This window comes from Halorubrum trapanicum (assembly GCF_002355655.1).
GTDB lineage: Archaea > Halobacteriota > Halobacteria > Halobacteriales > Haloferacaceae > Halorubrum > Halorubrum trapanicum_A.
In genome coordinates this window covers 2,555,783-2,776,558 of the sequence record NZ_AP017569.1, presented here as the reverse complement: position 1 = coordinate 2,776,558, position 220,776 = coordinate 2,555,783, and the positions used below count along the sequence as shown (strand labels likewise).

General features: G+C 69.5%; 221 protein-coding genes, 9 tRNA genes and 1 pseudogene (1 of these 231 running past the window's edge). 119 read left to right on the top strand and 112 right to left on the bottom strand.

What is annotated here, in order from left to right; translation table 11 throughout:
- Positions 1-4 precede the first annotated feature (4 nt).
- The 4 genes from CPZ01_RS15120 to CPZ01_RS13540 form a co-directional block, all read right to left on the bottom strand.
- On the bottom strand, positions 5-196 hold the full coding sequence (locus CPZ01_RS15120) for a hypothetical protein (RefSeq protein ID WP_157745999.1): 192 nt from the start codon (positions 194-196) through the stop codon (positions 5-7).
- A complete protein-coding gene (locus tag CPZ01_RS15115; protein ID WP_157745997.1) occupies positions 193-708 on the bottom strand; it encodes a hypothetical protein in 516 nt (171 codons plus the stop codon). Before CPZ01_RS15115 ends, CPZ01_RS15120 begins: the two co-directional genes overlap by 4 nt.
- A 126-nt stretch (positions 709-834) precedes the next feature.
- Positions 835-1,125: a hypothetical protein gene (locus tag CPZ01_RS13545; RefSeq protein ID WP_172863975.1), complete on the bottom strand. Its 291-nt coding sequence runs from the start codon at positions 1,123-1,125 to the stop codon at positions 835-837.
- A gap of 173 nt (positions 1,126-1,298) precedes the next feature.
- Positions 1,299-1,372 (bottom strand) — tRNA-Tyr (locus CPZ01_RS13540).
- 161 nt (positions 1,373-1,533) lie between these two features.
- On the opposite strand from CPZ01_RS13540, the gene CPZ01_RS13535 reads away from it, so the two are divergent.
- Positions 1,534-2,400 carry a hypothetical protein gene (locus tag CPZ01_RS13535; RefSeq protein ID WP_096395943.1) on the top strand — a complete coding sequence of 289 codons (867 nt, stop codon included), beginning with the start codon at positions 1,534-1,536 and terminating at the stop codon, positions 2,398-2,400.
- 114 nt (positions 2,401-2,514) lie between these two features.
- On the top strand, positions 2,515-3,102 hold the full coding sequence (locus CPZ01_RS13530) for an NAD(P)/FAD-dependent oxidoreductase (RefSeq protein ID WP_096395941.1): 588 nt from the start codon (positions 2,515-2,517) through the stop codon (positions 3,100-3,102).
- A gap of 44 nt (positions 3,103-3,146) precedes the next feature.
- On the opposite strand, the gene CPZ01_RS13525 is transcribed toward CPZ01_RS13530, so the two are convergent.
- The gene (locus CPZ01_RS13525; RefSeq protein ID WP_096395939.1) at positions 3,147-4,802 is read right to left on the bottom strand and encodes a succinic semialdehyde dehydrogenase; all 1,656 of its coding nucleotides are present in this window, start codon (positions 4,800-4,802) and stop codon (positions 3,147-3,149) included.
- 76 nt (positions 4,803-4,878) lie between these two features.
- Positions 4,879-5,919 carry an AI-2E family transporter gene (locus tag CPZ01_RS13520; RefSeq protein WP_096395936.1) on the bottom strand — a complete coding sequence of 347 codons (1,041 nt, stop codon included), beginning with the start codon at positions 5,917-5,919 and terminating at the stop codon, positions 4,879-4,881.
- Between the two features lie 577 nt (positions 5,920-6,496).
- Between CPZ01_RS13520 and CPZ01_RS13515 the strand changes: the two genes are divergently transcribed.
- From CPZ01_RS13515 to CPZ01_RS13500, 4 genes are all read left to right on the top strand, one after another.
- The gene (locus tag CPZ01_RS13515) at positions 6,497-7,666 is read left to right on the top strand and encodes an aminotransferase class I/II-fold pyridoxal phosphate-dependent enzyme (protein WP_096395934.1); all 1,170 of its coding nucleotides are present in this window, start codon (positions 6,497-6,499) and stop codon (positions 7,664-7,666) included.
- Positions 7,666-7,953, top strand: coding sequence for a hypothetical protein (locus CPZ01_RS13510; protein WP_096395932.1), 288 nt, complete (start codon positions 7,666-7,668; stop codon positions 7,951-7,953). The genes CPZ01_RS13515 and CPZ01_RS13510 overlap by 1 nt, the downstream gene beginning before the upstream one ends.
- 111 nt (positions 7,954-8,064) lie before the next feature.
- On the top strand, positions 8,065-8,442 hold the full coding sequence (locus CPZ01_RS13505) for a translation initiation factor IF-5A (RefSeq protein ID WP_096395930.1): 378 nt from the start codon (positions 8,065-8,067) through the stop codon (positions 8,440-8,442).
- A 5-nt stretch (positions 8,443-8,447) separates the two neighbouring features.
- Positions 8,448-9,314 carry an agmatinase family protein gene (locus CPZ01_RS13500; RefSeq protein WP_096395928.1) on the top strand — a complete coding sequence of 289 codons (867 nt, stop codon included), beginning with the start codon at positions 8,448-8,450 and terminating at the stop codon, positions 9,312-9,314.
- A gap of 26 nt (positions 9,315-9,340) precedes the next feature.
- Here the strand turns inward: CPZ01_RS13500 and CPZ01_RS13495 are convergent, their stop codons facing one another.
- A complete protein-coding gene (locus CPZ01_RS13495; RefSeq protein ID WP_017344604.1) occupies positions 9,341-9,592 on the bottom strand; it encodes a SelT/SelW/SelH family protein in 252 nt (83 codons plus the stop codon).
- Positions 9,593-9,688: 96 nt separating this feature from the next.
- On the bottom strand, positions 9,689-11,299 hold the full coding sequence (locus tag CPZ01_RS13490) for an amidohydrolase (RefSeq protein WP_096395926.1): 1,611 nt from the start codon (positions 11,297-11,299) through the stop codon (positions 9,689-9,691).
- 107 nt (positions 11,300-11,406) lie between these two features.
- Here CPZ01_RS13490 and CPZ01_RS13485 point away from each other — a divergent pair, with 107 nt between their 5' ends.
- The gene (locus CPZ01_RS13485) at positions 11,407-11,856 is read left to right on the top strand and encodes a universal stress protein (protein WP_096395923.1); all 450 of its coding nucleotides are present in this window, start codon (positions 11,407-11,409) and stop codon (positions 11,854-11,856) included.
- 13 nt (positions 11,857-11,869) lie between these two features.
- Here CPZ01_RS13485 and CPZ01_RS13480 read toward each other — a convergent pair whose 3' ends face one another.
- Positions 11,870-12,817, bottom strand: a complete 948-nt coding sequence (locus tag CPZ01_RS13480) for an alpha/beta hydrolase (RefSeq protein ID WP_096395921.1) — start codon at positions 12,815-12,817, stop codon at positions 11,870-11,872.
- A gap of 49 nt (positions 12,818-12,866) precedes the next feature.
- Between CPZ01_RS13480 and CPZ01_RS13475 the strand changes: the two genes are divergently transcribed.
- Both CPZ01_RS13475 and CPZ01_RS13470 read left to right on the top strand, forming a co-directional pair.
- Entirely contained in the window at positions 12,867-14,249 is a 1,383-nt protein-coding gene (locus CPZ01_RS13475) for a DEAD/DEAH box helicase family protein (protein ID WP_096395919.1), read from the top strand.
- A gap of 611 nt (positions 14,250-14,860) precedes the next feature.
- Entirely contained in the window at positions 14,861-15,130 is a 270-nt protein-coding gene (locus CPZ01_RS13470; RefSeq protein WP_231899179.1) for a hypothetical protein, read from the top strand.
- A 108-nt stretch (positions 15,131-15,238) separates the two neighbouring features.
- Here the strand turns inward: CPZ01_RS13470 and udk are convergent, their stop codons facing one another.
- Entirely contained in the window at positions 15,239-15,937 is a 699-nt protein-coding gene (gene udk, locus CPZ01_RS13465; protein WP_096395915.1) for a uridine kinase, read from the bottom strand.
- A gap of 177 nt (positions 15,938-16,114) precedes the next feature.
- On the opposite strand from udk, the gene CPZ01_RS13460 reads away from it, so the two are divergent.
- The 4 genes from CPZ01_RS13460 to CPZ01_RS13445 all read left to right on the top strand — a co-directional run bounded on the left by CPZ01_RS13460 (position 16,115) and on the right by CPZ01_RS13445 (position 18,553).
- The gene (locus CPZ01_RS13460) at positions 16,115-16,846 is read left to right on the top strand and encodes a CBS domain-containing protein (RefSeq protein WP_096395913.1); all 732 of its coding nucleotides are present in this window, start codon (positions 16,115-16,117) and stop codon (positions 16,844-16,846) included.
- A 66-nt stretch (positions 16,847-16,912) separates the two neighbouring features.
- Complete coding sequence (locus tag CPZ01_RS13455) at positions 16,913-17,500, top strand: GNAT family N-acetyltransferase (RefSeq protein ID WP_096395911.1); 588 nt, start codon at positions 16,913-16,915, stop codon at positions 17,498-17,500.
- 61 nt (positions 17,501-17,561) lie between these two features.
- Positions 17,562-17,635: transfer RNA gene (locus CPZ01_RS13450), tRNA-Thr, on the top strand.
- A gap of 714 nt (positions 17,636-18,349) precedes the next feature.
- Positions 18,350-18,553 carry a hypothetical protein gene (locus CPZ01_RS13445; protein ID WP_096395909.1) on the top strand — a complete coding sequence of 68 codons (204 nt, stop codon included), beginning with the start codon at positions 18,350-18,352 and terminating at the stop codon, positions 18,551-18,553.
- 37 nt (positions 18,554-18,590) lie between these two features.
- On the opposite strand, the gene CPZ01_RS13440 is transcribed toward CPZ01_RS13445, so the two are convergent.
- Complete coding sequence (locus CPZ01_RS13440; protein WP_096395907.1) at positions 18,591-19,010, bottom strand: universal stress protein; 420 nt, start codon at positions 19,008-19,010, stop codon at positions 18,591-18,593.
- 72 nt (positions 19,011-19,082) lie between these two features.
- A complete protein-coding gene (locus CPZ01_RS13435; protein ID WP_096395905.1) occupies positions 19,083-19,619 on the bottom strand; it encodes a CinA family protein in 537 nt (178 codons plus the stop codon).
- A 59-nt stretch (positions 19,620-19,678) separates the two neighbouring features.
- Between CPZ01_RS13435 and CPZ01_RS13430 the strand changes: the two genes are divergently transcribed.
- From CPZ01_RS13430 to CPZ01_RS13415, 4 genes are all read left to right on the top strand, one after another.
- Positions 19,679-20,350, top strand: coding sequence for a class I SAM-dependent methyltransferase (locus tag CPZ01_RS13430; RefSeq protein WP_096395903.1), 672 nt, complete (start codon positions 19,679-19,681; stop codon positions 20,348-20,350).
- Positions 20,347-20,988, top strand: a complete 642-nt coding sequence (locus tag CPZ01_RS13425; RefSeq protein WP_096395901.1) for a transcriptional regulator FilR1 domain-containing protein — start codon at positions 20,347-20,349, stop codon at positions 20,986-20,988. The genes CPZ01_RS13430 and CPZ01_RS13425 overlap by 4 nt, the downstream gene beginning before the upstream one ends.
- A gap of 68 nt (positions 20,989-21,056) precedes the next feature.
- Entirely contained in the window at positions 21,057-21,344 is a 288-nt protein-coding gene (locus CPZ01_RS13420; RefSeq protein WP_096395899.1) for a hypothetical protein, read from the top strand.
- Positions 21,345-21,445: 101 nt separating this feature from the next.
- Positions 21,446-22,636, top strand: a complete 1,191-nt coding sequence (locus CPZ01_RS13415; protein ID WP_096395897.1) for a PAS domain-containing response regulator — start codon at positions 21,446-21,448, stop codon at positions 22,634-22,636.
- Between the two features lies 1 nt (position 22,637).
- Here the strand turns inward: CPZ01_RS13415 and CPZ01_RS13410 are convergent, their stop codons facing one another.
- From CPZ01_RS13410 to CPZ01_RS13400, 3 genes are all read right to left on the bottom strand, one after another.
- Positions 22,638-23,279, bottom strand: a complete 642-nt coding sequence (locus CPZ01_RS13410) for a thymidine kinase (RefSeq protein ID WP_096395895.1) — start codon at positions 23,277-23,279, stop codon at positions 22,638-22,640.
- A 108-nt stretch (positions 23,280-23,387) separates the two neighbouring features.
- On the bottom strand, positions 23,388-24,452 hold the full coding sequence (locus CPZ01_RS13405) for an amidohydrolase family protein (RefSeq protein ID WP_096395893.1): 1,065 nt from the start codon (positions 24,450-24,452) through the stop codon (positions 23,388-23,390).
- Between the two features lie 66 nt (positions 24,453-24,518).
- Positions 24,519-25,799, bottom strand: a complete 1,281-nt coding sequence (locus tag CPZ01_RS13400) for an HD domain-containing protein (protein WP_096395891.1) — start codon at positions 25,797-25,799, stop codon at positions 24,519-24,521.
- A 132-nt stretch (positions 25,800-25,931) separates the two neighbouring features.
- Here CPZ01_RS13400 and CPZ01_RS13395 point away from each other — a divergent pair, with 132 nt between their 5' ends.
- A complete protein-coding gene (locus CPZ01_RS13395) occupies positions 25,932-26,336 on the top strand; it encodes a universal stress protein (protein WP_092924009.1) in 405 nt (134 codons plus the stop codon).
- A gap of 73 nt (positions 26,337-26,409) precedes the next feature.
- On the opposite strand, the gene CPZ01_RS13390 is transcribed toward CPZ01_RS13395, so the two are convergent.
- From CPZ01_RS13390 to CPZ01_RS13355, 8 genes are all read right to left on the bottom strand, one after another.
- Positions 26,410-27,612, bottom strand: a complete 1,203-nt coding sequence (locus CPZ01_RS13390) for an HD domain-containing protein (RefSeq protein ID WP_096395889.1) — start codon at positions 27,610-27,612, stop codon at positions 26,410-26,412.
- Positions 27,613-27,682: 70 nt separating this feature from the next.
- Positions 27,683-28,237, bottom strand: coding sequence for a helix-turn-helix domain-containing protein (locus tag CPZ01_RS13385; RefSeq protein WP_096395887.1), 555 nt, complete (start codon positions 28,235-28,237; stop codon positions 27,683-27,685).
- A gap of 100 nt (positions 28,238-28,337) precedes the next feature.
- On the bottom strand, positions 28,338-29,708 hold the full coding sequence (locus CPZ01_RS13380) for a phosphoribosylamine--glycine ligase (RefSeq protein WP_096395885.1): 1,371 nt from the start codon (positions 29,706-29,708) through the stop codon (positions 28,338-28,340).
- 78 nt (positions 29,709-29,786) lie between these two features.
- Complete coding sequence (locus CPZ01_RS13375) at positions 29,787-31,019, bottom strand: FAD-dependent oxidoreductase (protein WP_096395883.1); 1,233 nt, start codon at positions 31,017-31,019, stop codon at positions 29,787-29,789.
- A gap of 177 nt (positions 31,020-31,196) precedes the next feature.
- Positions 31,197-31,430 (bottom strand): YgaP family membrane protein, encoded by a 234-nt coding sequence (locus CPZ01_RS13370; protein ID WP_096395881.1) that lies wholly within the window; start codon positions 31,428-31,430, stop codon positions 31,197-31,199.
- A gap of 82 nt (positions 31,431-31,512) precedes the next feature.
- Entirely contained in the window at positions 31,513-33,135 is a 1,623-nt protein-coding gene (locus CPZ01_RS13365) for an FAD-binding domain-containing protein (protein WP_096395879.1), read from the bottom strand.
- Between the two features lie 51 nt (positions 33,136-33,186).
- Positions 33,187-34,677, bottom strand: a complete 1,491-nt coding sequence (locus tag CPZ01_RS13360) for a carotenoid oxygenase family protein (protein ID WP_096395877.1) — start codon at positions 34,675-34,677, stop codon at positions 33,187-33,189.
- Between the two features lie 262 nt (positions 34,678-34,939).
- Positions 34,940-35,014: transfer RNA gene (locus CPZ01_RS13355), tRNA-Val, on the bottom strand.
- Positions 35,015-35,097: 83 nt separating this feature from the next.
- On the opposite strand from CPZ01_RS13355, the gene CPZ01_RS13350 reads away from it, so the two are divergent.
- Positions 35,098-35,625 carry a hypothetical protein gene (locus tag CPZ01_RS13350; RefSeq protein WP_096395875.1) on the top strand — a complete coding sequence of 176 codons (528 nt, stop codon included), beginning with the start codon at positions 35,098-35,100 and terminating at the stop codon, positions 35,623-35,625.
- 16 nt (positions 35,626-35,641) lie between these two features.
- Here CPZ01_RS13350 and CPZ01_RS13345 read toward each other — a convergent pair whose 3' ends face one another.
- Entirely contained in the window at positions 35,642-35,914 is a 273-nt protein-coding gene (locus tag CPZ01_RS13345; protein ID WP_096395873.1) for a DUF7553 family protein, read from the bottom strand.
- Positions 35,915-35,986: 72 nt separating this feature from the next.
- Entirely contained in the window at positions 35,987-36,943 is a 957-nt protein-coding gene (locus tag CPZ01_RS13340) for an alpha/beta fold hydrolase (RefSeq protein ID WP_096395871.1), read from the bottom strand.
- A 156-nt stretch (positions 36,944-37,099) separates the two neighbouring features.
- Between CPZ01_RS13340 and CPZ01_RS13335 the strand changes: the two genes are divergently transcribed.
- Complete coding sequence (locus tag CPZ01_RS13335; protein ID WP_096395869.1) at positions 37,100-38,668, top strand: sulfatase-like hydrolase/transferase; 1,569 nt, start codon at positions 37,100-37,102, stop codon at positions 38,666-38,668.
- Positions 38,668-39,090, top strand: a complete 423-nt coding sequence (locus CPZ01_RS13330; RefSeq protein WP_096395867.1) for a GtrA family protein — start codon at positions 38,668-38,670, stop codon at positions 39,088-39,090. Before CPZ01_RS13335 ends, CPZ01_RS13330 begins: the two co-directional genes overlap by 1 nt.
- 24 nt (positions 39,091-39,114) lie before the next feature.
- Here CPZ01_RS13330 and CPZ01_RS13325 read toward each other — a convergent pair whose 3' ends face one another.
- Complete coding sequence (locus tag CPZ01_RS13325) at positions 39,115-39,816, bottom strand: TVP38/TMEM64 family protein (protein WP_096395865.1); 702 nt, start codon at positions 39,814-39,816, stop codon at positions 39,115-39,117.
- 105 nt (positions 39,817-39,921) lie between these two features.
- Positions 39,922-40,689, bottom strand: coding sequence for a DUF429 domain-containing protein (locus CPZ01_RS13320; protein ID WP_096395863.1), 768 nt, complete (start codon positions 40,687-40,689; stop codon positions 39,922-39,924).
- A gap of 218 nt (positions 40,690-40,907) precedes the next feature.
- Here CPZ01_RS13320 and CPZ01_RS13315 point away from each other — a divergent pair, with 218 nt between their 5' ends.
- Positions 40,908-44,984, top strand: coding sequence for a pentapeptide repeat-containing protein (locus CPZ01_RS13315; protein WP_096395861.1), 4,077 nt, complete (start codon positions 40,908-40,910; stop codon positions 44,982-44,984).
- Between the two features lie 68 nt (positions 44,985-45,052).
- On the opposite strand, the gene CPZ01_RS13310 is transcribed toward CPZ01_RS13315, so the two are convergent.
- From CPZ01_RS13310 to trmY, 3 genes are all read right to left on the bottom strand, one after another.
- Positions 45,053-45,125, bottom strand: a tRNA-Pro gene (locus CPZ01_RS13310).
- 385 nt (positions 45,126-45,510) lie between these two features.
- Positions 45,511-45,924, bottom strand: coding sequence for a CHY zinc finger protein (locus CPZ01_RS13305; RefSeq protein WP_172863974.1), 414 nt, complete (start codon positions 45,922-45,924; stop codon positions 45,511-45,513).
- Between the two features lie 10 nt (positions 45,925-45,934).
- Positions 45,935-46,549 (bottom strand): tRNA (pseudouridine(54)-N(1))-methyltransferase TrmY, encoded by a 615-nt coding sequence (gene trmY, locus CPZ01_RS13300; RefSeq protein WP_096395859.1) that lies wholly within the window; start codon positions 46,547-46,549, stop codon positions 45,935-45,937.
- A 50-nt stretch (positions 46,550-46,599) separates the two neighbouring features.
- Here trmY and CPZ01_RS15505 point away from each other — a divergent pair, with 50 nt between their 5' ends.
- Positions 46,600-46,740 carry a hypothetical protein gene (locus CPZ01_RS15505; protein ID WP_172863973.1) on the top strand — a complete coding sequence of 47 codons (141 nt, stop codon included), beginning with the start codon at positions 46,600-46,602 and terminating at the stop codon, positions 46,738-46,740.
- Positions 46,741-46,766: 26 nt separating this feature from the next.
- On the opposite strand, the gene pyrF is transcribed toward CPZ01_RS15505, so the two are convergent.
- Positions 46,767-47,597 carry an orotidine-5'-phosphate decarboxylase gene (pyrF, locus tag CPZ01_RS13295; RefSeq protein WP_096395857.1) on the bottom strand — a complete coding sequence of 277 codons (831 nt, stop codon included), beginning with the start codon at positions 47,595-47,597 and terminating at the stop codon, positions 46,767-46,769.
- Between the two features lie 183 nt (positions 47,598-47,780).
- On the opposite strand from pyrF, the gene CPZ01_RS13290 reads away from it, so the two are divergent.
- Positions 47,781-49,037, top strand: coding sequence for an MFS transporter (locus CPZ01_RS13290; protein ID WP_096395855.1), 1,257 nt, complete (start codon positions 47,781-47,783; stop codon positions 49,035-49,037).
- 29 nt (positions 49,038-49,066) lie between these two features.
- On the opposite strand, the gene CPZ01_RS13285 is transcribed toward CPZ01_RS13290, so the two are convergent.
- On the bottom strand, positions 49,067-50,371 hold the full coding sequence (locus tag CPZ01_RS13285) for a carboxylate--amine ligase (RefSeq protein WP_096395853.1): 1,305 nt from the start codon (positions 50,369-50,371) through the stop codon (positions 49,067-49,069).
- 154 nt (positions 50,372-50,525) lie between these two features.
- On the opposite strand from CPZ01_RS13285, the gene CPZ01_RS13280 reads away from it, so the two are divergent.
- Both CPZ01_RS13280 and CPZ01_RS13275 read left to right on the top strand, forming a co-directional pair.
- A complete protein-coding gene (locus CPZ01_RS13280) occupies positions 50,526-51,101 on the top strand; it encodes a DUF5813 family protein (RefSeq protein ID WP_096395851.1) in 576 nt (191 codons plus the stop codon).
- A gap of 96 nt (positions 51,102-51,197) precedes the next feature.
- Positions 51,198-51,521, top strand: coding sequence for a hypothetical protein (locus CPZ01_RS13275; RefSeq protein WP_096395849.1), 324 nt, complete (start codon positions 51,198-51,200; stop codon positions 51,519-51,521).
- Positions 51,522-51,624: 103 nt separating this feature from the next.
- Here the strand turns inward: CPZ01_RS13275 and tmk are convergent, their stop codons facing one another.
- Complete coding sequence (tmk, locus tag CPZ01_RS13270; RefSeq protein WP_096395847.1) at positions 51,625-52,218, bottom strand: dTMP kinase; 594 nt, start codon at positions 52,216-52,218, stop codon at positions 51,625-51,627.
- Between the two features lie 166 nt (positions 52,219-52,384).
- Between tmk and CPZ01_RS13265 the strand changes: the two genes are divergently transcribed.
- From CPZ01_RS13265 to CPZ01_RS13235, 7 genes are all read left to right on the top strand, one after another.
- Entirely contained in the window at positions 52,385-53,764 is a 1,380-nt protein-coding gene (locus CPZ01_RS13265) for a hemolysin family protein (protein WP_096395845.1), read from the top strand.
- Positions 53,765-53,860: 96 nt separating this feature from the next.
- Complete coding sequence (locus CPZ01_RS13260; protein WP_096395843.1) at positions 53,861-54,724, top strand: universal stress protein; 864 nt, start codon at positions 53,861-53,863, stop codon at positions 54,722-54,724.
- A gap of 87 nt (positions 54,725-54,811) precedes the next feature.
- The gene (locus CPZ01_RS13255; RefSeq protein WP_096395841.1) at positions 54,812-55,708 is read left to right on the top strand and encodes a complex I NDUFA9 subunit family protein; all 897 of its coding nucleotides are present in this window, start codon (positions 54,812-54,814) and stop codon (positions 55,706-55,708) included.
- A 124-nt stretch (positions 55,709-55,832) separates the two neighbouring features.
- Positions 55,833-57,011, top strand: coding sequence for a tubulin/FtsZ family protein (locus tag CPZ01_RS13250; protein ID WP_172863972.1), 1,179 nt, complete (start codon positions 55,833-55,835; stop codon positions 57,009-57,011).
- Positions 57,012-57,030: 19 nt separating this feature from the next.
- Positions 57,031-57,678: a 2-phospho-L-lactate guanylyltransferase gene (cofC, locus tag CPZ01_RS13245; RefSeq protein WP_096395839.1), complete on the top strand. Its 648-nt coding sequence runs from the start codon at positions 57,031-57,033 to the stop codon at positions 57,676-57,678.
- Between the two features lie 112 nt (positions 57,679-57,790).
- Positions 57,791-58,954, top strand: coding sequence for a 7,8-didemethyl-8-hydroxy-5-deazariboflavin synthase subunit CofG (gene cofG, locus CPZ01_RS13240; RefSeq protein WP_096395837.1), 1,164 nt, complete (start codon positions 57,791-57,793; stop codon positions 58,952-58,954).
- 108 nt (positions 58,955-59,062) lie between these two features.
- On the top strand, positions 59,063-59,923 hold the full coding sequence (locus tag CPZ01_RS13235) for a mechanosensitive ion channel family protein (RefSeq protein ID WP_096395835.1): 861 nt from the start codon (positions 59,063-59,065) through the stop codon (positions 59,921-59,923).
- Between the two features lie 3 nt (positions 59,924-59,926).
- On the opposite strand, the gene CPZ01_RS13230 is transcribed toward CPZ01_RS13235, so the two are convergent.
- From CPZ01_RS13230 to CPZ01_RS13220, 3 genes are all read right to left on the bottom strand, one after another.
- A complete protein-coding gene (locus CPZ01_RS13230; RefSeq protein WP_096395833.1) occupies positions 59,927-61,378 on the bottom strand; it encodes an MATE family efflux transporter in 1,452 nt (483 codons plus the stop codon).
- Between the two features lie 74 nt (positions 61,379-61,452).
- The gene (locus CPZ01_RS13225) at positions 61,453-61,965 is read right to left on the bottom strand and encodes a hypothetical protein (protein ID WP_096395831.1); all 513 of its coding nucleotides are present in this window, start codon (positions 61,963-61,965) and stop codon (positions 61,453-61,455) included.
- Entirely contained in the window at positions 61,966-62,268 is a 303-nt protein-coding gene (locus CPZ01_RS13220; RefSeq protein ID WP_096395829.1) for a hypothetical protein, read from the bottom strand. It lies immediately after the preceding gene.
- A 153-nt stretch (positions 62,269-62,421) separates the two neighbouring features.
- Between CPZ01_RS13220 and thiE the strand changes: the two genes are divergently transcribed.
- Entirely contained in the window at positions 62,422-63,054 is a 633-nt protein-coding gene (thiE, locus tag CPZ01_RS13215; protein WP_096395827.1) for a thiamine phosphate synthase, read from the top strand.
- A gap of 34 nt (positions 63,055-63,088) precedes the next feature.
- Here the strand turns inward: thiE and CPZ01_RS13210 are convergent, their stop codons facing one another.
- Positions 63,089-63,940, bottom strand: coding sequence for an SDR family oxidoreductase (locus CPZ01_RS13210; protein WP_096395825.1), 852 nt, complete (start codon positions 63,938-63,940; stop codon positions 63,089-63,091).
- Positions 63,941-64,620: 680 nt separating this feature from the next.
- The gene (locus tag CPZ01_RS13205) at positions 64,621-65,379 is read right to left on the bottom strand and encodes an SDR family oxidoreductase (protein ID WP_096395823.1); all 759 of its coding nucleotides are present in this window, start codon (positions 65,377-65,379) and stop codon (positions 64,621-64,623) included.
- A gap of 192 nt (positions 65,380-65,571) precedes the next feature.
- Here CPZ01_RS13205 and CPZ01_RS13200 point away from each other — a divergent pair, with 192 nt between their 5' ends.
- The 7 genes from CPZ01_RS13200 to moaA all read left to right on the top strand — a co-directional run bounded on the left by CPZ01_RS13200 (position 65,572) and on the right by moaA (position 72,074).
- Positions 65,572-67,074 carry a phytoene desaturase family protein gene (locus CPZ01_RS13200; protein ID WP_096395821.1) on the top strand — a complete coding sequence of 501 codons (1,503 nt, stop codon included), beginning with the start codon at positions 65,572-65,574 and terminating at the stop codon, positions 67,072-67,074.
- Entirely contained in the window at positions 67,071-68,009 is a 939-nt protein-coding gene (locus CPZ01_RS13195; protein WP_096395819.1) for a prenyltransferase, read from the top strand. Before CPZ01_RS13200 ends, CPZ01_RS13195 begins: the two co-directional genes overlap by 4 nt.
- Positions 68,006-68,917: a bisanhydrobacterioruberin hydratase gene (gene cruF, locus CPZ01_RS13190; protein ID WP_096395817.1), complete on the top strand. Its 912-nt coding sequence runs from the start codon at positions 68,006-68,008 to the stop codon at positions 68,915-68,917. The genes CPZ01_RS13195 and cruF overlap by 4 nt, the downstream gene beginning before the upstream one ends.
- Positions 68,918-69,043: 126 nt before the next feature.
- Positions 69,044-69,601 (top strand): diadenylate cyclase, encoded by a 558-nt coding sequence (locus CPZ01_RS13185; RefSeq protein ID WP_096395815.1) that lies wholly within the window; start codon positions 69,044-69,046, stop codon positions 69,599-69,601.
- A gap of 102 nt (positions 69,602-69,703) precedes the next feature.
- The gene (locus CPZ01_RS13180; RefSeq protein ID WP_096395813.1) at positions 69,704-70,129 is read left to right on the top strand and encodes a universal stress protein; all 426 of its coding nucleotides are present in this window, start codon (positions 69,704-69,706) and stop codon (positions 70,127-70,129) included.
- A 57-nt stretch (positions 70,130-70,186) separates the two neighbouring features.
- Complete coding sequence (locus CPZ01_RS13175) at positions 70,187-70,954, top strand: MBL fold metallo-hydrolase (RefSeq protein ID WP_096395810.1); 768 nt, start codon at positions 70,187-70,189, stop codon at positions 70,952-70,954.
- Positions 70,955-71,069: 115 nt separating this feature from the next.
- Entirely contained in the window at positions 71,070-72,074 is a 1,005-nt protein-coding gene (moaA, locus tag CPZ01_RS13170) for a GTP 3',8-cyclase MoaA (RefSeq protein WP_096395808.1), read from the top strand.
- A gap of 54 nt (positions 72,075-72,128) precedes the next feature.
- Here moaA and CPZ01_RS15110 read toward each other — a convergent pair whose 3' ends face one another.
- Both CPZ01_RS15110 and CPZ01_RS13165 read right to left on the bottom strand, forming a co-directional pair.
- Complete coding sequence (locus CPZ01_RS15110) at positions 72,129-72,605, bottom strand: hypothetical protein (protein ID WP_157745995.1); 477 nt, start codon at positions 72,603-72,605, stop codon at positions 72,129-72,131.
- A gap of 65 nt (positions 72,606-72,670) precedes the next feature.
- Positions 72,671-72,745: transfer RNA gene (locus CPZ01_RS13165), tRNA-Arg, on the bottom strand.
- 100 nt (positions 72,746-72,845) lie between these two features.
- On the opposite strand from CPZ01_RS13165, the gene CPZ01_RS13160 reads away from it, so the two are divergent.
- Both CPZ01_RS13160 and CPZ01_RS13155 read left to right on the top strand, forming a co-directional pair.
- Positions 72,846-73,490, top strand: coding sequence for an AAA family ATPase (locus CPZ01_RS13160; RefSeq protein WP_096395806.1), 645 nt, complete (start codon positions 72,846-72,848; stop codon positions 73,488-73,490).
- Positions 73,487-73,939 carry an RNA-binding domain-containing protein gene (locus CPZ01_RS13155; protein ID WP_096395804.1) on the top strand — a complete coding sequence of 151 codons (453 nt, stop codon included), beginning with the start codon at positions 73,487-73,489 and terminating at the stop codon, positions 73,937-73,939. Before CPZ01_RS13160 ends, CPZ01_RS13155 begins: the two co-directional genes overlap by 4 nt.
- Positions 73,940-73,975: 36 nt before the next feature.
- Here the strand turns inward: CPZ01_RS13155 and CPZ01_RS13150 are convergent, their stop codons facing one another.
- The 4 genes from CPZ01_RS13150 to CPZ01_RS13135 all read right to left on the bottom strand — a co-directional run bounded on the left by CPZ01_RS13150 (position 73,976) and on the right by CPZ01_RS13135 (position 77,452).
- Positions 73,976-74,578 carry a transporter gene (locus CPZ01_RS13150; protein WP_096395802.1) on the bottom strand — a complete coding sequence of 201 codons (603 nt, stop codon included), beginning with the start codon at positions 74,576-74,578 and terminating at the stop codon, positions 73,976-73,978.
- Between the two features lie 197 nt (positions 74,579-74,775).
- Positions 74,776-75,708 carry an alpha/beta hydrolase gene (locus tag CPZ01_RS13145; RefSeq protein ID WP_096395800.1) on the bottom strand — a complete coding sequence of 311 codons (933 nt, stop codon included), beginning with the start codon at positions 75,706-75,708 and terminating at the stop codon, positions 74,776-74,778.
- An 85-nt stretch (positions 75,709-75,793) separates the two neighbouring features.
- Positions 75,794-76,714 carry a DMT family transporter gene (locus CPZ01_RS13140; RefSeq protein WP_096395798.1) on the bottom strand — a complete coding sequence of 307 codons (921 nt, stop codon included), beginning with the start codon at positions 76,712-76,714 and terminating at the stop codon, positions 75,794-75,796.
- A gap of 78 nt (positions 76,715-76,792) precedes the next feature.
- Positions 76,793-77,452 (bottom strand): ArsR/SmtB family transcription factor, encoded by a 660-nt coding sequence (locus CPZ01_RS13135; RefSeq protein ID WP_096395796.1) that lies wholly within the window; start codon positions 77,450-77,452, stop codon positions 76,793-76,795.
- Positions 77,453-77,547: 95 nt separating this feature from the next.
- On the opposite strand from CPZ01_RS13135, the gene CPZ01_RS13130 reads away from it, so the two are divergent.
- On the top strand, positions 77,548-78,078 hold the full coding sequence (locus CPZ01_RS13130) for an Lrp/AsnC family transcriptional regulator (RefSeq protein ID WP_096395793.1): 531 nt from the start codon (positions 77,548-77,550) through the stop codon (positions 78,076-78,078).
- 21 nt (positions 78,079-78,099) lie between these two features.
- On the opposite strand, the gene CPZ01_RS13125 is transcribed toward CPZ01_RS13130, so the two are convergent.
- On the bottom strand, positions 78,100-79,320 hold the full coding sequence (locus CPZ01_RS13125) for an acyl-CoA dehydrogenase family protein (RefSeq protein ID WP_096395791.1): 1,221 nt from the start codon (positions 79,318-79,320) through the stop codon (positions 78,100-78,102).
- Positions 79,321-79,519: 199 nt separating this feature from the next.
- On the opposite strand from CPZ01_RS13125, the gene CPZ01_RS13120 reads away from it, so the two are divergent.
- The gene (locus CPZ01_RS13120; protein WP_096395789.1) at positions 79,520-80,587 is read left to right on the top strand and encodes a phosphotransferase family protein; all 1,068 of its coding nucleotides are present in this window, start codon (positions 79,520-79,522) and stop codon (positions 80,585-80,587) included.
- Between the two features lie 42 nt (positions 80,588-80,629).
- On the opposite strand, the gene CPZ01_RS13115 is transcribed toward CPZ01_RS13120, so the two are convergent.
- Genes CPZ01_RS13115 through CPZ01_RS13085 form a run of 7 tightly spaced genes read right to left on the bottom strand, consistent with a single transcriptional unit; the run spans position 80,630 to position 87,934 of the window.
- Positions 80,630-81,397 carry an SDR family NAD(P)-dependent oxidoreductase gene (locus CPZ01_RS13115; RefSeq protein WP_096395787.1) on the bottom strand — a complete coding sequence of 256 codons (768 nt, stop codon included), beginning with the start codon at positions 81,395-81,397 and terminating at the stop codon, positions 80,630-80,632.
- Positions 81,394-83,043, bottom strand: coding sequence for a long-chain fatty acid--CoA ligase (locus tag CPZ01_RS13110; RefSeq protein ID WP_096395784.1), 1,650 nt, complete (start codon positions 83,041-83,043; stop codon positions 81,394-81,396). The genes CPZ01_RS13115 and CPZ01_RS13110 overlap by 4 nt, the downstream gene beginning before the upstream one ends.
- A complete protein-coding gene (locus tag CPZ01_RS13105; protein ID WP_096395781.1) occupies positions 83,036-83,749 on the bottom strand; it encodes an ABC transporter ATP-binding protein in 714 nt (237 codons plus the stop codon). Before CPZ01_RS13105 ends, CPZ01_RS13110 begins: the two co-directional genes overlap by 8 nt.
- On the bottom strand, positions 83,746-84,519 hold the full coding sequence (locus tag CPZ01_RS13100) for an ABC transporter ATP-binding protein (RefSeq protein ID WP_096395779.1): 774 nt from the start codon (positions 84,517-84,519) through the stop codon (positions 83,746-83,748). Before CPZ01_RS13100 ends, CPZ01_RS13105 begins: the two co-directional genes overlap by 4 nt.
- Positions 84,516-85,700 carry a branched-chain amino acid ABC transporter permease gene (locus tag CPZ01_RS13095; protein ID WP_096395777.1) on the bottom strand — a complete coding sequence of 395 codons (1,185 nt, stop codon included), beginning with the start codon at positions 85,698-85,700 and terminating at the stop codon, positions 84,516-84,518. The genes CPZ01_RS13100 and CPZ01_RS13095 overlap by 4 nt, the downstream gene beginning before the upstream one ends.
- On the bottom strand, positions 85,697-86,590 hold the full coding sequence (locus CPZ01_RS13090) for a branched-chain amino acid ABC transporter permease (RefSeq protein ID WP_096395775.1): 894 nt from the start codon (positions 86,588-86,590) through the stop codon (positions 85,697-85,699). The genes CPZ01_RS13095 and CPZ01_RS13090 overlap by 4 nt, the downstream gene beginning before the upstream one ends.
- 15 nt (positions 86,591-86,605) lie before the next feature.
- Positions 86,606-87,934 carry an ABC transporter substrate-binding protein gene (locus CPZ01_RS13085; protein WP_096395773.1) on the bottom strand — a complete coding sequence of 443 codons (1,329 nt, stop codon included), beginning with the start codon at positions 87,932-87,934 and terminating at the stop codon, positions 86,606-86,608.
- Between the two features lie 194 nt (positions 87,935-88,128).
- Here CPZ01_RS13085 and CPZ01_RS13080 point away from each other — a divergent pair, with 194 nt between their 5' ends.
- The 3 genes from CPZ01_RS13080 (at position 88,129) to CPZ01_RS13070 (ending at position 92,271) form a co-directional block, all read left to right on the top strand.
- On the top strand, positions 88,129-89,490 hold the full coding sequence (locus tag CPZ01_RS13080) for an NAD-dependent succinate-semialdehyde dehydrogenase (RefSeq protein WP_096395771.1): 1,362 nt from the start codon (positions 88,129-88,131) through the stop codon (positions 89,488-89,490).
- Between the two features lie 51 nt (positions 89,491-89,541).
- A complete protein-coding gene (gene gpmI / locus CPZ01_RS13075; RefSeq protein WP_096395769.1) occupies positions 89,542-91,065 on the top strand; it encodes a 2,3-bisphosphoglycerate-independent phosphoglycerate mutase in 1,524 nt (507 codons plus the stop codon).
- A gap of 63 nt (positions 91,066-91,128) precedes the next feature.
- Positions 91,129-92,271: a thiolase family protein gene (locus tag CPZ01_RS13070; protein WP_096395767.1), complete on the top strand. Its 1,143-nt coding sequence runs from the start codon at positions 91,129-91,131 to the stop codon at positions 92,269-92,271.
- Positions 92,272-92,670: 399 nt separating this feature from the next.
- On the opposite strand, the gene thiL is transcribed toward CPZ01_RS13070, so the two are convergent.
- Entirely contained in the window at positions 92,671-93,582 is a 912-nt protein-coding gene (gene thiL, locus CPZ01_RS13065; RefSeq protein WP_096395765.1) for a thiamine-phosphate kinase, read from the bottom strand.
- A 283-nt stretch (positions 93,583-93,865) separates the two neighbouring features.
- On the opposite strand from thiL, the gene CPZ01_RS13060 reads away from it, so the two are divergent.
- Genes CPZ01_RS13060 through CPZ01_RS13045 form a run of 4 tightly spaced genes read left to right on the top strand, consistent with a single transcriptional unit; the run spans position 93,866 to position 96,438 of the window.
- Positions 93,866-94,246, top strand: a complete 381-nt coding sequence (locus tag CPZ01_RS13060) for a hypothetical protein (protein WP_096395763.1) — start codon at positions 93,866-93,868, stop codon at positions 94,244-94,246.
- Positions 94,243-94,470: a hypothetical protein gene (locus tag CPZ01_RS13055; RefSeq protein WP_096395761.1), complete on the top strand. Its 228-nt coding sequence runs from the start codon at positions 94,243-94,245 to the stop codon at positions 94,468-94,470. The genes CPZ01_RS13060 and CPZ01_RS13055 overlap by 4 nt, the downstream gene beginning before the upstream one ends.
- 4 nt (positions 94,471-94,474) lie before the next feature.
- On the top strand, positions 94,475-95,518 hold the full coding sequence (gene aceA, locus CPZ01_RS13050; protein WP_096395759.1) for an isocitrate lyase: 1,044 nt from the start codon (positions 94,475-94,477) through the stop codon (positions 95,516-95,518).
- On the top strand, positions 95,518-96,438 hold the full coding sequence (locus tag CPZ01_RS13045) for an HpcH/HpaI aldolase/citrate lyase family protein (protein ID WP_096395757.1): 921 nt from the start codon (positions 95,518-95,520) through the stop codon (positions 96,436-96,438). The genes aceA and CPZ01_RS13045 overlap by 1 nt, the downstream gene beginning before the upstream one ends.
- A 64-nt stretch (positions 96,439-96,502) precedes the next feature.
- On the opposite strand, the gene CPZ01_RS13040 is transcribed toward CPZ01_RS13045, so the two are convergent.
- From CPZ01_RS13040 to CPZ01_RS13035, 3 genes are all read right to left on the bottom strand, one after another.
- On the bottom strand, positions 96,503-97,852 hold the full coding sequence (locus CPZ01_RS13040) for a CaiB/BaiF CoA transferase family protein (RefSeq protein ID WP_096395755.1): 1,350 nt from the start codon (positions 97,850-97,852) through the stop codon (positions 96,503-96,505).
- A 111-nt stretch (positions 97,853-97,963) separates the two neighbouring features.
- Entirely contained in the window at positions 97,964-98,128 is a 165-nt protein-coding gene (locus CPZ01_RS15500) for a DUF7838 family putative zinc beta-ribbon protein (RefSeq protein ID WP_172863971.1), read from the bottom strand.
- A 54-nt stretch (positions 98,129-98,182) separates the two neighbouring features.
- The gene (locus tag CPZ01_RS13035; RefSeq protein WP_096395753.1) at positions 98,183-99,166 is read right to left on the bottom strand and encodes a nucleoside recognition protein; all 984 of its coding nucleotides are present in this window, start codon (positions 99,164-99,166) and stop codon (positions 98,183-98,185) included.
- 171 nt (positions 99,167-99,337) lie between these two features.
- Here CPZ01_RS13035 and CPZ01_RS13030 point away from each other — a divergent pair, with 171 nt between their 5' ends.
- From CPZ01_RS13030 to CPZ01_RS13020, 3 genes are all read left to right on the top strand, one after another.
- Positions 99,338-100,237, top strand: coding sequence for an HVO_0234 family beta-propeller protein (locus tag CPZ01_RS13030; RefSeq protein WP_096395751.1), 900 nt, complete (start codon positions 99,338-99,340; stop codon positions 100,235-100,237).
- 134 nt (positions 100,238-100,371) lie between these two features.
- On the top strand, positions 100,372-101,073 hold the full coding sequence (locus CPZ01_RS15760) for an HU family DNA-binding protein (protein WP_096395749.1): 702 nt from the start codon (positions 100,372-100,374) through the stop codon (positions 101,071-101,073).
- A 210-nt stretch (positions 101,074-101,283) separates the two neighbouring features.
- Positions 101,284-103,785 (top strand): heavy metal translocating P-type ATPase, encoded by a 2,502-nt coding sequence (locus CPZ01_RS13020; protein ID WP_096395747.1) that lies wholly within the window; start codon positions 101,284-101,286, stop codon positions 103,783-103,785.
- A 72-nt stretch (positions 103,786-103,857) separates the two neighbouring features.
- Here the strand turns inward: CPZ01_RS13020 and CPZ01_RS13015 are convergent, their stop codons facing one another.
- A complete protein-coding gene (locus CPZ01_RS13015) occupies positions 103,858-104,808 on the bottom strand; it encodes an aminopeptidase (RefSeq protein WP_096395745.1) in 951 nt (316 codons plus the stop codon).
- A gap of 184 nt (positions 104,809-104,992) precedes the next feature.
- Between CPZ01_RS13015 and CPZ01_RS13010 the strand changes: the two genes are divergently transcribed.
- Complete coding sequence (locus CPZ01_RS13010; protein ID WP_096396287.1) at positions 104,993-106,060, top strand: type II glyceraldehyde-3-phosphate dehydrogenase; 1,068 nt, start codon at positions 104,993-104,995, stop codon at positions 106,058-106,060.
- Positions 106,061-106,130: 70 nt separating this feature from the next.
- On the opposite strand, the gene CPZ01_RS15495 is transcribed toward CPZ01_RS13010, so the two are convergent.
- The 3 genes from CPZ01_RS15495 to CPZ01_RS13000 all read right to left on the bottom strand — a co-directional run bounded on the left by CPZ01_RS15495 (position 106,131) and on the right by CPZ01_RS13000 (position 107,842).
- Positions 106,131-106,307, bottom strand: a complete 177-nt coding sequence (locus CPZ01_RS15495; protein ID WP_172863970.1) for a hypothetical protein — start codon at positions 106,305-106,307, stop codon at positions 106,131-106,133.
- Between the two features lie 128 nt (positions 106,308-106,435).
- Positions 106,436-106,735: a hypothetical protein gene (locus CPZ01_RS13005; protein ID WP_096395743.1), complete on the bottom strand. Its 300-nt coding sequence runs from the start codon at positions 106,733-106,735 to the stop codon at positions 106,436-106,438.
- A 114-nt stretch (positions 106,736-106,849) separates the two neighbouring features.
- Entirely contained in the window at positions 106,850-107,842 is a 993-nt protein-coding gene (locus CPZ01_RS13000) for a hypothetical protein (protein ID WP_096395741.1), read from the bottom strand.
- 156 nt (positions 107,843-107,998) lie between these two features.
- Here CPZ01_RS13000 and CPZ01_RS12995 point away from each other — a divergent pair, with 156 nt between their 5' ends.
- Positions 107,999-109,102: a TrmB family transcriptional regulator gene (locus tag CPZ01_RS12995; RefSeq protein WP_172863969.1), complete on the top strand. Its 1,104-nt coding sequence runs from the start codon at positions 107,999-108,001 to the stop codon at positions 109,100-109,102.
- A gap of 39 nt (positions 109,103-109,141) precedes the next feature.
- Here CPZ01_RS12995 and CPZ01_RS12990 read toward each other — a convergent pair whose 3' ends face one another.
- Positions 109,142-110,080, bottom strand: coding sequence for a carbohydrate kinase family protein (locus CPZ01_RS12990; protein ID WP_096395737.1), 939 nt, complete (start codon positions 110,078-110,080; stop codon positions 109,142-109,144).
- Positions 110,081-110,299: 219 nt separating this feature from the next.
- Here CPZ01_RS12990 and CPZ01_RS12985 point away from each other — a divergent pair, with 219 nt between their 5' ends.
- On the top strand, positions 110,300-112,012 hold the full coding sequence (locus CPZ01_RS12985) for a glycoside hydrolase family 13 protein (protein WP_096395735.1): 1,713 nt from the start codon (positions 110,300-110,302) through the stop codon (positions 112,010-112,012).
- 25 nt (positions 112,013-112,037) lie between these two features.
- On the opposite strand, the gene CPZ01_RS12980 is transcribed toward CPZ01_RS12985, so the two are convergent.
- From CPZ01_RS12980 to CPZ01_RS12965, 4 genes are all read right to left on the bottom strand, one after another.
- A complete protein-coding gene (locus CPZ01_RS12980) occupies positions 112,038-113,219 on the bottom strand; it encodes an ABC transporter ATP-binding protein (protein ID WP_096395733.1) in 1,182 nt (393 codons plus the stop codon).
- A 6-nt stretch (positions 113,220-113,225) separates the two neighbouring features.
- A complete protein-coding gene (locus CPZ01_RS12975) occupies positions 113,226-114,200 on the bottom strand; it encodes a carbohydrate ABC transporter permease (protein ID WP_096395731.1) in 975 nt (324 codons plus the stop codon).
- 1 nt (position 114,201) lies between these two features.
- Entirely contained in the window at positions 114,202-115,206 is a 1,005-nt protein-coding gene (locus CPZ01_RS12970) for a carbohydrate ABC transporter permease (RefSeq protein ID WP_096395729.1), read from the bottom strand.
- A gap of 148 nt (positions 115,207-115,354) precedes the next feature.
- Positions 115,355-116,785: an extracellular solute-binding protein gene (locus tag CPZ01_RS12965; protein ID WP_157745993.1), complete on the bottom strand. Its 1,431-nt coding sequence runs from the start codon at positions 116,783-116,785 to the stop codon at positions 115,355-115,357.
- A 316-nt stretch (positions 116,786-117,101) separates the two neighbouring features.
- On the opposite strand from CPZ01_RS12965, the gene CPZ01_RS12960 reads away from it, so the two are divergent.
- Positions 117,102-117,929 carry a hypothetical protein gene (locus CPZ01_RS12960; RefSeq protein ID WP_096395725.1) on the top strand — a complete coding sequence of 276 codons (828 nt, stop codon included), beginning with the start codon at positions 117,102-117,104 and terminating at the stop codon, positions 117,927-117,929.
- A gap of 111 nt (positions 117,930-118,040) precedes the next feature.
- On the top strand, positions 118,041-119,411 hold the full coding sequence (locus CPZ01_RS12955; protein WP_096395723.1) for a glycoside hydrolase family 68 protein: 1,371 nt from the start codon (positions 118,041-118,043) through the stop codon (positions 119,409-119,411).
- On the opposite strand, the gene CPZ01_RS12950 is transcribed toward CPZ01_RS12955, so the two are convergent.
- Positions 119,405-121,558 carry a GH32 C-terminal domain-containing protein gene (locus tag CPZ01_RS12950; protein ID WP_096395721.1) on the bottom strand — a complete coding sequence of 718 codons (2,154 nt, stop codon included), beginning with the start codon at positions 121,556-121,558 and terminating at the stop codon, positions 119,405-119,407. The genes CPZ01_RS12955 and CPZ01_RS12950 overlap by 7 nt on opposite strands.
- Positions 121,559-121,658: 100 nt before the next feature.
- The gene (locus tag CPZ01_RS12945) at positions 121,659-124,196 is read right to left on the bottom strand and encodes a heavy metal translocating P-type ATPase (protein WP_096395719.1); all 2,538 of its coding nucleotides are present in this window, start codon (positions 124,194-124,196) and stop codon (positions 121,659-121,661) included.
- A 137-nt stretch (positions 124,197-124,333) separates the two neighbouring features.
- Between CPZ01_RS12945 and CPZ01_RS12940 the strand changes: the two genes are divergently transcribed.
- Complete coding sequence (locus tag CPZ01_RS12940) at positions 124,334-124,696, top strand: DUF5518 domain-containing protein (RefSeq protein ID WP_096395717.1); 363 nt, start codon at positions 124,334-124,336, stop codon at positions 124,694-124,696.
- Between the two features lie 420 nt (positions 124,697-125,116).
- On the opposite strand, the gene CPZ01_RS12935 is transcribed toward CPZ01_RS12940, so the two are convergent.
- Complete coding sequence (locus CPZ01_RS12935; RefSeq protein WP_096395715.1) at positions 125,117-125,590, bottom strand: redoxin domain-containing protein; 474 nt, start codon at positions 125,588-125,590, stop codon at positions 125,117-125,119.
- Between the two features lie 96 nt (positions 125,591-125,686).
- Positions 125,687-126,190 (bottom strand): DUF367 family protein, encoded by a 504-nt coding sequence (locus CPZ01_RS12930; RefSeq protein WP_096395713.1) that lies wholly within the window; start codon positions 126,188-126,190, stop codon positions 125,687-125,689.
- 662 nt (positions 126,191-126,852) lie between these two features.
- On the opposite strand from CPZ01_RS12930, the gene CPZ01_RS12925 reads away from it, so the two are divergent.
- The 3 genes from CPZ01_RS12925 (at position 126,853) to CPZ01_RS12915 (ending at position 130,511) form a co-directional block, all read left to right on the top strand.
- The gene (locus CPZ01_RS12925; protein ID WP_096395711.1) at positions 126,853-127,608 is read left to right on the top strand and encodes a coenzyme F420-0:L-glutamate ligase; all 756 of its coding nucleotides are present in this window, start codon (positions 126,853-126,855) and stop codon (positions 127,606-127,608) included.
- A 2-nt stretch (positions 127,609-127,610) separates the two neighbouring features.
- Positions 127,611-128,594, top strand: a complete 984-nt coding sequence (locus CPZ01_RS12920) for a 5,10-methylenetetrahydromethanopterin reductase (RefSeq protein ID WP_096396285.1) — start codon at positions 127,611-127,613, stop codon at positions 128,592-128,594.
- A 213-nt stretch (positions 128,595-128,807) separates the two neighbouring features.
- Complete coding sequence (locus CPZ01_RS12915; RefSeq protein WP_096396283.1) at positions 128,808-130,511, top strand: methyl-accepting chemotaxis protein; 1,704 nt, start codon at positions 128,808-128,810, stop codon at positions 130,509-130,511.
- Positions 130,512-130,546: 35 nt separating this feature from the next.
- Here CPZ01_RS12915 and CPZ01_RS12910 read toward each other — a convergent pair whose 3' ends face one another.
- Complete coding sequence (locus CPZ01_RS12910) at positions 130,547-130,786, bottom strand: hypothetical protein (protein WP_096395709.1); 240 nt, start codon at positions 130,784-130,786, stop codon at positions 130,547-130,549.
- 81 nt (positions 130,787-130,867) lie between these two features.
- Positions 130,868-131,320, bottom strand: a complete 453-nt coding sequence (locus CPZ01_RS12905; RefSeq protein ID WP_096395707.1) for a DoxX family protein — start codon at positions 131,318-131,320, stop codon at positions 130,868-130,870.
- 137 nt (positions 131,321-131,457) lie between these two features.
- Between CPZ01_RS12905 and CPZ01_RS12900 the strand changes: the two are divergent.
- The 6 genes and pseudogenes from CPZ01_RS12900 to CPZ01_RS12870 all read left to right on the top strand — a co-directional run bounded on the left by CPZ01_RS12900 (position 131,458) and on the right by CPZ01_RS12870 (position 138,329).
- Positions 131,458-133,358: pseudogene (locus CPZ01_RS12900) on the top strand (site-2 protease family protein).
- 634 nt (positions 133,359-133,992) lie between these two features.
- On the top strand, positions 133,993-135,240 hold the full coding sequence (locus CPZ01_RS12890; RefSeq protein ID WP_096395705.1) for an ornithine cyclodeaminase, nickel-pincer nucleotide-dependent: 1,248 nt from the start codon (positions 133,993-133,995) through the stop codon (positions 135,238-135,240).
- Positions 135,237-135,755: a GNAT family N-acetyltransferase gene (locus CPZ01_RS12885; protein ID WP_096395703.1), complete on the top strand. Its 519-nt coding sequence runs from the start codon at positions 135,237-135,239 to the stop codon at positions 135,753-135,755. The genes CPZ01_RS12890 and CPZ01_RS12885 overlap by 4 nt, the downstream gene beginning before the upstream one ends.
- A gap of 80 nt (positions 135,756-135,835) precedes the next feature.
- Complete coding sequence (locus tag CPZ01_RS12880; protein ID WP_096395701.1) at positions 135,836-136,822, top strand: Gfo/Idh/MocA family protein; 987 nt, start codon at positions 135,836-135,838, stop codon at positions 136,820-136,822.
- Between the two features lie 69 nt (positions 136,823-136,891).
- On the top strand, positions 136,892-137,317 hold the full coding sequence (locus CPZ01_RS12875; RefSeq protein WP_096395699.1) for a universal stress protein: 426 nt from the start codon (positions 136,892-136,894) through the stop codon (positions 137,315-137,317).
- Between the two features lie 139 nt (positions 137,318-137,456).
- Complete coding sequence (locus CPZ01_RS12870) at positions 137,457-138,329, top strand: sulfurtransferase (RefSeq protein WP_096395697.1); 873 nt, start codon at positions 137,457-137,459, stop codon at positions 138,327-138,329.
- A gap of 177 nt (positions 138,330-138,506) precedes the next feature.
- On the opposite strand, the gene CPZ01_RS12865 is transcribed toward CPZ01_RS12870, so the two are convergent.
- The 6 genes from CPZ01_RS12865 to CPZ01_RS12840 all read right to left on the bottom strand — a co-directional run bounded on the left by CPZ01_RS12865 (position 138,507) and on the right by CPZ01_RS12840 (position 143,616).
- Positions 138,507-138,938, bottom strand: a complete 432-nt coding sequence (locus tag CPZ01_RS12865) for a hypothetical protein (protein ID WP_096395695.1) — start codon at positions 138,936-138,938, stop codon at positions 138,507-138,509.
- 2 nt (positions 138,939-138,940) lie between these two features.
- Positions 138,941-139,459, bottom strand: a complete 519-nt coding sequence (locus tag CPZ01_RS12860) for a DUF7342 family protein (protein ID WP_096395693.1) — start codon at positions 139,457-139,459, stop codon at positions 138,941-138,943.
- A gap of 111 nt (positions 139,460-139,570) precedes the next feature.
- Positions 139,571-141,490, bottom strand: a complete 1,920-nt coding sequence (locus tag CPZ01_RS12855; protein ID WP_096395691.1) for a S9 family peptidase — start codon at positions 141,488-141,490, stop codon at positions 139,571-139,573.
- Between the two features lie 349 nt (positions 141,491-141,839).
- The gene (locus CPZ01_RS12850; RefSeq protein ID WP_096395689.1) at positions 141,840-142,268 is read right to left on the bottom strand and encodes a desampylase; all 429 of its coding nucleotides are present in this window, start codon (positions 142,266-142,268) and stop codon (positions 141,840-141,842) included.
- Positions 142,269-142,402: 134 nt separating this feature from the next.
- Complete coding sequence (locus CPZ01_RS12845; protein WP_096395687.1) at positions 142,403-142,759, bottom strand: DsrE family protein; 357 nt, start codon at positions 142,757-142,759, stop codon at positions 142,403-142,405.
- 116 nt (positions 142,760-142,875) lie between these two features.
- Complete coding sequence (locus CPZ01_RS12840; protein ID WP_096395685.1) at positions 142,876-143,616, bottom strand: competence/damage-inducible protein A; 741 nt, start codon at positions 143,614-143,616, stop codon at positions 142,876-142,878.
- Between the two features lie 88 nt (positions 143,617-143,704).
- Here CPZ01_RS12840 and CPZ01_RS12835 point away from each other — a divergent pair, with 88 nt between their 5' ends.
- Together CPZ01_RS12835 and CPZ01_RS12830 are read left to right on the top strand one after the other, a co-directional pair.
- Positions 143,705-146,137, top strand: coding sequence for a penicillin acylase family protein (locus CPZ01_RS12835; RefSeq protein WP_096396279.1), 2,433 nt, complete (start codon positions 143,705-143,707; stop codon positions 146,135-146,137).
- A complete protein-coding gene (locus CPZ01_RS12830; RefSeq protein ID WP_096395683.1) occupies positions 146,134-146,472 on the top strand; it encodes a hypothetical protein in 339 nt (112 codons plus the stop codon). The genes CPZ01_RS12835 and CPZ01_RS12830 overlap by 4 nt, the downstream gene beginning before the upstream one ends.
- A gap of 3 nt (positions 146,473-146,475) precedes the next feature.
- Here CPZ01_RS12830 and CPZ01_RS12825 read toward each other — a convergent pair whose 3' ends face one another.
- Positions 146,476-146,841 carry a cupin domain-containing protein gene (locus CPZ01_RS12825; RefSeq protein WP_096395681.1) on the bottom strand — a complete coding sequence of 122 codons (366 nt, stop codon included), beginning with the start codon at positions 146,839-146,841 and terminating at the stop codon, positions 146,476-146,478.
- 140 nt (positions 146,842-146,981) lie between these two features.
- On the opposite strand from CPZ01_RS12825, the gene CPZ01_RS12820 reads away from it, so the two are divergent.
- The 5 genes from CPZ01_RS12820 to CPZ01_RS12800 all read left to right on the top strand — a co-directional run bounded on the left by CPZ01_RS12820 (position 146,982) and on the right by CPZ01_RS12800 (position 151,755).
- Entirely contained in the window at positions 146,982-147,845 is an 864-nt protein-coding gene (locus CPZ01_RS12820; RefSeq protein WP_096395679.1) for a DUF7260 family protein, read from the top strand.
- A gap of 701 nt (positions 147,846-148,546) precedes the next feature.
- Complete coding sequence (locus tag CPZ01_RS12815) at positions 148,547-149,575, top strand: ring-cleaving dioxygenase (protein ID WP_096395677.1); 1,029 nt, start codon at positions 148,547-148,549, stop codon at positions 149,573-149,575.
- Between the two features lie 99 nt (positions 149,576-149,674).
- On the top strand, positions 149,675-150,532 hold the full coding sequence (locus CPZ01_RS12810; RefSeq protein ID WP_096395675.1) for a TatD family hydrolase: 858 nt from the start codon (positions 149,675-149,677) through the stop codon (positions 150,530-150,532).
- 84 nt (positions 150,533-150,616) lie between these two features.
- Positions 150,617-151,198, top strand: coding sequence for a DUF2150 family protein (locus tag CPZ01_RS12805; protein WP_096395673.1), 582 nt, complete (start codon positions 150,617-150,619; stop codon positions 151,196-151,198).
- Positions 151,199-151,272: 74 nt separating this feature from the next.
- Complete coding sequence (locus CPZ01_RS12800) at positions 151,273-151,755, top strand: DUF456 domain-containing protein (RefSeq protein WP_096395671.1); 483 nt, start codon at positions 151,273-151,275, stop codon at positions 151,753-151,755.
- Positions 151,756-151,787: 32 nt separating this feature from the next.
- Here the strand turns inward: CPZ01_RS12800 and CPZ01_RS12795 are convergent, their stop codons facing one another.
- The 4 genes from CPZ01_RS12795 to CPZ01_RS12780 form a co-directional block, all read right to left on the bottom strand.
- Positions 151,788-152,597 (bottom strand): DUF63 family protein, encoded by an 810-nt coding sequence (locus CPZ01_RS12795; protein WP_096395669.1) that lies wholly within the window; start codon positions 152,595-152,597, stop codon positions 151,788-151,790.
- Positions 152,597-153,046 carry a universal stress protein gene (locus CPZ01_RS12790; RefSeq protein WP_096395667.1) on the bottom strand — a complete coding sequence of 150 codons (450 nt, stop codon included), beginning with the start codon at positions 153,044-153,046 and terminating at the stop codon, positions 152,597-152,599. The genes CPZ01_RS12795 and CPZ01_RS12790 overlap by 1 nt, the downstream gene beginning before the upstream one ends.
- A gap of 763 nt (positions 153,047-153,809) precedes the next feature.
- A complete protein-coding gene (locus tag CPZ01_RS12785) occupies positions 153,810-154,730 on the bottom strand; it encodes a DNA adenine methylase (RefSeq protein WP_096395665.1) in 921 nt (306 codons plus the stop codon).
- A gap of 112 nt (positions 154,731-154,842) precedes the next feature.
- Entirely contained in the window at positions 154,843-155,142 is a 300-nt protein-coding gene (locus CPZ01_RS12780) for a DUF7344 domain-containing protein (RefSeq protein ID WP_096395662.1), read from the bottom strand.
- Between the two features lie 340 nt (positions 155,143-155,482).
- Here CPZ01_RS12780 and CPZ01_RS12775 point away from each other — a divergent pair, with 340 nt between their 5' ends.
- Positions 155,483-155,770: a hypothetical protein gene (locus tag CPZ01_RS12775; protein WP_096395660.1), complete on the top strand. Its 288-nt coding sequence runs from the start codon at positions 155,483-155,485 to the stop codon at positions 155,768-155,770.
- Between the two features lie 111 nt (positions 155,771-155,881).
- On the opposite strand, the gene CPZ01_RS12770 is transcribed toward CPZ01_RS12775, so the two are convergent.
- Together CPZ01_RS12770 and CPZ01_RS12765 are read right to left on the bottom strand one after the other, a co-directional pair.
- Entirely contained in the window at positions 155,882-156,943 is a 1,062-nt protein-coding gene (locus CPZ01_RS12770; protein WP_096395658.1) for an NAD(P)/FAD-dependent oxidoreductase, read from the bottom strand.
- Between the two features lie 79 nt (positions 156,944-157,022).
- The gene (locus CPZ01_RS12765) at positions 157,023-157,631 is read right to left on the bottom strand and encodes a universal stress protein (RefSeq protein WP_096395656.1); all 609 of its coding nucleotides are present in this window, start codon (positions 157,629-157,631) and stop codon (positions 157,023-157,025) included.
- Between the two features lie 479 nt (positions 157,632-158,110).
- Here CPZ01_RS12765 and CPZ01_RS12760 point away from each other — a divergent pair, with 479 nt between their 5' ends.
- The 4 genes from CPZ01_RS12760 to CPZ01_RS12745 all read left to right on the top strand — a co-directional run bounded on the left by CPZ01_RS12760 (position 158,111) and on the right by CPZ01_RS12745 (position 162,501).
- On the top strand, positions 158,111-159,850 hold the full coding sequence (locus CPZ01_RS12760; protein WP_197702921.1) for an L-lactate permease: 1,740 nt from the start codon (positions 158,111-158,113) through the stop codon (positions 159,848-159,850).
- Position 159,851: 1 nt separating this feature from the next.
- Positions 159,852-160,034 carry a hypothetical protein gene (locus CPZ01_RS12755; RefSeq protein ID WP_096395654.1) on the top strand — a complete coding sequence of 61 codons (183 nt, stop codon included), beginning with the start codon at positions 159,852-159,854 and terminating at the stop codon, positions 160,032-160,034.
- Between the two features lie 185 nt (positions 160,035-160,219).
- Positions 160,220-161,614: an OFA family MFS transporter gene (locus tag CPZ01_RS12750; protein WP_096395652.1), complete on the top strand. Its 1,395-nt coding sequence runs from the start codon at positions 160,220-160,222 to the stop codon at positions 161,612-161,614.
- Positions 161,615-161,733: 119 nt separating this feature from the next.
- Positions 161,734-162,501 (top strand): pirin family protein, encoded by a 768-nt coding sequence (locus CPZ01_RS12745; RefSeq protein WP_096395650.1) that lies wholly within the window; start codon positions 161,734-161,736, stop codon positions 162,499-162,501.
- A 500-nt stretch (positions 162,502-163,001) separates the two neighbouring features.
- Here the strand turns inward: CPZ01_RS12745 and CPZ01_RS15105 are convergent, their stop codons facing one another.
- Positions 163,002-163,175 carry a hypothetical protein gene (locus tag CPZ01_RS15105; RefSeq protein WP_157745990.1) on the bottom strand — a complete coding sequence of 58 codons (174 nt, stop codon included), beginning with the start codon at positions 163,173-163,175 and terminating at the stop codon, positions 163,002-163,004.
- Between the two features lie 168 nt (positions 163,176-163,343).
- Between CPZ01_RS15105 and CPZ01_RS12740 the strand changes: the two genes are divergently transcribed.
- Entirely contained in the window at positions 163,344-163,868 is a 525-nt protein-coding gene (locus tag CPZ01_RS12740) for a hypothetical protein (protein WP_096395648.1), read from the top strand.
- Between the two features lie 25 nt (positions 163,869-163,893).
- Here CPZ01_RS12740 and CPZ01_RS12735 read toward each other — a convergent pair whose 3' ends face one another.
- Together CPZ01_RS12735 and CPZ01_RS12730 are read right to left on the bottom strand one after the other, a co-directional pair.
- Complete coding sequence (locus CPZ01_RS12735; RefSeq protein ID WP_096395646.1) at positions 163,894-164,937, bottom strand: succinylglutamate desuccinylase/aspartoacylase family protein; 1,044 nt, start codon at positions 164,935-164,937, stop codon at positions 163,894-163,896.
- 64 nt (positions 164,938-165,001) lie between these two features.
- Positions 165,002-166,273, bottom strand: coding sequence for an eIF2B alpha/beta/delta subunit family protein (locus CPZ01_RS12730; RefSeq protein ID WP_096395644.1), 1,272 nt, complete (start codon positions 166,271-166,273; stop codon positions 165,002-165,004).
- A gap of 162 nt (positions 166,274-166,435) precedes the next feature.
- Between CPZ01_RS12730 and CPZ01_RS12725 the strand changes: the two genes are divergently transcribed.
- Positions 166,436-167,791 carry a putative ATP-dependent zinc protease gene (locus tag CPZ01_RS12725; RefSeq protein ID WP_172863968.1) on the top strand — a complete coding sequence of 452 codons (1,356 nt, stop codon included), beginning with the start codon at positions 166,436-166,438 and terminating at the stop codon, positions 167,789-167,791.
- A 396-nt stretch (positions 167,792-168,187) separates the two neighbouring features.
- On the opposite strand, the gene CPZ01_RS12720 is transcribed toward CPZ01_RS12725, so the two are convergent.
- The 4 genes from CPZ01_RS12720 to CPZ01_RS12705 all read right to left on the bottom strand — a co-directional run bounded on the left by CPZ01_RS12720 (position 168,188) and on the right by CPZ01_RS12705 (position 171,084).
- On the bottom strand, positions 168,188-169,444 hold the full coding sequence (locus tag CPZ01_RS12720) for an RNA-guided endonuclease InsQ/TnpB family protein (RefSeq protein ID WP_096395642.1): 1,257 nt from the start codon (positions 169,442-169,444) through the stop codon (positions 168,188-168,190).
- A 201-nt stretch (positions 169,445-169,645) separates the two neighbouring features.
- A complete protein-coding gene (locus CPZ01_RS12715) occupies positions 169,646-169,996 on the bottom strand; it encodes a type II toxin-antitoxin system PemK/MazF family toxin (protein WP_096395639.1) in 351 nt (116 codons plus the stop codon).
- A gap of 15 nt (positions 169,997-170,011) precedes the next feature.
- Entirely contained in the window at positions 170,012-170,281 is a 270-nt protein-coding gene (locus CPZ01_RS12710) for an AbrB/MazE/SpoVT family DNA-binding domain-containing protein (protein ID WP_096395637.1), read from the bottom strand.
- A gap of 206 nt (positions 170,282-170,487) precedes the next feature.
- Positions 170,488-171,084: a DNA-3-methyladenine glycosylase family protein gene (locus CPZ01_RS12705; protein ID WP_096395635.1), complete on the bottom strand. Its 597-nt coding sequence runs from the start codon at positions 171,082-171,084 to the stop codon at positions 170,488-170,490.
- Positions 171,085-171,234: 150 nt separating this feature from the next.
- Here CPZ01_RS12705 and CPZ01_RS12700 point away from each other — a divergent pair, with 150 nt between their 5' ends.
- Positions 171,235-173,229: a 3-hydroxyacyl-CoA dehydrogenase/enoyl-CoA hydratase family protein gene (locus CPZ01_RS12700; RefSeq protein ID WP_096395632.1), complete on the top strand. Its 1,995-nt coding sequence runs from the start codon at positions 171,235-171,237 to the stop codon at positions 173,227-173,229.
- Between the two features lie 582 nt (positions 173,230-173,811).
- On the opposite strand, the gene asd is transcribed toward CPZ01_RS12700, so the two are convergent.
- From asd to CPZ01_RS15100, 3 genes are all read right to left on the bottom strand, one after another.
- A complete protein-coding gene (gene asd / locus CPZ01_RS12695; RefSeq protein WP_096395630.1) occupies positions 173,812-174,858 on the bottom strand; it encodes an aspartate-semialdehyde dehydrogenase in 1,047 nt (348 codons plus the stop codon).
- Between the two features lie 369 nt (positions 174,859-175,227).
- Entirely contained in the window at positions 175,228-176,313 is a 1,086-nt protein-coding gene (locus tag CPZ01_RS12690) for a hypothetical protein (protein ID WP_096395628.1), read from the bottom strand.
- A complete protein-coding gene (locus tag CPZ01_RS15100) occupies positions 176,310-176,450 on the bottom strand; it encodes a hypothetical protein (protein WP_157745988.1) in 141 nt (46 codons plus the stop codon). Before CPZ01_RS15100 ends, CPZ01_RS12690 begins: the two co-directional genes overlap by 4 nt.
- 165 nt (positions 176,451-176,615) lie before the next feature.
- Here CPZ01_RS15100 and CPZ01_RS12685 point away from each other — a divergent pair, with 165 nt between their 5' ends.
- Positions 176,616-177,347 carry an MBL fold metallo-hydrolase gene (locus CPZ01_RS12685; protein ID WP_096395626.1) on the top strand — a complete coding sequence of 244 codons (732 nt, stop codon included), beginning with the start codon at positions 176,616-176,618 and terminating at the stop codon, positions 177,345-177,347.
- A gap of 49 nt (positions 177,348-177,396) precedes the next feature.
- A complete protein-coding gene (locus tag CPZ01_RS12680) occupies positions 177,397-177,957 on the top strand; it encodes a hypothetical protein (RefSeq protein WP_096395624.1) in 561 nt (186 codons plus the stop codon).
- 528 nt (positions 177,958-178,485) lie between these two features.
- On the opposite strand, the gene CPZ01_RS12675 is transcribed toward CPZ01_RS12680, so the two are convergent.
- The 3 genes from CPZ01_RS12675 to CPZ01_RS12665 all read right to left on the bottom strand — a co-directional run bounded on the left by CPZ01_RS12675 (position 178,486) and on the right by CPZ01_RS12665 (position 181,066).
- Positions 178,486-179,055, bottom strand: a complete 570-nt coding sequence (locus CPZ01_RS12675; RefSeq protein WP_096395622.1) for a DDE-type integrase/transposase/recombinase — start codon at positions 179,053-179,055, stop codon at positions 178,486-178,488.
- A 138-nt stretch (positions 179,056-179,193) separates the two neighbouring features.
- Positions 179,194-180,660, bottom strand: a complete 1,467-nt coding sequence (locus tag CPZ01_RS12670; protein ID WP_096395620.1) for an HPP family protein — start codon at positions 180,658-180,660, stop codon at positions 179,194-179,196.
- Positions 180,661-180,993: 333 nt separating this feature from the next.
- A tRNA-His gene (locus CPZ01_RS12665) sits at positions 180,994-181,066 on the bottom strand.
- Positions 181,067-181,226: 160 nt separating this feature from the next.
- On the opposite strand from CPZ01_RS12665, the gene CPZ01_RS12660 reads away from it, so the two are divergent.
- A complete protein-coding gene (locus tag CPZ01_RS12660; RefSeq protein WP_096395618.1) occupies positions 181,227-181,682 on the top strand; it encodes a DUF5814 domain-containing protein in 456 nt (151 codons plus the stop codon).
- A 60-nt stretch (positions 181,683-181,742) separates the two neighbouring features.
- On the opposite strand, the gene CPZ01_RS12655 is transcribed toward CPZ01_RS12660, so the two are convergent.
- Both CPZ01_RS12655 and CPZ01_RS15095 read right to left on the bottom strand, forming a co-directional pair.
- Complete coding sequence (locus tag CPZ01_RS12655; protein ID WP_096395616.1) at positions 181,743-183,245, bottom strand: MATE family efflux transporter; 1,503 nt, start codon at positions 183,243-183,245, stop codon at positions 181,743-181,745.
- Positions 183,245-183,394: a hypothetical protein gene (locus CPZ01_RS15095; protein WP_157745986.1), complete on the bottom strand. Its 150-nt coding sequence runs from the start codon at positions 183,392-183,394 to the stop codon at positions 183,245-183,247. The genes CPZ01_RS12655 and CPZ01_RS15095 overlap by 1 nt, the downstream gene beginning before the upstream one ends.
- 185 nt (positions 183,395-183,579) lie before the next feature.
- Between CPZ01_RS15095 and CPZ01_RS12650 the strand changes: the two genes are divergently transcribed.
- From CPZ01_RS12650 to CPZ01_RS12630, 5 genes are all read left to right on the top strand, one after another.
- Positions 183,580-184,419: a COX15/CtaA family protein gene (locus tag CPZ01_RS12650; protein WP_231899249.1), complete on the top strand. Its 840-nt coding sequence runs from the start codon at positions 183,580-183,582 to the stop codon at positions 184,417-184,419.
- Between the two features lie 122 nt (positions 184,420-184,541).
- Positions 184,542-185,345 carry a basic amino acid ABC transporter substrate-binding protein gene (locus CPZ01_RS12645; RefSeq protein ID WP_096395611.1) on the top strand — a complete coding sequence of 268 codons (804 nt, stop codon included), beginning with the start codon at positions 184,542-184,544 and terminating at the stop codon, positions 185,343-185,345.
- A gap of 1 nt (position 185,346) precedes the next feature.
- Positions 185,347-186,165 (top strand): amino acid ABC transporter permease, encoded by an 819-nt coding sequence (locus CPZ01_RS12640; RefSeq protein ID WP_096395609.1) that lies wholly within the window; start codon positions 185,347-185,349, stop codon positions 186,163-186,165.
- Complete coding sequence (locus CPZ01_RS12635; RefSeq protein ID WP_096395607.1) at positions 186,162-186,908, top strand: amino acid ABC transporter ATP-binding protein; 747 nt, start codon at positions 186,162-186,164, stop codon at positions 186,906-186,908. The genes CPZ01_RS12640 and CPZ01_RS12635 overlap by 4 nt, the downstream gene beginning before the upstream one ends.
- The gene (locus CPZ01_RS12630; protein ID WP_096395605.1) at positions 186,908-187,834 is read left to right on the top strand and encodes an ABC transporter permease subunit; all 927 of its coding nucleotides are present in this window, start codon (positions 186,908-186,910) and stop codon (positions 187,832-187,834) included. Before CPZ01_RS12635 ends, CPZ01_RS12630 begins: the two co-directional genes overlap by 1 nt.
- Positions 187,835-188,006: 172 nt before the next feature.
- On the opposite strand, the gene CPZ01_RS12625 is transcribed toward CPZ01_RS12630, so the two are convergent.
- Entirely contained in the window at positions 188,007-189,023 is a 1,017-nt protein-coding gene (locus CPZ01_RS12625; protein ID WP_096395603.1) for a hypothetical protein, read from the bottom strand.
- A gap of 213 nt (positions 189,024-189,236) precedes the next feature.
- On the opposite strand from CPZ01_RS12625, the gene CPZ01_RS15090 reads away from it, so the two are divergent.
- Positions 189,237-189,767 carry a hypothetical protein gene (locus CPZ01_RS15090; RefSeq protein WP_157745984.1) on the top strand — a complete coding sequence of 177 codons (531 nt, stop codon included), beginning with the start codon at positions 189,237-189,239 and terminating at the stop codon, positions 189,765-189,767.
- Between the two features lie 171 nt (positions 189,768-189,938).
- Here CPZ01_RS15090 and CPZ01_RS12620 read toward each other — a convergent pair whose 3' ends face one another.
- Positions 189,939-191,015 carry a zinc-dependent alcohol dehydrogenase family protein gene (locus CPZ01_RS12620; RefSeq protein WP_096395601.1) on the bottom strand — a complete coding sequence of 359 codons (1,077 nt, stop codon included), beginning with the start codon at positions 191,013-191,015 and terminating at the stop codon, positions 189,939-189,941.
- 158 nt (positions 191,016-191,173) lie between these two features.
- Between CPZ01_RS12620 and CPZ01_RS12615 the strand changes: the two genes are divergently transcribed.
- Entirely contained in the window at positions 191,174-192,319 is a 1,146-nt protein-coding gene (locus tag CPZ01_RS12615) for a sensor histidine kinase (RefSeq protein WP_231899175.1), read from the top strand.
- Positions 192,320-192,337: 18 nt separating this feature from the next.
- Here the strand turns inward: CPZ01_RS12615 and CPZ01_RS12610 are convergent, their stop codons facing one another.
- The gene (locus CPZ01_RS12610) at positions 192,338-193,861 is read right to left on the bottom strand and encodes a replication factor C large subunit (protein ID WP_096395597.1); all 1,524 of its coding nucleotides are present in this window, start codon (positions 193,859-193,861) and stop codon (positions 192,338-192,340) included.
- A 282-nt stretch (positions 193,862-194,143) separates the two neighbouring features.
- Between CPZ01_RS12610 and CPZ01_RS12605 the strand changes: the two genes are divergently transcribed.
- Positions 194,144-194,557 (top strand): type IV pilin domain-containing protein, encoded by a 414-nt coding sequence (locus CPZ01_RS12605; protein ID WP_096395595.1) that lies wholly within the window; start codon positions 194,144-194,146, stop codon positions 194,555-194,557.
- A 182-nt stretch (positions 194,558-194,739) separates the two neighbouring features.
- On the opposite strand, the gene CPZ01_RS12600 is transcribed toward CPZ01_RS12605, so the two are convergent.
- From CPZ01_RS12600 to CPZ01_RS12575, 6 genes are all read right to left on the bottom strand, one after another.
- Positions 194,740-194,810: transfer RNA gene (locus CPZ01_RS12600), tRNA-Pro, on the bottom strand.
- 46 nt (positions 194,811-194,856) lie between these two features.
- A complete protein-coding gene (locus CPZ01_RS12595; protein ID WP_096395593.1) occupies positions 194,857-196,092 on the bottom strand; it encodes a succinylglutamate desuccinylase/aspartoacylase family protein in 1,236 nt (411 codons plus the stop codon).
- Positions 196,093-196,114: 22 nt separating this feature from the next.
- Positions 196,115-197,095, bottom strand: coding sequence for an RNA-guided pseudouridylation complex pseudouridine synthase subunit Cbf5 (locus tag CPZ01_RS12590; protein ID WP_096395591.1), 981 nt, complete (start codon positions 197,093-197,095; stop codon positions 196,115-196,117).
- Positions 197,096-197,116: 21 nt separating this feature from the next.
- Complete coding sequence (cmk, locus tag CPZ01_RS12585; protein ID WP_096395589.1) at positions 197,117-197,695, bottom strand: (d)CMP kinase; 579 nt, start codon at positions 197,693-197,695, stop codon at positions 197,117-197,119.
- A 112-nt stretch (positions 197,696-197,807) separates the two neighbouring features.
- Entirely contained in the window at positions 197,808-198,224 is a 417-nt protein-coding gene (locus CPZ01_RS12580) for a hypothetical protein (protein WP_096395587.1), read from the bottom strand.
- Entirely contained in the window at positions 198,214-199,254 is a 1,041-nt protein-coding gene (locus CPZ01_RS12575) for a zinc-binding dehydrogenase (RefSeq protein ID WP_096395585.1), read from the bottom strand. Before CPZ01_RS12575 ends, CPZ01_RS12580 begins: the two co-directional genes overlap by 11 nt.
- Before the next feature lie 838 nt (positions 199,255-200,092).
- Between CPZ01_RS12575 and CPZ01_RS12570 the strand changes: the two genes are divergently transcribed.
- The 13 genes from CPZ01_RS12570 (at position 200,093) to rpsB (ending at position 206,300) form a co-directional block, all read left to right on the top strand.
- Positions 200,093-200,178, top strand: a tRNA-Ser gene (locus CPZ01_RS12570).
- Between the two features lie 56 nt (positions 200,179-200,234).
- On the top strand, positions 200,235-200,756 hold the full coding sequence (locus tag CPZ01_RS12565; RefSeq protein WP_096395583.1) for a 30S ribosomal protein S13: 522 nt from the start codon (positions 200,235-200,237) through the stop codon (positions 200,754-200,756).
- The gene (locus tag CPZ01_RS12560) at positions 200,753-201,280 is read left to right on the top strand and encodes a 30S ribosomal protein S4 (RefSeq protein ID WP_096395581.1); all 528 of its coding nucleotides are present in this window, start codon (positions 200,753-200,755) and stop codon (positions 201,278-201,280) included. Before CPZ01_RS12565 ends, CPZ01_RS12560 begins: the two co-directional genes overlap by 4 nt.
- Positions 201,281-201,286: 6 nt before the next feature.
- The gene (locus tag CPZ01_RS12555; protein ID WP_004595254.1) at positions 201,287-201,679 is read left to right on the top strand and encodes a 30S ribosomal protein S11; all 393 of its coding nucleotides are present in this window, start codon (positions 201,287-201,289) and stop codon (positions 201,677-201,679) included.
- Between the two features lies 1 nt (position 201,680).
- Positions 201,681-202,433: a DNA-directed RNA polymerase subunit D gene (locus CPZ01_RS12550; protein ID WP_096395579.1), complete on the top strand. Its 753-nt coding sequence runs from the start codon at positions 201,681-201,683 to the stop codon at positions 202,431-202,433.
- A gap of 149 nt (positions 202,434-202,582) precedes the next feature.
- A tRNA-Leu gene (locus CPZ01_RS12545) sits at positions 202,583-202,667 on the top strand.
- 39 nt (positions 202,668-202,706) lie between these two features.
- The gene (locus CPZ01_RS12540; RefSeq protein WP_004595256.1) at positions 202,707-203,060 is read left to right on the top strand and encodes a 50S ribosomal protein L18e; all 354 of its coding nucleotides are present in this window, start codon (positions 202,707-202,709) and stop codon (positions 203,058-203,060) included.
- Positions 203,057-203,506, top strand: coding sequence for a 50S ribosomal protein L13 (locus CPZ01_RS12535; RefSeq protein ID WP_017344393.1), 450 nt, complete (start codon positions 203,057-203,059; stop codon positions 203,504-203,506). Before CPZ01_RS12540 ends, CPZ01_RS12535 begins: the two co-directional genes overlap by 4 nt.
- Positions 203,500-203,898 (top strand): 30S ribosomal protein S9, encoded by a 399-nt coding sequence (locus CPZ01_RS12530; RefSeq protein WP_004595258.1) that lies wholly within the window; start codon positions 203,500-203,502, stop codon positions 203,896-203,898. The genes CPZ01_RS12535 and CPZ01_RS12530 overlap by 7 nt, the downstream gene beginning before the upstream one ends.
- 12 nt (positions 203,899-203,910) lie before the next feature.
- Positions 203,911-204,105, top strand: a complete 195-nt coding sequence (locus CPZ01_RS12525; RefSeq protein WP_006628058.1) for a DNA-directed RNA polymerase subunit N — start codon at positions 203,911-203,913, stop codon at positions 204,103-204,105.
- A 2-nt stretch (positions 204,106-204,107) separates the two neighbouring features.
- Positions 204,108-204,284, top strand: coding sequence for a DNA-directed RNA polymerase subunit K (locus tag CPZ01_RS12520; protein WP_004595260.1), 177 nt, complete (start codon positions 204,108-204,110; stop codon positions 204,282-204,284).
- A complete protein-coding gene (gene eno / locus CPZ01_RS12515) occupies positions 204,284-205,486 on the top strand; it encodes a phosphopyruvate hydratase (protein ID WP_096395577.1) in 1,203 nt (400 codons plus the stop codon). The genes CPZ01_RS12520 and eno overlap by 1 nt, the downstream gene beginning before the upstream one ends.
- 16 nt (positions 205,487-205,502) lie before the next feature.
- The gene (gene rpsB, locus CPZ01_RS12510) at positions 205,503-206,300 is read left to right on the top strand and encodes a 30S ribosomal protein S2 (protein ID WP_096395575.1); all 798 of its coding nucleotides are present in this window, start codon (positions 205,503-205,505) and stop codon (positions 206,298-206,300) included.
- 80 nt (positions 206,301-206,380) lie between these two features.
- Here the strand turns inward: rpsB and CPZ01_RS12505 are convergent, their stop codons facing one another.
- Positions 206,381-206,962 (bottom strand): mechanosensitive ion channel domain-containing protein, encoded by a 582-nt coding sequence (locus CPZ01_RS12505; RefSeq protein WP_096395573.1) that lies wholly within the window; start codon positions 206,960-206,962, stop codon positions 206,381-206,383.
- Between the two features lie 96 nt (positions 206,963-207,058).
- Positions 207,059-207,985: a halo transducer protein gene (locus CPZ01_RS12500; protein ID WP_096395571.1), complete on the bottom strand. Its 927-nt coding sequence runs from the start codon at positions 207,983-207,985 to the stop codon at positions 207,059-207,061.
- A gap of 208 nt (positions 207,986-208,193) precedes the next feature.
- Here CPZ01_RS12500 and CPZ01_RS12495 point away from each other — a divergent pair, with 208 nt between their 5' ends.
- The 8 genes from CPZ01_RS12495 to CPZ01_RS12460 all read left to right on the top strand — a co-directional run bounded on the left by CPZ01_RS12495 (position 208,194) and on the right by CPZ01_RS12460 (position 216,874).
- A complete protein-coding gene (locus tag CPZ01_RS12495; protein ID WP_096395569.1) occupies positions 208,194-209,435 on the top strand; it encodes a PstS family phosphate ABC transporter substrate-binding protein in 1,242 nt (413 codons plus the stop codon).
- 150 nt (positions 209,436-209,585) lie between these two features.
- Positions 209,586-210,719 (top strand): phosphate ABC transporter permease subunit PstC, encoded by a 1,134-nt coding sequence (gene pstC / locus CPZ01_RS12490; RefSeq protein ID WP_096395567.1) that lies wholly within the window; start codon positions 209,586-209,588, stop codon positions 210,717-210,719.
- A complete protein-coding gene (pstA, locus tag CPZ01_RS12485; protein ID WP_096395565.1) occupies positions 210,719-212,347 on the top strand; it encodes a phosphate ABC transporter permease PstA in 1,629 nt (542 codons plus the stop codon). The genes pstC and pstA overlap by 1 nt, the downstream gene beginning before the upstream one ends.
- 5 nt (positions 212,348-212,352) lie before the next feature.
- On the top strand, positions 212,353-213,288 hold the full coding sequence (gene pstB / locus CPZ01_RS12480; RefSeq protein ID WP_096395562.1) for a phosphate ABC transporter ATP-binding protein PstB: 936 nt from the start codon (positions 212,353-212,355) through the stop codon (positions 213,286-213,288).
- Positions 213,289-213,292: 4 nt separating this feature from the next.
- The gene (phoU, locus tag CPZ01_RS12475; RefSeq protein WP_096395560.1) at positions 213,293-213,964 is read left to right on the top strand and encodes a phosphate signaling complex protein PhoU; all 672 of its coding nucleotides are present in this window, start codon (positions 213,293-213,295) and stop codon (positions 213,962-213,964) included.
- Between the two features lies 1 nt (position 213,965).
- Positions 213,966-214,991: an AbrB/MazE/SpoVT family DNA-binding domain-containing protein gene (locus CPZ01_RS12470; RefSeq protein ID WP_096395558.1), complete on the top strand. Its 1,026-nt coding sequence runs from the start codon at positions 213,966-213,968 to the stop codon at positions 214,989-214,991.
- A 66-nt stretch (positions 214,992-215,057) separates the two neighbouring features.
- Positions 215,058-216,074, top strand: coding sequence for a mevalonate kinase (gene mvk / locus CPZ01_RS12465; RefSeq protein WP_096395557.1), 1,017 nt, complete (start codon positions 215,058-215,060; stop codon positions 216,072-216,074).
- Positions 216,071-216,874 (top strand): isopentenyl phosphate kinase, encoded by an 804-nt coding sequence (locus tag CPZ01_RS12460; RefSeq protein WP_096395556.1) that lies wholly within the window; start codon positions 216,071-216,073, stop codon positions 216,872-216,874. The genes mvk and CPZ01_RS12460 overlap by 4 nt, the downstream gene beginning before the upstream one ends.
- 14 nt (positions 216,875-216,888) lie before the next feature.
- On the opposite strand, the gene CPZ01_RS12455 is transcribed toward CPZ01_RS12460, so the two are convergent.
- Positions 216,889-217,698, bottom strand: coding sequence for a response regulator (locus tag CPZ01_RS12455; protein WP_096395554.1), 810 nt, complete (start codon positions 217,696-217,698; stop codon positions 216,889-216,891).
- A 119-nt stretch (positions 217,699-217,817) separates the two neighbouring features.
- Here CPZ01_RS12455 and CPZ01_RS12450 point away from each other — a divergent pair, with 119 nt between their 5' ends.
- The gene (locus CPZ01_RS12450) at positions 217,818-218,861 is read left to right on the top strand and encodes an Mrp/NBP35 family ATP-binding protein (RefSeq protein ID WP_096395552.1); all 1,044 of its coding nucleotides are present in this window, start codon (positions 217,818-217,820) and stop codon (positions 218,859-218,861) included.
- Positions 218,858-219,184, top strand: a complete 327-nt coding sequence (locus CPZ01_RS12445) for a hypothetical protein (RefSeq protein WP_096395550.1) — start codon at positions 218,858-218,860, stop codon at positions 219,182-219,184. The genes CPZ01_RS12450 and CPZ01_RS12445 overlap by 4 nt, the downstream gene beginning before the upstream one ends.
- A 34-nt stretch (positions 219,185-219,218) precedes the next feature.
- Here CPZ01_RS12445 and CPZ01_RS12440 read toward each other — a convergent pair whose 3' ends face one another.
- Positions 219,219-220,776, bottom strand: partial view of an aldehyde ferredoxin oxidoreductase family protein gene (locus tag CPZ01_RS12440; protein ID WP_096395548.1) — the 3' portion only. The gene runs 350 nt beyond the window's last position; the window shows 1,558 of its 1,908 coding nt (coding positions 351-1,908); its start codon lies off the right edge, out of view; its stop codon occupies positions 219,219-219,221.

Genomic DNA, 220,776 nt, shown 5'->3' with positions numbered 1-220,776 from the left:
ATTGTTAGTTATCGCTGTCTTTGGGCTCCTCGTCTTCGCCTTTGTCCTCGGCTTCGTCTTCTGAAGCCTTCCGAATGATTCTGGAAAGATCTGGTCCCTCGAATTCCATGTTGAATACCTCTTCTGTGTCTGCATCATCAAACGGATTCGCTGTGGTTTCAGGCTCCGAGTCGTCTGTTTCGTCGGATTCAGTCATATTATATATACTAGTATGAGTGTAGACAACATAAGTGTCACGCCAACAATACTAGTGTAGATGGCAGCATCCAAATAAGTAGCCATTCTTCCATTTCTCTGCTTGGCGGTTTTAATACTCTCAAGGTACATATCCAATGCCCTACTAAGATAATCGTGCTCATGATGAGAGCCTTCTGCTGCTATATTTAACATCTCAGATCCCACCCCTAATTCAGCAGACCGCCGTTTTTGCATCGCAAAACCCCAACCAGTAGATACAGAGAGAAAAAGTGTTGATAAAAAAAGGAGAGTCAAAGGTATAAGACGAATACTCACCAGTGCTCCACTAGTGGTTAATGCGGATAGTACGATTGTGGTGATGATCAAATTAATACGTACTACTCTCCACCCTTTCTGCTCAAGTATTGAAATCGACTGGTAAAGCTCTCCAAGTGTATCTCTGGCGTCTTCTAAGGCTCGACGGTATGTTCTTATCTCACTAGGTGTAGAAGGACCATCCTGCTCAGACATGTTTGGATAGCAATTGCTACGCGAATGTATTGTGAGTAACCATATAATAGTGAGTCAAAATTCAACAGAGCCGATTAGATTATGTACCAAGCAACCTTGTCATGATTTCAAAAACTTTGAATTACATCAGGGTCCAGCGTGATTTTCTAACTCTCTTATAATTGGGAACACGGCACGCTTCCACACCTGATCGAGCGGCGTCGAATACGGAGTCATGTGCTCGATCACGTCGTCGAGCGCGACCAGCAGACCGATGAACGCGAAGCCCGCACCCGTCGCCGGGTAGTACGGCCAGATCGACGCGAAACCGAACAGCGACAGCGCCACGCCGACGTAGAAGTGGTGCGGCGCCAGCGCGTCCCCGTCCGACTGCTCCTCGGGTACATCCTCCTCGTCACTGTTGCGACGGGAACTCATCTTCTACCCCCGTCCACTTCGAAATTCGCACGACGGCGTCGGGGAGCGTTACGAAGCTTGTTGAACTCCGATTTTTTCGGGCGTCTTCTGAAAACGCGGCCTAACGGCTCACGTCTTCTACGCTCGGAAATCGCCGGTTCCGGGTTCCACCCGGAATCGACGGAAATGTTAGATCCGCCCTCCCCGAATTGAACGGGGGACAAGTCGATCTACAGTCGACTGCTCTACCAAGCTGAGCTAAGGGCGGTTACCGAAACATAGCCGCTGGATTCGACTTAAGGGTTCCCTTTCAGAACCGGTGTGATCCGCTGTACCGCGCCCCCGATCGCCGGACTCGAACGCCGCTCGCGTCGCGACCGGACCGCCTCGCCGCGCGGCAGTTAAGTCGCTCGCGGCGGGAGCGGGGACATGGCCGACGGCGACGACAGACAGGCGACGTTCGGGTCGGACGGGAGCCTCGAAACCGAGACGACGCCGGACGCGACGGGCGAGAACGACTTCGGCGAGGAGAAGGCGGCCAACGAGACCGACGGCGGGTACAGCCGCTACGTCGTCTCCAGCCTCCTCCAGAAGGCGGTCCGGCGCTCCGACGAAGAGATCGCGGCGTGGGCGGCCTGGGAGCTGGCCCGCTCCGGGTACGCCTGGAACCTCTGGGACCGGCTGAACCTCTACGTCGTCGAGGACCTCCGCGCGGGCGACGAGATCGCGCTCCTGATCGAGCGCTACGAGGAGCTCGCCACCGAGCGCTGGGAGCCGGACGCGTGGAAGGGCCGCCTCTGTGCGGTCCACGCCGCGCTCGCGGCGGCCCGCGCCCGCTCGACCCGCGAGGCGTCGAACGCGGACGCGTACTTCTCCGCCGTCGCCGAGGTCCGGGCCGAGGCCCGCGAGCGCGGCGAGGAACCCGCCCACGACTTCCCGGTCGGGGACCTCGAACCGGAGGAGACGTTCGACGCCGTCTTCGACGGCCACACCGGGGAGGGGTCGAAGCGCGGGCGCGGCACCCGCTTCTTCAAGACCCACGGGGCGCGCGTCGGCCCGGAGGGCGAAGACGAGCGGAGCGCGCGCTGGCAGCGCCTCGCGATGATCCTCGACGAGGACGTCGAGTACGACGCCGCCGAACTCGACCGGGCCGTCGAGCCGGTCGACCCCGACGACCCGTGGGGGGAGGCGAACGGCCGCGAGGAAGGCGACGTCGACGGGGGCGGCGACAGCTCCGAAAGCGACGACGACTCCGGAGACGACGGTGCCGGTTCGCTCACCGACTTCACCGAGTGACCGCGCTCGGGCCCGCGCTCCGTGCCCTCCGTCGGCGGTGGCGGCCGCATCGGCCGGGTTCCGTCGATCCCCGCTTCCGCCAACCCTTATGAGCCGGGCCGCGTACACGCGGCTATGACAGACGTCGCAATCGTCGGCGGTGGACCCGCCGGACTGAGCGCGGGACTGTTCGCGAGCAAGAACGGCCTCGACACCGTCCTCTTCGACACGGACGGGACGTGGATGCACAAGGCGCACCTGTTCAACTACCTCGGCGTGGGCTCCGTCGGCGGCAGCGAGTTCCTGGCGACCGCGCGCCAGCAGGTCGACGACTTCGGCGTCGACCGCCACCAAGGCGAGGAGGTCACCGCCGTCGAAGAGGCCGGCGACGGCTTCGCCGTGACGACCGAGGAGGGCGAGTACGACGCCGACTACGTCGTCCTCGCGACGGGCGCGAACCGCGACCTCGCGGAGGAGCTGGGCTGCGAGTTCGACGACGACGACACCGTCAGCGTCGGCGTCTCGATGGAGACCAGCGTCGAGGGCGTCTACGCGACCGGCGCGATGGCCCGCGCCGAGGAGTGGCAGGCGGTCATCTCCGCGGGCGACGGCGCCGCCGCCGCGCTCAACATCCTCTCGAACGAGAAGGGCGAGCACTACCACGACTTCGACGTGCCCGACACCGCAGCCTCCGTGTTCGGCGACCTGATCGACGACGAGTAACTCCCCGTCCGTACTTCGATATTTTCCCCGACGACCCATCCCGATCAGCGGCGCGACAGGCGACGGCGGACCGCTCGGAGGCCGCGGCGCACCCGCCGCCCGACCCCCATCGCGGCGAACGCCCCGCCGACGAACCAGTCGGTCGGGATCCGGTCGGGGAAGGTCAGCGGGCCGACCCGCGAGACGCCGACCGTCCGCGACTCCGCGTACCGCTGAATCCCCTCCGGTCCGTGTCGGCGCCCGAGCCCGGAGTCGCCGAACCCGCCCATCGGCGCGTCGTTTGCGCCCCACGTCGCGAGGAACGCGTCGTTGACGTTCACCGTGCCGCAGTCGATCTCGCGGGCGAGCTCGGCGCCCCGCTCGCGGTCCGCGGTCCAGACGCTCGCGTTGAGGCCGTACGGAGAGTCGTTGGCCGCGTCGACCGCGGCCGCCGCGTCCGGGACCGGCGTCACCGCGGCGACGGGGCCGAACGTCTCCTCACAGGCGAGCGTCGCGTCCGGGTCGACGCCGGTCAAGATCGTCGGCTCGTAGCAGTACGGCGCGACGTCGGCCCGGGCGCGGCCGCCGATCTCGACGGTCGCGCCGCGCTCGCGGGCGTCGTCGACGTGCGACTCGACGCGCGCGAGCTGGTCGGCGTCGACGAGCGAGCCGAGGTCGGCGTCGTAGTCGTAGCCGACCCCGAGCGTCAGCGCCTCGGTCTCGCGGACGAACGCGTCAAGGAACGCGTCGTACGCGGACTCGACGACGTAGATCCGCTCGGCGGAGAGACAGAGCTGGCCGGTGTTCGAGAAGCAGGCCTGGACCGCGCCGCGGGCGACCTCGTCGACGTCGGCGTCCCCGCACACGACGAGCGGGTTGTTGCCGCCGAGCTCCAGCGAGCAGCCGATCAGGTTCCGGCCCGCGCGCTCCGCGATGCTCCGCCCGACCGCCGTGCTGCCGGTGAACGCGACGTAGTCGACCGCGTCGATCAGCGGCGGGCCGACGGTCGGTCCCTCGCCGGTGACGACCTGAAAGAGGCCGTCGGGGAGGCCGGCGAGCTCCAGCAGTTCGGAGAGTAGCAGGGCCCCGTACGGCGTCTTCTCGTCCGGCTTGAGGACGACCGCGTTGCCCGCGGCCAGCGCTGGGATCGCGTCGGCCATCGACAGGGTCAGCGGGTAGTTCCACGGCGAGATCACGCCGACGACGCCGACCGGCTCGTACGTGACCGTCGCGGCCGCGATCCCGGGTGCGACGCCGCGGCGGCGCTCCTCGGCGAGCGCGTCGGGCGCCTCGCCCGCGACGTACGCGCAGCCGCTCGGCACGTCGAACAGCTCCTCGACCGCGGTGCGGCGGGACTTCCCGGTCTCGACCTGGAGGACGTCGAGCAGCTCCTCCCGGCGGTCCGCGACGAGGTCGCCGAACCGCTCGACGATCCGCGCGCGCTCCGCCGCGGGCGTCTCGGCCCACGCCGCCTGTGCGTCCCGAGCGCGCTCGACCGCGGCCGCCACGTCGTCCGCGCCGCAGGCCGGCACGCTCCCGATCCGCTCGTCGGTCGCCGGGGCGAACACGTCGATCGCGTCGGGGTCGCCGCTCGGGCCGTCGCCGTCGTCGCCGTCGTCCGCTGGCCGCGCTCGCGCCGCGCGGTCGGCGAGGCCGTCGAGTCGTCGCGCCGCGAGCGTCGGCGCGTCGCCGACAGCGGTGGGGGGGTCCGTCGAGGACATCAGATACCGGAGGGACGGCCGGCGGAGGGAAAGCCGTACCGGCGGCGGAGAGTGAATTCAGGCGGTTAGTGGCCGGTCAGTCCGGCGAGTCATCGCTCCCGTCGACTGACTCGGCCGCCGCCGCGACGCCCCCCGACGCCGCGCCGCCTTCCGAGAGCATGTCGATGGCTTCGAGCAGCAGCGAGACGACGAGCGGGCCGACGATGACGCCGACGGCGCCGAGCGTGAGGATGCCGCCGACGAACCCGACGAAGTAGAGCCCGGGAGCGATCTTCCCGGTCCGACCGGCGAGACGGGTCCGGATCACCGCGTCGGGCACGAAGGCGACGACGACGAGCCCGATAGCCAGCACGGCGACCGCCCGCGCGGTCTCACCGACGAGAAAGTCGCCGACGCCGAGCGCGACGACGAGGACGCTCGGGCCGACGACGGGGACGAACTGGAGGACGCCCGCGATAACGGCCAACAGGACCGGCGAGCCGTACCCCAGCGCCCGGAACACCGCGAGCGCGAGGACGAACGTGCCCGCCGCGGTCGCGGCCTGAAGCACGTAGATCGAGTACAGCGTCTCCCGCGTCCGCCTGTGGAGTCGAGTCGGAATGTCGTGGTACTCGGCCGGGACGACGCCGAAGACGGCCGTTCCGACCGCGCCGGGGCGATAGAGGATACCGTACACGAGGAACGTGAACACGACGAGTTCCAAGACGAGCACCGGCGCCGCGCCCGCGACCGCGATCGCGACCCCGCGGATCCACGTCTCGGCTGCCGCGACGAACGGCGCGATCTCGACGACCGTCTCGAAGCCGCCGACGCTGATCGGGACCACGTCCGGGATCCCCTCGAGGATCGCGATCAGCTCCGAGCGGCGCCGGTACAGCGCGTACAGCAGCGGCGCCACGAGGAGCGTCGCGCCGACGAACGCCACCGCGGTGGCGGCGGCGCACGCGATCCGACGCGAGAGGCCGCGGCCGACGAGCCGCTGCCGGAGCGGGAACAGGACGTACGCGACGGTGACCGCGAACACGACCGTCCGCAGCACCTCCGCCAGCACGGCCGCCGCGAGCGTCGCCAGCGCGACGAGCAGCACCGCCAGCAGCCGTTGCCGGGTGAGAACCATGTGCTCGGGTCACAACCGGCGAGGAAAGTCGTTGCGGTGACCGCGGCGATCGCGAGCCGGTATATAAATGTCCGCGACCGGCGGCGACGATGGCTTATAAAGGACAATGCGGTCGGCGCGTGCCTCCGAGTGGCCGCCGGAGGCGGCCGCGAAGAGCACGCGCGAGGGAGCGGCGACCGGAGCGAAGCGGAGGGAGCCGCGAGGCTGGGGAGGTGTGAGGTGCGGTGCTGTGCGGTGCGGGGCGGGACTCAAAGGGGCAGCCGCGAGACCACAGTAGGCGACGTAAGCACCGCAGCGAGCGGAGTGAGCGAGGAGCGCAACGAGCGTACTGTGGTCTCGCGGCTGGGGCTTTGGAGGTGTTTGCCGCCGATCCGCCAGCAACTGCGTAGAACCGAGCGGCTGGGGCTTTGGAAGTGTTCACCGCCGATCCGCGATCAACCATTTATAAATGAGTGGCTGGGGCTTCGGGAGCGTTCCCCGTCGACTCGCCGGAACACCACCACGGAGCGCATCCGTCCGCCCCGCGATCGCCACCGGCAACCACAGCACCTAACCTCGCGCCGGCCCGACACCGAGTATGCGCATCGACCCGTTCGGCCTCGAACGCTGGTTCGCGGAGCACGAACACGAGGCCGACATCATGCTGGCCGAGAGCGGCATCCGGTCGCTCGATGCGAGTCGGTTCGACCTCGACCCAGGGAAGCTCGGCTACGTCATCCCGACGAACGGCGACCCCGAGTTCCGGGCGTCCGTCGGCGACCGCTACGACCGCTCCGCCGACGAGGTCCTCTTCACCTGCGGCACCCAAGAGGCGAACTTCCTGACGTTCCTCTCGCTTCTGGGCGACGAGGGCGCCGTCGACGGGGAGGGAGGCGGCTCGGACGGCGACGCGGCGGGCGTCGGCTCCGGCACCCACGCCGTCGTCGTCACCCCCACGTATCAGGCGCTCCACGCCGTCCCGGACGCGTTCGGCGACGTGACCCGCGTCGAGCTGGAGCCGCCGGAGTGGGAGCTGGACCCCGAGGCTATCGCCGACGCCGCCCGCGACGACACGGCCGTCATCGTCGTGAACAACCCGAACAACCCCACCGGGAAGTACCACGACGAGGCCGCGATGCGGGCCGTCTACGACGTCGCGGTCGAGCGCGACGCCTACCTGCTCTGCGACGAGGTGTACCGCCTCCTCGCCGAGGAGCCACAGCCCCCGGTCGCGAGCTACGGCGCGCACGGTATCTCCACCACCAGCCTCACGAAGGCGTACGGGCTCGCCGGCCTGCGATTCGGCTGGATCGCCGGGCCGGAACCGGTCGTCGAGCGCGCGTGGCAGTGGAAGGACTACACGACCATCTCGCCGAGCCTGTTCGGCCAGCACGTGGCGAAGCAGGCCTTAGGCCGGCGCGAGGACCGCATCCTCGCCGAGAACCGCGAGCTGGCGAGCGACCACCGCGAGACGGTCGCGGACTGGGTCGACGAGCACGACCTCGACTGGCTCGACCCCGTCGGCGTCAACGCGTTCGTCACTCTCCCCGAGGGCTTCGACGACGCGGAGGCGTTCTGCCGGACGGTCGTCGAGGAGGCGAGCGTCGTCCTCGCGCCCGGCAACCTGTTCGGCTTCCCGAACCGCTTCCGGATCGGGTTCGGCCTCCCGACCGAGGAGCTGGAAGACGGGCTCGACCGCGTGACCCGCGTGATCGAGGACCACGCGGCGGCGTCCGGCTCGGCCGCGGCGACCGGAGGTGACGCCTGATGGGCCTGTTCGGCGACCTCAAAGACGACGTGGTCGAGTTCGTCCGCGACCCGACCGACGAGCAGAAGATACTGGTGACGGCGGCGGTCGCCATCGCGATCGCTGACCGCTTTTTCTATATCGTCGTCGACTTCCCGTTCGTCGTGCGGACGACCGCCGCGGTCGGCGTCGGCTTCATCGTCATGTTCGTCGTCAGCTACCTGTACACGGGCCAGCTCGTCCCGCCGGACGGGAACGTCGGCGACGACGAGGAGCCGGAGGAGTACGTCGACGAACTCGACCCCTGACCGCCGCGGCCGAGTCCGGCGAACTCACCACGGGCGCGGTCGCCGACTCGACGAACGCCCGTCCGACGGCGTTCCAAACCGTTTATACACGCGCCGCGGGAATTGACGCTCATGCCGCGAGAGCAGAAGCAGGTTCGCGAACTCCAGGAGGGCAGCTACGTGATGATGGACGACGCGCCCTGTAAGATCAACCACTACAGCACCGCCAAACCCGGAAAACACGGCAGCGCGAAGGCCCGCGTCGAGGGGAAGGGCGTCTTCGACGACAAGAAGCGCTCGCTCTCGCAGCCGGTCGACGCGAAGGTGTGGGTCCCGATCATCGAGCGCAAGCAGGGACAGGTCGTCAACGTCAACGACGACGAGGTCCAGGTGATGGACTTAGACACCTACGACACGTTCACGATGCGCATCCCCGAGGGCGAGGACTTCACCTCGGACGACAACATCGAGTACCTCGACTACGAGGGCCAACGGAAGATCATCGGGTAGTCGGCATGTTTCCCGGGGCGACGACCGGCCGCGAAGCTGCTTCCTACGTGGTCGTCGGCGCTCCGCTCGACGCCACGACCACTTTTCAGCCGGGCACCCGGTTCGGACCGGACCGGGTCCGGCGATTCGCCGAGACGTACGACGACTACGACCGCCGCACCGACAGCCGATTCTCCGCGCTGGGCGTCCACGACGACGGCGACGTGCGCCCGTGGGACGACGTGCCGGCGTACCTCGACCACCTCGCCGCGGAGCTCCGGAGCGTCGTCTACGACGACGCCGTCCCCCTCCTCCTCGGCGGCGAACACACGGTCACGTACGCGGGCGTCGACGCCGTCGACCCCGACATCTTGGTCGTCGCCGACGCGCACCTCGACCTCCGCGAGGCGTACGACGGCAACCCGTGGAGCCACGCCTGCGTCACGCGCCGCTGCCTCGACGACCTCGGCGTCGACCGCGCCGTGATCGTCGGCGCCCGGACCGGGTCCGAGGCGGAGTGGAACCGCGCGGCCGACGCCGACGTGGAAATCGTCGCGCCCGAGGACGCCCGCGAGTGGCTCGACGCGCTCGATAGCGAGGACGCGTTCGGGGACGACTCCGTCTACTGTTCGATCGACATCGACGCCCTCGACCCCGCCTACGCCCCCGGGACGGGAACGATGGAGCCGTTCGGGCTGGAACCCCGAGGGGTCCGGGACCTCGTGCGCGCGGTGGCGCCCCGCGCCGACGGGTTCGATGTCGTCGAGGTGAACGACCGTGACGACGGGCAGGCGGCGGCGGTGGCGGGCAAGCTGCTACGGGAGTTCGCGCACTCGCACGCGGACGCGACCGCGACCGCGTCCGACGGCGACCGGCCCGACGGCTCGGAGTGAACGCCGACCGGCCGACGAACGGAGCGCTACGAGACCTCGGAGAGCCGCCGCCGCGCGGCGGTCACCGCCTCCATCGCGTCGATCCACTCGCGGGGGTCGGTACACCAGATTCGGTCTCCCTCGACGCTGACGCAGAACACCGACTCGCCGGAGGGCGACAGCGTGACGCGGTCGACGTCGGGGCGGTCGCCGAGGTACGCGTCGATGAGCCGTCGGGCGGTCTCAGCCTCCGAGCGGAGGCGGTTCCCCTCGGCGTACTCGATGGCTATCTCTGCCATGCCGTCGAATTGGAACTACACGATTAATAACTGCTGTTTTCTGGCAGCGATTGCGGATTCCCCGGTTCGACGGCCGCTGCGCTTCCTCGCCGCCGGCTACCGGCCGTCGAACACGACCGCGCCGTCGACGACCGTCAGCGCGACGTCGATCTCGTCGATCGCGTCGTCGCGCTCCCACGGCGAGGCGTCAAGCGCGACGAGGTCGGCGCGCTTCCCCGCCTCGATCGTGCCGAGCCGGTCCTCGTCGAAGCCGGCGTAGGCGGCGCCGCTCGTGTACGCGCGCAGCGCCTCGGTGACGGTGAGCCGCTGAGGGTCGGCTGGAGCGGTGACCGCCTGATGGACGCCGAACAGCGGGTCCATCGGCATCCCGTCGGAGCCGAACGCGAGTTCGACGCCCGCGTCGAGCATCTCGCGGTAGCGGTTCGTCTCGGCGGTGCGCGCTTCGCCCAGCCGTTCCTCGTAGAGGCCGTCCGAGCGCGCCCACTTCAGGAAGTTCGGCTGGACGCTCGCGACGGCGCCCGTCTCCGCGAGCCGCTCGATCGCCTCGTCGTCGGCCAGCTCGGCGTGTTCGATCCGGTGGCGAGCCTCGCCGGCGTCGGTCCGCGAGGCGTCCTCGTACGCGTCGAGCACGGCCGCGATCGCCTCGTCCCCGATGGCGTGGGCGGTGAACTGGAAGCCCGCCTCGGTCGCTTCCGCAACCGTCTCGTTCAGCTCGTCGGGGTCGACGACCCACTGACCGGTCTCGTCGGGGGCGTCCGCGTACGGTTCCGAGAGGCGCGCGGTCCGGCCGCCGAAGCTCCCGTCCGTGTACGACTTGATCGCGCCGGTCTCGACGAACTCGCTCCCGCCGTTCGTCGCGAGGCCGACCTCCCGCGCAGCGTCGAGGTGGTCGCTCCAGTAGTTGATCCGGACGCGGGCGGTGAGCTCCCCGGCCGCGTCGAGGGCGCGGTAGACCCGCGGCGCGTGCGAGTCCCGGACCATGTCGTGGAAGCCGGTGATCCCGCGGGCGGCGCAGTGGTCGAGCGCGGCCTCGACGACCGCACGCGTCTCCTCGCGGTCCGGCTCGACCGCCCGGTATATCGGGTCGATGGCGGCTTCGAGGAGGACGCCGGTCGGCTCGCCGTCGCCGCCGGTCGGGACGGTGTCGTCCGGGGCGGCCGCCAGGTCGTCGGCGAACCGGTCGAGCGCGACGCCGTTGACCGCCGCGACGTGCATGTCCTCGCGGAACGCCGCGACCGGGCGCTCGGTCGAGACGCGGTCGAGGTCCGCGCGGGTCAGGTAGCGCGACTCGTCCCACGTCGACTCGTCGTAGCCGTAGCCGAGCACCCAGTCCTCCGCCTCCCCGCCGCCGTCCGGTGCCCCGCCGCCGCTCGACTCGGATTCCACTTCCGCTGCGCGCTCCGAGAGCAGGTCGACGGCCTCGTCTAGGGAGGCCGCCGCCGAGAGGTCCGCGTGGACGAGGTAGCGCCCGACGGTGGTCAGGTGGGTGTGCGCGTCGACGAACCCCGGTAAGAGTACTCGCCCGTCGAGGTCGACCACGTCGGTGTCGACGCCCGCGAGCAGCTCCACGTCGTGGGTCCGCCCGGTCCGGACGATCTCGCCGTCCCGCACGGCGACGGCCTCGCGGACCGCGTCGCCGCCGTCGGCCGGGTGCGCGAGCGTGTGTACCTCCCCGTTCACGAAGATCCGGTCGGCGGCCTCTGTCATGGGAATCCGGGGGGCACACAGCGTGTTAACCGTTCGGGAAACGGTCACCTCGCCACCGGCCGAGAACCGGCGACCGATTTATTCGGTCGCCCGGCGAACCGCCGCACATGTACGACAACGTGCTCCTCCCGACCGACGGCAGCGTCGGCGTCGACCGCGCGATCGACCACGCGATCGACGCCGCCGACCGCTACGACGCGACGCTCCACGTCCTCTACGTCGTCGACAGCGACGTGGTGAACGCCTACTCCGGCGACGAGTTCGTCGACGGGGCCGAGGGCGCCGAGGAGACGCTCGAAGAGAGCGGCCGCGAGGCGCTCGACGCCGTCGCCGAGCGCGCCCGCGACGCGGGGGTGGAGACGGCGACCGCCCTTCGGTACGGCGTCCCCCACGAGGAGATCCTCCGCTACGCCGACGAGGAGGACGTCGACCTCACGGTGATGGGCTCGAAGACGCGCTCCGGCGACTACCGCCGGATGCTCGGCTCCGTCACCGAGCGCGTCTCCCGGCAGTCGCCCGCGCCGGTGAGTATCGTGAAGACGACCGTCGACGCCTGAGTCCCCGCGACAGTCACAGATAGCTCCGCGCGTCCCTCGCGACCGCCTCCAGCGCCGCCTCCGCGGCGTCCACCCGATCCGCGAGGCTACAGAACCCGTGCGCCATCGCCGGGTAGTGGCGGCCCTCGACCGAGGTCCCCTCCCGCTCGAACCGCTCCGCGAGCGCGACGCCGTCGTCGCGCAGGGGGTCGAACCCGGCGGTGACGACCGTCGCGGGCGGCAGGTCGCCGAGGTGGTCCGCCCGGAGCGGCACCGCGTAGGGGTTCGCGGCGTCGACCGGGCTCCGGAGGTACCGCTCGTAGAACCACTTCATGTCCTCGCGCGTCAGGAGCGGCCCGTCGGCGTTCTCGCGGTAGGAGTCCGTCTCGAAGTCGTAGCCGGCGATCGGATAGAGCAGGAACTGGCCGGCGGGAGTCGGGACATCGCCGAGATCCCGAGCCCGGAGCGACGCCGCGACCGCGAGCGCGCCGCCGGCGCTCGTCCCCGAGACGCCGACCCGGTCGGAGTCGACGCCGAGGGAGTCGGCCGTCTCCGCAACCCACGCGAGTGCGGCGGCCGCCTCGTCGACCGCGACGGGGAACGGGTGTTCCGGGGCGAGCCGGTAGTCGACGGAGACGACGACCGCGTCGGCGCGGACCGCGAGTTCGCGGCAGATCCCGTCGACGGAGTCCAGCGTGCCGAGCGTCCACCCGCCGCCGTGGAAGTGGACGAGTGCGCGGGATTCTGCCGAATCTTCAACGGCGCCTTCGGGCCGATACACCCGGACCGGCACCTCGCCGTGAGGCCCGTCGAACGCGAAATCGCGGGCGTCGCCCACGGGCGGCTCCGGCGGCCCGGAGAACAGCTCGTCCTCTAAGCGTCGGGCGGCGTCGGCGGAGAGGTCGCTCCACGCGGGCAGGCCCAGCGACTCGATCTCGGCGACCGCCGCCGCGAGGTCCGGGTCGAGTTCGTCCGCGCGCATACCGGGGCGAGGCGGTGGGCCTTTGTAAGTCGGTCGGCAACTCCGGGCGATGGACGTCCGGCTCACCTACGAGGACGGCACGATCCGCGTCGACGCCGACCCGGACCTCGGCCCGGACGCGCTGCCGCCGCTGCCGGGCGTCGAGACGGACCCCCGGACCGGGACCGGTCGCGCGCCGGCGCACCGCTACGCCGAACTGCGCCGGGCGCTCCGGGTGGCCGGCGTCTCGGTCGACGACCGGGTCCTCGACGCGAGCGACCGCGCCGCGAGCGAGGCGGGGCTGCCGGACGCGCTCGCCACCGACTACGACCTCCGCGAGTACCAGCGCGAGGCGCTCGACGCGTGGCGCGACGCCGGCGAGCGCGGGGTGATCGAGCTCCCGACCGGCGCCGGCAAGACCGTGATCGCGATCCGCGCGATGGTCGAGCTGGGCGTGCCGACGCTCGTCGTCGTCCCCACGGTGGACCTGCTCGACCAGTGGCAGCGCGAGTTGGAGCGCGAGTTCGACCTCCCGATCGGCCGGTTCGGCGGCGGCGAGCAGCGCCGCGAGGCGATCACGGTGTCGACGTACGACTCCGCGTACCTGAAGGCCGACGGCGTGGGCGACGCCTTCGAGTTCGTCGTCTTCGACGAGGTCCACCACCTCGGCGGCGAGGGGTACCGCGACGCCGCGCGCCTGCTCGCGGCGCCCGCGCGGCTCGGCCTCACCGCCACCTTCGAGCGCCCGGACGGCGCCCACAAGGCGGTCGCCGAGCTGGTGGGCGAGCGCGTCTACGCGCTCGACGTCGACGACCTCGCGGGCGACCACCTCGCGCCGTACGACATCCGGCGGATCGAGGTGGAGCTCACAGAGGAGGAGCGCGAGCGCTACGACGAGAAGCAGGGCACGTTCGTCGAGTACGTTCGCGACGCGGGGATCACGTTCTCCAGCGGGAGCGACTACCAGGAGCTCGTCAAGCGCTCCGGCAACGATCCCGCCGCCCGCGAGGCCCTCCTCGCGAAGCGGGACGCCCGCGAGATCATGATGAACGCCGACCGCAAGGTCGAGCGGCTCGGGGAGATCCTCGACCGTCACCGCGACGACCGCGTGATCGTGTTCACGGCCCACACCGACCTCGTCTACCGACTCTCCGAGCGCTTCCTCCTCCCCGCGATCACCGCGGAGACGGGCGCGAAGGAGCGCCGCGAAATCTTAGAACGCTTCCGCGACGGCACCTACGGGCGCGTCGTCGCCGCGAACGTCCTCGACGAGGGGGTCGACGTGCCCGACGCCAACGTCGCGGTCCTCCTCTCCGGGTCGGGCAGTGAGCGCGAGTTCACCCAGCGGCTCGGCCGCGTGCTCCGCCCGAAGGAGGACGGCGGTCGGGCGACCCTCTACGAGCTCGTCAGCGCCGAGACCGCCGAGGAGCGCGTGGCGAGCCGGCGGCGGTGAGCGCGATCTGTCGAGATGCGATATTTAAATACCCGTGAGCGGCTGCGACAGCTGCTTATAAATGATCAGCGGTGCGGCGGCGCGTGCCTCCGAGTGGCCGCCGGAGGCGGCCGCGAGGAGCACGCGCGAGGGACGCGGCGAGCGAGGGGGCGACTGAAGGGAGCCCCGAGCGAGGCGCGAGGCTGGGGAGGCGTGAGGTGCGGGGCTGTGCGGTGCGGGGTGGGACTCAAAGGGGCGGTCGCGAGGGCGGCGCAGGCGAAGTAAGGACCGCAAGGAGTGAGCGGAGCGAACGACTGAGGACCGCAGCGAGCGTGCGCCGCCCTCGCGACTGGGGCTTTGGCGGTGGTCGTCGTCGATCCACAGTCGGTTACTTATAAACGAGAGACGCTTCGATTCGATTCCGGTCAGTACAGAAGAAACACCACACACCTTACTTAGTACACTTCTCCGATTCTGTCACGGGATCAACCCCATACCTTTAAAAAACAAGTAGATATCGCAGTATGCGATTTTTCACCAGAACCGTCGTCGCGGGCGTACTCGTCGGCTCGGCAGTCGGTATCATCGCAGGGGTACTCATCGGCCCGGACGGGTGGGCGCTCGGGGGCGCGGTGGCGGGCGGAACCATTGGCGGGAGAAGCACCGATCTCGCGGGATCGGTGATCGAGAGCTCGAAGGCCGGCGTACTCGCTGCCGTCGTGTTCGCGACCGTTTTCGGATTCGGTAGCGGCGTCCGCGCCGCGATCGACGCCGGGAGTCCGGAGCTACTGGTACAGGGGTTGGGACCGTTCTTCTCGATCGCACTTATATACGGAGTCGGCTGCTTCATCGCCGCCGCCGTCACCGGCGCACTCGTTCACGTCGTCCAAAATTCGAGATAGCTGGTCAATTTCAGCAATGCCAGCTATTTATAAGCGAGCGGTCGGGACTTCGGAATCTCTCCTCGTCGATCTCACATCTGTTCCGCCGACCGCGACGGCTCACCGCGATTAATCGTCGCCGTCGACGTCGAGCGAGCGCTTCTCGCCGAGCTCCTGTTCGAGGCTGCCGCGCTCCCAGCTCCGGACTGCGTCCCCCTCGACCTCGGCGCGGAGCTTCTCCTCCAAGAGGTTCACCGCGACGCTGTTGGCGCCCTCCGGGATGATCACGTCGGCGTGCTTCTTCGACGGCTCGATGAACTGCTCGTGCATCGGCTTCACCGTCGAAAGGTACTGGTCGATGACGCCTTCGAGGTCGCGGCCGCGCTCGATCACGTCCCGCCGAATTCGCCGGAGAATACGCACGTCGGCGTCCGTCTCGACGAACAGCCGGAGGTCCATCATGGCGTTTATCTCCTCGTCGTACAGCGCGAGGATGCCCTCCAACACGATCACGTCGGTCGGCTCGACGGTGACGCGCTCGTCTTTCCGGTTGTGGATCTCGAAGTCGTACTGGGGCATCTCGACGGACTGCCCCTCCAAGAGGGCCTCCAGGTGCTCCCGGAGGAGTTCCCACTCGAACGCGGAGGGGTGGTCGTAGTTGACCTCCTGGCGCTCCTCGAAGTCGAGGTGCGAGAGGTCCTCGTAGTAGTTGTCCAGCGGGATCCGGGTGACGCTGTCGCCGAGATCGCGGGTGACGAGCCGGGAGACCGTCGTCTTCCCGGCGCCCGTCCCCCCCGCGATCCCGATCACGAACGAGGGAATGACCATATCGGCGTTCGAACGGCCGCGGGCTTGAACGCTCCCTTTCGTCGTCGCGGCCGATCCGCGCAAGCGTCGCGGGCGGCCCGCGTCACCGAGTGTGGTACCCGATCGCATGGCTACGGTCGGTGCCGATATAACGGTGTCGGGGGCACCTTTTAGCCGATCGGAGCAAATTCGGGAAGTATGCGAACAGACACCACGGTCCGCGACGTGATGCACCGCGAGTTCCTCGGCGTCAGCGAGTCGGACTCGCTCCCGGAAGCGGCCGCGCTGCTGGTCGACGAGGAGACGAACTGCCTGGTCGTCGTGCGCGGCGGCGAGCCGGTCGGACGGCTGGAGTCCCGCGACGCGCTCGACGCGCTGCTCTCCGCGACCGGCGTCGGCGACGAATCGAAGGCGGCGGCGTCCCCCGAAGACCGCACCGTCGGCGACGTGATGGGCCCGCCGCTGCCGGCGGTGTCGCCGGACGACTCGCTGGCGGCGGTCGAGGAGCGCCTCGTCGCGGAGGGGGCGGACCGCGTCGTCGCCGTCGACGACGGCGAGGCGGTCGGCGTGGTCACGGACGGCGACGCCCTCGCCGCGGGCGCGCCGCGGACGGGCGCCGGCGCCGAGGGGTTCGGCGACGAGAGCGCGGCCGCCGACCCCCGATCGGACGGGACGGTGTTGTCGACGGCGGCCGCCGCGGACTCCGACGCGGAGCGGGGCGCCGAGGCGACGATGGACCCGGAGGCGGCGGAGCGCACGGCGGCCGCGACGCGGGACGAGCCCGCCGGCACCGACGGCGGCGCCGACTCGCCCGCGGGCGCGCCGAGCGGCGCCTCGACGCAGGGCGTCTGCGAGAACTGCGGCGCGCTCGTGCCGGACCTCGTCACCGCCAACGGGCAGGCCGTCTGCCCGAATTGCCGAGAGATCTGAGTCGGCCTCGAAGCGAGCGATTCGCCGGCCGGCAGCCTCAACAGGCCCCGAGCCGAAGCCCTCCGCATGGGCGAGACGGACGCGCTGATCGAGCCGGCGACCGCCGACGACGTTGACGCCGTCATCGACATGTGGGTGGCGCTCGCGGCCGGTCAGCGCGAACACGGCGCCACGCTCCGCGCCGAGGCGAACCGCGCGACGGCCCGCGAGTGGGTCGCGCAGTCGGTCGTGACGGGCGAGCTGCTCGTCGCCCGCGAGCCGGAACCCGCATCGGAACCGGACCGGGATGGGGACCGCGACCCCCAGCCGGTCGGCTTCGTCGGCTTCTCGCTCGAACGCGGCGACTACGAGCGCGACGCCGCCCGCGGCACCGTCAGCAACCTGTTCGTGGCCCCGGAGTGGCGCGGGGAAGGGATCGGCGCGGCGCTGCTCGACGCGGCCGAGCGCGCGCTCGACGAGGCGGGCGCCGACCGCGTTGCGCTGGAGGCGCTCGCCGACAACGACCGCGCCCGAGAGTTTTACGCGGACCGCGGCTACGACCTCCACCGCGTCGAGCTGACGAAGTCGCTGAACGACGAGGACGACGCTGCGGCGGCCTCGAAGGACGAGGACGGGCGCGACGGGGGCACCGAATCCGCGGTCGAAAGCGACTGACGCCGGCCGGGTTCGCGGAAAGCGACACGCACACATAGGAGGACCGAGTACGGCCGCACGCGCCAGGGGAGCATGGGTGGTTCATGCACTCGACTTGTAATCGAGACTTCCGGGGTTCAAATCCCTGCCCTGGCTCTATCAAGTTTCTAAATGATCCCACAGCTGACCGGCACCCAGTGAGGTTATGTGCCCTGCCGATCGTTGGATAATTATCTAGAATCCGCGGTAGAGAGCCACAGATCGGGATCTCGGCGTGACACCTAATAGTAGTGGTAGTAGTAACTGTTTTGTATCATAGTACCTCTGGTGTCACACGCACCACGGGACGTGGCAGTAATGTGCCTATCCCCGATGACCATCAGAGCGACGGTGCCTCGCCGCTGTAACGGCGAGTAAGCCTGCTCCAATCAGGGAGCGAAATCCCATTCATATTATACCCTTTTGCGTGGTATTTCATCCACACAGACCGCCGCTCATCGGCGACTTGCGACCGCTTTGACACGACCGCTATCCCCGCTTGATTGTCATCACGTATGAACCTCGGTTCGGGGTGGGCGTAGGTCATCCCCGCTCCCACCAGTTGGCGCTCTCCGTGCTTCAATATCAACGCTCGCAGAGACACCACGTCTCCGTCTGGACGACAGGTAGTCTCCCTCACGCAGATCATCGACGAGTTCGCGAAGGTTGCCGTACACCTTCGCGCGTTCTCGTAGTCGACCTCCTGCCGTACCCTGCTTCTTCGGCTCCGAGTGATGTGATGGTACGACCGTCGCGAAGCGTTCCAAGTAGGTCTCGCTCCGCGACCGCCCGCCGGACATTTCTTAAGTAGCCCCGACGCCCACGTCGGGTATGGACGCGTCGGACCGCGCGCTGCTCGGCGTCGCCGGAATCGTCGGCGCGCTCGTGCTGGCGGTCGGGTTCGCCGGCGGCGCGCTCTTCGGCTTCGACGAATCGGTCGCGCGGCCGCTCCGGCTCCTCGCGGTCGAACCGCTCACGTGGATCGTGATCGCCGCGCTCGTCGTCGCCGTCGTCGGAAACGCCTACATCGAATAGCGACCGGAGCGGCCGCGCCCCCGCGGGGGAGCCCGACTCACCGCACGACCGTCACCGGCACCGGCGAGCGCTGGAACACCGTCTTGGCCACGTTGCCGACGAGGAGCCGGTCCGCGAGCGAGCCGCTGTGGGTGCCTAACACGACGACGTCGAACTCCTCGGCGTGGTCGATAATCTGGCGGGCGGGCTGCCCCGCCTCCACGATCGTCTCGATCGCCGCGTCGTGCTCGGCGGCGATCTCGCGGGCCCGCTCGAACACCGGCTCGGCGGCCTCGCGGATCCCGCCCTCCCCGTCGTCCGACAGGGCGATCCCCGCGGCCTGCCCCATCATCGGCGACGCGCCGCCGACGACGTTCAACACGGTGATCTCGGCGTCGGGGTGCCCGTCGAGCGCGTACCGGAGCGCGCGCTCGGAGAGGTCTGAGCCGTCCATCGCCACGAGTACGCGCTCGATCATACCGGCAGTACGCGCCGTCACCTGATAAACGCACGTGGTGGTGTGGGCCGGGCGCCTCGGCCGACCCCGCGTTCACCCGTCCGCGTCCTCGACGCTCTCACTGTCGACGTCCTCGATCGTCCGGACGAGCGCGTCGAGCGCGCGCTCGGCCGCGCCCCGCTTCACCGCGTCGCGGTCGCCGTCGAGGACGGCTCGCTCGGTCCTGACGAACGACTCCTCGGTGCCCCACGGCGCGGCGTGCGCGACGCCGAAGTACACCAGTCCGACCGGCTTCTCGTCGGTGCCGCCGGTCGGCCCCGCGATCCCGGTCGTCGCGACCGCCCAGTCCGCGTCCGCCCGGTCGCGGGCCCCCGCCGCCATCTCGCGGACGACGGGCCCGCTCACGGCGCCGTGGGCGTCGAGCGACTCGCGGGAGACGCCGAGCAGCTCCCGCTTGGCGGCGTACGTGTACGTCACGAACCCGCGGTCGAAGTAAGCGCTCGCGCCCGGCACGTCCGTCACCCGCGACCCGACGAGGCCGCCCGTGAGCGACTCCGCCGTCGCGAGCGTCTCGTCGCCGTCGCCGAGGAGCGCGTTCAGCCGCTCCGCCGGGTCCGTCGCGTCTTCCATACCCCCACTCCGAGCGGTTCGCCCCTGAGGTTTACGCCCCGGCGCGTCGAAGGGCGACCGTGACCGACACCGACTGGGACGAGCGGTTCGCGTCGGGCGAGTACCCGCGCGCGCCGGAGCCGTCCCCCGTGTTACGCGCCTACGAGCCGTCGCTGCCGGGCGGCCGCGCGCTCGACGTCGCGGCCGGCACCGGCCGCAACGCGGTCTTCCTCGCGGACCGCGACTACGACGTCGACGCGCTCGACGCGTCGGCGGAGGGGCTCCGGATCGTCCGCGAGCGCGCCGCGGAACGCGGGATCGGCGACCGGATCGAGACGATTCGGGGCGACGTCTCGACGTACGGGTTCCCGACCGAGACGTACGACCTCGTGGCGATGAGCTACTTCCACACCCTCGACCGGTTCGCGGACCTCGTCGAGTCGCTCAGGCCCGGCGGGTACCTCTTCGTGGAGGGCCATCTCCGGTCCGCGGAGCCGTCCCCGTCGGGGCCGAGCGACGACCGCTACCGGTTCGCGGCGAACGAGCTGCTCCGCGCCGGGCTCGGGCTGAGCGTGCGCTACTACGACGAGACGACGGCGGAGCGCCCCGGCGACCGGCGACGCGCCACCGCGCGGCTGCTCGCGCAGAAGTCGACCGGGGGCCGGCAGTCGTACCCGGAACGCCCGGAGGCACCGGACCGGTGGCCGGGGGACGAGGGCGACTCAAAAGCCGCGAACGAGCGAAACGCGTGAGCGACGACGACGCGTCGCCCGCGGCGGTCCTCCGGTCGCTCGTGGCGCGTGCGGTCGACGCGGACCCGGCGAGCCTCGACGGGCGGATCGAACGCATCGAGCGCGGAGACGAGTCGGATGCTGAAGACGCGGCCGGCACCGACGCCTTGACTCCCGCGGGACGGCTCGCGGAACTCGTCGGCGAGGCCGACAGCGTCGTCGCCGTCGTCCCGCGGTTCGACGCCGACCTCGCCGGGCGACTGAACGAGGCGCTGGCGGCCGCGGGGAGCGACGCTGCGGCCGGAGGCGACGCTGCGGCCGGAGACGACGAGGATGACGGGGAGAGCGACGCTGTATCCGGGTCGAACGCCCCGCGAGCGGTCCGCGTCGTGTTCACCGGGTCCGCGAGCGACCGCCTCGCCGGAGCGACGGGGGCGGTCGTCCGGCGCGCGCTCGCCGACCGCGGCGTCGACGCGTACCGCCACGGGGGCGCGTCGCCCGTCGCGGTGGCCCTCGCGGACGACCGCGCGGTCGTCGGGCGGATCGGCGGGGACGGGGTCGCCGCGCTGCTGTGGACGGACGATCCGGCGGTCCGCGAGTGGGCGGCCGCGACCTGTCGGCGCTACCTCGACGACGCCGAGCAAGTGACCGGCGGGTGAGCGGCCCGGCCCCCGGCCGTGGGGGCCCGCCCCGGTCCGCTTTTGAGGGTCGCCGTCGAAGGGGTCGTATGAAAGCGCTACTGCTGTTAGTGGCCGGAATCGGGGGACTGCTCGAAGCCGTCGCGCCGCGGCGCGCCGTCGCGCTCTGGACGCGCGCGCTCTACCGGAACGCCGGCGAGGCGGAGCCGCGCGAGTGGACGTACGCGGCCGCGAAGGCCGAGGGGGCGCTGGTCGCGGCCGCCGCGCTCGTGGGGCTGTTCCGCCTCGCGACCGCGGACGACGACGCCGCGGCGGGCGACGAGGCGACCGCCGACGGGCGCGACCGCGACGCGACGGCCGACGCAGACGGAGCGTGAGCCGACACCCCGGCGCAGACGCGGCGTGAGCCGATACCCTGCCCGCGGCGTCGACCCGACTCACCCGAACGTATATCCGACGGGTCCCGGTACGGATTGGCATGTCGGGCCCTCACGTGGACCCCGGGGCGACGGACGCGTCGACGGTTCGCGTCCTCCACGTCGACGACGACTCGGCCTACCTCGATCTGACCGCGACCTACCTCGAACGGATCGACGAGGCGTTTGAGGTCAGGTCCGAAACCGACGTCGACGACGCGATCGAGACGCTGGCCACGGCGCCGATCGACTGCGTCGTCTCCGACTACGACATGCCCGGGACGGACGGACTGACGCTCCTCCAGCGGGTCCGTGACAGGGGGATCGAGATTCCGTTCGTGCTGTTCACGGGGAAGGGGAGCGAGGAGATCGCGAGCGAGGCCATCTCGGCCGGCGCGACGGACTACATTCAGAAGCGCGGCGGCGACGACCAGTACGAGGTTTTGGCCAACCGGGTGCGAAACGCGGTCGACCAGCACCGGTCCCGGGTCGCGCTGGCCGAGAGCGAGGAGCGGCTCTCGCGGTTCATCGACCAGTCGCCGCTCGGGACGATCGAGTACGACGACGCGTTCCGCATCGTCCGAGTGAACCCCGCCGCGGAGGAGATCCTCGGCTACGACGAGTCGGAACTGCTCGGCGGGACGTGGGCCCCGTTCGTCCCCGAGTCGGAGCAGCGACACGTGGCGGCGCTCGAACGCGACCTGCTCTCCGATAAGGGCGGCTACCAGAGCGTCAACGAGAACGTCCGCAGCGACGGCGAGCGGATCCGCTGCGCGTGGCACAACCAGGTGGTGACCGACGCCGACGGGGCGGTGATCGGCGTGTTCTCGCAGTTCGAGGACGTCACCGAGGCGGAGGCGCGCAAACGCGAGATCGAACGGTCGAACGCCGTGCTGTCGACCGCGCTCGACGCGCTCCCGGTGGGAATGCTCGTCGAGGACGCCGACCGACGGGTGATCCGGGTGAACGAGTGGCTGTACGACCAGTTCGACGTGGACGGCGACCCGGAGACCGCCGCCGGCCGCGACTGCCGAGAACTCGCCGTCGAACTGAGCGAGAAGTTCGCCGACCCCGAGGCGTTCGTCGAGCGGATCGAGCGGATCGTCGAGAACCGGCGCCCGATCGACGGCGAGCGGCTCGCGCTCGCGGACGGGGACACGCTGATTTTGACCTATCGGCCGATCGACCTGCCCGACGGCGACGGCCACCTGTGGGCCTACCGGCGGGCGCGACCGTCCGAGCGAACCGACTGACTCAGTCGTTCGCGGAGTCGGCCTCGGCGCTCTCGAACGGTCGCTCCTCGTCGGGGCGGTCGCCGGTCAACAGGACGTGACAGTCGCGACACCGGGCCTCGTAGGACTCCTCGGCGCCGACGAGGATCGTCGGGTCGTCGGCGTGGGCGGGCTCGCCCTCGATGAGCCGCTGGTTCCGGGAGGCGGGCTCGCCGCAGACCGAGCAGATGGCCTGGAGCTTGTCGACGTACTCGGCCGTCGCCATGAGCTGCGGAAGCGGATCGAACGGTTCGCCGCGGAACGTCTGGTCCGTCCCCGAGACGATCACGCGGCTGCCGCGGTCCGCGAGGGCGTTACAGACCTCGATGAGCGCGTCCGAGAAGAAGTTCGCCTCGTCGAACGCGACGACCTCGGCCGGGTCGTCGTCGAGGACGTCGAGCGGGCCGTCGCCCTCGTTGTCGACGACGGTGGCCTCCCACTGGCGGCCCGTGTGGCTCCCGATCGTCGCCTCGCCGTAGCGGTCGTCGACCGCGGGCGTGTAGACGGCGACCGACTGCCCGGCGATCTCGGACCGCCGGAGCCGACGGAGCAGCTCCTCCGTCTTGCCCGAGAACATCGACCCGGAGATGACCTCGATCCACCCGGATCGAGTGATGGCGTGCATACCCGATCGGGCCGGAGCCAGCGACTAAACCGTTTCTCTCCGGGGCGGGGTCGTCGAAACGTCGGCGTCGACTGCGATCGGTCCGGTCGCGACCGCGACGGCGGCGGCTCAGTCGTCGCGCGGGACGACGGGGTCACCGCCGATCACGACGCGCGAGACGTCGGCGTGGCCGGCGCGCCTGACGACCGCGCGGACGAGGTCGCGCGCGCCGGCGAGGTTGTCGGAGTCGCCGTCGAGGACGAGCAGGTCCGCGTCCGCGCCGGGCTCGATCGCGCCGCGGTTCAGCCCGGCGATCTCGGCGCCGTTGACCGTCGCCATCCGAAGTATCTCCCGAGCGGGGAGATCGGAGAGCTTCGCCGCGAACTCCATCTCTCGGAACATCGACGGCGAATCGGTCATCACGTTGTCGGTGCCGAGCGCGACCGTCGTTCGTTCGGCCAGCTCGCGGATCGGCGGCACCCCGACGTTCGTCACGAGGTTCGAACGGGGGCAGACGACGACCGGCGTCTCCCGGTCGGCGAGCCGTTCGAGGTGGATCTCCTCGGCGTGGACCATGTGGACGAGGAAGTCGGGGTCCAAGTCCATCGCCGGGTTGATGTCGTCGGCGTCGCGCTCGCCCGCGTGGATCCCGAACAGCTTGCCGGCCTCGCGCGTCTCCGTCCTGACCGCGTCGAAATCGGCGTCGCGGGCGCCGGAGGCGCCGTACCCGTCCGCGACCGAGAGCACGTCGGGATCGTCGCGGCCGAAGACGACCGACTCGATCGCGCGCTCGCCGAACTCGACCCCCTCGCCCGCGAGCGCGTCGCGGAGCGCGGCGACGCCGTCGACGCCGCCCTCCCGGAACTCGAGGAACGTGCCCGTGCCGGTCGACTCCATGTACCGCAGGGTGCGCGCCATCGCGGCCACCTTCTCCTCGTGGTCCGCCGCCCGGAGGAGGCGGTGTTTCAGCCCGTCCGGCGGCGCGACGAGCTCGTCGAGCGAGAGCCCCTCGCCCGCCTCCTTGGCGATCGAGTCGCCGATGTGCGTGTGGGCGTTGACGAACGCCGGGAGGATCACGTCGTCGCTCTCGACGGATTCCCGCTCGATCCGGACGATCTCGCCGTCCGCGACGACGACCCGGCCCTCGACCGGATCGAAGTCGGGACCGACCAAGACGGTCCCCTCCAGATGCATACCGGAGGCTCGCCGGCCGAGCTTAAAACCTCACGGGAACGGCCCCGCCGGGCGCGGCGCCGCCGGCTACTCGAACTCGTCGAGCGTCGTCGGCATCGCCCCGCGCACCTCGGTCACGAGCCCGTCGGGGTCGAGGCCGAGCACGTCCGCGGCCGCGCGGCCGACGCGGTCGGTCGCCGGTTCGGGGGCGTACACGCCGAGGCGCCACTGGTTGCGCTGGGCCGTTCGGAGCGCGGAGACGAGCGGCGACTGGCGTTCGAGCCGCCGGATCTCGCCGTTGACGGTGACGCGCGCGGTCGACTCGCGCATCGTCGGCTCGGGCGGCACGTCGAGGATCACGTGGTCGCGGGCGACACCGGCCGCCGCGGCGATCTCGCGTTCGAGGGCGGTCTCGGCCGCGTGGTCCGCCTCGTGGACGCGGTCGGGGACGTCGTCGTACTCGGCCCACACCGCCAGCTTGTAGAGGTCGCGCTCGTCGTAGCGACGGGAGAGCTCGGCGGTCGCCCGGCAGTCGCGGATCGCGGCGAGGAAGTCGTGGTCGTCCATCCGGCGCAGCTCGGCCGCCGTCGTCGCGGTCGCGTCGAGGAGTTCGCTCGCGGCCCGGCGCAGCATCGCCTTCGAGATGCGCGCGACGTGGTGGGTGTACACGACGGGGTTCATCAGCGCGCGGGCGAGCAGGAGGCTCTCCGCGGTCTGGACGTTCCCCTCGTCCAAGACGAGCTCCGGACCGTCGCGATCGGGTCCGCTCCAGCCGTCCGGTCCGTCGGCGTCCGCGCCCGCACCGCGCTCGACGAACGTCAGCTCGCGGACGAACCGCTCGGTGTCGATGGTGCCGTACGGGACGCCGGTGTGGTAGGCGTCGCGCACGAGGTAGTCCATGCGGTCGACGTCGAGCTCGCCCGAGACGAGGCCGGCGTACGGGCCCTCGCCGGCGACGATCTCGGCGATCCGGTCCGGGTCGAGGTCGTGGTCGCGCAACACCTCGCCGACCGCGCCGGTCGCGAGCAGCTCGTCGACGTCGTCGTGGTACTTCCCTGTCCGGCGGTGTGTGAGCGACTCGAGGTTGTGGCTGAACGGGCCGTGGCCGACGTCGTGGAGCATCGCCGCGGCCTCGATGCGGTCGGCGCGTTTCCCCTCGATCCCGAGGTGGTCGAGCGCGCGGTTCGCGAGGTGGTAGACGCCGAGGCTGTGTTCGAACCGGGTGTGGTTCGCGGATGGGTAGACGAGCTGGACCGTGCCGAGCTGTTTGACGTGGCGCAGCCGCTGGAGGGCGGGCGTGTCGACGAGGTCCGCGGCGACACCGTCGATCTCGATGTGGTCGTGGACGGTGTCCTTGACCGTGAGCATGCGTCCGCCTTCGGCGGCACGGGATAAAAGGCTGGGAGTGTCGACCGCGGCGGGTCGACTCCGCCGCGACCCGGTTCCGCCGACCGCGAATTCGCGGGGTGATTTATGTTCCGGCTCGCCGAAGCGCCGGGTATGTACGACGTGTTACTCGGTATCGGGCTCGACGACGAGAAGCGGGCGGTCGCACAGGCCGAGGTCGTCGCCGACCTCCCGGACGCGCCGAACGAGGTGACGGCGCACCTCTGTCACGTCTTCCAGGACAATCCGGAGGGGGCGTCGGTCCACCAGCTCGGGACCGTCCGACGCGCCCGCGAGATTCTGGAGGAGGCCGGCGTGAACTGCGTTCACTACGAGGCCAGCGGCGATCCGGGCGAGGAGCTGATCGCGGCCGCGGACGAGGTCGACGCCGACCTCATCTGCGTCTCGGGTCGCAAGCGGAGCCCGGCGGGGAAGGCCGTCTTCGGCAGCACCACGCAGACGGTCGTGTTGAACGCGGACCGCCCGGTGTTGGCGGTTCCGGGGCCGGACGGAGAGTAAGGCGGCGACGCGCGACGGTCGGTGAAAAGCCGACCGCAACGTGCGACGGTTGGTGAAAAACCGACCGCGGCGCTCAGGCAGAGGGTCGCCCCGTCGCGCGCAGCCCCAAGACCTCCCGCGCGGCGGCCGCGACCTCCTCGACGCGTTCGGCGGGACAGTAGACGCCGAGCGTCCAGCGGCGGCGCTCCGCGGCCCGGAGCCCCGTCACGAGCTCCGAGGCGTCCTCCAGCCGCTGCGGGACGCCGTCGACCACGACGGCGGAGCCGGACTCCTTGAGCGCCGGACGCGAGGGGATGTCCACGAGGACCGCGTCGCGGTCGATCCCCACCGCGTCCGCGATCTCGCGTTCGGCGGCCCGCTCCTCCGGGCGTCCCGCGTCGACCGTCCCCGCGGGCACCTCGTCGATCCCGGCCCAGACGGCGCGCTTGTAGAGGTCCCGCCGCTCGATGCGCTCGCCGAGCGCCGGGACGCGCTCGCGGAGTTCGACGAGGAGGTCGTGGTCGGCCATCCGGCGGAACGCCTCGACGTCGGTCTCCGTGCGGTCGAGGTACCGCTCGCAGGCGCGCTCTAACATCGCGCCCGCGACGCGGGAGACGTGGTGTCGGTAGACGACGGCGTTCATCAGCGACCGCGCGACGAGCAGGCTCTCGGCGGTGGCGACGTTCCCCTCGTCTAAGGCGAGGTCGGCGGCGCTCCCCGTCTCGTCGCCGCCGATCAGCCGGAGTTCGGTGACGAGCCGGCCGGTGTCGACGGTGCCGTACGGAACGCCCGTGTGGTGGGCGTCGCGCACGAGGTAGTCCATGCGGTCGACGTCGAGCTCGCCCGAGACGAGCGGCCCCAAGGCCCCCTCGCCGTCGATCAGGGCGGCGACGCGCTCGGGGTCGAGCCCGTTGCGTTCGAGGGCCTGACAGACCTCCCGGTCCGCGTCGGTGAGCAGCCAGCGCACGTCGTCGTGGTCGCGCCCGGTCGCGCGCCGGATGATCCCCTCGGTCTGGTGGCCGTACGGGCCGTGGCCGACGTCGTGGAGCATCGCCGCGGCGCGGACGTGCGCCGCGGTGTCGGCGTCGACGCCGAGGCCCTCGACCGCGCGGCCGGCGAGGTGGTAGACGCCGAGGCTGTGTTCGAATCGGGTGTGGTTCGCGGAGGGGTAGACGAGCCGGACCGTGGACAGCTGTTTGATGTGTCGCAGCCGCTGGAACGCCGGCGTGTCGACCAGCTCGGCGGCGACGTCCCCGAGCCGGACGTGGCCGTGGACGCTGTCCTTGATCGCCTTCATTGGCGGACGGTCGCCGCGCGCCGGATTGGTCGTTTCGGCTCGGCGCGGGTCGCTTTCGGCTCGGCGCGGGTCACTCGTCGACGATACCGATCCCGAACCGCTCTTCGAGCGCACGCACGACGGACCCTCCCACGTTCGCGGTCGCGGCCCGCCCGTCCTCGACCGCGAGCAGATCGTCCTCGTCGACCTCAAGCTCGGCGGCGACCTCCTCGACGGTCAGCCCGGCGTCCTGCCGGGCCTCGGTGACGGCGTCGCCGTAGCCGGAGACGAGGTACGGGAGGCGGTCCGCCTCGTAGCTCGTCCCCTCCTCCTCCCAGCGCTTCGAGTCGCCGGTCGCGGAGTCGTACATCTTCGCCTGCTTCCGCGCGAGCTCCTTCTTCCGGCTCTCCGTCGCCTCCGAGCCGGATCCGGCGCCGCCGGAACTGCCGCCGGAACTGCCGCCGCGCGACCCGTCGCCGGCGCTCGGCGCGTTGCCGGCGTCGTCGTGGGGCCGGCAGTTCGAGCACACGAGCAGCTTCGCGCCGGCGACCGTCGCCTTCCGGAGGTCCGTGGTCTCGCGACCGCAGAGCTCGCACGCGTCGCCGTCGTCGCCGCCGCCGCCGCCGCCCGTCGAATACTTCGGCATACCCCGTGTAGTGGTCCGGACCGTTAAAAAGTCGTGGAGGGCGAGGTCCGGCGCCGCCGGGACGGGAACCGGTGTCGGCGAGGACGGCCCCGTTCGAGGCTCACGGGCCGAGGTACCCCCACGCCTGGAGGCGGTCGCCGTCGCCGTCGACCCAGCGCTCGCCGATGTCGTCGCGGTAGTACATGTTCGGCATCACCACGTCGTCGATGCGGCCGTACGCCTGCTCGCGCGCGGCACCCATCGTCTCCCCTTTTCCGGTGACGACGATGGGCATCCCGCTCTCGCCGGCGGCGCGCCACTGGCCGTCGACCTGTTTCGTGTCCTCCAGGTGGATCCCCGTTCGGTCCTCGGTCTCGAAGACGACCGCGGCGTTCCGCGAGTTCTCGTCGTACGTCTGCTCGTCGTCGAACGGGAACGGCGGCAGGACGACCCTGACGGCGATCTGGTAGCCGCCGTGGACCTCGGGCTCGGGCTTGTTCCCGTGCGCGAGGTCGTAGAAGAACTCGGCCGTCGACGACTCGATCGACTCCTCCTGAAGGGCGATGGTCGGGTAGCCGAACCGCGGCGTGAACTCCAGCGGGTAGATACCCGTCTCGTTGACGATACAGTTGATGTCGATGCTGCCGACGTACCCCTCGTCGGCGAGCCATCCCTCTATCTTGCCGAACGTCTCTTGGAACAGCCTGTTTTTCCCCGCCCAGAACATCGACGTCCCCATCTCGCCGGTCGACGGGCCGATGTTTCCCGGGAACAGCTTCTTGTGCTCGAAGTTGAAGTTCACCCGGTCGACGAACTCGTTCCCGTCGAAGAAGCCGCAGACCGCGACCTCGACGCCCTCGACCTTCCGCTGGAGCTGGAACCCCTTCATCCGGTGGCCCCACGCCTTCTCGTACGCCCGAAGCACGTCGACCACGTCGCTGCCGTCGTCCTCGTTGCCGACGTACAGCAGGCGCTTGACGTTTTGAACCTCCCCGAGCGGCTTGATCACGTACGGCGCGGGGTTCTCCTGAACGTGTTTGATGCCCGCGTCGAACTCGTGGAACACGTGGTGTTCGACCGTGTTGACGCCGTGGTCCTCTAAGACCTCCATCGCGTAGCCGCGGTCCTCTTCGAGCCGGTCGGTGTCGGGCGTCCCGCCGATGACGGCCTTCCCCCGCTCGCGGAGTTCCTGCGCGAGCGCGCCGGTCCCGACGTCGGAGCCGACTCGCGGGGTGTCACCCCGCTCGTTCGTTCCGGGACCCTCCCGCTGGTCGGGTCCCGAGACCCAGATGTCGTCGAAGATCACCACGTCGGCCCAGTCGACCTCGGCGCGCCAGTCGTCCGTCTTCGGCACGAACCCGTCGCCGATTTCTTGGTCGCTTTCGGCCTCGATGTAGTACTTCACGTCGTGGCCCTCGCGCCGGACCTGCCACGCCAGGTCCGTGATCAGCGCCGCGTCGGCGGAGACGAAGAGGAAGTTCGCGGTGTCCATACGACGCCGTCGCCCGGAAGGGACTTGAGTGTGCGTGCCGGCGCGGGCTCCCCGCCGCGGAGTCGCCGACCGGTCGGGTCAGTCGCCCGTTCGCGCGCCGACCACGTCGGCGTCCGTGGGGTTCGCCCCGCCGTACTCGACGACGAGTTCGTCCAGCCGATCGGGCTCGTCGGCGTGTGCGAGCGGTTCGGCCGCGGTCTCGCAGGCGGCGTCGACCCCCAGCCGGTCGCAGACGCGGTCGACGGTCGTCTCGGCCATCTGGCGGTAGGTAGTCAGCTTCCCGCCCACGACGCTGTAGAGGCCGGCGGCGCCGTCGCGCTCGTGGTCGAGCAGCGTGAACCCGCGGGAGATGCCCCGGCGGTCCTGCCCCGCCTCGTCGGGCTCGTAGAGGGGCCGGACGCCCCACCACGTCCGGACCGTCGGCGCGTCGGCGACCGCGGGGAGCATCGCGGCGCACTCCTCGACGGAGCGCTCGACCTCCCAGTCGGCCGTCTCGTAGTCGTCGGGGTCGGAGACCGGGACGCTCGTCGTCCCCAGCACGACCTCGCCGTCGTGGGGCACGACGATGTCGCCGTCGTCGGGGTCGCGGCACCGGTTCAGCGCCGGGCCGAGCCCGTCGTACTCGACGGACACCATCACGCCGCGGCTCGGCGCCATCCCGACTTCGACGCCCGCCATCTCCGCGATCGAGTCCGCCCACGCGCCGGTGGCGTTCACGACGACTTCGGGCGAGAGCGTCTCGTCGACGTCGCCGCCGACTCGGACCGACGCGACCTCGCCGTCGCGGACCGTCACGTCCTCCACGGGCGCGTGCGGGCGGACGGACGCGCCGTGACGCTCGGCGTCCGCGGCGTTGGCGGCGACCAGCCGCGACGGGTAGACGACGCCGTCCGGGACCCGGAACGCCTCCTCGACCTCGTCCGTGAGCCCCGGCGCGGCCTCGCGAGCTGCGTCGCCGTCGAGGCGCTCGGTCGGGATTCCGATGCCCTCGCAGGCCGCGAGCTTCTCCTCGAAGTAGTCGGGGTCGTCGCCGGCGAGCCGGACGAAGAGCCCCCCGGTCTCGCGGACGCAGCCCCCGGCGATCTCCCGGAGCGTCCGGTTCTCCTCGATACACTCGCGCGCACCCTCGGCGTCGGCCTCGGCGTATCGAGCGCCGCTGTGGAGGAGTCCGTGCGAGCGCCCGGAGGTTCCGCTCCCGAGCCCGCCGCGGTCGACCAGCGTCGCGTCGACCCCGCGGAGTGCGAGGTCCCGAGCGATCCCCGCCCCGGTCGCGCCGCCGCCGATCACGAGGGCGGTCGGGTCGTCGCTCACGCGACGCTCACCCCGGGCGAGCCGTCACCGCAGTCCGTTCTGATACCCCGTCGATCCGGGTCGCTGTCGAACATGCGATCGGTACGCACTCGGAGCACTTGAGGGCACGGTCGGAGCGAAGAGAAATAGACTTCTGACGCGTCTTATCCCGGCAATTCGCCGGTTGCGGAGAGCGGTTCAGCGCGGCCCGCCGGCGTCCGCGGGACAGGTGTCGACGCCGAGCAGGGCGTACAGGCCGCAGGTGCCGGTCGCGGCGGTCGCGAGCATGGCGATCGCGACGACGCCCAAGACCGGCGCCGCGAGGGCCGGGAGCGGCGCGGCGTTCGCGAGGGTCGCTATCGAGGCGAGGCCGGCGACGGCGCCGACCGCGGTCCTGACGCGCTTGTCCGTCGCACCGACGTTCTGGTTCATAACACACAATACGGCACACGAACGTATGAAGCTTTCCACGCGGAGGCGATGCCCCGACGCAGCGGGATCCGCGGCCGGCGAGTCACCCGAACTCGTCGAGGTCGGTTTGGGGCGACTCGTCGGCGTCGCTCGCGCTCGAACCCGGCGGTTCGCCGTGCTCGGCCGCGATCGACCGCGCGGCGCCGAGGCCGCCGGACAGCGACGCCCGCCGAGCGACCTCCTCGTCGCCGAGCTTGTCGGCCGCGGCGGGGGACGCCGCCCCGTAGCGCTCGCGGAACTCGCTCCGGGCCGCCTCGTAGTCGACGACGGGATACGGGTAGTCCGCACCGATCTCGACGCCTACCTCGCGCTGGACCGCGAGCGGCGCCTTCTCTGGGGCGTCGAGGTGCGCGGCGGGCAGCGGATCGAGTTCGGGGACCCACCGCGTAATGAACTCCCCGTCAGGGTCGTGGTCGCGTACCTGCTTGCGGGGATCGTACAATCGGAGTCCGGGGCGGCCGACCAGTCCGCACTGCGACTGCCACTGGGTGTAGTTGATCGCGGCGTCGCCGTCGATCAGGTGGTGGTAGAAGTGGTCGGCGCCGATCCGCCACGGCTGCTGGAGGACGTGGAAGTAGAGGCTCGCGCACAGCGCCCGCATCCGGAAGTTGAGCCACCCCGTTTCGCGCAGACAGCGCATGCTCGCGTCGACCATCGGGAACCCCGTCTCGCCGCGCTTCCACGCCGCGACGAGGTCCGGGTCGTGGCGGTCGCGGTTGAACCCCTCGTAGACGGGGTTGACGGCGCGGTCGAGCCACCTCGGCCAGTCGAGCAGCTTCTGCGCGTAGTGGCGGTTCCAGAACAGCCGGGAGACGAACATCGACTTCCCGCGGCCGTCCGGCGCGCGCTCGTCGGCGTGGCGGTGGACCTCGCGGACCGAGAGGCAGCCGAACCGCAGGTAGGGGGAAAGGCCGCTCGTCCCGTCGCGGGCGTCGACCGGCGAGGAGATCGACCCCGGGTAGTCGGCGATTCGCTCCGTGAACGCGCGGAGTTGCTCGCGGGCCGGGCCGCGTCCGCCCGTTGGCACGCGCGTCTTCGACGACTCGACTTCGTACGCGTCGGCGACCGTCTCGGGGTCGATTTCGGTCTCGACGCGCTCGACCGCGACCGATCGGGGGTCCCAGTCGAACGGGTCATCCGCGAGCCACGACTCGACGCGCTCGCTCCAGTTCTCGCGCGGGCGGTCCGCGTCGCGGACGAGTCCGTCGCCCGCGACGAACCGGACGCCGAGCCGCTCGTGGGCGCGCTCGTCCCGCCGCCGGCCGTACCGACCGGTCGGGGTCGCGGTCGCGACGACCTCCCAGCCGGCGTCGACGAACCGTCCCAGCACGTCGAGGGGGTCGCCGTGGGCGTACGTCAGCCCCGCGCCGTCGACATCGCGGTACTGGCGGTCGAGGTCGCGCAGGCAGTCGTGGAGGAACTCGATCCGCGCGTCGCAGGCCGCGCCGCGCTCGTCGTAGAAGCTCGGGTCGAAGACGAACAGCGGGAGGACTCGCTCGGACTCCGCCGCGGCCGCCGCGAGCGCCGGGTTGTCCGCGATCCGGAGGTCGTTCCGGTGCCAGACGACTGTTCCGGGCTCGTCGGGGCGACCGTCCGCCGCCGAGAGCGACCGGACCGCGTCGGCGTCGGGGGTCGACGGGAGCGCGTCGTCGTCGCCCGCGGTCATGTGAACCCGTGGTACGGCCCCGCGGCGCAAGGACCTGTCGGCCGTCGCGGGTTACTCCGCCGACGCCGCCCGGAGCTCCGGGAAGTACCGACCGTGGAAGTCGAAGGGGAGCGCGTGCGGCAGCGTCGCCCGCGCGCGCTCCCCGAGCGTCTCGCCGTCGAGGACGAGCAGCCGCGACCGGTCGGCGTCCACGTCGAGCGCGACGGTCACGACGACGCCGTCGTCCTCGGCCTCGCCGTCGGGAGCCGGGACGAACAGAGGCTCGCCGAAGTAGTCGCCGCCGTCGTCGAAGGTCCGGACCGCCTCCGTCTCGGCGTCGACCTTCACGACGCGTCGCGCCCACTCCGTGACCGGGGTGTCCATCCCCATCGCGTAGACGTAGCGATGAGGGTGACACCACCGTGCGGGCGACGCGGTCGGCAGCGCGCTGCCGCCGTCGAACAGGGATTCGCGGGCCACCGTCGCGTCGCCGCCGCCGTCTCTGTCCGCACCGGTCGCGGATCCGAGGTCGACGGTGAACCGCTCGATCCGACCCGCCATGGTGCCCATCTCGCCGGCGCGGACGTTCTCCAGGTACAGCGAGTCGATCGCGGTCGCGTCCGGGATCGTTTCGAGATCGAAGACCACCTCGGTCCCGCCGTCCCGCTCGAAGGCGTTGACGTGGTGAAACCCGAAGAACGGGTCGGTCGTCGGCTCGGCGACCACGTCGCCCGTCGTCCGGTCTAGCACGACGATCCGCGTGCCGCGATCGGGCTCCCACTCGAACTGTTCGATGAACGGGGGTTGCCGGCCCGGCTTCAGGAACCGACGCGGGTCGAGTCGGAGGGGGAACTCCGTTAGGACGACGTACCGGGGCGTGAGCGCGAAGCTGTGCATGTACGCCGGCTCGTCGGTGTCGACGCTGCCGACGTGGCGACGCTCCCCGTCTCGGGTCCACGCCGTAACGTGGTATCGGCTCGTCCGTCCGAACTCGGTGTCGACCGTGACGAGCGCGCCCGTCGCCGGGTCGCGCTTGAAGTGAGCGCAGGAGAGCTGGCCGCTCGGCGCGTCGCCTTCCCGGTCGACGTGGCCGACCGTCGCGAGCGTGTTCGGGTCGACCTCGACGCCCCGCGGCGACTCGGTCAGCGCCACGTACTCGTCGCCGATCCGCTCGGTGACGATGTTCGCGTTGTCGTACGGCTCCGCGAGGAACGTCGCCAGCCGCGAGCGCAGGGTCGTCTCGCCGGTAGCGAACCCGCCCTCGAACTCGCCGCTCGTCGCCGCGTCATACGCGTCGCTCCGGAGGAAGCGGTTGCGGTAGTGGACCGCGTCGCCGTCGCCACCCGAAACCGAGTCTGCGCGGTCCCCCGGATCGAAGGTGAAGCGGTACAGCATCGCCAGGCCGTCGAACCAGTGGTCCACGTCGCTTCCGTCCGGGAACGAGAACGCGCCGGGACCGTTCCGGATCAGACTGCCCCGGAGCCACGCGGGCAGATCGCCCCGGACCGGAATCGACGCGGTCGTCTCCTCGTGAAGCGAGTGGAACCCGGCGTGCGAGACCATGGCAGGCTACGGGGGCGCGGCGGGCTAAGGTCTGACGGCGATCGCTGCCTCTCCTACATCGCCGCTGCGTTCCGTCGAGAGGATCCAGATGAGAATCCCCGACCTCTCAGTAGCTCTTTCACGACCGCCAGGAAAGCGGATGGGTTGGGGCGGATTCGAACCGCGAGGACTTCGCTTCGCTCGTTCTCTGGGCCCGAATCCGCCTACCCACTTCGATTCCACGGACTCCTCGCTATCGCTCGTCGTTGCGAGGAATCAGAAGTGGGTTGGGGCGGATTCGAACCGCCGACCTGCTCCGTGTGAAGGAGCCGTCATAACCTGGCTAGACCACCAACCCGCTCGTGTCGAGGTATCCGACCTCCGGACTTAAGAGTTACCTTCCGACGAATAGTTCATGCCGCACCCGCCCGGATCGCCCCCGTGACCCACGAACTCCGCTTCCTCGAACGCCTCCGTCAGGAGGTCGCGAGCCTCCTCCACGCGCCGCTGTCGCTCGTCGGCCTCTACGCCGAGCGCGAGACGCCCCGCGAGCAGTACGCGTTCACGCTTCACGAACCGTACCCGATCGTCGAGGCGCAGCTCCACCGGCTCGGATTCGTCCGCAACCTCGTCTCCTCGCTCAAGTACCGCGACTACGAGACGCCGCCGGAGACGACCGTCGCGAGCTGGGTCCGGTACCCCGAGGGCGCGCTCGCGAGCGACTACCAGCTCCACCTCGCGCTGTACTCCGGAACGGACCGCTCGACGACCGACGTGTACGCGCACTGGGAGCCGTCGTGGATCCGCCACCCGATCCGGCACTACCGCGCGACCGACGTCGACGCGCAGAAGGGCATCGAACGGGCGCGGTCGCTGTTCGAGGAAGCCGGCATCGAGTACGCGGTACTCCCCGCCGAGAAGCGAATCGGCGGCGACGAAGCCGCCGCACCGGGACCGCCGGTCCGATAAGGCGTTCGCGGCGTGACTACTCCGCAGCGGTGTCCTTGCCGCGGTACTCGGCGACGCGCTCCCGGGCGGACGCGACCGCCTCGCGCGCCTCGCCCTCTGCGCGCTCCTCCAGTTCCTTCAGGTCAGCCTGGAGCCTGTCCAGCCGCGAGGGCTCGGGCTCCTCGTCTTCGCGCCCGACGAGCTCCTTCACGCGGGCCTCGACGGGTTCTAGCTCCTCTTTTACGCCCGCCTTGGCGTGTTCCGCCGCTCGACCGAGGTAGTACCGCGCGTCTTCGAAGTGTTTGCTCATATCTGTCCTTTGGACGAGGGCAGATATAATCTTTGTGGCGGCTCGTCGGGGACAGTATTCGACCCCCCGACCTCACTCCCGCGCGCCCGGCGGCAGCGGGTCGGCGTGGTCCGCGATCGCCTCGGCGACGCGGTGCGGGTGTTCGTGAACGACCCAGTGGGTCGCGTCGTCGATCGCGAGCAGCCGACCGTCGACGCAGCGGTCGACGCTCTCGTTGGCCAGCCGGCGCGCGAGGAACCGGTCTTTGCCGCCCCAGATCACGAGCGTCGGGACCGAGACCTCCGTCGTCGGCGGTTCGGGACGGTCGCGGACGATCGCGCGGTACCAGTTCACCATCGCCTCGAACGCGCCGTCGCGGTCCCACGCCCGGCGGTACCGTCGCAGGTCCTCGTCGGTGAAGGTTCCGGGCGCGCTCGTGTCCCGCAGCGCGTTCGTCGCGAGCCGCCAGTTCCCGGCGCTCGCGACCGCTTCGGGGAGCTTGGGAAGCTGGAACGCGAGCATGTACCAGCTCTTGAGCCGCTGGTCCCACGAGGTGCGCAGCGCGCGCTCGAAGACGGTCGGGTGCGGGACGTTGACCGCGACCAGTTCCGAGACGCGGTCCTCGTGGGCGAGCGCGAGCCACCACGCCACCGCGGCGCCCCAGTCGTGGCCGGCGACGGCGGCCGTTTCGCGGTCGTAGGCGTCGATCAGCCCGACCACGTCGAGCGCGAGCTCGTCGATCCGGTAGTCGCGCACCGCCGACGGCTTCGCGGAGAGATTGTAGCCCCGCTGGTCGGGGACGACGACGCGGTAGCCCGCGTTCGCGAGCGGCGCGATCGCCTCGTGCCAGCCGTACCAGAACTCCGGGAAGCCGTGGAGCAGGACCAGGAGCTTCCCGTCCTCGGGGCCGGCCTCGACGACGTGGAGCGGCACCCCGTTCGTCGCTATCACGCGGGACCGCCCCGGAACCGACTCCGGGATCTCGTCGTCGGGGACCGGCCCCGGCAGCGTCGCCTCGTCGACCTGCCGGCCGGTGGGTGCGTTCTCCATACGGATCCCGTGCGTCGGCACCGACAAATAGGTACTCGCCCGGGATGTGGGGGATCGAAATCCTCAAGCGGCTAGCACCCCCCGATTCTGGTATATCCGCGTATCCCGGCGTTCGCCCGCAGTGACCGCGTTCTCCGGGGGTTCGCACCGTACCCCATGACATCCGACTTGTCGACATCTTCAGCCGCGGACGCGGACGCGTCGAACGACGACGCGACCGTCTCGAACGTCGTTCTCGTCACGGTGGACTCGCTGCGCGCGGACGCCGTCTCCCCGTACGACGACGAGCGGCGCTCGCCCGTCATCGACGGCCTCGCCAACGGCGGGACCGTGTTCGACCGCGCGTTCGCGACGGGCAACTGGACGCCCTTTTCGTTCCCGTCGATCCTCGCGTCGGAGCCCGTGTTCGCTCGGTCGGGCGACATCGGCGTCGACGAGTCGGTGACGCTCGCGGAGGTGCTCTCCGACGCCGGGATCGCGACCGGCGGGTTCAACGCCGCCAACGGCTTCCTCACCGACCACTGGGGGTACCCCGACGGGTTCGACGAGTTCGAGCCGTTCGTCACGAGCGTCGGCTCCAGCCGCTACAGCCGGTACCTCGCCGCCCACCCGACGGTCGAGGCGTGGATCCAGCTCGCGTCCTCCCCGATCCGCCGGCTCGGGTCGAGGCTCCGCGGCGAGAGCGACGACCGCCCGTTCCTCGACGCCTCGCGCATGTTCGACGTCGAGGACGCCGCGACCGGGTTCGTCGACGACACGGACGAGCCGTTCTTCCTGTGGGTCCACTACATGGACACCCACACCCCGTACGTCCCCGCGCCCCGGTACATCCGCGAGGTGTCGGACGGCATCGTCGGCACCCACCAGATGCTCCACGCGCACGCCCGGACGAGCCTCGGACTCGAAGTGGGCGAGCGGACCCTCCGCGAGCTCCGGACCCTGTATCAGGCGACGGTACGGCAGGTCGACGCCAGCATCGGCCGCCTGCTCGACAGTCTGGAGGGCGCGGGCGTCGCCGACGACACCGCGGTGCTGCTCGCTGGCGACCACGGCGAGGAGTTCCAAGAGCACGGCCACCTCGCCCACTACCCGAAGCTGTACGACGAGCTGATCCACGTCCCGCTCGTGGCCGACGTCCCCGGGCTCGACGGCGGCCGCGTCGACGGCCACGTCGGGCTCGACGCCATTCCGCCCACGGTCGCCGACCTCCTCGGCGTCGACCCCGCCCCCGAGTGGCACGGCGAGTCGCTCGTGCCGGCGCTGGGCGGCGACGGCGCTCCGTCCGCGACTAGCGACGGTGGCGACGTCCGATCGGAAACCAGCGACGAGGCCGATGCCGACGGTCCGGACGTCCCCGACGATCCCGTCGTCTCGGTGACCGTCCGCGGCGAGGAGGTGACCCAGCAGCCGATCCCCCGGTCACTGTCCGACGGCGACCTGTTCGTCAGCGCGCGGGACGACGACTGGACGTTCATCGAGAACGTCGACGCCGGCGAGCGGGAGCTGTACCACCGCCCCGCGGACCCGACCCAACGGGAGAACCTCGCGGTCGACCCCGACGAGGAGGCGCAGGCGGTGATCGACCGGCTCGCGCCGGTCGTCGACGCCCACGCGGAGCTGCTCCGCGAGCGCGGCGCCGCGGCCGAAGCGGCCGCGGCCGAGCGCGGCGAGGAGGAGGTCGACGAAGACCTCGAAGCTCGCCTCGAAGCGCTCGGGTATACGTAATGGTCCGCGCCCTGTTGCGCAACCTCGTGAGCGGACCGCTCGCGGTTCAAATGCGTCGGTTCGTGATCGTTGGCGCGTTCACCGCGGGGATACAGATGGGCTTGTTGTGGCTGTTCGACAACGTCGCCGGACTGAACTACCTCCTCGCCGCGACCATCGCAATCGAGATCACGATCGTCCTCTCGTACGTGCTCAACAACGCGTGGACGTTTCGGGCGAGTCAGAACACTGGCCTGTCCGAGTACCTCGGCGGACTGCTCAAGACGAACCTGGTTCGCGGGACCGCGTGGCCGATCCAGATCGGCGTGCTCTACGCGCTCGTCGAGTGGGGCGGGATGGGTGCGCTCGTCGCGAACGTGCCCGCGATCCTCGTCAGCGGGCTGTACCGTTTCGTCCTCGACTCGCAGTGGACGTGGAGCTGATCCGTTGCGCTCGTTTCGAGTCGCTCAGAACGGCAGCCGCGGCTCGACGCGCTCGACGAGGTCGCGGACCGCCTCCTGCTTGTAGTAGCCGACCGCGGACGCGGCCACGACGAGCGCGACGAGCGCCATCGCGGAGAGGAACCGCCCGCTCGCCAGTTCGCCGCCCGCGTACACCGTCAGCACGTACGCCGGGAGGCGGCCGACGGCGATGACGCCCATGAATGTGGGCAGCGACCACTTGGTGAGCCCGCTCAGGAAGCAGATGGCGTCGTCGGGGAGGCCGGGAATGATGACGAACGCGAACAGTCCGGGGACGCCGACGGTGTCCACGAACCCGTCGAACCGCTCGATCACGTCCTCGTGGATGACGTTCTCGACGAAGGAGCGACCGTACCGCTTCGACAGCGAGAAGGCCACCGCGCTGCCGATGAGCACGCCGGTGAGGCTGTACACCGTCCCCCATAGCGGGCCGAAGAGGAAGCCCGCGACGAGGGCGACGACCTGTCCCGGTATCGGGGCGACGACGACCTGGAGGGCCTGGATCCCGATGAACACGATGGGGGCGAAGATACCGAACTGGTCGAGCCACGTCCGGAGGGCCTCGGCGTCGGTGACAAAGCCCGCGTAGCGGCTCACGAGGACGTAGAACCCGACCGCGAGGACCGCGACGCCGACCGCGGCCGCGATCCCCCGCCGGCGGTCCGCCCGCGAGGAGAAGAGTTTCATTCGTGTCGTAGCGGGTGACAGAGGGCCTTGAACCTTACCAACGTCGGCATCGGATCGCGCTCGCTGCCCCGGGGGACGTCGGCGGGCTCCGATCCCGGCCGCGCCTCACGCCAGCGGCTCCGCGCTCCAGTACGCCATCCGCATCGGGATCCCCTCGCTGTCGCGGTAGTTGGCATCCACCGGCAGGACTCGGAGTTCGTCTGCCGGGCGGGATGCGACGACTGCCAGCCCGAGCGCGTCGACCGCGTCGTCGACGGTCGGGTCCGCGGCGTCCGCGACGTCGGCCGGCGCCTCCGCGAGTTCTCGGCAGACCCGGCCTAACGCCTCCTCCGGGTCGTCGAAGTGGCCGTCAAGCGCGTCTAGCCGCTCGCCGACGCCCGGTGCCGTCGTCTTCGAGTGTTCTAGGGGTCGCCCGGTGAGACCGCGGAAGCACACCTCTGGGTGCGCCTCCAGCACCCGGTCGCGCGCCGCCTCGTCCTCGCGGAGGAACGCGTCAACCTCGCCGACCGCCGGCGCGATGTGGTACGACTGCCGGCTGAGCCCCTTGTCGAGATCTGCTCTGTTCCGCTCGTTGACCGTCTCGTAGTCCGCGCCTGCTACCGCCGCCCGGCACGCGGCCCGCGACGGGACGGGAAAGACGCTGCTCGGACGCTCGACGGCCGATCGCGCGGCCGAGTCGACCGCCTCGCGCTTCGCCAGCGTCTCCGGGTCGTCGGGGAGGCCGATCGGCACGTCGACCAGCATCCGGTCGACGCCGTCGTTCCACAGCGTTTCGAGGTCGGGTTCGAGGCGGGGCTCCGGTTCGTCGTCGAACACGACCGCGAGCCACGCGCCGCCCGCCCAGTCGACGCCCGCGACTGTTTCCGACTCCATTTCGTCTCAGTTCGCAGCGTAACGTAATAAATGGCCTCAGTTCGGGGTCGAAACGACAGGCGGACGATCTTACGAGACGGCCTCCCCGAGCCCAGGGTTCGAACGGCCTCGGCCGATCGCTCGATCGGGGTGGTTTTGGTCGATCGCTCGAATGGATTCCTTCGGCCGATCGCCGGCTCTCACCCACGCTTATATTTCTCGCCCTGAACGGGAGGCACATGCGCGATGACGCACCGCTCTCGGAGTGGGCGGAGACGGCCGTGAGCGATCAGGACGCGGTCGTCGAACACGTTCCGGAGGTGGTGGCGCTTCTCGACGACGACGACGCAACGGTTCGAAACGACGCGGTGACGGTCCTGAGCCGGGTGGCAAAGACGCGAGCGGACGCGGTTCTGGACGCCCTTCCGGCACTGATCGAACGGCTCGAAACCGACGATCAGAGCGTGATCAGACACAACAGCGCGCTTGCGCTCAGCCGGCTCGTAGAAGACCGCTCGGAGGAGTGTCGAGACGCGATCGAACCCCTCGTCAGCGGACTCACCGACGGCGACAGCGACGTCCGCGAGAAGTGCGGGACCGCCCTCGACAACTTCGGCCCCGACGCCGCAGACGACATTGGAGACGCAGCCGTGAGAGCGGTCGAAGACGCCGCCGCCGGGATTGACGCAGAGAATTCGACCGAGCGGAACGAAGCGACGCTGGCGCTCACCCGCCTCGCACTGAGGTACCCCGAGGAAGTCGCGACCCGCGGCGAATCGCTTTGTTCCCGGCTGGACGACGAGGACAACGTGGTTAGGTACCACGCCGCGCTGTGTCTGAACCGGATCGCCAACCAGCAACCGGACTTGGTGGTCGAGGCCGTCGAGCCGCTTGCGGACCGGCTCGACGATCCGGACCCGGACGTGCGCGAACTCGCGAGCGAAGCGCTGGCGTCCGTGTCCGAAGCCACTCCAGGGGCCGTGGCCGAAACGAGCGGAGTGCTCGCTGATGCGCTCGCCGACAGTAACGACGAGGTCCGTGCCCACGCAGTCGGCGCGTGTCGTGCGCTCGTGGCCGAGTACCCCGACGTGGTGCTGCCGGCGCAGTTCGAACTCGTCGACCTGCTCGCCGACGCTCGCGAGGAGACGCGGGCGGACGCAAAGAAGGCGCTCCACGGCTTGGCCGACGCGTACCCCGACGAGATCGGCGACGTGCTCGCGAGTACCTTCGACGAGGACGTCGACACGAGCAGCGTGGGCGCCGTCCACGGAGCGATAGAGGCGGTCGCCGAGGACGCCGAAGGAGCCAGCGCGACGGACTCGGAGCCGTCGGCAGGCGACGAGGTGGCCGACGAAGCGGGCGAGAAGCTCCGGGAGCTGGCGGCGGTGATGGAGACGGCCGGGGCGGAGACGCTGGCCACGTTCGACGACGACATGCTTCGGGAGTTCCTCACGTTGACGGACTCGATCGATCCCGACGCCGTCTCGGGCGTCGACGGCGACGACCTCGCGGAGATGCGCGAGACCGTTCAGACCGCGCTCGATATCGACGGGGGAGACGGCCGCGAGGCTTCCGGCCCGGCGACGGACGGCGAGGTCGGTGCGATCGAGACGGGCTGGGACGAAGACGCGCGTGTCGACCCCGCCGCTCGCCCGGACGACCGCTGTTCGTACGGACGCGACCTCGGAGAACACGCGCGGGAGCAGGACGACGACGTCTGGACCTGTCACCGGAGCCCGCGGGAAGGCGGCGAGTACTGTCTGTTCCACGCGCCGGTCGAAGATACCGACGACGAGGCCGTTCGGGACGAGTTCCTCGAAGCGATTCAACGGTCGGGGCGGGAATCCAACGAGTTCGTCGGCGCTCGATTCGGCGATCTGAACCTCTCGTTCGACATCGTAGACGGGCCAGACAACTACCCGATCGATCTCAGGTACGCCACCGTCGAGGGGTCGATCAACTGCCGGCGGGCGGAGTTCGGGCAACCGCTCTGGTTCGACGGGGGGAGGGTCGCCGGCGGGATGAACTGTAACGTGGTGACGTTCAAGACGTGGGCGTCGTTCGAAGGGACGACCATGGAACACGCGTGGTTCGGGAAGTCGGAGTTCCTCGACGGCGTCTCCTTCGACGACGCGACCATCCGCGAAGAGGCACTGTTCACCGGGGCGACGTTCACAGATCGCGGGGACTTCGAGGGAGCGCGGTTCGGCGCCCACGCGGAGTTCTCTCGGACGGTCTTCGACTCGGCGTCGTTCGAGCACGCACATGCCGCGGGGACACTTGACCTCGGACACGTGGTCTGTGATCGCTCCCTCAAGATGGGAGCGATCGAGGCCGAAGACGACGTCAAAATACGGGGCGGTCGGGTCAGGAATCTCAGACTGTCGGACGCCGATGTCGACGGCGACGTCGCCGCGTCGAAGCTGACCGTCGAGAAGACGATCCACGCATCGGACGCACGGGTCGGTGGAACGCTGTCGGTTTCGAGCGCCGAGGTCCGGCAGGACGTACTCTGTCAGGACCTGACCGCGGGGGGCGTCGACTTCGACGCGGCCTCGGTCGCGAAGCGGTTCTCGTTCCAGCGGACGCGCGTCACCGGAGACTGTGCGTTCAGTGGGGTCTCTTTCGGGGATGTGACGACGTTCCAGGGGGCCGAAATCGACGGCGATCTGGAGCTCTCGCTCGGCACGTTCGAGGAGTTGCTGACGCTGCGGGAGGCCGAGGTCGGCGGCGCGCTCGAGGCCAGTTCCGCGTCCGTGGGCGAACAGGCCGACTTCGTCCACCTCGACGTGGGTGACGACTGCGACCTCTCCTCCGTCACGTTCGGCGGGACGGTCATGTTCTTCGAGGGAACGATCGAGGGCGGGTTGGACATCTCGTCGAGCCGCTTTGAGGGGCAGCTGTCACTCTCGATGACCGTCGAGGGCGAGTTCGACGGCGACGTCGCCCGCTTCGAGGACGACGTTAACGTCGTCGACACGTCGGTCGGGGGTCCGACGACGTTCAGCAACGCGACGTTCGGGCGAGACGCGCTCTTCCAGATGTGCGAACTGCGGGACGCGTGTGCGTTCGACGACGCGGAGTTCGCCGAAGACGCGTCGTTCGCGCAGACGGTCGTCGAGGGGCCGGCCTCCTTCGAGATGATCACGGTCGGCGGCGTGGCGAACTTCGACGGCGTGTACTTCGAGTCGGGGGCCGCGTTCTTCGGGTCGACGTTCGCCGATCTCACATGTCTGGGAACGCGGACCGGCGACGAGTCGGTCGTCGACATGCGGAACTGCGCGATCGCCGACGGGGCGATCGCGCTCCCGGACGACGGCGACATCGCCTACGACCTCGCGAACGCGGAGCTCGGCGCGGTCGAACTCTCCGATGGCCTCGGAGAGGCGAGCGACGTGGACCTCTTCGAGCACTTCCGGTTCGCGAACACCAGCTTCGACGGGTTCGACTTCGGGAACTACAAACAGGAACTCGCGGAGGCCAACTGGCAACTACACACCACGGTTGACGACGCGGAGTTCGTGAACCCCGGAAGACAGGACCTCATCGACGCGCTCGCCGTCGAAGACGAACTGGACGAGGCCGACGACGAGCTGGACGGGGAACTCTTCGACGAGGTCGATCACGTCGAGATGCTCCGAGAACAGACCGGACTGGACAGGGCAGTCATCGAAGAGATCGCCGACGCCGAAAATGCCTCGGAGATGCCGAGCAGCGAGACGCTGTACGAGATGACCGGCGACGAGGAGTTCCGCGAGACGACGACGGCCGCCGACCTCGAAAACACCTACCTGAAGGCCAAAAACGGCGCGGATCAGGTCGGCGACCGACACGTGGCCGCGCAGTTCTTCGTTCAGGAGATGAAGTACAGGCGGGCGAAAAACTACCAGTTCGTTCGAGACCCGGATCAGGACCTCGGTGTGCGGTTCGTCTCGGCGGGTAAGTGGCTCGGGAACTATCTGCTGCACCAGTCCTGCGGCTACGGAGAACGACTGTGGCGAGTCATCTACGCTTCGGTGGTCGTGGTCGTCGGATGGAGCTTCATGTACGCGACGCTCACGGAGGGGACGTCGGGAGACGCGGCGGGGCTGACCACCGAGGGACTCGACAGCCTCTCGCAGCTCGCGACGCCCGAGGGCATGGACATCATGGTGAAAAACCTCTACTTCAGCATCGTCACGTTCACCACTCTCGGGTACGGCGACATCCAGCCCGTCGGAACGCTGTCTCGGTTCCTCGCGGGCTTGGAGTCGTTCCTCGGCGCCCTTCTGGTCGCGCTCGTGGTGTTCGTCCTCGGTCGCCGCGTGTCGTGGTGACGCTCGAAGACACGGCACAAGGCCACGGATACCTATCAGTAAAGGGTGGAAAAAGTATATGCGGGAAGTGGGCCGGCACGAATTTGAATCGTGGTTACGGCCACCCGAAGGCCGAAGGATACCAAGCTACCCCACCGGCCCGCACTCGACAGAAGGCCGCTCGTTCTTTTAATCCTTCCGAAAGGGGGGCGATCAAGACGTACCGGACGGGCGAGGTGTCGATAGAATATCCAGTTCATCGACGCCAGACGCGGGTACCACGAAGCCCCAGTCGCGAGGACTCGATGCGCTCGTTGCGGTCCTCAGTCGCTCGTTTCACTCGCTCCCTGCGGTCCGTACGTCGCGCGTCTTCGTCCTCGCGACCGCCCCTTCGAGTCCCGCCCCGCACCGCAACCGCACCTCACGCCTCCCCAGCCTCGTCAGTCGCCGTCGCTTCGCTCCGGCGACTGACTCCCTCGCACGGTGCCGTTCGCGGCCGCCGATGGCGGCCGCTCACGGGCACGCGCCACCGCTGGCGCGTCATCACTTATAAATCGCCGTCGCCATCTCCGTCGACTGTCCCCTCCATCTCGAAGTACCGTTCGCGGTGCTTCCGGCAGCCGGGGTTGAACGCGGCGCCGCACGCGGGGCAGGCGTCGTCGGCCTCGAGGTAGGCGCGGCCGGTGAGCGTCGTGCGGCAGGCGCCGCACAGCACCGCCGGCTCGTCGAAGCGGTCTCGGGGCCACGGGACCGCCTCGTGGTCGGTCGCCGCGTCGTGGCAGGCGTCGCAGGGGTAGAACGCCTCACAGCAGCCGAACCGGAGCGCGACCACGTCGACCGGGTCGTCCCAGTGGGCGCAGCGCGTCTCGGGATCGACGTCGATTCCGCGCAGGGGGACCTCGAATCGGGGGTCCGTGTCGGGTGCGGTCGTCGTCTCGCGGTCGGAGGGGTCGGTCGGCATCGCCGGAGGGTCAGTACTCGGCGTAGCCATCCGTGTCGAGCCAGTTGTGGACGACGGTGACGGTGTGGTCCGCGTGGAGCAGTTCGGGACCGACGCGCAGTCGTCGCTCGGCCCGGTCGGCGATCGCATCGGCCTCCGATTCGGCGAAGTCGTGGTGATCCGAGAGCACGAACACTGGGTTCTCGGGCGGCTCCGCGTCGACGAGCGGGTCGCCCTCCTCGTGGAGCTGGACGAGCGTCCCGTCGGGGCCGCGACCGTCCTCGCTGACGAGTCGGTCGAGCGTCGCGTCGAGGCCCATCCGACGGAGCTCGACCCCGGGCGAAACGTCCGCGGGCATGTGGCCGATCGCGTCGGCTTTCGCGTCGAGTGCGTCGCGGACCCGCGCGGCGACGTTGCGCTCGTCGGGGTGAAGGTGCCGGAGCGTGTCGGAGTCGAAGGTGACCGTGAACTCGTCGGCGACGACGAGGTGGACCCGGACCGACTCGCGGATGCCGTGCGAGAGGAAGACGCCCGCGCTCACGCACCGGCAAAGCAGGTCGAGCCGCCCGGCCCCGGGGACGTCCGACAGCGAGATCGCGTCGGGGTCGGTGGGCACGTCGCGGCCGACGACGACGAACTGGCGCATATCCGGGGCTCGCCCCCGATCCTCATAAGGCGTGCGACCCTACCGCCGGCGTGAGCCTCACCGGACTCTGTCAGGTCTGCGAGGCGGCGATCGCGACCCGCACCTGCGACCGCTGCGGGCGCGCCGTCTGCGACGACCACTGGAACGAGGCGGCCCGCGCCTGTAGCGGCTGTGCCGCCGGCCGCGGGTAAGCGCGGGCGCCGAGGGGTGTGTGGGCCTACCGGTGCCGATTCAGCCGCTTTTTAAGCCGCTTCGCCGCGTCGCCCGCGGCGCCGAAGTACGTCGCCTCGTCGCCGGGCCGGCTCGACTCCTCGCCGGCGAAGATGATCCCCCGCGAGGAGTTCACGAGGCCGACGTCGACCGGGAGGTCGGGGCGACCGGCGAGCCCGTGTTCGACCGCGGCCTCGGCGTCGCCGCCCTGCGCGCCGACGCCGGGCACGAGGAAGGGGATCTCGGGGACGATCTCGCGGACCGCCTCCAGCTCCTCGGGCGTCGTGGCGCCGACGACGAGCCCGACGTTGTCGTTCGCGTTCCACACGTCCGCGAGCGCCGCGACGCGCTCGTAGAGCGGTTCGCCCGAGGCGAGTTCGAGGTCCTGGAGGTCGGCGCCGCCCGGGTTCGAGGTGCGACAGAGCGCGAACACGCCCTTGTCGGCGCGGTCGAGGAACGGCTGGAGCGCGTCGCGCCCGAGGTACGGGTTCACCGTGATCGCGTCGACCCAGTCGAGGACCTCGGCGTACCGCCGCGCCGTGTTTCCGATGTCGCCGCGCTTCGCGTCGAGCAGGACGGGGACGCCCTTCCCCTCGGCGTAGGCGGCGGTCTCGCGGAGCGCGCGCCAGCCGTCGGGGTCCTCGTAGAAGGCAGCGTTCGGCTTGTAGCAGGCGGCGTGCTCGTGGGTCGCGTCGATGATCCGTCGGTTGAACGCCCACCGGGGCAGGTCGGCGTCGCCCACGTGCTCGGGGAGTCGGCTGGGGTCGGGGTCGAGCCCGACCGAGACGACGCTGTCGGCCGCGTCGATCCGGTCCGCGAGCGTCTCGAAGAAGCCCATACGCGCCCTGCGGCGGCGGGCGCACTAACCGTTGTGTTCCGCGGTCGCCCGCGACCGCTCGACCGCCCCGCGAAGCGACCGGTCGAGCGAGAGATACCGGCCAAATTCGCCGGTGTATGCGCCGAGTGGGGTCGTCCGTAATAACAGGATACACCAGTCGGCCTCCCGTCTCTCGCCACACGCATGGCCGGTAGCACGGGCGGTGGCCTTCGGGAGTCGCTCTCCGGACCGATCCTGAAGTACTACGCCTACAAGGCGACGAAGGCGGTCGAGTTCTACCGGCCGATCATGTACCTCTTCTTTCTGGCGCAGGATCTCTCCTTCACGCAGATCGCCGTTCTGGAGGCGCTGTACAACCTGACGACGCTGTTCGGCGAGATCCCGACCGGCTACGTGGGCGACCGCGTCGGGCGTCGAAACAGCCTCCTCATCGGGACCGCGCTCATTTCCCTGACGCTCCTCGGTATCGGTCTGTCGAGTTCGTTCCTCCAGCTGGCCGTCCTCTACGTCTGCTGGTCGCTGGGGTACAACTTCCGCTCCGGAAGCGAGGACGCGTGGCTCTACGACACGCTCACCGACGACCTCTCCGAGGACGAGTTCGCCGGCGTTCGGGGTCGCGGCGAGTCGGCGGCGCTGGCCGTCGGCGCCGTCGCGGCGATCCTCGGCGGATACCTCGGTAGTATCGACCTCTCGTACCCGTGGTTCGTCGCGGCGGGCGTGACAGGCCTCGGCGTCGCGGTGCTGCTCACGCTCGACGAGCCCGAGGCGTACAAGCGCACCGACTCGGAGGACCTGAGCCTCCGCCGGACGGTCAGCATCGTGAGAGAGGTCCTCTCGCGCCGTCGGCTCCGGTCGCTGCTGTTGTACTACTACGTCCTGTACGCCGCGGTCACGTACCTCGTGTTCGTCTTTCTCCAGCCGATCTTCGAGACCGTCGTTCTCGACCTCGGCGTCTCGCAGTTGCGGGTCGAATCCCTGCTGGGCTGGTTCTACGCGGCGTACAGTCTCGTCGGCGCGGTGCTCACCTACTACACGGGAGCGATTCGGGAGCGCATCGGGCTGCGAGCGTGGTTCCTCGTCCTTCCGTTCGCCGTCGGCGGCGCGCTGATCGGGATGTACTTCGTCCCGGTGCTCGCGCTCCCGACGTTCCTCCTGATTCGGGGGGTGTCGGACGTCACGCGGTCGTTCGCCGGACAGTACGTCAACGACCGGGTGGAGAGCCTCGGTCGCGCGACCGTCCTGAGCGCGATGGCGATGGTCAGCGGGCTCGCCGTCGTGCCGTTCCAACTCGGCAGCGGCCTCCTCTCCGACGCCGTCTCCCCGACGTTCGCGCTGGGCGTCGGCGGCGCCGTCCTCGTCGTCGGGGCGGCGGCCATCCTCCTCTGGGAGGTCCCCGTCGGCGACGACGCGGTCGACGGTCCGAACGACGACCGGGCGTGATCGACGGCCGCGTCCGGAACGACGCCGACCTAGCAGGAGCAGTAGTACTCGCGGTCGACGAACTCGGTCTCGAACAGCTTCGCGGCCGGGCTCGGGTCTGAGGGACGGTAGACGCCGGTCGTCAGGTCGCCCTCGCGCTCGAAGGCGCCTGAGACGAGCCGGCGCCAGTCGGCGGCCGACAGCTGGTCCCAGAACGCGTCGTCGCCCGCGAGCAGCGAGAGGTAGTCGCGGAGGTACACCCACCGCGTCGGCTCGACGCCGTCGGACTCGTAGCTCGCGTCGGTGACCGCGGCGTAGGCGGCCATCGGGAGGTTCGCGCCCGCGGCGACCGGCATCGAGATCCACTTCCACGGCCGGGTGTTGACGTCGAGCAGCAGGAACTCGTCGCGCGCCTCGTCGTAGACGAACTCCGACTCGCTGATCCCGTGGTAGCCCGCGTCGTCGAGGACGGCGAGCGCGCGCTCCTCGATCGCGGGTTCGTCCGCGGTCTCGACGAGACAGGAGGTGCCGAAGTTGCGCGGGTACCGCACCGCGGCGTTGCCGACGACTGCGAGCGCGTCGTCGCGTCCGGACGGGGGGACGTAGGAGGCCAGCGAGTGGTCCCTTCCGGTCGCGATGTCGACGCGCTTCTGGGCCATCACCGCGATCCCCTCCTCGCTCGCGGCCGCGACGACGTCCGCGAACTCCTCGCGGTCCGCGACCTCGATCACGTTGGTACCGAACGCCTCCTCGAAGTCCCGCTTCAGCTCCGGTTTCACCACCAGCGGGAAGCCGAGCGCGTCGGCGGCCTCGTCGACCGTCGCGTCCGGCTCGCGCGTCGCCGCGGCCGCGGTCTCCGCCAACCGGTACGTCTCCGGGTAGGGGACGCCGAGCGCCTCGCAGGTCGCGTACAGCGCCGACTTGTTCAACACCGCGTCGAGCGTCTCGCTCCCGGCGAACGGGAGCCGGACGCCGTCGGGGTCGGCCTCGGCGTACGACAGCGCCCACTCGTCCATACAGCCGAACGCGACCGCCTCGGTTCCCGCGGCGTCGACGACCGCCTCCACGTCCTCGCGGAACCCGTCGAGGTCGTCGAGCGGGTACGTCACCGCCCCCGCGAAGTCGACCGCGTCCGAGGGCGGCGCGAGCCCGTCGTGGGTGACCGTTCCGGCGTCGGCGCCCGCGTCGCCTCCCGCTCGGTCGAGCGCGATCACGGGCACGCCGTGGGCGTCGAGCGCGCGAGCGACGCCGAGGCCGGTGATGTGCGCGTTGCTGACGAGCGCCGGCGGCCGGTCGAACTCGGCGTCCGCGAGCGCGTCGATCAGTCCCTCGGTGGACCGAAAGGTGTCTGCCATACCCTGCCTCGTCGGTCGACGCACAAAAGGGCCCGACGTACCGGCCCGGAGTGCCAGTATCGGTGACGGGGTCGGCGGAGTTCGCGGCGACGCCGGGACGGGACTCGCCCGGGCGACGCGAGCGGCTTTTCAGGGCGCGTCGCCTCCGATCGGTATGAGCGAAACAGAGGACGACGACGCCGAGCCCGTCGACGACGCCGAGCCCGTCGACGGCGCGGGAAACGGGTCCGCCCCGGCCGACGACCTCCCCGACCGGATCCGGCGGGCGTTCGCTGACCACGGCTCCTTCGAGCGCGACGGCGACGGCTGGGTCTCGACGACGACCGCCTTCGACGGGCGCGTCCGCGCCGAGCGGGCGGATGAGGGGCGAATCAGATTCACGGTCACCGTCCGCGTGCCGACGCTTTCGGCGGTCACCGCCGACGAGGTCGCCGACGTGGTCGAGGACGGCTGGGCCGACACGTTCGAGCGCCGCGCGGTCGACGTGGGCGGCGTCACGCGGAAGGACAGGGAGTTCGACCCCGCCGTCGAGCGCGGGGGCGACGAGATAGCGGTGACCTACGAGTTCGCGGACATCAACGAGCGGCGCGGCGTCGACGACGCGGGCGCGCTGATCGACTTCGTCGAGGGGACGTACGTTCAGGGCGTCATCCCCGGCTACGAGTACACGCCCCCCGTCTCGGACCTGCTCTCGGCCGCGCGCCAGCAGGGCGGCGGCGGGCCGGTCTGAGGGACGGCCGGCCCGCCCGAGCGGCGGTCGGGTCCGGGAGAAGTCGGTCCGGGCTGCGGCCGATAGGGGGAAGTGTCGGCGGTCCGTACGGCGACCATGCTCGCGCTGTTCGGGTTCGGCAGCCTCCTCGCGCTGGTCGCGTTCCACACGTTCCTCGCCGGGGTCGCGACCCGGTTCTTCCGGATCCAGCTCTCGACGTCGTGGGGGTCGGTCGTGTACACGCTCGTGTTGACGCCCCTGCTGTTGCTCGTCTCGACGATCGTCTTCACGGGCGCGCTCGGCGTCGGGACCGGGATCGACGTCGGGAGCTCGACGATCCTGCTGGCGCTGCTCGTCGCGCTCCCGCTGGCGCTCGGCGTCGCAATTGATTACCTCTACGTCCCGTCGCCGGACGAGTACGAGCTGCCGGACACGCGCTGAGAGCTCTCGGACACGCGCTGAGAGCTCTCGGACACGCGCTGAGAGCTCTCGGACACGCGCTGAGAACTCCGGATACCCCCTGAAACCCTCGAACGAGACGGCGTCAGCGGTCGACCAAATCGGCGACTATCTCCTCGACCCGCGCGACCACGTCCTCGGGCGCGCGCGTCGCGTCGACGCGGTGGAACCGGCCGGGGTCGGCGTCTATCAGGCGCTCGTAGTTGTCGCGCACGGCCGCGAGGTAGCCGTCGCGCTCGAACTTGTCCGTGCGCCCGGCGCGTTCGGCCGCGGTCTTCGGGTCCAGATCGAGGTAGATCGTCGCGTCCGGCGGGCGCGAGAAGGCGGCGTGGATCCCGCGGACGTACTCCAGCGGGCGCTCGATCCCGGCGTCGGCGCGCGCGAGCGTCGCCCCCTGGTAGGCGAACCGCGAGTCCGAGTAGCGGTCGGAGATAACCAGGTCGCCGTGGGCGAGCGCCGGCCGCACCGTCTCCGAGAGGTGGTTCGCGTGGTCGGCGGTGTATAAGAACAGCTCCGCGAGCGGGTCGGCGTCCGGGTCACCCATCGAGCGCCCCACCGCCTCTCCGTACCAGCTGTCGGTGGGCTCGCGGGTGAACGTCGCGTCGGGGTACACGTCTTGGAGCGCCTCCCAGACCGTCGTCTTGCCGCTGCCGTCGAGCCCCTCCAGCGTGATCAGCATGGTCGCGTTCCGCCGCGGCGACGAATAAACGACCCGGGTCCGGTCCGGGCGGCCGGCCCCCGTGATCCGAGCGCGGCTCCGCCCGACGGCCCTTTTTAGTGACCCCTCCTCGAACGGCCGGTATGGTCGTCGACTCGTCAGCACCACGCGCGCCCGGAGGAGACGGATGGTAGCGGTCGCCGTCTCGCTCTCGCGGGTAGCGGCCGCCCTCGCGTTGGTCGCCCTGAACGGCTTCTTCGTCGCCTCCGAGTTCGCGTTCGTCAGGATCCGGGCCACCTCGGTCGAGCAGCTGGTCGAGGAGGGGAAGGCGGGCGCGGAGACGCTTCAGGAGGTGATGACCAACCTCGACGACTACCTCGCGGCGACGCAGCTCGGGATCACGCTCGCGTCGCTCGGGCTCGGGTGGATCGGCGAGCCCGCGGTCGCGGCGCTCATCGAGCCCGCCCTCGGTCCGGTCCTGCCGGACGGGCTGGTCCACCTCGTCGCGTTCGCGATCGGGTTCTCCGTCATCACCTTCCTCCACGTCGTCTTCGGCGAGCTGGCGCCGAAGACGATCGCCATCGCGCAGGCGGAGCGCATCTCGCTGCTCCTGGCGCCGCCGATGAAGCTCTCCTATCTGATCTTCTCGCCCGGTATCGCGGTGTTCAACGGCACCGCGAACGCGTTCACGAGCCTGATCGGCGTGCCGCCCGCCTCGGAGAGCGACGAGACGCTCGAAGAGCGGGAGATCCGGCGCGTGCTGGCGCGGGCAGGCGAGGCCGGCCACGTCGACGAGTCCGAGGTCGCGATGATCGAGGGCGTCTTCGAGCTCGACGACACCGCGGCCCGCGAGCTGATGGTCCCTCGCCCGGACGTGGTCTCGCTGCCCGCGGACGCGTCCCTTTCGGCGGTCCGCGAGACGGTCCTCGACGCGGGTCACACCCGGTACCCGGTCGTCGAGAACGACGACGCCGACCGCGTCGTCGGCTTCGTGGACGTGAAGGACGTGCTGCGCGCGACCGAGGCGGGCGACGACGGCGCGACCGCGAGCGACCTGGCGCGGGAGATCCTCGTCGTCCCGGAGACGACGAGCGCCGGCGACCTCCTCGTCCAGTTCCGCGACGAGCGCCGGCAGATGGCGGCGGTGATCGACGAGTGGGGCGCCTTCGAGGGGATCGCGACCGTCGAGGACGTCGCCGAGGCGCTCGTCGGCGACCTCCGCGACGAGTTCGACGTCGCCGACGGCCGCCACACCATCCGTCGGACCGGCGACCGGACCCACGAGGCCGACGGGTCGGTCGCGCTCGTCGACGTCAACGACGCGCTCGGCACCGACCTCAGCGGCGACGGCTACGAGACGCTCGGCGGGTTCGTCCTCGACCGCATCGGGCGCTCGCCGGAGGTCGGCGACGTCGCACAGACCGAGGCGTACGCCTTCGAGGTCACCGCGGTCGACGGCGCGCGCATCTCCACGGTGCGCGTCACGCGGCGCGACGGCCCGGACGAGTCGGGCGACGCCGGTGACGGATCGGACGCCGACGCGGAGTCGCCCGGCGACGCGGCGTAGCGGGACGAGCGCCTCCCTCCCGCCACCGGGACCGGACGGTCCCGCAGCGCGGCAACCACACGAGCGTTTTTCACCCGCGGGCGCGACCGGGGGCGTATGTACGACCGGATCTGCGTCCCCACCGACGGCAGCGACGCGGCCGCGGCGGCCTTCGAGCACACCCTGGCGATCGCCGCCGACCACGGCGCGACGGTCCACCTCCTCCACGTCGCGGACACGACCCGCGACAGCGTGACCCGAATCGGCGGCGACGTAGTCGACGTGCTGGAACAGGAGGGCGAGTCGATCGTCGATGAGGCGGCCGCCCGCGCCGCGGACCGCGGCGTGGAGGCGGAGACGGCCGTCCGGCAGGGGGGCGTCCCCGAGACGGTCGCCGCGTACGCCGAAGAGGTCGGCGCCGACCTCGTCTCGATGTCGACGCGGGGGCGGCAGGGGGTCGAACACCTCGTCGGCAGCACGACCGAGCGCGTCGTCCGGCAGTCGCTGGTGCCGGTGTTGGCGCTCCGTCCGGGCGACGAGGCCGTCCCGTACCCGTACGAGGACGTGTTGGTGCCGACCGACGGGAGCCCGGCCGCGACCGCCGCGCTCGACCGCGCGATCCCGATCGCCGAACGGGCGGGGGCGACGGTCCACGTCCTCTCGGTCGTCGACACCGGCGGGATCGGTATCGGCGACCACGTCGAGGTGGACGTGCTCTCGGAGTACGCCGACGACGCGGTCGCCGAGGGCGTCGAGCGCGTTGAGGACGCCGGGTTAGAGGCGGTCGGCGCCGTCGAGGTCGCCTCCTCGGCCGCGCGCGGGATCCGGGCGTACGCCGACGACCCCGGCGTCGACCTCGTCGCGATGGGGACCCACGGCCGGACCGGCGTGGGGCGGTACCTGCTGGGGAGCGTCGCCGAGCGCACCCTCCGGACGGTCCCCGTGCCGGTGTTAACGGTCCCGGTTCCCGAAGAGGAGTGATCCCGAGCGGCCGGGGGCGACGCCGGTCAACGGTACGATGTCTGACGCCGCGGTAGGTTTACGGGCCTTCCACGCGAGATACCACGCATGAAAGTGTTGGTAGCCGGCGGGACCGGATTCATCGGGTCGTACCTCTGTCGCGCGCTCGCCGACGACGGGCACGCGGTGACCGCGCTCTCCCGCTCGCCCGAGGAGACGCCGGACGGCGTGACGGGCGTCACCGGCGACGTGACCGACTACGACTCCATCGAGTCGGCCGTCGAGGGGCACGACGCGGTCGTGAACCTGGTCGCGCTCTCGCCGCTGTTCGAACCGGACGGCGGCAACCGGATGCACGACCGGATCCACCGCGGCGGGACCGAGAACCTCGTCCGCGCGGCCGAGGCGGGCGGCGTCGACGGCTTCGTCCAGCTGAGCGCGCTCGGCGCGGACCCTGACGGCGACACCGCCTACATCCGCGCGAAGGGCGAGGCGGAGGAGATCGTCCGCGACAGCGGCCTCGACTGGACGATCTTCCGTCCCTCCGTCGTCTTCGGCGAGGGCGGCGAGTTCGTCTCGTTCACCAAGCGGCTGAAGGGGATGTTCGCGCCGGGCGTCCCGCTGTACCCGCTCCCCGGCGGCGGGAAGACGCGGTTCCAGCCGATCCACGTCGAGGACCTCGTGCCGATGATCGCCGCCGCAGTGACCGACGACGAGCACGCCGGCGAGACCTACGAGATAGGGGGGCCGGAGGTGCTCACGCTCCGGCAGGTGACGGACCTCGTCTACGAGGCGGAGGAGAAGGGCGTCACCATCGTCCCGCTGCCGATGCCGCTGGCGAAGATCGGCCTCTCCGTCCTCGGCGCGGTGCCCGGGTTCCCGATGGGCGCGGACCAGTACCGGTCGCTGAAGTTCGACAACACGACCGCCGACAACGACGTCGGGGCGTTCGGCGTCGACCCGACCGAACTGACCACACTCGGCGAACACCTCGGGATCCGATGACTGAGGCTCGGATCGCCGGCGACGCGAACGTGTCAACAGTCCTAATCTCAACGCTGGTAACCGCAACCGAAGGCTTTTATAGGAGATCGCGTTCTGTTCAGTTCAAACGCGGAGGGAGCACACGATGAAACTCGCAATGATCGGATTCGGACAGGCGGGGGGCAAAGTCGTCGACAAGTTCTTGGAGTACGACAAGCGGACGGGCTCCGAGATCGTTCGGGCCGCGGCGGCCGTCAACACGGCGAAGGCGGACCTCATGGGGCTCGAACACATCGCCGAGGACCAGCGCGTCCTCATCGGCCAGTCGCGCGTGAAGGGTCACGGCGTCGGCGCGGACAACGAGCTGGGCGCGGAGATCGCCGAGGAGGACATCGACGAGGTCCAGGGCGCCATCGACTCGATCCCGGTCCACGAGGTCGACGCCTTCCTCGTCGTCGCCGGCCTCGGCGGCGGGACGGGCTCCGGCGGCGCGCCGGTGCTCGCGAAACACCTCAAGCGGATCTACACCGAGCCCGTCTACGGGCTGGGGATCCTGCCGGGCAGCGACGAGGGCGGCATCTACACCCTCAACGCGGCCCGCTCGTTCCAGACGTTCGTCCGCGAGGTGGACAACCTGATGGTGTTCGACAACGACGCCTGGCGGAAGACGGGCGAGTCCGTTCAGGGCGGCTACGAGGAGATCAACGAGGAGATCGTCCGGCGGTTCGGAATTTTATTCGGCGCCGGCGAGATCCAGCAGGGCCAGGAGGTCGCCGAGAGCGTCGTCGACTCCTCGGAGATCATCAACACGCTCTCCGGCGGCGGCGTCTCCACCGTCGGTTACGCGGAGGAGGAGGTCGAGGAGCGCTCCTCGGGCGGCCTGCTCTCGCGGCTGCGCGACGACGGGAACGACGAGGAGCTCGACAGCGCGCACACCACGAACCGGATCACCAGCCTCGTGCGCAAGGCGGCGCTGGGCCGGCTCACGCTCCCCTGCGAGATCGAGGGCGCGGAGCGCGCCCTCCTCGTGCTCGCCGGGCCGCCGGAGTACCTCAACCGGAAGGGGATCGAGCGCGGCCGCAAGTGGCTCGAAGAGCAGACCGGCTCGATGGAGGTCCGGGGCGGGGACTACCCGTACCGCGGCGCCGGCTTCGTCGCGACCGTCATCCTGCTCGCGGGCGTCACGAACGTCCCGCGGATCAAGGAGCTCCAGCAGGTCGCCATCGAGGCGCAGGACAACCTCGACGAGATCCGCGAGGAGAGCGACGAGAACCTCGACGAGCTCGTCAGCGACGACAGCGACGAGCTGGAATCCCTGTTCTAAGGGACCGCCGCTCCTTGCGATGGAGGTCATCGTCCCCTTTTCGACCGACCGCCCGAAGTCGCGACTCTCGGACGTCCTCTCCCCCGACGAGCGAAGCGAGTTCGCGCGGGCGATGCTCGACGACGTGCTGGACGCCGTCGCGGCGGCTGGCGGCGAGCCGCTGGTCCTCGCCACCGACGCGGTCGATGTCGACCGCCCGGTCACCGTCGACGAGCGCCCGCTGACGGACGCCGTGAACGCGGCGCTGGACGCGCGGCTGGGAGCGGAGGGGAGAAGCGACGACACTCCCGAGCCGGTCGCCGTCGCCATGTCGGACCTCGCGCTCGCGACCCCGGTCGCGCTCGGGCGGCTGTTCGAGGCCGGCCGGGACGCCGACGTCGCGATGGCGCCGGGCCGCGGCGGCGGCACGAACGCGTTCGTCGCCTCGCACCCGGAGTTCCGGGTCGACTACCACGGCGCGTCCTACCTCGACCACCGCGAAATCGCGAGCGACGTCGGCGCGGCGTTCGTCGCGGTCGACTCCCACCGGCTCGGCGCCGACGTCGACGAGCCCGCCGACCTCGCGGAGGTGCTGATCCACGGCGAGGGTCGCTCGGCGGCGTGGCTCCGCGAGGCCGGGTTCGTCCTCGACGCGTCCGACGGTCGCGTGGCGGTCGTCCGGGAGTGAGGGAGTCGAAAACCGATCGGGGCCCTCGCCGCGACTCGACGTAACCGGATCCGGCCTCGCACGGGGATCCGCAACCGCGATTCTTTTTAAACGCCGACCGCGAGTGACGGCCGTGTTCGCCGGAGCCGACGAGTACGGCGTCGACGTCGCTATGGACGAGCGGGACGTCGAGCGGCTGCTCTCGGTCCGCCCGGACGATGTCGAGGCCGCCGACCGGCTCACCTTCGCGCGCAACGTCTTCATCCCGCTCACGACAGCGTGCCGGTACACCTGTACGTACTGCACCTACTACGACGTTCCCGGGGAGGCGTCGCTCCTGTCGCCCGAGGAGGTGCGCGAGCAGTGCCGCGTCGGCGCCGACGCGGGCTGTACGGAGGCGCTTTTCACCTTCGGCGACGACCCCGACGACCGGTACACCGAGGTCCACGAGACGCTCGCCGAGTGGGGGTTCGACTCGATCCACGAGTACCTCTCTCGGGCCTGCGAGATAGCTCTGGAGGAGGGGCTGCTCCCCCACTCGAACCCGGGCGACCTGACGGAGTCGCAGTTCGCCGCCCTCCGCGAGGTGAACGCCTCGATGGGCGTCATGCTCGAGACGACCGCCGACGTCGACGCGCACAGCGGGGGGCGGCGGAAGACGCCCGGCCAGCGGCTCAACACGATCCGCGCGGCCGGCCGGCAGGGCGTCCCGTTCACGACCGGCATCTTAGTCGGCATCGGCGAGGACTGGCGCGACCGCGCCGAGAGCCTGCTCGCGATCCGGGCGCTCCACGAGCGACACGGCCACGTCCAGGAGGTGATCGTCCAGAACGTCGTCCCCAACGAGCGGTCGGACTTCCCGAAGCCCGACCTCGCGACGATGCGCCGGGTCGTCGCGATGGCGCGCGCGGCGCTCCCGCCCGAGGTGTCGGTTCAGGTGCCGCCGAACCTCTCGCCGGCGGCCGATCTGGTCGACTGCGGCATCGACGACCTCGGCGGCGTCTCGCCGGTGACGGACGACTACATCAACCCCGCGTACGAGTGGCCGGACCTCCGCGAGCTCGAAGCCGTGGCCGACGTCGGCGGCGTCCCGCTGCGCGAGCGACTGCCGACGTACGCGCGGTACCTCCCGGACGACATCCGGCCCGCGGGCGTCGAGCCAGCCCCCGAGCCCGACGGTCGCGAGGCGTGGATCCCCCCCGCGGTCCGAGAGCGGATCGCCGCGGACGACGTCCACGGCCGTCGGCTCCGCGGGGTCGCCCGTGGCGACGGCCCGCTCGCGGTGCGGAGCGACTGACCGATCCGCCCCGCGAGCGGGAGCCTCTCGACCCGCCGCGTCCCGCACCGAACGTAAACAACCGCGCTGCCAGTAGCTTCTTTATATAGACTCGTGAATGGGTGGACGATGTACCCCTTACAGCTCGACGCGATCGCGAACGCCGTCGACGTGGCGGCGATCGCGACCACGGCGCTCCGATTCCTCGCCGGCTTCCTCGCGGTGTTGCTGCTCGGAAAGCTCGTCTTGGTCCCCGGGCTCCGGCGGATCGTCAGATCGCGCGGGTTCGACGAGGCGGTTCTGAGCCTCGGCACGAACGTCCTCAACGCCGTCGTCTGGGTGGCGGCGATCGCGATCGGCTTCGCCGTGGCCGGCTACGGGAGTTTCCTCTCGGCGTTCGCGGTGTTCGGCGGTGCCATCGCCCTCGCGGTCGGCTTCGCCGCGCAGGACCTCCTCGGAAACTTCGTCGCCGGCGTGTTCATCCTGAAGGACAAGCCGTTCGAGGTCGGCGACTGGATCGAGTGGAACGGCAACTCCGGTCGCGTCGAGGAGATCGACCTGCGCGTCTCGCGCGTCCGGACGTTCGACAACGAGCTGGTGACGGTACCGAACGGGGACCTCGCGAACAGCGCGGTGACGAACCCCGTCGCCTACGACACGCTCCGGCAGAAGTTCGTCTTCGGGATCGGGTACGACGACGACATCGAGGAGGCGACGGACATCATCGTCGAGGAGGCCGAGGCCCACGAGGAGATCCTCGACGATCCGGGCGTCTCGGTCCGGCTCGTCGAGCTCGGCGACTCGGCGGTCGGCCTCCAGTCCCGCTGGTGGATCGCCGACCCCGACCGCGGCGACTTCGTCCGCGTGCGCTCCGAGTACGTCACCGCGGTGAAGGAGGCGTTCGACGACGCCGGCATCGACATGCCGTACGTCCACCGGCAGCTCACCGGCAGCGTGGAAGTGATCGAAGAGGTCGCCGCCGACGAGTAACTCTCACCCGACCCCTTCTTCCGCGTCGCCCGCGTCGGGCCGGTACTGCCGGCTGACCGCCTGCCACCGGTTCGAGCGGAACCGGTAGCCGTTCAGTCCGGCGGGCACGAGCTTCTCCGCCACCAGCGCCGCGTAGAGGCCGCCGACGCCGAGCGGTGTAACGAGGCCGGCGAGCGCGACCGGGAGCGCGAACGCGTACAGCCCGATCATCGACGCGACGAAGGGCCACCGCGTGTCGCCCGCGCCGCGCAGCGACCCCGTGACCGAGCCGTCGATCCCGAGCGGTACCGCCGAGACCGCGGCGGTGACGACGAACGCCGCCGTCGCGCTCACCGCCGCCGGCTCGTCGACGAACACGCCCGCGATCGGCGTCGCGGCGGCGATCACCGCGGCCGACGCGGCCACGTAGACGACCGCCGACAAGGCGATCACGTCGCGGCCGTACGCGGTCGCGAGCGTCTCCTCGCCCGCGCCGAGCCGCTGGCCGACGAGCGTGCTCGCGGCGATGGAGAAGCCCCAGCTGAAGCTGCCGAGCAGGGCCCTGACGCGGCGGCCGACCTCTAAGGCGGCGACGGTCGCCTGGCCGAACGACGACGCGATCCACAGGAGCGGGAAGACGACGATCCCCTCCGCGACTCGACGGGCGATGAGGGGCGCGGACACCCGCAGCAGCTGGCGCGTCAGCCCGGCGTCGAACCACGGGCCGGAGCGCCCGACCGGGACGGGCGAGGCGCCGCGGCCGAAGTAGGACCGGCCGGTCATCCCCCACGCGAGGACCAGCCCGACGGCGGCGATGGAGACCGCGGTGCCGAGCCCGGCTCCGAACACGCCGAGGCCGGCGCCGAGGACGAACCAGACCGTGAGCACGACGTTCAACAGCGCGCCGCCGGCGCGCGCGACCATCGGGGTGCGGGTGTCGCCGACGCCGGCGTACGTCCGGCTGGCGATCATGTTGAAGTACTCGAAGGCGAGCGCGGGCGCCGTGACGGCGAGGTAGGTCGTCCCCGCGGCCAGCGCCGCCCCGTCGCCGCCGACGAGGGCGATCAGCCGCTCCGCGCCGAGGACGTAGCCGGCGACGATGGGGGCGGCGAGCAGCGCGGCCACGATCAGCGACTGCTTCACGACGAGCCCGGCCCGCCCGCGCTCGTCGCCGCCGTAGTTCTGCGAGACGAGCGAGACGGTGCCGCCGGCGAGCCCGATGGAGACGAACTTCGCCAGCTGCCAGTACGCGAAGGCGTACCCCATGCCCGCGACCGCCGAGACGCCCACCGCGTAGCCGATCACCGCGAGGTCCACGGTGTTCTTCGACATGATCGCGAACCCCGTCACGATCCGAGGCCACGCCAGCCCCATCGTCTCGTCGAGCCGCGACCGGTCGATGACGCCGGCCCGGTCGAGCGCGCCCGCGACCGCCTCGCCGACGCGCGCGGCGCCGTACCGGAGCCGGGATAGCATTGGACCGCGATACGGACCGGGCGGGCTTGTGTCTGTCCGTCCGCATCACGGTCGCCGCGTCCGTCGGCGTTGCCTCAACGCCGATCGAGCAGCGACCGAGCCCGCTTGACGTAGCTGTTCGCGTCCCAGCTCCGAGCGTCGCCGATCGCGTCGAGGACCGCCGTCGCGTCGTCGACGGAGAGCGCGTCGGCCCGAACAAGAGCCGAGAGGAGCGTCGGCGTGGTGACGAGCCGCGTGTCGGCGAGCGACGCGTGGATCAGCCCGAGCCGGTTGAACTCGTCACAGAGCAGCAGCGCGGCATCGAGGTCGTTCGCGAGGGCGACGGCGGCGTTCTCCCCGTCGTCGAGCGGGAAGTCCGCGTCGAGGACGACCGACCGGGTCGAGATCGATTCGGTCCGGTCGAGGACGGCGGCCGCGGCGCGGCCGTGCGCGTCGTCGTACGAGGCGGTCTCTCGAAGCTCCTCGACGACCCGTGCGGGAACGACGACCTCGTACCGATTCACGCAGATCGAGAGGGGGTCGGGGTCGTCGCTGGCGGCGATCCCGAGGCTCACGAGACCGGACGTGTCAGCGACGAGCCGGGACATCTACGCGTCGGCGACCTCGTCGACGAACCCCTCGTCCAACTGTCGCTTCAGCACCCGGAGGTTCGCGGCCTCCTCGGCGCCCACGAGCGACTTGAGCTGCTCGAAGGAGATCTCGTCGTCGTAGTAGGCCGCCGCGATCTCCTGGGTGAGCGCGTCGTCGTGGGCCGCCTCTTGGAGGTATTCCCGTAGCGCCGTCACGAGAATGTCCGTCCGGTCTTCCCCGAGTACGTCCGCGAGCGCGTCGGTCCGGTCGATGAGTCGGTGCGGCGCCCGGAACTGGACCCGTTTCTTGTCGCTGCTCATTGTGTGTACAACGTGAGCCAACCCACTTAGCGCTTTTCGCGTGTGCGTTGCGAGCCGCTCGGCAGGCTCGACGGGTCGGTCCCGGCGGATCGGTCCCGGCGGATCGGTCCCGGAACACAACCGTTTTCACCGAACCACCGACGCGTACCACACATGAATATCAACGAGTGGCGGACGTACCTCGTCACGGCGGCCGGCCGCTCGGCGGGGCGGACGACGCCGGAGATCGTCGCGGCCGCGTTGGAGGGCGGCGTCGACGTCGTCCAGCTCCGCGACAAGGCGACGAGCGCGCGGGAGCGCTACGAGACGGGGCTCCGCGTCCGCGAGCAGACCGACGAGGCCGGGGTGCCACTGATCGTCAACGATCGAATCGACCTCGCGAGCGCGGTCGACGCCGACGGCGTCCACCTCGGCCAGTCCGACCTCCCGGTCGCGGTCGCCCGGGAACAGCTGGGCGAGTCGGCGGTCGTCGGCGTCTCGGCCTCGACGGTCGAGGGGGCCGAGGCGGCCGAGGCCGCGGGCGCCGACTACCTGGGCGTCGGCGCCGTCTACGGCACCGACTCGAAGGACGTCTCCGGGGACCGCGACGGGATCGGCGTCGAGCGGATCGCCGCGGTCGTCGACGCGGTCGAGATCCCCGTGGTCGGAATCGGGGGGATCGACGCCGACAACGCGGCGCCGGTGGTCGAGGCGGGCGCGGCCGGTGTGGCGGTCCTGTCGGCGATCACGGCCGCCGAGGATCCGGAGGCGGCGACCGCGACGATCCGGGAGGCGGTGACGGACTGAGGCGGACGCGGCCGGACCGACGCGCCCGGTCCGGTCACCACTCGCGTTCGAACTCGGGGTCGAACAGCCGCGCCGACATCGGCGCCGGGTCGCCCTCGGTGAGGTTGTACTCGGAGAAGTCCGTCACGCCCGCCTCGCGGAGCAACTCCTCGTCGTAGAAGCTCTCGCCCGTACACTCCGCCGGGTCGCGCGCGAGGATTTCGAGGACCGCGTCGGAGACGATTTCGGGGGTCCGCCAGTCGTCCTCGGTCCCGAGCCCGAAGTAGCGGGTCGCCCGGGTGTCGATAGTCGTCACCGGCCAGAAGGTGTTACAGCCCACGTCGTCGCCCGCCAGCTCCTCGGCGAGCGAGAGCGTGACGAACGACATGCCGAGCTTCGACCACGCGTACGGCGCCTTCCCCGGCGAGCGGTCGGTCGTGACCGGCGGCGCGTTCGTCAGCAGCCATGCCCCGTCGAGCCCCGCGAGGTGGTCGGCGAACGCGTGCGCGACGAGGTGGGTCCCGCGGACGTTCACGTCGGTGAGGAGGTCGAAGCGGTCGGCGGGCAGGTCCGCGACGTTCGCCAGCTGGATCGCGCTCGCGTTGTTGATCACGATGTCGACCTCGCCGAAGCGGTCGATCGACTCCTCGACGACCGCCTCGACGCGATCCTCGTCGCGGAGATTGAGTTCGAGCGCGAGCGCCTCGGGCCCGCGCTCGCGCACCTCTCGGGCCGTCTGTTCGATCGATCCCGCCAGCTCGGAGTCGTCGTCGTCCGTCGTTTTGCCCGTCGAGACGACGTTACAGCCGCGGTCGGCGAGCGCGAGCGCGATCCGCTTGCCGATGCCGCGAGTCGTTCCGGTGACAAAGGCCGTCGAGCCCGAGAGGTCGGGGTCCGCGAGTGGCATATCCTTCCTTCGACCGACCGCGGGATAATTCTCGGTGGTCGAGCGCGGAATCGACGAGATGGTATTTAAATACCGACAAGCGACGGCGACGATCATTTATAAACAACAACTGCGGTGGCGCGTGCCTGCGAGCGGCCGCCCTCGGCGGCCGCGAGGCAGCACGCGCGAGGTCGCCGGCGCTACGCGCCGGCTGCCAGAGAATCTTCGATTCTCGCTGGAGTCGGCCGACCGGAGCGAAGCGGAGGGGGGCCGACGAGGCTGGGGAGGCGTGAGGTGCGGTTGCGGTGCTGTGCGGGGTGGGACTCACAGGGGCAGCCGGGAGGACGCCGTAGGCGACGTAAGCACCGCAGCGAAGGAGCGTCAGCGACTGAGCGAGGAGCGCAGCGAGCGTACGGCGTCCTCCCGGCTGGGGCTTTGGAGGTGTTCGTCACCGATCTGCGAACAGATATTTATAAACAAGCGACTGGGGCTTTGGAGGTGTTCGTCACCGATCTGCGAACAGATATTTATAAACAAGCGACTGGGGCTTTGGAGGTGTTCGCCACCGATCTGCGAACAGATGTTTATAAACGAGCGACTGGGGCTTTGGAGGTGTTCGCCGCCGACCCGCCAGCAGCTATTTATAAACGAGCGGCTGCGCCCCTCGCGACCGTCGCCGCTAACCCGGCTACAATCCACTCTTATCGCGTCGCGGACTTCCACTCCCGGAGTCCCAACCGTTCGCCGTTCAGGTCCTCGGCGGGCGCCTCGGTGGCGGCCCAGACGAACAGCGGCGCGACGCTCTCGGGGTCGCGGGCGCGCTCCTTCCCGGTGAGGTCGGTGGCGACGAGCCCGGGGTCGACGACCCCGACCGTCGCGTCGAGATCGGCGGCGAAGCCGCGCGCGACCGCCTCGGCCGCGGCCTTCGAGACGGCGTACGCGCCCATGCCGGGCTTCGACTCGGCCGCGACCGCGCCCGACGGGACGATCACCCGGGCGTCGTCAGCCAAGTGAGGCACGGCCTCGGTGATCGTCGCGAACACGCCGCGCGCGTTCGTGCGCATCGTGTCGTCGTAGTCGGCGTACGAGAGCTCGGTCGTCGGGCTCTCGCCCGGCGCGCCGTGGAACACGCCGGCGTTCGCGAAGGCGACGTCGACCGGGCCGGCCTCGCGGGCGACCCGCTCGAAGAAGCGTTCGAGGTCGAACTCGTCGCGCACGTCGACGCGGTCGCCCCAGGCGGTGCCGCGCTCGGCGTCCGCGTCGCCCGCTGGGTCGCCGTCTTCGGGAGTCTCAGCGTCTCCTCCGGAGTCCCCCTCGCCGTTCAGCGCCGCGACGGTGCGATCGACGGCGTCGCCGTCGCGTCCGGAGACGGCGACGAACGCCCCCTCGTCGACGAACGCCTCGGCGACGGCTCGCCCGATCCCGCTCGTTGCGCCGGTGATCGCGACCGTCAGGTCCATGTGGAAACCGGTACGCGCGTCGGCGACTTAGTGGTATCCACTCGCCGCGAGGAGCGCGGTCGATCCCGGCGGCGCGACGCGGCACCCTTCCGCCCGGCGCGACGCGGCACCCTTCCGCCCGGCGCGACGCGGCACCCTTCCGCCCGGCCGCGTCCGGCCGGATTTATACCGCCGCCGCTCCTACGATCGAGTATGGACGTGGTCCCGGACATCGACGGCGTCGCCGGCGAGTCCGTCGTCGTGATCGGCGGCGGATTCGGCGGCCTCTCGACGGCCTGTTACCTCGCGGACGCCGGTGCGGACGTCACGCTGCTGGAGAAGAACGAGCAGCTCGGCGGCCGCGCCAGCCGGCTCGAAGTCGACGGCTTCAGCTTCGACATGGGGCCGTCGTGGTACCTGATGCCGGACGTGTTCGAGCGGTTCTTCGGTCACTTCGGCCGCGAGCCGTCGGAGTTCTACGAGCTGGAACGGCTCGACCCGCACTACCGCGTGTTCTGGAAGGACGGCGACAAGGTCGACGTGCTGCCGGACCGCGAGGCGAACAAGGAGATCTTCGAGTCGTACGAGCCGGGCGCGGGCGAGGCGTTCGACGCCTACCTCGAAGAATCCCAGCGCACCTACGAGATCGGGATGGAGCACTTCGTGTACGAGGACCGCCCGCGGCTGCGCGACTACGTGGACAAAGACGTCCTCCGCTACTCGTGGGGCCTCTCCCTGCTCGGGAAGATGCAGGGCCACGTCGAGGACTACTTCGACCACCCGAAGCTCCAGCAGCTGATGCAGTACACGCTCGTGTTCCTCGGCGGCTCGCCGACGAACACGCCGGCGCTGTACAACCTGATGAGCCACGTCGACTACAACATGGGCGTCTACTACCCCGACGGCGGGATCGGCGCCGTCGTCGACGGGGTCGTCGAGCTCGCCGAGGAGCTCGGCGTGGAGTTCGTCACCGACGCCGAAGTGACGGGCATCGAGGGCCGGTACGGCGCCTTCGCGGTCGACACCGAGAACGGCGAGCGCTATCTCGCCGACCGCGTCGTCTCCGACGCCGACTACGCGCACACCGAGCAGGAGCTGCTGCCCGAACACAAGCGGCAGTACACCGAGGAGTACTGGGAGTCGCGGACGTACGCCCCCTCCGCGTTCCTGCTGTACCTCGGCGTCGAGGGCGACGTGCCGAACCTCGAACACCACACGCTCGTCCTCCCGACCGACTGGGACGAACATTTCGCGCAGATATTCGACGACCCCGAGTGGCCCGACGACCCCGCCTACTACCTCTGCGTCCCCTCCGAGACGGACGACAGCGTGGCGCCGGAGGGGCACAGCAACCTCTTCGCCTTGGTGCCGATCGCGCCCGGCCTCGCTGACACCCCGGAGATCCGCAACCGCTACCGCGACCTCGTGATCGACGACATCGCGGAGAACACCGGTACCGACCTCCGCGGCCGGGTCGTCGTCGAGGAGACGTTCTCGGTGGACGACTTCGCGGACCGGTACAACAGCTACGCGGGCAGCGCGCTGGGGCTGGCGCACACGCTCACCCAGACGTCGCTGCTCCGCCCGCCGCACGTCTCCGATGCGGTCGACGGGCTCTACTTCACGGGCTCGACGACGACGCCCGGCATCGGCGTCCCGATGTGCCTGATCAGCGGCCAGCTGACCGCGGAAGCGATGACCGACGACGACGTGTGATCTCCGCCGTGAGCGACCAGAACCGATCCGCGACCGACGGCGACCGAGCCGCCCCGGAGGAACGGGACCGTTCCGCCGGGAGCGGGAGCGAGGGACTCCGCTACCTGCTGGTGCTGTCGCGGCCGCGCTTCTGGCTCTACCTCGCCGGCCCGGTCGCCGTCGGTGTCACCTACGGTATCGACGCCGTGAGCGGGCTGTTCACGCCCGTCACGGTCGCGCTCGCGCTCTACTTCCTCGTCCCGGCGAACGTGTTCCTCTACGGCGTCAACGACGTGTTCGACGCCGACATCGACGAGCTGAACCCGAAGAAGGACGGCCGCGAGGCGCGCTGGCGCGGGAGCAGGCCGGTGGTCGCCGCGGTCGTCGCCAGCGGCGCGCTCGGGCTCGCGACGCTCGCGATCACGCCCCGCGTCGCGTGGCCGTACCTGTTCGGCTTCCTCGTCCTCTCGGTCGGGTACAGCGCGCCGCCCGCCCGCTTCAAGACGACGCCGTTCCTCGACTCGCTGTCGAACGGGCTGTACGCGCTGCCCGGCGCGGCGGCGTACGCGACCGTCGCGGGCGCACACCCGCCGCTCGCGGCGCTCGCGGGGGCGTGGCTCTGGACGATGGGGATGCACACGTTCTCGGCGATCCCCGACATCGAACCGGACCGGGCCGCGGGGATCGACACGACCGCGACGCTGCTCGGCGAGGGGCGCACGTACGCGTACTGCTTCGCCGCGTGGACCGCCGCGGCCGCCGGGTTCTGGCTCGTCGACGCCCGACTCGGCGCTCTGCTCGGCGTGTACCCCGTCTTCGTCGCGTGGGTCGCGCGCTCGTCCGTGTCGGTCGACCGCGCCTACTGGTGGTTCCCGGCGCTGAACACCGTCGTCGGCACGCTGCTGTCGATGGGCGGCCTCTGGCGGGTGTACCCGATCTGGGAGGCGCTGCCGTGACCGACGCGGACGGCGGGGGGTCGGCCGAGAGCGCGTCTGCCACGTCAACCGGTTCCGGACTCGACGCGCTCCGCGAGCGCGCGCCGGACACGCGCCGCGAGGCCGAGGCGCTGCTCGACCGAATCGTCCGCGAGAACCGCTTCACCATCGCGGTCGTCTTCCCGCTCGTGGGGGCGATCGCGCTCGTCGGCAGCGCCGAGGGGTGGATCCCCGAGCCGTTCGCGTTCCACCCGTGGTTCGTGCTGTTCGGCGTGGTCGTGATGCGCTCGCCGCTGGTCGTCGGCGTGCTGCCGACGGTCGACCGACGCGCGCTCGGTTGGATCGGCGTGTTGACCGCGTACACGTACCTCATCGAGGGGGTCGGCGTCGCGACCGGGTGGCCGTACGGCGAGTTCGCGTACACGGTCGACCTCGGGCCGATGCTCGGCGGCGTGCCAGTCGCGCTCCCGGTGTTCTTCATCCCCTTGGTGACCAACGCCTACCTGCTGTGCCTGCTCCTGCTCGGCCCGCGCGCCGACAGCGTGTGGGTCCGGCTGGCGACGGTGATCCCGGTCGTCGTCGCGATGGACGTCGTCTTGGACCCCGGCGCAGTCTCGCTCGGCTTCTGGGACTTCGGCGGCGGCGCGTTCTACGACGTCCCGCTCTCGAACTACGCCGGCTGGGTGCTGTCCGCGATCGTCGCGGTCGTCACGCTCGACCGCGCCTTCGCGGCGGCCGGCATCCGCGAGCGCCTCCGGGACTGCGAGTTCATGCTCGACGACATGGTGAGCTTCGTGATCCTCTGGGGCGGAATCAACGTCTGGTTCGGAAATCTCCTGCCCGCGGCGGTCGCGGCCGCGTTCGGCGTCGGCCTCGTCCGCGCCGACCGGTTCGACACGCGGCCGTTCACCGAGTGGCGGCGGTCGTAGCCTCCCGCCCGACTCGGCTGCCCTTATATACCGGTGTCGCGTTTGCTCGATCGTGACTGACGGCGGCAACCGCGGCGGACGGACGAACCGGGAGGAGGGACGACGAAGCGGGGAGAGCGGACCGCGATGAGCGACCTCGCCATCGACTACGGCGACCACGAGCGGGTGCGCGAGGTCGTCGACCGGCTGACCTACTGCGCCGAGCACGTCAGCGTCTCCTTCGACGGGTGGGAGGAGCCGCACGTGAAGGGACCGGGGCTGTACTTCGCCGTCATCGGCGACAGCGACTACGGCGCGTACGCGGACCGGATGGGCGACAACCGCTGGCCCCGCGACACCGCTCCCTCCGTCTTCGACGGGGACGCCTTCATTGGCGCCGCCGAGACGGTGAGTGTCGAGCAGGACGGCGGGATCGTCGTCGCGGTCGACGGCGAGGTCGAGAGCCAGATGGTCCGGTTCCGCGACCTCGGCACCCGCGACGAGGAGGCCGAGCTCGTGGACGACGTGAGCTACGAGCCGTGGATGGGGTCGCGGCACATGAGCGCGATCGAGACCTCCGTCCGGCCGGAGGTCGTCGCGACGGTGACGCTGAGCGAGGAGACCGGCCGCGTCAGCGTCTTCCGCGACGGCGAGGCGAACAGCATGCGGCGCGAGGAGATCGGCGGCCGCTGGCGCGGCGAGTAGCGCCCCCCGCCTCCGGCGCCGACTCCGCGCGCGGCGGGAAGCGCTCCCGGACGCCGACACCGAGGCCCCACCGTTAAGCCCCGGCCGGGCGAACGTCGAGGCATGTACGACGAGATCCTGGTGCCGACCGACGGGAGCGAGGCCGTCGACCGTGCGCTCGACCACGCGATCCGGCTCGCGACGGACCACGACGCGACGCTCCACGCGCTGTACGTCGTCGACCAGCGGGTGACGACCGCGAACTCCGGCGACCTCCACGAGGAGGTCGTCGAGGACCTCGAATCGCAGGGGGAAAGCGCGGTCGACGCGGTCGCCGACGCGGCGAGCGACGCCGGCCTCGACGTCGAGACCCACATCGCGCACGGGACGCCGGACGCCGAGATCGTCGAGTACGCCGACGAGTTCGGCATCGACGTGATCGTGATGAGCCCGGAGGGGAAGTCGCCGCGCGAGCGGATCCGGTCGCTCGGGAGCGTCTCCGACCGCGTCGCCGACGACGCGTCGGTGCCGGTGTTCCTCATCAAATGACGGCCGTCCGGGACTGAAGCCGCGGGATTCAGGTGGATCCGGACGCGACCCGTCCGCATGGAACTCACCGTGCTCGGGTCCGGTAGCGCGATGCCGGTCCCCGACCGCGCGCAGGCCGGCTACCTCCTCGACGACGGCGACCGCTCGCTGCTGGTCGACTGCGGCAGCGGCGTCCTCCAGCGGCTCGCCGGCACCGACACCGGCTACGAGGGCGTCTCGACGGTCCTCCTTACCCACCACCACCTCGACCACGTCGCGGCGCTGCTCCCGCTCCTGAAGGCGCGCTGGCTCGCCGGCGAGGAACACCTCGAAGTGGTCGGCCCCGCGGGCACGAAGTCGCTCGTCGACGGCCTGCTCGACGTCCACGACTACCTCGACGGGCGGATCGACCTCGCCGTCCGCGAGGTGTCTGCGGGGCGTCCGTTCACCGCCGGCGGGTTCGACGTGACCGCGCGTGAGACGCGGCACTCGATGGAGGGGTTCGCCTACCGTTTCTCGCCGCCCAGTTCGGACGCGGCGCCCGCGGACGGGCCGCTCGCGCTCTCGGGCGACACCGAGGCGTTCGCGGGCATGGCGCGGTTCGCGGACGGCGCGGATCTCCTCGTCCACGACTGCTCGTTCCCGGACGACGTGGACGTGTCGAACCACCCGACGCCGACGAGCCTCGGCGAGTCGCTCGCGGGCGCCGAGATCGGGACGCTCCTCCTGTCGCACCTCTACCCGCACACCGGCGGCCGCGAGCGCGAGATGGAGGAGGCCGTCCGCGAGGCGGGGTTCGACGGCGAGGTGCGCGTCGCGACGGACGGGCTCCGCGTGTCGCTGTGAGGGCGGATATGTAACCGCAATGAAACCCTGCCGCGGCCGCGACGTAACCGCTGAGTGTTACGTACTCACACGAACGACCCGGTTATTTAAGCGCGCGTAGTGGCTTCTCTCCCTCATGGCCGGCCCACTCGCGGACGACTTCGGACGGGAGGTGACGGGCGTTCGGATCTCGCTCACCGACCGGTGTAACTTCGACTGCGTCTACTGTCACAACGAGGGGTTAGGCGACACGCGCGGGCCGATGGAGCCGAGCGACGAGGAGATGAGCGCGGACGACGTGGTCCGCTTCCTGGAGGTCGTCGAGGGGTACGGCGTCGACGCCGTGAAGTTCACGGGCGGCGAGCCGATGCTCCGGCAGGACTTAGAGGAGATCATCGAGCGCACGCCCGACTCGATGGAGGTCTCGATGACGACGAACGGCACCTTCCTCCCCGGGCGCGCCGAGGACCTGAAGGCCGCAGGGCTCGACCGCGTCAACGTCTCGCAGGACGCGCTCGACCCGGACGACTTCGCGGAGGTGACCAAGTCGGGCGCCTACGAGAAGGTCTTGGAGGGAGTCAAGGCCGCCGTCGACGCCGGGCTCGACCCAGTGAAGCTCAACATGGTCGTGTTCACGCACACCGCGGGCTACGTCGAGGAGATGGTCGAGCACGTCGCCGACAACGAGGGGCTCCAGCTCCAGCTCATCCAGTACATGCCGGAGCTGACGGGCAAGCCCGAGTGGAACGTCGACATCGGGCGCGTCCACGACTGGCTCGCGGAGGAGGCCGACCGCGTCGAACAGCGCGAGATGCACGACCGGAAGCGGTACTTCGTCGGCGAGGAGAGCGACGACGAGACGGGCGGCATGGTCGAGATCGTCGACCCCGTCGAGAACGAGGACTTTTGCGCCAACTGCGGCCGCGTCCGCGTCACCCACGAGGGGTACCTGAAGGGCTGTCTCAACCGCAACGACGACCTCCGCTCGATGGGCGAGATGACCCGCGAGGAGATCGCGGAGACGTTCGAGGAAGTGGTGGCGAACCGCGTGCCCTACTACGGCGAGTACCTCGTCGAGGGCGAGGACGGCGAGTACGAACTGAACGAGAAGTATCTCGGGACGCCGAGCGCGGCGGACTGAAAGGTAACTCGGACGTGTTCTCTTGTATACATCAAATATACAATTAATTATCTTTTAAGAATCTTGATTTTGATAAATTAGATGTATTGCTGCCTTACGCTGATATTTAATGTGGCTCAAGTGATTCTGGATGACACTGATTGACTTTTCTTGTCTATCTTCTGGTATTTCAGATAAATAATCAATATCACTCATCACATGTCTTGCGCCTGCATGAAATGCAATCAAAGCCGATAATTCATCCTCGTTTAAACGGCCAAGTTCTCCAGAGATTGATTCATAAACCTGATTATGAAGCCAATCTCCGTGTGGTACACCTTTCTTATCCGGATTGTGTGGCCAATCCTCTAATGCATTCATAGTTTCTAGCTCAGATAACAGCGCTTGTCGAACCCATTCTGTTCTTCTTTCTTTGTTAGATTTTTGTAATCTATACTGTGCGTAATAAGTCCCCACCGAGCCAATTGTGCCACCAAGAAGTGCTGAAAGTAAGGTCGCAGTCGAGGTAGAAAGTTCTGGAAATCCTACCATGTATCTGTTAAGAAGTTGTGTTATAATAATATCATTCCTCACTTAACGCTTCGCTCCTCACTGTACGGGCACAGTGGGATTCGAACCCACGACCGTCGGATTAGAAGTCCGACGCTCTATCCGGGCTGAGCTATGTGCCCTCATTCGCAACAGATCCCCCCAGTCTAAAAAACGCCCGCGGTTCGCGCCGCCCGCGGGCCAACAGCAGACCTAAGTCCGCGAGCGGAGTATCCGCCGGTAATGAACGTTATCGGAACCGTCGGCCTCCCCGGCAGCGGGAAGGGGGAGGCGGCGAACGTGGCCGAGGCCGCCGGCATCCCCGTCGTCGTCATGGGCGACGTGATCCGCGCCGAGTGCCGCCGCCGCGGGCTCGACCCGGCGCAACACCACGGGCGGATGGCGGGCACGCTCCGCGAGGAGGAGGGCGACGACGCCATCGCCGCGCGGACGCTCCCGCGGATTCGGGAGGCCGCGGCCGAGAGCGACCGCGACGAGACCGTCCTCGTCGACGGCCTCCGCTCGACCGTCGAACTCGAACGCTTCCGCGAGGCGTTCGGCGACGACTTCACCCTCGTCGCGATCCGCGCGCCGTTCGAGCTGCGCGCCGAGCGACTCGGCGAGCGCGGCCGCGACGACTCCGACTCCGACCTGTCGGCGCTCCGCGAGCGCGACGAACGCGAGATCGACCTCGGACTCGGCGAGACCCTCGAACGGGCCGACGTCGAGATCGACAACACCGACAGCCTCGCGGCGTTCCGCGAGCGCGTCCGCGAGGTGCTGGGCGTCGACGACGAGGGGGTGGAGCCGGACCGCTCCGACGACGAGGCCGCCGAGACGTCTGCCGCCGACGCCGAGGCGCCCGAGGCCGGAGGTGACGGCGCGTGATCTACAGCGTCGACGTCCGGATCGAGACCCCGGTCAACGACACGGAGGTGACCGACCGGGTCGCGGACGCGGTCGAGAACGTCTTCCCCGACGCGGAGCCGGTCCACGAGGACGGGCGGCTCGTCTCCGAGACGCACAGCCTCGACGCCTTCTCCGACGTGCTCCACGAACAGGAGATCCTCGACACCGCGCGGCGCGTCTTCCGGCAGAACCGCACGGACGAGGGGTTCACGTTCTCGTTAAAAAAGCAGGCGGCGTTCGAAGGCGTCGTCAACTTCGCGGTCGGCGAGTCGGACGAGCTCGGCGAGATCGACGTCGAGGTGCGCGTCCGCGAGCCGGACGTCGAGTCGTTCATCGACTACGTCGCGCCCGAGACCGACGAGGGCCAGCCGGTCGACCCCGTCCGCGAGTACGGCGACCGGTTCGACCCCGAGGACGAGGCGTACTGAGAGCGGGAGACGACCGGCGCGAGAAGGTTCTCCGATTCAGCTACTCAGCAGCGACGAGCCCGCGCCGCCGATCGCGCCGAAGACGGCGGGGTAGACGGCGCCGGCGAGGAGGACGGCGGTGACGACGTCGGGGGCCACGCTCCCGTCGCCGACCGCGTACCGGAACAGGAACGCGCCGACGACCGCGAGCGGGAGGTAGCCGGCCGCGACGAGCGCTCCCGAGCGGGCGCCGTCGAGCGGGGAGTCCGCGCCGGCGACCCGACCGGCGACGAGGCCCGAAACGAGCAGCAGGACCGGCGGGACTAAGAGTAGGAACCCCGTGCCCTCGGCATCCATGAGGAGGTTCCGCGACTGCGTGCCCCCGAACAGCGCGGGGAACACGGTCTCGACGAAGTGGGCGTTGTAGAACATCCAGCCCGACACCTGCCACGCCGAGATGGGGTCGCCCCCGAACAGCTCGGCGAGGAAGTTCAGGCCCGACAGCCCCTCCTCGATCCGGCCGCTCTGCGTGACGTAGACGGACAGGTAGCCGAGGAGGTACGCGGCGGCGCCGGCGACCGCGCCGCCGACCGCCTCTCGGGCGATGCTCGGATCCGAACCGGTCGTCGCAGTCGTTCCGCCGGGTGGTGACGAGGACATGCGCTCTGTGTCGTTTCGGACGCCGTAAGTGTTTGTTGGGTCGAGACCCCTACCGTAATTCAACCGAAATGGGCTCTGAAACCACCGTTCGCGTCAGGTTCGGTCGCTCGGACCGAGCCGCCGCCTCTCGGCGCTCCGACTACGAGGTCGTGTACCAGACCCCGTCGTGGACGCTCCCGTCGGCGAACGGCCCGCGGCTACGCGTCGAGCGCGTCGGCGAGGTCGGCGCCGACGCTCGCGATCGCGTCGCGGGCCCGGTCGACATCCTGCATCGTCATGAATCCGTGAACCATCGACGGGTAGTTCTCGTAGCGGGTCGCGACGCCGTCCGCGACGAGCTTCTCCGCGTACGCCTTCCCGCCGTCGCGTAGCGGGTCGAAGCCGGCGGTGACGACCGTTGCGGCCGCGACGCCGGAAAGGTCGCCGGCGTTGATCGGGTCGGCGTACGGGTTCCGGCGGTGGATCTCGTTCCGGTAGTAGGCCTCCGAGAACCACTCGATGTCCTCGCGCGAGAGGACGACCCCGGCGTGTTCGCGGACGGACTCCTGTTCGGTGTCGACGCCGATCCCGGGATACAGCAGCGCCTGACGTGCGATCTCGGGCCCGTCCCGCTCGGCGGCCATGAGGGCGGTGACGGCCGCGAGGTTGCCGCCCGCCGAGTCGCCCGCGACCGCGACGTCGCCGGTACCGCGGAGCCGCTCCGTCGAGTCCGCGGCCCACTCGACGGCGGCGTACGCGTCCTCGACGGCGGCCGGAAACGGGTGTTCGGGAGCGAGGCGGTACTCGACGGAGAGCACCGCACAGCCGCTCTCCCGCGTCAGGTGGCGACAGAGCCGGTCGTGGGTCTCGATACTCCCGAGGACGAACCCGCCGCCGTGGAAGAAGACGACCGTCGGATGGGGCGGGTCGCCCGCGGGCCGGTAGAGGCGCGCGTCGAGATCGCCTGCGGGCCGCGGGACCGTCACCGACTCGGTCCCGCCGACGCTCGGCGGATTCCGGTTCTGAAGCCGCGTCAGGGGGCGAGTCAGGAGCCGGAGCAGTTTCAGCTTGTAGCGTCCGTGCGGGAGGGGGATCCGAGACTGGCGGGCGGCGGCGCGCTTCGCCTGGGGGTCGATCTGGTCGGCGCTCACGCCGCGGGAGTCGTCGGGCCGTCGACAAGACGGTTGCGGCGGGGTCGCCGGAGGTCGTCGACCTCGCCGAGCGCGGCCGGACGGATCACCGCACCAGCCCGGCCGCCCGCAGCTCCTCGCGGATCGCGTCGCGTTTCACTATGGCGAAGCCGACGCAGATGATCAGGAAGCCGGCGACGGCCGTGGCGGTGATCCCCTCGTCGAGGACGAGCCACCCGACGACGGCGGCGAACACCGGCGCGACGTAGGAGACGAGGTTGATCTCGATCGGCCCGAGCCGGTCGAGTAAGTCGAAGTAGACCAGGAAGCCGAGCCCGCTGGCGACCACCGAGAGGTAGCCGAGGGCGAGCAGCGACTCCCTCGTCCAGACCGCGTCGGCGACCGACTCGCCGAGCGCGAGCGAGATCAAGTGGGTGAGTCCGGCGCCGAGCAGCATCGCCCACGCCTCCATCGTCTCGATCTCGATGTCGGCCTCGGAGGCGCGGGAGAGGACGGAGCCGAGCGCGAACGACGCCGCCGCCAGCAGCACGAGCAGCTTCGCCCCCGTGCCGCCGCCGGTCAGGTTCGCGGGGTCGGGGTTGGCGAGGACGACCGCGCCGACGAGCCCGATCGCCAGCCCGAGCGCGCCGACGGCGGTCAGCCGCTCCGCGGGCAGGACGGCGCGCGCGAACACCGTGGTCAACAGCGGCGAGAGGCTGACGATGACCGCCGCGACGGCGCTGGTCACCGCCGGGTCGGTCTCGCCGACGAACAGGAAGGAGTGGTAGGCGGCGATGATGAACACGGCGCCGGAGAGGACCTCCAGCCACGCGTCGCGGCCGCGGGGGATCGGGTCGTCGACCGCGTACGCGGCGTACGCCAGCATGACGACCCCCGCCACGTCGTACCGGAGCGCCGCGAACAGCACCGGCGGGAAGTACGCCAGCCCAGCCTTGATGGCGACGAACGCGGACCCCCAGACAGCGGCGAGGAGCAGGAACAGCGAGAGGTTTCTGAGACGGCTCACGTCCGCCCTCTCCCCGCGGCGCGCCAAAAGGTTCCGGAAACGGTCGCGTTCGCTGGATTCGGTCGGGAAGGACCCCCGCTACCGGACCCGGTACCCGTCGGCGTCGCGGGCGACGACGCCGACGTCGGAGAGCCGACGGAGCGCGCCCTCGACCGTCGACTCCCGCGCGCCGACCTCGTCGGCGACCGCCGCGGGCGTGCCGTCGGTCTCGACCACCGCGGCGATGACAGACGCGAAGAAGCGGCTGTCGGCCTGCCCGCCGAGCCGCTCGTCGATCTCGGCGAGGGCGTCCTCGACGCGGCCCTGGACCCACCGCTGGGCGAGCGAGAGCTCCCGGTCGAGGTCCTGGAGGCGCACGAACTCCTCGGCGAGCTCCGCGAGGTCGCCGGTCGAGCTCGACCCGTCGGGCGCCTCGATGGAGAGGTGGGGACAGCGCCCCGACATGTCGAGGCTGTTCTTCGCCGGGTACGCGCTCTTCGCGCCGAAGCCGTACGGCGAGACGCTCACCTCCAGCCGGAGGCTGCGCGCGATCCGGAAGTACTTCCGCCGCTGGTCGTCCGTCGTCGACTCGACGAGACCGGCCTCCTCCAGCTTCCGCAGGTGGTCGATCACCGCCTTCGGGCTCACGTCCAGGTACTCCGAGATCTCCGTGACGTAGCAGGGCTTGGTGGCGAGAAGCCGGAGGATGCGCCGCCGGTTCTCGTTGCCGAGGAGATCGAGCAGTACCGCGGAGTCCATTAACGTGTGGTTAGCGTTCAGCGGATAAAAGGTTGGCTTCCGGCGACGGCGGCCCAAATACTGATTACCGTGACGGCTCCACCCTTACGGAGGGAATGCCCGAGAAACAGCCGCGTCCCGAATGGAACCTCTCCGAGCGGGACACGATCATCCTCCAGGAACTCGCTCGCGACCCGCAGCTCACGTCACGCAGGCTCCGGGACCTCCTCGACGAGGAGTACGACATCGACGTCTCTCACGTCACCGTCAACGAGTCGATCCGGCGAATGCGCGAGGACGGCGTGTTCCGGGAGGCGCTGGTCCCCAACGAGGAGCAGCTCTTCTTCTCGCTTTTCGAGTTCCAGTTCAACCCCGAGGGGTTCGAGGAGAACTGGCGGGACGCGCTCGAACACATCCGGTCGAGCCGCCACACGTTCATGTACTTCCTCTCCGACGGCGACTACCAGTGGAAGACCATCATGATGTTCAAAGACCGCGAACAGGAGTCGAAGTGGATCCACGAGTTCTACAAGGAGTACGGGGAACTCATCACCAACCTCCGTAACTCCGTCGTGACGAACGTCCTCAAGTTCGGGACCGACCCCGAGCTGTTCGAGGTGTTTCAGGAGGAGGGCGACGACGAGTGACCGGCGCCGTCGGTCGCCGGATCAGTCGAATTCGCCGAACCGCGTGACGGCCTCCAGCTCCTCGGTCGGCGGGTCCTCGAACGCGTCCCGCGCGATCGTCCGCCGGTGGACCTCGTCGGCGCCGTCGACGATGCGGAACTGCCGGACGTTCTCGTGGAAGCGCGCGATCGGCAGGTCGTACGCGATCCCGTTGCCGCCGCAGAACTGGAGGGCGTCGTCGATCGCCTCCTGCGTCACGTTCGCCGCGAACGTCTTCGCCATCGCCACCTCGATCCGCGCCTCGTGGCCGTCGGCGATCCGGCCGGCCGCGTGCCGGACCATCGTGCGGGCGGCGTGGAGTTCGGTCCGGCGGTCGGCGATCCGGAACCGCGGCCCCTGCTTCTCCGAGAGCGGCTCGCCGAACCCCTCGCGCTCGGAGAGGTAGGCGGTCGCGATGTCGAGCGCGCGGTCGGCCATCCCGGCGTACCGCATACAGTGGGTGAGCCGGGCCGGCCCGAGCCGCTGCTGGACGAGCGTGAACCCCTCGTTTGCCTCGCCCAGCGTGTTCTCGACCGGGACCCGGACGTTATCGAACCGGATCTCGGCGTGCGTCGTCCCCACCAGCCCCTCGCCGAGGTGCGGGATGTTCCGGACGATCTCGACGCCGTCGGCGTCGGCGGGCACGAGGATCACCGAACAGCCCGCGTACGGGTGCGCCTCCTGATCGGTCCGCGCGAACGTCAGGAACACGTCGGCGTCGAGTCCACCCGTCGTCCACCATTTGTGGCCGTCGATGACCCACTCGTCGCCGTCCCTCTCGGCGGTCGTCTTCAGCATCTTCGGGTCCGAGCCGCCGCCCTGCATCGGCTCGGTCATCGCGAACCCGGAGTCGATCTCCCCGGCCGCGAGCGGGCGGAGCCAGCGCTCCTTCTGCTCCTCGGTGGCCGCGATCTCGAGGGTGTGCATGTTCCCCTCGTCCGGCGCCGCACACCGAAGCGCGGTCGGGCCGAGCAGGCTGCGCCCCGCCTCTTCGAACACGGGGAGCATCTCGCGGAAGCCGAGTCCGAGTCCGCCGTACTCCTCGTCGACCTGCGGGGCGTAGATCCCCTCGTCGCGCGCGGCGTCGCGCAGCGCCTCGATCTCCGTCGGTGGGATCGGTCCCCGACCGAGCCACTCCCGCTCGACCGGGAGCACCGTCTCATCGACGAACTCCCTGACGGCCTCGGCGACCTCCGGTCCGCGTCCGATGTCGTCGTACTCCATACCGATTCTTATTTAGCAATGTAAATAGTGGTTCCGGCTATTCTCCCAAAATTCTATATTACGGGAAACTGATCCCCAATGTACCGAAAAATAGATTTACAATGTTAGTTGAATATGCGATAACCGATAAAAGACGTTCGGGTACAGATCGGTCAGCCGCCGTTGCCTCCGGCCCGCGTCGAACGGAGGACGACCGGCCGTGACCGACGCCGATTACCTCGACAGGCTGGTCGACGACGACGCGCTCGGGACGTACCTCACGGCGGAGTTCGGGCCGGTAGACACGTTCGCCGTCGAGCGACACGCGGAGGGGCACTCGAACGAGACGCTGTTCGTCACGTGGGGCGACCGCGAGCTGGTGATCCGGCGGCCGCCCCCCGGCGAGACGGCCGACACGGCCCACGACGTGCTGCGCGAGTACCGCGTCGTCGACGCGCTCTCCGACACCGGCGTCCCGGTTCCGTCGACGCTGCGCGCCTGCGACGACGCCGCGGTGCTCGGGAGCGACTTCTACGTCATGGAGCGCGCCGACGGCGACGTGCTGCGCGACGCCGAGCCGACGCGGTTCGCCGATCCGGCCGCGCGCGAACGCGTCGGGGGCGCGCTCGTCGACACGCTGGCGGCGATCCACGCGGCCGACTACGAGGCCGTCGGGCTCGGCGAGTTCGGTCGCCCGGAGGGGTACACGGCCCGGCAGGTCGAGCGCTGGACCGGCCAGCTCGACTGGGCCTTCGAGACGACCGAGGCCGTCAGGGAGGTTCCCGACCTGGTCGCCGTCGGCGAGTGGCTCGCGGACAACGTCCCCGACGACCACCCGGAGACCCTCGTCCACGGCGACTTCAAGCTCGACAACGTGATGTACGGCCCCGGGACCCCGCCTGAGGTCGTCGCCGTCTTCGACTGGGAGCTGTCCACGCTCGGCGACCCCCTCGCCGACCTCGGCTGGCTGCTGTTGTTCTGGTACGACGAGGGCGACCCGGACCCGGCGATGCCCGATCTGATGTCGACGTTCACCGCCCGCGAGGGGTACCCAACCCGCGCGGGGCTGGTGGACCGGTACGAGTCGGCGACGGGCCGCGAGTTCGCCCACGAGCGGTTCTACCGCGCGCTCGCGGCGTACAAGATGGCCGCGCTCGGCGAGATGTTCCTCGCGCGGCACCTGAACGACGACAGCGACGACCCGCTGTACCCGAAGATGGAGACGCAGGTCCCCGAGCTCGCGGCGCGGACGCTCGCGTACGTCGAAGGCGAGACCGAGCGGCTGTAGGCTCCGCCGACGGCGGTCACTCGGGAGTCCACCGCCGGCGACTTACCGGGCCGTCCAGCCGCCGTCCGCGGCGAGCGTCTCGCCGGTGACGAAGCTCGCCGCGTCGCTCGCGAGGAAGACGACCGGGCCGGCTATCTCCGTCGGCTCGGCGAAGCGGTCGAGCGGCGTCCGGTCGAGGATCGACTGCCGGAGCCGTTCGTTCTCCTGAAGGGTCTCCGTCAGGTCGGTCGCGACGTACCCGGGGGCGACGGCGTTCACCCGCACGGCCGGCGCCCAGTCCATCGCCGCGCTCTTCGTCAGCCCGACGAGCCCGTGCTTCGACGCGACGTACGGGTGCTGTTTCGGGAGGCCGACCTCGCCGGCCACGCTGGCGACGTTGACGACGCTCCCCTCCGCCTCGCGCAGGTGCGGGCCGGCGGCCCGGAGGGTCCGGAACGCGCCCCGCAGGTTCACGTCGAGCACGCCGTCGACCGCGTCGGATTCGATCTCGGTCGGGTCGCCGAGCGCGTCGTCGGGGTTGAACCCGGCGTTGTTGACGAGGACGTCGAGCGAGCCGAACGCCTCGACGGTCTCCTCGACGAGCGCCGCCACGTCGTCGTCGTCGGTCACGTCGGCCGTGACGCCGCGCGCCTCGACGCCCAACTCGCGGGCCTCGTCGGCGACGGCCTCGACCTCCGCGGCCGTGCGCGCCGAGGGGACGACCGTCGCCCCCGCGGCGGCCAGCCCGAGGGTCACGGCGCGGCCGATCCCGCGCCCGCCGCCGGTGACGACGGCGACCTTCCCCGAGAGGTCGGGGAGGGCGTCGCTCATTCGCCACCTCCGTCGCCCGGCGCGTACGGCAGCGCCGGGTCTTCGACGGTCTCGCGGAGCGTCTTCTTGTCGAACTTCCCGGTCGCGGTCTTCGGGATCTCCTCGCGGAACCGCACGTCGTCCGGGAGCCACCAGCGCGGGAACTCCGCTTCGAGGAACGACCGGATCGCCGCCACGTCGAGCTCGCGGCCCGCCTTCGGCACGACGAACGCCAGCGGCCGCTCCTGCCAGCGCTCGTGCGGCGCCGCGATCACGACCGCCTCGGCGACGTCGTCGTGCGCCATCAGGGCGTTCTCCAGCTCGATGCTGGAGATCCACTCGCCGCCGGACTTGATCACGTCCTTGGCGCGGTCGACGACGTCGACGTACCCGTCCTCGTCGACGGTGACGATGTCGCCGGTGCGGAGCCAGCGCGCGCCCCCGTCCTCGGCCGCGACGAAGTCCGTCTCGTTGGCCTCCGGGCGGTCGTAGTACTCGCCGACGACCGTCGGCCCGCGGACGAGCAGCTCGCCGAACGCCTCGCCGTCCCACGGGATCGGCTCGCCGTCGTCCCCGACGACCCGCATCTCCAGCCCGGGCGAGAGCAGCCCCTGCTTCGCCCGCTTGTCGAGTTCCGCCTCGCGGTCGCCGTCCGCGGTCCCCGAGTTCGGCCGCGAGACGGAGCCGATGCTCATCGTCTCGGTCATCCCCCACGCGTGTTCGATCGTCACGTCGTGTTCGTCCTCGTACCGGCGCATAACTTCCCGGGGCGCGGCGCTGCCGCCGACGACGATGCGTTCGAGCGAGGAGAGGTCGCCGCCGTGTTCGTCCAGGTGGTCGAGCACGTCGATCCACACCGTCGGGACCCCGGCGGTGAGCGTGACGCCCTCCTCTTCGATCAGCTCGACGAGGTCGGCGGGGTCCGGGGACGGCCCCGGATACACCTGCTTCGCGCCCGCCATCGTCACGGCGTACGGGAACTCCCACGAGTTCACGTGGAACATGGGGACGACCGGCATCACCACGTCCTCCTCGGCGATGTCGAGCGCGGCGGGCGTCATCACCATCATCGCGTGGGCGTAGATCATCTTGTGGGTGTACTCGACCCCCTTCGGCTTCCCCGTCGTCCCGGAGGTGTAACACATCCCGGCCGGGTCGTCCTCGGAGAGCGAGGGCCACGATTCCATCGGGTCGACGTCCGCGATCAGCTCCTCGAACGACGACAGCGGCAGGTCCGCCTCCGTCTCCGGGATCGAGTCGTCCATGACGACGACCTCGCGGACGCCGTCGATCCGGTCCCACAGGCGGTCGAGGACCGCCACCGCGTCGCGGTCGACGATCAGCACGTCGTCCGCGGCGTCGTTAATGATGTACTCGACGTTGTCGTCCTGTAGCAGGAGGTTCACGGTGTGGAGCTGCGCGCCGGAGAGCGGGACCGCGTAGTACGCCTCCAGGTGACGGTGCGTGTTCCAGCCGAGCGTCCCGACGCGGTCGCCGGCCTCGACGCCGAGGTCCGCGAGCGCGGCCGCGAGCCGCCGGACGCGGTCGCCGAAGTCGGCGTAGGTGTAGCGGTCGACCCCGTCGTGAGTGCGCGAGACGACCTCGGTCTCCGGGAACAGCCGCGTCGCCCGCCAGAAGAACGGGCGGAGGGTGAGCTCCTCAGGCATCGGCGGTCCCCACGGAGAGGTACGTCTCGAGGAGGTCCTCTCGGTCCCGGATCTCCTCGACGGTGCCGTCGAAGACGATCTCGCCGGTGTCCATGATGTACCCCCGCTCGGCGAGCTCGAAGGCGAAGTCGACGTTCTGTTCGGTCAACAGCACGGTGACGTTCTGGTCGACGACCGTCTGGACGATCTCCTTGAGGTCGTCGACGATCACCGGCGCGAGCCCCTCGGTCGGCTCGTCTAAGAGCAGCACGTCGGGCGCTTGAACGAGCGCGCGGGCGACCGACACCATCTGCTGTTCGCCGCCGCTGAGGTTCCGCCCGTCGCTGCCGCGGAGGTCGTCGAGCGCCGGAAACAGGTCATACATCTCCTCTACCGGCCGCGGGTCGTTCGCCAGGTTGTGCGCCAACCGGAGGTTCTCCTGGACGGTCAGGGTGGGGAACACCCGGCGGTCCTCCGGGACGAGCGAGATCCCGCGCCCGTTGATCTCGTCCGACGACAGCCCCGTGATCTCCTCGCCGCGGTACGTGATCGACCCCGAGCGCGGCGGGGACGCGCCGACGATCGAGCGCATCGTCGTCGTCTTCCCCGCGCCGTTGCGTCCGAGCAGCGCCACCACCTCGCCCTCGTCGATATCCAGCGAGACCCCGTGGAGCACGTGGCTGTTCCCGTAGTACGTGTCGATGTCGTCGACCGTGAGTATCGTCATACGCTATCACTCCCCAGATATGCCTCGGTCACCCGCTCGTCCGTCAGCACCTCCGCCGGCGTCCCGTCCGCGAGGATCGACCCCTCGGCGAGCACGACGATCCGGTCGGAGATGTCCGTGACGACGTCCATGTTGTGTTCGGTCACGACGAACGTGGCGTCGAGGTCCGCGTCGAGCTCGCGGATCAGCGAGACGATCTCCGTCACCTCCGTCGGGTTCATCCCCGCGGTGGGCTCGTCCATCAGGAACACGTCCGGCTCGATGGCGAGCGCTAAGGCGATCTCGACGGTCCGTTTCTCCCCGTGGCTCAGCGTGTCGCAGGAGGTGTCCGCGATGTCGGTGAGCCCGGTGAGCTCCAACAGCTCCGCGACGTCGGCCTCGATCGACTCGTCGCCGGTCGCCCGCGAGCGGAAGTCGAGCCGCGCCCCCTCGTGGCTGATCCGGGCGACCCGCACGTTCTCGCGCACGGTGAGCCCCTCGAAGATATTCGTGATCTGGTACGACCGCGAGAGCCCCGCCTGCGCCACCTCGTGCGGCTCCGCGTCGGTGACGTCGGCGAGCTCGTCTCCCTCCCCGCTCCGGAGCCATATCGACCCCGACGTGGGTTCGAGCACGCCCGTCAGGAGGTTGTAGAACGTCGTTTTCCCGGCCCCGTTCGGGCCGATAATGCTGGTGATCTTGTCGTCGTCGATCTCGATGGAGACGTCGTCGACGGCGGTCAGTTCGCCGAACTGCTTCCGGAGGTCTTCGGTCTTGAGGACGGTCGTCACGAGTCGTCACCTCTGTCGGTCCGCGCGTCGCTGTCGCCGCCCGATTCGGCTCCGTCGTCCGTCGCGGTCGTCGCCTGCCCGCCCTCGTCGAGGGCGCCGCCACCGCCACTACCTGCGTCGCCAGCGTCGCCGTCTCCCAACACTCGGTCACGGAGCAGCAGGAGGCCCCCGACGGCGCCCTGCTTGAAGAACAGCACGACGGCGATGAGCAGCGCGCCGAAGAACAGCTCCCAGTACGCTTCGAGCGCCGGGAAGCGGCTGATCGCCCACCGGATGTACAGGAAGATGAACGCGCCGACTATCGGGCCGTAGAAATACGTCGCGCCGCCGATCACGGTCGCGATGACGGCGATCGCGCTCGTCGACCAGTGCGTGAGCCCCGGGGACGCGACGCTCGCGAGCCCCGCGCGCAACACGCCGGCGATCCCGACGACCGCCGCCGAGACGATGAACGTCATCCACCGGTGATGGCCGACGTCGATCCCGAGCGCGGCCGCGCGGTCGGGGCTCTCGCGGATCGCCTTACAGACGGCCCCGAACGGGGAGTTGACCACGCGCCACACCCCGTACGCCGCCGCGACCACGGTGACGGCCGAGATGAGGTAGTAGATCCGTCGGCCGCCGATCCGGAGGCTTACGCCGCCGAGATCGACGGTACCGAGCAGGACGATCACCCCGTCGGTCCCGTTCGTCAGCCCCGCCGGGTCCTGGATGATGAGCGAGTAGCCCAACATCCCGAACGCGAGCGTGATCAGCGCGAAGTAGATCTCCTCCAACCGGACGCTGAGCCACCCGACGGGCACCGCGACGGCGACGACGAGCGCGAGGCCGACGACGCCGCCGAGAACGAACGTGACGAGCGGCGAAATCCCTGTGCCGACGACGTCGGCGATCACCGGGCCGAGGTCCCGCAACACGATCGCGATCCCGTACGCGCCGCCCGCGTAGAACAGGCCGTGACCGAACGAGAGCAGGCCCGTGTAGCCGTACAGCAGGTTGAAGCCGAGCGCGAACAGCGCGACGACGAGGAAGTCGGTGAACAGATAGACTTGGAACGGCGGCGCGAGGGCGACAAGCACCAGCGCGACGGCGCCGAGGAGGCCGAACCGCTCGCGGGTCCATCCCTCGGCGACCGCCGAGCCGAACCGGCTGACCCGGCCGCCCGTGTCGGTCGCGCTCATTCGCCGATCCCCCCGAACAGGCCCTCGGGACGGAGCAGCAGCACGACCACCATCGCGAGGAAGGGGATCGCGATGCTGCCGGCGCTGATGAACTGCGGGCCGAGGCTCTGCATCATGCCGATGAGCATGGCGCCGACGAAGGCGCCGCCCATGGAGCCGAGTCCGCCGATGACGACGACGATGAACGCGTCGATGATCACCTGGTCGCCGAGCGCCGGGCTGGTCGCCTGGATCGGCGCCGAGAGCGCGCCGCCGAGGCCGGCCAGCACGCTCCCGAGGAAGAAGACCCCGGTGTAGAGCCGGGGCACGTCGACGCCGAGCATGGCCGCCATCTCGCGGTCCGAGGAGGTCCCCCGGACCAGCGAGCCGAAGTACGTCCGCGTGATGAACAGCCACAGCGCGACGAGCACACCGACGGCCAGGCCGATGACGACCAGCCGGTACGCGTTGAACGTGCTCCCGCCGAGCGTCACGGAGAAGTTGAACACGTCCGGCGGGTCGATCGAGTACGACCCCGACCCCCAGATGAACCGGACCGCCTCGTGGATCACGAGGACGAACCCGAACGTGACGATGAGCTGGTCGAGGTCTGAGTCGACTCGGTCGTACAGCCGGCGGATCGCCGAGAACTCGATCGCGGCGCCGACGACGCCGACGGCGAGCGCGCCGACCACGACGGCGATCCAGAAGTTGTCGACGACGTTCGAGATGACGGCGAGGGTGACGTACGCGCCGAGCATGTAGAACCCGCCGTGCGCGAAGTTGAGCACGCCCAGCACGCCGAAGATGAGACTCAGGCCGACGGCGATCAGAAAGAGCCGACTGCCGAGGCTCAGTCCGATGACGACGTCGGAGATACCGATCAGTGGAACGAGTGGTGTGAAACTCATGAAAAGGGGACGGGCTTAGATACCCGTCGGGAGGTCGGAGTCGCCGAGCGCCTCAGACAGCACGTCGGGACCCGCCTCGTATCGGTTCACGGGGTCGAGCACGTTGCTCTCCCACTCGTCGTCGTAGGTGACGGTGCCCCAGATTGACGCGACCGTCGCCTGGTTCGTCTCGCTGAACCGGTAGTCGCCGACGGGGCCCGAGTGCTCCATGCCGGTGAACTCGTCGACGAGCGCGCTGGCGTCCGTCCCTCCGGCCGACTCGATCGCCTCCTTGTACAGGTGGACCGCCCGATACGCGCCCTCTGCGTTGTACGTCGGGAGCGACTCGTACTCCTCGTAGTACGCATCGCGGAACGAGTTGTTCGTCTCGGTGTCGGGGACGAATGGGTCGTACCGAGTGGAGGCGTACTCACCCTCCGGGAGCGGACTGCCGTCGCTCGGGAGGTCCGTCCCCATCCCGACGCTGAACAGCGTGTGGTCGATCTGGTCGAACCAGCCCGCGCTCTCGGCCTGTCCGATGAACGTCGTGAGGTCGGCCCCCCACAGCGGGGTGAGTACCGCGTCGGGGTCGGCGTCGAGGATGGAGCTGATGAATGGCCTGTAGTCGCTCGTCGCCAGCGCCGGGAACTGCTCGGCCGTGAACTCGGCCTCGACGCCGAGCCCGTCGCAGTACGCCTGGAAGTAGTCCCAGGTCTCGTACCCGAACGCGTAGTCCGGGCCGATGGTGGCCCACTCGGTGGCGTCGAGCTCCTGGGCGACGCGCGCGGCCCCGTAGATGTCCTGCGCGAGGCTGTTGGAGTCGCGGAACACGTACTCGTTCCCGACGGAGTCCTCGTGCTCGCCCTGCGGCGAGGTGACGAACGGGGTCGCCGCGTGCGTGATCATGAACGGTATCTGGAGCTGCGAGATCTGCGGCGCGACGGCCTGGGCGACGCCGCTGGAGTCGAGCCCGAACAGCCCGTCGACGTTGTCCTCCTGAACGAGGCTGCGGATCTGCTGGATCGCCGTGTCGGCGCTCGCCTCGGTGTCGCGGACGATCACCTCGACGTCTCGGCCGTCGATGCCGCCGTTGTCGTTGATCTCCGACACCGCGAAGTCGATCCCGCGTTCGGCCTCCTCGCCGTACAGCGACGCGAACCCGGAGAGGATGTACGCGGCCCCGAGCGTCACGGGCCCGCCGTCTCCGCCGCCCCCGCCGGAACAGCCGGCGAGCCCGACGGCCGCGCCCGCGCCGGCGGCCTGAAGGAACCGCCGCCGTCCGACCGGCGACCGGCTCCCCGAACCCGTCTCGGCGGCGTCGCTCCGTTTATACTTGTTTTCGGTATCGCTGTCTTCGGTTACCATTGTTAACAATTGTCCGTGAGTGTCGCTCCCTACATAAATATGCGGGTCTGTAACATACGATAACCTTCCCCGTCGTACTTCCCCGTCCCAAACCCCAGTCCGGACCCGAATCGGTCGGTCGAACGCGGGGAGGGATCGGCCGCCGTCCGGCGTGACCAATAGTAAAGTGCCTGTACAACGTTGTCATACTTCACATGAACGCGGTAAACCCAGCGACCGGGGCGCAGATCGAAACGTACAACGAACACGACGTGGACGACGTCGAGGCGGCGCTGGAGCGGTCGACCGCGGCGTTCGACGACTGGCGGACGCGTCCGCTCCGGGACCGCGAGCGGCTCCTCGCGAACGCGGCCGACGTACTCAGAGAGAACAAGCGGGAGTACGCCGAGACGATGACCCGGGAGATGGGGAAGCCGATCTCGCAGGCGGTCGGCGAGATCGAGAAGTGCGCGTGGGTCTGCGACCACTACGCGGAACACGCGGGCGCGTACCTCGAGGCGGACCACCACCCGAGCCCGCCGGGCTCGACGGTCAGGACGGAGCACGAACCGCTCGGCCCCGTCCTCGCGGTGATGCCGTGGAACTTCCCGTTCTGGCAGGTGTTCCGCTTCGCCGCGCCGTACCTCACGGCCGGGAACGTCGGCCTCCTCAAGCACGCGTCGAACGTGCCCGGCTGCGCGCTCGCGATCGAGGAGGTGTTCCGCGAGGCCGGCTACCCCGAGGACGTCTTCCAGACGCTTCTGATCCCGTCGGACCTCGTCGACGACCTCCTGACGGACGACCGCGTTCGGGCCGCGACGCTGACCGGGAGCGGGCCGGCCGGGCGCGCGGTCGCCGCGAGCGCCGGCGACCAGCTCAAGAAGACCGTCCTCGAACTCGGCGGGAGCGACCCGTTCGTCGTCCTCGACGACGCCGACGTCGCGGCCGCGGCCGAGACGGGAGCCTGGGCGCGGAACCTGAACGGGGGGCAGTCGTGCATCGCCGCGAAGCGCTTCGTCGTCCACACGGACGTGTACGACGCGTTCCTCGACGCGCTCGTCGACGAGATCGACGCGCTCACCGTCGGCGACCCGACCGTGGAGGCGACCGACGTCGGGCCGCAGGCGCGGGCGGACCTCATGGAGTCGCTCCACGAGCAGGTCACCGCGAGCGTCGACGCGGGCGCGACGCTCGTGACCGGCGGCGAGCCCCTCGACCGAGAGGGGGCGTTCTACCCGCCGACCGTCCTGACCGACGTCCCCGAGGGATGCCCCGTCGACACCGAGGAGACGTTCGGGCCGGTGGCCACGGTGTACGAGGTCGACGGCGAGGAAGCGGCGGTCGAGACGGCCAACGACACCGAGTTCGGGCTCGGAGCGAGCGTCTGGACCGAGGACCGCGACCGGGGGGAGCGCGTGGCGAGCCGCATCGACGCGGGCTGCGTGTACGTGAACCAGCTCGTCAAGTCCGACCCGCGGGTCCCCTTCGGCGGGATCAAGGACTCGGGCTACGGCCGGGAGCTCTCCGAGGCCGGGATCAAGGAGTTCGTCAACCGAAAGACCGTCTGGGTCGAGTGACGGGAGTGACCCCATCGAAGGGTAGTTACCCCCCGGGCGGCACGCTGGGGTATGGAGACGGCACTCGTCATCCTCGACGGCTGGGGGCTCGGCGACCACGACCGCCGCGACGCCGTGAAGGCGGCCGACACGCCGACGTTCGACGCGGCGACGGAGCGCGGGGCCGACGGCCGCCTCGTCGTCCACGGGCGGCGCGTGGGGCTCCCCGAGGGACAGATGGGCAACTCCGAGGTCGGCCACCTCAACATCGGCGCGGGCCGAGTGGTGAAGCAGGCGTACACCCGAATCACGGACGCGCTCGCGGAGGGATCGCTCTCGGACAACGACGCGATCGCCGACGCGCTCGACCACGCGGCCTCGACCGGCGGGAGAGTCCACTTCATGGGGCTCGTGTCCGACGGCGGCGTCCACTCGGACGTGGAACACCTGCTCGCGCTGATCGACGCCGCCGCCGACGCGGGGGTCCCGGCGACGAGCCACGCGTTCACCGACGGGCGCGACACGGCCCCCGAGATCGCCGACGAGTTCCTCGCCGACGTGACCGCGAAGGCCGACGAGCGCGGGACGGGCCACGTCGCGACCGTCACCGGGCGATACCACGCAATGGACCGCGACGAGAACTGGGAGCGCACGCGGAAGGCGTACGACGCGATCGTCGCCCGCGAGGCCCCGAACGAGGCCGACAGCGCGGTCGCGGCCGCCCGCGAGGCCCACGCCCGCGGCGAGACGGACGAGTTCGTCGAGCCGACGCTCGTCGCGGACGAGCCCGCGCTGGCCGACGGCGACGCGGTGGTCTTCTTCAACTTCCGCGCGGATCGCGCCCGCCAGCTGGTCCGGATGCTGACCGGCGTCCGGCCGGAGTGGGGGTTCGACCTCGACCAGCCCGAGATCCGCATGACGACGATGACCGAGTACGACGAGACGTTCGAGTTCCCGGTCGCGTTCCCGCCGGAGATCCCCGCGAACACGATCGGCGAGGTCGTCGCGGACGCCGGCGGCACCCAGCTCCGGATCGCGGAGTCGGAGAAGTACCCCCACGTCACCTACTTCCTCAACGGCGGCCGCGAGGTGGCGTTCCCCGGCGAGATCCGCACCATCGTCGAGAGCCCGGACGTCCCCACCTACGACCAGCAGCCCGAGATGTCCGCGCCCGAGGTGACCGACGAGGCCGTCGAGACGATCGCCGCCGACGACCCCGACCTGCTCGTGTTGAACTACGCGAATCCCGACATGGTGGGCCACACCGGCGACTTCGACGCGGCCGTCGAGGCCGTCGAGGCCGTCGACGAACAGCTCGACCGGCTGCTCTCCGCGGTCGCCGACGCCGGCGCGCACGCGGTCGTCACCGCCGACCACGGCAACGCCGACGACATGGGCACCGCCGAAAACCCCCACACCGCCCACACGTTCAACCCCGTGCCGTTCGTCTACCTGACGCCCGACGGCGGCGACGGCGGGGAGCGCGTCCGAGAAGACGGGTCGCTGTGCGACATCGCCCCGACGCTGCTCGACCTGATGGACCGCGACCGACCCGCCGAGATGACCGGCGAGTCGCTGCTCGAGAATAAACGATAAACTTCGGATCGATTCTCGCTCGTTCCACGGCGTTTTAATACGCCGACTGTCGTGTAATTGTTCATGACAGACGAGACCACGCCGGTGATCGCGGCCGCTTACCGAACGCCGCAGGGGAAAGAGGGCGGCGTCTACGAAGACGTCCGCAGCGAGGACCTCTCGACGACGCTCATCGACCACGCGCTCGACGAGACGGGGCTGACCAGCGACCACGTCGACGACCTGATGTGGGGCGTCGCGCAGCAGCGCACCGAGCAGGACAACAACGTCGCGCGCGTCATCGCGCTCCTCTCCGACTTGGGCGAGTCGGTGCCCGCCACCTCGATCAACCGGTGGTGCGCCTCCTCGATGCAGGCGGTCATCTCGGCGTCGGACGCGATCGCCGCGGGGAACCGCGACTGTATCATCGCGGGCGGCGTCGAGAACATGAGCCGCGTCCCGATGGACGGCGACTCCTACGAGCACCTCCACCCCGAGCTCTCGGAGGAGTACAACATCTTCCAGCTGCAGATGGGAATGACCGCCGAGAAGGTCGCCGAGAAGTACGACGTGAGCCGCGAGGCGCAAGACGAGTACGCGGCCCGCAGCCACCAGCGCGCCGCGGAAGCGACCGAGTCCGGCCGCTTCGACGACGAGATCGTCCCCGTCGAGACCGACGACGGCCTCGTCGAGGAGGACGAGGGGATCCGTCCGGACACGACCGCCGAGAAGCTCGCCGACCTCCCGCCCGCGTTCACCGGCGACGGCAGCGTCACCGCGGGGAACTCCTCGCAGATCTCGGACGGCGCGTCGCTGACGGTCGTGACGAGCGAGGCGTTCGCCGAGGAGCACGGCCTCGACGTGCTCGCCGAGGTCGGCACGAACAACGTCGCCGGCGTCGACCCCACGGTCATGGGGATCGGCCCGGTGCCCGCCACCCGCGGGCTCCTCGAACGCGCCGGCACGGAGATCGACGACTACGACCTGGTCGAGCTGAACGAGGCGTTCGCCTCCCAGTGCGAGTACTCGCGGCGCGAGCTCGGCGTCGACGAGGAGATCTACAACGTCAACGGCGGCGCCATCGCGCTCGGCCACCCGCTCGGCGCCTCCGGGGCCCGGCTCCCCGTCACGCTGCTCCACGAGATGCAAAAACGGGACGCCGAGCGCGGCCTCGCGACGCTCTGCGTCGGCTTCGGGCAGGGCGCCGCGATCGAGTTCCTGCGGTAGAGAGCCGCGAGAAACAGTTGATTTCTGCGGTGGCGCGTGCCGGCGAGCGCCCGAAGGGCGCGAGTCGCACGCGCGAGGGAGTCGCGAGCGCTTTTAAGCGCGAGCGACGAGGCTGGGGAGGTGTGAGGCGCGGTTGCGGTGCTGTACGGGGTGGGACTCGAAGGGGCGGTCGCGAACCCGGCGCAGGCGACGCAAGCACCGCAACGAGGGAGCGATAGCGACCGAGTGAGGAGCGCAGCGAGCGTGCGCCGGGTTCGCGACCGGGGCTTCGGCGGTGGTCGTGTGGATCAGTTATTTATAAATTCGACTCTCGTACGGCCGAGCGACCGGGGCTTCGGGGGTGGTCGTCGTCAAACTGTAGTTGATCATTTATAAGCGAACCACTGAGACCTCGGTGACCTATCCGTCCCCGTGCGTGAACCCGCGGTCGGGCAGGGGGTCGCCGTCGGCGAGGACGCGCGGGCCCCCCACATCCGACTCCTCGACCACCCGCCCGATCCGCGTGAGCCCGGCCGGACACGCCTCTTCGACCTCATCAACCTCGTCTTCCGGCACCGCACAGACCAACTCGAAGTCCTCCCCGAAGTGCGCCGCGAGCTCGAACCGCTCCGCCGACCCCTCCGCGACCTCCTCGACCGCGGGGTGAACCGGGACCGCGTCGCGCTCCACCTCGATCCCGACCTCGCTCGCCTCCGCGAGCTGGTGGCACGACCGCGCCAGCCCGTCCGAGGAGTCCATCATCGCGGTCGCGCTGGGGGCCAGCGCCAGCCCCTCCGCCACCCGCGGCGTGAACCGGAACAGCTCGTTGGCGCGCTCGACCGCCTCGCCTGTCTCCCTTTTAAATAGCCGCAGCGCCGCAGCGGACCGCCCCCACTCGCCGGTGACGCAGAGCGCGTCGCCGGGGCGCGCCCCGTCGCGGGTGACGGGGCCGGACTCGGTCACGTCTCCGATCGCGGTGGTCGCCGTCGTGAACTCGACGTGCTCGTCGAGGTCGCCGCCGACGTACTCCGCGTCGACCGCCTCGGAGACGTCGACCGCGCCCGCGACGAACCGATTCAGCGCCTCGCGGTCGAACGCCTCGTCGGCGTAGACGGCGACCGCGGCGCTCGCCGCGGCACCCATCGCGGCCACGTCCGAGAGCGACGCGCCCACCGCGCGCCAGCCGGCGGTGTACCGCGTCGTCCCGGTCGGGAAGTCGGTCCGTTCATGGAGCATGTCCGTCGTGATGACCGTCCCGTCGACGACGGCGGCGTCGTCGCCCGCGTGCGGGAGGTCGGCCGCGAGGGCCCGGAGGGCGTCGCGCTCGTTCACTACCTCACGCTCCGCGCGGCGAGGCCAATAAGCGATCGGTCCGGGTAGCGGGCGCCGTCGACGATCTCGTCTTCACCGCGCTCGACCGTGTCATGTCCCGTGTTGGCATGGAACATTTAAACGGGTAAAATACATTAACGAATATTATCATTATCAATCATTATATTTATTATCCTCCTCCGATTTTCTCCGTTCGCAATGGCAGTACCCGTACACGGACACGCAGCGACCCGACGCACGGACTCGATCACCAGACGACCGCCGCAACCGCCCACACGACCCGATGACGACACCTAACGACACGCCCGACGACACGACCCGACGCACCGACAGCACGACCGACACGGACTCGACGACCCGCTCCGACCGACCGACCGGTTCGAGCTCGACGACTACTTCTCCGCGGCCGATCCCCGGCCGTACCCCCCTCACCGAGGAGGCGGGCGCACCGCTGGTCCCGACGATCACGACCCGGCGAGCGACGGGGACGCGAACGGCCGGCTCGCCGCCGACCGACACCCGGCAGCCGACCGACACCCCGCAGCCGACGGCGACCGACACCCGCCGGCCGACCCGCCCGCCGACGGACGGCGAGCGCGACGCGCCGCTCGTCCCCGACCTGCGTCCCGCCTCGCGGACGCGGACGGACGGGGGATCGCGATGACGGCGAACGCGACGCGCCGCCCCGTCCCCATGGCGGGGACTGGCGACGGCCCGCGACCGGATTCCACGACGTTCGCGTCCGCCGCGCGCACGGACGGCGGACGCCGCGCCGACAGCCGTCCCGCCGACGAGCGCCGCGCCGACCGACGCTCCACCGACGAGCGCCGCGCCGACGGCCGCCGCGCCGCGTCGAACCGCACCGCAGCCGACGACTCCACGCAGTAATCCGATGAATCCCAACGAACTCGACGACGACGTCTTCGACAGAGATATCGACAACCCGGCCGGCCGGAAGCTCCGCGAGCTGTTCGAGGAGCAGGAGTACACGTTCGCGCCCGGGATCTACCACGCGCTCGACGCCCGCCTCGCGGAGATGGCCGGGCTCGACGCGGCCTACATGAGCGGCTACTCGACCGTCCTCGGCCAGTTCGGCTTCCCCGACTTAGAGATGGTCACGATGTCGGAGATGGTCGAGAACGCCAAGCGCATGGTCGAGGCGACGAACCTCCCGGTCATCGCCGACTGCGACACCGGATACGGCGGGGTCCACAACGTCCGGCGCGCGGTCCGCGAGTACGAGAAGGCCGGCGTCGCCGCGATCCACATCGAGGACCAGACCTCGCCGAAGCGCTGCGGCCACATCGCCGGCAAGCAGATCGTCTCCCGGGAGCAGGCCCGCTCGCGCTTCGAGGCCGCCGTCGACGCCAAGCAGAGCGAGGACACCGTCATCATCGCCCGCACCGACGCGTACGGCTCCGCGAACGGCGACTGGGAGGAGCACCTCGAACGCGGCCGGATCTACGCCGACGCCGGCGTCGACCTCGTCTGGCCGGAGATGCCCGACCCCTCGCGCGAGGACGCGGTCGAGTACGCCGAGACGATCCACGAGACGCACCCCGACCTCGACTTAGCCTTCAACTACTCCTCCTCGTTCGAGTGGGGGGCCGAGGAGGACCCGCTCACCTTCGAGGAGCTGGGCGATCTGGGCTACCAGTACATCTTCATCACGCTGTACGGGCTCCACTCGGGCGCCCACGCCGCCTACGAGGACTTCGAGAACATCGCCGAGAACGACGAGGAGGCGCAGTTCGACCTCGAAGAGCGGTACATCGGCCACGAGACCGAGAGCCACCACGAGCTCTCCTTCGTCCCGCGGTACCAGGAGGTCGAGGCCGAGTTCGACCCCGAGGCGCGCAAGCGGCAGGAGGAGTCGGCCGGCTTCACCGAAGACGAGAACGACCCGATCACGGCCTCCGAGGGAGGTGACGACTGATGGGCGGGCCGGAGGACGTCACCCTCCGCCGGAGCCAGCTGGCGACGCCGGGCTCCGACCCGGAGATGATCGAGCGGGCGCCCGACTCCGGTGCCGACGAGGCGTTCCTCGACCTGGAGGACTCCGTCGCGCCCTCGGCGAAGGTCGACGCCCGCGAAAACGTCATCGAGGGGTTGATCGAGTACGACTGGTCCGACACCCGGCCCTGCTACCGGATGAACGGCGTCGACACCAGGTGGTTCTACGACGACGTGATCGAGGTCGTCGGGCGCGCCGGCGAGTACCTCGACACGATCATGGTGCCGATGGCGAACAATCCGGAGACGGTCGCGACCGTCGACAACCTCCTGACGCAGGTCGAGGAGAACAACGACCTGCCGGTCGGCGAGATCGGCCTCCAGGCGCAGATCGAGTCGCCGGAGGCGATGACGAAGGTCGCCGACATCGCCCGCGCCAGCGACCGCCTGGAGTCGCTCGTGTTCGGTCCCGGCGACTACACCGCCAACGTCGGCGCCGCCGGCCTCACCATCGGCTCCGGCGGCGGCTACCCCGGCCACTACTGGCACTACCAGCTCGCGCGCATCGCCCACGCGGCGAAGGCGCAGGGCCTCCAGGTGATCGACGGCCCCTACGCCGAGATCGAGGACGCGGAGGGGTTCCGCGACTCCTGTCGGTGGGCGAGCCAGCTGGGTTGTGACGGCAAGTGGGCGATCCACCCGAGCCAGATCGAGCCCGCCAACGAGACGTTCGCGCCCTCGCCCGAGGAGGCCGAGAAGGCCCGCCGGATCGTCGACGCCTACGCGGAGGCGAAAGAGCAGGGCAAGGGTGCCGTCTCGGTCGACGGCGAGATGGTCGACGAGGCGACCGACAAGATGGCCCGCGGCATCGTCGCGCGCGCCGAGCAGGCCGGGATCCTGTAAGGCCGCCTCGCGCCGCCGCGCGCTCGATTCCCTGTGGGTATCTCCTTTTATTTCGTGCCCGGTTCTACTCCGAGATCGCGCCGCGTTCACGGAGTTCGTCGATGTCGCCGTCGCCGTAGCCGTACTCGCGGAGGACCGACTCCGTGTGTTCGCCGAGCGCGGGCGGGTGACGGCGGACCGTCGTCGGCGTCCGCGAGAAGTGCATCGGCGAGCCGGGGAACCGTACCGTGCCCGCGGTCGGGTGCTCGGCCGCTTCGAGCATCCCGCGCGCCTCGATCTGGGGGTCGGCGAACACCTCGCTCACGTCGCGGACGCGGCTCGCGGGCACGTCGTGGTCGTCCAGCCGCTCGACCGCCTCGTCGGTCGTCATCGCCGCGAACGTCTCCTCCAGCTCGCGGTCGAGCTCCTCGCGGTTCCGGACGCGTCCCTCGTTCTCCTCGAACCGCTCGTCGGCGAGCAGGTCGGGGCGGTCGATCGCCTCGCACAGCGGCGGCCAGAACCGGTCGGACGAGCAGGCGACGACGATGTAATCGTCCGCCGTCTCGTACGCCCGATAGGGGACGATGTTCGGGTGTTTGCTCCCCATCCGGCCCGGCGGCTCGCCGCTGGCGAAGTAGTTCGTCGCCATGTAGCTGGTCCAGGCCGCCTGGCCGTCGAGCAGGCTCACGTCGATCTTCTGGCCGCGTCCGTCGCCGAGTTCGCGCTCCAAGAGCGCCGCGAGGATCGCCTGCGTCGCGTACATGCCGGCGCCGACGTCGGCGAGCGCGACCCCGATCCGGACCGGCGGGCCGCCCTCGACGCCGGTGAACGACATGAACCCGCCCCTAGCCTGCATCATGATGTCGTACGCGGGCTTGTCGCGGTCCGGGCCCCACTCGCCGTAGCCGGAGATGGCGCAGTAGACGAGCTCCGGGTTCTCCTCGACGAGGTCGCCGTAGCCGAGCCCCCACTCCTCCGTCTTGCCGACCCGGAAGTTCTCGACGAGCACGTCGGCCTCGCGGGCGAGGTCGCGGACGACCGCGCGGCCCGCCTCGGTCGTCAGGTCCAGCTGGATCGAGCGCTTGTTGCGGTTGACGCTCACGTAGTAGGCGCTCTCCGCGCCGTCGTCGCTCTCACCACCCTCGCCGTCGCTCTCACCACCCTCGCCGTCGCTCTCACCACCCTCGCCGTCGCTCTCACCACCCTCGTCGTCGCTCTCACTACTCTCGCCGTCGTCGCCCCTGCTGAACGCCGGCGGGACCCACGTCCGCGTCTGGTCGCCCGGGCCGGGCCGTTCGACCTTGATCACCTCCGCGCCGAGGTCGCCGAGCTGCATCGTGCAGAACGGGCCGACGAGGACGCGTGAGAGGTCCAACACGGTGAGTCCGTCGAGCGGGCCCGCGTCGCCCTCGGGGTCTCGCGCCTCACCGACCACGCGGTCTCGCCTCCGCGGACCGTCGCCGTATCCGGTTCATGCGATCCGGCACAGCCGCCGGGGTAGTGAGTGTTGCGGCGCCGTGGCCGCCGAGAGAGAAGGAGCGTCGGCTCAGGCCGAGAGGGTGTCGATACCGTTGATTTCGACGTAGCCGTAGCCGCAGTCGGGGCACCGCCACTTCGTCTTCTCGCCGAGGTGGAGCGTCATCGCCGCGGTCCGGTAGAACGAACGGGTCTCGTCGCAGGCGGGGCAGTCCACGTCCTTTTCGAGCGCCATGCGCGCCGATCGGTCCGGGGCGGTGTTGAACCTACTGATCCGGGCGTCGGGAACTCACCATACCGGCGCGAGCAGCACCGCGACCGTCGCAGAGATGAAGACCAGCTTCAGGCCGGTGTTGACGGCGATCACCTTCGTGCCGAACGAGGCGCCCCAGATCCCGTACTGGAAGGGGATCGAGCGCCGGAACGTCGAGACGGCGAACGAGAGGATGCTCCCGATGAGCAGCGACGCGACCGCGGTGCGGGTGGTGAAGGTCCCGACCTCGGTCCCGGCCAGCGTCGCCGCGCCCGCGGTCGTATCGAGCGTGAACACCGCGATGACTGGCACCGCCTCGCCCGGCAGCCCGAGCACGCCCGTGATCGGTTCGGCGACGCTCGTCAGCGCGGCCACGTCGTACGTCGTGACGAGCCAGATGACGAGCGTGTACACGACCGCGAGCCGCGGAACGATCCGTCGGAGGGTACCCCACGACTTCTCGGCGGCGTCGCGGACGCGCTCGCGGTCGGTGCGGTCGTCGGCCTCGGGTCCGGTCGCGTCGACGTCGGCGAGCGCGGAGCGGTCGACGTTCGACTCGGAGAGGAGGAGTCCGCCCGCGATCACGCCGGTGACGGTGATGAGAAGGGCGATACCGGCGCGCGCGCCGACGTAGACGGCGCCCGTCGTGACCCCGAGGATCGGGATCAACACCGGGACGTAGTAGGTGAACACGTGCTGGACGAAGCCGAAGAACGTGTTCATCACCACGGCGACGAGCGTCGCCCGGTCGTCGAGCAGGCCCGCCTCGCGGTACTCCGCCAAGGTGGCGTAGCCCGCGGTCGTCGACGCCGCGGTCGTGAGGATCGCCGTGCCGACCTCGTCCGGGAGGTTCGCCGGGCGCGTGAGCCACCCCGCGATCCCCGCGACGTACCGGACTAACCCGAACGCGACGGCGACGTTGGCGGCGAAGACCCCGCCCGCGATGAACGCCGTGATCCGGGCGAGTCGGGGGACCACGTCCGCGAGCAGCGTCGCGAGGTCGGCGGCGACCGATTGCACGGATCGATGTAGGCGAGGCGCGGTCAAATGGCCGTCGGAACGCGCGGGCGTTCCCGGGGCGTCGGAACGCGCGACGGTGCCCGCCGCGTCCGAACGCGCGACGGTGCCCGTGCCCGGGACAGGAGCGCCAGCGCGCGGGGCTTATGTCCCGCCGTGGAGAACGGCCTCCCGATGGCTCCCGCCGAGGACGACATCTCGATCGACGAAAAGCGCGTGTACGCGGGCAGCGCCGGCCGCACCGACGCCTACGTCGCGACGGGGACCGGAGTGGTCCGCGTCTCGCTGTCGGCCGACAAGATCGGCGCGTTCGACATGGTCGCCCGCGGCCCCATCCACGACGTCGCCGTCCTCGCGCGCGACGGGGGAACGGCCGACCTCGTTGCCGCGGCCACGCCCGAGGGCCTCGCGGTCGCCGCGGTCGGCGACGACCCGGAGTTCGCGCTCGTCGACGACGAGCCGGCGGTCGCGGTCGGGGCGGAAGGGGGACGTGACGGCGGGCTTCTGGTCGCGCGCGAGGACGGCGCGGTCGAGCGCGTCGCGTTCGAGGAGGGCGAGGGGGGCGGCCCGTCGGAGGCGGCCTCGACGACGCGGCTCGGATCCGTCGCGGACCCGCGCGCGGTCGACGGCGCGCTCGTCGCGGCCGCGGACGGGATGTTCCGGGTCGGCGAGAGCGGACTCACGGACGTCGGGCTGGACGACGCCCGCGACGTGGCCGGGAACGGGATGCCGCTCGCGGCCACGGGGAGCGGACTCTACTGGCTCGGCAACGGCTGGATGACGGCGCGGGAGGGCGCCGCGGACGCGGTCGCGGCCGACGGCGACGGCCACGCGATGGCGGTCGTCGACGGCGAGCTGTTGGTTCACTCGGGTGCGAGCGAGTGGGACGACGAGACGTGGTGGGTTGCTGACTTGCCGGTGGACGAAACGGTCGTGGCACTCGGCTACGGCCCCGGCGTGTCGGTCGCAGTCACGGACGCCGGTACGCTCTGCGTCGACGCCGGCGACGGCTGGCGACACCAGGTGGTCGGCGTCCGAGACGTGGAAGGGGTCGCGCTTGCGGTCGTCGAGTAGGTACTGACGAACCGGCGACGAACGCATCCGATGCCGGCAGCCCTCGGGACACGCAGGGAGAAAATATGTTATAAGTGGTATTTACAATATGCTTATACTAGTACGGAGCGATACGGTACTGTGAGTGTGAACAGATGACCAAAAACCAGCTCTCGCGACGAACCGTGCTCCGGAACGGCGCCGTCCTCTCGACGACGTTCGGATTGGCCCTGGCGGTGACCCCAGGGCAGGTAGCGGCGATGAACAAGGCGGAGCTGATCGAGCAGATGGCGAGCGAAGCCGGTCTGTCGAAGGACGAGGCGACGGCGGCGGTCAACGGGTTCATCCACGCGACGACGAAGGGGCTGGAGAACGGCGACAGCGTCGCGCTGAGCGGGTTCGGGGCGTTCCGCCCTCTGAAGCGTTCGAAGCGGGGGCGCGACAACGGGTCGGCGGACAGCTCATCCGTCGGCTTCGACGCGTGTCCGGAGTTCGCCGCGGGACTCGACCTGATCCCCGGCGAGGGTGACGAGCGGGGCGCCCGCGCCGGGTCCCGGTGTCGCAACGCGGACGTCTTGATCGACGCCGAGCGCCTCGCCGGCGAGACGCGAGACGGGCGGGAGCGCGGACTGTCTACGGCCGACGCGGAACGGGCGATAGAGGGTTTCACCGTCGCGGCGATGAAGGCGCTGAAGAGGGGCGACAGGCTGTCGCTCGTCGGCTTCGGCTCGTTCAGTATCTCGAAGCGCTCCGCGCGCACGGGCCGCAACCCTCAGACCGGCAAGGAGATACAGATCGCCGCCAAAAACGTCGTGAAGTTCAAGGCTGGCGCCGAGCTCTCCAAGGCAGTCAACTAGCGGAGCCCCGGTCGGCGCGCGTTCGAGACGACCGGAGAGTGACCCGGTACGAGAGAGCGACAGCGACATAACCGCGACCCGCGAACTGGGCTGTACGAGGTATTCCCGTGCGACCGCCTGATCGATTTCGGAACCGAACGGAGAACGTGACACCGCCTCTACTCGGCCGAACCGGCAACTGACTGACAACCGACGCACCGCTGTCGAACTATGTCCGATAACTGTGACCTCTGCGGTCGAGAGATCCAGTCCGCCACGTTCGAGGCCGCCGGCGAGCGGTCGTTCTGTTCGAGCGGCTGTCACGACGTGTACGCGACGCTCGGAGCCGCCGACTCCTCCGACGGCGCCCGGACCGCAACCGCAAGCGAAGTCGACCCGGGAGACGACCCCGCCTCTTCTGACGGGGACCGTTCCCGGACGTTCCTTCGGATCGACGGGATGTACTCCGCGACGTGCGAGGCGTATCTCGAATCGGTCGCCGAGGAGCAGGCGGGAGTGACCGGTGCCGAGGCGAGTTACGTCACGGAGACGATCCGAGTCGTGCACGACCCGGACACCGCTTCGAAGGAGTCGTTGCGTGACGCGTTGAGCACGTTGGGGTACACGGCGTACCTCCGTGAAGACGCCTCCTCAGACGCGAGCGAGGCCGGCGGCGCGACGCGTCGGGCACGGGAGATGGGCGGGATTCGAAAGCGTCGAGACGACCAGCTCCTGGGTATGCGATACTCGGTCGGGTTCCTCTTCGGCGCGTTCCTGCTGGTCCCGTACGTTGCGATCCTCTATCCGGCGCACCTCGCGTCGATTTTCGACTTACAAGCGCTCGCGATATTCGAGGGCGCGTTTCAGTTGACCAGCCAGGGGGCGTTCGTGTTCCTCCGTCTGTATTTCGTGATGACCGGGATCATCCTCGTCTTCACCGGCCTCCCGGTGTTGCGCGGCGCGTATATCAGTCTCAAGATGTGGCGCCCGAACACCGACCTGCTGGTCGCGATCACCGCGGTCAGCGCGTACGCTTACAGCACGGCCGCCGTCGTCCTCGGACGAAACGACATTTTCTACGACCTCGCGATCGTCGTCACGGCCGCGGTCACGGCGGTGGCGTTCTACGAGTCGAGGATCAAGCAGCGCGCGCTCGATCGACTCACCGAACTCACGATATCGCAGGTCGAGCGCGCGCGAACGTACAGTGCCGGTGAGACTGCGGAGGTTCGCGTGGAGGACCTCAACCCGGGAGACGTGGTGCTCGTTCGACGGGGCGAACGGGTCCCCGTCGACGGCGAACTGGTCGAAGACGGCTGTACGATCGACGAAGCGATCGTGACCGGCGAGTCGCTTCCGGTGCCGAAACGCGCCGGCGACGAGGTTATCGGGGGGTCGATCGTCACGGACGGCGCCGCCCTCGTCCGCGTCGGTCCCGACGTGACGAGCAGCATCGATCGGATAACGACCGCCGTCTGGGACCTCCAGAGCGCGACGCACGGCGTCCAGCGTCACGCCGACCGACTCGCGACGTACGCTGTTCTTCTCGTCGTCGGGGTCGCCATCGCGGTCGGCGGTACCGGTGTCGTCGCGTTCGGCATGGCCGTCTCGAACGGGGCCCTCCTCGCACTGTTGATCCTTCTCGCCGGTTCGCCGTGGGGTCTCGGGCTCGCGACGCCGCTCTCGGTCGCGAAGAGCCTGTCCAGCGCGCTCGACCGAGGGATGATCATCTTCGACGAGACGGTGTTCGAACGGCTCCGAGACGTCGACACAGTCGTCTTCGACAAGACGGGGACCCTCACGACGGGGGAGATGGAAGTGATCGAAGCCGATGCTCCCGCGGAACTCCTCGACGCCGTCGCGGCGCTTGAGCAGCGAGCGTCACACCCGGCCGCGAACGCGATCACGGCGGCGTTCGCAGACGAGAGCATGACCGATGGAGGCGTCGACGACCGATCGAACGCAGCCGGAGACGACGACGAGGCGAACGGTACCGGTCGGGTACGCGAGTTCACGAACCATCGGTCCGGTATCGAGGGAACGATCGACGGGAGTCGGTATCTCGTCGGAAATCACGACCTCTTCACGGAACGGGGTTGGACCGTGAACGACGACATCAGGTCACAGGTCACCGAGGCTCGGTGCTTCGGTCAACTCCCGGTGATCGTCGGCCGCGACGGGGCGGCAGAGGGGCTGATCGTCGTGGGAGACGAGTCGCGGAACGGCTGGGACGACACGGTCTCTCGCCTCGGTGCGCGAGACATGGACGTCGTCGTCCTAACCGGAGACGACGAGGAAGCGACGGACCTCTTTAAGCAACACGAGGACGTGACCTACGTTTTCGCCTCGGTTCCGCCAGAGGGAAAGACGGCGACGATCCGGCGGCTCAAATCGGACGGGCAGGTCGCGATGGTCGGGGACGGAACCAACGACGCCCCGGCCCTCGCGGCCGCCGACCTGGGTATCTCGCTGGGCGGCGGGACGGCATTAGCCGCCGACGCGGCCGACGTCGCGATCGTCGACGACGACATCCGCTCCGTCGAAACCGCTTTCGACCTCGCGGGTGCGGCTCGCCGGCGCGTGAAACAGAACAATCTCCTTGCGTTCGCTTACAACGGAATCGCTCTCGCGGCGTTAGCCGCCGGGTTCTTCACCCCGGTTTCGGCGGCGGTGGCGGTTATTGCCGGCGGCGGGCTGGTCGCCGCGAACGCTCGACGGGCGTTGCTCGGGTAACGGGTCACGCCACGAGTCCACCACCGGCCGTCGATATCGACGGAATCCGCGGTCCCCGTTGGTCCGAGCGCCCTACGCGCTCGGGAGGTCGACCGGTTCGCCGTCCGCGTGGACGGTCGGGTTCCGGATGATGCCGTCGAGATGGAGCGGGGCGTCGGTCTCGCCGCCGATCCCGGCGTTATCGCCGATCGCGATGTGAACGGTCCCGCCCGCCTTCTCGTCTAAGAGGACCGAGCCGACCAGTTCCTCGACGCCGCCGTTGGTCCCGATGCCGAGCTCCGCGAGGTTGTAGGCGGCGTCGCCGACCTCCTCGGCGGCCGCCTCCACGTCGGCCTGGATCTCGTCGTCGCCGATCTCGGTCACGACCCCGTCCTCGACCTCGAACGAGAGGGTCTGCCCCTCGTCGAGCAGGCCGTGAGGCATCATCGTCCCGTCGACGACGAAGGTCCCGGTCGCGGTCTCGGGGGCGACGAACACCTCGCCCGCGGGCAGGTTCGAGAAGTCGCCCGGCTCGCGGACCATCCCGGTGTCGGCGAGCCACTCGCGGTCGCCGATCCCGAAGGCGATGTCGGTGCCGGCGGGGGCGGTGACCCGGACCTCGTCGGCGCTGTCGACCTGCGCGAGCACGTCGTCACAGGCGGCGTCGATGGCGGCGTAGTCTGCGTCGAGCCCGGTCGTGAACACGTCCTCCGTGATCCCCGGGAGCGTCGCGCCGCGCGCGCCGGCCTCGCAGGCCGCGCCGCGTGCGCGGGTGTGACTCAGGCTCTTCGTCGTCGGCGCGAGGAAGACGTCCGCCTCCCGCATCGCGGCCGCGACCGGCGCCGGCGGCTCCGTCCCGTGCTGTTCGGCCGGCGGGTACCGCAGGACCGTCGCGTCGTCGGTGACGGCGCTCGCGGCCGCGTAGAGCGCCTCGCCGATCGGCTCGCGCTCGTCGTCGGTGACCACGACGACCGACTCGTCGGGGGCGACGTTCAGACACTGTTCGACCGCGGTCGCCGCGGCGTCGGAGAGGTCGGCTGCCATGCCCGCGTCTCCGTTCGGCCGGGCGTTAGGCCTTGCCATCGACGATTTTACTCTGTTCCGTAATTGAATTATTTACGTCCGGTGGCGATCGGCGTCGAATTAACCGATCGATTACTCGTGGGGTAGTTAATTTCAATTTGCTGTTCTCGAAAAGATTATGTCGGTGCCCGAGCGACGGGCGCACATGATACGCGTGGGCGTCAACGGGTACGGCACGATCGGGAAGCGGGTCGCGGACGCCGTCGCGGCCCAGTCCGACATGGAGCTCGTCGGCGTGACCAAGGCCTCGCCGGACTACGGCGTCGAGGCGGCGGCCCGCCGCGGCTACGACCTGTACGCGGCCGTCGAGGACCGCGCCGACGAGTTCGCGGCCGCCGGCGTCGACCTCGCCGGGACCCTCGGCGACCTGCTCGACGCCGTCGACGTCGTCGTCGACTGCGCGCCCTCAGGGATCGGCGAGCGCAACGCGCCCGTCTACGAGGCGCACGACACGAAGGCGATCTTCCAGGGCGGCGAGGACGCAGCGGTCGCCGAGGCCTCGTTCAACGCCCGCGGCCGGTTCGAGAGCGCCCGCGGTGCCGATACCGCCCGCGTGGTCTCCTGCAACACGACCGCTCTCTCGCGGCTGCTCGCGCCGCTCGACGAGACCTACGGCGTCGAGAAGGCGCGCGTCACGCTCGTGCGCCGCGGCGGCGATCCGAACGAGACCGACCGGGGCCCGATAAACGACGTCGTCCCGGACCCGGCGACGGTCCCCTCCCACCACGGCCCGGACGTGAACGAGATCCTCCCCGACGTGACCGTCGACACCGCGGCGCTGAAGGCGCCGGTAACCGGGATGCATACCCACAGCGTCAACGTCACCTTGGCGACCGACCCCGACCCGGCGGCCGTCCGCGACCTGCTCGCCGACGAGAGCCGGATCTTCCTCGTCCCCGAGGGCGCCGGCATCGACGGGGCCGGCGCGCTGAAGGAGTACGCCGCCGACGCGGGGCGCCCGCGCGGCGACCTCTGGGAGAACTGCGTCTGGGAGGAGTCGATAAGCGTGACCGGCCGGGACCTGTACCTCTTCCAGAACGTCCACCAGGAGGCCGACGTGGTCCCCGAGAACGTGGACGCGATCCGCGCGATGGCGAGCGACGTCGACGCGGCCGAGTCGGTCGCGCGCACGAACGAGACGCTCGGCGTCGGCCTCGACAGCCGGCTCGGGGACGGCGAACTGGCCCGCGCGGAGCTGCCGGCCGACGACTGACGGGCGCGGCCGCTCCTCCGTTCGCCTCCTCTCCTTTCCTCCGCGCCTCGCTACCGCCCCGAGGCGACGGTCACTCGTTCGGTCGCGTGACGAGGAACGTCCGCCCGCCCCGGCGTTCGAGGTGAACCTCGCTGCCGTCGACGCGGTTCGCACGGATCCGGTCCGGGAGCCGATCGGTTCGACAGTCGGTGACGTCCACGCGCGTCGGCGTCGCGTACCGGGGTCGGTCGGCGGTGACTGCGCTCATACCTCACCGTCGGACCGCAACGCCCCTATAAGCGAGCCATCCGCGGAGTGAAAGTGAAAGTGGACGCCTTCGAATCGCTGGCGGGCGATCCGAACGCGGACGGCCGGAGGCCTTGTTCAGACCTCGCCCTACCGGCGGAGCCCCGTCGCCTCGTCGTCCTCGACGAACCGCACCGTGAAGTAGTCGTAACCGCCGTAGGCGGCGTCGAGCGCGCCCATCCACCAGTTCCACCGCTCGACGAGCGAGGAGCCGTCCGGCGCGTCCTCCAAGTGTCCGATCACCCCCGTCACGGTCAGCCCGTGGCCGCGGTCCTCGGAGGGCCGTCCGGAGTCGACGAGGTCGCGGGCCGACCGCGAGACGGCGCGCCGCTCGGCCTCGGTCCCGCCGAACTCGTCTTCGAGCGCGCGTTCCAGACGCTGTCTGTCCATGCTCACGCTACGTGCCGCGAGTATATCAGTCGCGTGGTAGGGGGTGGCACGTCCGGTGGCGCCGATGGGGTTCGACCGGACGTTCCGCCGCCCGCCGGCGGGCGCGCAGCCGACTCACAGTCGCGCCGCCAGCGCGAGGAACAGCAGCGAGAACGGCGCCGTGAGCAGCGCCAGCGCCAGTCCGCCGGCCCCCTCGCCGGCCGCGACGGCCATCAGCACGCCGACGACGAGCGAGAACGACCCCAGCGCCGCGAGGGTGAGACGCTCGGGGACGCTCGCGCGGTCCGGCCCGTCGCTCTCCGCCAGCGCCGCGTCGAGCGCCGACTCGACCTCGTCGGCGCGCTCGACCGGAACGAACAGCCACGGCGTCGACCGGAACCACGCGTTCCCGCGGTACGCGAGCAGGAACAGCGTCGTCCACCGGAGGTCGATCCGCCGCGTCCGGACCACGGCCCCGAGGTCGTCGCTCCGGGTCCGGTCGTGGCTCGGGTACGTCCGCTCGATCGTCGACTCGGCCGGGTCGAGCCGAACGACCACGCCCGACGACTGGACGACGGCCGGCACGAACCAGACGAGCCAGAACAGCGGCCAGAGGGCGGGGAGGAAGTCGGACGGCAGCGCCAGCGCCGCGGCGACGACGGCACCGAGGCCGGCGAGCGTCCACCCCGGGCTGAGGGCGTCCGCGGCCTCCCGCAGGCGAGAGCCGGTCAGCTCGCCGACCGAGGTCTCGCGGTACCAGACGTACAGCGAGGGGAGGGTGGCGACCGCGAGCGCGAACAGGAACCCGACGCCGACCGCGGCCTCGGTGAGGCCGACGCTCGGGAGCGCGAGTTCGCCGGCGGCGGCGCCCGCGAGCGCGGCGACCGCGACGGCGCCGATCGAGACGAGGACCGCGCCGACGACCCCGGCCGTAGCGCCGGCCGCGAGCGAACGGAGGCGGTCGTGGCGGACCGGCCCCCACTCGATCGGGTCGCGTTCGGCGGGTGCCTCGGAGTCGCGGGGGAGTTCGGACACCTCGGCCGCGCCGCGACCGTCGTCGACCGTCGAGACGCCCTCGGCGGCGTCGACGGCGTCGGCGGCGGAGGGCTCTCGGCTCTCGGAGGGCATACGCGCCGAATCGTTCCGGGATGGCAAAAGAGTGCGGCCGAGCGCGGCGCGACACGACGCGTCCCGGGTTCCGACTGTCGCTCGCGGCGCGCGCCACCCGCTCTCCCGTTCGCTTCGGGGACGATGATACTTATTCGCTACCCGCGTAGAGGGGGTATGGACGCGGACTCCCTGACGGAGACGCTCGAGAACGCCGGCCTGTCACCGTACCAAGCGGCAGTGTACGTCGCGCTCCTCGATCTACGGACCGCGACGGCGACCGAGATCGCCAACGAGAGCGACATCCCGACGCCGCGCGTGTACGACGTGATCGACGCCTTGGCCGAGCGCGGATACGTCGAGAAATACGAGCAGGGGACGATCAAAGTGCGGGCACACAGCCCCGCGAAGGTACTCGAGGACCTCGAAAGCAGGATCGATCAGTTGGAATCGGCGACCGCCGAAATAGAGGATCGGTGGGAACAGCCGCCGCTCGAAAAGTCCACCGCCAGCATCGTGAAGCAGTTCCAGACGGTTCTCGACCGCGCGCGGCTGTTCATCGAACAGGCGGAAACCCGCGTGTACGTCTCCGTGACGGCCGAGCAACTCGAGAAGCTTCGCGACCCCCTCGAGCGGGCTCACGAGCGCGGCGTCGCCGTGTACATTCTCGTCAACACGGATTCGACCCAAGACCGGCCGACGGTCGACTCGATAGCCGGGATCTGTCGAGAGGCGCGATACCGCGGCCTCCCGGCGCCGTTCGTCGCGTCCGTCGACCGCCAGAGCGCCTGCTTCTCACACCATCCGGACGCGGTCAACCAGACCGGGGTCCTCGTCAACGACGAGGAGTACACCTTCGTCTTCCACTGGTTCTTCATGACGTGTCTCTGGGAACACGGGACGCCGATATACTCGGAGGGGCAGGAAACGCTCCCCATCGAGTACGTCGACATCCGTCAGTTGGTGCGCGAAGCGCGGCCCCTCTTCGAGTCGGAGGCGACCGTGACCGTCCGCGTCGAGGGGACCGACGTCTCCACCGGCGAACCGCGGACGATCGCGGGGACAGTCGAAGAGGTCCAGTCGCACGTGGGCGACAGGGAGTCGGACACGCAGGTCGCCGGACAGGTACTGATGGTCGTCGACACCGGCACCGACCGGGTCAGCGTCGGCGGCTGGAACGCCGTGGTCGAGGACGTCGAGGCGACGCGGATCGTCATCACCGACGTCGCGGACGTCGACGAGTACCCGTCGCTGCGGGCGGGGACGGAACCGGCCAAGTGACCGCGGACGGAAGCGAGCCGGGACACCGCCCGGGTCGGATCACTCCCCGTCGCGCAGCTCCGCGACGGCCTCCCGGTCGGGAAGCGCGGCCATCGCACCGCGGCGCTTCGTCGACGCGGCGGCGACGGCGTTGGCGAACCCGAGGATACCGTCCGGGTCGTCGCCGTCGACGAGCCCCGCGATCGCCCCGGCGGAGAATGCGTCACCGGCGCCGGTCGTGTCGACGACGTCCTCGATCTCGTATCCGGGGTGGTGCCACTCGCCGGCGCCCCACCGCGAGCCCTCGTCGGTGACCAGCCGCGCGCCGGCGCTGCCCTCGGTCAGGAAAACCGCGTCCGGTCCGGCGGCGAGAACCTCCGCGGTCGTCGTCGGGAGCCCGGCTCCCTCGAGGTCCTCGCGGGTGACTTTGAGGACGTCCGTCTCGGAGAGCATCCGCTCGACCGTGGGCCCCGGATCCGTCTCCCACAGCTCGGGGCGGACGTTCGGGTCGAAGAAGACGCGGCAGTCTCGGTCGCGGGCCCGCTCGACGAGGTCGAACGTCGCCGATCGCGCCGGCTCGACGGTCAGCGTGACGCCCCCCACGACGACGACCTCGACCGATTCGAGGACATCGTCGCCGACGACGCTCGTGTCGAGGCGCCTGTCCGCCGTCTCCGAGCGGTAGAAGGTGAACTCGCGGTCGGCGTCCTCGCCGTGCGAGACGAACGCCAGCGCCGTCCCGCTGTCCGGAACCTCCGTAACGAAGTCGTCCGGAACGCCCTCGCGGTCGAGCACCTGCGCGAGATGCGAACCGAACGGGTCGTCGGCGAGCGCGGTACAGAACCACGGCGTCCGGTCGAGCCGCGCCAGCCCGACCGCCACGTTGGCCGGCGCGCCGCCCGCTCGCTTGGAGAACGACTCCACGTCCGCGAGCGGTCCGGGGCGGTCAGGAATGAAATCGATCAGGGTCTCGCCGGCGACAAGGACTTCACGCGTCATGCGCCACCATACTCGGAATCAGGAGTATGAAAACAATAAAAATTCGGGCACGGTCGCGATCGGGACGGTCCGGGGGTGCTCCCCCGGGACCAGTACGTTTTTACAAATATACTCAGATATGAGTTGTATGATTTCCCCCCGACGTCGCACCGTCGACCACACGCCGGTTTCGCGCGAGGAGCGATCCACACCGAGTCATCGCGACGCGTCTCCCCGCCAATGACCTCCGGAGGGGACGCCGCGGACCCGGATCGGTCCTGGTGGAAGGAGAGCGTCGTCTACCAGATCTACCCGCGGAGCTTCAACGATTCCGACGGCGACGGGATCGGCGACCTCCGTGGGATCACGCAGAAGGCCGACTACCTCGACGAGCTGGGAATCGACGTCGTCTGGCTCTGTCCGGTGTACGACTCGCCGCAGGAGGACAACGGCTACGACATTCGGGACTACCGCGCGATCGACCCCGAGTTCGGCACGATGGCCGACTGGGAAGCGCTTCGAGACGCGCTTCACGACCGCGACATCCGCCTCGTGATGGACCTCGTCGTCAACCACACTTCCGCGGAACACGAGTGGTTCCGGCGGTCGCGACGCGAGGAAGCGGGGTACGAGGACTACTACCACTGGCGCGAGGGGCCGCCCGACGAGCCGCCGAACAACTGGGAGTCGTTCTTCGGCGGCTCGGCGTGGAGCTACGACGACGAGCGCGGCGCGTGGTACCTTCACCTCTTCCACGAGAACCAGCCGGACCTGAACTGGCGGAACCCTCGGGTCCGCGAGTCCGTCACGGAGCTGATCCGGTGGTGGCTGGACAAGGACGTCGACGGCTTCCGGATGGACGCCCTGAACCTCCTCTCGAAGCCGGCGGGGTATCCCGACGGCGACCCCGAGGCCGACGTCGTCGGGGAGGAACAGTTCTTCAACGGGCCGCGTCTGGAGGAGTATCTCAGCGAGATCGTCGAGACGACGTCCGGCCGCGACGCGATGACCGTCGCCGAGATGTCGCACACAGACGTCGACACCGCGGCGAGCTACCTCGGCGACGACGGGGTCGGACTGGGGATGCTCTTCCAGTCGGCGCACATGGAGGTCGACGCGGGCCCGGACGGAATCTGGGACCCGAGCGGCCCGCGGGAGTTCGACCTGCCGACGTTCAAGCGCGTGATGGACCGCTGGCAGGAGGGGCTGCGGGGTCGCGGATGGAACGCCGTCTTCCTCGGGAACCACGACCAGCCGCGGATCGTCTCCCGGTTCGGCGACGACGGCGAGTACCGGCGGGAGAGCGCGACGCTCCTGGCGACGTTCCTGCTGACGCTGAGCGGCACGCCGTACGTGTATCAGGGCGACGAGATCGGGATGACGAACGCCGAGTTCGAGGGCCTCGACGAGATCGACGACGTCGAGACGATCGGGGCGGTCGAGGCGCTCACCCGCCGCGACGGCGTCGACTCCTTCGCGGACGTCGCGCACCTCGTGAACTACTGGAGCCGGGACCACGCCCGGACGCCGATGCAGTGGTCCGACGAGGCGCACGCCGGCTTCACGGACGGCGACCCGTGGTTCCCGGTGAACGACAACTACGGCGAGATCAACGTCGAGAAAGAGCGGAGCCGCGAGGACTCCGTCTGGCACTACTACCGCCGACTGATCGAGCTCAGACACGAGGCGGACGCCCTCGTGTACGGCGAGTACGACCTCCTCCTGCCGGACCACCCCAGCATCTACGCGTACACGCGGACGCTCGGCGACGAGCGCCTGTTGGTCGTGCTCAACTGGTCTGACGCCGCCGCGACCTTCGAACCGGAAGCGATCGAACGGGAGGCGATCGAACCGGCCGACGTCGAGACCCTCGGGGGGAACTACGACGAGTCGCCGACCGACCCGATCGGAAGTACGTTCCGGCCGTACGAGGCCGCCGTGTACCGGCTCTGAAAATTGGTGGTGACGGGCGATCGGCTCAGTCGGCCTGGACCCCGTCGTCGCCGGCTTCGACGTCCGCACCGGAGACGACGCCGTGCGAGATCGCGTCGCCGGTCTGGTCGTCGAACAGGTGGATCCGGGCCCGGTCGAAGACGATGTCGACGCTCTCCTCCTCGCCGATGTCGGTCGCGGGGTCCACGCTCATCAGCAGCCCCTGGCGCTCCTCGAAGTCGGCGTCCTCCTCGTCGAACGATTCGAGGATCGGCTTCAGGTAGACGAATATCTCGTCGCCCATCGGTTCGAGCACGTCGGTCTCGACCGAGAACGTCCGGGTCGGGTCCTCGGCCTCGGCGCTGTTGCCCTCGAGGTAGATGTCCTCCGGGCGGATCCCGACCTCCACCGGGTCGTCGGCCCCCAAGCCGTCGACCGCCGCGGTGTCGAAGGAGACGGAGTAGCCGTTCGCTTCGAGCGAGCCGTCGCCGGCGGTCGCGTCGAAGAAGTTCATCGAGGGCGAGCCGATGAAGCCGGCGACGAACCGGTTCGCGGGCTGGTTGTAGCAGGTCAGCGGCGCGGCGATCTGCTGGAGCTCCCCCTTGTTGAGCACCGCGATCCGGTCGGACATCGTCATCGCCTCCGCCTGGTTGTGCGTGACGTAGATGATCGTCGTGTCCAGCTGCTTGTGGAGCCGCTGGAGCTCGGTCCGCATGTTGACGCGCAGCTTGGCGTCCAAGTTCGCCAGCGGCTCGTCCATCAGGAACACGTCCGGGTCGCGGACGATGGCCCGCGCGATCGCGACGCGCTGGCGCTGCCCGCCGGACATCTCGCTCGGCATCCGGTCTAACATCCCCTGGAGCCGAACGACCCGAGCGGCCTCGTCGACCCGCTCGTCCATCTCCTCTTTGGGGAAGTCCCGCAGCCGGAGCCCGAAGGAGATGTTGTCGTACACGTCCATGTGCGGGAACAGCGCGATGTTCTGGAACACCATCGCGATGCCGCGATCCTTCGGCGGGAGGTTCGTCACCTCGCGGTCGCCGATCAGGATCTCGCCCGACGTCGGCTTGGTGAGGCCCGCGACCGTTTCGAGCGTCGTGGACTTCCCGCAGCCCGACGGACCGACGAGACAGATGAACTCGCCGTCCTTCAGGTCGAGGTTCATGTTGTCGACCGCCGTTACGTCGTCGTACTGTTTCGTGACGTCTGTGAGTTTAACTCGTGCCATATGGTATCACTCCTTGAGGGCTCCCTGCGTGAGGCCGCTGATGATCTTGTCCTGTGCGACGACGACGAGGATCGCGACCGGGACGATCGCGATCAGGCTCGCCGCCGCCTGGAGGTCGTACCGGACGGTGTACTGCGTCTGGAACGCGAGGACGCCGTCGACCACCGGCGCCCACTCCGCGGCGCTGTTGCCGGTCATCAGGTACGAGAAGAAGAACTCGGTGTACACGGTGATGAAGGTGAGAATCCCGGCGGTCGCGACGCCCGGCGCCGACAGCGGCATGATCACCCGGAACAGCGCACCGATCCGCGTCGTCCCCTCGACTCTGGCGGCCTCTTCGAGCCCGTCCGGAATCTGCCCGTAGAACGTGGTCAGGATGAAGATCGCCAGCGGCATCGTGAACGCGCTGAGCGGCGTGACGACCGCGCCCGGCGTCCCGTACAGCTCCACCGGGAGGGTGAACAGCCCCAGCATCGGGACCTGCTGGTTGAACGCCCGAAACAGCGGGATGAAAAGCGTCGCCGGCGGGAAGAAGCTGAGCACAAGCAGCGAGAACAAAAGCGGCGTCTTCCCCCGGAACTCCAGGCGGCCGAACGCGTACCCGGCGAGGCTCCCGACGAGGAGCACGAACAGCGTCACCGTGAACGCGTAAAAGAGGCTGTTGAACATGAACCGCGCGAACGGGATCTGCTGGAACACCTGCACGAACGCCGTGAGGTCGATCGTCGTCGGGAACAGCGGGATGTCGGTCTGTCCGGGCGGCGCCATCGCGACGTTGAACAGCCAGTACAGCGGGAACAGCGACGTGGTCAACAGCACCCCGCCGAGGAACACTAACATTACGGCGTACGCCTTCTCCGGGTGCTTGATCCAGTCGTCTGCCCACCGCGCGACGCGGGACTTGTTCTCCTCGTCGTCGGCGTCGTCGCCCGATTCGTCGAACACTTCCGCGTCCTCGTGGTCGCGTGCGTCGATGCTCATGTCAGGCTAACCCCAGGCTCTGGTTGCTCTGTTTGATGAACAGGAGGTACACCATGATGAACAGGCCCACCACGATGGCGATCAGGACGCTCACGGCGGCCGCGGAACCGTACAGCGTCGACGACCCGAACATCATCTGCGTGACGAGGCAGGTCATCGACGGGACGGTCGAACAGCCGACGGTGGTCGACTCGATGATGCCGTACACCCGGAGCGCGCCCATCGTCCGGAACAGCATGGCGACCATCAACACCGGGAACACCAGCGGGAACGTGATGTAACGGAACCGCTGCCACCGGGAGGCGCCCATCACGTCGGCCACCTCGTAGAGGTCCTGGTTGACGCTCTCTAACCCCGCCAAGATTAGCAGGGCCATGAACGCCGACGTCTTCCAGATGTCCGCCACCGTCACGATGACGAAGCTGTCGAAGGTCGTGTTGAGGGGGAGACTGGAGAAGATCCCGAGCTGCTGGAGCGGCTCTGTCAACAGCCCGTAGCCGGGGCGGAACAGCAGGAAGAAGATCATCCCCTGAATGACGATCGGGATCGCCCACGGCAGGATGATGAGCAGCCGAACGAGCCGCCGCCCCTTGTACTCGGCCTTCATCAGCATGGCGTAGAGGAACCCGAGCAGCGTCTCGCCCGTGACGCTCAACACGGCGAACAGGATCGTCATGAACAGCGCCTGTTCCAGGATCGGCGTCTCGAACGAGGGGTCGACGAACGCCGCCGGCGCCAGCGCGTTGGTGTTCGTGAGCAGCGCGACGTAGTTCTGAACCCCGACGAACTCCCCCAACCTCCCGCCGGTGATCACGTCGGCGAAGAACGACATCCTGACCGCCGACGCCAGCGGCCAGAACGCGAACAACAGCAGGACCACGAAGGCCGGGGTCAAGAGCAGGTACGCGTACGCCTGCTCGCTCAGGTTCTCCGTCCACGTCCCGAGTCGCGTCAGGACCCCGCCGGATCCGCCCGACACCTCCGGTCTCCCCTGTTCAACTGCCATCCCGACTAACACCTCCCTGTGCCGTTGCCCGCTGTTGTGGTACGAGCATCGCCCGCGTGTTTCTCGTGCGAATAGTTATCATTATTGTCTACGTTCTATGTGTGCTCGGTCTCTGAGTCCCCTCGAACCGGGGGCGATCCCTGTCCAGTTATCCGGCCTGCTCCTCAATGGCTGAGATCTGCTCTTGCATCGCCGTCGCCGCCTCTTGCGGGCTCTTCTCCTGACGGAGCGCCGCGTTGACCTCGGTTGCGATGATGCTACGCTGACTCGGCCACACCGACGTCGTCGGGCGCGGGATCAGGTTCTCCGCCGAGTACTGGAGCGCCTCGAAGTACGGGCCGTACGTGTCGCTCTGCTCGACGTAGCTGTACAGCTCCGGCTTCGGCGGCATGAAGTTCGCCGTGTCGAACTGGTACTCGAGGACGGAGTCCTCCCACCACGCCTTGATCACTTCCTTCGCCGACGCCATGTTGTCGGTGTAGGGGTTCATCGACATGATCCAGCCGCCCTGCGCGTGCCAGGACCCGTTCGGTCCCTGCGGGAGCGGCATCACGCCGAGCTCCATGTCCGTCCCCTCGAAGTCGGTCAGGGCGCCGCCGATGGAGTAGGTCCAGTTGCGCTGGGTGACCGCGCTGCCGTCCTCGAAGAGGCTCTTCGTGTCCGGCTCGGACCAGCCGGCCACCTCCTGCGGCGAGATGCTCTGGATGTCCATCGGGGCGCTGCCCGTGCCGTGGATGGTGTCGACCGCGGCCTCGATCCCGTCGACGGACTCCTCCGTGTCGAGGGTGACCGGACGGTCGCCGATCGGCCCGAAGAGGTTGTCCTGCCCGCCGAAGAAGGCACCGCCCATGCTCGTGAGGTACTCGTTGAACGTACAGCACGCCAGCCCGGCGTAGTTGTTCCCCTGCCAGAGGTGGCCGTACTCGACGTCGGCACCGTCCATGGCCTCCGAGACGATCTGGGAGAACTCCCCCCACGTCGGCGGGTCTCCGCGCCACGTGTCGAAGTCCGAGTCGCCGTAGCCCGCGTCCCGAAGCAGGTCCTTCCGGTACGTGATGGTCGGGAAGTCGGGGAACACCGGAACCGAGTACAGGTCGCCCGTCTCGGGATGGGTCCCCGTGTTGATCATCGACTGGACGCCCTCCTCTCTGACCCGGGAGATGAACTCGTCGTCCATCTCCTCTTCGAGGTTGACCAGGTCGCCGCGGACGATGAACGGGAGCGTCCACCCGTTGTCCGTCAACACCAGGTCGGGGTCGGACTCCTCCGCGTTGATCGCGGTCCGGAGCTGCTGTTGCTTGCTGCCCGTGTCCTGTGGCGGCCGGGTCATCTCGATCGTGATCGAGTCCGGCACTCCCGCCTCGTGGAGGACTTCCGGGAAGCCGGCGTCCACGAACTGGGGCCCCGAGAAGACCGTGACCGTGCCGCCGATCTCGCCGTCACCCGACGAGCCAGTCGTGGTTCCGTCCCCACCGTCTCCGCCGCCCGAACAGCCCGCGAGGCCGGCCGCTCCCACCGCGCCCGTCGCCGCGAGGTACTGTCGCCGCGAGACGCCCTTCGGTGTGGTATCGTCTGACATCACATGGCCATAAGGAATAATCATTAATATAGTTACTGTGGATTACAACGGGTGTTGTGAAAATCAGATCGCAGAGGGCGGTGCCGACGCTCGGGCGTCTCGGCCCGCGGCACGCCCCCTCGACGGGCGTGTCGCCGTTCCCGCGGCGGACCCGGCGGATGTCGGCGTAGTCGGTCTGAGTCGGCCGAGCGACAAACGTTACGCCGGCGAGCGACATCCCCGTCTGGAGCCCTCACGCGGCCGACCGGTGGCTCCGACCGTCGGTGGAGGACCGGCGGCGGAACGTTGATGCCCCGGTAGCGAGTACCCCGTCGGGATGGGTTCGTCGTTCGTCTCCGAGTTCCGGCGGTCGGACCACACCGGCGAAAACCGCTGTTGGCCGTGTACGGTCGTCAACGTCGGCCTCGTCGGTGCCGCCGGCGCGGCGCTGGGAGCCGCCGTCACCCCGACGGTCGGCGCCGCCGCCGCGGTTGGCGGCTTGGCGCTGGTCTGGCTTCGAGGGTACTTGATTCCGGGGACCCCCCGGTTCGCCCCGCCGTTGGTCGCCGCCGTCCCGGGCGGGGCGGCCCTCTTCGACGAGCCGCCGGAGGGTGCCGACGACCCCCCGAACGGCGGCGGATCGCTGGGGGCCGAAAGCGGCCCCGCCGATCCGGCGGAGTTGCTCGACCGGCTCGTCGAGAGCGGCGTCCTCGAAGCCGGCGACGACACCGTCGCTCCCACCGCGGCGTTCGACGAGCGGTGGCACGCGGAGATGGACCGACTCCGCGAGGATACCACGGAAGAGCTGGCTCGCGCCGCGCTCGCGATCTCTCCGGCGACCGAGGCGCGGGCGATAGACGACGAGTGGGTCGCGCTCGGTCCCGAGGGCGGGGGCGTGACGGACGAGACCTGGCTCAGCCGCCCGGTGGCGATCGCCGAGATCGCCGGCTACCGGGCGACCGAACCGCACCTCGACGACGACGAGGCTCGGCTGGCGGCGGCGCAGACGAACCGGCTGTTCCTCGACGAGTGTCCGGACTGCGGGGCCGCCTTGGAACGGGGCACGGACATGTCGTGTTGCGGCGGCCACACCGGCGCCGGCGACGAGCCGTCCGAGACGCTCGTCTGTCCGGACTGCGAGGCCCGGCTCTACACGTTCGAGTGACTCCGGGGCTGCGTCGCGGCCGCACGCGGCGAGATGGGAGCGACGCGCGGCCCGCACGGTTCGGACCGGGAACAATAAGTGAATTTACTACCGACGGGAGTGTAACTGAACATGAGCGAGAGAACCCCCGACAGCCGACGGAGCACTGAGGGCTGGCTCCCGCCGCGGTGGACGAGATCGCAGGCCGGCCGGATCGAACGCACGCCCGACACCGTCGCACCGGTCATCGAGCCGCCGCCTGAGGACCCCGCCGACGACCTCCACATCTGGGACACGTGGTTGCTCCGCGATCGACACGGAGAGATCGCCGAAATCGACGGCTGGCGGGTGCTCTTCTCACTGACCGCCTCCGAGGAACTACTCCCCGGAAAGCGCCACGACGTCGCGGAGATCCGGTTTTTCTACTCTCGGAACGGCACCGAGTGGCACGGCGGCGAGCCCGTGTTCGAGGCCGACGCGCTCGGCCAGCGCCAGTGGGCCGGCTCCGCGCTGTACGACGACGGCGAGCTGTACCTGTACTACACCGCCGCAGGCGACGAGTCGGCAGACGACCTGAACTACACGCAGCGCATCGCGGTCGGCCACGGCGGCCGGTTCGAGGCCGACGAGGAGGGGGTGTGGAGCGAGGGGGCCTGGAGCCACGAGACCATCCTCGAACCGGACGGGGAGTGGTACGAGAACGAGGGCCAGTCTCGGGGGATGATCTACACGTTCCGCGACCCCTGGTTCTTCGAGGATCCCGAGACGGGCGAGACGAACCTCCTGTTCGAGGCGAACACGCCGGTCCCCGTCGACAGCGACCGGTGCGACGGCGACGAGGCCCAAACGGAGTTCAACGGCTGCGTCGGCGTCGCCACGTCCCCGAGCGGCGACCCGCTCGACTGGGAGCTCGAACCGCCGCTCCTGGACGGCGTCTGCGTCAACCAGGAGCTCGAACGCCCCCACGTCGTCCCCCGAGACGGCCGATACTACCTCTTCTTTTCGAGCCACATGCACACCTTTTCGCCCGGCCTCCACGGTTTCGACGGCCTCTACGGGTTCGCCGCGGACTCGCTCCGAGGGGAGTACGAGCCGCTGAACGGATCCGGGTTGGTCGTGACCAACCCGGCGAGCGTCCCCTTCCAAGCGTACTCCTGGATGGCGTTTCCGTACCGGGACGAGATACTCGTTCAGAGCTTCTACAACTACCGCGAGTTCGACGGCGACTCGCTCGACGGCATCGCGGACCTCTCGGAGGCCGAGCAGCGGCGCCGGTTCGGCGGGACGCTGAGTCCGACGCTTCGGCTCGACGTCACCGACGATCGGACGCGAATCCACGGCACGCTCGCGCACTGGCACATCCCCACGTCGGAAGAGGGCCTCCCGGACACCGACGAGTATCAGCCGCCCGAGGAGGTCGGCTCAGACGACGGCTACGTCGACCTGTTGGACGCCCGAATGGACCGCCACCGGACCGTCGGGTACCCGGGGAGCAACTACTGAGGCTCCGCGTCGGGCGCCGCGGAGGGCGATCCCGTCACGGGCGTGATCGCGGATTCGAGTTCCCAGACGTCGAACTCGGCGACCGTCGCTCGCCCGTCTTCGGCCGTCACCGACAGTCCGGTGCTCTCCTCGGCGGGATACACCCGGCTGGTCAGGCAGTGTCGGTCGTTGGCGAACAGTTCGATCACCGATCCGTCGAGGAACGCCCGGAGCGACAGGGGTCCGTCGTACGGCGGTACGGGCATCCGTTGGACGTCGGACCCCCCGACTCCTTCGCGGCTCGACTCCGACCGGTCGACGGTCAGTTCGCCCTCGCGCGTGTAGCGGATCGCCGTCCGCTCGTCTCGGTCGGCCGATTCGAACACCGACAGCTCGAACGCCGAGGCGTCCGCCAGCGACACCTCCAGGTCGATCTCCAGCGTCCGGCCGCTCGCGGCGAGCGCGTGGCGGCGCTCGTCGAGGACGTCCGGGACCGCGGTTGACAGTCGGTCCCGTCGGAGCTGATCCACCTCGGCGGCGGGTCGCTGCCGGAGGCGTCCGTCGTCGCCGAGCGACAGCACCCGGGGGAGCGACAGCGCCCCGGACCACCCTGCGTCCCACTGGGCGCTCGTCTCCCGCGTCTCCGGAAGCCACCCCCACGTCAGGTAGCGGTCACCGTCCCGGAGCGACTGCGGCGCGTAGAAGTCGCCGGCGTCCAGCACGCCTCGGTGAGCGGCGTCGAACTCGCCGTCGTCGAGGTCCCCGATGAAGTACACCACGTCCTCGTAGTTGGAGACGTGGAGGAGCGACCGCTCGCCGAGCTCCAACAGCTCCGGGCACTCCCAGACGGCGCCGTGTCCGTCGTCTCCCGTCAGCAGCGGCCCCTCGTACTCCCACTCGCGGAGGTCCGAAGACGCGTACAGGAGGGCCGTCCCGCCTCGGCCGGAGATGCCGCTACCGATGAGCTGGTACCACGTCTCGCCGTCCCGCCAGACCGCGTGGTCGCGGAACTCGATCTCCCAGTCCTCCGTGGACAGGAGGTCGAGATCGGACGGCGGCTCCTCGATGACGGGATTTCCCGCGTCCTTGTCCCACTCGCGGAGGGCCGGATCCCCGCTCGTGGCGAGACACGGGAGCTGCCAGCGGCCGTCGCCGCCCGTGTAGAGGATCGTCGGCGTTCCCTCGTCGTCGACCGCACATCCCGACCAGCAGCCGTCGCGGTCGGGACCGTCCGGGGACGGCGAGAGCGCGATCGGCTCGTCGGTCCAGTGGAGGAGGTCGTCGCTGACGGCGTGGCCCCAGTGGATCGCGTTGTGAAACGGCCCCGCGGGGTTGTACTGGTAAAACAGGTGGTACCGCCCGTCCCACCGGATCAGGCCGTTCGGGTCGTTCAGCCAGTTCGCCGGCGGGGTGAAGTGATAGCGCGGCCGCGTCGGGTCGTCGGCGAACGCCGCTCGCATCGCCGTCAACTCGTCGGCCGTCTTCGGACGACCGGGCTGGTCGCCGCCGCCGTCGACCGCCGACAGACAGCCGGAGATTAGCTCCGAGCGCGCGTCGGCGATCGGCTCGGCCGCGGGTTCGTCGAACGCCACCGGCGCACCGACGCCGATGACGCCGCCGCCGCGGTCCCACGAGACCACGGTCATCTCGTTCGGGACGTCCCGGTCGCCGCGGACGGTCGACGCGAGCACTTCGCCGTGCGAAGGCACTACGCTCTCGTAGTGGGCCGTCGGAACCGCCCCTCGATCGCAGGTCGGGATACGAATCGAATCGAACGCCGTTACCGCCGGGTGGTCGTCGTAGAGCGTCCGCCAGAGCACGCCGGTCGGTTCGGCGACGCTCTCGGTCCCGACCACGTCCGGCGCCACCGGATCGACCCCGATGTCGTCGACGACGGCCATCGCTCGGAGCGTGAGCAACAGCCCGCCGCCGTCTGCGAGAAAGGCGTCGAAGGCGTCCCCGGTACCCTCCGAGAGGACGCCGCCTTCGATCGGCGCGTCGCGGTGCCACCACAGCACGTCGCACTCGTCCGTGACGTCGCCGACCTCGGCGGGAGAGACCCGCACGGCCTCAACCGACCGTGTCTCCAGCCACGATAGCGCCGCCCGCTGTTCGTCCGACGGCGCGCCGTCACAGACGAACCCGACTCGTGTCTCGCGGCCAATCATAGCAAAGAGAACTGGCTCCCGAGTAAAAGTCGTATCGTCTCCGGTCAACGCGGACCCGTCGGCGCCGATCGCCCGTTGCGAGCCGGGTCGTCGCCCGGCCCTACGCCGTCTCCGCGTTCGATTCGGCGGCCTCCGCGTTCGATTCGGCGGCCTCCGCGTTCGACTCTGCGGCCTCCGCGTTCGACTCTGCGGCCGCTGCGTCCGCGGTCGGCGGCTCGGCGGGCTCGACGTTGCCGAGCCGAAGCGCGTTGCCGGTGACGCCGAGGCTCATCCCCATGTCGCCGACGACCACGGCCATCGCGACGCTCACGTAGCCGAGCGGGGCGCCCGCGGCGAGCAGCGCCTTCACGCCGAGCGAGGCGCCGATGTTCGTCCGGATGGTCGAGCTCGCGCGCGAGGAGAGGTCGACCACGTACGGGAGCCGCGTCAGGTCGTCGGCCATCAGCGCTACGTCCGCGGTCTCGATGGCGGTGTCGGTGCCGGCGGCGCCCATCGCGATCCCGACGTCGGCGGCGGCGAGCGCCGGCGCGTCGTTGATCCCGTCGCCGACCATCGCGACGCCGCCCTCGGTCTCGGCGCCCAGCTCGCGCACCGCGTCGACCTTCTCCTCGGGGAGCAGCGCCGCGCGCACCTCGTCGACGCCGACGCGCTCGCCGATCGCCCGAGCGGTCCGCTCGTTGTCGCCGGTGAGCATCGCGACGCGGTCGATCCCGAGCTCGTGGAGCCGGTCCACGACCCACGCCGCCTCCGGACGGACGGTGTCCGCGACCGCGACGACGCCCTCCAGCTCCGTCTCGGTCCCCACGAGGACGACCGTCTTCCCCTCGGCCTGGAGCCGCGGGATCGTCTCGCTCGCCAGGTCGAGGTACCGACCGTGGTCGCAGGGCTCGGGCTCGGTGACGCTCGCGCCCGTATCGTCGGTGCCGTCGCCGTCCGCGTCGCGCTCTCGGACGACCCCGCCGTCCGAGCGGACGTGGGCGTGGCTCAGGTCGAAGCCGAGGTCCTCGAACAGCGAGGGCTTGCCGGCGTAGTGCGTCTCGCCGTCGAGTTCGGCGCGCACGCCCTCGCCGGTCAGCGCCTCGAAGCCGGTGACCTCGACGTCGTCGGTCACGTCGTCGTCCGTCGCGCCCTCGCCGTCGGTCACGCCCCCGTCGCCGGGATCGGCACCGGTCTCCTCGCCGCGCGCGACGATCGCCGCCGCGACGGGATGTTCGCTCCGCCGCTCGATGGCGGTCGCGCACGCGAGTACGTCGTCGACGTCGCGGTCGCCGAGGGGGACGACGTCCGTCACCGACAGCTCGCCGCGCGTGAGCGTCCCGGTCTTGTCGAGCGCGACGGCGTCGACGTCGCCGGCGGCCTCCAGGTGCTCGCCGCCCTTGATGAGGACGCCGTTGCGCGCGGCCGCCGTGACGCCGGAGACGACGCTGACGGGCGTCGAGATGACGAACGCGCAGGGACACGCGACGACGAGCAGGGTGAGCCCGCGGACGAACCACGTCTCCGCGCCGCCGCCGACGAGGAGCGGGCCGAGCGCCGCGGTGGCGACCGCCCCGACCACGACGATCGGGGTGTAGACGCCCGCGAAGCGGTCGACGAACCGCTCGGCGCGCGTCTCCTCGCCGTTCGCGGCCTCGACCAGCTCGACGACCCTCGCGATGGTCGACTCCTCGGCGGGCGCGGTGGCCTCCACTTCGAGGTAGCCCGCCTCGTTGATCGAGCCGGCGTACACCTCGTCGCCGGGCTCCTTCTCCGCGGGGACGGACTCGCCGGTGATCGGCGACTCGTCGACCGCGCCGGAGCCCTTCCTCACGACCCCGTCGAGGGGGACGCGCTCGCCGGGGCGCACCGCGAGTCGCTCGCCCGTCGCGACGCTCTCGGCGGGCACCGTCTCCTCGTCGCCGTCGCGGATCACGACCGCCTCGTCGGGGGAGAGTTCCATCAGCTCGCGGAGGGAGGTGCGCGCCCGGTCGATGGAGTAGCGTTCGAGCAGCTCGGCGACCGAGAACAGCACCGCCAGCGTCGCCGCCTCGAACGGGAGGTCGACGAGCAGCGCGGCGACGACGCCGACGCTCATCAGCAGGTCGATGTCGAGGCTCAGGCCGCGCAGCGAGTAGAGTCCGTTCCGCAGGATCGGCGGGCCGGCGGCGGCGACCGCGAGCAGGAACGCGATCGACGCCCCGGTGACGGCCCACGGGCCGAGGAAGCCGACGCCGCCGATTGTGGCGAACGTCGGGTCGAGTCCCGGGAGCAGCCACTCCAAGACGAGCCCGGCCGCGAGGAAGACGCCGCCGACCGCGGTCGCGACCGCCCGAGGGCTCGTGAACAGGTCGTCGGCGACGCCGTCGGACTCGGCGTCCGCGACCGCGTAGCCGGCGCTCTCGACCGCGGCCGTCAGCGCCTCGACGTCCGTCACGTCGGGGTCGTACGTGAGGACGACGACGCCCGTCGTCGGGCGGGTGTCGACCGAGCGGACGCCCTCGCGGTCGAGCGCGCCCTCGACCTTCCCCGCGCACGACGAGCAGTCCATGTCCGGCACCGCGAGCCGGAGCTGCGCGCCGCCGAGGTCGTCGGTCGTCTCGCCGCCGGGCGGATCCGTCGCCCCGTTGTCGGGACCGTTCGATTCGCGTGAGTCGCTCATTGTCCGACCGTATCCGCCGCATCATTATTAATCCAACTGCCATTCTCACGGGCTATTTTATAAGAGATTATTAAAATAGGATTTTGAGATAGTAAACCATCCGCGAGTATTTATCCGTCCGTGGGCTACTCGCGGGCATGACAGACTGGCGCGCCGTCGGCTACGGCTTCGTCGTGATGCTGATCGCCGGCGTGTTGGCGACCGCTGTCCCGGTCGTCGGGCACGCGGCCGCCGGGCTCGTCGGCGGGTTCGTCGCGGGCTACCTCGCCGGCGGCGGCCTGCTCTCCGGCTTCTGGCACGGGCTGCTCGCGGGGTCGGTGAGCGGGATCGTCGTCACCCTCGCGCTCGCCGCGTTCGGGGGCCTCGTCGGCCTCGTGGGCGGCCCGATCGGGAGCCTGCTCGGCGGCGCCGGCGTGTTCGTGGTCGGCTTGTTCCTCACGTTCCTGTTCGCGGTCGACTCGGCGCTCGCGGGCGCCATCGGCGGCGTCGTCGGAGAATAGCCGCTGTTTTCGCGAGAGTACCATTTTTAAGCGAGTCAGAAGAGGCAGCCTTCCACACTGGCGCGAGGAGCACGTGCGAGGGAGTCGCGGCCGCTTTTAAGCGGCCGCGACGAGGCTGGGGAGGTGTGAGGCTGCGGTGCGGAGCGGTGCGGCGCGGGACTCAAAGGGGCAGCCGCGAGAGCGACGGCGCGCGACGTAAGCACTGGAAGGAGCGAGCATCGCGAGCGACTGAAGCGCGCAGCGAGCGCACCGAGCCCTCGCGGCTGGGGCTTTGGAGGCAGTTACCGCCGATCCAGCAGCAGCTATTTATAAGCAAACGGCTGAGGATTTAGACGGGTCCGTCACTACTGGCGCCACAGTAGCTTATAAATAAATGACCGGGACAGCACTGGAACCGACTACTCCGCGGTCAACTGAATTTTACGCGCTCTCGACGGCGTCGAGGACGGCCTCGTAGTCGGGCTCGTTCGTCGGGTCGTCGGCGACCCAGTCGTAGACGACTTCGCCGTCGTCGTCGATCACGAACACCGCCCGGTTGGCGATGCCGTGGAGGCCGAGGTCGGCGATGTCGATCTCCAGCCCGTACGCCCGGATCGCGTCGCCGGCCATGTCGCTCACGAGGTCGAACTCGATGCCGTGCTCCTCGCGGAACGCGCCCTGCGAGAACGGCGAGTCGGCGCTGACCCCGAACAGGGTGGCGCCGGCCTCGTCGAACGCGTCGGCGCGCTCCTGGAACGCGATCATTTCGTTCGTGCACGGCGGGGTGAACGCGCCGGGGAAGAAGGCGAGCACGACCGGCCCGTCGCCGATCTCGTCGTCGAGGTCGAACGGCTCATGGTCGCTCGTGCCGACCGTCGCGGTGAACGTGGGTGCGGCGTCGCCTGTGGATACCATCGTCGTTCGATACGGCCGAACGAGGCAAAAGACTTGTCGCGACCCTGTTCGGTGCCGGTATCGCTCAGCCCGTCTCGGATCCGGACCGCGTTACGGCTACCCCCGGTCGAGGTACTCCTGCTGGATCGCGACGACCTCGGCCGAGTCCTCGCAGTCGGCGTACCGCCGGAGCGGCTCGTCGTTGAGTTCGAGGAACGTCTCGCCCCACGTGAACTTCGAGAGGATCCGCTCCGCGTGGTCGCGCTCGCCGAGGATTATCAGCGCCGCGGCGAATGCCTCGACGGTCGTCAGTCGCATCGGCCGCCCGAAGTTCACTGGGTTGGCCGCGACGAGGTACGGGAGCGCGCGGTGCTCGCCCGGGAGGGTGAACTGCTTCTCGCCGGCCGACTCCCACGAGCAGTCGAGCGCGACGAGCGCGTTCTCGCGAGCCATCTCGGCGTCCGCGGGCGAGAGCGCCCGCTCGGCGTGGGGGTTGAGGACGACCCCGTACGGGGTGGCCCGATCGGAACGGTGGAGCTCTGCGAGGTCGAAGCGCGCGAGCTTCCGGGCCGTACACTTGTCGGGGTCGTCGTCGCCCTCGTACCGGACGTGAAGGTCCACAAGTACTGGATTGGTAGGTTTGTTTAAAAGGCGTGCGGAGCGGACGGGAGCTACGACGTCAGCGCCTTAGTCTCCTCTTTATAACCAGCCGGCGGCAGATCGGCGGCGAACACTTCCAAAGCCCCAGCCGCTCAGTCATAAATCTCTGACTGTGGATCGACGAAGAACTCCTCCAAAGCCCCAGCCGCTCAGTCATAAATCTCTGACTGTGGATCGACGAAGAACTCCTCCAAAGCCCCAGCCGCTCGGTCATAAATCTCTGACAGTGGATCGACGAAGAACTCCTCCAAAGCCCCAGCCGCGAGACGGGCGCACGCTCGCTGCGCTCCTCACTCGGTCGCTACCGCTCCCTCGTTGCGGTGCTTACGTCGCCTGCGCCCGTCTCGCGGCTGCCCCTTTGAGCCCCACCCCGCCCCGCACGGCCCCGCACCTCACACCTCCCCAGCCTCGTCAGTCGCCTCCGCTTCGCTCCGGCGACTGACTCCCTCGCACGGGCTCCTCGCGCCCTGTCGGGCGCTCGGAGGCGCGCGCCACCGCAGTTCGGTTTATAAGTGTTCGTCGCCCGCTCGGACTCGAACTCTCCGTTTCACCACTGTATCCCGATACCGTCAAACCGGCCCGGTACCGGCGGGGTTTTTCCTCGTCGCCGCGCAGGTGTTCGTATGGAGCTGTTCGCGGTTCCGGACCTCCCGGAGATCCGGGAGGGAGACGACCTCGCGGCCATGATCGACGAGCGCGTCGACCTCCGCGCCGAGGACGTGGTCGTCGTCGCCAGCACGGTCGTCTCGAAGGCGGAGGGCCGCGTCTTCGACCTCGACGACTTCCCGGCGAGCCCGCGAGCGGAGGCGGTCGCCGACCGGCTCGCGGAGATTTCGGGAGAGGAGAAGGACCCGCGCTTCGCGCAGGCCGTCATCGAGGAGTCGACGGAGCTCCTCATGGAGGCCCCCTTCCTCCTCACCGCGACGCGCTTCGGCCACATCGGCGTCAACGCCGGGATCGACCGCTCGAACGTCCCCGACGGCGACCTGCTGCTGCTCCCGGAACGCCCCTCGGAGAGCGCGGAGCGCATCCGCGAGGGGCTCGCGGCCGACCGCGTCGTCGTCAGCGACACCTGCGGGCGCCCGTTCCGCCACGGCCAGCGCGGCGTCGCGATCGGCTGGGCCGGCCTGCCCGCCAGCCGCGACTGGCGCGGAGAGACGGACCGCGACGGCCGCGAGATGGGCGTCACCGTCCAGAACGTGATCGACGAGCTCGCCGCGGCCGCCAACCTCGTCGCGGGCGAGGGCGACGGGGGCACCCCGGTCGTCGTCGTCCGCGACTGGGAGTTCGGCGACCACGACGGCTCGGACAACCACTTCCGCGAGGTCGAGGGCGACTTCGTCCGGCAGGCCCTGCGGGAGTGGACCTTCGACGAATGACCATGCTCGGTATCGAACTCACCCCCGAACACGAGATGTCCCGCCTCGTCGACCTCGGCGTCCGCGCCGAGGACGCCGGCTACGACGCCGTCTACTCGACGTGTCACTACAACAACCGCGACCCGTGGGCGTTCCTCTCGCGGCTCGCGGCCGCCACGGACTCCGTCCGGCTCGGTCCGGGCGTCGCGAACCCCTACGAGACCCACCCCGCGACGCTCGCCTCGAAGGTCGCCACCCTCGACGAGGCGTCCGAGGGGCGCGCCGTCTTCGGCCTCGGTCCGGGCGACCCCTCGACGCTGGCGAACCTCGGGCTCGAAGACGAGCGCGGGCTCCGCCCCGTGTTGGAAGCGTTCAAGACCGCCCAGAAGCTCTGGGCCGGCGAGCGCGTCGACCACGAGGGGACCTTCGACGCGACGGACGCGGGGCTCAACTACGAGCCGCCGCAGGGCGCCGACATTCCGGTCCACGTCGGCGGCGAGGGGCCGCACATGTGCCGAATGGCCGCGAAACACGCCGACGGGCTGCTGTTCAACGGCTCGCATCCCAAGGATCTTGCGTGGGCCCGCGAGCAGGTCGACGACGGCCTCGCCGACAGACCCGACCGTCGGGGCGAGTTCGACCTGATGGCGTACGCCGCCGTCTCGGTCGCCGAGGACGAAGACGCCGCCCGCGAGGCCGCCCGCCCGCCGGTCGCCTTTATTACCGCGGGCGCCGCGCCGCCCGTCCTGAAGCGCCACGGGATCGACTCGGACGCGGCGACGGAGATCGGCGACCGCGTCTCGGCCGGCGAGTTCTCCGCCGCCTTCGAGCGCGTGACGCCGGCGATGGTCGACGCGTTCTGTATGGCCGGCACCCCCGAGACCGTCCGCGAGCGCGCCGCGGCCGTCGCCGACCACGCCGACGGGCTCGTGGTCGGGTCGCCGCTCGGCCCGGACTTGGAGAGCGCCGTCGACCTCGCGGCCGAGGCGGTCGACGGGCTCTTTTGAACGGCCGCGACGGGCCCTTCCGATCGGCCGTGACGACTTCGTCGACCCCTCCCGCGCCGCCGGCGGATTCTCACCCCGTGACAATCGAGAATCGCTCCTGATAACCCCGGCGGGAGGTTCATATGGCGTTCTCATCGAGGTCCGAACATGTCCACGACACGACAGCGCCGCCCGGGGATACGCGGGCGGTACGAGGCCCTCCTGTGGCGGACGATGGACGCGCTCGGCGTCACGGAGTCGATAGAGCGCAAGGTCGTCACGGCGGTCGGCATCCAGTTCCTCGTCACCGTCGGTATCTTCCTCACCCAGTTCGTCCTCGTCGGCACCGCCGCGTACGTCGTCTCCGGGGCCCTGTTCGTCGGCGCGGTCGTCGCCATCTACAACACGCTGCTCATCGTCCGCCGCGACTTCGTCGCCCCGATCCGGGCGCTGGAGCGCGAGGCGGAGGCGATCGCCGCGGGGGAGATCGGAGGGACGAGCGGGGTCGACGGAGCGAACGGCGGCGACGGGGCCGATCCGTCGAGCGACGACGCCGCGGCCGCCCTCGATCCGTCCCAACCCGACGAGGTGGGCAGCCTCGTCGGCGCGTTCGGCGAGGTCCACGGCTACCTCACCACCGTCTCGGCGCAGGCGGAGGCGCTCGCGGCCCAGGAGTTCGACGACCCGGCGCTCGACGAGGATGTTCCCGGCTCCTTCGGCGAGTCGCTCGACGAGATGGCCGAGAACCTCGCCGCCTACACGGCCGAGCTGGAGGCGCTCGTCGACGCCTTCGGCGACGCCGCGGAGCGCGCGCAGGACGGCGACCTGACGGCGACCATCGACGCGGACGCGCTGGCGACCGACGAGGACCGGTACGCCGAGCTCGTCGACAACTACAACCGGCTCGTGGCGACCCTCGGCGAGACGCTCGGCGACGTCGGCGCGTTCACCGCCGACGTGGCCGGCACCGCGGACGACGTGCGCGCGAGCATGGACGAGGTCGACGACGCGAGCGGCGAGGTCGCCCGCTCGGTCCAGGAGATCTCGGACGGCGCCGCCGAGCAGACCGACGAGCTGGAGGCGATCGCCGGCGAGATGAACACGCTGTCGGCGACGGTCGAGGAGATCGCGGCGAGCGCGGACGACGCGGCCGAGACCGCCCGCGACGCGGCCGAGCGCGGTCGCTCCGGGCGCGAGGAAGCGGCCGAGGCGATCGCGGAGCTGGAGGCGCTCGAATCCCGGATCGGCGAGACGGCGGCCGCGGTCACCGACCTCGCGGAGCGGGTCGGCGAGATCGACGAGATCGCGGCCGTGATCGACGAGATCGCGGAGGAGACCAACCTGCTCGCCCTGAACGCCTCCATCGAGGCGGCGCGCGCCGACGGCTCCGGCGACGGGTTCGCGGTCGTCGCGGACGAGGTGAAGTCGCTCGCCGAGGAGACCCGCGAGTCCGCGGCGGAGATCTCCGGCCGGATCGAGGAGGTACAGACCGCCTCCGCGGAGACCGCGGCCGACGCGGAGGAGATGGAGACGCAGGTCGCGGAGGGCGTCGAGACGATCGAGTCGACGCTGCGGGAGTTCGAGGGAGTCGTCGAGGACGTGACGACGGTCGACGAGACGGTTCAGGAGATCAGCGACGCGACCGACGACCAGGCGCGCACGACCCAAGAGGTGGTCGACATGGTCGACGGCGTCGCGTCCGTGAGCAGACAGACCGCGACCGAGGCGGAGACCGTCGCGGCCGCGGCCGAGGAGCAGACCGCGACCGTCTCCGAGGTGACGGGGCAGGTCCACACCCTCTCGGACCAGTCCGACGAGCTGCTCGCGCGGCTGAACGAGTTCGAGGTGCCGGACGGCTCGGGCGGGGCCGCGACCGCGGTCGGGGGGCCGGCGAACGGTTCCGGCACGCGGTCGGCGACGGGCGCCGACGACGACTGAGGGGAGGGACCGATCGAACCGCCCGTTTTTTGTTTCTACTCGGAGCGGCCGCGACCGCCGAGCGAGGGGAGGTTCACGCCGATTTCGCCGAGCAGCGCGCCGACCGCTGCGTACCCGAGCGCTCCGACGGAAGCGACGATCAGCACCTGGCCGACGACGACGAGCAGCGCCGACAGCGGGTCGCCCGCGCCGAGGATCAGGTCGTTCAGGAAGATGTCGACGAACCGGCCGACGTCGCCGACCAGCCGCGAGACGAAGTCGATGAGCGCGATCATGTGCGGCGTTTGGACCGGGGGGTACTTGGGTGTTGAGTTCGCGGCGGCGATCCGCCGATCGAGTCGCGAACGGGGCGACGGCTACGCCTCCGAAGCCGTCGTCTCCGTCGTTTCCGAAGCCGTCGCCGCCTCGTCGGCGCGCGCGTACCACAGCGCCCAAGCGATCAGAACCGCCTGAAACGGCAGCCGAATCAGCGCCGCGAGCCGCGCCGGCCCGACGAGCCGGTCCGGGACGAGGTCGTTCAGCGTGTCGCTCCGGGAGAGGTGGACGTTCGCCGGGAACACCGCGACGAGGAGGGCGACGATCCCCCACGCGGACGGGCGTCGCGTCCGCGGGATCGCGACCCCGATCCCGAGGAGTATCTCGGCGATTCCGGAGAGGTACACCAGGCTGACCGGTCGCGGGAACGACGGCGGTATCGCCTCGGCGAAGCGCTCGGGGATCAGGAAGTGCGCGATCCCGGCGGCGACGTACGTCGCGCCCATCAGCGGCGCGAGCGAGCGTTCGGACTCCGTTCCGTCTGCGTCGGTCATACGTCGCCACACGAGCGGGAGGCGTATCAGTCCTCGCCGGCGGGCGCCGAGAGCGAGCCGACTCGCGCGGCGCGTGGGCGCACCGGAGGTTCCGAGAACCGAACGTCTTAGGGACGGCCGAGCCTTAGCCGTCCGTAATGAACACGTTGTTCTGGGTGCTTACGGGGGTCCTCGCGTACTCCGCGGTCGCGATGTGGCTGCGGAACAATGGGATCCTCCCGGACGCGTTCAGGGTCTCGGGACCGGTGTTGACCCTCCGGACGCTCCGCGGGCGGGCCTTCCTCGGCCGACTGGCGGCGCCGAAGCGGTTCTGGCGCGCGGTCGCCAACCTCGGGCTCGGGGGGCCCTGGTGGCGATGGTGGCGTCGTTCGCGCTCATCCTCTCGTCGGCGATGTCAGCGTTCTCGAACGCGCAGCCCTCCGCGATCCAGCAGCCGCAGAACTTCCTCATCATCCCCGGCGTCAACGACTTCCTCCCGCTATCGGTCGCGCCCGAGATCGTCGCCGGCCTCGCCGGCGCGATGGTGGTCCACGAGGGCGCGCACGGCCTGCTCTGCCGGGTCGAGGACATCGACATCGACTCGATGGGGCTCGTCTTCTTCGCGCTCCTCCCGGTCGGCGCGTTCGTCGAGCCGGACGAGGAGGCGACCCAGGAGGCGTCCCGCGGCGCCCGCGCCCGGATGTTCGCGGCCGGCGTCACCGCGAACACGGTGCTGACGATCGTCGTCTTCGCGCTCCTCTTCGGCCCCGTCGTCGGCGCGATCTCGCCCGCCGCCGGCTACGCGGTCGGCGAGGTGAACCCCGGCTCCCCGGCGGCCGCGGCCGACCTCTCGCAGGGCGACCGGATCGTCGAGGTGGCGGGGACGCCGATCGAGACGAGCGGCGAGTTCGAATCCGCGATCGCCGACGCGGGCGAGTCGGTCGCGCTCACCGTCGACGACGGCGAGACGCGGGAGACGGTGACCGTCGACCGCGAGCTACAGGTGGTCGGATCAGCCGGCGGTAACCCCCTCGGCGTGACGATCGAGGAGCAGCCGGTGACGATCGCGGCCGTGAACGGCGAGCCGGTCGCCACCGAGTCCGACTTCTTCGACGCGGTCGGCGGCGACGAGCGCGCGACGCTGACGGTGACGGGGAACGCGACCGTCCTCGACCAGGTCCGGGACGCGCCCGGCGCCGAGAACGCCTCGGGCGTCGAGACGGCCGACGGCGAGGGCGCCGTCACCGTTCCCGACGCCCCGATCGGCGCGTACGTCCTCGGCGTTCAGGAGGGGGGCCCGATCCACGACGAGGGCGCCCCCCTCGGCGAGCCGCTGACGATCGTCTCGGTCGACGGCGAGCGCGTCGTCAACAACGAGGCGCTCTCGGCCGTTCTCGTCGACCGCGATCCGGGCGAGACCGTCCCCGTCACGGTGTACGACGCCGACGGCGAGCGCACCACGTACGACGTGGAACTCGCCGCGCACCCGAACCGCGGCGGCGGGTTCATCGGCGTGAGCGTCTTCCCCGGGACGAGCGGGCTCGCGCTCGACGACGTAGGCGTCACCGAGTACCCCGCCGGCGCGTACCTCGAACTGCTCGGCGGCGACGGCGGTCAGGAGGCCGCGGACGGGCTCCCGCTCGGCGGGGTCACCGAGTCGCCGCTCGGCTTAGTGTTCGTCGCGCTCATCCTCCCGCTCGGTAGCCTCTTCGGGCTCCCGTTCAACTTCGCGGGGTTCACCGGCGAGCTGACCAACTTCTTCGTCGTCGAGGGGCCGCTGGCGGCGCTCGGCGGCGGGACCTTCCTGCTCGCGAACCTCCTCTTCTGGTCGGGGTGGATCAACATCCAGCTGGCGCTGTTCAACTGTCTCCCCGCGTTCCCGCTCGACGGCGGTCGCATCCTCCGGATGGTCGCCGAGGCGGTGATCAGCCGGGTCCCGATCAGCGACCGACACGCCGCGGTGCGGACAATCACGGTCTCGTCCGGGCTCGTCATGCTGGCCGGGCTGGTCGCGATGATCTTCGGCAACCAGATCCTCACCGCGCTCGGGGTTATCTGAGGCGGTGGCGTGTGCCTCCGAGCGCCCCTCGGGCGCGAGGAGCACGCGCGAGGGAGTCGCTGGCTCCCGGAGCGAAGCGGAGGGTGCCAGCGACGAGGCTGGGGAGGCGTGAGGTGCTGTGCGGCGCGGGGTGGGACTCAAAGGGGCAGCCGCGAGGACGGCGCAGGCGACGTAAGCACTGGAAGGAGCGAGCAACGCGAGCGACTGAAGCGCGTGGCTCGAGAGGGCTTCGCTCTCTCGTCATCACGAGACGCCTTTGGCGTCTCGAACGACAACGAGCGTGCGCCGTCCTCGCGGCTGGGGCTTTGGGGGTTGTCTCCGTCGATCCGCGATCAGGCATTTATAAACGATCGACTGGAGCTTTGGAGGTTGTCTCCGTCGATCCGCGGTTAGGTATTTATAAACGAGCGGCTGACCCTTTCGAGATCGTCACCGCGTCGTCGATCACGTATTGATAGCCGACAGCGACACACAACCCGATTTATAAGTGATCGATCAATCACACCGGTTCATACACCCTCGCTACCGTTCGCCGCCGTTTCCGTACCGCGCGAGATACGTCGGAATCCTCTCTGTTGAAGAGTCGTAACAGACCGAGGGAAACCGGTTTCCCCCGCCGACGCGACGAACCCGTATGACCCACTCGCGGACCGTCGAACTCGAAGGTCACATCATCGACAGCGGCACGATGCAGCGCTGCTTCGGCGCGGTGATGGACCTCGGCGGCTCGTTCGACGTCGAGCAGTTCGACGTCGGGAAACACGAGACCGAGGAGTCGTACTGCCGGCTGACCGTCTCGGCGGACGACCCCGAGACGCTGCGGGACATCCTCCACGAGCTCCACCAGAACGGGGCGGTACTGGAGGACCCGTCCGAAGTGGACCTCGTCGCGGCGCCCGCCGACAAGGTGGTCCCGCCGAACTTCTACTCGACGACGAACCACCCGACCGAAGTGTTGTACGACGGCGAGTGGATCGACGTCGAGCGGATCGAGATGGACTGCGCGCTGGTGATAGAGCCGGACGGCGGCCCCGACGGCTCCCCGCGCGCCCACACTAAGACGCTCAACGCGGTCGAGGCGGGCGACCTCGTCGCGACCGATCAGTCCGGGATCCGGGTGAACCCGCCGGAGCGCCCGCGGAGCGGGGGCGGCGCGTTCGGGTTCATGCAGGGCGGCGTCTCCGCGGAGCGCCCCTCGGAGTCGACGATCCGCGAGGTCGCCGAGGAGCTGCGCGCGGTGAAAGACGAGGGCGGCAACGTGATGGTCGTCGCCGGGCCGGCCGTGATCCACTCGGGGGCCGGCGACGCGCTCGCGGACTTGGTCGCCGCGGGCTACGTCGACGCGCTCTCGGCGGGCAACGGGTTCGCGACCCACGACCTGGAGCGCTCGATCTACGGCACCTCGCTCGGCATGAACGTCGAGACGCTCGAACACCCGCGGAAGGGCCACAAACACCACATCTGGACCATCTCGGAGATCATCCGGGCGGGCGGGATCGAGGCCGCCGTCGAGGACGGGATCGTCACGGAGGGGGTGATGTACGAGTGCGTCGAGAACGGCGTCGACACCGTCCTCGCGGGGTCGGTCCGCGACGACGGCCCGCTCCCGGACACGATCACCGACGCGGTGGAGGCGCAGGACGCCATCCGCGAGCAGGCCCACGAGGCCGACCTCGTGATCATGCTCGCGACGCTGCTCCACTCCGTCGCGGTCGGGAACTGCCTCCCGTCGACGACGAAGACCGTCTGCGTCGACATCAACCCCGCCACCGTCACCCAGCTGCTCGACCGCGGCTCGGCGCAGGCGATCGGGATGGTCACCGACATCGGCACCTTCGTCCCGACGCTGGCGGAGTTCGTGCTGGAGGGGGACGACGCGTGACCCCCGAAATCCGCCCCTACGACCGCGAGCGCGACGCGGACGACCTCTACGAGCTGAAGCGCGCCTTCGAGCGCGGCCTCGGCGCGAACACCGGCGGCGACGGGAAGGCGGCCGCCTACGAGGGGAAGCTCACCGACGCGTACCGCGACCGCTGGCTCGACTGGGTCGACCGCTGCGTCGCCGACGACGAGCGGTGCGTGACCGTCGCGGTCGAGGAGACCGAGGGATCCGGGAGCGAGGTCGTCGGCTACGTCTTCGTCCTCCCCGAGCGCACCGCGATGATCTGGGACGCGGCGGTGGTGAACGAGATATTCGTCGCCCCCGAGCACCGCGGCGCCGGCGTCGCCGACGACCTGATGGACGCCGCGCTCGCGCTCGCGGCCGACCAGGACCTCCCGCTCGACCGTATGGTCCTCGACGTCGACCCGGCGAACGAGCGCGCGAAGGGGTTCTACGACCGCCACGGCTTCGAGCCGTGGGGGGAGATGGTCGCGCGCCCGGTCGACGAGTCCTGAGGGGCGACCCAGTCCGCGCCCGGTCCCGCAACGGTTCCGACTCCCGAAGCTACAAGCGCGCGCGACCGCTCTCGACGGCCGTGATACAGATCGGGATCGTCGGCTGCGGCGTCATCGGGAACCGCCTCGCGGCCGCGATAGACGACCACGACCGGTACGAGCTGGCGGCCGCCTGCGACCTCGACGCGGACCGTGCGGCGTCGCTCGCGGCCGACCACGGCACCGACCGCACCGCGACGACGACCGACCACGCCTCGCTCGTCGAGCGCGACGACCTCGACGCCGTCTACGTCGGCGTGCCGCCGCTGGCCCACCGCGAGGTCGTCGCCGACGCGCTCGCGGCCGACAAGCACGTGATCTGCGAGAAGCCTATCGCGGCCGACGCGGCGACGGGGGGCGAACTCGTCGCGCTCGCCGAAGAGAGCGACCGCGTCACGGCCGTGAACCTCCCGTTCCGCTACACGCCGGGGTTCGTCCGCCTGCGGGAACTCGTCGCCGACGGCGCGATCGGCGACCCCCGAAGGGTCGAACTCCGGTTCCGGTTCCCGCGGTGGCCCCGCGAGTGGCAGGACGTGGCGTGGCTGGAGTCGCGCGAGCAGGGTGGCCCCCTGCGCGAGGTCGGGACGCACTTCCTGTTCGGCGTCCAGGAGCTGTTCGGCCCGATCGAGAGCGTCTCGGCCGATGTCGGCTACTCGGGGCCGGACACTTACGAGGACGACGTGGTCGGGACCTTCCGGGCCGACGGCGTCCGCGGGACGCTCGACCTGCTGTGCGACCACGAGGGCGAGGAGGAGAACGCGATCACCGTCGTCGGCGACGAGGCGGCGCTGTCGCTGACGGCGTGGCACCGGCTCGTGCGGAACCGCGGGCGCGACGACGAGGAACCGCTCGTCGACGAGCGCGGCGACACCGTGAGCGCGCTCCTGACCGAGTTCGCGGCCGCCGTCGACGACGACGGCGGCGACCTCGTCTCCTTCGCAGAGGCGATGCGCGTTCAGGAAGTGCTCGACGCGATCCACGCCTCGGAAGGGGACCGGATTCACCTCGGTGCGGACGGCGAGAGATAACCCGACCGCGGAGTCGCGGCCCGGGAACGCCCGGCAGGAGTTATGTGTCTCACGGACCGATCTCCGCGTATGAGCTACCTCGTTGCGACCGACGGGTCGACGGAGAGCGACGAAGCCGTCCGGTACGCGGCGCGTCAGGCGGTCGCGTTCTACGAGACGCTCGAGATCGCCCACGTGTTGACCCCGGACTCGGAGCTCGTCGACGGGACGATCGTCCTCCCGGGAGAGGAGGCCGCCGTCGAGGCCGGACAGGGGGTCTTAGAGAGCGCCCGGAACATCGCAGAGGAGGCGGTCGGCGACGAGTCGGTCGACGTCGAGACCCAACTCCTCACGGGACGTCCGGCCGACGCGATCACCGAGTACGCGAAGGAGGAGCCGGTCGACGCCATCTACGTCGGCCACCGGGGACTCTCGGAGGAGCGCGAGCAGGTCGTCGGCAGCGTCGCGAAGAGCGTCGTCGACAAGGCCGACGTGCCCGTGACGGTAATTCGGTAGATGTCAGCCGAAACAAACGAGTGAACGCCCGCGAGGCGGGCGAATCCGGTCCGTTTCGCCCGGCTGCCGGTCGTCACAGGCGCCGGAAAGAACCGCCATTATCGGACGTTCAAAACGATCACAGGCCCTACTGCGGGTGATGCCAGAAGACGTACTCGTCACGGCGGACTGGGTCGAATCGAACCTCGACGCGTTCCAGGACGACGACTCGGACCTCCGGCTCGTCGAGATCAACAACCCGACCGTCACCGACGAGTCGGAGTACACGCCCTACGAGGAGGGCCACATCCCCGGCGCGCTCAACTTCGAGTGGGACGCGGTGTTCACCGACGAGACCGAGCGCGACATCGTCTCGAAGGAGGACTTCGCGGCCCGGAACGGCGAGGGCGGCATCGACGCCGACACGACGGTCGTCGTCTACGGCGGCGGCCGAGTTCCGAACTGGTTCGCGCTGTTCGGCTACTGGATCTACAAGTACTACGGCCACGACGACATCCGCGTGATCGACGGCGGGAAGGGGTACTGGGTCGAGAACGACTACCCGCTCTCGACCGAGGAGCCCGACTTCACGCCGCGCGAGTACGAGGCCCGCGGCCCCTTCGAGAGCGTCCGCGCGTACAAGGACGACATCGACAAGGCGATCGAGGAGGGGATCCCGATGGTCGACGTCCGCTCGCCAGAGGAGTTCTCCGGCGAGGTCATCGCGCCCGAGGGGCTCAACGAGACGGCCCAGCGCGGCGGCCACATCCCCGGCGCGAGCAACGTTCCGATCGGCACCACGCTGAACGAGGACGGGACGTTCAAGAGCGCGGACGAACTCCGAGAGCTGTACAGCGAGGCCGGCGTCGACGGGAACGAGTCGACGATCACCTACTGCCGCGTCGGCGAGCGCTCGTCGATCGAGTGGTTCCTCCTGCACGAGCTGCTCGGCTACGACGACGTCCGCAACTACGACGGCTCGTGGACCGAGTGGGGGAACCTCGTCGGCGCGCCGATCGAGACCGGGAAGTAAGCGACGGTCGCGGAGCCGGTTTTTTTTTTACAGCCGCGAGTAGTCGAGTCGGCCGCTCCTGTTGTTCGTCGGTACTCACTGTCCCGTCGTTCGTAAACGGTCGCCGACGGCACGGTCAATCCCCGACGACGCCGTTCGATCACTGACGACGGGTCACTGAACCGTCACCTGTTCCCGCTATCGCCGCTCCCACAGCGTCTCGATGCGGTTCTCGATCCTATCGAAGACGAGATCGAGTACGCCTCGGTGGTCCGGCGGCCACCGAGCGTCCTCCGCGTCGGTGCGGCTGGCGGCCGGTGGCGGGTGGAAGTGGTCCCGCGAGTTGTGCGCGTTCGGGTGCCGATCCCACCGGCACTTCCACGCGGTATCCCGTCGGTCTTCCTGATAGTGGACGGTGAAATCGTCGTTGCGGTACCAGCGGATCTCGAGGCGCGCGGCCGCCGATCCCGGGTAGTACTCCTCGGCCAACTCGACACGCAGGTGGCGGTTTCCCGTCTCGACGACCGTCGCGGACTCAACCGTTCGACTCCCCGAAAGTCGGGACCGTAACCGTCGCAACACCGACCGGTCTATCGGCGCGGGGCTCGCCCCGTCGTCCGTCGGCGCCATCGTCAGCCGTGCGACGGGGCCGCGGAGCCGGCGGCCTTCCGCCGAGCGCGTTCGTGAAGGCGGCGCTCCTCGACGGCGGTGGCCCAGTCGCCGAGATCCGCGTACACGTCGTCGATCCGCGCCGCGTCGAACGCGAGGGCGTCGACGTCGGCGGGCGAATCGGCGTCGTACTCGTCGCGGTACCCCTCTATCCGGTCGGTCAGTTCCGACACGCGGACCTGTAACTCGTCGACGGTGTGCTCGCGAGCGAGTTCGCTCACTCGCCGCCACTCGAAGTAGTCGTCGTTGCGCTCGTACCGGACCGGCCGCCCCTCGTGGCGAACGACGATCCCGAGGTCGGCGTAGAAGGACAGGTGCGTCCGCGCCGACTCGGCCGAGCAGTTCGCCCGCTCGGCGATTTCGGCGGCCGTCATCGGCTCCCGGGCGTGGAGTACCGCGCCGTACACGCGTTGCTTCGTGTCCTCACCCGCGAACGGCCGCTCGAACGGGGGCGGACCGTCTCGGTGCGTCCCGTCTCCCATACACCGTGTGCGGTGCTTACGCTATATATTTCTTTTTACAGCAGAATATGTTGGTCACGTTCGACTGCTGCGAACGAGGCTCACCGGTCCGGTGGGAGAGGTTTGCGCCCGCTAGTCGTCCAGCGACGCGACCGCGGTCCGCTCCGCGCCGATCCGGCGGTCGAGGAAGTCGTCGAGCAGCTCCAGCGACCGGATCTTCTGGTCGATGTCGCCGGAGCCGTGGCCCTCCTCGCCGAGCTCCTCGTACTCGTAGTCGTCGCCCTCCGCGAAGCCGGCGTCTTCAAGCGCGTCGCGGAGGATGCGGGCCTGCGAGACGGGAACCCGCGGGTCGTTGACGCCGTGGACGATGAGGAGGGGCGCGTCGACGTTCTCGACGTAATTGACGGGGCTGCGCTCGCGGTAGATCTCCTCGTTCTCGTCCGGCTCGCCGAGGTTCTTCACCATGAGCTCCGTCCGGAAGTGCGGCATGGTGTTCTCGTACATGTCGAACAGGTCGCTGACGCCGACCCACGTGACCCCCGCGGCGTACAGCTCCGGGTACTGGACCAGCTGCCAGTTGGCGGAGTAGCCGCCGTAGGAGCCGCCGTACACGGCGACGCGGTCCTCGTCGAGCCAGTCGTACTCGTCGAGGACGTGCTCGGCGCCGGTCGCCACGTCGCCCTGCTCGGCGCCGCCCCAGTCGTCGTACAGCTCTTGTACGAACTCGCGGCCGCGCCCCGTGGAGCCGCGGTAGTTCACCTGAAGCACGGAGTAGCCGCGCGACAGCAGGAACTGGACTCGGTAGCTGAACCGCCGCATGTCGTGGTGTCGCGGTCCGCCGTGGGGGTTGACGATCAGCGGCGAGGGGCGTCGGCCGGAGTCGAACAGCAGCCCTTCGATCTCGAACTCCTCGTAGGGGTCGTGGTCCACCGCCCGCGCCGGCGTCTCGGGGACGCCGTCGGAGGCGAACGAGACCGTCTCGGGCTCGACGAAGTCGTCCGGGTCGAACGGGCCGTACTCGGCGTCGAACAGGGTCTCCGTGGCGTCCGCGTCGAGGTCGTACGCGACGAGTTCGGGCCGTTTGCTCGACGTCGTCCGGTACGCGAGCAGGCGGTCGTCCGCCAAGCGGCCCTCCGTCACGTTCGCGACGCCGGCCGGGAAGTCGAGCTCGCGGCCCGCGCCGCCCTCGGCGTCGTAGACGACCGGAACCGTCACGGCGCCGCGCGTCCGGCTCGCGACGAAGCGGTCGCCGCCCTCGAGGAAGTGGCTCGCCGACTCCTCGAACTCGCCGGCGCCGAACCAGGTCACGTCCCCGGCGTCGCCGTCCCCGGCGTCGCCGTTCGCGTCGTCGCTGAGGTCGACGATTCCGGCGCGACCGAGGTCGGCGCTGTTGTCGGTGATCAGGAGGCGCTCGCCCTCGGGGCCCCAGTCCGTCGGAACGACCTCCGCGCCGAGGTCGCCGACCCCGATCTTCCGCGCGTTCGACCCGTCCGCGTCCGCGACGTAGACGTCGAGGTTCTCGTAGGTGTCCGTCTCGTTGGTCGCGTACGCGATCCGGTCGCCGTCGGGCGACAGCTCCCCGGCGTTGACCGCGCGCTCGTAGCCGGTGACCTTCGTCGTCTCGCCGCTCGGCACGTCGTGGCGGTAGAGGTTCATCTGGCCGTCGCGGCTGGAGCCGAGCAGGAGGGTCTCGCCGTCCTCGCCCACGTCGTGGAGACGGATCTGGCCGTCCATCTCGACGACGGGCTCGCTCTCGCCGTCGAGCGACATCGCCCACACGTCGTGCTGCTCGTCGCCGTCCTCGTCGCGGTGGTAGAACAGTCGGTCGCCGCTCGGGTCCCACTCGAAGCCGGCGCGGACCGACCGGGGGACGTCGCCGTCGCTGAGCTGCTCTAGGGAGCCGTCCTCCGGGTTACAGAGGTGAAGCTCGTTGCGGCCGGTCACGTCGTAGTAGAGGGCGACGGTCTCTCCGTCCGGGGACACGCGCGGGCTCGCGATCGTCGGGAGGGAGGCGAGCTCGCGCAGTACGTCGGTCTCGTCTGAGTCTGACATCCGTGTCAACACGGTGACGGCATCCTATTCAACGTTTCCGCCGCATAAATCCGCGGCGGGAGGGGATCGATTCGGGCGCGGTGCCCGCCGGTTCCATCCCCGCTGGAACTCCCCGCAGTCGGACCGGACGACCTCGTCGGCCCCACCTCGACGGGACCGCCTTCCGTCTCGAACGTCGCGACCCCCGCAACGACGTAGAGGGCCTCCTCTCGCACCTCGCGGCTGGGGCTTTGGCGGCGTTCACCGCGCAGTTGTCGATCGCGTGTCGCCGAGCGGCCGGAGCTTTGACGATGATCGACGCCGGTTCGGAGTCGACGATTTATAAATGGGCCCATCGCCCGACTCCGTCCTATCGCTCGCTCCGCACGCTGACCGTCTCCTGTTCGAACGCCTCCTCCTCGTCGCGCCAGCGCCACGACCCGACGAACGGGTAGCCGTCGAGCGCGCAGATGACGTACGAGTGGCCCGGCCACGTCGCCCGCGCGGCGTCCGTCTCGCTCGGGTGCGGCGGCCCGGTCGGGTGCGAGTGGTAGAAGCCGACCACGTCGAGACCGGCGTCCTCGACGGTCTCGATCAGCTCCAACTGCTCCTCGGGGTCGATCAGGTACCGGATCTCCGGCGTCTCCGCGACGTTCTCCGCCGCGTACGTCTCCGTGACGACGCTCGGCTCGCCGTCGTCGCCGTGTTCGCCGGCGAGCACGCCGCAGATCTCCGCCTCGCCGCCCTCGTACGCCCGGTACACGACCTCGTCGTACGCCGCCCGCGTGAGCTCGATCATACCCGGAGATGGCCCGACACCCGGATAAGTCCGTTCGGACCAGCAATGACTACGACTGGTCGGGGATACCGGCAGTCGCTGGCGAGGTGAGAACGTCGATCAAAACGTGAGTGCGGTTCGGCGGACCGGGCCGCTCAGAACGTGATGATCTCGTAGTCGTCGTCGACGAGCGAGCGGATGCTCGGGTGGCCGTCGTACTCGTCGAGCGTGACGAGCCCGGAGTCGGCGACGGCGTCCTCGACGCCGAACGCGCCGGAACAGAAGTCACAGACCGCGGCGTCGTCGCGGACCGCCTGGTAGAGCTCGTGGTAGTCGCTCTCCTCGTCTTCGAGCTCCGGGATCCACTGCGTCCCGGCGCCGTCGAAAATCAGTTCCAGCTCGTCGTCGTCGTTCTCCGCGAACTCCTTCGCCGCTTCGAGCGCGTTCGCGAGGCGACCGTAGTCGGCGTGCGACTCGTTACCGGCGAGGATCACGATTGCTGCTTTTGCCATCGTGCTCCGGCGTAGTTCGGGGACGGAGAAAACCCGTCCGCGGCTGTGTGTTGGGATCGTCGAACCGGCCACGACCGCGAGCGGACGGGCATCGCGCGGGGCCGGGCGGACCGCCTTCACCAGTCCCGCGAGACCGGCGTCTCGCTGGCGTTCGCGCGATCTAGCAGCCACGCCGCGGCCCGGTCGAGCGCGTCGTCGTCGGTCGCGGTCACCTTCAGCCGGTTGTGGTCCGCCTCGCGGTCGGGGTAGCAGCCGACAGCCACGTCGAACCTGTCCGTCGCCTCCGCTAAGGCGTCGATGATGTTCGACTCCGGCTCGACGGTGTAGAGGAACCGCGAGCGCCGGTCGCCCCCGAACTCGCCGGCGACCGCCCCGAACGTCGCCTTCAGCTCGTCGGGGATCCCGGGCATGACGTACACGTTCTCGACGACGCAGCCCGGCGCGAGTCCCGCCTCGGTCACCAGCGGGCGGCTCCTCTCGGGGACCGCCGCCTCGGCCGCGACGTCGACGTCGAACTCGCGGTCGGGGACGCGCTCGCGGATCGCGGCCAGCCGCCGCTCAACCGACTCGCGCGTGAGGTCGGTCGGGGCCAGCTCGCGGTCGAACGCGTCCGCGACTGCCTCCATCGTCACGTCGTCCGGAGTGCTGCCGATCCCGCCCGTGACGATCACGGCGTCGGAGTCGACCGCGTACTCCCGGACCCGGTCGGCGATCTCGGCGCGGTCATCCGGGATCGAGAGGATCCGCGACACGGCGACGCCGCGCTCGCTCAGCTCCGCGGCGAGCCAGTTCGCGTTCGTGTTCACCGTGTCGCCCGAGAGCAGTTCGTCCCCGACCGTGATCAGCGCGACCTCCATCGATCCGTCGTAGGGCCGGCGGAGGGATGTACGTTTCCCGCCGGGTTCGACCCGAATAATAATGAGGGACCGCGGCCTCGGTCCGGAGGTGACGCGCGACACCACGCGCCGCGCGGTCCTCGCGAGCGTCCTCGCGGCCGGCAGCGCCGGGCTGGCGGCGAGCGACGCGGCCGACCTCCTCGACTCGTTCGCCCCGCTGTCGGGCGAGGCGTGGGACGCCGCGGACCGGTCGCTCCCCGAGACCGTCGAGAGCCCGCACGGTCCCGCAGCCGTCGCCCGAGACGAGTTCGGCGTCCCGCAGGTCGAGGCGGACGCGGAGCCGGCAGCGTACTTCGCGGTCGGCTACTGCCAGGCGTTCGACCGGCTGTTCGCGATGGACCTCCAGCGCCGCGCCATGCGCGGCCGGCTCTCCGAGGTCGTCGGGGAGGCGACCCTCGACAGCGACGAGTTCAACGTCGCGATGGGGTTTTCGGACGCCGCCGAGGCCACCTGGGACGTCGTCGCCGAGACGCGCGCCGGTCCGCTCGTGGAGGCGTTCAGCGACGGGGTCAACAGGGCGATGGAGGACCTCCCGCTCCCGCTGGAGTTCGAGCTGATCGGCTACGAGCCCGAGCCGTGGAGCCCCGTCGACTCGATGCTGATGGAGAAGCAGATCTCGTGGACGCTCACCGGGGGCTTCGGCGAACTGCGGCGCGCGCTCGTCGCCGAGCGCCTCGGCGCGGAGCGCGCAGAAACGCTGTTCCCGAAGCGGTACGACCACGAGGAGACGATCCTCGACGGGACGGAGACGCGGCTGGACGGGGCGACGGGAGACGCGGCCGACGCGGGCGGCCGCCGATGGGACCGGTCAGCGACGGGGTCGGCGGAGCCCGTCGACCCCGCCCTGACCGACTGGCTCTCCGGCTTCGAGTCGCCGACCGGCGTCGGCTCGAACAGCTGGGTCGTCTCCGGCGAGCACACCGAGAGCGGGACCCCGATCCTCGCGTACGACCCGCACCTCTCCTTACAGGCGCCGCCGCTGTGGTACGAGCAGTCGGTGGAGACGCCCGAGCGGTCGGTGCGGGGCGCGACGTTCTCCGGCGTCCCGTTCGTCATCGCGGGCGCGAACGACCGCGGCGCGTGGTCGTTCACCAACCTCGGCGCCGACGTACTCGACTGCTACCGGTACGAGATCGACGACGCGGGCGACCGCTACCGGTACGACGGCGAGTGGCGCGACTTCGAGACCGACGAGCGCGAGACGATCCCGGTCGCCGGCGGCGAGGACCGCGAGCTCCGGGTCCGACGGACCGTCCACGGCCCGCTGATCGAACGGGAGGGGCGGACGGTCGGCGTCGCGTGGACCGGTCACACCGCGACGCGTACCACGGCCGCCATCGAGGCGTACGGGCGAAGCGAGGGGGTCGACGACCTGCTGGAGGCGACCCGCGACTTCGATCTTCCGACGCAGAACCTCGTGTACGCGGACGCCGACGGCCGGACGCTCTACTACGCGACCGGCCGGCTGCCGATCCGGCGGATCGACGGCGAGGTCGTCGACGGCGACCGGATCTTCGACGGCTCCGCGGGCGAGGGGGAGTGGACGGGGTTCGAGCCGTTCGGCGAGTCCTCGTGGGAGGGGTTCGTCCCGTTCGCGGAGAAGCCGCACGCGATCGACCCCGACGTCCTCTCGACGGCCAACCAGCGCCCGATCGACGACCCGGCCCACTACGTCGGCGTCGACTACGCGGCGCCGTACCGCGGCGCGCGGATCGCGGAGCGGCTGGCCGAGCGAGTCGATGAGGGTGAGCCGACCGATCCCGACTTCCACCGCGCGCTCCAGAGCGACGTGCGCGACGGCCGCGCGGCCGAGCTCGTCCCCGAGCTGGTCGAGGCGGTCCGCGACCGGCACGGCTTCGACTCGGACGTGATCCGCGCCGCCAACGACCTCGACGAGTGGGACTACCGGATGCGACGCGACTCCGGCGCCGCGCTGATCTTCGCCCGGTATCTCCCGAAGTTCCGCGAGCGCGTCTTCGGCCCCGCGTTCTCCGACGCCGACCTCGGCGAGTCCTACTACCCGAGCGACTGGACGCTCGCGCGGCTCCCCGCCGACGACCCGCTGTTCGACGGACGCCCCCGGGGTGCCCTCGCGGTCGCCGCCCTCCTCGACGCGCTCGACGAGATCGACGAGGCGGGGTGGGACCGATACGGCGACTACAACACCACCCGCGCGATGACGCACCCGCTCGGCGGCGAGGCGCCGTTCCTGAACTACGCGGAGCTGCCGGCCGACGGCTCGCCCGCGACGGTGAAGAACTACCGCGTCGAGTCGTCGGTCGGGTCGAGCTGGCGGATGGCCGTGCGACCGGGGACCGACGCGACCGCGGTCCTGCCGGGCGGGAACTCCGGCGACTACTTCTCGGAGCACTACGACGACCAGCTCCGGCGCTGGCTCGACAACGACCAGCGCCCGATGCCACTCGGGGCCGGCGGCGAGCCGGCGGTGCGGTTCGAGCCGTCGACGGAGGGGTCTCAATGATCGATCTGACCTCGCTCGGCGACCGCGTCAGGACCGAGCCGCGTCCGCACGCGGTCGCGGTGGTCGCCGCGCTCGTCGCCGGCGTCGGGCTCGCGTCGGTCCACTGGCTCGGGCTGATCGCCGCGGGCGCGCTCGCGTCGCTCGCGGCGCCGACGGTGCGTCGGGGGGCGGGGTACGCGCTCGGCGCGGGGGTAGTCTGTCTCGCCGCGTTCGCGGTCTCGCTCGGCCCGGCGGCCGGCGCGGCGTCGGACATGTTCCCGGTCGTCTACGTCACGGTCGGCGCCGGACTCGGGCTGCCGCTGTTCGGGTCGCTGGCGCGCGCCGCGGCGGCGTGAGTGTCAGTCGAGGCGTTCCAAGTCGGTCACGGTCTCGTCGGTCTCGACGTCGCCCGTGTTGCGCGTCTCGCTCGGCTCGAAGAGGAGTATCTCTGCCTCGGGCTCGGCGACGGGCCGGTGTTCGGTCCCGCGCGGGACGATCGCGAACTCGCCTTCCTCCAGCACCGCGTCCGCCTCCTCGCGGAACTCGATCCGGAGCCGTCCCGCGTTGACGAGGAACAGCTCGTCGGCGTCTTCGTGCTGATGCCAGACGAACTCGCCGTCCGCCTTCGCGAGCTTCACCGCCTGCCCGTTGAGCTCGCCGGCGAGCCGCGGCGACCACGTCTCGTCGAACGAGTCGAACGCGTCGGCGAGGGACACCTTCTCCATACCGTCGGTCCGGGGCGGAGCACCAAAGTCGCTGCCCTCGGCGGAGGTCTATGTACGTCTCCGGAGCCGCACCGACCCCTCCGTGTCGGCCGATAGGGCTCATATAAGCGTTTAGGGGCGAAGTCGCCGTGCCGAGAGGTATGGCAGCGACTCACGCGGACGAGGAGGGCGATCCGATCCGGGCGGCACGGGCCGAGCTCCGCGTCGAGCGGCGCCGAGTCGTCGACGAGCGCGAGGCGTTCCGGGCGTTCCGCGGCCGCGTGTCGTCGATTCCGGACGAGAGCGGGACTCCCGGCCCGTCCGACCCCGCCGCAACTGACGGGTTCGCCGGCGTGGGCGGCGCGGTGAGCGACGCGGTCGGCAGCGGAACGGGAGGTCGCGGCGACGTGACGGCCGCTCCCGGCTCGCGGCTCGTCGCGGTGCGGGACGCGTACCGCGCCACCGTGATGTCGGTCCCGCACTACGCCGAGGAGTACGACGACACCTACGAGCGGAGCGTCGCCGAGGAGTTCGGCCCGGAGCTCGCGTACGCGCTCACCAGGACGGACTACTTCCACGAGGAGTACAAGCGCTCCCTGCTGAGCGCCGTCGAGACCGCGGTTCAGGAGCGCGAGGCGTTCCTCGACGCCGTGGAGTCGGAGACCGAGTCGGTCGAGCGCGCCGGATCCCGCCTCGAACCGATCCGGCGGGAGATCGAGGCGATCGACGACGAACTCGGTGGAGAGGGAGGCGACGCAGCGGGCGCCGGGTTCGGCGCGCTCGACGCCTGCCGGACTCGGACCGCGGCGCTCCGCGAGGACTGCGACCGGATCGCGGCCCGCCGCCAGCGCGTGCTCGCGGACCACGAGCGCCGGCTCGCGCTCGGCGACGCGATCGATCTCCCGGGGTACTGCTACCAGGACCTCGACGTCACGTACCCGGTGTTGGCGGCGGTCGGCTCGGTCGGCGATCAGCTGGAGGCGCTCAGGGGGCGCATCGAGCGGGCCATGGCGCGAGCTCGCTGATTGGTCGGTTCGGGTGAACACCAGCGAGCGTGCGTATTCCGCTTCAGTTGCGGTCGATACGGATGCGCGACGATAGTTATAAACGAAGGCGGTCCAGCGGTGAATCCTCCGAATTCACAGCCGCTCATTTATAAATGGTTGCCGGGAGATCGACGGCGAACATCTCCAAAGCCCCAGTCGCGAGGACTCGCGCGGCTCGCTGCGGTCCTCGGTCGGTCGCTAACGCTCCCCTCCCTGCGGTCCTTGCGTCGTCACCAGAACGCGAAGCGTTCTGGTTGGCTCACGAGAGCTCTGCTCTCGTGAACGCCGTGCTTCGTCCTCGCGACTGCCCCTTTGAGCCCCACCCCGCACCACCGGAAGACGTTCCTGCTCGCTCCCTTCGGTCGCTGCGCGGGCTGCGACTTCCGTGCTCCCGCTCGCTTCGCTCGCGGGAACGCACCGCACAACACCTCTCGCCTCCCCAGCCTCGTCGGTCGCCGTCGCTTCGCTCGGCGACCGACTCCCTCGCGCGTGCCGTCTCGCGGCCGCCGAGGGCGGCCGCTCGCAGGCACGCGCCACCGCCTGAGCCTATAAATAATGGCGCCGCCGCTCGCAGTCACTTATAAATCGAGGCCTTCCATCGACGGTCTCCGCCGACGATTCCGACCCGGTAACACCCGTGTCCGCGCCGATTCAAGTCCCTCCGGGGCGTATCCGAAAGTATGACAGACGAATCCGACTCCGCAGGCGCCGGAACCGAGGACGGACCGACCCCCACCCCCGGGATCCACCACGTGACCTGCGTCGCGGGCGACCCGCAGCGCAACCTCGACTTCTGGGTCGAGACGCTCGGCCTCCGCCTCGTGAAGCGCTCGATCAACCAGGACGACCCCGGAACGTACCACTTCTTCTACGGCGACGCGGAGGGCACGCCCGGCACCAGCATGACATTCTTCCCGTGGACGGACCTGCCGGACGGCGATGTCGGCGCCGGCCAGGTCTCCCGGACCGCGTTCCGCGTGCCCGAGGGGAGCCTCGACTACTGGGAGGCGCGGTTCGACGAGCGCGGCGTCGACCACGACGACCGCGAGGAGCGCTTCGGCGAGACGGTCCTTCCCTTCCGCGACCCCGACGGGCTCCCCGTCGAGCTGATCGAAGTCGAGGTCCCCGACGACGACCCGACGACGGCGTGGACCGCGTTCGTCCCCGAGTCGGCCGCGATCCGCGGGTTCCACTCCGTGACGCTGTGGCTCGACGACGCCGAGCGCACCGAGCGACTCCTCCGCACGATGGGGCTGGAGGCCGAGGCGACCGAGCGGGACGCCGCGACCGGGACCGACCGAACGCGCTTCGCCGCGACCGGCCCCGTCGGGAAGTACGTCGACGTGGTCGAGACGGACCGGAAGGGAAGTTCGGGCCGCGGCACGGTCCACCACGTCGCGTTCCAGACGCCGACCGACGCCGACCAGTCGGCGATGCGCGACGCGGTCGCGTCGATGGGCCTCCGCCCGACCGAACAGATCGACCGTCACTGGTTCCGCTCGGTCTACTTCCGGGAGTTCGCGGGCGTCCTCTTCGAGCTCGCCACGTCGGACCCGGGGTACGCGAGCGACGAACCGCTCGACGAACTCGGGGAGCGGCTGGTGTTGCCCGGACGGTTCGAGGACCGCCGCGACGAGATCGAGTCCGGCCTCGCCGACGTGACGGTGCCGCGGTCTGACGCGGCGTTCGCGGCGAACCGCGCGGACTGAGGGGGTTCGCGGCGAACCGCGCGGACTGAGAGGGTCCCCGCCGAAGCACTGCCCGCCCGAGACCGATCCTTCTAATCGCGCGGCGCCGAACGCCCTTCCATGACCGAGGACCTCGGCACGCCGGTGCTGGACAATCACCTCCACCTCGACCCTCGGCACGGCCGCGGGATCGAGGCCGTCGAGGAGTTCGCGCGGCTCGGCGGCACCCACCTGCTCGTGGTGAACAAGCCCTCGTGGCTGCTCGGCGTCGAGCCGGACGAGCCGGCCGACTTCCGGGCCGTCTTCGAGGAGACGCTGGAGACGGTCGCGTCGGCGACCGAGGCGCTACCGGGGCGCGCCTGGCCCGTCCTCGGCGTCCACCCCGGGCTGATCAGCCGGCTCGTCGACGAGCGCGGCTTCTCGCCGGAGGGCGCCCGCGACCTCATGCGCGGCGGGCTGGCGGTCGCGAGCGAGTACGTCGCCGACGGCGAGGCGCTCGCGCTGAAGTCGGGGCGCCCGCACTACGACGTGAGCGACGCGGTCTGGGAGGCGTCGAACGCGGTCACGCGGCGCGCGTTCGAGCTGGGCGCCGAGGTCGACTGCGCCGTCCAGCTCCACACCGAGGCCACGGAGGACCTGACCGACCTCGCCGCCGTCGCCGAGGCGGTCGGCCTCGACCCCGCGAAGGTCGTCAAACACTACGCGGCCGGCGAACTCGCGGGCGTCACCCCGAGCGTGATGAGCGACAAGGAGCGGCTGGAGCGGGCCGCCGAGTCGGGCGAGCCGTTCCTGATGGAGACGGACTTCGTCGACGACCCGGACCGCCCGGGGATGGTGCTGGGCCCGAAGACCGTCCCCCGGCGGGTGCGCTGGCTGCTGGATGAGGGGCACGACGAGGCGGTCCGGCGGGCGCACGTCGAGACCCCCCGCGCCGTGTACGGAATCGACACCGAGGCGACGCTGGAGAGAGAGCCCTGATTCCGGGATTCACGCGGGTGAGACACGGTCTCGGGCGGCGATCGATAGGAAAGGCATTTGAGTAGTCCGGGCGACGTACGGGACATGACCGACGACGACGCCGTTGAAACGTTCTATACCGACGAACGCTGGCAGAACTGGCTCGACAGGCTGGCCGAAGAGGATATCGACCCCGAGAACGAGGACTCCGCGCGGCTCCTCTTAAACCTCCAGGACGACGCCGCGATCGCCGTGGTGAAGGTGCTGGCCGCGTTCGACGACGGCCGCATCGACGAGGACCGCGCCGTCGAGGAGGTCCGCGACATCCGCGAGATCGTCCTCGACGACGTCGAGTTCGACGACGAGGACAAGGTGATGCTGATCGACGGCGTCCAGACCTCGCTCGTCCCCGTCTTCTACGCGGCCGAGGAGTACGTCGTCGGCGGCGTCGTCGAGGGCGACGTGAGCGAGTTCGTGCGCGCGGCCGCCGAGGCCGAGGAGGACGACGACCTCGACGCCGCGCTCGGCTACGTCGTTCAGGCCGGCACGCGCGTCATCGACGGCGAGGCGCTCGACATCGAGCTCGTCGAGGACCTCGAATACGGGCTCGTCTCCGAGTGGGTCAACGGGCTCGACTCCCTCCAATCGGCCATCGAGGACCCGGAAGTCGTCGAAGAAGAGGACTAAGCGGGGTCGACGGACCCGCCCCTGTCGGGCCGCTCGAGGTGAAATGTTTTCAGCGCACGTAGCGTCCGGTCCGTATGGTCTCTCTCGCGGCCGGACTGGCGATCGCGCTGCTCGTCGTCTGGACGGCCAGCTCGTTCGTCCCGCTGGTGCCGGGCGGCGTCCTCGCGGCGCTGACCGTCGTCGGCTACGCGTCCACCACCGGGTTCGCGGAACCGAGCCTCGCCGTGGTGGTCGCGCTCGTCGTCGTCTCGCTGCTGGCCTCCGCCGCGGACGTCGCGTCGGGGATGGTCTCCGGGAGGCTCGGCGGCGCGTCGACCCGAACCGTCGTCCTCGGGACGCTGGTGGGGATCGCCCTCCTGATCCCGCTCGGGCCGATCGGGATCGTCGTCGGACTGGGCGGCACCGTCTTCCTCGCCGCCCTCGACGAGCACGACGGCGACACGCGCGAGGCCGCTCGGCAGGCGGCCTACGCGATGGTCGGCGCCCTCGCCAGCGCGTTCGTCCAGGCCGTCCTGCTTGCCGGCGTCACGGTCGCGTTCGCGCTGGCGGTCCTGTGAGGCGACCGGGAGCGCGCCGCTCCAGCCTCCCCTCACGCCGCCACGGAGAACAGCAGCAGGTTGTGCGCCGCCGGGCCGAGCCCCATCGCGGCGACGAACCCGAGGAGGAGGTACCCCTCCGTCGGTTCCTCGCGGACGTAGGCCGCGAACAGCCACACGACTGCGCTCGCGACGGCGAGCTTCACGAGGAGGAACAGCCACCCCTCGCCGATCACCGGGAGCGACGGGAGTCCGCCGATTTCGAGCAGGATCCGCGAGACGGGGGTGCGCTCGCCGAAGCCGAGCTGCGTCGTCCCGACCGCGGTCGAGACGCCGTCGAGCGCGTGGCCGAACACCGCGAGGGCGCCGACGGACCCGGTTGCCGCGGCCTCGGGTCGGAAACGTGTCAGTCCGACCCAGGCGGCGCCCGCGATCGGGAGGGTGAGCGCGAACGCGACCGCCGACCAGCGCGCACCGGCCGGCGAGAGCCCGGCCCCGAGGGCGACGGCGACGACGGGGAGGAGACAGAGGGCGCCAGCGGCGGCGAGCGTCGCCGCGACGCGGTCCGGGCGCGCGGCGTCGGCGGCGAGCCACGCCGCGCCCGCGAGCACCCCGACCGTGAGGTAGACGGTCGGCGAGCCGGCGAACGGCGCGAGCGAGGACGGAAGCGCGTCGACGACGTAGAGGACGTGAGCCGCGGAGCCGAGCGCCATCCACGGGGCGAGCGCGAGCACGCGCCGCGCGGTGACCCGCGGTCGCCGGCGCCGGAGCGCGGCGGCGACCCCGCCGGTCGCGAGCAGGACGACGAGGAGGTGGGGGAGGGGGGGAAGCGTCGTGCCAGCCGGGAGGAGGCCGCCGACCATCAGACGGACAGGACGGGCTGGCTCGCGTACAGGAGGACGTACTCCGCGGCCTTCCCCAGCACCTCGCCGGGGTCGCCGGAGACCGGCTCGCGCGGGACGACGATGAAGTCGGATTCCAGCTCCTCGGCCGTGTCGAGGACGACGCTCCCCGGGTGGACCGTCTTCACCGACGTGGAGAAGCCGTACGCGATGGAGTTGCTGTGGGGGACTCCGGCGGCCTCCGCGCGGCGCGCGACGGAGTCGGTGAACGCCTCGGAGTCGTCGGCCACCTCGCTCTCGTCGACCACGCCGTGGTCGATGGCGCGGACGACCTCCTCGTCGAGGACGTACAGCGCGTGGACGCTCGCGCCGTACTCGCTCGCGAGCGCGATGGCGTAATCGACCGCCTCGTGCGACTCCTCGCTGCCGTCGACGGGCACGAGGACGAGGTCGATGTCGAGATCGGTCATACCCGACCCGTCGGCGGGGGAGGTCAAAAAGCCCGCCCCAACGGCGTGGTCGGGTGACCGCGCGGCTCCGGGGTCGACGCGGTACCTCGATCCGCGCGATTCCGTCCTGTCGATCCGGTTGAATCCGTTTTTCAGACGAATTCTCGCCTGAAACGGCCGGTCGCTGGAGGGTGTTTTTTGATCGGTTGCGGGAGTGAGTGTTGTACGTCGTGAGTGAGGCCGTTTATAAGGGGAGTTGGAGTGTTGTTGTCGGCTATTTATAAGTGACTGACGCTGCTGCGGTGAGTACCTCCAAAGCCCCAGTCGCGGGGCGGACGCACGCTCGCTGTGCTCCTCGCTCAGTCGCTGGCGCTCCTTCGCTGCGGTGCTTACGTCGTCATCAGAACGCTCCGCGTTCTGATTGGCTCACGAGAGCTCTGCTCTCGTGAACGCCTGCGTCCGCCTCGCGACTGCCCCTTTGAGTCCCGCCCCAGACAGCCCCGCACGGCACCTCACACCTCCCCAGCCTCGCCGCTCACGCCCTGCGGGCGTTCGCGGCGTCCCTCGCGGGCTGGCTCGCGGCCGCCAATGGCGGCCGCTCGCAGGCGCGCCGACCGCAGCCTGATTTATAAGCGGTTGTCGCCGTCGCTCTCGGTCATTTAAATACTACCTCGCGGCCGCCGATCTGCGATACCCACTCCCGCTATCGCTCGTCGCTACCCCTATACTGAGCGATCGAGCGCGAGAGATATCGAATCCTGAGCATTTCAACGAATCCGCGGGCTCAGAAGTCGGGGAGTTCCCGCTGGCCCGCCGTTCGGCGCTCGGCCGGCGGGACGTTCGTCGCGACGATCTCGTCGACCGCGTCGCGGTTGTCGGCGTCGCTGTTGATCGCGCGGGTCGCGTCCTCGCGGTCGACGCGGAACCCCGCGTCGGCGTACGCGTCGTACATCACGCCGCTGTTCGAGAGGACGACCCACACCCCAGAGTCGTCGAGCTCGCCGGCGACATCGAGCAGGCGGCGCTGGTCCTCGCGGTCGAACCCCGACGCGCTGTACTCGTTGAAGTTCGCGGTCGCGCTCATCGGCTCGTAGGGCGGGTCGAAGTAGACGAGGTCGCCGGGCTCGGCGGCGTCAAGGACGTACGCGAAGTCGCCGTTGCGGATCTCGGTGTCGGCGAGCAGGTCGCTCGCGCGACGGACCCGGTCGCGCTGGACCCAGTCGGGGTCGGTGTACCGGCCGATCGGGACGTTGAATCCGCCGTCCGCGTTCTCGCGGTAGAGCCCGTTGTAGCAGGTGCGGTTGAGGTACAGGAGGAGGGCGGCCTCCTCCAGCGGGTCGAACTCCCCCTCGTACGGCCGGCGGTTGAACCGCGCGCGCTGCTGGTAGTAGTAGGCGTCCACGTCGCGGCCGCGCGCCGTCTCCTCGGCGTACGGGCGGGCCGGGTCGGGGTCGCTCTCGGGGTCGTCGAACTCGGCGAGCCGCGAGAGCAGCTCATCGGGGCGGTCGCGGACCTGCTCGTAGAAGTTCACGAGCCGCGGGTTCGCGTCGTTGACCGTCGCGCGGGCGGGTTCGAGGTCGAAGAAGACGGCGCCGCCGCCGACGAACGGCTCGTGGTAGCGGCCGAAGTCGGCAGGGAACCGGGCGTACAGCTCGTCGAGCAGCTGCCGCTTCCCGCCGGCCCACTTCAGGATCGGCTCGGCCATGCTGTCGGGTGTCGCCCGCGGCCGGGGATAAACGTCTCGGGCCGCGTCCGCGGCGGGCGGCTCTGCGGCCGTCGCGTGCCGACCGTCGGTCTCGGCCGAGCGCTCGGGCCGGTCAGTCGTCGGAGGGCTCCGGCTCCGGCATCGGGAGGTCGTCGACGTGCGCCGCGGCCTCCTCGAAGTTGGGACCGGGCTCGATCGTCCCGGCCTCGCGGTCCCACTCGATGTAGCCGGCCTCTTCCAAGGCCGGAAGGTGCGTCTCGCGGAGTTCGGCGGCGATCTCGTCGGCCCGCCCGCGAACGCGCAGATCCGCGACCGTCTCGACGGCGTCGTCGGCGAGGCCGGCGACCACGCGCCTGCGCTCCGACGCCGCGACGGCGACCGCTGGATCGGTGGTGGGAGTATCGAGTGTCATCGTGTGTCTTTGTCCGTATCTACGAGAGCAGTCGAAACGAAATAAAAGCACCGCCGAGTCGCGTTTCGGGGAGCCTCTCCGTCGGTCCCCCGATAGGCGGATTCGGCTCCCGGGCCGTGAGCGCGGTTCGCGGCGGCCGACTCCGCGCGACCGGGGTTTCGCCGCCGTCCCCGAGACCACTTCACAGATTTTTGAGAGGTATACTAATAGATACCATGGTACAGCTTACACCGCATGAACAACCTTTTCAGATGTTTTACGTGCTTGTCCCGTGATACCATTTCTCAAAACCCATATGTAAAGTGAAAGGTTTTAGTCGGCGGAGCGTGTACGGAGAGATATGTACCAAGGTTCTATCACCTCGGCGGAGGCGAACCGGCCGATCGGCTCCGAGTCGCCGCCGGGAAGTCGCTCGCCGCTGGGGACGCTCGCGTTTCTCGCGCTCGTCCTCGCACCGTTCGTCGCGTTCGCGTACCCCGTCGCGACAGTCGCGCTGCTGACCGGCACCGTCGCGCTCGCCGTCCTGTCGCGGTCCGTCCTGCGGACCCTGCGCCGGCGCAGCGGGCGCGTCCAGACGCTCACGCTCCCCGGGCTGGGGACCGTCGAGTACCGGATCACGACGAACTGACGCGACCGCACGACCGAAACGCCGGCGAACCCCTTTTCGAAAAATCCGTCTCCTCGCAGCGACGCCGCGACCGATCGGGCGCCGTCCTGATCCTCTCGCCTTCGATTCTCCCTAAATCCCGTACGCGACGCGCTCGCCGACGTCGAGCCCGTTCGCGATGGCGGCGTGGAGCCGCCCCTCGCCCGCGACCCAGTCGCCGAGCAGGTACAGCCCCGCGTCCCGCGCCGAGTCGACGGGCCCGCGGTCGACACCGCCCTCTGGCTGCGCGTAGCGCCACCCCTGGTAGTCGGTCCAGTCGGGGTCCGCGAGCCGGTCGTCGCCGACGATTTCGGCGGCGTGGTCGGCGAGCGCGGCGACGTTCTCGGCCGGGTCGTCGTCGTAGCGGGCGTCAGACCACGCGTCGTTCGCCTGAACGACGAGCAGGGTCTCGCCGTCGGGGACGTGGCCGGCCTTGCACTCCTCGCGGGAGATCCAGCCGACCGCGTGCTCCTTGTCGGTGTTGACGAGCGCGTAGTAGGGGACGTCGAGCGCGAACGGGTAGCGGAGGACCGCGGTCCAGACGCTCCGGTACTCGACCCCGTCGACCGCCTCGACGAGCGTCTCGCGGAGCGGGTCGTCCCACTCGGCGGTCCGGAGCAGCTCGGCCGTCTGCGGCGCCGGCGGGTTTAAAAGTAGCACGTCGAACGGACCGTGGGTCTCGCCGTCGGCGTCGTCGAGCTCCCAGCGAGGGTCGTCGCCCGCTCCACCCGCGGCCTCGACCCGCCGAATCGTCTCGACCCGGGTCCGTCGGTGGACGGTCGCGTCGGTGCGGCCGAACAGCCGCTTCGCGATCTGGGTGAGCCCCCGCCGGTAGCTCCACTTGTGCTCGTCGGCGTCGCGCCCGGGCGACACCTCCCCGTCCGCCTCGAAGGTGTACACCGGGTCCGTCACGTCGACGAGCCCCTCGTCGTCGAGCGTCTCGGTGATCAGTTCGACGACGCGGTCGTCGTCGCTTTTCAGGTAGTTCGCCCCGTAGTCGTACGTGAGATCGCCGTGGCGTCGGGTCGCCGCGCGCCCGCAGAGGCCCCCGGACTTCTCCAGCACGGTCACGTCCGCGTCGGGTACGGTGCCGTCGACCACGAACGCCGCCGCGGCCGCCCCGGCGCCCGCGCCGACGATGCCTACGTCAGTCACACCGTTCGTTGGAGTCCGACCCACTTAACCGGTCGTCTCGCGGCCGCTGGCGACGCGCGCGGCGGCGACCGAAAGGCGGTCAGTCGTCGGCGCCGACGACCAGCACGGGCGTGGACGCGCGCCGCTGGACCCGGGTGGGAACCGTCTCGGGGTGGACGAGCCGGTCGAGGCCCGTGCGGCGGGCCGAGCCGACCACGATCAGGTCCACGTCGTGGACGTCGGCGAAGTCGAGCACCTCCTCGTGGGGCGTGCCGTACCGGAACCGCTCCGCCACGTCGACGCCGACCGCCTCGCCGCGGGCCGCGGCGTCCTCGACGAGCGCCTCGCCGGCGCGCTCGCGGCGCTCGACGACCACGTCCCAGCCCTCGGCCGTGTCGACGACGTACAGCGCGTCGACCGTCGCGCCGTGGGCGGCGGCGACGTCCAGTCCCGCGTCGACCGCGGCGCGCCCGGCCTCGTCGTCGCCGGTGACGACGAGCACGCGATCGAAGACGGACCCGACGCTGTCGTCGTCCGAGGCGGCGACTCCGCCGGTCTCGACGGTCTCCGCGGTCGCGGTCGAGTCGGCGGTCTCCGCAGTCGCGGTCGAGTCGGCGGTCTCCGCGGTCGCGGTCGAGTCGGCGGACTCTGCGGTCGTGGACGGGTCTGCGGTGCCGGGAGCGTCGGTGGTGTCGGTGTCGGCGGACATGTGTGGGAGGCCTCGCCCCGTCGCGGGGTTCGGTCGTGTTCGGTTCGACGTACGTGCGGCCAACAGTTAACGATTTTCGACAGTATAGACGATTATCATTATCTATCTGCGCTATGATCGGAGTACGCACCGTTTCTCTACAAATAAACACGAGATTTCTCTATAAACGGCTATTCTGACTGCGCGCAGACTTCGAGAGTCACCGTACGCTTCGCCCGAAACCGGTCGAAGAACCGTTCATCGACGCGGCGAACTCTCCGGACGTTCGTTTTGGAATCTATCGATCGACACGACGAATAATAGGTATTAGCACATTCATTACACGGACCATGTCGAAGTACCTGTATAATGGGCATGCTTTTATAATTTTGACTGAACCCGATCGTGTCGTCAACATATGACGGAAGAAAATTCGAATGTCGCCACCGATGTGGGAAGAAACGTGACATACAGGATCAATCGCGCTCGTTCGGTGTTCGGTGGACTGCGGGACGGGGGAACGCCTCGGGGGGTACGCCGTGCTGCCAGTTAACCCGATTTACGCCGGTCTGGCGGCGCTTCCGCTGCTGTTGCTGCTTTTCACTCTCGTGGTGTTGCGGTGGCGGGCCCACGAGGCCGCGTCGGTCGGGATGTTCTCCGCGGCCGCGGTCGCGCTGACCGCCTACGGGATGCCCGCCGAGGCGCTCTCCGTGGCGAGCGCGAAGGGGGTGTGGGACGCGGTGTTCGTCCTCTACGTCATCCTCCCGGCGCTCGTCTTCTATCATGTGATCGAACGGGCGGACGGGTTCGAGGCGCTGCGCACGCGGATCACGGCGTTCACCGACAACGAGCTGTTCCTCGTGCTGGCGTTCGGCTGGGTGTTCGTCTCGTTCATGCAGTCTATCTCCGGGTTCGGGACGCCCATCGTCGTGGTGGCGCCGCTGCTGCTCGCGCTCGGCGTGAAGCCGGTGTACTCGGTCGCCATCCCGCTCATCGGCCACGCCTGGGCGAACACCTTCGGCACGCTCGGCGTGGCGTGGCTGGCGCTGGTCCAGGTCACCGAGATGCAAAGCGTCGCCGTCACGGCGCTCGCGCTCGCCGTCCTGCTGTGGATCCCGAACCTGATCGCCGGGTTCTCGATCGCCTGGATATACGGTCGGATGGAGGCGGTCCGGTACGCCGCCCCGATGATCCTGATCGTCTCGCTGATCCACGGCGGCGGCCAGCTGGCGGCGGTGACCGTCATCCCGCCGGAGTTCGCGAACTTCTTCGCGGCGACGGTCGGCCTGCTCGCGCTCGGCCCGCTCGCGATGTGGGACCGGTACGCGAGCGCGACCGACGCGATCGGGAAGCGGCTCGTGATGACTGAGTCCCCCACCCCCGCCGCGGAAGGTGACGGGACGGGCGCGGTCGCCGACGGCGGCGTGGCGACGCCCGCCGAGGCGGCCGAGCCCGACGAGGGGCTGATGAGCCTCTCGCTCGCGGCGCTGCCGTTCGCGGCCCTCGCCGCGATCGCGTTCGTCACCGCGGTCGTGACCCCGCTCGGCGACGCGCTCGGAAGCCTCCAAGTCGGCCTGCGCTTCCCCGAGATATCGACCGGGCTCGGCGTCGTCACCGAGGCGGCCGCGCCGTACTCGCCGTTCGCGCCGCTGTCGCACCCCGGGACGTTCCTGCTCGTCAGCGCGCTCGTCGCGTTCGTCGCGTACCGGCGCGGCGGGCACTACGAGGACGCCGCCGCGCGGGCCGAGGCCGATCGGTCGGGCTTCACTCGGGCGGTGCTGGCGACCGCGATCCCGGCGTCGATCGCGGTGATCTCCTTCCTCGTCATGGCGAAGCTGATGGACCACAGCGGGCAGGTGCTCGTCCTCGCGGAGGGGACCGCGAGCGTCGCGACGCCGAATTCCTACGGGTTCCTCTCCCCGCTCATCGGCTCGCTCGGAGCGTTCATGACGTCAAGTAACACGGCGTCGAACATCCTGTTCGGCGGGCTCCAACAGCAGACTGCCGCGCAGCTCGGCGGCATCTCCGAGGCGCTGATCCTCGGCGGGCAGAGCGCCGGCGGCGCGATCGGCAACGCGATCTCGCCGGGCAACGTCATCCTCGGGACGACCGCGGCCGGGATCGTCGGCCGCGAGGGCGACGTCCTCCGAGTGACGATCCCGTGGGTCGCCGCCGTCGGCGCGCTCGTCGGCCTCGCGATCGTCCTGTTGAACGCCGCCGGGCTCCTGGGGGTGGCCTGAGATGGGCGTCCTGGGTCGGTACACGCTGGCGTTCGCCCTGATGGCGCTTTCCTTGCCCCTGATCAGCTACGGTTCGACGGCCGAGGTCGCGGCGCTCTGGGCGGTCGGTCTCGCGATGCTGACCGTCGGAGGGCTGATCCCCCCGGCGGTCCGGTTCACGGCGGCGGACCCGGACGCGCTCTGAGGACCCGCCGCTCGGGGTCGGCTCGCCCGCGGATCGACGAGGCAAGTACGACCCCAACGACGCGTTTTAATCGATCAGTCCGAACAGTACCGGTACGAACGCGAGCGGCGCGACGGACCGGCCCCGCACTGCGATCGAGGCACACGACATGACACCGAACACTACCACGCGGTCGACGAACGACGATGGGTAACGACGAATCGGACGCCTCGGCCGCCGAGACCGACGGGACGAGCGGCGACGGACCGACGGGCGAGACCGACGGCGGGTCGGCCGGCGGGGTCGACTACGCCGCGCGCGCCGCCGACACGCTCGGCTTCTCGCGGTGGTGGCAGATCGCCGCCGCGGCCGGGATGATGGCCGCGGTGAGCCCGTACCAGTACGTCTGGTCGTCCATCTCGCCGGCGCTTTCAGAGGGCCTCGACATCGCGCTGCCGGCGCTCGGCGCGGTGTTCTCGTTTTACGTGGTGTTCCAGTCGCTCTCGCAGTTCCCCGCGGGCAAGTGGCGCGACAGCCGCGGCCCGGGCGCGCTCACGTTCCTCGCGGCGCTGCTCGCGGGCGGCGGGTACATCGGCCTCGCGTACGCGACGAGCCTCTGGCAGCTGTACCTGTTGTACTCGCTGGGCGCGGTCGGCGTCGGCATCGTCTACACCGTCGCGGTCAACACCGCGGTCAAGTGGTTCCCCGACCGCACCGGGCTGACGACCGGCGTCGGGACGATGGCGTTCGCCGCCGGCAGCGCCTTGGTCGTCCCGTACGTCCGGGCGAACGCGACCGTCTCGGCGTACAGCGACGTGCTCCGCAACATCGGGATCGGCATCCTAGTGATCACGCTCGTCGGCTCGTTCCTCCTCCGTGACCCCCCGAAGGACTGGCTGGACCGGAAAAACGGCGACGGCGACGACGGCGACGGCGACGAAGGGGACGGCGGTGACGGCCTCGCGGCGTCGATCCGCGGCCGCAACTACTCGACGCGCGAGATGCTCTCGACGTGGCAGTTCTGGCTGCTGTACGCGATGTTCGTCGCGATGGCGAGCGCCGACCTCATCGTCATCGCGAACGTGGTCCGGTTCGCGGAGAACTTCGGTCTCGCGGAGCTGATCGCGACGCTCTCGGCGACGCTCCTCCCCGTCGCTGCCGGCGTCTCGCGGTTGATCCTCGGCGAGGCGACCGACCGGTTCGACCGCAAGCGCGTGATGGCCGGGTCGTTCCTCCTCGCCGGGCTGTTCCGTATCGGCCTCGTCGGCGCCGGGGAGGCCGGTAACGGCGCCGTCTTCGTCGCGTTCGTCCTCGGGGCGATGTTCTTCTCCTCGCCGCTGTACGTCTTCTTCCCCTCGCTGCTGGCCGACTACTACGGCGCGGCCAACTCCTCGGGCAACTACGCCGTCCTGTACACCGCGAAGGTCGGCGGCGGAGTCTTCTCCGGCGTCGTCGCCGGCTACCTGGTCGCGACGATGGGCTGGAACCCCACCTTCATCCTCGGCGGGGTGCTCGCGGTCGCGGCGGGGCTAGCGGTGTTCGTCCTCCGCCCGCCGAGCGGTTCGGGGCTGAAATCGACGGAACCGCAGCCGGCGGACTGATCGGGACGGACTGCCTCACCGCCGCACCGCCGCACCGCCGCCCTCCCAGTTCACCGCAGCAGCCGACTTCGCTCGCCGCCACCGGGCGCCTTTTTGCCCGCGCGCGCCTACTCGGGGTAATGGAACAACCCACCGCAGCCGCCGACCGCGACCTGTTTCCCGCGCCCCGCTCCGAGGTCTTTCAGGACCAGGGGAAGTTCCGCACGCGGTTCAACTTCCCGGGGCGAAACCTCCCGGACCGCGACGACCACGGGTACGGGCCGCTCTCGACGGTCGTCGAGTCGTTCATGGACCCGGGCACGCTGATCCGGATGCACCAGCACCGCGACGAGGAGATCGTCTCGTGGGTGCCCGCGGGCGTGATGCGCCACGACGACCGCGAGGGCAACGAGCTCGTCACCGACTCGGAACACCTCCTCGTGATGAACGCCGGGTCGGGGTTCTGGCACGCCGAGGAGACGCTGGCGGACGACCCGCCGCTGCGGATGCTCCAGATATTCGTCCGCCCCCAAGAGATCGGGTTGGAGCCCGGGATCCAGCACGGCCCGCTTCCCGACCCCGAGCCGAACGAGTGGCGCCGCGTGTTCGCGCCCGCGGGCGCCGACCACCCGTTCACCGTGCGCAACGCGGTCGACTGCTACGACGTTCGCCTCGACGCGGACGCGGCCGCGACGCTCCCCGAGATCGAGGGCCGCGACGCCTACGTGTACGTCTTCGAGGGCGCCGCCGAGGTCGGCGGCGCCAACCTCGACGAGACGGAGAGCGCCCTGTGGACCGGCGACGGCGCCCCGCCGACCGTGACCGCGGGCGAGGAGGGTGCGACCGTCGTCGCCTTCCTCATTGACCCCGACGCGCCGGTGACGCGGCAGGGGACGATCGGGCGGTAGGGGACAGCGGAGGTACGTGCGCCACCGCCGGACGCGATACAGTATTTAAATAACCAGGAGCGACGACGACGGTTGCTTATAAACCGCTGTGCGGTGGCGCGTGCCTGCGAGGCCGCCACGCGGCCGAGCAGCACGCGCGAGGGAGTCGCTGGCGCCAGACGGCGCCAGCGACGAGGCTGGGGAGGCGTGAGGTGCGGTGCGGTCGCGGTCGGGCGGGACTCAAAGGGGCAGCCGGGAGGACAGCACAGGCGAAGTAAGCACCGCAGGAACGAGCGCAGCGAGTGACGAGGAGCACAGCGAGCGTGTGCTGTCCTCCCGGCTGGGGCTTTGGAGGTGGTGTCCGTCGATCGGTAGACACCGACGGACAGCCGAGTGGCTGGGGCTTTGGAGGCGTTCACCCCCGACCCACGGTCAGTCATTTATAAGCGACCGGCTGAGGCTTCGGAAGTGATTCTCTCGAAGACGTACTGAATACGGCGCGCGCATCGGTCACTACTAAGTTAACTAGAATCCCGGCGGAGCTGCCAGCCGGAAAGGAGGATCACCACCACCGAGCAGATGATGACAAGTGCCGCGAGAGTTCCTCCATCACCGGTAATCACGAGATAGGCCGGTCTCGACCCCGCGAGACACGCCGCGACGATGGTGAGCCACTGTCTGGTTTCATCGTCCATTCTTGGGTGTAATAGCTCCCGGCAGGGGAATAAATGCGATCGCGATCGAACGGTGAACTCACCGCGGAAGCGCCGTTACTTATAAACGACCAGCGGAAACCGACGATTCAACTTATAAATCCGCGTCGAGCCCGAACGCTCAACTCCCGGCCCGACGAACCCCGAGCCATGCGCACCCCGCTCGCTGCCGTCGCGCTCGTGGCGCTCGGCGTCCTCCTGATGGCGAACCCCCTGTTCCTCCCCGTCTCGGTCGGCGAGCCCGACCCCGCCTACACGCACACGGTTCAGCCCGTGGGCGAGGGGTCGGTGGCCGGTATCGAGTCGCCGGTTCCCGACACCGCGAACGACTCGAACGCCTCGGACGCGGTCGTCGCGTACGCCGACCTCGCGCCCGACGCCCGCGCGGCGTTCGATCGGGCTCGCGACGCGCCCGAGGGCGGGTTCGGCGTCGAGGACCCGGCCGAGCGCGTCGACTCGCTGTCGTACCCGACGGACCCGACGCCCGGCGACGGGCTGCTGATCGTCGAGCGCGAGGGCGAGCGGTACGAGTTCTGGACCCGAACCGTCGAGCGCGAGCCGGGCGCCGTCGTCGCGCAGCGCGTCTTCCTCCAGCCGGTCGCGTTCCTCGTCGGGTTCCTCGCGGTCGTCGCCGGTGCCGCGGTCGCGCTCCGAGGGCGGCTCGGTGAGGAGTGACGGGAAGGCCGGCCCGGATCCCGCCTCACTGCCGCGGCGTCGACGCCGGCTGGCCGACGGGCTTCGGCGCGTCGCCGGCCTCGATCGCCCGGCGGGTCGACTCGCCGATCTCGACGAGGTGACAGAGGGGGTTCCCGGGGTAGACCACCGGGTTCTCCAGGAGGCCGATCAGGAGGCCGGTGAAGGGGGCCTCGATGCCGACCGCGTCCTCCTTGAACGGGTTGGTGATCGTCGCGATGCGCTCGCCCTCGCGGACGAGCGAGCCGCTCTCGAAGTGGGTGTCGACGATGCCGCCGGAGTCGGCGCGCAGCCACGTCTTCTCGCCCGCGCCGGCGACGATGGTGCGCCAGCCGGGCCAGCGCACCGTGTCGGTCCCCAAGAGCTCGTACTCCGCGAAGACCGAGCGGACGCCCGCGAGCGCGTCGTCGATCAGCGGGCGCTGGAACCGGTGGGCCTCGCCCATCTCGATCGTGATCGTGGGGATGCCGTCGTCGGTCGCCTCGCCGCGGAGGGTGCCGCTCGGCCCGTCGCTGTCGATGATCACCTTCGAGCCGAACGCCATCGCGAGCCGGTGGACCGCCTCGTCGGTCATGTCCGCGCGGACGTGGAGCATGTTCGTCCGGCCGCGGGTGGAGGTGTGGAAGTCGAGCCCGAAGTCACAGGGCGCGATGAAGTTCTCGTAGATCCGGTGGGCCATCCGCTTCGAGCTGGTCGAGCCTTGCTTCCCCGGGAACGACCGGTTCAGGTCGCGGTCGTAGACGGGGAGGTACCGCTGTTGGGCGAGGAAGCCGGGGACGTTGAGGACGGGGAGACAGACCAGCGTGCCCGCCAGCTCCGAGAGGTCCCACTCGTGGGCGACCTCGCGGACGACCTCGATCCCGTTGAGCTCGTCGCCGTGGGCCGCGGCGGTGAGGAAGGCGGTGGGGCCGTCGCGCTCGCCGTTGACGATTGTGACCGGGATCCGCACCGGGTCGCCGAGGTACGTCTCGCTGATCCCGTAGCGGATGTTCTGGGTGTCGCCGGGCGGTACCGCCCCGCCGTTGTACGTGAACGCCCGGTCGTCGCTCATGTCAGGGGGGAGCGCTGCGGGGGGTTTATATATGACGACCCGACCGTCGGGCCGCGGCCCCGCGTCAGCGGTCCCACCGGTCGGTCCATTCCGCTCGGGACTCGTGTTCGGCGGCCCGCGCCGCGACCGCCGCCCGGTCGAGCCGCCCGTCCTCCGTTAGCACTCCGGCCAGCAGGTCGCCGGGGACCCGCTCGAAGATCGGGTTCTCGACCGCGATGGCGCGATCGCCGTCGTACACCGCCGAGGGGTCGCCCGACTCGCGGACGACTTCGTCCGCCGTCGCGACCTTGTCCGCGGCCGCGACCGCGTACGCTGGGACGCCCGCATCGGCCGCCGCCAGCGCGATCGGATACGAGCCGACCTTGTTTGCGACGCCGCCGCTCGGCAGTATCCGGTCGGCACCGAGCAGGACGCAGCCGACGTCGCCCTCGCGGACGAGCCCGGGGAGAGCGGCGTCGGTCGCGAGCGTCGCGTCGACGCCGGCGGCGGCGAACCGCTCCGCCGCGTCCACCCCCTCGCGGCCCGGGCGCGACTCTCCGACGACAACCGGCCGGTCGACGCGGCGCAGCGTCGCCGCGACGGTTCCGGACCGCGACAGCGTCGCCGCCGGACCGGCCGTCTCCGCGACCGCGGCCGCCGCCCGCTCCGCCGCCAGCCGGTCCGCGTCGAGCGCGGCGTCGAGCCCCGCGAGGGCGCGGTCGTGGACCGCCTCCGGCGTGCGGTCCGCCCCACTCATTACCCGGTCGATCCGGTGTCGGACGACGATCATGCTCGGGCGTGCGCCGCGGAGCTCCCGAGCGGTCTCCGCGACCCGGTCGACGCCGCCGTCGAGCGCGCCGAACGCGACCGCGCCGGCGCGGTCGCGCAGCGCTCCCAGCGCCCTGACGGAGAGCCACGCCGCGCCGTGGGTCCGGTCGGTCCGGAGCAGGTCGGTGTCGGGCCCGACACGGCGGTAGCTCTCCCACAGCCCGGGTGCCGTCGTGTGCCGGAGGAACGCCGTCGGCGGCAGCCACTCGCCCGCGGCGGTCGGGGGATCGCCCGGGGTGTCGTCGGCCATGCCGCCGGCCGCGACCTCGAACAGGAAGGGAGAGAGGGTCCGGTCGGTTCCCCCGACTGAGACGGACAGTGATTCCCCGCGGCGGACGAGTTGGGACTCCCCTCGGGGTGTCGCGTCGCGGACCACACGGCGCGCGCTCTCGGCGGGGTCGCTCTCCCCTGCGAGTACGTCCCCCACGAGGACTTCGAGCGGTTCGCTCCCATCCTCGGTCGCGCCGCGGGAGGCGGGACAGAACACCCTCCCGCGGCGTCTGAGGAAGACCCTGACTGCGTCGGTCACGGGACGGGGTTCGGCGGACGCGGAGTTAACCGTGATCCTCCGTGGTTCCGCTCGACCGCCTCCCGGGTCGGAACCCGTCGCTCGCGGCCTCGACGGCCCTCGCTCGCTCGCCGTGTCGAACCGATCGGCGCGCCTTTTAGCTCGGCCCACGCAGGGACGCGTATGAGTACGGACTCGGTTCGGGTGGGAGTGCTGTCGCTGCACAACAGCAAGGAGACGAAGGCGATCTGCAACGCGGTCGAGGACCTCGGCCACGAGCCCGTGTGGCTCCGGGAGGAGAACGCCGCGGTCAGCGTCGAGGACGGCGACGTCTCCGTCGAGCCGCCGGTCGACGTGATCGCGAACCGCCTCCTGTTGTCGAACACCGACCAGCCCGCGGAGCTTTTGGGACTGGCGACGACGTTCGAGCGGATCCGGCCGATGCTGAACGAGCCGGACGCGGTGCTCGCGTCGATCCACAAGTTCGCGACGGCCGCGACGCTCGCGGACTGGAACATCCGCGTGCCCGACGCGCTGCTGGCGCTGTCGAACGACCGTCTCAACGAGGGCCGCGAGCGGTTCGGCGACGTGGGCGTGTACAAGACCGCGATCGGCACCCACGGCGGCGGGACGTGGAAGGTCGACCTCACCGAGCGCGTGAACCCGAAGGTCGGGAACCGGCAGGCGTTCCTCCAGCGGCTGATCGACCGCGACGACGAGAAGCACCGCGACCTGCGGGTGTACGTCGTCGGCGACGAGATCGTCGGCTCGATGTACCGCTACGCGCCGGAGGGCGACTGGCGCACCAACGTCGCGCTCGGCGGCGCGGTCGAGGACGCGACCGACGACATGCCGCAGGAGGCCGCCGATACCGCCCTCTACGCGGCCGAGGTGATGGGGCTCGACTACGCCGGCGTCGACCTCGTCGAGGGGTACGACGGCTGGTACGTGCTGGAGGTGAACCCGACCGCCGGCTTCAAGGGCCTCTTCGAGGCGACCGGCACGAGCCCCGCCCCGCACATCGCGCGGCTCGCGATCGAGACGGTCGGCGGCGAGGTGGACGACGAGGCGGTCGAGCGCGTCGCCGCGACCCTCGACGACTCGCGGCCCTCCTGCGCGCCGGCGCCGAAGCCGAGCTCGACCGAGCAGCCCGACATCGGCTACATCGAGGAGGTCGTCGTCACCGGCACCTCCGGCTCGACGCAGGCGCTCGCGAAGTCGGACACGGGCGCGACCCGGACGAGCATCGACACCCAGCTCGCCGCCGAGATCGGCGCCGGCCCGATCAAGAGCATGACGCGCGTGAAGTCGGGCAGCGTGAAGGGCGGGAAGGCCCGCCCCGTCGTCGACCTCGTGATCGGCATCGGCGGCAACCAGCACACCGTCACCGCGAGCGTCGAGGACCGCGGACACATGGAGTACCCCCTCCTCCTCGGCCGCGACATCCTCACCGACTACCGGGTCGACGTGCGCCGGCGCGCCGACGAAGACGAGGCGGAGCGCGACGAGGCGGGCGAGATTCTCGAAGAAGAGGAGTAAGGGGAGACGAAGCCAGCGGTTCCAGAACACTTGCGGTGGCGCGTGCCTCCGAGCGCCCGGAGGGCGCGAGGAGCACGCGCGAGGGAGTCGGCCGACCGAAGGAAGGCCGACGAGGCTGGGGAGGCGTGAGGTGCGGTGCCGTGCGGGGCGGGGTAGGGTGGGAATCGAAGGGGCAGCCGCGAGGACGAAGCACGGCGACGTAAGCACCGCAGGAACGAGCGAAGCGAGTGACGAGGAGCGTAGCGAGCCGCGCGAGTCCTCGCGGCTGGGGCTTCGGTGGTGTTCGTGTCGCTCAGTTATTTATAAGAACCACTGTCCTATCGCCGAGCGGCTGGGGCTTCGGCGGTGTTCGCCGTTGATCAGTTGGCTTTGGTCAACAACCCCACCCTACTTCGCTCACCCTGACGGGTTCGCTCGTTGAGGGAGGGGCTTGTCCGTGAACTCAGCCTCAAACCCGTCCGGGTGGGCGGTGAATCCGCCACTTGGCGTCACTGTTCCAGACTTGAGGGCGAGTTGACTGTCGCCCGTCCGCCGAGACGACTGTTGGCCTCGACGGACATACCGCATCCCGATGTTCTTCGCCGCATTGTAGTCCGCGTTCGCTTCCGATTCGCACTTCACGCACCGGAACTCCGTGCGAGTTCGGCGATTCTCGTCTGCCGTGAATCCACACTCGGCGCACCGTTGCGACGTGTACGCCGAACCCACTTGCTTCACAGAGATGCCGACTGCTTCGGCTTTGTACGCCACTTGCTCGTACAGCGTTCGGAACGCCCACTTGTGCCCCCACGACGCACCCGTTCGGTCGCGGATGTCAGTCAAGTCCTCGAACGCGATCACGTCGCACTCGTATCGGAGTGCTTCGTCTACGATGGCGTTCGATGCTTGGTGAACAACGTCACGAACGTTTCGCCGTTCGCGTCCACTTGATTGTTCGAGCGTTCTGTGGGCGCTTCGCGTGCCTGTCTGTTGGAGTCCCGCACGGACTTTCTCGAACTCGCGGAGGTTGTGTGAGAGTTCGCGCCCACTGATGAATCGTGCTGTGCTGGTGACGGCGAGGTTTTCAATACCGAGGTCGACCCCGAGAACCGTTCCGTCCTCGGCGGTGTCTCGCTCGGTGTCGGTTTTGGGTCGGCGGAAGCCGATGTGTAAAAAGTAATCGCCGTCACGAGCGGTGAGTGTGCTTTCCGTGACGCTCCAGTGGTCGGAGTCGAGGTACTGCCGTTGGTAGCCATCCTCGGCTTCAGGGAGCGCAAGTTCACATCGGACGCGACTCTCCGTCGTGGAGAGTGACACTGTATCGTCATCGAACAGCGTCATCGTTCGAGTGTCGTATGTCACCGTGGGTGCGGTGAACGTGGGTTTACTGGCCTGCTTGCCGTTCGAGCGGCGTTCGAGACAGCCGGTGATGGCTTGTGCGGCTTGGTGGGTGGCGAGGATCGCGTGCTGACTCCCGAGGTCGGTTTCTTCGCGCACGTCGTCGTAAGCGAGGGGTTGTACGTCGCTCTTGGCGTTACACTTCCCCCACGCCATGTCCGTGGCGAGTTGGCACCCACGCTTCCACTCGGAGATGGTTTCCTCAAGCAACTCGCGTTGCTCATCGTCTACCGAGAGACGAGTGATTGCCGTCCGACGCACGTAGTCGTCTGCCACAGTTTCAATGTGTGTGAGCGGCTATTTATAAGATGGTGTTTGTTACAGATACGAACGCGCTCCTCCCCTCCCTACTCGCTCCCTTCGGTCGCTCCTTGAGGAAGGGGACTCCGCGCTACCGCTTCAGTTAAAATCCTCGGAAACGGAGATATTGAATTGGGTTCTGGGCAGTACAGACGATACACTGACGGAGCGTTTTGTTCAAATGCCGAGGCTATCTTTGATTGCCGAGTCGATTGTTACCATGTCTGATGACGGGACAGATCCAATGTTCTTTTTCACACGTTCGTCGATGGCGATGACCCGAATTTGACTGAGATCTGCTACTGAATCGTGATCGAGGGCAGTATCCGAAGCCAGTACTTCCACCTCGAACGGGTACGTGTCTCCAGATGTGTACCGCGTTGTGAATGGAGCGATGATGGTTGTCGGTGAGTACTGATTCCCAACATCGTTCTGGATGACAACACAGGGCCGGCTCTTTCCTTGCTGCTCACTCCCTTTCGTGGGATTCAGTTCGACGATGACAATGTCGCCGCGGCGTACCTGCACACTTGGCTCCAAAATTCACTCGCTCCAGCCGGGTGCATCACCGAGATGCCCGGTTGCTTCTGCGGATGCTTCTTCCATTTCTTCGGTCAACTCACGAGACCGTCCGGCTCTCTTTCGATATCCTTCAGCAAGCCGTTCCTCATCTGGCGGCGGTTTGAGTATGATCTCGTCATTCACTTCGACGAATTCAACTTCGTCACCGCCTTCGATGCCACGACGGTCCCGCAGTTCCTTCGGAATCGTCACTTGCCCCCGATCTCCAACTTTCCGTTTGTGTTCTGGCATACTCATTCATACTTTTTTCATACTGATATAGATGTCGGTGGCATACCCATTCAATTCGCACCCTTCATTGACCAGCCGTTTCATCTGAGTATCTGTCTGAAGAATAGGATTTCAACAGAGCCGATCAGTTGTTTATAAATATCACCGTCGTCCGGCTGAACGACTGGCACTTGGACAACGTTCACGGGCGATCCACACCCAACCGATCAGGACTCGTACTCTGCCCAGATGTACCGCGTGCCGTAGCTCCGGTAGGGGCGCCACGTCTCGCCGATCTCGCGCATCTCGACGCGCGACAGCTCCGCGCCGTCGTTGTAGGCCTGCTCGATCCCCTTCCGCACCGCGAGGTCGCCGAGGGGAAGCACGTCCTCGCGGCCGAGCGCGAAGATGAGGTACATCCGCGCGGTCCACTCGCCCACCCCACGAATCTCGGTGAGCCGGTCGACGACCGCCTCGTCGCTCACGCCCGCCAGCCCTTCCCGGGTGAAGTCGCGCTCGTCGTCGCGGAACGCGGCCGCGACGTTGCGCAGGTACTCGACCTTCGTACCGCTGAGGCCGGCCTCGCGCAACGCGTCCTCGTCGGCCGCGAGGACGCGGTCGGGCGTCGGGTCGCCGCCGAGCACGTCCACGAACCGCTCGCGGATCGCGTTCGCGGAGGCGGTCGAGAGCTGCTGGTTGACGATCGAGGTACAGAGCCGGCCGAACTCGTCGGCCGCGGGCGCGACGTCGAGCGGGCCGTGCCGGTCGATCAGCGCCGCCATCGTCGGGTCCTCGCGGAGCGCTGCCGCGACGTGGTCGTCCATATCGAGGGGTGGGGCCGCACGCGGGAGTACGGTTCGGTTCGCGGGCTCCGCGGTTCGGTTCGCGGGCTCCCCGCCGTCCGAATAAACTTACGGTGCGTTTCGCGTTTGGAAGATGAAAACGTTCAACCATGACGGTTCCGACCCTCAGGTATGCAGCTCGAAGACGTCCAGCGCGTGACGGTGCTCGGCGCCGGAAACATGGGGCACGGCATCGCGGAGGTGGCGGCGCTCGCCGGCTACGACGTGTCGCTCCGCGACATCAACGACGAGCTCGTCCAGGAGGGGTACGACCAGATCGAGTGGTCGCTCGGCAAGCTCGCCGAGAAGGACCGGATCGGCGACGACGAGGCCGACGCCGCGCTCAACCGCGTCGAGGCGTTCGTCGACCTCGAAGCGGCGCTCGACGGCGCCGACGTCGTCGTCGAGGTCGTCCCCGAGAAGATGGCGATCAAGAAGGACGTGTACGACGAGGTCGTCGAGCACGCGCCCGAGGAGGCCGTCTTCGTCACCAACACCTCCAGCCTCTCCATCACCGAGCTCTCCGAGGTCACCGACCGCCCCGAGCGCTTCTGCGGCATGCACTTCTTCAACCCGCCGGTGCGGATGGACCTCGTCGAGGTCATCTCCGGGAAACACACGAGCGAGGACACCCTCGAACTGATCGAGGGGCTCGCGGAGTCGATGGGGAAGACCCCCGTCCGCGTCCGGAAGGACAGCCCGGGCTTCATCGTCAACCGCATCCTCGTCCCGCTGATGAACGAGGCGGCGTGGATCGTCGAGTCCGGCGACGCGACGATGGAGGCGGTCGACTCCACGACGAAGTTCGACATGGGCCTCCCGATGGGCTCGTTCGAGCTCGCCGACCAGGTCGGCATCGACGTGGGGTACCACGTGTTGGAGTACATGCACGAGGTCCTCGGCGACGCCTACCGCCCCTGCCCGCTGCTCGGCGAGAAGGTCGAGGCGGAGGAGCTCGGCAAGAAGACCGGGAAGGGGTTCTACGACTACGAGGACGGCGAGGGCGCCCAGATCCCGACCGACGCGGTCGACGAGGACGTCCGCCGCCGCCTGCTCGCGGTGATGGCCAACGAGACGGCCGGCCTCATCGGCAACGACGTGGCCGACGCCGAGGACATCGACGAGGCGGTCAAGCTCGGCGCGGGCTTCCCCGACGGCCCGGCAAAGCTCGCGGACGAGGAGGGGCTCGACGCGCTCGTCGAGACGCTCGACGCCCTCGCCGAGGAGACCGGCGAGGCGCGCTACGAGGCGACCGACTACCTGCGCGAGGCCGCCGAAGCCGGCGGATTCCGCGGCGGCGCGGGTGGCGGGAGCGGCGACGCGGGTGACGCCGAGGGCGGCGCCGACTACGAGGTGCTGAACGTCGCGGTCGAAGACCGGGTCGGGCACGTCGAGATCGACCGCCCGCACCGGATGAACACGATCAGCGGCGAGGTGCTCGACGAGCTCGCCGAGGCGATCGACCGGCTCGACGCCGACGACGAGGTCCGGGCGATCCTGCTGTCCGGCGCCGGCGACCGCGCGTTCTCCGCGGGCGCGGACGTCCAGAGCATGGCCGCGGGCGGCGCCGACCCGATCCACGCCGTCGAGCTCTCCCGGCAGGGCCAGCAGACGTTCGGCAAGCTCGAGGCGTCGGACAAGCCCGTGGTCGCCGCCATCGACGGCTACTGCCTCGGCGGCGGGATGGAGCTGGCGACCGCGGCCGACATGCGGATCGCCTCCGAGCGCTCCGAGCTGGGCCAGCCCGAGCTCGACCTCGGCCTGCTGCCGGGGTGGGGCGGCACCCAGCGGCTCGCCCGGATCGTCGGCGAGGGCCGCGCGAAGGAGATCATCCTCACCGCCGACCGCTACGACGCCGAGACGATGGCCGACTACGACTTCGTCAACGAGGTCGTCCCGGACGACGAGCTCGACGAGCGGGCGCGCGAGCTGGCCGAGCAGCTGGCCGGCGGCCCGCCGATCGCCCAGAAGTACACGAAGCGCGCGATCCACTCCGGCCGGACGGACAACGAGGCCGGATTAGAGGTGGAGGCGATGGGCTTCGGCCACGTGATGAACACCGACGACCTCATGGAGGGGGTCACGGCGTTCATGGGCGACGGCGAGCCCGAGTTCGAAGGGAAGTAAGAGGCGAGTGGGTCGGCTGTGGTGGCGAGGGCGACCACCTCGACGACCGTTTATTTATAAGTGATTGATCGCGGAGTTTGAGGAAACACTGTCGAAGCCCCAGCCGATCGCTTATAAATTGTTGCCGGTGAACGGTGTCTAACGTCATCAACTCCCCAGCCGCTCCGATGGACGACGGTTAGCTTTTAAATCACTGATCGACACGACCGCCGCCGAAGCCCCAGGCGGGAGGCGGGCGCACACTCGCTGTGGTCCTCACTCGGTCGCTTCACTCCCTCGTTGCGGTCCTTGCGTCGTCTGCGCCCGCCTCCCGCCTGCCCCTTCGAGTCCCGCCCCGCACCGCCCCGCCCCGCACCGCCCCGCACAGCACCTCACGCCTCCCCAGCCTCGTCGCGGCCGCTTTTAAGCGGCCGCGACTCCCTCACGCGGGCTAGCTCGCGGCCGCCGAGGGCGGCCGCTCGCAGGCGCGCGCCAACCGCAAAGCGGTGGGATTCGGGCCCCGACCCGCGGTTCGGTCACCGTCTAATATTTAAAAAGGTGCGGTCGTCGCCGTCGGGCGCCGGCAGTCGATCGGGTCGAGCCTCAGACGTACCCTTCCTCGACGAGCAGCTCGCCGTTGAGCAGGGAGGCGCCGGCCGCGCCGCGGATCGTGTTGTGCGCGAGGCAGTTGTACTTCGCGCCGGCGTCCGTCGACTGGACGCCGCCGGCGACGATCCCCATCCCGTCCGCGTACGTGCGGTCGAGGCGGGGCTGCGGGCGCTCGGGCTCGTCGTCGCCGAACACCTTGATCAGCTGGTCCGGCGAGCTCGGGAGGTCGCCGGCGCCCTCGAACGAGCGCATCGCCTCGCGGAGCTCCTCGGGCGAGGGGTCCGCGGCGAACTCGGCGAACACGTTCTCCAGGTGGCCGTCGAGCGTGGGGATCCGGTTACAGGAGGCGGCCACGTCGGCGCCGTGGAGCGCGACCTCGGCGCCGTCGAACTCGCCGAGCAGCTTGCGCGACTCCGTCTCCATCTTCTCCTCCTCGCCGCCGATGTGCGGGATGGCGTTGTCGATGATCTCCATCGAGGTGACGCCGGAGTAGCCGGCGCCGGAGACGGCCTGGAGCGTCGAGACGCGGACGCTTTCGAGGCCGAACTCGTCGATGGCGGCGAGCGTCGGCACCATCGTGATCGTCGAGCAGTTGGGGTTCTTCACGAGGGCGCCGTCCCAGCCCCGCTCGTCGCGCTGGACCTCGATCAAATCGAGGTGGTCCGGGTTGATCTCCGGGATCGTGAGCGGCACGTCCGCCGCCATGCGGTCGTTCGAGGAGTTCGAGGAGACGACGTAGCCCTCCTCCAGGAACGCCGGCTCGACCTCGGCCGCGACGCCCGAGGGCAGCGAGGAGAACAGGAGGTCGACGTCGTCGTCCGCGATGCCCGCTGGCGTCGTCTCCGCGACCTCCATCTCGGCGACGTCGTCCGGGATGGGCGTGTCGACGCGCCACTTCGCCGCCTCGCGGTACGTCTCGCCCGCGCTCTCCGAGCTCGCCGTGACCGCGGCGAGGTCGAACGTCGGGTGGTCGTCGAGCAACTGGATGAATCGCTGGCCCACGGCGCCCGTCGCGCCGAGGATGCCGACTCGGACTGACATTGCGCGTGGGTCGGTGACAGGGACGTAAGTGCGTTCGGATAGGCGTCGATACCGCCGGTCGCTCCGCGTCGCCGGCGAACCGGAGCCGGTCGCGGGGCCTTGCCACCGGGAACAGGACCGTTAAACGCCTCGGGACGGTACGTTCCGGTGCGCGCCATTAGTCCCCGCCCGAGTACTCCCCGATGGGAGCGATGACAGCGCGGAGAACCCAGGCGCGTGACACCGGTCGCAGACGCGACCCGCCCGTCGCCGCGCAGGCGACCGCCCGCCACGAGGGTTTCCCGGTCGACGCGGCACGCCGCCGGAGATGAGACCGGTCGTTAGTGTCGCGGGCGACATTCCGACGACTCCGAGAGCGACCGCGATCGACTACTCCGAGTCGCGCAACACCAGCGGCCCGATCGCGAGCGTCCGCTTCGCGAGGGTGAGCACGCGAAGCAGGTAGGAGACGAACAGCGAGAACGGGAGGAGCGTGACCGCGAACGCGCCCCCGACGACGAGCGTCACGTGGTCGACGCCGAGGGTGCTTCCCGGAACCGTGCCGGCGTCGACGGCGGTGAGGGCGAGGCCCGCGACGACCAGCGCGGGCACCGCGGCGTATAAGATTAGGCGCGAGAGGTCGATCAGCGCCCACTGGAAGTACAGCGTCTTGACGTGCTCGCGGGCGGGCCCGAACAGCGACAGCGCCTCTTTCAGCTCCCCGAGGGTACTCCGCTCGTCGTCGGTGAGTTCATCGTCGTGATCGGCCGCGAGCCGCTCGATCCGGCCGATTTTCGGACCGTAGTCGAAGTTGAGTGCGGCGAACACGACGTCGAAGGAGCCGAACTCGGCGCCGTCGAGCTGCCCGCGCACGGCGTCGGCGTTCCCCGTGACCTCGGCGGCGAGGTCGTCGACCTCCTCCCGGAGTGCGGCCCGGTCCGATCCGTCGCCGTCGCCCTCCTGATCGGACACCGAGTCGCGGAGACCCCGGGCGCGCTCCGCCGCGGCGCCGAGGACCGCGTCGAGGAATGCGGCCGGGTCCGTGGGGGCCGGCGTACCGGTCAGGTCCGCGACCGACTCCCGGACCGCGAGCGTGTCGTTCATGCGCTCCTGCTGGTCGCCGAGCGGGCCGTTCTCCTGCGTGAGCACGAGCTGTCCGATCGTGACGACGAGGGTCGCTCCGGTGACGATCGCCGTGATCATCGACGCGAACAGCGTCTCGATCGGATCGCTCGACCCGACCTTCTCCGCGAGGGACGGCGAGAGGCCGACCGCGACGGCGACGAACGCGACGAAGACGGCGGCCGTCAGGACCCCCGCGACGACGAGCCGGTCCGCGCGCAACAGCAGCCAGAGCTTCACGCGGCTCTCGCCGGCGCGCTCGCGCATCGTGTCGGCGGTGTCCGTGTCGCTCTCCGCGTCGGGGCCGTCGGGGGCGTCGGAAGCGCTCGACGCCGGCTCCGAGTCCCCGCTCATCGCGCCTCGACGCGGACCGAGAGGTCGTCGACGTAGTGCGTCGCGTCCGCCTCCCAGACCACGGCCGTGCCGACGGCGCCAGTCCCGGCGCTCTTCGGGAGCGATCCGGATCGAGTCGTCGTCTCGCAGCTCTCCATTACTCGCGACACGACTCGCGAGCACCATATAAGTATCCGGATGCGACGAGGCCGTCCGGGGCGCGGCAGTCGCGCTCGCGGACCTCTGCCTGACGGTCGCCGCTGTCGCGCCTCGCCGCTGGAAGGCGGCGCAAGTCACAACCCGTTGCTCGCCGAACCGAGGGTATGTCGACAGCCGCCGGCACCGGCGTCACCCTCGTTCGCAACGCCACGGTCCTCGCGACCGTGGACGAGACGGCCTTCCTCGTCGATCCCCTGTTCGCGCCGCAGGGCTCGATGCCCGCGATCGACGACACCCCCAACGACCGGAACAACCCGCTCGTCCCGATGCCCGACGTCGATCTCGCGCACGACGCGGTGATCGTCACCCACCGCCACCCCGACCACTTCGACGACGCGGCGAAAGCGGAGCTCGACGCGGACGTGCCCCTGTTCTGCCAGCCCGCAGAGGCGGACGCGTTCGTCGAAGACGGGTTCACCGACGTGCGACCGGTCGAGGATTCGGCGTCGTTCGACGGTGTCACGCTCCACCGGACGCCCGGCCGTCACGGACACGGCGAACTGGCCGAGCGGATGGGACCCGTCTCCGGATTCGCCTTCGAGGGCGAGGAGACGCTGTACCTCGCGGGCGACACGGTCTGGTACGAGCCCGTCGCGGAGACGCTGGACCGTTTCGACCCCGACGCGGTCGTCCTCAACGGCGGCGCGGCGCGGTTCAACGAGGGCGAACCGATCACGATGGGGGTCGACGACGTGACCGCCGTACGCGAGGCCACGGACGCCGCCGTCGCCGTGGTCCACATGGAGGCGATCAACCACTGCCTGCTCTCGCGCGAGGAGCTCCGATCGGAGACGGAGAACGTGCTGGTCCCGGAGGACGGCGAGCGGATCCTATGAGAGCATTCAGTAGCCGCAGTCGGTTCCGCGTCCGGACCGGTGATCGACGGTGACGCAGCCGCAGCCGGGAGAGCAGCTGGTCGGGGCGTACCTCCGCGTCATCGAGGAGTGCGACCTCGTGACGTACAACCAGCGTTCCATGGAGCGTGGCGACCAGACGGAGCTCGACGTGCTGGGCGTCAAGTCGACGCCCGGGGGACGGCGGATCTTCGCCTGCGAGGTCGTCACGCACCTCGACGGCCAGCTGTACTCCGGGACGCCCTCGACGGACGAGTGGGCCGCGTACGGCAACGCGAGCTACCAGTACAGCTTAGAGCGGATCTCCGAGAAGTTCGACCGCGTCGTCGGCTACCTCGACGTCGTGTTCGACGACCTCTCGCTCGCCGAGATCCAGCTGTGGTCGCCGTACGTCAGCGAGGGGTATCAGACCGAGGGGCTCGCCGAGGTCGTCGAACGCACCGAGCGCGACCACGAGCCCGCCGTCAGACTCGTGATTAACGACGACTACACCGACCGGATCGAGGAACTCCGCGACGCCGCGGACGCGTCGTCGAAGGACTACAGCGAGACGGGGTTCCGGTACCTACAGATCCTCGAAGGGCTGCGGTAGCGCCCGCAGCCGGCGCGGCCCTAGGCTCGCGGTGTCGCTCACCGCGAGAAGGTCCGGGTGCGGGAATCGAACCCGCGTCTCGGCCTCTACAAGGCCTTGCCGACCCCCACTACCGGGTTTATGCGCCAAAGCCGGTCCTCGAAAAAGCCGAATTCTGGCCGCTCACGGGGGGACTGGCCACCCCCCGCTTCGTGAACCCGGCCCGCGTCTTGAGAGACCGTATCTAAATACGGGACCCAACGCAATGCCATCCTGTCTACTGACCTCGCTGACGGGCTCTTTTCGCCTGATTGTTACGTTCCAAGACCACTTGAGAGCGCGATGGAGGCAGCCGCACCGAGGAACAGAGTCGGACAGACGACTGCGAACGGAAGCGCGGGTCCGGCGGTTCCATCGATCGATATTGAACCCTCCAATAGAAGAGTTCCTGAAACCGGGGTTAGCTGGATATAGGCGCTAAGCCCCCACCCTCGAAGGGTGTCAAGGTTAGAGCGCAGCATTGTGGAGAGCGGCGAAAGCTGTGAGCCATTATCTGGTGGAGCTGGCGGTGCTGTGGAAGGGAAATCGGTGGTAGAAACGTCTGGTTCGGTATTTGAAGATCCCGAACCACGCTTCGATGAGTGACCGATTTCCCCACGTTTCACGCTCGTATTCGCAGTCTAAGAGTTCAAGCGGCCAGTCGTACCACGGGCCGCGGTCGGCCCGCACCAGCGGGCGACCGCGGCATCGTTCGAGAACGTCCCTCAAAAACAGGAGCGCATCGAGACTCGATCGGCCGGGAGAGACCTCGACGGCAAGCACTTCGAGCGTGTCACAATCGACTGCCGCCCACACGTAGTGCTCGTCGCCGTCGATCTCGATTTTCGTCTCATCGACGGCGACTTCTTGGCGAGCCCGGCAGTCGGGCTCGAAGAGATGCTTGAGCCGATGAAACCACTGTCTGATCGCCTCATACGAGCGATCAACGAACGGTTCGATTCGCCGGTAGGAGAGGCCAGCATGGTACAAAAACGCCGCGAGGACACGCCGCTCCGTCGGCGTGTCCTCACGGGAAAATACTTCCTGCTGGCGAGCCTTCTCAACCATGCGGTCGAGCATTGCTCAACACCCAACTTACCCTTGCTCGGCCGCTTCCTTCACGCTAAGGTTGACACCCTCGGAAGCAGGAAGCCCTATCCTCAAGGAGCGAACGGCGTCAGCCGTGAGCGAGTAGGGTAGGGTAGTTCACACAACCTTCTATGCTCGATGGACGATTGCGACGTCACAGTCAACCTCTTGAATGCGTTTGAATGTCGGCATGGACACGACTCGTGATAGAACGCTTCGATCAGTGCTCGCCCCGACAACTGCTAGATCGTACGAGGATGCGTTCCGGTCGAGGAACGCTTCGGCAGACGCGACGCTGATGCGAGTCTCGATACCCGTCGAAAATTGTTCGACGAGATTCTCAAGCATAATCTCCGCTGTCCGACGCTCCTGTTGGTGTGAAATACAAGTGCACGCACTTATGGTCCCGTCAGGGGGGAGGAGTCGAACCGCGAAGTCAAGCATCGCGTTGGCGGGTTCTCCTGACGTGCGGGCCATTACAAGAATGCGCCGCCACTCCGTTCGTCCGTTCGACGAGCGCAACACGATCGAGTCCGTGTTACCTTTCAAGATCGTTCTGACGAACGAACTGGGGCCTCCGTCTTCGGTTTCGTACGGACAGACGATCAGATCACAGTTCTCCTCTTCAGCCGTCGTGAGAACGGTTTCTCCAGCTGAGTTTCCCTCCGCGGCGATCACGAACTCACACGATACATCGACGGTTGATTCGACCAGATTTTTGAGTCCTTCGAGCCGCTGTAGTTGCTGTTCAGTCACCAACTCTTCAGCTGCGCGGGTTACGCCTTCATCCGGCGGTTCTTCAGGAGCCTCGGGAACAGTCCCCTGTTGAGTAGCCGCCACTATCGTTTCGGTTTCCTCGATGACCTCCTCACTGACTGTTCTCAGGAGAACGACCTTGCTGGCGTCGTGGGCGGCCGCGAGACGTGCGGCAAAGAGGGCGAGTGACTCGGACGTCTCGCCACGGACAGGTACCAGAATCTGATCGTCACCGTGGGTGGACGTGTACAGATAGCGGGCACGTTCGTGATAGAAGTGCTGCCGCCAGAGTACGAAGGCGCCGGCGATGAGTAGACTCGCTCCGATGATTCCAGTGACGTACGCCAGCCGGTCGGAGCCGGTGACGAGGACGAGAAGCGCCGTCGAAAACGCCGTCGGTTCTTCGAGTGAGAGGGCCCACGTGACGATACCGGTGAGAAAAATACCGAACGCAGCCACGCCAGCCTGTACCTGAAACTGTTCAGGCGGAGTCTGGTACCAGAACCGCGTTCCGATTTCGAGCGCGAACCATCCGCTGAGCGCCCCGGCGGTCATCCCACCGACGAACGTCGTTGGCGAGGAGTACGGTCCATCAGGGTCAGCAAACAGCGTATATGTGCCCGACGCCAGCGGCGGGTAAACGAGGAAGGACACGATCGGTGAGACGTTCGCTATCCACGTGATGGCTCCGATGAGAAGCGGTACGATAACCACGACAGAGAAGTGAAGCAGATTTTCCGTGTCCTCGAGCCACCGACGGATCTCGTGAACCTCACGTCGTTCAATTCGCAGGAGTCGATTGCGAATCGAGTGATAATGACGTCGGAGCTGATCGCGCATACGTGAGTCTTGACACGCTGGCTGATTTGAGTGTCGGCTTAACACCCGAACGAGCCAGCCAAGTATCCAAGCCCGAGTACGGCCGGGAACGCGGATAGATTCTCTGTTGTCGGCTTCATCTCACCCGTAAACGGAGGAATTCGCCTCGCTACCGTTGTAATCGAAAGCTGCGATTACTCCAGCCGATGAGGTGTTCTCGGTGGTCAGTCAACTGATATTGTGACAGCTTCGGACGGGTTGGGAACCACCCGGAGACCCGCCTTTTTGACTTGAAACAGATGGTTCTCGTTGTGTTGAGAACCGGTGAAAACGCAACACGGCTCCGCCGTGTAGGTCCGGGTGCGAGAATCGAACCCGCGTCTCAGCCTCCACAAGGCTGAAGGATAGTCCACTACCCTAACCCGGACACGCGTCGCAAAGTACCCCGCTTCGATAAATAACGGTTACGACTCCCGGACGGGCGTGCGACCGAGTGGCGCCCGACGCGGAGCGCCCGGGAGAGACGCCGCTCGCTTCTCCGATCACCGCGTCGCTTTTGAGGGCCGCGGGCGTATCGGAGCGTAACTGTGGCCTTTACCGACAAGATCTACGTGAAGAACCACCGGCAGCTCTCCTCCCAGCTGGAGGCGAACATCCCGAAGGGGGCGTTCGCCGGCGCCACCCTCGACCTGCTGTTCACCGGCGACGGCCTCTCGAAGCTCGACGAGACGACCCGCGACCGCGTCCTCGACTTCGCCGAGGACTTCCTCGACTGCGACTGCGACTCGAACCCCTACTGCGGCCATCCCGAGGAGAAGTTCATGCGCTACGTCCTCGAGCTGCGCGCCGAGGGGCTCGGCCCGCAAGCCATCGTCGACGTGATGACCGACGACTACATGGTGTACGCGTACACGGGCGACGTGCTCTCCTTCCTCGACGACGCGGTGCGGAACCTCGAGGCCGTCGAGACGCTCGCGGACGTCGACGGCGACGAGGAGATGTCGGAGCGGGCGCGAAAGGCGAAGCGGGAACTGTCGGGATAGCGTCCGGAACGGAGTCGGCCCGCCGACGCCGCCCCCGCTCGCAGACGCCGCGGCCCGGCGTCAGTCGTTGTCCGGCGAGGCGACGCCGGAGCCGATTTCCTCGGCGGGTGCGTCCTCCTCGGTCAGGTTCCCCTCGCGCCAGGTGTCGCGTTTGAACCAGAGGTACGCGACGACCCCGCCGACGACGTTCGAGATCGGGAACGAGATCCACAGTCCCATCGTCCCGAGCGAGCCGGCGGCGACCCACGCGACCGGCAGGCGGACGAAGCCGAGCGTGATCAGGGAGATGACGGCCGCGATCATCGTGTGGCCCGCGCCGCGGAAGCCGCCGGTGTACGCGCGCATGGCGCCGATGAATCCGAACGAGAGGCCGCTCACGCGGAGGAACGTCGCCGCGTGGTCGACGACCGCCGGATCGGGGGAGAAGACGCCGGCTATCGGCCGCGCGGCGAGGACGATGACCCCGCCGCCGACCGTGAGCAGGCCGAGCATGGCGCGGGCGCCGAAGTGGTTCGTCTCGGCGGCGCGGTCCAGCTCCTCGGCGCCGATGTTCTGCCCCGTCATCGTCTCGATCCCCTGCGAGACGGCGAGCGCCGGCAGGAAGATCACCGAGAAGATCCGCGTCCCGATGCCGTACGCCCCGCTGACCGCGTTCGGGAAGTTCGCGACCACGACGAGGAGCGCGGTGATGGAGACCGACCGGGCCGCGCCCTCGGCGGAGGCCGGCAGGCCGATGCCGAGGACGGTCCTGCCGAACTCGGGATCGGGGAGCATCTCCGAAAGTCGGATTCGGACGCCCCGGTTCCCGCGGAACATGATCCGAAGCCCGACGAGGAGCGCGAGGGCCCGGGAGCCGACGGTCGCGATGGCGGCGCCGGCGATCCCCCAGCCGGTGAATCCCGTCGCGTCGAGCGCGGCCGCCTCCAGCCCGCCGAGTCCGAGCGCGCCGAAGAGGGGGTTCGCGTCGAAGCCGAAGATGAGTATCGGGTCGAGGAGGATGTTGAGGACCACCGACCCGGCCATGACGTACATCGGGGTCACCGTGTCGCCGTAGCCGCGCATCAGCGCCATGAACACCGCGAAGCCGAATACCGCGAACAGGCCGACCGCGTACACGCGCATGTACTCGACGACGAGCGGCGCCACGGTCTCGTTCACGCCGAGGAGCGCGGTGACGTCGTCGACGAGGGCGTACCCCAGCACGCCCAGCATGACGGAGATGACGGCCGCGTACGCCATCGTCTGCGATGCGGCGTAGGCGGCGCGCTCCTCGTCGCCGGCGCCGGTGTGTTGCGCGACGAGGACGCTCCCCGCGACGGAGACGCCGAGCGCCAGCGAGATCATCAGGAAGACGATCGGGAACGCGAACGTGATCGCCGACAGCGCCTCGGTGCTGTAGCGGCCGAGCCAGAAGGTGTCGGCCAGGTTGTACAGCACCTGAAAGAGGTTCTGGACGACGATCGGTAGGGAAAGGAAGAACAGCGGCCACCCGATGTCGCCCGAGGTGAGGTCCAATTCGTCGGCCCCCTTGAACAGCGAGTCGACCGAATCGCGGAGCCCCATCAGCGGATCGCCTCCCGGAGGCTCGCGGCGTCGCGGTCGTGGCGGCGACTGGACGCGACTTCGAAGTCGTGGCGGCGACTGGACGCGGCGTCGCCTTCGAGGATGGAGCTGTGCGAGACGTCGGGGATCGGTCGTTCCGTGTCGGCCATTCGGTACCTGTCAATACTGACTGACTGGTCAGTCAAAAACGTTCGGAAGCCGGAGGGGCCCGGTGCGCGCTTCCCGTGCGCGGGGAGCGGCCGAACGGTCTAAGTGCGCGCGCGCCCGAAATCGGCCAATGAGTCTTCGGCCCGCGTGGCTAACGTTCAGGCGATACGCGGCGGCGACGACGGGGATGACGCTCGTCCTCTTCTCGCTCGGCGTCTACACGGCGGCGACCGGCTCCGGACTGGCGTGTCAGGCCCAGTGGCCGCTGTGTTCCGACCAGCTGATCCCGGCGCTGACGATCAACCCGGACTTCATCGAGTGGTTCCACCGCGTGTGGGCGATGGTCACCGGCTTCCTCATCGTCGGCGTCGCCGGGTGGACGTGGCTCGGCTCGGGCTTCGAGCGCCGGACGAAGCTGGCGGCGACGCTGGCGGTCGCGGTCCTCCCGCTTCAGATCGCGGTCGGCGCGATCACCGTCACGCTCGGCGGGCTCGTCCCCGGCGGATACACGGTGTCGACCCACGCCGCGCACCTGATCGTGGCGCTGACAATCTTCACGCTGCTCGGACTGGCGACAATCTGGGGCGGCGGCCGAGGGAACGCGCGGCTGCTCCGCGCGGCCGCGGGAATCGCGGTCGCGGGGATCGTCGCCAGCGCGGTCTTCTCGCGGGCGGTGCCGTTCCTCACCTACGCGCCGCCCGCGCAGGGGGCCTTTTATATCACCGGACTCGCCGGGCACCTCGGACTCGTCGCGACGGTCGCGTACGCGACGGAGGCGGTCCGAGGGGGATACGACGGCCTCGACGCCGGCACAGCCGCCACCGTCCGCGCGCTCGCCGCCGGGTCCATGACCGCGCTCGTCGGGACGCTGCTGCTCGGGCGCGACCTGGTCCTCTACACCGTCGTTTGGCAGCAGATCAACCTCGTCGCGCTGGGCGTCGCGGTCGCGCTCGCCGCGGGCGCGGCGTGGACCCTCCGCGGGACAGAGGGGATGCGTGACGGTTCCGTCCCCATCGGCGGCGACTGACCGGCGCCGCACGGCCGGGTTTTTGTGAGCCACCTTGGGAAAGGCGATGTCGGATCCCCAGAGACGGGTTGACCCTGCCCGAGGGAGGAAAGGTTGAAATCGCTCGCCGTACTCGCACGGGTATGACACGCCGCACCCAAGCCGACGTGAGCCGACGGACGTACCTGAAGCTGACCGGCGGAACGGCCGCCGTGGGAGCCACCGGCCTCGCCGGCTGTCTCGGCGAGAGCGGGGGCAGCATGACGATCACGCCCGGAACCGCACCCGGATTCCCGCCGTTCGAAATGCGGGAAGACGGCGAGCTGGTCGGGTTCGACATCGACCTGCTCGAAGCCGTCGTCGCCGAGACCGACTACGAGATCGGCGAGTGGGCCACCTTCGACTTCGACGGGCTCATTCCCGCGCTCACGCAGAACGAGGAGATCGACGTCATCGCGGCGGCGATGACGATCACCGAGGGCCGGCAGGAGACGATCGCCTTCTCCGACCCCTACTGGGAGTCCGATCAGGCGATCCTCGTGCGCGAGGGCGGCGACTTCCAGCCGTCGGGATGGGCGGACTTCGAGGGCACGCGCGTGGGGGCGCAGTCGGGGACGACCGGCGCGGACGAGGTGGAGGCGAACCTCATCGACGAGGGGATCATCCCGGAGGAGAACTTCTCGACGTACGACAGCTACGTCCTCGCGGTCGAGGACCTCTCGAACGAGAACATCGACGCAGTCGTCGTCGACAACCCCGTCGCGGAGACGTTCGCCGCGAACCGCGACGTGACGATCGCGTTCGTCGAGGAGACGGGCGAACAGTTCGGCTTCGGGCTCCGCCAGGGCGAGTCGGAGCTCCAGTCCGCGCTCAACGACGGGCTCGCGACCGTCCGCGACGACGGGACGTACCAAGAGATAACCAACACCTGGTTCGGGCAGGAGTAGGATGTCGGTGGCGGGGTCGCTCGCGCCCATCGCGTCCGGGAGTCTCGACAGTCTGGGGTCTGCCGCGGGACCGACGGCGAGGGGCGCCGTTCGGTCGGTCGGCGAGCCGTTCGACTGGTGGCTGGTCGGTGATCCCGCGGACTGGTGGTTCGTCATCCGGAACGTCGACTACCTGGCCGGCGGCGTCCTGTTGACCGTCGGGCTCACCGTCGCGTCGATCCTGCTCGGGTTCCTCGTCGGCTTCCCGGCCGGCGCGGTGGAGGTGTACGGCGGTGGACTCTCGAAGCGGCTCGTGGAGACGGTCGGCGTCGTCCTCCGCGGGACCCCGATCGTCGTCATCCTCCTCGTGATCTACTTCGTCGTCGGCCTCCCACAGGTGAACCTCGGCGTGGGGTCGATCTCTCCCGCGGTCTCGGCGGGCATACTGGGGCTCGGGTTGCGGAGCGCGGCGTACCAGTCGCAGATATTCCGAGCGTCACTGTCAAGCGTCGACGACGGTCAGCTGGAGGCCGGCCGATCCGTCGGACTCTCGCGGTTCGAGGCGATCCGCTACGTCGTCGTCCCGCAGGCGCTCCGGCGGTCGATCCCGGGGTTCCAAAACGAGTTCACCATCGTGTTGAAGGACACGAGCATCGTCTTCGCGATCGGGCTCGCGGAGCTCCTGACCCGTGGGTACGACCTGTTCACGCAACAGACGACCGCGGTCCTCGAAGTCATCCTGTTCATCAGTGGCATCTACTTCGTCCTCACGTTCACGACGAACCGCGCGCTCGACTACCTCGGCACCCGCTACGCGATCCCGGAGGGGGAGTCGGCGTGACTGACGGCGACTTCCTCCGGGTGAGCGACGTCTCGAAGTGGTACGGCGACGAGCAGGTGCTCGACGAGGTCTCCTTCGAGATGGACAGCGGCGACGTGACCGTCCTGATCGGGCCGTCCGGCTCCGGCAAGTCGACGATGCTGCGCTGCGTCAACCGGCTCGCGGAGGCCCAGGAGGGGTCGATCACCCTCGACGGCGTGGGGGTGCTCTCGCCCGACACCGACGTCGACGAGCTCCGCCGCGAGGTCGGGATGGTGTTCCAGAGCTTCAACCTGTTCGCGCACCTGACCGCGGTCGGGAACGTCGCGCTCGGGCCACGGCGCGTGCTGGGCCTCTCCGAGGACGAGGCCCGCGAGCGCGCGGCGGACCAGCTGGAGCGCGTCGGGCTCGCCGACCAGCTCGACTCGTACCCGGCCGAGCTGTCCGGCGGCCAACAGCAGCGCGTGGGGATCGCCCGCGCGCTGGCGATGGAGCCGAAGCTCATGCTGTTCGACGAGCCGACGAGCGCGCTCGACCCCGAGCTCATCGGCGAGGTGTTGGAGGTGATGCGGTCCCTGGTCGACGAGGGGATGACGATGCTCGTCGTCACCCACGAGATGAGCTTCGCGCGGGCGGTCGCCGACGAGGTCGTGTTCTTAGACGACGGTCGGGTCGTCGAACGCGGCCCGCCGGAGCAGCTGTTCGAACGGCCCGAGAAAGAGCGGACCGGCCGCTTCCTCGAACGCATCGCGAGCCACGACTGATGTCGGGGGCGACGCGACCGCGGACGGTGGGCGAGCGCGTGGCCGACGCGGACCCGTCCGCGGGGAGGGTCCTTCTCGTCGCCGCCGGCGCGCTGTTCTGGGGCTGGCTCGTCGTCAGCTGGGTCAACCGATGGCTCGGCGGCGTCGTCGCCCCGGTCGGCGAGCCGTTCGTCGCACCGGACGCCGTCGAGAGCGCGTTCGCCGCGGTGCCGGGGCTCGCCGCGGTGGCGGCCGACGCCGCGTTCGTGGTGGAACTCACGCCCGTCCTCGCGGAGGGGACGTGGCTCACCGTGGTCATCACCGGCGTGAGCCTCGTCTGCGGCTTCTTCATCGCCGTGCCGCTGGCCGTCGCGCGGGTGTACGGGCGGTTCTCGGCGTGGCTCTCGCTGGGCTACACCGAGCTGTTACGCGGCACGCCCCTCCTCGCGCAGCTGTTCGTGCTCTACTACGGGCTGAACCTCGCGGCGTCGGTGCCCGCGGCGCTGTCCGGCGTGTTCCCGCGCGACGTGGTGTGGGTCGCGATCCTCGGGTTCACGCTCAACGGGGCCGCCTACCAGGCCGAGTACATCCGCGGCGCGGTCGAGAGCGTCGACGAGGGACAGATCACGGCCGGACGGGCGATCGGGCTCTCGAAGCTGGAGTCGATCTACTACGTGGTGCTCCCGCAGGCGCTCCGGTACGCGATCCCCTCGTGGACGAACGAGTTCGTCTACCTGATCAAGTACTCGTCGCTCGCGGGCTTCATCACGGTCCCGGAGCTGTACTACCGGGCCAACCAGGTCGCGACCGACACCTTCCGGTACACGGCCGTCTTCCTCATACTCGGGGCGATGTACCTCGCGCTGGTGCTAACGGCCTCGAAGTTCATGGAGCGCGTCGACGACCGCGTCGCGATCCCGGGACTCGGCGCCGACCGGGAGCGGTGAGTCGGGATCGTCGATCGGCGGTTCTGGTCCAGGCGTGCGGCGAAGCCGTCTGTACACCGTTTTCGATGGGTACGCCAACCGGAAAACCGATCAGTCTGTGCCGTGCCACCGCTGCCGTCACGCCGTACTGAAATCAAGCTCCCTCGACCCGATAGCGGACCTCGGATGTGACTCAGAGATCCTCTGGATCTAACTCTCCCGCCGCGTCGGTTCTGTTTCGTTCAACGTTATCGGTATGCGTCATCCCTTCCCGCTCAACGTAGATGTTCAGATCCTGCGCCAGCGATTCGAGTTCGTTGCGGAGATCTGCCTCGTGCTGATCCAGTTCGGTCTCGAGCGCACCGTGTAACTGCTCGCGGAGTATATCCGCGTATCTCTCTCGGAGGTCGAAGTCCGCATCCAAGAGCGGCTGTTGAATCCGCTGGACCTCGCGTTTGATTTCCGCGGGATCCCGCTTCGTCCAGCCCTTTAGCATATAAATAAACCCACCCGGGGCCTCAACTTCGTTCGATGGGTTGTTCACGCACCGGTTACGCCACTCCGCTACCTGCGAGAGAAGCTCCAGACGCATCGGCCAGTCGTGCCGATCCATTTCACTCGTTCCAACCGCGACGAAGGCGTCTCCGGAGAATATGACGCTCATGTTGGCGAACATGTCCGTTCTGGATGCGTCCTCGCTATCGACGGTCCGCTCGCTGACCTCGCCGGTGATCAGGACCCGAATCACGTCCTCTCTCATTACGGGATACGTTCCCGTCTCGGTCTGCCAGTACGCGTAGGCGCCGCCGCCCAGCATCAACATTCCAAGAACCGCTATCTCGGTTCCACCAGCGAGGCCAAGAAGAAAGAGCAATCCACCAACGACAATCCCGAGAGCACCGTGAGGTCCGTACGGGCGGTACTCGATCTCTGATTCACCGATCTTCGCCCAGTCAGATTCGGCCTGAAGCCGCCCCTCTACCGTTCCTGTTTTGCTTCCGACTTCCTCGCTCTGAATATCGAGATCGGCGTCCTGTGACCCGTGAGTCGTATATTTGAAGTCGGATTCCTCTTGGATTTCCTCAATACTCCGTTTTAGCTTCCTGTAAAACTGCCTCGGGTTAATTCCGGAGTAATCTCCTTCGACGAACTTCGTCGACTTCCGCAGATCCTGTCTGGTGAATTTCAGAGAGTCTTTCGCCTTTCCCATACACACGTCGGCAATCATGAAAGTATATATAACTGAGGGTAGAGCTATCACCTCTGGTAGTCATCGAACTTTAGTTGAGCGTGTTGTCTCTCTACGGTACTGAACAGAGAGGCAGTGAAATCAGTATTTTACCGGTTAATATGGCGTGTTTCACCATCTCTCTGTTTCTGTGGATGCCCAAAATTTTAATATCCCCTGATAGACACGTTCTGTGTGTCCATTAAGCAACACATATTAGATGACGAAGATGTCGTGGCTCATTGCTCCACACGGTCGTGGGTATGGGTCTGTACGGATCAACGAATACTGAAATATCGTGAGTCAGACCGTGGTACGGAGTCGCTTCACGACCTGTCCTTCAGAGAGATTAGTGCGATCAGTTTGACGAACAAGCCACGTAAATCGATCTATCTGGTTGTATCCATTTTCTGTCTGATCGGGTTATTTGGCTGGTGGTATATGCTCTCGAACGTAGATAGTTATGATCCCGCCGTAGCAGTCGTGTTTTCGGGACTCTTCGTGGGGGCAGGGGTTCTATTTCTGTATATCTGGTACAATTCTTCGAAGTCCTATTTCGAGTTCCGGGGCGGGGGCGTGATCCAACAGGAACCAGAAATGTGGCGAATAAATTGGATGGGTGCTGATGATAAAGACCAGGTACAGGATTTCGTGAAAACGGTGCGTGAACAGTTATCCGATCAGAATAACCTTCGTCACGAGCGCCAGAGACCTTCTCAGGTGTGAATACACCCGTTTCTGAACTCGGAGGGCATTTTTAAAGTCGGATATTCTCTGTATCCCATTACTGGAGAAGTCCGAAAACGGCAGTTAAATAGTCAGAGTCTACCGGTCGACTGCTGCGGACCGATTTCCTAAGAACGCGTCACGTGACACGTGTTCGGATAGAGCGACAGATCACCCCTCGAAATCGGTGACGACCTCCACGCCCGTCGCCTCGTACTCGTCCATGGCCGCGAGCCGGTCGGAGACCTCCGAGAGCGACAGCTCGCGGGCGACGAGGGCGCCGGGGTCGATCCCCGTCGCCTCGATCAGCGCGAACAGGTCCGGGTAGCTCGTCGGCGGCATCCCGCGCGAGCCGAGGAAGGAGATCTCCCACCGCGTCATCCAGTCCGTCGGCAGCGACACCTCGCCGCGCTCGGCGTCCGTCGTGAGCCCCACCTGAACGTGCGTTCCCCGCGGCCGCAGCGACCGGACGGAGTTGCGGCAGGTCTCCGCGATCCCCAGCGCGTCCATCGAGACGTCGGCGCCGCCGTCGGTGAGGGCGCGGATCCGCTCGGGGACGGATCGCTCCTCCGGCAGCGACGCCGGGTTCACGGTCGCGTCGGCCCCGAACTCGCGAGCGAGTTCGAGGGCGTCGCCGTCGACGTCGACCGCGATCACGCGCGCGCCGAGCGCCGCGGCGATCTGGACCGCGGAGAGCCCGACGCCGCCGCAGCCGTGGACGGCGACCGCGTCGCCGCCGCCGACGGTCGTCCGCTCGGCGAGGGCGTGGTAGGCGGTCATGTACCGACAGCCGAGCGCCGCGGCGGCGGTCGCGCCGAGCCACTCGGGGCGCTTGACGAGGTTATAGTCGGCCGCCGGGACAGCCACTCGCTCCGCGAACGCGCCCGGCGCGGCGGCCTCGAACCCGAGCGCGCGGCCGTCCTCGCAGACGTTGCCGGCCCCGCGGCGGCAGTGCGGGCAGGTGCCGTCGCCGAGCGAGAAGGGGACGACCACGCGGTCGCCCGGGCGGAACCGGTCGACCTCGTCGCCGACGGCAACCACCTCGCCGGCCGGCTCGTGGCCGAGGACCTGCCCGCGCGGGACGCGGTCGTCCGCCCACTCGCCGTGGCCGGCCCACGCGTGCCAGTCGCTGCGGCAGACGCCGCAGGCGTTCACGCGGACGACGACGCCGTCGGCTTCGGGGTCGGGGTCTGGGAGTTTGCGAACCGCGAGCGGCTCGCCGTGCTCCCGGAGGATCGCTGCGCGCATACGGCGATCGATCGGCGGACGGGACAAAGGTCTCCCGGCGGTCCGGTCCCGCGTTTGATTATTTCGCGTGTTTTCCGACTTGATCTCAGCGTCTGACAAGTGATAGACGAGTAAGGTTTATGCCAACAGGGTAACCTCCTTGACACGTGTCGCGACCGATGGAACGGCGACCCGGGATCGCCTACCGCCGCCCCGAGGGGGACCCCTCTCGGTTCGTGATCGAGGCGTCGGGAGAGACGCGGCTCAACGCGCCGGAGCGGCCGGACGGCGGCTGGCTCGACTGCGTGGCCGGCGAGGACCGCGACCGGCTCCGCGAGGCGCTGGAGACCGGCCCGGTCGATGTCGTGTACCGGGTCGACGCCGGCGGGGAGCCGCAGTGGGTCCACGAGCGCGGGCGGACGACCGAGGACGGCGACGTGGTCGGATACCTCTTCCTCGCGGACGACCGCGTGGAGCGACGGCGGCGGCTGGAGCGACAGCGGGAACGGCTCGAGGAGTTCGCGAGCGTCGTGAGCCACGACCTCCGGAACCCGCTCTCCGTCGCGGTCGGGAACGTCGAGCTGGCCGACGAGCTCGACGGCGAGGCGTCGAGCGAGCGGTTAGACCGCGCCCTCGACGCGCTCGACCGCATGGACGACCTCATCGGCGACCTCCTGACGCTGGCCCGGGAGGGGCAGACGGTCCAGTCGACGGAGCCGACCGACCTACAGTCGGTCGTCGAGAGCGCGTGGGGGACGGTCGGCGAGCCGGCCGACGCCGCACTCGTCGTCGACGGGGCGCTCCCGACGGTCCCGTGCGACGCCGACAGGCTCCGACAGGCCCTCGAGAACCTCTTTCGGAACGCGATCGAACACGGCGCGTCCGAGGGAGACTGCTCCGGCGCCGCGGGTACCGGTGGCGAGTCGGGATCGGGAGACCGGGTCGCATCCGGAACGTCGGCACCGCGTGCCGGTTCGGACGCCGACGCTGCCCCGACGGATCCCGACGACGACGCCGTCTGCGTCCGAGTCGGACGGACCGAGGACGGGTTCTACGTCGCGGACGACGGCCCGGGGATCGATCCCGACCAGCGGGAGGCCGTCTTCGAGCCGGGCCACACGACGGCGCCGGACGGCACCGGCTTCGGACTGGCGATCGTCGAGCGGATCGCGGAGGCGCACGACTGGACGGTGTCGGTAACGGAGGGCCGCGAGGGCGGCGCGCGGTTCGAGTTCGTCGTCGGCGAGTCGATCGGAGCCGCGGAGGCGAGCGAACGCGACTCCGACCCGAACTCGACTCCGGTCCGCGGCGGCGGGAAGCCCTGACCGACCCCCGGACCCGGATCACATGAAGTCGGTTAGGCCCGCCTGATCGTCGTCGTCCTCGGTCGAGGAATCGTCCTCGTTCGGTGAATCGCCCTCCGCGGCCGAGTCCTCCGCCGAATCGCTTCGATCGCTCCCGCCCGCGGTCGCTCCAGAGCCTTCCGGGTCGTGGTCCGCATCGGTCGCGGCCGCGTCGTCTTCCTCGCCTTCCCGAGCCGCGCCGTCGAACGCGAAGGCGCCGTCCGCGTGCTCCTCGATCAGCTCGTCGCGCCGTGCCTGCGCGTCCTCGACGATGGAGGCGACCTTGTTCGTCGACTCGCCGGAGCCGGTGACGAAGGCGACCCCTTCCTCGTCGAGGTCGTACGCCGCCGCCATCGCGACGGTCAGCTCGCGGGGCTTGCAGTGGTGGGTGACCGCTTGGAGGAACGGCAACACCTCGCGGCGAGCGGTCGCGACGCTACAGCCGCTCGCGGCCGCGATCTTGCCGACGACCTCGTCCGCGGTCGCGTCCGACGACGACCAGAACTGCGGGCGGCCGTACCGCGTCCACCCGCCCTTCTCGCCGTCGCGGGCGGCCGCGACGCCCGCGGCCGCGTTGTCGGTCGCGTAGCGCCAGTAGGAGTAGTTCTGCGTGGCGCGCACGCGGCCGAGCCACACGTCCGCGTTCGCGAGGAAGTCGTACGCGCGGACCGCCTCGGCGGGCTCGTACACGTCGAGGAGGTTGTTCTCGATCCACCGCGTCAGGTCGTCCGGCGTCTCGTCGACGGCGTACGCGGACTGGAGCGCCTCCTCGGCGGACTCCTCTTTGAGGACCGCGTCGAGGAACGGGAACAGCCCCAGCGCCTTGTCGCGGTCGCCGGTGACCACGTCCTCGACCGCGATCGAGTCGCGGCCCTGCGTGGCGGCCTGGAGGTCGTTGATCGCGCCGCGGAGGTCGCCGCGGTTCCCCTCCGCGATCCGCTGGAGGGCGTCCGACTCGAACTCGATCCCCTCCTTGCGGCAGACGTCCCGGAGGACGGGGACGATGGAGCGCGCGGAGACGTCGCGGAACTCGATCTCCTGCGTGGCGTTCCGGAGCCCGCGCGACATGTCGTAGTAGTCGTTGGCGATGAGCACGATGGGCTGGCCGGACTCCTTGACCAGCTCCGTGATCGCCGAGGCGCCGCCGCGGTCGTAGTTGCCGTGGATGTTGTCCGCCTCGTCTAAGATGACGAGCTGGCGCGAGGCGGTGTCGCCGCCGGCCGCGCCGCCGCCCGCCGCGCTCCCGCCGAGGGTGGCGTTGCGCGCGGCCCGTCCCGCGGACCGTTCGATGACGTCGGCGGTGCGCTGGTCGGAGGCGTTGAGCTCGACGGTCTCCCAGCCCATGTCGTTCGCGAGCGCGTGCGCCGCGCTCGTCTTCCCGACGCCCGGGCTCCCGTGGAGGACGACCGCCTCGCGGTGGTCGTCCCACGAGCGGGCCCACTCCGCGAACGCGTCGCGGGCCTTGTCGTTGCCGCGCACCTCCGAGAGCGTGCTCGGGCGGTACTTCTCCGTCCAATCGGCCATTATCGAAGGGTGGTACGAGGCGCGTATAGTGGTTGCGGACGGTGTCCGGATCGGCGCTCACCCGACGAGCATCAGAGGTCGCCGACGTACGCCATCTTTCGACGAACAGGGCAAATCTCGTCGCTCAATTTTCGTCGCTGATATTCATGCCATTAAGTACATAAGCCCGGTCCGCTTCTCTACATATAGCCAGCAACCGATCGGAACGGACCTGAGAGCCACTTCGACCATGGCACACGAGGCTCTCACTCCCGTTTCTCGGTGAACCGCTGGGTTCAAACAATGAAACCACAGAACCAATCCAACTCGGACGACCGTGCGGTGAGCCCCGTTATCGGGGTCATCCTGATGGTCGCGATCACAGTCATCCTGGCGGCCGTCATCGGGACGTTCGTCCTCGGGCTGGGCGATCAGTTAGGCGACACCGCGCCGCAGGCGTCGTTCACCATTGACGGCAACAACACGACACACGTCAACGTGACAAAAACCGGCGGCCAGACGATCGACTCGGCCGATCTGACGCTCTCTATCGATGGTGAGAGGGCCGGAACTAGCATCAACGACGGCGAATGGCAGAGCGGAGAACAAAAATCACTGGACTACCTTTTCGCCAGCCCGAGCGGCGAGGCCACCGTTCGGATCATCCACGACCCGAGCGGGAACGTGATCTTCGAGGAGACGTACGACTTCAACTGATCGGCTGATTCCGCGTCTTTCTGCGCAGTTTTTGATTACTTTTGTTCGACTCTGTCATCAGGCCGGTGACGACGAGTTCAAGACGCGACGGTCTCGTGGACGTTGTCCGATCGGTTATCCTCACGTCTGCCAGAGGGCCACCTAGGGACTACGGGCGGCAATGGTCTCGGTAGAAATCGAAGTGGGACCGCTGAGAGTCGAACTCAGGTCATACGGACCCCATCCGCATAGGATACCACTACCCCACGGTCCCTGACTACACGCTGAAAAACGACGGTCCGGTAATTAAGGACTTCGCTTCACTCCTCCTCGGCGTCCCGCGGGACCACGAGGTCGCCGTCGTCCCGCACCGCGAGGCTGCCGATCGGGTCGCCCTCGTAGACGGCCAGCCCCTCGCACCGACCGAGGACGTAGCCGTCGCTGTCGGCGCGGACCGTCGCGCGCTCCTCGCCCGTGGCGTCGACCACGCTCGCGAGCACGTCACCCTCGGCGAACGCGTCGCCGGCCGCGACGCGGTGCCGGACGAGGCCGGAGTCGTCGGTCGTCGGCCCGCGGAAGCGCCGCACGGGGAACTCGACGGGCGCGGGGTCGACGCCGACGCCGGGCGCGCCGACCGACTCGGGCACGTCGCCGGCGGCCAGTAGCCCGAGTTCGACCGCGACGCCGAAGACGCCCGCGACGCCCGCGTCGAGGAGGGCGTCGTCGACGACGCTGTGCGCGCCTAACTCCGCGGTGAACGCCGGGATTCCGGCCTCGTTGAGCACGGCGCCAGCGGTCGACCGCTGGAGGTTCTCCTCGACGTACTCGGCCGCGGGATACTCCCGGACGACCGGGAGGCCGAACGCGTCGACCAGCCGGCCGAGCTCCTCGGAGAGCGCGGTCGCCTCGGACTCGCTGCGGCGGTCGCCGTACAGGACTCGGTCGCGGATGGCGAAGGGCTCGCTGCCGACGCCGGCGGTGTGGCAGTCGATCAGCGCGTCCGCGGCCGCGTTCGTCCCGACCGTCTCGACGGCGAACTCTCTCGAATCGTCCGCGGACTCGCTCGACCCGTCCGCGGACTTGCCCGCGTCGGCCGGCACCTCGCCCGTGATCGCGGCGTACAGGCGGGCGTCGATCCGCTCCTGAAGCCTCGGCGGGCGCGCCGACTCCGCGTCGGCGTCCGGGAAGTGGCGGTTCGGGTCCTCGTCGGCGTAGTACGTCTCCCGCGCGTTCCGGCGGAGTCCGGCGGGGGAGACCGCGGGCACCGCGACGACCGCGCCCGCGAGGTCGGCGAGGCACTCGCCGAGGGCCGCGACCGCGTCCTGAACGACCGCGACGCCGGTCGCCTCGTCGCCGTGAACGCCGCCCGTGAGCCACAGCGTGGGCCCGTCCTCGGCGCCGTTCGCGACGACGACCGGAAGCCGCTCCGCACCGCCCGTCGGGAGCTCCGCGACCGAGAGGCGGCCGCGGTCGAGCGTGCCCGACGCGGCGCTCGCGCTTCCGATCGCTATCCGTCCGTCCCCGCCCGCGGCTTCGCCTTCGTCCGGCTCGTCCATACCCGAACCCGGGCTGGTGGTGTTATAAAAGAACGCGCTCCAAGTCGACGACGGTCCCGCCGTCGGCGTCCGGATCGCCGACGACCCGCCCGAGACAGACCGCGGTGCCGTCCGGCGTGAAACACGCGACGAGGGGAGGGTCGCCGTCGGTGTCATTATCGGCCGCTTCGGCATCGTCGTCGACGTCGATCACGCCGGGCGCGTACACCGGCGCGCCGGTCGCGACGCTGCGCGCTGCCGACCGCGCGATCGTCACCGACGGGAGGTGCGTCAGGGCGTCCTCCGCCGGGCGGACCACCTCGCGGAGGAGCGCGTCGTCGCCGTCCTCGGCCCACGCGAGCGCGTCCACGAGGTCCTGAAGCGTGTGGAGGTCGCGGTCGTCGAACGGGTCGGTGGCGGTGCGCCGGAGGTGACCCATGTGCGCGCCGACGCCCGTCGCGAGCCCGACGTCGTGACAGAGCTTCCGCACGTACGTCCCCGACTCGCAGCGGATCCGGAGGAGAGCCTGTCGGCCGTCGACCTCCAGCACGTCGAGGTCGCGGATCGTCCGCGTGCGGAGCCGCCGGCTCACCGCGCTCTTCCGCGGCGGCTTCTGGTAGATCTCGTCCTCGAACTCGCTGACTACGTCCTCGAAGTCAGACGGGGGCGGCCCGTGGAGCTCTAGGACCGCGACGTACTCCTTCGTCCCCTCCAAGAACACCTGCGCCATGCGCGTCGCGTCGCCGGTCAGCGTCGGGAGACAGCCGGTGACCTTCGGGTCGAGCGTGCCCGCGTGGGCGACGCCGCCGGTCGGTGGCCCCTCGGGATCGAGCGCCGCGAGCGTCTCGTCTATCGCGTCCCGCACCCACGCCGACACCTGGTGCGAGGAGGGGCCGGCCGGCTTGTCGAGGTTGACGACGCCGAACCGGAGCAGCTCCGGCACCGACCGCTCGCCGGGAGGCGCTCTGAGGGGGCCCTCGCCGTCGGCGGGAGCGTCGGCGTCGGCGTCTGAGGCGTCAGTCATGAGGTGGGCGGCGGGCGCGGCTCAGAAGTCGTACACGACGCCCTCGACGGGCGCTTTCCCCTCGTCGTCGTCGGGGTCGTACGCCTCGACGGTGGCGACGAGGACGTCGAGGAACCGTTCGGGGCCCCAGCGGGCGGTGTTGTACGCGGCGTCGTAGATCGACAGGTCCTCGATGTCGATGTTGTAGTACTCCTCGTACCGCTTGCGCTCGGAGGCCTCGCGGCGCTCCGTCTCCGTTCGCGCGCGGTCGACGTCCTTCGATTCGCGCTCCGCGATCCGCTCCGCGCGGACTGAAAGCGGCGCGTCGAACCAGAACCGGAAGTCGGCGTGGTCGGCCGCGAGCCAGCCGGCGAGCCGCGATTCGAGGACGACGTCGTCGCGCTCGACCGCGATCTCGCGGAGCCGGCGGTCGAGGTCGCGGTCGATCTGGGGGTCCTCCTCGGCGAACTCGTTGAACTCGACGGGGGTCATGTCGCGTTCGGCCGCCATCTCGCGGAAGATGTCGCCGCCGGAGACGTGCCCGAGACCGAGCGCGTCCGCCAGCTGGACAGCGTTGGTGCTCTTCCCGCTGCCGGGCGGGCCGGAGACGGTGATCAACATATCACCACTGCGCGGGTGTCGTTCAAAACGGTTGTCGTTCGCCGGCGCGAGGGCGCGATCTGACGGGGTCGACCCCGGCCGCGAGGGAGCCCGCCGTCGCCTCGCGGACCGCTCACTCCTCGCGGTCGGCGGTCGCGGCCGTCATCGACCAGACCGCCACGAGGCCGAGGAGGAGCGCGGGGACGAGCGGGAGCGCGAGGTACGTGGCGAAGAAGGGGAGGCCGAACCAGCCCGCGGCGTACGGGTAGACGTAGATGATCCCCGGGATGACGAGGGCGCAGACGAAGATCGCCGCCGTCAGCGCCCACCCCTCGCGACCGAAGCCGTCGGCGGCGGGCTCGTCGGCGTCGACCGTCGGGTCCCGCGAGCCGCCGCCGTCGCCGCCGGCCGCGTCGGCGCCGTCGCCGGTCTCGGGGACGTGGACGTAGCCGCCGTCGGTGGTGCCGTCGGCGGTGGCGTCCGCGTCGCGGACGGACGCATCGTCGGCGGTGGCGTCCGCGCCGGCGGCCGCGTCGGTCTCAGAACTCACTGTCGGGTTTAACAACCACTTTGCCAAAGCCCTCACGGTTCTCGATCATCTCGTGTGCGCGCGCCGCCTCGCTCATCGGGAGGACCTCGCGGACGCGGGGCTCGAAGGTGCCGTCCCACACGAGTTCCAGCACGTCGTCGACCTCGCCCGGCGTCGCCATCGTCGAGCCGATGACGGAGAGCTGGTTCCAGAAGATGCGGTTGAGCCCGGCGCCCGGGTTCGGACCGGTCGTGGCGCCGCAGGTGACGAGCCGGCCGCCCTTCGCCATCGACTTCAGCGAGTTCGGGTAGGTCGCCTCGCCGACGTGGTCGACGACGACGTCGACGCCGCGCTTGCCGGTGAGCGCGTCGATCTCCTCGGCGAAGTCGTTCGCCTCGTAGTCGATGACGTGGTCGGCGCCGCAGTCCTCGGCGTGCGAGAGCTTCGCCTCGGTGGAGGCGGTCGCGAACACCTCACAGCCCGCGTGGTCGGCGATCTGGACCGCCGCGTGGCCGACGCCGCCGGAGGCGCCGAGGACGAGGACCTTCTCGCCCGCCTCGATGTCCGCGCGCGTCTGGAGCATGCGCCACGCGGTCTGGAAGACGAGCGACGCGGAGCCGGCGACCTCCCAGTCGACGCCGTCGGGGACCGGGACGAGGTTCTCCTCGGGGACCGCGGCCTTCTCGGCGTGGACGCCGCGGACGTGTTCGCCGATGATGTGGAAGGAGACGCACAGCGACTCCTCGCCGTTCCGGCAGAACTCGCAGTTCCCGCAGGAGACGCCCGCGCTCACGGCGACGCGATCGCCCGGCTCGAACCGTGTCACGCCCTCGCCGACGGCCTCGACGACCCCCGCCGCGTCGCTGCCCGGAATGTGCGGCATCTCCAGGTCGATGCCGGGCATCCCGCGTCGGGTCCAGATGTCGAGGTGGTTGAGCGCGCCGGCCTTGACGTCGACGAGCACCTCGCCGCGGTCGGGCTCGGGGTCGGGGAACTCGCCGTACTCGATCACGTCGCGGTCGCCGTGGTCGGCGAACTGAACGGCCTTCATGGTCGGACTCTCCCGCGGGATCCACTAAACAGTACGCCTCACGGAAACGGGCGGTGCGCCTCGATGGCTCTGGTGAAACCCTCTGAGAGAGACACGTTCTACCCGGTCTCGGTCAACACAGACGTAGCGACGAGCGATTTCGGGAGTGAGTGTAGTACGTCTTGAGAGCGGTCGTTTATAATTCAGATTGCGGTGTTGCTGTCGGCTGTTTATAAGTGATTGACGCTACTGCGGTGAGTACCTCCAAAGCCCCAGTCGCGAGGCGGACGCACGCTCGCTGTGCTCCTCGCTCAGTCGCTGGCGCTCCTTCGCTGCGGTGCTTACGTCGCCTGCGGCCGCCTCGCGACTGCCCCTTTGAGTCCCGCCCCGCACGGCACCTCACGCCTCCCCAACCTCGTCAGTCGCCTCCGCTTCGCTCCGGCGACTGACTCCCTCGCGGGCTGGCTCGCGGCCGCCGAGGGCGGCCGCTCGCAGGCGCGCCACCGCCTGCCATTTATAAGCGCTCGTCGCCGTCGCTCATCGCCTTTTAAATACGCTCCCGCCACCGCCGATCTGCGATACTCACTCCCGCGATCGATCAAGAAGCACAACTCACCGATCGGCCGTTTCAGACGGGAAAACATCTGAAAAACAGGGCTCCAACAGCGCCGTCTCGACGGATTCTACGCGTCCTTCGCGACCTCGTCGCCCCTCGATACTCCCGACGCGACGACCGTGCGAGACCCCCACAGCGACCCGGCCGTTTCGTGATGTTTAAGTACCGAAAGCGGGAGCATACGAACGCACGAACTGCAGGGGCGTCGGGCCCCGAGTCCGAGAGGGCGATGATACAACGCGGGTTGCGGTAGCCAAGCCTGGCCCAAGGCGCAGGGTTGCTAACTCTGTGGCGTCACTGCCTCCGGGGTTCGAATCCCCGCCGCAACGCTCGAACGGACGAGTACCGCCGGATTCGCGCCGGTAGGGCTCACCACAACCAACACATGAGCACGGAAGAATCACAGGACGACTCGCCGGAGGAGGAGGAAGACCTCCAGTACTTCGTTCGGATCGGGGGCGCGGACCTCGACGGGACGAAGACGGTCGAGCGAAGCCTGTCCGAACTCGACGGCATCGGCACGCGCACGGCGCGGCTGGTCGCCGAGAAGGCCGACGTGGACAGAAACGCCACGTTCGGGCTCCTCGACGAGGATGACATCGACGCGGTGGTCGACATCGCCGAGAACCTCGAAGACCACGTCCCGTCGTGGATGACGAACCGACAGAACGACTTCTTCAGCGGAGAGACGACGCACCTCGTCGGCACCGACGTCGAGGAGAAGCGCCGTCACGACATCAACCGCATGAAGATCATCGAATCGTACAAGGGCGTGCGCCACAAGCGCGGGCAGAAGGTCCGCGGTCAGCGCACCAAGTCCACGGGTCGCTCGGAGGGGACCATCGGGGTCAACGTCGAGGAGATCCGCGAGGAGATGGCGGACGAAGAAGCGGGTGACGAGGAATGAGCACCGGCAAGAACACCAAGGGCTACGAGACGCCGAACCACCCGTACCAGGGCGAGCGCATCGCCGAGGAGTCCGACCTCCTCTCGCGGTACGGCCTGAAGAACAAAGAGGAGTTCTGGCGCGCCCAGTCCGAGCTGCGCAACATGCGTCGGGAGGCCCGACGCCTGCTCGGCGAGGCGCAGGGCGACGTCGAGGCCGCTCAGGACGCCGGCGCGGAGTTCGTTACGCGGCTCCGCCGCATCGGCATCCTCGGCGACAACGACGACATCTCGACGGTCCTGTCGCTCGACGTGACCGACCTGCTGGAGCGTCGCCTCCAGACGGTCGTCTACCGACAGGGCTTCGCCTCCTCGACCCAGCAGGCCCGCCAGTTCATCGTCCACGGCCACATCACCGTCGACGGCGCCCGCGTCACGCGCCCGTCGGTGAAGGTGGACGTCGACGACGAGGGCGCCATCGCCTTCGACGAGACGAGCCCGCTCGCGGACGATCTCCACCCCGAGCGCGCGGAGTCACAGGAGTAAGCATACATGAGTGAATCCGAGGACGGAGGAAAGTGGGGCATCGCCCACGTGTACGCGTCGTTCAACAACACGCTCATCACGGTCACCGACGAGACGGGCGCCGAGACGATCGCCAAGTCGTCCGGCGGCACCGTGGTGAAGCAGAACCGCGACGAGGCGTCGCCGTACGCCGCCATGCAGATGGCGGAGGTCGTCGCCGAGCGCGTCAAGGACGCCGGTCTGGAGGGCGTGCACGTTCGCGTGCGCGGCCCCGGCGGCAACCTCAACAAGTCCACCGGTCCCGGTGCGCAGGCGACGATCCGCGCGCTCTCGCGTGCGGGCGTCGAGATCGGCCGCATCGAGGACGTCACGCCCATCCCGCACGACGGGACGAAGGCGCCGAAGAACAAGCGAGTCTGACATGACCGAAGACGAATTCGACGTCCAGTACGTCGAACGGGACGATCGCAGCGCGCGGGTGCTGATCCGCGGGCTCACGCCGGCGTTCGCCAACGGCATCCGCCGCGCGATGATCGCCGACGTCCCGACGTTCTCGATCGACACCGTCCGGTTCGTCGAGAACTCCTCGGTCATGTTCGACGAGATGATCGGTCTGCGTCTGGGGCTCGTTCCCCTGACGACGCCGCTCGACGACTTCGAACTCGGCGACGAGGTCACCCTCGCGCTCGACGTCGAAGGCCCGGCGACGGCGTACTCCGGCGACATCGAGAGCGCTGACCCGCTCGTCGAGGTCGCCGACGAGAACGTCCCGATCATCGAGCTGAAGGAGGGGCAGCGGTTGGAGTTCGAGGCCGACGCGGTCCTCGACACCGGTAAGGAGCACGCCAAACACCAGGGCGGCGTCTCCGTCGGCTACCGCCACCTCCAGCGCGTCTCGGTCGAGGGCGACCGCGGCGAGTTCGACGACGACGAGCCGAACATCCTCCGCGGCGTCGTCGAGACGCCGGAGGGCGACATCGAACTCACCGACGAGTTCGACAACGACCTCTCGGAACGGTTCCCCGGGAAGGAGGTCGCGGTCGAGGACGTCCCCGGAGCCTTCGTCTTCCACATCGAGACGGACGGCTCGTTCGACGTCGAGGAACTGCTGCTCCGCGCGATCGACTCCATCGAGGAGCGCGCGGACGAACTACAGACGAAAGTCGCAGTATAAGGAAATGACGGCCCTTCGAACCATGCCCCTGACCGTCGCCCCCGCAGACAGCCGCGGCGCCGCTCCGACCGCCGGAGCGCCCGCGACCGACCGCGGGGACGCCGGGACCGAAAGTGGTTTGAAGGGAGCCGGAATACGGTGGAGTGCACGCAGGGATAGCCAAGTCAGGCCAACGGCGCAGCGTTCAGGGCGCTGTCCTGTAGAGGTCCGCAGGTTCAAATCCTGCTCCCTGCACTCCGTTTTCCACGAACTCTCCACTCAGGAGGGACAGCTATGAGTAGCAAGACGAATCCGAAACTACAGAACCTCATCGCCGATCTGAAGTCGGTCTCGCGCGACTCCGGTGCCAACGTGTGGCAGGACGTCGCCGACCGACTGGAGAAGCCACGGCGCACGCACGCTGAGGTCAACCTGGGCCGTATCGAACGATACGCGCAGGAAGACGAGACGGTCGTCGTCCCCGGCAAGGTGCTGGGCAGCGGTGTGCTCGAAACGAACGTCACCGTCGCCGCCGTCGACTTCTCCGGGACCGCCCGGACGAAGATCGACCAGGCCGGCGAAGCGGTGACGCTGGAACAGTACGTCGAACAGAACCCCGAAGGAAGCAACGTGCGGGTGATCCGATGAGCCTCGCGAAGATCGACGCGGACGTCGTCGTCGACGCCCGCGACTGTATCCTCGGTCGCGTCTCCTCTGAGGTCGCGCAGCGCGTCCTCGCCGGGGAGACCGTCGCCGTCGTCAACGCCGAGCGCGCCGTCATCACCGGCAACGAGGAGGCGACGATGGAGACGTACCACAAGCGCGCGGAGCTCGGCTCGGACAGCGGGCCCTACTACCCCAAGCGTCCGGACCGGATCTTCAAGCGCGCCATCCGCGGCATGCTGCCGTACAAGTCGGAGGACGGCCGCGAGGCGTTCTCGAACGTGCGCGTGTACGTCGGGAACCCCTACGAGCGCGACGAGGACGTCGACAGCGTCGTCCTCGACGGCACCTCGCTCGACCGCCTCTCGAACATCAAATTCACCACGCTCGGAGAGATCTCCGAGTCTCTGGGAGCTAACGTCACATGGTAACGAACACCTCAGGCAAGAAGAAGACGGCCGTCGCCCGCGCCACCGTGCGCGAGGGCGAGGGCCGCGTGCGCATCAACTCCCAGCCAGTCGAGCTGGTCGAACCGGAACAGGCGCGGCTCAAGATGCTGGAGCCGTTCCGCATCGCGGGCGAGGAGCTCCGCGACGGCGTCGACATCGACATCGACGTCGAGGGCGGCGGTTTCAGCGGGCAGGCGGACGCGACGCGGACCGCCATCGCCCGCGGCCTCGTCCAGCACCTCGGCGACGCCGAGCTGCGCGACGCGTACATGAACTTCGACCGCACCCTGCTGGTCAACGACGTGCGCCAGTCCGAACCCAAGAAGTGGGGCGGGCCCGGCGCGCGCGCTCGCTACCAGAAGTCCTACCGCTGAGGTGATCCAGTCATGATGATCCCCGTCCGGTGTTTCACGTGCGGCAACGTCGTGGGTGAGCACTGGGAAGAGTTCAAAGAGCGGGCTCGCGAGGGCGACGAGGACCCCGGCGAGGTGCTCGACGACCTCGGGGTCGACCGGCACTGCTGCCGGCGCATGCTGGTGAGCCACCGCGACCTCGTCGACGTCGTCTCGCCGTACCAGTAACCATGTCAGAACAGCGATACAATCGATACGAGAAGGCACGAATCCTCGGCGCGCGAGCGCTGCAGGTGTCCTACGGGGCGCCCGTGCTGATCGACACGGACCAGACGGAGCCGATCCTCGTCGCCGCGGAGGAGTACGACGCGGGTGCGCTCCCCTTTACGGTCCGGAGGGAGAGCTGATGACGCGGATCACGAGCGTCTCGCTGCGTCGCGTGCTCGACTCCCGCGGGAACCCGACGGTCGAGGCCGACGTGCTCACCGAGTCCGGCGGCTTCGGCCGCGGCGCGGCCCCCAGCGGGGCCTCGACGGGCGAGTACGAGGCGATCGAACTGCCCGCGAGCGAGTCGATCGCGAAGGCCCGCGAACACGCGGTGCCGCGTCTCGAAGGCGTCTACGCGGGCGACCAGCGCGCGGTCGACAACGCACTGCGCGCCGCCGACGGCACGGACGACTTCTCCGCCATCGGCGCCAACAGCGCGGTCGCCATCTCAATGGCGGCGGCGAAGGCGGCCGCCGACGTGCTCGGCGCGCCGCTGTACCAGCACCTCGGGGGCGCGTTCCGCGGCGAGAACTTCCCGATTCCGCTCGGCAACGTCGTCGGCGGCGGGGAGCACGCCAAGGAGGCGACCCACATCCAGGAGTTCCTCGCGGCGCCCGTCGGCGCGCCCAGCGTCTCGGAGGCCGTCTTCGCGAACGCCGCGGTCCACGCGGCGGTCGCTGACGTGCTCGACGAGCGCGGCGTGCCCGCGGCGAAGGGCGACGAGGGCGCGTGGGCGCCCCCGATCTCGGACGCCGACGCGTTCGAGGTCGTCGACGAGGCGGTCGAACGCGTCGAGAGCGAGGTCGGCTTCGAGATCCGCTTCGGGCTCGACATGGCCGCCGCCGAGCTGTACGACGACGACCGAGAGGCGTACGTCTACGGCGACGAGACGAAGTCGGCCGACGAGCAGATCGAGTACGTCGCCGGCCTCGTCGACGAGTACGACCTCGCGTACGTCGAGGACCCGCTCGACGAGAACGACTACGAGGCGTTCGCGGAGCTGACCGACCGGGTCGGCGACCGGACGCTGATCTGCGGCGACGACCTGTTCGTCACCAACGTCGAGCGCCTCCAGGACGGGATCGACGCGGGCGCGGCCAACAGCATCCTGATCAAGCCGAACCAGATCGGGACGCTGTCGGACGCGTTCGACGCCGTCGAGCTCGCCGCCCGCAACGGGTACGAGACGGTTATCTCCCACCGCTCGGGCGAGACCGAGGACGCGACCATCGCACACCTCGCCGTGGCGACCGACGCCGGCTACATCAAGACCGGCACGGTCGGCGGCGAGCGCACCGCCAAGCTGAACGAACTGGTCCGCATCGCGGACGACGCGGTATGACGGGCCCACACCACGCATGAGCGAAGACAACGACGCGGTCGAACTCGACGACGACGCGGAGACCGAGGCGGTCGACGCGGCGGTCGAGGAGGAGGCCGACACGACCGAGGAACCGACCGCCGCCGCGGCCGACGAGGCCGCCGCCGGCGAGACCGACGAGGCGACCGCAGAGGGCGACGACGCCGACGAGGAGGAGGCCTCCCCGTTCGACGACGACGTCATGCCCGACGACGACGTCGACCTGCTGATCCCCGTCGAGGACTACCTCTCCGCCGGTGTCCACATCGGGACCCAGCAGAAGACGAAGGACATGGAGCGGTTCATCCACCGCGTCCGCGACGACGGGCTGTACGTCCTCGACGTGAGCCTCACCGACGAGCGGATCCGCACGGCCGCGGACTTCCTCGAGAACTACGACCCCGAGCAGATCCTCGTCACGTCCTCGCGGCAGTACGGCCGGTTCCCGGCCGAGAAGTTCGCGGACGCCATCGGCGCCCGCGCCCGCACCGGGCGCTTCATCCCGGGCACGCTGACGAACCCCGACTACGCCGGCTACATCGAGCCGGACGTCGTCGTGGTTACCGACCCGATCGGCGACGCGCAGGCCGTCAAGGAGGCCATCACCGTCGGCATCCCGGTGATCGCGATGTGCGACTCCAACAACCAGCTGTCGAACGTCGACCTCGTCATCCCGACGAACAACAAGGGTCGCCGCGCGCTGTCGGTCGTCTACTGGCTCCTCGCCAACGAGACGCTCGACCGCCGCGGCGCCGACACGGTGTTCGCCCTCGAAGACTTCGAGGACGAACTGTAAGTCGGTTTTCGACGTCGAGTTCTACTTTTCAGTACTCACTCTCGTCCAGCCGCGGCGTTCGACGCAATGCCAGAGGGTCGCTATTCGCCCGTAGCCGCGTCGTCGGCCGCCGAAGCGTCAGCCTCCTCGGGCACGTCGTGGGTCCAGCGCGGCTCTATCTCGCGGTTCGCCATCACGATCCGGTCGCCGTTGTCCGCGTCGATCCGCGTCTTCCGGAGCTCGATGGCGGCGACGGTGCCGGTGACGCCCTTGGCCTCGACGCGGTCGCCGACGTTGAAGTCCGGGTCGCGGAGGAGGTAGACGCCCGCCACCGTGTCCTCGATCATCTCGGAGAGCGCGTACGAGACGCCGAGCGCGATGAATCCGACCGCGGTGCCGAGGCTCGCCGCGATGTCGCCCATCCCGACGACCTTCAGGAAGGTGAGCGCGACGCCGAACCACAGGAAGATCGAGACGAGCGTGACGATGAGGTCGCCCACCAGTTCGCGGTCGCCGACGTAGAGCCGATCGATCGACCGCCGGACGACCGGGAGGACGATCCGGACCGTGACGTAGGCTAACGCGAGGAACACCAGCCCCGAGAGCAGTCGAGGGATCGCGACGGCCAACCCCTCGACGAAGTTCGACAGCGACCGCGTCAGAAGCGACGGGATCTGCGTCATACCGGGACGAACGCGGGTCCGCGGTGAAAAGGTGGGGGACGGGCGAGTCCGTCGTCGACACTCGGCAGTCCAGTCGGCCGCGTCCCCGTCGCCGCGTCAATTCTCAGTCGACGGGACTTCCCGCACCTCCGCGACCGTCTCGTCGACGAGTCCCCAGGCGACGGGCGGCTCGACGGCCGATAGCTCCGCGTCGAGCGCGTCGAGTCGGTCGCCGAACTCGCCGCCGGGGGTCATGCCGTCCGCGAGCGCCTCGGCGACCGTCGTCACCTCGCCCGCGAGGTCGTCGATCCGGGTCTCGACGCCGTCGGGGAAGTCGGCGCCGTCGCGCTCGGCCCACGCGCGGAGGTCCTCGGCCTCGGCGCGGAGGTCGGCGACGACGAGGTCGAGGACGCGCACCTGGACGCCCGCGTCGAACCGCCGTTCCGGGTCGGGTTCGTCGGCGGCCCGCAGCGCCTCGACGGCCTCAGCGATCGAGTCGACGGACTCCTCGGCGGCCTCGACCTCGTCCACGAGCGCGTCGTGGCGGCGGTTGGCCGAATTGAGCCACGCCTCGAACGCCTCGAGTTCGGTCTCGAGGTCGTGAGCGACCCGAACGACATCCTGTGCGCCGGTCGTGACCTCGTGGAGGTCGGTCGCGGCGCGGTACACTGCCATCGGGGAGTCCGGGTCCGCCCTCGCTGCCCGGAGGTCGTCTCCGAGCGCCTCCACGTCCTCCCGAAGGTCGTCGAGGCGCGCCCCGAACGCCCGCCTGCGGACGTCGACGACGTCGAGGTCGGGTGCCTCGGCGGCGGCGTCAGTCGCGTCCTCGTGGGCGCGCGTCGCGAGGTCGACTCGCGTCTCGGCGGTCGCGAGGATCTGAGACACGTCGGTGACGGTCGATTCGAACGCCGCGGCCGTCACGGTCCCGTCGTCGACGAAGGGGTCGAGCCGACGGCGGATCGACTCCGGCCCCTCGTCCGCTCGGTCGGTGACCTCGTCGATTAGTACGTCGACTGAAACGTCGTCCACCACGGGTCCGGCCATGCGTCCCGGTACTCGACACGCCGGTGTTATACCTTCGGTCAGAATCGTAATTTGGTGGATAGAGCCTATGAGAGCGCTATATGGGACTATATATGATATTTATTTAGCTATGATCGATACGAGCGTTACCGGGCGCACACCCCGGCCATAGATACAGATATATCAAAAATATAAACCCGTTTAATAGATCGCGCTGTCCCTCCACTCGATGTCAGACCGCAACTGGGTCGACGGCGGCGTGTCGCGGCGGAAAGTTCTCATCACGTCCGGAGCGCTCGGGGCCGCGGGACTGGCGGGCTGTAGCGGTCAAAGCGACGGCGGCGACGGCGGCGACGGGGGATCGGGCGGTTCGGGCGGCGACGGCGGTGACGGGAGTTCCGGCGGCGACGGGGACTCCGACGGCGGCTCCGGTCCGAACACGGCGCTGCTCAACGCCGAGGGCTCCTCGACGGTGTACCCGATCTCGAACACGGGGAGCTCGTACTGGAACTCCAACGCGCCGCCGAGCGACGGTGAGTACTGGGGCGCGAACGACGAGAGCTCGGTTCCCGGCTGGGACGAGCTCGCGTCCGACGGCGCGGACGACATGCTCCTCGCCGACTACTTCGCCTCGAAGTTCGGCTTCGAGCCGACCGACCAGCGCTCCTCCCCGCCGTTCCCGACGACGGTCGGCCTGAGCCACTCCGGGACCGGCTGCGAGGCGGTCACCGAGGGGCTCGTCGACATCGGCAACTCCTCCGGTCCGATCACGGCCGAACTGGACTGGAGCGAGGAGAAGGCGCAGAACACGGTGGTCGACAACGTCGTCGGCCGCGACGGCCAGCCGGTCGTCGTCAGCTCCGACGTCGCGGACGCGGGCGTTGCTCAGCTGACCGGCGAGGAGATCCGCGGGATCTACCAGGACGAGATCACCAACTGGAACCAGATCGACGGCGTCGACTACGACCAGGAGATCTACGTCATCGGCCGCGCCGAGGGGTCCGGGACAGACACCTCGTTCCGGCTGAACATGCTCGGCAGCGCCGACGCTCCGATGCCCGGCGTCGCCACGCGCTTCGGACAGAACCAACAGGTCGCACAGGCGGTCGCTCAGAACGAGGGCGCCATCGCGTACATGGCGCTGGCGTTCACGGGGCCGGAAGTCACTCCCATCGCCATCAATTTCGACGGCACGCTGTACGAGACCAGCCGCGACGCGGAGAACACCATCTTCGACAGCGAGTACCCGCTCAACCGCGACCTCCACATGTACACGCTCATCGAGGAGGACAACCCGAACGGCGGCGGCTACGACCGGCGCGAGGCGGCGTTCGTCAACATGTTCCTCAACGAGTACGGTCAGACCGTCTTCGTCGAGGGGAACAACTACATCCCGCTCCCGACCAGCGACCTCCAGTCGATGAAAGACCAGGTCTCGGCGGTCGCGACGGAAGAGCTCCTCTCGCCGTAGCCCGACGACCGAGGTCCGCCGCCCGAGGGGAGCGTGTCGCGCCGACCGGCCCCCGCCACCGCCCGTTTCCTCGCGGCCGTCGGCGTTCACACACGACACCAATATCGCTTCTACGACACACAAAACGCGAATGCTTTCGATACCAGACACATGCCATCGGTACTAACTGCCCCGGGTAGACGGGCGATCGACGCGCTGGGCGCGCAGCTCAGGCGGCTCAGGGAGTTCGCCGACGAGACCGAACCGCCCGCGTTGGCGATCATCTCCGTGATGACGCTGTCGCTGCTCGGTACGCTCGTCGGGTTCCTGGCCGTCTCGAACCTGACTATCGTCCCCTTCGTGGTCTTCCTCACCGCCGCGGGGGTCGGCTGGTTCCGGTACCAGGAGGAGACGGCGTACGTCATCGCGCTGATGATGACGGTGTCGACCATCCTCATCCTCGGGCTGATCATCGTGTTCATCTTCCGGGAGTCGATCCCGGTGATCCGGTACGAGAGCGCGACGGTGTTCGGGATCACGGTCCCCGGGCTCAGAATGTTCATCCAGCCGAACTGGGACGCGGTCTCGCCGCCGATCCGCTACTCGATGGTCCCGATGATCCACGGCACGGTGATGGTGACGCTCATCGCGTCGGCCGTCGCCGCGCCGCTCGGCGTCTCCGCGGCGCTTTTCCTCTCGGAGATCGCTCCGGCCACCGTCCGCGAGGTCGTCAAGCCCGGCGTCGAGATCCTCGCCGGCATCCCCTCGATCGTCTACGGGTTCATCGGCTTCACCGTGCTCGGCCCGTGGGCCTCAGACCAGTTCCAAACGACCGGACAGGGGTCGTACCTGTTCGTCGGCATCGTCGTCGGAGTGATGGCGCTTCCGACCGTCGTCTCCGTGGCGGAGGACGCGCTGAGCAGCGTCCCCGAGTCGATGAAGAGCGGGTCGTTGGCGATGGGCACCACCGACTGGCAGACGATGACCTCGATCACGCTGCCGGCCGCGTTCTCCGGCGTGTCGGCCGCGGTCCTGCTCGGCGTCGGCCGCGCCATCGGCGAGACGATGGCCGCGACGGTGATGCTCCGCGGCGTGCCGCGGCTCACGGACCCGCTCGTCAACGTCTTCTACGGGCAGGAGACGCTGACCTCGATCATCGCGCGGAACTACGGCGAGGCGGACGGGCTCCAGATGGACGCCCTGTTCGTCGCGGGCGTCATCCTGTTCGTTACCGTCCTCGTCATCTCGATCGGCGCGCAGTACATCGAATGGCGGATGCACGAGCGGCTCGGGGGTGAGGTCTGATGGCCGGTGCCAGCGAGACCGACGCGAAGCTGGTCGAGTCGGAGACCACGGAGACGGACGCCGTCGCGGGCGTGGCCGTCGGACTCTCGGCGGTCCTGTTCGCCCTCGCGGTCGCGGCGCTGTTCGAGCGCGTCAGCCTCACCGGCTCGCTGTTCGGCGTCCGGACCGTGACGCTGCTCGGCGGTCTCCTGACCGCCCTCGGCGTCGCGGTGGTCGCCTTCGGGGCCGGGTCGCGCCTCGGCTACGTCGAGACGGACCCGGACCCGAGTACCGGGCTCATCGCGGGCTTCGGCGCCGCCGTCCCGTGGGTCGTCGTCGGCGGGGGCGTCGCGAGCCAGACGCTCGGGCTCGGCACGGCCGCGGGCGTCGTCGCCGGCATCGCCGCCGGCGGCGTCGCGTTCGCGCTCACCGTCCTGCCGCGGGAGGACCTCGGGTCGACGCTCCCGCTGGGGACTCTCCTCGCGCTGACGGGGCTCGTGTTCCTGACCGGCGTCGTCGGCCCGGAGTGGGCGTGGGAGCTGGACTGGGAACAGCAGGCCGCGATCACCGCGGAGTTCCTCATCCCCGCGTCGACGCTGTTCAGCGCGCTGTACGGCGGCTGGGCGTCGGCGAAGGCGTACGGCGGCTTCGGGGCTCGCGGGCGACACATGGGCGCGTACGTGCTCGTCTACCTCAACGCGCTCTCGATCGTCGCCTTCCTGTTCATCCTCGTCGCCTTCGTGGTCGTTCAAGGGGTCCCGGGCCTTCTGAACGGCGCCGAGCTCGGGTTCGGGAGCGGGCCGACGACGTCGATCCTCGGCGTGTCGGTCGCGCTCCCGGTCTCGGTCCCGTTCGTGATGAACGGCGTCGCCCTCTTCAACGACTTCCAGGGCGTGCTGCCCGCGATCGTCGGCACGATTTGGCTCGTGGCGGGCGCGGTCACGCTCGCGGTTCCGCTCGGCGTCGGGGCGGCCGTCTTCCTCACCGAGTACGCGGACCGCGGCCGGTTCACGCAGGTCGTCGAGGTCGCGACCAACGGGCTGTGGAGCACCCCGAGCATCGTCTTCGGGCTGTTCGGGTTCGCCTTCCTCGTCCCGCGGTTCGGAAACGGGAAGTCGCTGCTCTCGGGCATGATCACGCTCGGGTTCATGCTCCTCCCGCTCGTGGTGATCACCTCCCGCGAGGCGATGCTCTCGGTGCCGGACGAGTACCGCGACGCGAGCGCCGCGCTCGGCGTCTCGAAGTGGCAGACGATCCGCAGCGTCGTCCTGCCGGCTGCGCTCCCGGGCGTCGTCACCGGCGTCATCCTCGGCGTCGGTCGGATCGCCGGCGAGACGGCGCCCATCCTGTTGACGATGGCCGGCGGGACGTTCGTCACCGGCTCGCAGACGGCGAACGTCATCGGCGGCTTCCGGTTCACGTCGACGCCGCCGTTCGTCGCGAACCCGGAGCTCCTCCAGGCGACCTCAGCGCTCCCGTACCAGCTGTACGCCCTCATCTCGGCCGGCGTCGGCGCGAGCAGCAACGTCGGCAACGCGGACGAGTTCCGCTGGGCGACGGCGCTGGTCCTCCTGTTAGTCGTCCTCTCCTTCTACGCGATCGGCATCGCGACGCGCTACTACTTCCGGCGGCGCCTCAAGCACACCTGAACCCAATGAGCGAGAACACTACCCCACGGACGCAGACGGAGACCGCGACGACAGACACCGCACCGACGGACGACCGCTCGCCGACCACGACGACGGGCGAGACCGCCGAGCGGACCCGCGACGAGTGGACCGACTACGAGTTCCGGGGCGAGGCAAAGATGGCCGTCGAGGACCTCGACGTCCACTACGGCGACGACCACGCGCTGAAGGGCGTCTCGATGGAGATACCGGAGCAGAGCGTCACCGCGCTGATCGGGCCCTCCGGCTGCGGGAAGTCGACGTACCTCCGGTGTCTCAACCGAATGAACGACCGCATCAGCTCTGCGCGGGTCGACGGGTCGGTGAAGCTTGACGGCCGGGAGATCTACCAGGACGGCGTCAACCTCGTCGAGCTCCGGAAGCGGGTCGGGATGGTGTTCCAGTCGCCGAACCCGTTCCCCAAGTCGATCCGCGAGAACGTCGCCTACGGCCCGAAGAAGCACGGCGACCTCGACACGGGGCTCCTCGCCCGGCTGCTGAACCGGAGCGACGCCGAGGAGCGCGACGAGCTCGTCGAGCGGTGCCTGCGCGACGCGGCGCTGTGGGACGAGGTGAGCGACCGCCTCGACGACAACGCGCTCGGGCTCTCGGGCGGGCAACAGCAGCGCCTCTGTATCGCCCGCGCCCTCTCGGTCGACCCGGAGATCATCCTGATGGACGAGCCGGCCTCGGCGCTCGACCCCATCGCCACCGCGAAGATCGAGGACCTGATCGACGACCTCTCGGAGACGTACACGGTCGTCATCGTCACGCACAACATGCAGCAGGCGGCCCGGATATCCGACCAGACCGCCGTCTTCCTCACGGGCGGCGAGCTGGTCGAGTACGGCGACACCGACCAGGTGTTCGAGGACCCCCACAGCGAGCGCGTCGAAGACTACATCACCGGCAAGTTCGGGTGATCCCATGCCCCGAGAACAGTACCGGGACTCGCTCGACGAGCTCCGCTCGGACGTGCTGGCCATGGGCGATCAGGTGACCGGGCAGGTCGAACGGAGCCTCGACGCCGTCGAACGCCGCGACGAGTCGCTCGCGGAGTCGGTCGTCGAGGCCGACGCCGAAATCAACGAGACGTACCTGCGCCTGGAGGACCGCTGCGTCGACCTCTTCGCGCTCCAGCAGCCGGTCGCCGGAGACCTCCGGTTCGTCACCGCCTCGTTCAAGATCGTCACCGACCTCGAACGGATCGGCGACCTCGCGGTCAACCTCGCCAACTACCTCCGCACCGCGACGGAGACGCTCTCGCCGGAGGTACAGCTCGACGCGATCGGCGAGGCGGCGCGCGCACTCCTCGAACGGAGCCTCGCCGCGTACGAGACCGAGGACGCGGCCGCGTGCCGGGCGGTCGCGGCCGACGACGACGAGGTCGACGCGCTCTGTCAGCGCGCGAGCGAGAGCGTCACCCGCGACCTTATCGCGGGAAGCGACGGGGACGGGTGGGAGGTCGAGCGGGTGTTGGACGACGTATCGCGGGTGCTGTTGACGGTCCGGGACCTCGAACGGGTCGCGGACCACGCCGTCAACATCGCGGCGCGCACCCTCTACATGATCGAAAACGACCCGGAGCTGCTCTACTGAGATGGAGTCACGAAAGGTACAGACCGTGGGAAACGGAACGTACACGGTCTCGCTCCCGAAGGAGTGGGCGGAGTCGCAGGGCGTCACGTCCGGCGACAGCGTGACGCTCCACGACCACATCGACGGCGTGCTGGCGGTCCAGACCGGGGACGGCGAGGACTGTGAGCCGCCCGTCGCCCGGATCGAGTCGGCCGACCCGGAGGTGATAGCGCGGGCGCTGCGAGCGGCCTACGCCGCCGGCGCGCGCGAGGTCACGCTCGAACGAGACGAGCCGATCACCTCGGACCAACGGCGCGTCGTCGAGCGGGTCGCCCGCGACCGGATCGGGATGTCCGTGGCCGCGGAGTCGGAGACCGCGACGACGGTCCGGATCATGCTGGACTCGCGGGAGGTCTCCGTGAGCCAGTCACTCCGACAGCTGGCGTTCACGGTGCGCTCGATACACCGCGAGGCGGTCGAGGCGCTGGCGACGCCTCCCGACTCGTCGCCGATCGGCTCTCGCGACGGGCAGGTCGACCGCCTCGCCTCGATGATCGACCGCTCCGTCTCCCGCGGCATGGCGGACCTGGGCGAGGTCGACGCGCTCGGGACGACCCGGCCGGAGCTGTTCGAGTCGTGGACGGCGATGCGGGAGCTGTGCCGCTTCCGCGACGCGGCGGCGGACATCGGCGACGCCGCGGCGTCGCTCGACGCCCCGCCGTCGGAGCCCCGGCTGGAGACGTGTCGCGACGTCGGCGCCGCGGTCCGGGAGGTCGTGTCCGACGGCGTGAGCGTCGCCCTCGGCGACGAGGGCGCCGACGTCGCTCGGAGCGCGATCGGCGACCTCTCCCGGGCTCGCGACCGGATCGACGCGCTGGACCGGGGGCTGGACGACGCGGGCGAGGGGGCGGCGGAGCTCCGTCGCGTCTCGCGCTCGCTGCGGCGGACCGCGGAGTGCGGCGGGGACGTGGCGGAGATCGGACTGCGCCGTGCGATCCGGTGCCGGGAGACGATCCGCGACCGCGATCCGGGTCGAACGGAGGAGTGACCCCTCGCCGCGGGCCGGAACTCGGCAAGCGCAACGACTGTAAGCCCGCGGAGCGACGGTCGCCGTATGACCGTTTGCGAAGCGCCGGGGAAGGTGTACCTCTTCGGCGAACACGCCGTCGTCTACGGCGAGCCGGCGGTGCCGGCGGCCATCGAGCGACGCGCGACGGTGCGCGCCGAGCCCCGCGAGGACGACCACGTGCGCGTCGAGGCCGAGGACCTCTCTCTGGACGGGTTCACGGTGGAGTACGCCGGCGGCACGGGCGACCGCCCCGACGTCGACGTGCCGACCCCGCTCGTCGAGGCCGCGATGGGGTACGTCGACGCGGCCGTCGAGCAGGCGCGGGACGCCGCCGACGCGCCCGACGCGGGCTTCGACATCACCGTCGAGAGCGACATCCCGCTGGGCGCGGGACTGGGCTCGTCCGCGGCCGTGGTCGTCGCGGGCATCGACGCCGCGACCCGCGCGCTCGGGGAGCCGCTCGACCGACGCGAACTGGCGGAGCGGGCGTATCAGGCCGAGTTCGAAGTACAGGACGGACAGGCCTCCCGCGCCGACACCTTCTGCTCGACGATGGGCGGCGCGGTGCGGGTCGAGGGCGACGACTGCGAGCCGATCGACGCCCCGAACCTCCCGTTCGTCGTCGGCTTCGACGGCGGCGCGGGCGACACCGGCGAACTGGTCGCCGGCGTCCGCGCCCTGCGCGAGGAACACGAGTTCGCCGCGGACACGGTCGAGTCCGTCGGGGACCTCGTCCGGACGGGCGAGGGGCTGCTCGCCGACGCCGACCCGGAGAGCGCCCCGGAGCCGGAGCTGCTCGCGGGGCTGGGCGAGCTGATGGACTTCAACCACGGGTTACTCGCCGCGCTCGGCGTCTCCGCGCGGTCGCTCGACGCGATGGTATGGGCCGCGCGTGACGCGGGCGCGCACGGCGCGAAGCTCACCGGCGCCGGCGGGGGCGGCTGCATCGTCGCGCTCGACGAGAGCGACGCGACGGAGACCGCCCTCTCGTTCACGCAGGGCTGTGAGGAGGCGTTCCGCGCCGAGCTGGCGACCGAGGGCGTCCGGGTGGTGGAGCCGTGACGGGCGGCGAGGCCGATCTCGACGCCGACGCCGCTGACGACGCCGCACCCCCCGTCGTCCTCAAGCTCGGCGGGAGCCTGATCACCGAGAAGGACCGCCCGGAGACGCTGGACGAGGCGGCGCTCGACGCCGCCTGCGACGCCGTCGCCGACGCGCTCGCGGCCGGCGACGTCGGCCGGCTCGTCGTCGTTCACGGGGGCGGGAGCTTCGGGCACCACCACGCCAGCGAGCGCGGAGTGTCGACGGGCGACGGGACGCGCGACGCCGACGCGGTGGCCGCGGTCCACGGCGCGATGAAGCGGCTGAACGCGCGTGTGTTAGAACGGCTCCGGGAGCGCGGCGTGCCGGCGGTGCCCGTCCACCCGCTGTCGCTCGCGGCGCGACCGGAGGGAGCTGACGGCGGGCTCGACCTCCCGCTCGGGTCGACAGCGACGCTGCTCGGCGAGGGGTTCGTCCCCGTCCTCCACGGCGACGGCGTGGCGACGGCGGGCGACGGGGTGACGGTCGTCTCGGGCGACGAGCTGGTCGTCGAGCTCGCCGCGGGGCTCGGCGCGCGTCGCGTGGGGGTCTGCTCGACGGTCCCCGGCGTCCTCGACGGCGACGGGGACGTAATCGCCGAGATCGACGACTTCGACGCGGTCGCGGACGCGCTCGGCGCGAGCGACGCCACCGACGTCTCCGGCGGCATGGCCGCGAAGGTGCGAGAACTGCTCGCGCTCGGCGCGCCGGCGTACGTGTTCGGCGCCGACGGGCTGGCGCCGTTCCTGCGCGGCGAGGGCGCCGGAACCCGGATCGACTGACTCGGGCGCGCCGCTCAGTCCGCGCCGTCCGGATCGGTTGCGCTCGACCCCGGGGCGTCCGCCGAGGCCTCCTCGATCGGCTCCGCTCGCCGGATGATACACACGTGGCCGCCGTCGGTCGTGTGCGTGAGCGCGAGGCGTTCGCGGACTAGACCGCCGTCCGGCCCGCAGACGACGGCCTCGCCGTTCCAGTGCCCCTCGGCCGTCACGCGCGGGAGGATCTCGTCGGTGAACCGTTCGACCTCTTCGTCGGGGTAGAACGCCTCCCAGTGTTTGCCGACGATCTCGGCGGGAGTACGGCCGTACACCGACGCGTACGCCTCGTTGACGAACAGGTAGGTGCCGTCGGCGCCGAGGATACCTATCGGCTCGCTGGCGGCGTTGAGCGCCTCGACGGTGCGGTCGACCTGCCGCACCAACCGGTACCGGTCGACCGCGTTACGGATCCGGTTGACCAGGACCTCGTACTGGTCGCTCCCGCCGCGTTTTTGAAGGTAGTCGGTCACGCCGGCCGAGATGGCCTCGCTCGCGACCTCCTCGCTACCCTTCCCGGTGAAGAGGACGAACGGCAGGTCCTCGTCGACGTCTCGGACGTGTTCGAGGAGGTCGATTCCGGTGCCGTCGGGGAGGTCGTAGTCGCAGACGATCGCGTCGAACGACTCGCTGCGGTACCGGCGACGCGCGGCCGCGACGGAGCCGACCGCCTCGTGGCGGATGTCGGCGGCGAGTCGCTCGAAGTGCGCCGCGGTGAGGTCGGCGAAGGCCTCGTCGTCTTCGACGTGGAGGACGCGGATCCGGTCGGTCGACGCGGTTCGGTCTGCCATCGTCGAAGCGTTCGACGACCAGCTATAAGCATGTTGCCAAGTTCGCAGCCGCCGCGGGCGACACCGTCGACCGCGGCCCGTACAGAACCCTTATTCGACCGAGTTCCCTCCGTCCGACTATGAACGAAGCGGACGTTCGAGAGCGGCTCGCCGACGTGCGGGACCCCGACCTCGGCGGCGACATCGTCTCGCTCGGGCTGGTGAACGACGTCGAGGTCGACGAGGGAGCGGGGACGGTCCGTGTGTCGCTCGCGCTCGGCGCCCCCTTCTCGCCGAACGAGTCGGCCGTCGCGGACGACGTGCGCGAGGCGCTCGCGGATACGGGCCTCGACGTCGAGCTGTCGGCGTCGATTCCGGACGACCTCTCGGCGGACGAGCAGGTTCTCCCCGGCGTCCAGAATGTGATCGCGGTCGCCTCCGGGAAGGGCGGCGTTGGGAAGTCGACCGTCGCGGTGAACCTCGCCGCCGGGCTCTCCCAGCTCGGCGCCCGCGTGGGCCTGTTCGACGCCGACGTGTACGGGCCGAACGTGCCGCGGATGGTCTCGGCCGAGGAGCGCCCCGAGACCGACGGCGAGACGATCGTTCCCCCCGAGCGGTTCGGGGTGAAGCTGATGAGCATGGACTTCCTCACCGGCGAGGACGACCCCGTCATCTGGCGCGGCCCGATGGTCCACAAGATCATCACCCAGCTCGTCGAGGACGTCGAGTGGGGTGAGCTCGACTACCTCGTGATGGATCTGCCGCCGGGCACCGGCGACACCCAGCTCACCATCCTCCAGACGCTCCCCTTGACGGGGGCCGTGATCGTCACGACGCCGCAGGACGTGGCCCTCGACGACGCGGTGAAGGGGCTCCGCATGTTCGGCAAACACGACACGAACGTCCTCGGCATCGCGGAGAACATGGCCGGCTTCCGCTGTCCCGACTGCGGCGGCTTCCACGAGATATTCGGCTCCGGCGGCGGGAAGGCGCTCGCGCAGGAGCACGATCTCCCGTTCCTCGGCGGGATCCCGCTCGACCCCGAGGTGCGCACCGGCGGCGACGACGGCGAGCCGGTCGTCTTGGAAGACGGCGAGACCGCGGACGCGTTCAAGGTGCTCGTCGAGAACGTCGCGAACAACGCCGGCGTCGTCCGCCGCCGCGGGGTGAGCGAGGGGCGATGACCGACGCGGACGACGACGCCTCCGCCTCCGAGGGGGGCGCCGACGCCGACCACGAGGACCCGCTCGCGGCCGCGGGCGTCGACCCGGTCGTCCCGGAGGACGCGTCGGAGGCGGAGTTTCCCGCGGACGACGAGGTACGGGAGTTCCTCCGGGACGTGGCCGAGGACGTTCGGGGGGACAGCTCGGAGAGCAGGCAGCTCTCGGCGATTCTCTACCGCGTCTCGGACCTGTACGACGACGAGGAGGAGACGTCGCCCGAGGAGATCTACCTCAACGTCCGGCACATCATGCGGATCAAGGCCGAGGGCGGGCTGCGTCGCTGAGCCTCCGGAAAACCCTTGGATCCGGTTCTCTCGGTCAGTCGTCCGACTCGGCCGCCGCGGCGAGGTCGATCGGGCGGTCGTCGAGCGGCGTCGCGTCGTCGACGACGCCGGCGAGTCCCAGGCGGTCGAGCCCCGCCGGCGTCGGGAGGCCGCGGTCCCCCCAGCCGCGCGCCGCGTAGTAGCGGTCCAGCAGGCGGTCGAACGCGTCGACGTCGACGCCGGGCGTCCCGTCGGCCGCGGCCGTGCGGAGCGGCTCGGGGAGCGCGTCGTCGTCGCGGTCGAACCCCTCGCGGGCGTTGAACAGCCGGGTGAGCGTCCAGATCCGCTCGCCGGTCGTCGCGAGCGCGGCGACCGGGTCGCTCCGCGTGTCGGCGTCGGCCTCGCACTCGGCGTCCCCGCCGCGGTCGACATCGGCGACCGCGGGGTGGTCGACCGCCGCGAGCCACTCGGCGCCGAGGTCGGTCCAGACCGCCTCGCCGACGAAGTCGTCGACGACGAGGCTCCACAGCACCGAGCGCGCGTTCTGCTCGCCGACCACGTCGCGGACCCGGTCTGTCGGGGACCGGTCCGGGCGGGCCAGGGGCTCGGTGTCCTGCGGCCGCGCGCGGCGGTGGCACGCGCCGCGGTCGCTCGTCGCGTACGCGAGCGCGACGCCGACCGCCGCGCGGGGGTCGAAGCCGGGCAGCGCCATCGACTTCACCGTCGGCACGAGGTCCGCGCCGCCGAACCGGGCGACCGCGGCGTCGATGCCGTCGGCGAGCGCGTCCGGCAGGTCCGGGTGGACGTCGAGGTCCGGCGGCGCCTCGCGGGCCGCGATCGATTCCAAGAGGCGCTCGGCGCCCGCCGCGTCGCCGAACGAGACCGGACAGTCGACGACTCCCGCCTCCCCCGCACGGATCGCCCACGCGACCGCGTTGCCCGCGCCGATCACGTCGAGGCCGAGCCGGTCGCAGACCCCGCACAGGTCGACGACGCGGTCGAAGTCGTCGATGCCGAGGCCCGCCCCGAGCGTGATCGGCGCCGCGCCGCGCGGGACCACCTCGCCGTCGGGCGTGTCGATCCGGAAGCCGCCGGGGACGGCGGGGCCCTCGCCTTGGCCGGCGTCGGCAACTGCCTCGCGCCCCGTCGCGCGCTCCAGCGCGGCCTCGACGCCGATGTCGTCGGCGCCGTCGAAGCCGGTCCCCGTCCACCCCTCCGCGGCGAGGATCCCGACCTCGTTGGCGTAGTCGACCGTCTCGACCGTCTCGCCGGCCGCCTGCCACTCGCCGGTCGGATCGTCGCCGTATGCCGCCGCGTCGCGGTCGCGGAGCTTAGCGAGGTCGTCGGGGACCGTCGGCGGCGGGTCGCGGCCGACGACCGCCTTCAGCCGCTTCGAACCCATCACGGCGCCGGCGCCGCCGCGGCCCGCGTGGTGATCGCCGCCGTCGCTCGCGACCGTCGCGTAGGCCGCCTCGCGCTCGCCCGCGGGACCGACGCAGGCGACGCCGGCGTCCGGGAATCGCTCGTCCGTCTCGGCCGCGTCGGCGCCCCACGCGTCGCTCGCCTCGATCCGGGCGCGGCCGCTCTCAACCTCGATCCGGACCGGCCGGTCG

What these genes read in the sequence shown, in the direction of transcription:
- CPZ01_RS15120 (WP_157745999.1), bottom strand. Translation starts at nt 196, where the DNA reads ATGACTGAATCCGACGAAACAGACGACTCGGAGCCTGAAACCACAGCG.
- CPZ01_RS15115 (WP_157745997.1), bottom strand. Translation starts at nt 708, where the DNA reads ATGTCTGAGCAGGATGGTCCTTCTACACCTAGTGAGATAAGAACATAC.
- CPZ01_RS13545 (WP_172863975.1), bottom strand. Translation starts at nt 1,125, where the DNA reads ATGAGTTCCCGTCGCAACAGTGACGAGGAGGATGTACCCGAGGAGCAG.
- CPZ01_RS13535 (WP_096395943.1), top strand. Translation starts at nt 1,534, where the DNA reads ATGGCCGACGGCGACGACAGACAGGCGACGTTCGGGTCGGACGGGAGC.
- CPZ01_RS13530 (WP_096395941.1), top strand. Translation starts at nt 2,515, where the DNA reads ATGACAGACGTCGCAATCGTCGGCGGTGGACCCGCCGGACTGAGCGCG.
- CPZ01_RS13525 (WP_096395939.1), bottom strand. Translation starts at nt 4,802, where the DNA reads ATGTCCTCGACGGACCCCCCCACCGCTGTCGGCGACGCGCCGACGCTC.
- CPZ01_RS13520 (WP_096395936.1), bottom strand. Translation starts at nt 5,919, where the DNA reads ATGGTTCTCACCCGGCAACGGCTGCTGGCGGTGCTGCTCGTCGCGCTG.
- CPZ01_RS13515 (WP_096395934.1), top strand. Translation starts at nt 6,497, where the DNA reads ATGCGCATCGACCCGTTCGGCCTCGAACGCTGGTTCGCGGAGCACGAA.
- CPZ01_RS13510 (WP_096395932.1), top strand. Translation starts at nt 7,666, where the DNA reads ATGGGCCTGTTCGGCGACCTCAAAGACGACGTGGTCGAGTTCGTCCGC.
- CPZ01_RS13505 (WP_096395930.1), top strand. Translation starts at nt 8,065, where the DNA reads ATGCCGCGAGAGCAGAAGCAGGTTCGCGAACTCCAGGAGGGCAGCTAC.
- CPZ01_RS13500 (WP_096395928.1), top strand. Translation starts at nt 8,448, where the DNA reads ATGTTTCCCGGGGCGACGACCGGCCGCGAAGCTGCTTCCTACGTGGTC.
- CPZ01_RS13495 (WP_017344604.1), bottom strand. Translation starts at nt 9,592, where the DNA reads ATGGCAGAGATAGCCATCGAGTACGCCGAGGGGAACCGCCTCCGCTCG.
- CPZ01_RS13490 (WP_096395926.1), bottom strand. Translation starts at nt 11,299, where the DNA reads ATGACAGAGGCCGCCGACCGGATCTTCGTGAACGGGGAGGTACACACG.
- CPZ01_RS13485 (WP_096395923.1), top strand. Translation starts at nt 11,407, where the DNA reads ATGTACGACAACGTGCTCCTCCCGACCGACGGCAGCGTCGGCGTCGAC.
- CPZ01_RS13480 (WP_096395921.1), bottom strand. Translation starts at nt 12,817, where the DNA reads ATGCGCGCGGACGAACTCGACCCGGACCTCGCGGCGGCGGTCGCCGAG.
- CPZ01_RS13475 (WP_096395919.1), top strand. Translation starts at nt 12,867, where the DNA reads ATGGACGTCCGGCTCACCTACGAGGACGGCACGATCCGCGTCGACGCC.
- udk (WP_096395915.1), bottom strand. Translation starts at nt 15,937, where the DNA reads ATGGTCATTCCCTCGTTCGTGATCGGGATCGCGGGGGGGACGGGCGCC.
- CPZ01_RS13460 (WP_096395913.1), top strand. Translation starts at nt 16,115, where the DNA reads ATGCGAACAGACACCACGGTCCGCGACGTGATGCACCGCGAGTTCCTC.
- CPZ01_RS13455 (WP_096395911.1), top strand. Translation starts at nt 16,913, where the DNA reads ATGGGCGAGACGGACGCGCTGATCGAGCCGGCGACCGCCGACGACGTT.
- CPZ01_RS13445 (WP_096395909.1), top strand. Translation starts at nt 18,350, where the DNA reads ATGGACGCGTCGGACCGCGCGCTGCTCGGCGTCGCCGGAATCGTCGGC.
- CPZ01_RS13440 (WP_096395907.1), bottom strand. Translation starts at nt 19,010, where the DNA reads ATGATCGAGCGCGTACTCGTGGCGATGGACGGCTCAGACCTCTCCGAG.
- CPZ01_RS13435 (WP_096395905.1), bottom strand. Translation starts at nt 19,619, where the DNA reads ATGGAAGACGCGACGGACCCGGCGGAGCGGCTGAACGCGCTCCTCGGC.
- CPZ01_RS13420 (WP_096395899.1), top strand. Translation starts at nt 21,057, where the DNA reads ATGAAAGCGCTACTGCTGTTAGTGGCCGGAATCGGGGGACTGCTCGAA.
- CPZ01_RS13415 (WP_096395897.1), top strand. Translation starts at nt 21,446, where the DNA reads ATGTCGGGCCCTCACGTGGACCCCGGGGCGACGGACGCGTCGACGGTT.
- CPZ01_RS13410 (WP_096395895.1), bottom strand. Translation starts at nt 23,279, where the DNA reads ATGCACGCCATCACTCGATCCGGGTGGATCGAGGTCATCTCCGGGTCG.
- CPZ01_RS13405 (WP_096395893.1), bottom strand. Translation starts at nt 24,452, where the DNA reads ATGCATCTGGAGGGGACCGTCTTGGTCGGTCCCGACTTCGATCCGGTC.
- CPZ01_RS13400 (WP_096395891.1), bottom strand. Translation starts at nt 25,799, where the DNA reads ATGCTCACGGTCAAGGACACCGTCCACGACCACATCGAGATCGACGGT.
- CPZ01_RS13395 (WP_092924009.1), top strand. Translation starts at nt 25,932, where the DNA reads ATGTACGACGTGTTACTCGGTATCGGGCTCGACGACGAGAAGCGGGCG.
- CPZ01_RS13390 (WP_096395889.1), bottom strand. Translation starts at nt 27,612, where the DNA reads ATGAAGGCGATCAAGGACAGCGTCCACGGCCACGTCCGGCTCGGGGAC.
- CPZ01_RS13385 (WP_096395887.1), bottom strand. Translation starts at nt 28,237, where the DNA reads ATGCCGAAGTATTCGACGGGCGGCGGCGGCGGCGGCGACGACGGCGAC.
- CPZ01_RS13380 (WP_096395885.1), bottom strand. Translation starts at nt 29,708, where the DNA reads ATGGACACCGCGAACTTCCTCTTCGTCTCCGCCGACGCGGCGCTGATC.
- CPZ01_RS13370 (WP_096395881.1), bottom strand. Translation starts at nt 31,430, where the DNA reads ATGAACCAGAACGTCGGTGCGACGGACAAGCGCGTCAGGACCGCGGTC.
- CPZ01_RS13365 (WP_096395879.1), bottom strand. Translation starts at nt 33,135, where the DNA reads ATGACCGCGGGCGACGACGACGCGCTCCCGTCGACCCCCGACGCCGAC.
- CPZ01_RS13360 (WP_096395877.1), bottom strand. Translation starts at nt 34,677, where the DNA reads ATGGTCTCGCACGCCGGGTTCCACTCGCTTCACGAGGAGACGACCGCG.
- CPZ01_RS13345 (WP_096395873.1), bottom strand. Translation starts at nt 35,914, where the DNA reads ATGAGCAAACACTTCGAAGACGCGCGGTACTACCTCGGTCGAGCGGCG.
- CPZ01_RS13340 (WP_096395871.1), bottom strand. Translation starts at nt 36,943, where the DNA reads ATGGAGAACGCACCCACCGGCCGGCAGGTCGACGAGGCGACGCTGCCG.
- CPZ01_RS13335 (WP_096395869.1), top strand. Translation starts at nt 37,100, where the DNA reads ATGACATCCGACTTGTCGACATCTTCAGCCGCGGACGCGGACGCGTCG.
- CPZ01_RS13330 (WP_096395867.1), top strand. Translation starts at nt 38,668, where the DNA reads ATGGTCCGCGCCCTGTTGCGCAACCTCGTGAGCGGACCGCTCGCGGTT.
- CPZ01_RS13325 (WP_096395865.1), bottom strand. Translation starts at nt 39,816, where the DNA reads ATGAAACTCTTCTCCTCGCGGGCGGACCGCCGGCGGGGGATCGCGGCC.
- CPZ01_RS13320 (WP_096395863.1), bottom strand. Translation starts at nt 40,689, where the DNA reads ATGGAGTCGGAAACAGTCGCGGGCGTCGACTGGGCGGGCGGCGCGTGG.
- CPZ01_RS13315 (WP_096395861.1), top strand. Translation starts at nt 40,908, where the DNA reads ATGCGCGATGACGCACCGCTCTCGGAGTGGGCGGAGACGGCCGTGAGC.
- CPZ01_RS13305 (WP_172863974.1), bottom strand. Translation starts at nt 45,924, where the DNA reads ATGCCGACCGACCCCTCCGACCGCGAGACGACGACCGCACCCGACACG.
- trmY (WP_096395859.1), bottom strand. Translation starts at nt 46,549, where the DNA reads ATGCGCCAGTTCGTCGTCGTCGGCCGCGACGTGCCCACCGACCCCGAC.
- pyrF (WP_096395857.1), bottom strand. Translation starts at nt 47,597, where the DNA reads ATGGGCTTCTTCGAGACGCTCGCGGACCGGATCGACGCGGCCGACAGC.
- CPZ01_RS13290 (WP_096395855.1), top strand. Translation starts at nt 47,781, where the DNA reads ATGGCCGGTAGCACGGGCGGTGGCCTTCGGGAGTCGCTCTCCGGACCG.
- CPZ01_RS13285 (WP_096395853.1), bottom strand. Translation starts at nt 50,371, where the DNA reads ATGGCAGACACCTTTCGGTCCACCGAGGGACTGATCGACGCGCTCGCG.
- CPZ01_RS13280 (WP_096395851.1), top strand. Translation starts at nt 50,526, where the DNA reads ATGAGCGAAACAGAGGACGACGACGCCGAGCCCGTCGACGACGCCGAG.
- CPZ01_RS13275 (WP_096395849.1), top strand. Translation starts at nt 51,198, where the DNA reads ATGCTCGCGCTGTTCGGGTTCGGCAGCCTCCTCGCGCTGGTCGCGTTC.
- tmk (WP_096395847.1), bottom strand. Translation starts at nt 52,218, where the DNA reads ATGCTGATCACGCTGGAGGGGCTCGACGGCAGCGGCAAGACGACGGTC.
- CPZ01_RS13265 (WP_096395845.1), top strand. Translation starts at nt 52,385, where the DNA reads ATGGTAGCGGTCGCCGTCTCGCTCTCGCGGGTAGCGGCCGCCCTCGCG.
- CPZ01_RS13260 (WP_096395843.1), top strand. Translation starts at nt 53,861, where the DNA reads ATGTACGACCGGATCTGCGTCCCCACCGACGGCAGCGACGCGGCCGCG.
- CPZ01_RS13255 (WP_096395841.1), top strand. Translation starts at nt 54,812, where the DNA reads ATGAAAGTGTTGGTAGCCGGCGGGACCGGATTCATCGGGTCGTACCTC.
- CPZ01_RS13250 (WP_172863972.1), top strand. Translation starts at nt 55,833, where the DNA reads ATGAAACTCGCAATGATCGGATTCGGACAGGCGGGGGGCAAAGTCGTC.
- cofC (WP_096395839.1), top strand. Translation starts at nt 57,031, where the DNA reads ATGGAGGTCATCGTCCCCTTTTCGACCGACCGCCCGAAGTCGCGACTC.
- CPZ01_RS13235 (WP_096395835.1), top strand. Translation starts at nt 59,063, where the DNA reads ATGTACCCCTTACAGCTCGACGCGATCGCGAACGCCGTCGACGTGGCG.
- CPZ01_RS13230 (WP_096395833.1), bottom strand. Translation starts at nt 61,378, where the DNA reads ATGCTATCCCGGCTCCGGTACGGCGCCGCGCGCGTCGGCGAGGCGGTC.
- CPZ01_RS13225 (WP_096395831.1), bottom strand. Translation starts at nt 61,965, where the DNA reads ATGTCCCGGCTCGTCGCTGACACGTCCGGTCTCGTGAGCCTCGGGATC.
- CPZ01_RS13220 (WP_096395829.1), bottom strand. Translation starts at nt 62,268, where the DNA reads ATGAGCAGCGACAAGAAACGGGTCCAGTTCCGGGCGCCGCACCGACTC.
- thiE (WP_096395827.1), top strand. Translation starts at nt 62,422, where the DNA reads ATGAATATCAACGAGTGGCGGACGTACCTCGTCACGGCGGCCGGCCGC.
- CPZ01_RS13210 (WP_096395825.1), bottom strand. Translation starts at nt 63,940, where the DNA reads ATGCCACTCGCGGACCCCGACCTCTCGGGCTCGACGGCCTTTGTCACC.
- CPZ01_RS13205 (WP_096395823.1), bottom strand. Translation starts at nt 65,379, where the DNA reads ATGGACCTGACGGTCGCGATCACCGGCGCAACGAGCGGGATCGGGCGA.
- CPZ01_RS13200 (WP_096395821.1), top strand. Translation starts at nt 65,572, where the DNA reads ATGGACGTGGTCCCGGACATCGACGGCGTCGCCGGCGAGTCCGTCGTC.
- CPZ01_RS13185 (WP_096395815.1), top strand. Translation starts at nt 69,044, where the DNA reads ATGAGCGACCTCGCCATCGACTACGGCGACCACGAGCGGGTGCGCGAG.
- CPZ01_RS13180 (WP_096395813.1), top strand. Translation starts at nt 69,704, where the DNA reads ATGTACGACGAGATCCTGGTGCCGACCGACGGGAGCGAGGCCGTCGAC.
- CPZ01_RS13175 (WP_096395810.1), top strand. Translation starts at nt 70,187, where the DNA reads ATGGAACTCACCGTGCTCGGGTCCGGTAGCGCGATGCCGGTCCCCGAC.
- moaA (WP_096395808.1), top strand. Translation starts at nt 71,070, where the DNA reads ATGGCCGGCCCACTCGCGGACGACTTCGGACGGGAGGTGACGGGCGTT.
- CPZ01_RS15110 (WP_157745995.1), bottom strand. Translation starts at nt 72,605, where the DNA reads ATGGTAGGATTTCCAGAACTTTCTACCTCGACTGCGACCTTACTTTCA.
- CPZ01_RS13160 (WP_096395806.1), top strand. Translation starts at nt 72,846, where the DNA reads ATGAACGTTATCGGAACCGTCGGCCTCCCCGGCAGCGGGAAGGGGGAG.
- CPZ01_RS13150 (WP_096395802.1), bottom strand. Translation starts at nt 74,578, where the DNA reads ATGTCCTCGTCACCACCCGGCGGAACGACTGCGACGACCGGTTCGGAT.
- CPZ01_RS13135 (WP_096395796.1), bottom strand. Translation starts at nt 77,452, where the DNA reads ATGGACTCCGCGGTACTGCTCGATCTCCTCGGCAACGAGAACCGGCGG.
- CPZ01_RS13130 (WP_096395793.1), top strand. Translation starts at nt 77,548, where the DNA reads ATGCCCGAGAAACAGCCGCGTCCCGAATGGAACCTCTCCGAGCGGGAC.
- CPZ01_RS13125 (WP_096395791.1), bottom strand. Translation starts at nt 79,320, where the DNA reads ATGGAGTACGACGACATCGGACGCGGACCGGAGGTCGCCGAGGCCGTC.
- CPZ01_RS13115 (WP_096395787.1), bottom strand. Translation starts at nt 81,397, where the DNA reads ATGAGCGACGCCCTCCCCGACCTCTCGGGGAAGGTCGCCGTCGTCACC.
- CPZ01_RS13110 (WP_096395784.1), bottom strand. Translation starts at nt 83,043, where the DNA reads ATGCCTGAGGAGCTCACCCTCCGCCCGTTCTTCTGGCGGGCGACGCGG.
- CPZ01_RS13105 (WP_096395781.1), bottom strand. Translation starts at nt 83,749, where the DNA reads ATGACGATACTCACGGTCGACGACATCGACACGTACTACGGGAACAGC.
- CPZ01_RS13095 (WP_096395777.1), bottom strand. Translation starts at nt 85,700, where the DNA reads ATGAGCGCGACCGACACGGGCGGCCGGGTCAGCCGGTTCGGCTCGGCG.
- CPZ01_RS13090 (WP_096395775.1), bottom strand. Translation starts at nt 86,590, where the DNA reads ATGAGTTTCACACCACTCGTTCCACTGATCGGTATCTCCGACGTCGTC.
- CPZ01_RS13085 (WP_096395773.1), bottom strand. Translation starts at nt 87,934, where the DNA reads ATGGTAACCGAAGACAGCGATACCGAAAACAAGTATAAACGGAGCGAC.
- CPZ01_RS13080 (WP_096395771.1), top strand. Translation starts at nt 88,129, where the DNA reads ATGAACGCGGTAAACCCAGCGACCGGGGCGCAGATCGAAACGTACAAC.
- gpmI (WP_096395769.1), top strand. Translation starts at nt 89,542, where the DNA reads ATGGAGACGGCACTCGTCATCCTCGACGGCTGGGGGCTCGGCGACCAC.
- CPZ01_RS13070 (WP_096395767.1), top strand. Translation starts at nt 91,129, where the DNA reads ATGACAGACGAGACCACGCCGGTGATCGCGGCCGCTTACCGAACGCCG.
- CPZ01_RS13060 (WP_096395763.1), top strand. Translation starts at nt 93,866, where the DNA reads ATGACGACACCTAACGACACGCCCGACGACACGACCCGACGCACCGAC.
- CPZ01_RS13055 (WP_096395761.1), top strand. Translation starts at nt 94,243, where the DNA reads ATGACGGCGAACGCGACGCGCCGCCCCGTCCCCATGGCGGGGACTGGC.
- aceA (WP_096395759.1), top strand. Translation starts at nt 94,475, where the DNA reads ATGAATCCCAACGAACTCGACGACGACGTCTTCGACAGAGATATCGAC.
- CPZ01_RS13045 (WP_096395757.1), top strand. Translation starts at nt 95,518, where the DNA reads ATGGGCGGGCCGGAGGACGTCACCCTCCGCCGGAGCCAGCTGGCGACG.
- CPZ01_RS15500 (WP_172863971.1), bottom strand. Translation starts at nt 98,128, where the DNA reads ATGGCGCTCGAAAAGGACGTGGACTGCCCCGCCTGCGACGAGACCCGT.
- CPZ01_RS13030 (WP_096395751.1), top strand. Translation starts at nt 99,338, where the DNA reads ATGGCTCCCGCCGAGGACGACATCTCGATCGACGAAAAGCGCGTGTAC.
- CPZ01_RS15760 (WP_096395749.1), top strand. Translation starts at nt 100,372, where the DNA reads ATGACCAAAAACCAGCTCTCGCGACGAACCGTGCTCCGGAACGGCGCC.
- CPZ01_RS13020 (WP_096395747.1), top strand. Translation starts at nt 101,284, where the DNA reads ATGTCCGATAACTGTGACCTCTGCGGTCGAGAGATCCAGTCCGCCACG.
- CPZ01_RS13015 (WP_096395745.1), bottom strand. Translation starts at nt 104,808, where the DNA reads ATGGCAGCCGACCTCTCCGACGCCGCGGCGACCGCGGTCGAACAGTGT.
- CPZ01_RS13010 (WP_096396287.1), top strand. Translation starts at nt 104,993, where the DNA reads ATGATACGCGTGGGCGTCAACGGGTACGGCACGATCGGGAAGCGGGTC.
- CPZ01_RS15495 (WP_172863970.1), bottom strand. Translation starts at nt 106,307, where the DNA reads ATGAGCGCAGTCACCGCCGACCGACCCCGGTACGCGACGCCGACGCGC.
- CPZ01_RS13005 (WP_096395743.1), bottom strand. Translation starts at nt 106,735, where the DNA reads ATGGACAGACAGCGTCTGGAACGCGCGCTCGAAGACGAGTTCGGCGGG.
- CPZ01_RS13000 (WP_096395741.1), bottom strand. Translation starts at nt 107,842, where the DNA reads ATGCCCTCCGAGAGCCGAGAGCCCTCCGCCGCCGACGCCGTCGACGCC.
- CPZ01_RS12995 (WP_172863969.1), top strand. Translation starts at nt 107,999, where the DNA reads ATGGACGCGGACTCCCTGACGGAGACGCTCGAGAACGCCGGCCTGTCA.
- CPZ01_RS12990 (WP_096395737.1), bottom strand. Translation starts at nt 110,080, where the DNA reads ATGACGCGTGAAGTCCTTGTCGCCGGCGAGACCCTGATCGATTTCATT.
- CPZ01_RS12985 (WP_096395735.1), top strand. Translation starts at nt 110,300, where the DNA reads ATGACCTCCGGAGGGGACGCCGCGGACCCGGATCGGTCCTGGTGGAAG.
- CPZ01_RS12980 (WP_096395733.1), bottom strand. Translation starts at nt 113,219, where the DNA reads ATGGCACGAGTTAAACTCACAGACGTCACGAAACAGTACGACGACGTA.
- CPZ01_RS12975 (WP_096395731.1), bottom strand. Translation starts at nt 114,200, where the DNA reads ATGAGCATCGACGCACGCGACCACGAGGACGCGGAAGTGTTCGACGAA.
- CPZ01_RS12970 (WP_096395729.1), bottom strand. Translation starts at nt 115,206, where the DNA reads ATGGCAGTTGAACAGGGGAGACCGGAGGTGTCGGGCGGATCCGGCGGG.
- CPZ01_RS12965 (WP_157745993.1), bottom strand. Translation starts at nt 116,785, where the DNA reads ATGTCAGACGATACCACACCGAAGGGCGTCTCGCGGCGACAGTACCTC.
- CPZ01_RS12960 (WP_096395725.1), top strand. Translation starts at nt 117,102, where the DNA reads ATGGGTTCGTCGTTCGTCTCCGAGTTCCGGCGGTCGGACCACACCGGC.
- CPZ01_RS12955 (WP_096395723.1), top strand. Translation starts at nt 118,041, where the DNA reads ATGAGCGAGAGAACCCCCGACAGCCGACGGAGCACTGAGGGCTGGCTC.
- CPZ01_RS12950 (WP_096395721.1), bottom strand. Translation starts at nt 121,558, where the DNA reads ATGATTGGCCGCGAGACACGAGTCGGGTTCGTCTGTGACGGCGCGCCG.
- CPZ01_RS12945 (WP_096395719.1), bottom strand. Translation starts at nt 124,196, where the DNA reads ATGAGCGACTCACGCGAATCGAACGGTCCCGACAACGGGGCGACGGAT.
- CPZ01_RS12940 (WP_096395717.1), top strand. Translation starts at nt 124,334, where the DNA reads ATGACAGACTGGCGCGCCGTCGGCTACGGCTTCGTCGTGATGCTGATC.
- CPZ01_RS12935 (WP_096395715.1), bottom strand. Translation starts at nt 125,590, where the DNA reads ATGGTATCCACAGGCGACGCCGCACCCACGTTCACCGCGACGGTCGGC.
- CPZ01_RS12925 (WP_096395711.1), top strand. Translation starts at nt 126,853, where the DNA reads ATGGAGCTGTTCGCGGTTCCGGACCTCCCGGAGATCCGGGAGGGAGAC.
- CPZ01_RS12920 (WP_096396285.1), top strand. Translation starts at nt 127,611, where the DNA reads ATGCTCGGTATCGAACTCACCCCCGAACACGAGATGTCCCGCCTCGTC.
- CPZ01_RS12915 (WP_096396283.1), top strand. Translation starts at nt 128,808, where the DNA reads ATGGACGCGCTCGGCGTCACGGAGTCGATAGAGCGCAAGGTCGTCACG.
- CPZ01_RS12910 (WP_096395709.1), bottom strand. Translation starts at nt 130,786, where the DNA reads ATGATCGCGCTCATCGACTTCGTCTCGCGGCTGGTCGGCGACGTCGGC.
- CPZ01_RS12905 (WP_096395707.1), bottom strand. Translation starts at nt 131,320, where the DNA reads ATGACCGACGCAGACGGAACGGAGTCCGAACGCTCGCTCGCGCCGCTG.
- CPZ01_RS12890 (WP_096395705.1), top strand. Translation starts at nt 133,993, where the DNA reads ATGACCCACTCGCGGACCGTCGAACTCGAAGGTCACATCATCGACAGC.
- CPZ01_RS12875 (WP_096395699.1), top strand. Translation starts at nt 136,892, where the DNA reads ATGAGCTACCTCGTTGCGACCGACGGGTCGACGGAGAGCGACGAAGCC.
- CPZ01_RS12870 (WP_096395697.1), top strand. Translation starts at nt 137,457, where the DNA reads ATGCCAGAAGACGTACTCGTCACGGCGGACTGGGTCGAATCGAACCTC.
- CPZ01_RS12865 (WP_096395695.1), bottom strand. Translation starts at nt 138,938, where the DNA reads ATGGCGCCGACGGACGACGGGGCGAGCCCCGCGCCGATAGACCGGTCG.
- CPZ01_RS12860 (WP_096395693.1), bottom strand. Translation starts at nt 139,459, where the DNA reads ATGGGAGACGGGACGCACCGAGACGGTCCGCCCCCGTTCGAGCGGCCG.
- CPZ01_RS12855 (WP_096395691.1), bottom strand. Translation starts at nt 141,490, where the DNA reads ATGTCAGACTCAGACGAGACCGACGTACTGCGCGAGCTCGCCTCCCTC.
- CPZ01_RS12850 (WP_096395689.1), bottom strand. Translation starts at nt 142,268, where the DNA reads ATGATCGAGCTCACGCGGGCGGCGTACGACGAGGTCGTGTACCGGGCG.
- CPZ01_RS12845 (WP_096395687.1), bottom strand. Translation starts at nt 142,759, where the DNA reads ATGGCAAAAGCAGCAATCGTGATCCTCGCCGGTAACGAGTCGCACGCC.
- CPZ01_RS12840 (WP_096395685.1), bottom strand. Translation starts at nt 143,616, where the DNA reads ATGGAGGTCGCGCTGATCACGGTCGGGGACGAACTGCTCTCGGGCGAC.
- CPZ01_RS12830 (WP_096395683.1), top strand. Translation starts at nt 146,134, where the DNA reads ATGATCGATCTGACCTCGCTCGGCGACCGCGTCAGGACCGAGCCGCGT.
- CPZ01_RS12825 (WP_096395681.1), bottom strand. Translation starts at nt 146,841, where the DNA reads ATGGAGAAGGTGTCCCTCGCCGACGCGTTCGACTCGTTCGACGAGACG.
- CPZ01_RS12820 (WP_096395679.1), top strand. Translation starts at nt 146,982, where the DNA reads ATGGCAGCGACTCACGCGGACGAGGAGGGCGATCCGATCCGGGCGGCA.
- CPZ01_RS12815 (WP_096395677.1), top strand. Translation starts at nt 148,547, where the DNA reads ATGACAGACGAATCCGACTCCGCAGGCGCCGGAACCGAGGACGGACCG.
- CPZ01_RS12810 (WP_096395675.1), top strand. Translation starts at nt 149,675, where the DNA reads ATGACCGAGGACCTCGGCACGCCGGTGCTGGACAATCACCTCCACCTC.
- CPZ01_RS12805 (WP_096395673.1), top strand. Translation starts at nt 150,617, where the DNA reads ATGACCGACGACGACGCCGTTGAAACGTTCTATACCGACGAACGCTGG.
- CPZ01_RS12800 (WP_096395671.1), top strand. Translation starts at nt 151,273, where the DNA reads ATGGTCTCTCTCGCGGCCGGACTGGCGATCGCGCTGCTCGTCGTCTGG.
- CPZ01_RS12795 (WP_096395669.1), bottom strand. Translation starts at nt 152,597, where the DNA reads ATGGTCGGCGGCCTCCTCCCGGCTGGCACGACGCTTCCCCCCCTCCCC.
- CPZ01_RS12790 (WP_096395667.1), bottom strand. Translation starts at nt 153,046, where the DNA reads ATGACCGATCTCGACATCGACCTCGTCCTCGTGCCCGTCGACGGCAGC.
- CPZ01_RS12785 (WP_096395665.1), bottom strand. Translation starts at nt 154,730, where the DNA reads ATGGCCGAGCCGATCCTGAAGTGGGCCGGCGGGAAGCGGCAGCTGCTC.
- CPZ01_RS12780 (WP_096395662.1), bottom strand. Translation starts at nt 155,142, where the DNA reads ATGACACTCGATACTCCCACCACCGATCCAGCGGTCGCCGTCGCGGCG.
- CPZ01_RS12775 (WP_096395660.1), top strand. Translation starts at nt 155,483, where the DNA reads ATGTACCAAGGTTCTATCACCTCGGCGGAGGCGAACCGGCCGATCGGC.
- CPZ01_RS12765 (WP_096395656.1), bottom strand. Translation starts at nt 157,631, where the DNA reads ATGTCCGCCGACACCGACACCACCGACGCTCCCGGCACCGCAGACCCG.
- CPZ01_RS12755 (WP_096395654.1), top strand. Translation starts at nt 159,852, where the DNA reads ATGGGCGTCCTGGGTCGGTACACGCTGGCGTTCGCCCTGATGGCGCTT.
- CPZ01_RS12750 (WP_096395652.1), top strand. Translation starts at nt 160,220, where the DNA reads ATGGGTAACGACGAATCGGACGCCTCGGCCGCCGAGACCGACGGGACG.
- CPZ01_RS12745 (WP_096395650.1), top strand. Translation starts at nt 161,734, where the DNA reads ATGGAACAACCCACCGCAGCCGCCGACCGCGACCTGTTTCCCGCGCCC.
- CPZ01_RS15105 (WP_157745990.1), bottom strand. Translation starts at nt 163,175, where the DNA reads ATGGACGATGAAACCAGACAGTGGCTCACCATCGTCGCGGCGTGTCTC.
- CPZ01_RS12740 (WP_096395648.1), top strand. Translation starts at nt 163,344, where the DNA reads ATGCGCACCCCGCTCGCTGCCGTCGCGCTCGTGGCGCTCGGCGTCCTC.
- CPZ01_RS12735 (WP_096395646.1), bottom strand. Translation starts at nt 164,937, where the DNA reads ATGAGCGACGACCGGGCGTTCACGTACAACGGCGGGGCGGTACCGCCC.
- CPZ01_RS12725 (WP_172863968.1), top strand. Translation starts at nt 166,436, where the DNA reads ATGAGTACGGACTCGGTTCGGGTGGGAGTGCTGTCGCTGCACAACAGC.
- CPZ01_RS12710 (WP_096395637.1), bottom strand. Translation starts at nt 170,281, where the DNA reads ATGCCAGAACACAAACGGAAAGTTGGAGATCGGGGGCAAGTGACGATT.
- CPZ01_RS12705 (WP_096395635.1), bottom strand. Translation starts at nt 171,084, where the DNA reads ATGGACGACCACGTCGCGGCAGCGCTCCGCGAGGACCCGACGATGGCG.
- CPZ01_RS12700 (WP_096395632.1), top strand. Translation starts at nt 171,235, where the DNA reads ATGCAGCTCGAAGACGTCCAGCGCGTGACGGTGCTCGGCGCCGGAAAC.
- asd (WP_096395630.1), bottom strand. Translation starts at nt 174,858, where the DNA reads ATGTCAGTCCGAGTCGGCATCCTCGGCGCGACGGGCGCCGTGGGCCAG.
- CPZ01_RS12690 (WP_096395628.1), bottom strand. Translation starts at nt 176,313, where the DNA reads ATGAGCGGGGACTCGGAGCCGGCGTCGAGCGCTTCCGACGCCCCCGAC.
- CPZ01_RS15100 (WP_157745988.1), bottom strand. Translation starts at nt 176,450, where the DNA reads ATGGAGAGCTGCGAGACGACGACTCGATCCGGATCGCTCCCGAAGAGC.
- CPZ01_RS12685 (WP_096395626.1), top strand. Translation starts at nt 176,616, where the DNA reads ATGTCGACAGCCGCCGGCACCGGCGTCACCCTCGTTCGCAACGCCACG.
- CPZ01_RS12675 (WP_096395622.1), bottom strand. Translation starts at nt 179,055, where the DNA reads ATGCTCGACCGCATGGTTGAGAAGGCTCGCCAGCAGGAAGTATTTTCC.
- CPZ01_RS12670 (WP_096395620.1), bottom strand. Translation starts at nt 180,660, where the DNA reads ATGCGCGATCAGCTCCGACGTCATTATCACTCGATTCGCAATCGACTC.
- CPZ01_RS12655 (WP_096395616.1), bottom strand. Translation starts at nt 183,245, where the DNA reads ATGGGGCTCCGCGATTCGGTCGACTCGCTGTTCAAGGGGGCCGACGAA.
- CPZ01_RS15095 (WP_157745986.1), bottom strand. Translation starts at nt 183,394, where the DNA reads ATGGCCGACACGGAACGACCGATCCCCGACGTCTCGCACAGCTCCATC.
- CPZ01_RS12650 (WP_231899249.1), top strand. Translation starts at nt 183,580, where the DNA reads ATGACGCTCGTCCTCTTCTCGCTCGGCGTCTACACGGCGGCGACCGGC.
- CPZ01_RS12645 (WP_096395611.1), top strand. Translation starts at nt 184,542, where the DNA reads ATGACACGCCGCACCCAAGCCGACGTGAGCCGACGGACGTACCTGAAG.
- CPZ01_RS12640 (WP_096395609.1), top strand. Translation starts at nt 185,347, where the DNA reads ATGTCGGTGGCGGGGTCGCTCGCGCCCATCGCGTCCGGGAGTCTCGAC.
- CPZ01_RS12630 (WP_096395605.1), top strand. Translation starts at nt 186,908, where the DNA reads ATGTCGGGGGCGACGCGACCGCGGACGGTGGGCGAGCGCGTGGCCGAC.
- CPZ01_RS12625 (WP_096395603.1), bottom strand. Translation starts at nt 189,023, where the DNA reads ATGGGAAAGGCGAAAGACTCTCTGAAATTCACCAGACAGGATCTGCGG.
- CPZ01_RS12620 (WP_096395601.1), bottom strand. Translation starts at nt 191,015, where the DNA reads ATGCGCGCAGCGATCCTCCGGGAGCACGGCGAGCCGCTCGCGGTTCGC.
- CPZ01_RS12615 (WP_231899175.1), top strand. Translation starts at nt 191,174, where the DNA reads ATGGAACGGCGACCCGGGATCGCCTACCGCCGCCCCGAGGGGGACCCC.
- CPZ01_RS12610 (WP_096395597.1), bottom strand. Translation starts at nt 193,861, where the DNA reads ATGGCCGATTGGACGGAGAAGTACCGCCCGAGCACGCTCTCGGAGGTG.
- CPZ01_RS12605 (WP_096395595.1), top strand. Translation starts at nt 194,144, where the DNA reads ATGAAACCACAGAACCAATCCAACTCGGACGACCGTGCGGTGAGCCCC.
- CPZ01_RS12595 (WP_096395593.1), bottom strand. Translation starts at nt 196,092, where the DNA reads ATGGACGAGCCGGACGAAGGCGAAGCCGCGGGCGGGGACGGACGGATA.
- CPZ01_RS12590 (WP_096395591.1), bottom strand. Translation starts at nt 197,095, where the DNA reads ATGACTGACGCCTCAGACGCCGACGCCGACGCTCCCGCCGACGGCGAG.
- cmk (WP_096395589.1), bottom strand. Translation starts at nt 197,695, where the DNA reads ATGTTGATCACCGTCTCCGGCCCGCCCGGCAGCGGGAAGAGCACCAAC.
- CPZ01_RS12575 (WP_096395585.1), bottom strand. Translation starts at nt 199,254, where the DNA reads ATGAAGGCCGTTCAGTTCGCCGACCACGGCGACCGCGACGTGATCGAG.
- CPZ01_RS12565 (WP_096395583.1), top strand. Translation starts at nt 200,235, where the DNA reads ATGAGCACGGAAGAATCACAGGACGACTCGCCGGAGGAGGAGGAAGAC.
- CPZ01_RS12560 (WP_096395581.1), top strand. Translation starts at nt 200,753, where the DNA reads ATGAGCACCGGCAAGAACACCAAGGGCTACGAGACGCCGAACCACCCG.
- CPZ01_RS12555 (WP_004595254.1), top strand. Translation starts at nt 201,287, where the DNA reads ATGAGTGAATCCGAGGACGGAGGAAAGTGGGGCATCGCCCACGTGTAC.
- CPZ01_RS12550 (WP_096395579.1), top strand. Translation starts at nt 201,681, where the DNA reads ATGACCGAAGACGAATTCGACGTCCAGTACGTCGAACGGGACGATCGC.
- CPZ01_RS12540 (WP_004595256.1), top strand. Translation starts at nt 202,707, where the DNA reads ATGAGTAGCAAGACGAATCCGAAACTACAGAACCTCATCGCCGATCTG.
- CPZ01_RS12535 (WP_017344393.1), top strand. Translation starts at nt 203,057, where the DNA reads ATGAGCCTCGCGAAGATCGACGCGGACGTCGTCGTCGACGCCCGCGAC.
- CPZ01_RS12530 (WP_004595258.1), top strand. Translation starts at nt 203,500, where the DNA reads ATGGTAACGAACACCTCAGGCAAGAAGAAGACGGCCGTCGCCCGCGCC.
- CPZ01_RS12525 (WP_006628058.1), top strand. Translation starts at nt 203,911, where the DNA reads ATGATGATCCCCGTCCGGTGTTTCACGTGCGGCAACGTCGTGGGTGAG.
- CPZ01_RS12520 (WP_004595260.1), top strand. Translation starts at nt 204,108, where the DNA reads ATGTCAGAACAGCGATACAATCGATACGAGAAGGCACGAATCCTCGGC.
- eno (WP_096395577.1), top strand. Translation starts at nt 204,284, where the DNA reads ATGACGCGGATCACGAGCGTCTCGCTGCGTCGCGTGCTCGACTCCCGC.
- rpsB (WP_096395575.1), top strand. Translation starts at nt 205,503, where the DNA reads ATGAGCGAAGACAACGACGCGGTCGAACTCGACGACGACGCGGAGACC.
- CPZ01_RS12505 (WP_096395573.1), bottom strand. Translation starts at nt 206,962, where the DNA reads ATGACGCAGATCCCGTCGCTTCTGACGCGGTCGCTGTCGAACTTCGTC.
- CPZ01_RS12500 (WP_096395571.1), bottom strand. Translation starts at nt 207,985, where the DNA reads ATGGCCGGACCCGTGGTGGACGACGTTTCAGTCGACGTACTAATCGAC.
- CPZ01_RS12495 (WP_096395569.1), top strand. Translation starts at nt 208,194, where the DNA reads ATGTCAGACCGCAACTGGGTCGACGGCGGCGTGTCGCGGCGGAAAGTT.
- pstC (WP_096395567.1), top strand. Translation starts at nt 209,586, where the DNA reads ATGCCATCGGTACTAACTGCCCCGGGTAGACGGGCGATCGACGCGCTG.
- pstA (WP_096395565.1), top strand. Translation starts at nt 210,719, where the DNA reads ATGGCCGGTGCCAGCGAGACCGACGCGAAGCTGGTCGAGTCGGAGACC.
- pstB (WP_096395562.1), top strand. Translation starts at nt 212,353, where the DNA reads ATGAGCGAGAACACTACCCCACGGACGCAGACGGAGACCGCGACGACA.
- phoU (WP_096395560.1), top strand. Translation starts at nt 213,293, where the DNA reads ATGCCCCGAGAACAGTACCGGGACTCGCTCGACGAGCTCCGCTCGGAC.
- CPZ01_RS12470 (WP_096395558.1), top strand. Translation starts at nt 213,966, where the DNA reads ATGGAGTCACGAAAGGTACAGACCGTGGGAAACGGAACGTACACGGTC.
- mvk (WP_096395557.1), top strand. Translation starts at nt 215,058, where the DNA reads ATGACCGTTTGCGAAGCGCCGGGGAAGGTGTACCTCTTCGGCGAACAC.
- CPZ01_RS12455 (WP_096395554.1), bottom strand. Translation starts at nt 217,698, where the DNA reads ATGGCAGACCGAACCGCGTCGACCGACCGGATCCGCGTCCTCCACGTC.
- CPZ01_RS12450 (WP_096395552.1), top strand. Translation starts at nt 217,818, where the DNA reads ATGAACGAAGCGGACGTTCGAGAGCGGCTCGCCGACGTGCGGGACCCC.
- CPZ01_RS12445 (WP_096395550.1), top strand. Translation starts at nt 218,858, where the DNA reads ATGACCGACGCGGACGACGACGCCTCCGCCTCCGAGGGGGGCGCCGAC.